This window comes from Acinetobacter defluvii, assembly GCF_001704615.3.
GTDB lineage: Bacteria > Pseudomonadota > Gammaproteobacteria > Pseudomonadales > Moraxellaceae > Acinetobacter > Acinetobacter defluvii.
In genome coordinates this window covers 2,364,532-2,595,217 of record NZ_CP029397.2, presented here as the reverse complement: position 1 = coordinate 2,595,217, position 230,686 = coordinate 2,364,532, and the positions used below count along the sequence as shown (strand labels likewise).

Below are 230,686 nucleotides of genomic sequence, written 5' to 3'. Positions count from 1 at the left end.
CCATTGGTGAGCAGCATTTTGTGTGCAACAACATCCAAGAAGTACAAGAAAAATACGATCAAATTAATCAATTGCGTGCAAGTTTATCTGTTGAAATTGATGGTATGGTGATCAAAGTTGATTCACTCAAACAGCAGCAGCAATTAGGTTTTTTAAGTCGTGAGCCACGTTGGGCAACGGCTTATAAATTCCCTGCAGTTGCTGCCTTAACCACCATTGAAAATATTGATTGGCAAGTGGGACGTACAGGAACTTTAACGCCTGTGGCTCGTTTAAATCCTGTGGCAGTCGGTGGTGTAACGGTTTCTAATGTGACCTTGCATAATATTGGAGAAATTCATCGTTTGGATGTACGCATTGGCGATACTGTCAGTGTATATCGTAGTGGTGATGTGATTCCTAAAGTTGAAAAAGTATGGTTGGAGTTTCGTCCAGATAACCTTGTTGAAGTAACTTTACCTGAAAGCTGTCCTGTCTGTGCTTCGCCTGTGGTGATGCCTGAAGGAGAGGCTTTGGCACGTTGTTCGGGTGGTTTGTATTGTGCAGCGCAGCGTATTGAAGCGATTCGTCACTTTGTTTCTCGTAAAGCGATGGATATTGAAGGCTTAGGTGATCGTTGGGTGGAGTCTTTGCTACATTTGGATTTACTCAAAGATGTGGCTGATATTTACCATTTGCATGAACATCGTGAAAAGTTGTTAAGCATTGAAAAAATGGGTGAAAAATCTGTTCAAAATTTATTTGATGCGATTGAAAATAGTAAGAAGACCACTTTAGCTGCATTTATCTATGCACTTGGTATCCGAGGAGTAGGAGAAAACACCTCAAGAATGCTGGCACAAACTTTCCAAACTTTTGAGGCGCTGCGTCAAGCTGATGTAGAGGCATTAAAGAAAACCCCTGATGTCGGTGACATTACAGCAGAATGGATCGCTGATTTCTTTCAAGCACCGCATAATCTTGAGGTCATTGACCGTTTATTGGCAGCAGGTATTCATTGGGATGCACCTATCGCACCCACACGTCAGCCTTTAAATGGTGAAAGTTGGGTGATTACGGGTACGCTCAGTCAAATGGGGCGTGAACAAGCGACGCAAATGCTGCAAGCTTTAGGTGCACGAGTGAGTGGCAGTATTTCAAGTAAAACCAAATGTTTGGTCGCAGGTGAAAAAGCTGGTTCTAAACTCGAGAAGGCAGAAAAAGCAGGTGTGCAAGTCATGAGCGAAGCTGAGTTTTTGGTTTTTATGGCAGAACATGGGCAAACAGTTGCTGCATCCTAGATGCGTTACAACTCACGGATTAAAAAAAGAAGCCATTATAAGCATGGCTTCTTTTTCTATCGTAGATAACTAAAGTATATATCTAGCTATTTTAAATATATTTTTTCACCACACCATCATCAAGTAATTGTTGGAAATGCTCAACAAGACTGGTAGCAATAGGGCGATAGCTTATGCCAAGTTCTTTTTTGCTTTTATCGGCATTAAAATAAATTGGATAACCCATATTTTTTTCAATAAATTTCTTTGAATAACCAAAGAGAGGACCAATCAATTTAAACGCTTTTTTAGGCACCTGATTACGTGGGAAGGGAAATTTTTGTCCGAAATGTTGACGTAAAATTTTCCCCATTTCCAATAAGTTCAGTGAACCACCTGAAATAATATAGCGACCAGAAGCATTTTCATTAAATGCTGCTAAAATATGCGCATCAGCCACATCACGAACATCAACAATGCCATTCCACATTGGCGGTACACCAAGCAGCGTCATTCCATTGGCAAACTGTTCAAGAACTTCAACACTACCTGATTGAGTATTTACCGTAAGTGATGGACCAAGAACCAAAGCTGGATTGACACAGACCAAAGACCAACGATCTTGTGCTTCAGCCATTTCCCAAGCTTTGCGTTCAGCCATGACTTTAGAATATGGATAAGGCTGATGTGTGCTTGAACTAGTAGTATTCCAATTGGATTCGTCAAATTGATTATTTTCAGTTTTTAAAATATCAATTGCATCGCCATAAGTTGAGGCGATACTTGAAGTTACGACAACACGTTTGACTGACTCAGTTTTATTAACACTATGCAGAACATTCTCAGTCCCTAAAATCGCAGGTTCAATAATATCTTTGACAGCATCTTTGAAGTTTGTTACCACAAAAGGCGAAGCCATGTGCAAAACGACTTTACAGCCTTGCATGGCTTCATCAAAAGAACCATTTTCTAGGAGATTGGCTTTAAATAATTTTAAAGTTCCTGAGGTTTTGTCAGCAATTTTTTCTAAATGTGCAAAACTTTGTTTTTTATCCAGATTACGTACTGTGGCATGTACGGTATAACCTTGTTCAAGTAATTTTTGAATGACCCAACTGGCAATATAACCTGTTGCGCCTGTAACGAGGATTGGTGCTGATGTATTTCCCTGAGACATCATTTTTTCCTTCTAGTGTTTAATATTCAATTGTTTAAATAGAATTAGTGATGATGAGTATGTAGTTTAACATGCTTATAAAATGAAACAGAATGTCTGGATGAATACACAGTCGTCATCATAGAAGCGTGGATGATATGCGGAATAAGACCCATTCCTAAGCGTTACAAATCTTAAAATTGATTAATCTACTCAGATTTGTGCTTTTGTTATTTTTGAAAATATCGCAAGGGCTTATTTTTTATCTAAAAAATTTATGAATGTGACTGTAAATGCGTATGTTTCTCATTTTAATTTTATAAAAATCATAAACTTACACATTTTATTTTTTGCATTGTTATCGAAACTTGTCCATAATGTCTGAAAAGGTATGGAGTAATGAAATGCGTGGCAACCCAGAAGTTATAGATTATCTCAACATGTTGATCGGTGGTGAACTGGCTGCACGTGATCAATATTTAATTCATTCCCGTATGTACGAAGATTGGGGTTTAAGCAAAATTTTCGAACGTATTGACCATGAAAGCCAAGAAGAAGGCGCACATGCTGATGCGTTGATTCGCCGAGTATTGTTCCTTGAAGGTACACCAAACATGGATCGTGATGATATCGAAGTTGGTACTGATGTGGTGACCTGCTTAAAAGCAGACTTGGCACTTGAATATCATGTACGTGAAAAGTTAGCGCAAGGCGTGAAACTCTGTGAAGAAAAAGGCGATTATGTCACTCGTGATATGCTTCGTCAGCAAATGTCGGATACAGAAGAAGACCATACCTATTGGCTTGAAAAACAAATGCGTTTGATCGAGTTGATTGGTTTACCAAACTATATTCAATCACAAATGTAAGATGAATAAAACATCATTTTAAATCTGATGTTAAAAAGCCTTTAGGTAAATGTCTAAAGGCTTTTTTTATGAATTATTAATGTTGTGGTGGAGTTTGAATGGTAGGTGATAATTGCCAATATTGTTCTAAAACAGCAATGATGTCTTGAGCTTGTTGTTTGGAAAAAAGAGAAAGACGAATATTCTGTAATGTTTTTTCAGCTGTTATTTTTGTGGAATGTGGAAATGAAATTACAGATTTTTTGAGCCAAAAGGTTTGAAAGTTTTGTTTCAATAATTTGCGTTGCCATTCATATTTTTTAAAGGTGTATGGATTAATTTCTAGGAGTGGAGGATGGTGCAAATCTTGAAGTTGAACTGATTTTGTAGAGAATAAAACTTTAACAATAATACGTTCATGACTAATCGTTAAAGAATCAAAACAACGTATAAAAACAAAGAAAAGTGGGAGAGTCATCAATAATATATGTTGGATTTTTAAAGATGTATGAAATAAAAAGAAAGCCCAACCATAAATTAACAAAATGGAAAAGAAGGTATAAATGCTGGTTTTGGGTGTAGTTTTATATAGAATTTTTTCATTCTGTGTTTGCATTGTTTATCTCATTTTATTTTTTGAATATCTGCTAAAACTTGCTCTGCATGGGTTTGTGTATTCACACTACTATAGTGATAGGTCACAATGCCTTGCGGATCAATTAAAAAAGTTTCTCTTTTTGCTATTTTAACAATTCCAAGATTACGCACAATACCGAATTGTTCAGCAAGTTGATGATTTTCATCGGCTAAAATTGGAAAATTTAAGCCAAGTTTTTCAGAAAATTTTTGATGTGATTGTACATCATCTAAACTCACACCTAAAACTACTGCATTATTTTTGATAAATTGTGGATAGAGGCTTTTGAATTGATTGGCTTCTTGTGTGCAACCAGGAGAGTCGTCTTTTGGATAAAAATATAAAACAACCCATTTGCCTTTATATTGACTTAGTTCATGCCATTTTGCATTTTGATCTTGTAGTTTAAAGTTTGGGGCAGGTTTGCCTACCCATTGTTTTTGATTTGAATCTATTTTGGAAAAAATTGAATTTTCTGCATACGTTATTGTACTCATTGGGCATAAGGTAAATGCCAAAAATAAGCCAATCGCTAATCGTTGTGAGAGTTTCATCCTACATTTCCTGAAATGAGCCAAGCTTTGATCTTAGCAAATTTTTTATGTGTTGCAGGATGAAAACTGTTGGTATTTATTCCAAGAAAATTTATGATTTCTCTTCATTGAGAATAAATACAAAGAGACCATAATGGATGTTGATGCAGTACTGATCAAATTAAAAGCCAATTCGATGCAAAATGTTGAAGCATGGCAAACTGAGTTGACTACCCGAAAAGCTGAAGCGATTGAAACCTTAAAAGCTGAAGGTGTTTTTGTTGAGTCATGGTTTTATATGGAATTGGAAGGGCAGGATTATTTGATTGCTTATATGCGAGCGGAAGATATCGCAAAAGCACAACACATTGGACGTGAAAGTCATTTCCCAATTGATGCGATGCATAAGCAATTTAAGCAAAATTGGGAGAGAGGTTATAAAGCAACGTTATTGGTAGATTTAGAGAATGATAAATAGAGATTGTTATTTGAATTTAGTCGATTAAATTGATTCATCAAGTTTTATACTAAAGCCTAATTTTTAATTTAATCGAGTTTGCTTTGAATCAACGTATTTTACTTATTACAGGTTGGGGCGGTGGAACAAAACTGCTTACACCTTTACAAAGTGCTTTACAGCAAAAAGGTCATTATGTTGAATTGATCAATATCTTTAATGTATTTGATGAAGCAGTATTACAATACCAAACTGACCATGCCACAGATTTTGATGTGATCATAGGCTGGTCTTTAGGCGGGCAGCTTGCAACGCTTTTGGTGGATCAAGTTTCTAAACAATATCACCAACACAAAGTTCTGATCACCTTAGCATCCAATCCATGCTTTGTTGCCAATGAGCAATGGCAAACTGCAATGAGCCCGTCAACATTTCAAAATTTTAAACAAGCCTTTGAAACTGACGCAATTACAACTTTAAAAAAGTTTGGTTTTATGGTTTGTCAGGGAACTACAACGACCAAACAAGATTTTTTAATTTTACAAAGTTTAATACAAGCACAAAATTTAGATCGATTAAAACATGGTTTGGTCTGCTTAGAAAAACTAAACAATGTTAGTATCTTAAAAAACTACCTTGGTCATCAATATCATCTTTTAGGAAAGCAAGATTATTTAGTTGGCTACAAAGTTTCAGAAAATATTCAAAAATTAGCTGCAAAGTTTTTAAAAGTTGAGCTAGTCAGTGGCTCACATGGTTTTCCAGTTTTCCAATCCGATAGCCTAACTGACAAAATCTGCCAATATTTAGAAAAAATAGAATGATCAGTCAGATTACTGGTAAATATCGCAATTTCTTTTTTCTGTATGCAGGTTTAAGATCAGTAAAATAGATTTTTGCATTAAAAGGGACATGGTGTTAAGGATGACTGATTCAAATCATGGATTAACTGATCAACAATTTGATTTGCAACATATTTGGCATCCTTATACTTCGATGATCAATCCATTGCCCACTTTTAAAGTCAAAAGGGCACAAGGAGCGATCATTGAACTTGAAGATGGTCGTCAGTTGATTGATGGCATGTCGTCATGGTGGTGTGCGATTCATGGTTATAATCACCCTGAACTGAATCAGGCAGTGACAGACCAACTTCAAAATATGTCGCACATCATGTTTGGTGGTTTTACCCATGATCCTGCGATTCAACTCGGTAAATTATTACTCAAAATTACCCCACCAAGTTTAGATAAAATTTTCTATGCCGACTCAGGCTCTGTTGCTGTAGAAGTGGCTTTGAAAATGGCAGTTCAGTTTTGGTCTGCACAAGGCGAAATTGCCAAGACCAACTTTGTTACACCACGCTCGGGTTATCATGGTGATACATGGAATGCGATGTCAGTCTGTGATCCAGTCACAGGCATGCATCAAATTTTTGGTTCAAGTTTACCGAATCGGATTTTTATTCCTGCACCACAAACGGCTTTTCATGAAGAATGGAATCCATGTGACATTGCTGAACTCGAAAAAACTTTAGCAGAACAACATCAAAGTATTGCCGCCTTCATCCTTGAACCAATTGTACAAGGTGCAGGTGGAATGCGCTTTTATCATCCTGAATATTTGCGTCAAGCCAAATTACTTTGTGAAAAATATAATATTTTGCTGATTTTCGATGAAATTGCCACAGGTTTTGGACGCACAGGCAAACTTTTTGCATGGGAATGGACAGGTGTTGAGCCTGATATCATGTGTATCGGTAAAGGTTTGACGGGCGGTTATATGACTTTATCCGCAACGCTGACCACCAAAAAAGTCGCTGAAACCATTAGTCAGGGCGAAGCAGGCGTGTTTATGCACGGACCAACTTTTATGGCTAATCCATTGGCATGTGCAGTCGCTGTAAAAAGTACTGAATTGCTGATTTCACAGGATTGGCAAGCTAATATTCAACGTATTGAACAGCAATTATTGAGTCATTTGCAGCCTTTAGCACAGCTTAACTATGTCAAAGAGGTACGTGTTTTAGGTGCAATTGGTGTGGTCGAATTAAGCTTTAATGTTGATATGAAAACTCTGCAACAAGCGTTTGTAGAACGTGGCATTTGGATTCGTCCATTTGGTAAATTGGTCTATGTGATGCCACCTTATGTTATTTCCGAAAATGAATTGAAAACATTGTTAGAACAATTGGTTGAGGTGGTTAAAAATATGGAGAATGTCAAATGAGTCATTTGCTTGAACATTTTTCAATCCAATTGGATGACTTAAAGCAGCAGGGTAATTTTCGTCAATTCACCACCAATATTCAACAAGGTCGTTATATTCAAATCAATGATCGAAACATGTTGAATCTCGCATCCAACGATTATTTGGGTTTAAATGCTGATTTACAATTACGTGAGCAGTTCTTTGATGAAACACCGAATGATCAACGCTGGATGAGTTCAACCTCTTCACGCTTACTCACAGGAAATTTTCCTGAATATGAGCAACTGGAAGAAAGTTTAAGTCAGGCTTTTCATGGTCGTGCTGCGCTGTTATTTAACAGTGGTTATCACATGAATATTGGGATTTTACCTGCACTTGCAGACAGTAAAACTTTGATTTTGGCTGATAAGTTAATTCATGCCAGTATGATTGATGGCATCCGATTATCTACTGCAAAATATGTGCGTTATCGTCATAATGATTTGGCTCATCTCACTCAGCTTTTACAGAAATATCATGAAGATGAAGCTTATGATCGCATCATTGTTGTGACCGAATCTATTTTCAGTATGGATGGTGATGAAACCGATCTGGCTGAATTGGTTCGGATCAAAAAGCAATTTGCCAAAGTCATGCTCTATGTAGATGAAGCGCATGCGATCGGTGTGCGTGGCGAGCAAGGTTTGGGGTGTGCTGAACAATATGGCGTGATTGATGATATTGATCTTTTGGTTGGAACTTTTGGTAAAGCCATTGCCTCAGTCGGTGGATATTTGATGTGTCATGCCATTATTCGAGATTATTTGATTAATGCGATGCGTCCGTTGATTTTTAGTACTGCACAGCCCCCAATTTGTATGGCGTGGACAAACTTTATTTTTCAAAAAATATTGAATCTAAATCCACAACGTCAGCATTTACACACTATGAGTCAAATGCTACAGCAAAATGTTCAAACTAAAGGTTTTGATTGCCCTTCGACTTCGCACATTGTTCCTGTGATTATTGGTGCATCTACGCAGACTGTAGAAAAAGCCAAAACTTTGCAAGATGCAGGTTTTTATATTATGCCAGTGCGTCCACCGACAGTGCCACAACATCGTTCTCGCTTACGAGTTTCTCTCACTGCTCAGATTACTCACACTGATCTTGATCAGTTGACTCAGCTATTGTGAGTCAGTTGTGAAGAATTTAAATATTGATAAATCCAAAGTTGCTTTGCGCTTTGCTCAAGCAGGACAAAGCTATACAGAGCATGCCATTGTACAAAAGCAGATAACACAGCATCTATTTGATTTAATAGGAAAATATTGCCCAGAAATATTCGGAAAACACTTGGAAAATGTCTTAGAAATCGGCTGTGGTTCAGGTAATTTAACTCATCTATTGATCAAGAAATTACAGATTAAGTATTTGATCTTAAATGATTTATATCCTGAGATTCAGCAGCACTTTTTAAATTATCAAAATCTTGATTATCTGATTGGTGATATTGAACAACATAAATTGCCACAAGATTTAACACTTGTCGCTTCGAGTTCAGCTCTGCAGTGGATTATTGATTTAGATGGGCTACTGAAAAAGATTCATTACAGCCTTAACTCTCAAGGTTTTTTATGTTTTTCTACGTTTGGACAGCAGAATTTAAAGCAAATTAAAAGCTTAACAGGGCAAGGTTTGGAGTATTTAAGTCTTGAAAATATTCAGGAAAAATTACAACAACATGGTTTTGAAATTTTACATATTTCTGAGCAAACCCAAGTATTAAGTTTCGAGCATCCAAAGCAAATTTTGCAACATTTAAAAGCTACAGGTGTGACCGCAACCGCCTCTAATTTCCGTTGGACTAAGCACAGTCTGCAAGATTTTTATTTAAATTATCAGCAGTTTTTATTTCCAAATGAGCATGGGCAGCAAGTGTACACACTAAGCTATCATCCTATTTATTGTATTGCACGGAGAATGTCATGACAGGTTCAGTTTACTTTATCAGTGGCATCGACACAGGCATTGGCAAAACGTATACCACTGGTTATTTGGCAAAACTTTGGAATGCACAAGGCAAGAAAACCATTACCCAAAAAATGATTCAGACAGGTAATAGCGACATTTCTGAAGACATCGAGCAGCATCGTCAGATTATGGGAATGGGCTGGTTTCCTGAAGACGAAAGCAAGCTGACTATGCCAGAGATTTTTACTTATCCTGCGTCACCACATCTAGCGACTAAAATCGATGGTCGTGAGATTGATTTCCAAAAAATTGAAAATGCCACACAACAACTTTCTGAAAAATATGACGTTGTATTGCTTGAGGGGGCTGGTGGTTTAATGGTACCACTCACCATAGATCTACTCACGATTGATTATGTTGCGGAGAAAAAAATCCCCGTTATTCTCGTCACTTCAGGACGTTTGGGCAGTATTAATCACACTATTCTGAGTTTAGAAGCACTAAAAAGTCGTGGTTTAGCGTTATATGCTTTGGCATATAATTTAAAAGATGAATCACAGGATAAATTAATTTCCAAAGATACCGCAGAGTATTTAAAAGCGTATTTGACGAAATATTTTCCAGATAGTCTATGGTTGGATATTCCTGTCATCTCTTAGAAAAACTATAGGGACAATACCTAAAAAATGAGTTGATCATAGATAAAAATGAGCCAATCTACTTTTTGTTATTTCAGTAACAGATTGATTGAGATAATAAAAAACCACTATCGTGATAGTGGTTTAATTTTTTTAGATTAATTTATCATTTAGGGTTTGTTAAAGCCCTTTTTTAAACTGAAAGGTTTACGTGGTGAGAATTTATTTTCATCACGGCTTTGGTTAAAATTATTGCCAGAGCGTTCACGATTTGCATCAAAACGAGGAGCTGGACGTTCAGAACGGAAATCGCTGCGCTCACGATTGCCATAAGAACGATCCTGACGGTCTGAACGATGATCTTGGCGTTGGTGGTTATAGTGATGATTGTCTTGACCTTCATGTTGGTCTTGTTCAGTATCACGACGTTGTTGACGTAAGTATCCCCCACGGCGGGCAGCCATAGGTTTGTCTTGCATACGATCATTACGGCGTTTCGCCATACCAAATAGACCTGTACCTTGACGTGGTTTAAGCTCTACGGTTTTTGCTAAGTTGTCGATATCTTGTTTATCTAGCTCCATCCAACGACCTGTACGCAGCTCACGTGGTAAAATCACAGTGCCATAACGTGTACGCAATAAGCGACTGACTTTTAAACCTTGTGATTCAAAGATACGACGAACCTCACGGTTTCGACCTTCTTTTACCACCACTTGATACCAACGGTTGATTCCTTCACCACCAATTTCAGTAAATGACTCAAATTTTGCAGGACCATCGTCTAAAACAACGCCATTGAGCATATTTTTACGCAATTCTGGGGTGACTTCACCCATAACACGTACTGCATATTCACGCTCGATCTCATTCGATGGATGCATCAAACGATTGGCAAGTTCACCATCGTTGGTAAATAACAACAAACCTGTTGAGTTGATGTCTAAACGACCGACCATAACCCAACGGTCATTGCTGATCGGTGGTAAATGTTCAAATACGGTAGGACGTGATTCAGGGTCGTTACGTGAACAAATTTCACCTTCTGGTTTATAGTAAATCAGAACACGGCGGCGAATTTCATCTTCAATTTGGAACTGAACTTTACGACCATCGATGCGAAGCTCATCCGTTGGTTCGATACGTTCACCCACTTGAGCAACTTGACCGTTGACACTCACACGACCAGCAGCAATGACTTCTTCCATATAACGGCGAGAGCCTAATCCTACTCGTGCGAGCACCTTTTGCAATTTTTCACTCATGACAGCATAACCTTAGAAATAATGATCAACAGTGTACCTATTCACGACTTGGGTGCTTGCGCATCCAATGCCATAAAAGCTTCCTTGGCATCCTGTAGGGGAGGCAATTGACCTAATGACACTAGACCAAAAGCATTTAAAAATTGGGGCGTTGTGACAAGCAACGCAGGTCGTCCTGGGAGTTCACGAAAACCAGATTCTTTAATCCAGTTCCATTCAAATAATGTTCGGAGTATTTGACTATTATTTGTTACTCCACGGATTTGCTCAATATCAGCTCGGGTCACGGGCTGATGATAAGCAATCACTGAAATAGTTTCTAACAGTGACGGAGATAATTTGGTCGGTCGTTCAGGCCAAACTTGGGTAATGATGTTGCGATATTTGGCACGAACTTGAAAACGATAACCCTGTGCAACTTCAACCAATTCAATCGAACGACCATGTTGTAAGACAGACAATTGCTGCAAATAATTTTGCAACTGTTGTTTCGAATATTGATTTTGAAACGCTTCTTTTAAGCGGGCAATAGACACGGGTGCATCACTGGCAAAAATAATTGCTTCGATTTGCATCAAAACTTCATGATGCTGCTCGTGTTGAGAGTCTTCTACATTCAACACATTATTTTGATCAATGGTCATGCGGCAGCTCCTTGAATTGCAAGCGGCATATCCAGTCCACTAGAAATAATCTGTATTTTCTGTTGGCGTGTCAGTTCTAAAACTGCCATAAAAGTAACCACCATGCCCATACGACCTTGAGTAGGCAAAAGTAAACTTTCAAAGCTTAAAACCTGTCCAGATTCGATCATTTTTTCAATATAAGCAATGCGTTCTTCAAGTAATACAGGCTCATGCTCAATTTTATGAATGACAGGTTCAGGACGATTAAAAATACAATACAAAGCATCACGCAGCATGTCTACGTCATAACCTTCGTATACGGTAGCTGTTTGCCCAATAGACACATTTGTTGGAAAAATATCACGTTCAAATACAGGCATTTGCCCTAAATGCTCAGCAGCTTGTTTAATTCTTAAATAGGTTTCTAAACGATCAATGAGCGCTTGTTTTGGATCTTTCTCCAGCGTCATTGTTTTCGGTTTAGGTAACAACAAACGAGATTTTAAATCAGCTAACAACGCAGCCATCACCATATAATCTGCGGTCAGCTCTATATTGAGCGATTTCATGCTATCCATATAGGCTAAATACTGACTAGCAATTGGGGCAATATCTAACTGAAGTAAATCAAAACCATTTTTTTGAATCAGGTAAATGAGAAAGTCGAGTGGTCCTTCGAAATGATCTAATAAAATTTCGAATGCAGCAGGTGGAATGTATAAATCCTCAGGGATGGAATCTTGCCACTCATCGAGTACTCGTATGTGTGGTGTATTTTCCATTGAGCTATGGACTGATTGCGTCATTACCGTTTTTAGCCACGCGAATTTTCAAAGGCATGTTAGGCGATTCGGGAGATCACTTTTCAATGTTAGGAGAGGTGAAGTGATAGTCGAATTGCATTGAATATAAAAGTGTTCATATTCTAAATTAAAAAGCAAAGAGAATAAATTGTTAATCTGAATAAAAGTGAAAAAACCTTAAAATAAATAGGGAACATTTTTTTTCGTGATAAAGGCTTTTAAGCTGTATTGTCCAACAATTATTCTGAGTTAAGCTAGAAAAATAGACTAAAAAAGTGCATATTGCTAATAAAGAGCTTTATGGGTAAATGAGTAAAAATGCAGAATTATCAACAATATCAAATCAATGTGTTTGGGCAAAAAGTTGGTAAAGCGCTCACATCAACTTCACCGAAACACTTTCAATCTGATATTTTAACAGGTCAATCTGTACGCTTAATCCCCATATGTCTCGATATTTTAAAAAGTAATGCTTTTTCACATTTGTGGCATGCCGTAGAAAGTGAGCCTAGTCACGCTTGTTGGACGTATTTGCCTTATTCAGCTTTTAGTTTTCAGATTCAACTTGAGCAAGCGCTAAAAAATAATTTTGGTTTTGTAGGATCTCACCATTTCTTAATTGAGATTGATTATAAAATATTGGGTTGGATTGCTTTAATCAATCAACGTGCAGAACATGCAGCGATTGAAATCGGCAATGTTTATTTTTCCCATCAAATGAAACGCAGTATTGCAGCAACCGAAGCTGTTTATTTGTTATTAGAAGCATGTTTTGAGCAAGGTTTTAGACGTGTAGAATGGAAATGTGATGATTTAAATGAGCCTTCTCGAAAAGCAGCTTTACGTTTTGGTTTTCAGTTTGAAGGAATTTTCAGACAGGATCGCATTTCTAAAGGTAATAATCGCAATACTGCTTGGTTTTCGATGTTAGATGAAGAATGGCAAACCATTCAAAAAGCCTATGAAGCGTGGCTCAGCCCTGAAAACTTTGATGAAAATGGTCAGCAAAAAACACGTTTGCAGACCGTGTAGTATTTTTTAAATATTTCTTGTGATGGCAAAGGTTTAAATTTCAAACCAAGCCAACATCAAAAGACACAGCACAACGCCCAAGATAGTACATATCTTTAAAGCAGTTGGAAAATATTTCCAAGACAGTTGTGTACTGCCATATAAATATAAGCTTTCAGCTTTAGAAATCGGATGGATGATGATGCCAAGTCCGAGCATCAGCATCAAAGGCAGCACGAAAGCAAGTTTGATGAGGCTTTGTGGCGGCGCAATCCAGATATACGCAAGAAATCCCCCACTTAACAGGCTCATAAAAATACCAATGAAACGTGTCTTGCGTCTTTCTGGAGCAAATTGTTGCGCTAAGGCATTTTCATCGACATGCGATGATCGGCGTTCCGGATCGGCTTGAATTTGAGTGACTTGGCGAATGGCATTAAAAATTTGAAAATAGTGCTTAAACTTGAATAAACAAAATATAGTTATGAGGATGGACAATAGTGCGACACCTAAAAATAAAGGTTCAAAAATTTGTTTTTGTAGTTGTCCCCAACTCAGCCAAATAAAAACTAAAGCAAGCAATATTGCAATCAGTGCAGTAAAGAAAAACTGAATACATTTCATAAAAATCTGAGCACTGATCATATTTTTACGGGTTGCAAAGGTGGGAGCATCTGCACCTCTCGGAATATATCCAGTCATTTTGTCAGTTAAAAGATCAAGGTCTAAACCTAAACTTTGTTGACCTACGCCAAATTGAATCATATTGCTCAATCGCTGGATTTCTAATTCTATTTTATTCATTTTATACTTTTAGTTTTTTATGGGAGCTTGGACGATCTTAAATCGAGTTGCATGGTTTTTCTAATTTATTATTTCAATAAAAATAAAATTTTAAGTGAATGGTTCTCGCTAGTGTTTAAGCATCATGATTTGCATATTCAATGATACGTAAACACTGATCTTGTAAACAGGTATTAGAGGTCTGCATTTCCTCAAAAAGCTCAAGAACGATAAAAACCTCTAAAAAATACTCAAGTTTTTCATCGTTAATGAATATTGGCTGAGAATCCGTAATAACCTTGGCATTGGACTGCAAATGCCAAGGTTTTTCTGCATAAATGATTCCATCTTCAGCAAACTCTTGAATATTGAGCAACACATAAAATAAATCCATAGACACTTTCTGCATGCTAAAACTTAATTCTAGAATGTAGGGATTGTTAATACCATGAGAAGTTTTAGGGTTTACTCGTGATTTAATGATATTGTTGCTTAGGGAAAAATTGATTGATCTGTGTAGCCATTCAGGCAATATGAAGTCACATTTGTGCTGTGACGACCTAAATTTATGTTTACACAGCTACTTGATGATAGGCACGATTAAAATAAACCAAACTGTGGTCTTGTGGGTTTTGCTGAATGGCAACAATAGGGCAGATAAATATCGTGTGCGTACCTACCTCTTGAATCTGTTCAATCTGACAATCAAAACTGACCAATGCATCTTCTAGAACAGGAGCACCTGTTGCTAATTCAGTCCAAGTACCATGTTTAAAGCGTTCTTCAGAACTCATTTTTGAGGCAAATACATTGGACAAATGTTCATGTTGTGCAGCCAAAACATTCACAGTTAAAATTTTGCTTTCAACAAAATAAGCATGTGAACGTGATGATTTATTCATACAGACCAGTAAGGTTGGTGGGGTATCGGTAACACTGCATACAGCCGATGCTGTGAATCCATGATAACCAGACTCACCTACAGTAGTCACAACATTGACTGCACTTGTTAATGACGACATTGCATTTTTAAAGACTGTTGCTTCAACCATGACTATATTCCTATGTATCTGAAGAATTACATGTAACTGTGAGGATTCTTCAGATTCAGATTTGAACAATGAAGGATTTTTACAATCCTGTGCCATCCTTTGTTTGTAAAGGAGGTTTTAAAACTATTTTGATAATTCTTGACGAATAATCTCTGCACCTGCACTAAGGGCTTTCAACTTTCCGCGGGCGATTTCACGTCCAAGTGGCGCCATACCACAGTTGGTTGAAGGATAAAGTTTATCTGCATCAACAAATTGTAGTGCTTTACGCAGAGTATTTGCCACTTCTTCAGGGGTTTCAATCTCATTGGTTGCGACATCAATCGCACCCACCATGACTTTTTTTCCACGAATCAATTCGATTAAATCCATGGGTACACGTGAGTTTTGACATTCCAAAGACACGATATCAATCTTGGATTTTTGCAGTTTTGGAAAAGCTTCTTCGTATTGACGCCATTCTGAACCGAGCGTTTTTTTCCAATCGGTATTGGCTTTGATGCCATAACCATAACAAATATGTACCGCAGTTTCACATTTTAGACCTTCAAGCGCACGTTCTAAAGTAGCAACACCCCAGTCATTCACTTCATCAAAAAAAACGTTAAATGCAGGTTCATCAAACTGAATAATATCCACACCTGCTGCTTCTAACTCACGAGCTTCTTGATTTAAAATTTTAGCAAATTCCCATGCCAACTTTTCACGACTTTTATAATGACCATCATACAAAGTGTCAATCATGGTCATTGGACCAGGAAGCGCCCATTTAATTGGTTGCTCAGTCAATGAACGTAAAAATTTTGCATCGTCTACAAAAACAGGTTTTTGACGAGATACAGCACCGACCACAGAAGGCACACTGGCATCATAACGATCACGGATTTTTACTGTTTCACGTTTTTCAAAATCTACACCATCAAGATGCTCAATAAAAGTCGTCACAAAATGCTGACGAGTTTGTTCACCATCGCTAACAATATCAATGCCTGCCTGCTGCTGCTCATGCAAAGACAAACGCAATGCATCGAGTTTACCATCCATTAATTCTTGATCTTGCAACTTCCATGGTGACCAAAGTTTTTCAGGCTCAGCGAGCCATGATGGTTTGGGTAAGCTGCCTGCGGTAGAGGTCGGGAGTAAAATATTCATGCTGTATATCTTCTATCTTCAGTAAATTTAAGCCACTTGATTGTTACGAGAGAATCTTGCAGCCCATCGCTGAAGAACATCATGGTAAGGCTTAATGAAGTTTTCTTCCGTCCATTTACCTTGTTTTACTGCCAACTGACCACGTTCAACACGGTCATAGACGATACGCGTTAATGAATAATCAGGATACTCTAAACTTGGTTGATAAACCTGACCTGCATTTGAATTGGCATTATAGATTTCAGGACGGTAAATTTTTTGGAAAGTTTCCATCGTGCTGATAGCACTGATCAACTCAATGTCTGTATAGTCTTGCAATAAGTCACCGCTAAAATAAAATGCCAATGGTGCTACTGCATGAGCAGGCATAAAATAGCGAACTATTAAGCCCATTTTTGCAAAATACTCATCCGTACGAGAGTATTCATCATTGGTATATTCCACACCGAGTACAGGGTGAATATTCGCAGTACGATAATAGGTTTTAGAGGTAGAAACACTTAAGCATATGACTGGTTGCTTGGCAAACTCGGCTTTAAATACATCTGAATTGACAAAAAATTGATATAATTTACCGTGTAAATCTCCAAAATCTTCAGGTTTTTCATTGGTTTTACAACCTAAAGATGGCAATACCACACTAAAGTCATAATCTCGTACATATGAAGAAAAACTGTTGCCAATCATGCCTTCAAAACGTTCATTGGTTTTATGATCAATGATCGTACTTTTCAACATTTCAATAAACGGAAATGTCTGACCATTCCCTTCAACATCGAGTTCCGCAGAAATAATGTCAATTTCAAGTGAATAACGATCTGCTTTTGGATTATCGAAATGCGCCAAACTATTAAAACGATTGTTGATCATTCTCAATGTATTGCGTAAATTTTCTTGGCGAAACTCACCACGTGCAAGATTTGCAAAATTTGTGGTCAAACGTGTACTGTTCGCTGGAAGATAGTTTTCATCAAAGCGAATATGTTTAATTGCACATGTAAATTTTTCACTCATGGGAAATTCCCCCTAATTTCTAAAGTAAATCTAAATTCTTTCAATGCAGATATTTATACTTGAAAGCTAACATGAATAAAAATGATTTAATTTAAGTCTAAGTTGAGTAAAATTCACTTTTTATTTAAACACTCTGGGAAAGTGCTAAAATAAAATAATAATTTACAATTACTTATATGTTTATATGAATTGGTTCTATTTATAAACTATCTCGAATAGTTTAATTACTGAATGAATTTCTCACATAAAAAAACGCACCGAAAATCGGTGCGTTTGTATATCTATTATTTTATGCATCTATTATTTACGCAGGAATACGTAATACTTGACCTGGGAAGATATCATCTGCATTTTTTAATAATGGGCGATTTGCTTCAAAAATTTTATTGTATTGGTTTGGATCACCATAAAATTCTTTAGAAATCTTAGATAAGTTATCTCCAGATTTTACTGTGTAAAATTTACTTTCAGGTTCTGGCGCAGCAACGGTCATTTGATCGTCTACTTGTGCAACATGATCAATATTACCTACAGCTAAGATGATTTTTTCTTTATCTGCCTGTGTTTGGGCTTGACCTTTGATGGTTGCTAGATCTGATGCGCCATTATAACTGACCGATAAACCTGTAACAGGTAAACCCAATGCTTTGATGTGACCGAGTAATTTATTTGCAATTTCTTGTGCAGATGGTTCAGCAGGTGTTGCCGGCGCTGCTTGTGGTTCAGCAGGTGCTGTATTTTTTTTACCAATACCTTTAATAAAATCAAAAAGACCCATTGTGTTTCTCCGTATAAATTTAAGTTTTATTTAATGAAGCGTTATAAAAATTTGTACTCTATTTTTATAACTAAAAAATATACTGAAATTGGTTGTCATTGGTGAGAGAAAAGTAACGATATGTAACCAATGTTTTTGATTTATAAATAAAAAAAGCCACCAAAATGGTGGCTTTAATCGTTGATGATTACACATCAAACATTCAACAGATTAACCTAGTTTTTTAGTCACATAGTCAATAGCTGATTGAACAGTGGTAATTTCATTTGAATCTTCATCAGGAATCGTGATGTCAAAGTCATTTTCGAAAGACATTACAAGCTCAACTAAGTCTAAAGAGTCAGCACCTAAGTCATCCATGAAAGATGCTTCGTTTTTGATCTCTTCAGCTTTCATACCTAATTGTTCTGCAACAGCTTGTTTAATGCGTTGTTCGATATCGCTCACAGGAATTCTCCTCATTGCTTGTGGCGGCGTTTGATTGCCTATAGTTTAATTGAATATTGAAATTTTTCAAAGTTAATACATGACATTAAGCCATGTATAAACCACCATTTACATGTAATACTGTACCAGTGATGTAACTTGCTTTGTCAGAAGCTAAAAAGCTCACTGCATTTGCAATGTCTTGTGGCTCACCAAAACGATTTAACGCTACTTGATCACTCATTTTTTTGCGAATGTCTTCGCTCAACTGCTCAGTCATTTCTGTGGCAATAAAACCTGGTGCAATGCAATTCACTGTGATTTGACGGCTTCCCATCTCTTTGGCAAGACTACGGCTAAATGCTTCGATGCCTGCTTTGGCAGCAGAGTAGTTTGCCTGACCTGGGTTGGCAAAATGTGCAACCACAGAACTGATATTAATAATACGACCGAAACGTGCTTTGGTCATACCTTTGAGTACACGTTTAGACAAACGGAAAACGGCTTTAAGATGAATATTTAAAATATCATCCCAATCTGTTTCTGACATACGCAGTAACAAATTATCTTTGGTAATACCTGCATTATTCACCAAGATCAACACTGAACCATATTTTTGTTCAATATCTGAAACCAGTGCATCAATTGCTTCACCGTCACGTACATCTAATACCGCACCAGCACCATTTTCGCCAAACGTTGCTGTTAATTTTTCTGCACCAGCGTCAGAAGTTGCTGTGCCTATTACAAAGTAACCGTCTAAAATAAGTTGCTGAGCAATAGCTGCGCCAATTCCTCTGCTTGCACCTGTCACTAATGCGACTTTGCGTTGTTGTGTCATGCAATTTTTCCTTCTGCCACTAAAATGGCATTCAGTGCATCTTCCATGCGACTTTGTGTGTCAATTGGGAATGCTTTTTCAATGTTCGGCAAGCGTTTTGCAAGATTCGCCAATACATTACCTGGACCACATTCAACCACATATTGAATACCTTGATCTTGTAAGTATTGCATGGTCTTGGTCCACTGAACTGACTGATACAATTGTGCAGTCAAGGCTTGGCGTAAATTAGCTACATCAGTTGCAATCGCTGCGTTGACATTTTGTATTACAGGAATACTCGGTAGCTCAATGGCAGTTTGTTCCAAAGCTTGTGCAAACTGCTCTGCTGCAGGTTTCATCAATGAACAATGTGAGGGTACCGACACGGGTAGGGCGATGGCTTTCCCACCATTTTCTTTGGCACTTTCCATGACTGCATCAACTAAAGTTTTATCACCAGCAATAACGACTTGCCCTTGTGCATTGTAATTTGCTGCTTCAACTGAGCCACGCCCTTGAATATTGACTTGCTCACAAAGTTCGATGACTCTGGCATCCTCTAAGCTAAGAATTGCAGCCATAGCACCTTGACCTTGTGGGACAGCAGATTGCATCAATTGACCACGTAAATGCACTAATTTCACCGCATCTGCTAATGAAATCGCATTTCCTGCCACCAATGCACTGTATTCACCCAGTGAATGTCCTGCTAAATATTTAGGGGCTATACCACCTAGATCTAGCCATACGCGCCACATTGCAATACTTGCTGTTAGTAAAACTGGCTGAGTATTTTCTGTTTGATTTAAACCTTCACCACTTTGCGCAATGTTCCATAAGTCAAAACCAACAGCTTCTGAAGCTTCTGTAAATGTTTCTGTAACCACAGCAAACTGTTCTGCAAGTTCAGCCAGCATACCCACTTTTTGTGAGCCTTGACCAGGAAACAAAAATGCAGTTTTGGTTGCTTGAGCTGCTTGCTCCAGTTGTTTAGCAGACATATAAAAGTCCTTTCTTCATACTTAGCTCGTTTCCGATGCGGCAATTTAACATTAAAAAAAATAAAATTTAATTGCCAAATACAACAAAAATTAAGGTAAAAAAAAGGGAGCTGAATGCTCCCAATTTTTTCACTAAGCTTTCGCTTAATGCATTATCAACAATTATTCAGCATCAGCTGCTTTAGCGAATAATTGACGACCACGGTAAAAACCATCTTTAGTCACATGGTGACGACGGTGAGTTTCACCTGTAGTTTGGTCTACGGTTAATGCATTCTCGGTTAAAGCGTCATGTGAACGGCGCATGTCACGGCGAGAGCGACTTTTACGGTTTTGCTGAACGGCCATGATGGCTCCTTACAAAGATCGAAAAAATGGATCAGAACAATTCGGTTGTCTTAACTAACCATTATAACATAAAAATTAGTTAAGTTTACCTTTTAAACTTGCTAAAACATCAAACGGATTGTCCCGTTTTTCTTCAACAATGTCCTGATCGACTGGCTGATGTTTATGTTCACAAGCAGTATGCTTAGGAGACATAGGCATCAACGTTATCAACTCATCTTCTATTAGTGAAAGTAAATCAGCTGTCGCAGGGGTATTACTTGCGTAATCTCCCTGAGAAGTCGCTTCACTTTCGCCTAAGACGATGTAATCAGCATCCTCATCCAAGCGCTCTATCAGTGACTCATCATCGATCAAAGCTATATGGAAATCTGAACTAAGCTCAATTTCAACAGGTTCCAAACAACGTTGGCACTCCATTGGAACTTTGGTTTCAGCGTGACCATCTAACCATACGATGCGATGATAGGCATCCATTGATAGTGTACAGTCTATATTGACCAATTGATCATCAATTGATCCAACAGCTTCACGAGCAATACGAACACAGCGAGACAATGGCAGTGTACCTGACCATGTAAAGCCCTGTTCAGCCCATTTAAACGGCTCAATCTGTGCCGGAAAGGTTTTTGCTGACATAATTAAGGCGGCAATTCTACAAATTCATCGGTACTCTGTCAAAGATTAAGATACAATTTTGTACTTATTTAGACAGATCATTTGGGTAATTCAAGTCATGCATCAGTTGCAGCCGCAACCTGAAGTCAAAACTTCATTACAGTTAAACACTTCTTCGACATTAAATTCTGCTGAAAAATCAAATGCTGCGCAACGTTTACAGTGGAATGATTTAAATACAGAAGCTCAACACGTCGATTGGCTTATCTTACACTTTAATCAATGGTTTTCCCACCTAAATGTACAACTTGTTCGTGGTGATTTCGAACCTGAATATTTTCCAGCAACAAAAGATATGCCAGCCCGTATTCAGTTTGCGCATGGCTATTTTAATAGCGCATTACATGAAATCAGTCATTGGACAATAGCAGGTGAACAGCGCCGCTTATTACCAGATTTAGGTTATTGGTATGCACCCGATGGTCGCTCTGCTGAACAGCAAGCACTGTTTGAGCAAGTTGAGATTAAACCACAAGCTATTGAATGGTTATTTGCTCAAGCCTTTGGGCGAAAATTTCGTGTATCTTTAGACAATCTTACGGGTGAAGGTGGAGATGGTACGATATTTAAGGATAATGTTTTTGTCCAAGTGCAACGTTATTTTTCAGGTGAAGCCAAACTTCCTCGAGATGCAAAATATTTTATTGAGCAGGTCTGTGCTTGCACAAGAAGTGGCAAAACATTACAAATTGTTGAATTTCAGCGTGAAATGCTTGATTAATTTACATAAATCAACATAGTGAGATTGCAACTGTTACTTTAAGCAAGTGATAATGAATGAAAAATATTCAGGAGAGAAAAATATGCTGCATTTAAGAGTTCATCCTGACAACCCACAACCTCGTCTAATTAGTCAAGCTGTGGAACGCATTCGTGCTGGCGATGTGGTGGTCTATCCAACGGATGCTGCTTATGCGATAGGCTGTCAGATTGGAAATAAAAATGCGATGGAACGCATTACACAAATTCGAGGTTTGGGTCCAAAGCATCAATATGCCATTATTTGTGCTGATTTATCAGATATTGCAACTTATGCAAAAGTTGACAATGCAATGTATCGCTTGCTTAAGGCTAATACCCCAGCAGTGACCACGTTTATTTTACCTGCGACCAGTGAAGTACCACGTCGTCTGATGCATCCTAAAAAGAAAACTATTGGTTTGCGTGTACCCAGCAATGCGGTATGTCAAATGCTACTGAAAGAGTTAGGTGAGCCTTTGCTGACCAGTACTTTGATTTTACCGAATCAGGAGCAGCCTTTAGATGATCCTTTTGATATTGAGCAGCAACTGGAAAAACGTATAGATGTATTTATTGACAGTGGTTTAGGCACACTTACGACTACGAGTATTGTTGATCTATCTGGTGCTAATCCTGAAATCGTGCGTCGGGGTGTGGGGGATGTGAGTGCATTTGAATAAGATCTCATATTAGAAAATAAAAAACATAGAAGTTTATCCAAAAATTCTTCACGGAATCTAATACTGCGCTGACTAACATAAACCCTGATTGATTGGTATTTACCTAAAGTTGATGAATTTTTTTTGATGTAATTGAGCAACCTTAAGGTTGCTTTTTTTGAGAAAAATCAGATGTAGATAGTGTTTCAAAAAGCAGTAGATTCTCTAAAAAATCGAAAGGATTTTTCCCAAAGAATTTTTCTTATATCATCCGAATTATACTTCTACTATAAATGAATGGGAAATATGTCTTACCTACTTTTTTACTTGGAATATGAATAATAAATTAAGTAACTTATTCAATAATATTTCAAGCTTACTGGATGGCTTGAAGAGCAGCTTTACTATACGTTAAGCAAAATATCGAAACTATGATAGAGGTTTAATATTCTGTTAATTAAAATAAAAAAATAGTGTTGCTGTTTTATGCTATTTCAGTAAATTTAGTGATCTTTATCGGAAATTTAAACAATAAATGTTTATTTTTGTTGTTTTATGTTAACTTTATAAAATGTAAAAATAAATAATTTTTAAAAAGTTTTGAGCGATAAAACAAGGATGATGATCACATGAAAAGATTTTCTGTATTATTTATATTTTCAACATTTATGTCATTCACTTGTGCTCATGCTATTAACTTAAATGAGAGTGAAGCAATAACTCAAGATTTTATTCAAATCAATACTATAACTCCAACTCCTGATTTAGTGGATATCAAACTGCCTACATTGGTTAAGATGAGTGATGATGAACTTTCTGAAGTACAAGGACAAGCTTTATATTCTTTAAATCGACAAGAACAAGGTGGATTGTCCTTTTATACTTTAAGTATGGAAGCTGATATTGGATTAAATGCAAATATTAGATCATTACAGGTAGGTTGTGGTGGAGTAAATGGCCCAGATAAATGCGATATTGATATTCAAAACTTTTCATTAGGATGTGTTGCGAATTCAGCTGGTATTTGTATAACACTACCTAAGTCTAATGCAAGCCAACCTAATGGACAATATATTAATAATGGTCAATATATTACCTCACAAGAAGCATCTGCTAATATTCCTACATCTTTATTAAATAATACCTTAACTAATAGTCCTGCAGTTGGAGACACAAATCAAAATCAGTTATTGGATTTCGTAATAAAAAATCCATTTTTCCAGTTTGCAATCAAAAATGCGGACAGTCCTTCTACTCGTGAAGTTGTAGGAGTTCGGTTAGGTGGAGCAAATGTAAGTGGACCAATGAGCTTTGGTGCATTGAATACATTTAGTGGTTATTTAACGGGAATAGCAAATTTAACAATGCAAGGTGAAACAAACGTTGGAATGACAGAAAAATCTAATAGTTATTGGCAAAATGCAAGTGCATATATGGGATTAAATCCACAAGGTGTAGATGTTTTAGGCCCTCCAGTAGCTGGGGCAAGAACTAATTTTACGCATTTAACTATTAATTATGGAACTGTAAGTCGCAATGGGCTAAATGTATTGGTAAATGGCAATAGAGTGACTCAAGCAAAAATTCAGGGTTTAAATTTATCTTCTGTGGTTGACGATATTGGAACTAATTTGTCACTTAATCAAGGAACAGCAGGAATATGTGCTTTTTTTATTTGTGGTGGTATTGATTCAATGAATATTAGTGGATGGAGTCAGGGAATTAAAGATGCAATTTTAGGAATTGTAAAACCTGCTGCATTAAATTATGTGAAACAACAGTTAGCAAGTGGATTGGGAACAAATACAAGTCAACTAAGTACCTATCAACTACCTTTTAATTTAAGTAATGTTCATCAACTTTATGTAAATTCAAATGCATTTGGTTTAGCTATATCTAAGCAAAATATACAATATCCTGGTTATGCAGCTGCAGTAAATGCAGGGTGGAGTATGTATATTCCGAATGGCTTTACTTTAAATATTAATGAAAAAACAAGCTCTTTAGTATCAAATATTGCTAGTAATAGTTTTGCGCGAGATGGCAATATTACTCAATTAGCGGCACCATATCGGAACTGTTATGGAGGTTTAACATTCTGTTGAAGTTTTTGGAAAAACTTTTAAGCACCATTTATGGTGCTTTTTTATGTCAATTATCTGAAAAAACATAATGCGTGATTAAATTTTCTTTTATTTATGTTAATTTTATTATGTAAAAGCTAAGATAATTGCTTAAAAATGAGAAATGTAAAACAAAAAATAAAGGGAATGATAAGCTCATGAAAAAACTATCTATTTTCATGTTATCTATGTTTGCATCTTTAACTTATGCAAACCAAGTGGAAAGTTCTATTAACTCAAATCATAAAAATACGCAATTAGTTCAAATGACAGATGAGGAATTGTCTGCAACGCAGGGGCAGGCTTTGTATAGTTTGACTAGAACAGATAATAGTTCTCAGGGGCTTAGTTTTTATAGATTAGGTATGGAGGCTGAAATTGCAATCAATGCGAATATTAAAAAATTACAGCTTGGTTGTGGTGGGGTAAATGGTCCAGGGAATTGTGATATAGATATTGATAATTTAAGTTTAACTGGATTGAATCCTGTTAATGGGGAATATGCGGCAAGTGATGCAATACTAAAAAATCCTTTTATTGAGTTTGCTATTAATAATCCTGATAAAGCGTCTACTAGAGAAACTGTGGGACTTCGGGTTGGAGCTTTGGAGGCATTGGGGTTGCTTTCAATAGGAACAAATTCAAATACTTCAGATCCAAGTGATGACACTGGTATAAACTCTTTATCAGGAAATTTGACATTAAATTTAAAAAATACACAAATGACCAATATTAGGGCTTGTGGTGGTGCATTGGTATTAGGGGCATGTCTAGGACTTTGGTTGTATGGATCTGCCACAGTAAGAGATACTCAAAAAACTTTAGTTTTTAATCGAGATTCTCAGATAGATGATTTGGGTCCTTTAACAGCAGATGCCACAATATTAGGTTTAACACTTAACAATGTGCATTTAAAAAACCAAACCTTAAAGGCAATTCATCAAATAGCTTTAAAGTCTGCTGATGGGACAGGAACTAAAGATTTTTATCTAGGTTTACAAAAACAAAGTGTTACGTGGCCAACGACAGCCACATCAGGGTGGAATGCAGTTCCTGCGCAAAGAGGCTGGTGGTTAGCCTTGCCTGAGGTAACAATTGAAAATGCAAAAGCTACTCAGCAAGTTTCATTAAGTGGTGTTGGAGCAATTTTTGGAGCAATTTTTGGAACACAAGTTGATGTGCAGGGGATAGACTTAGCACAAGTGCCAGCAAAAAACTGTTACGGTTCACTCAAATTTTGCTAAAAAATCCCGCACTCAGCGGGATTTTTATATTTTTATTTAAAATTATTTTGCGATTTTTGCCAACAATTCTTCTTTAGAAAGGTGGGTAGATTCAGCATCGCGACGACCTTTATATTCAAAAGTTCCAGCGTCTAAACCTTTTTCACCGATTACAATACGATGTGGAATTCCTGTAAGTTCTAAATCGGAGAATTTTACGCCTGGACGCTCATTACGATCATCAAGTAAAACATCAAAACCAGCATCTTGTAATTCCGCATATAAAGCTTCAGCAGCTTCTAAGGTGCGAGGAGACTTATGTGCGTTCATTGGCACGATTGCAACTTCAAAAGGTGCAATCGCAGCAGGCCAAATGATACCTGTGTCATCAAAATTTTGCTCGATTGCAGAAGCAACAACACGGGTTACACCGATACCGTAACAGCCCATGGTTACAACCGTTGGCTTACCATCTTCACCTAAAACTTTACAGCCAAGCGCTTCAGAGTATTTCTGACCGAGTTGGAAAATATGACCAACTTCGATACCACGTTTGATCAAAATTGTGCCTTTACCATCTGGAGAAGGATCGCCTTCAACCACATTGCGCAAGTCATAAACTTCAGTGAATTGTGCATCACGGTCCCAATTTAAACCAGTTGCGTGTTTGTCCACTGCATTTGCACCAGCAACAAAGTCTGAAAGCACAGCAGCAGCACGGTCAACAATCACGGTTAAACCTTTTTCAATCAAACCCTGAGGTCCACAGAAACCTGCGGTTAAGCCATTTTCTTGAAGTTGTGCTTCAGTTGCAAATGCTAAAGGTGCTGCGATCAAAGGGTGTTTTTCTGCTTTGATTTCATTAAGCTCATGATCTCCACGAAGGAACAGTGCAACCACAGGTACATGATCTTTGACATCTGCGATACCTTGTACGAGCAACGCTTTTACAGAGTGTGCAGGATCTGTACCTAAAAATTCTGAAACATCTAGAATAGTTTTTTGATTCGGTGTATCTACAATTTTTAATTCTTGCGTTGGTGCTGCTCGCTCACCCACAAGTATTGCTTCCGCCATTTCAACGTTAGCAGCATAATCAGACTCTGAAGAGAAAGCGATATCGTCCTCACCACTTGATGCAAGTACATGGAACTCATGAGAACCTGAACCACCGATTGAACCTGTATCGGCTTGAACAGGACGAAAATCTAAACCAAGACGTGTAAAAATTTTACAGTAAGCATCATACATTCGGTCATAGGTTTCTTGTAATGATGCTTGGTCTACATGGAAAGAATAGGCATCTTTCATGATAAACTCACGTGAACGCATCACGCCAAAGCGTGGACGGATTTCGTCACGGAATTTAGTTTGTACTTGATAGAAGTTTGCAGGAAGTTGCTTATAACTTTTTAGTTCATTACGTGCTAAATCAGTAATAACTTCCTCGTGCGTTGGACCTAATACAAAATCATTATTATGACGATCTTTAAAGCGTAAAAGTTCAGGGCCATATTGAGTATAACGACCGGACTCTTCCCATAATGCAGCAGGTTGAGTAACGGGCATGAACACTTCTAAAGAACCTGCACGATTCATTTCCTCACGAATAATCGCTTCAACTTTATTGAGCACACGTACACCCATCGGCAACCAAGTATATAAGCCTGAAGCCAATTTACGAATCATACCCGCACGTAACATAAGCTGATGTGAAATAACCTCAGCATCGTTTGGGGTTTCTCTTAACGTTGCAAATAAAAAGCGACTCGCGCGCATGGAAACTATCCTAAAATTTTAAGCATTAAAACGCAGATTATACGATAAAACCTACAAGGGGACATTTGATTATGTGCTTTTACAAAAAATTATTCAAAGAAACAAGAAGGAGAGTCCTGAGTTGTCTCTGAACTTTGAAAGTATGTGCGTGAAGGGATTGCAGCTGGGTGAGCAAGTGCTAAACTTTATTTAGGTAGATAAATAAGACATTATTCCATTGCTTGTAAACGCTGAATAATGTTGTTGTAGTAAGTTTGCGTGTTCTGATAATTTTTTTGCAAATTCTCAATATTGTTTTTGGTTTGAATAATTCGATCACTATTGTATTTAAGTGATTGTTTTAGTTCAAAAGGTACGGTTGTACCCTTGCGGAAATACTCCATTTCCTGTCTTTTTAATAATAAACGGTCACTTTGTAATTGTTTTACTTGTGCTTGTTGGAGAGAAATTTGTTTTTTGATGCTTGCAAGTTGTTCATTACGCTTATTGATTGCAACTGAGCTATTGCCGTAAGCACGCTTTAGGCGAGCGTCTTGTTCATATTGTTTAGCTTGGGCGGCACGTACAGTAGATTGTTGAGCATCTTTTTCAGCATTATACGGCTTATTCCGACGAATGACCTGCATGTTGGCATCTAGGGCTTCGTAACCATGGCGAATGTGTGCAGGAGTGACGGTGCTACTAATATTGGCTACACCTTTATCATAATAACGATACCAAACAGCTTTAGGTTGAGCATCAGCAGCCATGCTTGATGAGAGCATAATGAAATTTAGCCCACTAATAAGACAGGTTTTGCAAAATATTTTAAAATATTTTGTCATTTTTAAATGCTTTAAAACTGTTTGTAGCATTCTTTCTCCCAAATAACACTGCAATATTAATTGAATAATTTTTATAGCACAGATGAACAGTTTACAGATTAATAATACATTTTAAAAATATAAGTTGCTTTAGCAATTCTAAATTGACACTTATTGGTGATTTATAGCGTATTTCAGCACTAATCTGAAGTTTCTGTGAAATCAAGATTGATAAATAGCGCAAATCTATGTTAAATAGGACTGATAAATTAAATTTGAAAAATAAATGTATTTGGAGTCTCAATAACTCCAAAGTTATGGGGAAGGGTATTAAATGGAAGAGAAATTCCAAAGTTTAAAAGTCATGGTTATTGATGATTCTAAGACGATTCGTCGTACGGCTGAAACGCTGTTACAACGTGAAGGATGTGAAGTTATTACAGCGGTAGATGGTTTTGAAGCACTTTCAAAAATCGCTGATGCCAATCCAGACATTGTCTTCGTAGATATTATGATGCCGAGACTAGACGGTTATCAGACTTGTGCACTCATTAAAAACTCTCAAAATTATCAAAATATTCCTGTGATTATGCTATCTAGTAAAGATGGTTTGTTTGATCAGGCAAAAGGTAAAGTTGTGGGTTCTGACGAGTATTTGACTAAGCCGTTCAGTAAAGATGAATTATTAAATGCTATTCGGAAACATGTTTAAGATTAAATTCTGAATGGGGGAATAAAATGACACGAATTCTAATTGTTGATGACTCTCCTACAGAGATGTATCGTTTCAAAGAAATCTTAAGTAAACACGGTTATGATGTGCTAGAAGCCAATAATGGTGCAGATGGAGTAACCTTGGCGCAAGCTGAACAACCAGACTTGGTCTTAATGGATGTGGTAATGCCTGGGGTAAATGGTTTTCAAGCAACTCGCCAAATCGCACGTGGTGCTACGACAAAGCATATTCCAGTGGTCATTGTAAGTACCAAAGATCAAGATACAGATCGTGTTTGGGGAAAGCGTCAAGGGGCTTGTGATTATTTAACTAAACCTATTGATGAGAATGTTTTAATCAATGTGATTAAGCAACATCTCACTGCGGGATAATTATGGCAGCAAATGGATTTATCGAACTACTTCGATTATCAAAACGTGGTAACCAAAACTACGTGGATAAAGAAAGCGAAGTAAATAGATGGTCAGGCATTGCATTTGAAATGATGGGGCAATATTTTGTTGCTCCATTAGGTGAAGTCACCGAAGTAATTTATCCACCTAAATGTACCTCAGTTCCAAATGTGCAAAATTGGGTCAAAGGATTAGCAAATATTCGGGGGCGTTTACTGTCTGTTTCAGATTTGACCCATTTTATTTCTGGGCAAAGAAGTCAGTTTACACCAACACAAAAAGTTTTATGCATTAGTCATCATGATCATTATGTGGGTTTGATTGTAGATCAAGTTTTGGGGATTCAACATTTTAATAAAAAAGGTTTTTTTTCAGAAAATAACAATTTAGAGAAAAAACTACAAACCTACTGTCAAGGGTATTTTCAGCAGCATAATCGTGCATGGAATATATTCCTATTTAGTCAGTTATTGAAAGATCCCAAGTACATGAATGCATCGGAAAAATTTATATAAACGAATTTCTACGCTTAATGTTAAGTTATGCGTTTCGGGGAGAAGCTGAATGGGCTTTAAGCTAAAAAAGAAAAACACATCTGAAAACACACAGAAGAACAATCCAGCTGCAGCATCTAGATTGCAAGCACAATTGGATCAATTTTCTAAGCTGTTTGGTGAAAGCGATAAATCTAAGCCGTATATTATTGCAGCTTTAGTAACGATGGTGGTTGCTGTAATTTGTTTGCTGACATTGTTATATAGTGTTCCACGAAACAATGATTTAACCCGTAGTATTGGTGAGTTAAAATTACTTTCGCAAACCATGTCACGCCAAGCAACTGAAGCAACTGCTTCAGGTAAAGAAGAGGCGATTAAAGATCTTGTTGCTTCACAAAAGAAATTTGATGAGAACTTGGAAACAGTGAAAGATATTCACTCATCAAATGAAGAAATGAAAAAAGTTGAGAAGTTATGGTCTGAAGTATCAAATGATATTTCTTTGATTGCATCAGAACAAAAAGTAATCAATCAACTGTATGATACTAACTTAACAATGAGTGATGCGATTCCTGGTATTCAGGCAGAATATAACTTGATGGTGAACCAAATGGCACGTGAAAACATGCCGAGTTCTCAGGTAGTTATCGCAAAAAACCAAGTGTTCATTGCTGAACGTATTTTACGTTCTATTTCTTCAGTATTGAGTGGCTCTGAAAATGCCCGTGCATCTGCAGATGACTTCAATGCGGATACTGAAACTTTTGGTGCATATTTGGATGCCCAATTAAATGGGAATACCGAACTTGGTGTAACTCGTATTGATCAACCGTCTATGCGAGAATCATTAGAAAGTATTAAAACCGACTATAATGATGTTTTAAAAACTGCAGCAAATAGTATTTCTCAAAACTCTGCAAAAATTGTTAAAGTGCGTCAAGCGTCTAGTAATGTTTTTACAAAATCAGATCAACTTTTAAAAGATTTAAATAACCTAAGTGGTAGCTCAAGTGTATTGAGTTTTATCCTCGGTTCAATTTTATTAATTGCACTAGGGATTTTCTTATTCTCAGTATTCAAGCTTTTAACATTGCGTAGTGCTGCGGATAAAGTTCGTGTAACACGCTTACAAGATGAATATGACCGTAACCAAAATGCGATTTTACGATTGCTTGATGAAATTGCCGACTTGGCAGATGGTGACTTAAGTTCGTACGCAACAGTATCGGAAGACTTTACAGGGGCAATTGCCGATTCGATTAACTTTGCGATCGACCAGTTGCGAGATCTTGTATCACGAATCAATGAAACTTCTCAAGAAGTTGCAAGCTATACCCAAAACACACAATCTATTACTAACCAGCTTGCAGAAGCATCTGAGCATCAGGCGCAAGAAATTGCTGGGGCTTCTTCAGCAATTAATGAAATTGCACAATCCATTGAACACGTATCTGCCAATGCGACCGAATCGGCAGACGTAGCACAGCGTTCTGTACAGATTGCATCCAACGGTGCTGAAGTGGTAAACCGCTCTATCGAGGGTATGGATACCATTCGTGAGCAAATTCAAGAAACATCTAAACGTATTAAGCGTTTGGGTGAGTCTTCACAAGAGATTGGTAATATTGTCTCATTAATTAACGATATTGCTGACCAAACGAATATCTTGGCATTGAATGCTGCGATTCAAGCATCGATGGCAGGTGAGGCAGGGCGAGGCTTTGCGGTGGTAGCCGATGAGGTACAGCGTCTTGCTGAACGTTCAGCATCAGCAACCAAACAGATTGAAACATTAGTAAAAACTATTCAAACAGATACCAATGAAGCGGTTATCTCGATGGAACAAACAACATCTGAGGTTGTGCGTGGTGCAAACTTGGCAAAAGATGCCGGCGTTGCCTTGGATGAGATTCAAAACGTATCAAGTAATTTGGCGAAATTGATTGAAAACATTTCAGAATCTGCCAAGTTACAGTCAGCTTCAGCAGGTCATATTGCAAATACGATGAACGTTGTACAAGAGATTACCTCGCAAACGACAACGGCTACGTTCGATACCGCACGTTCGGTATCTGAGTTGGCAAATATGGCAGATTCATTACGTCAATCTGTATCTGACTTTAAATTACCAGAGCAATAAATCAGTGATCATCAAGGAGTATCGAGTTTAGATATTCCTTGATGGTATTAATGACGCTTAGATCACTTAATTTGACTCAAACTAAGATGTTGATAGGTTTTAGTCCCTCAAAGGAACTAGTATAGAAGCCTGAGCTATGAAAAAAATATTAAAAGATTTAGTGGAAAATATAAATCTTCCTGAAGATGAGTTTGTGGATCAAGATCCAGAAATTTTAGAAATTTTCGTGGAAGAAGTTGAAGAGATTATTGAAAATATACAGCCATTATTAAATCAGTGGTTAAATGATCCTTCAGATGCAGAACTTTTGACGGTGATTCGCCGTAACTTCCATACCTTAAAAGGTTCTGGTCGGATGGTTGGAGCAAAGTCGTCAGGTGAGTTGGCTTGGGCTGTAGAAGATACCTTAAATCGCGTTATTTCAAAAAGTATTGACTTAACATCGTCGATCCAACGCTATGTAAATGCAGTATTTAATATCTATAAATTTAAACTGTATAATGACTTTGCCAAAGTACAAGCACACCCATTGGACTTACGACCATTGGTTTTGTTGGGACAGCAGTTTCAACAAAACTTAAGTATTGAACCCGCCCTTGAAGAACTCTTGGTGCTTTCAGAGCAGTTAAATAGTCCTGATGTGGTCACAGGCTTAGAAGATTCAATTGATGCTAGCATTGATGTACCTGAGGTTGAAGTGGCTCAAGTCGAAGAGCTTCCGAGCTCAAGCGAAGATGCAATTGCACCAGTAACAGTTACCCCTCCTGTCCAACCCGAAGTCGTGCCGATGCCTGCTTCACGTGATGAGAATAAGGAGGCGGTTGAAGAAGCTGAGGATCGTCGATTTCTGGCCGAGACTATTGCAATCTTTATTGAAGAGTCTGAAGAACATTTGGCGGCAATTGACTCGTTCTTAAGCATCGAAAAACATACTTCAGATCATTATAATCGACTTATCCGTGCATTACATACACTTCGTGGTAGTTCTGCGATGGCGCATGTAGATGATGTGTTTCATGCCAGTAGTAAAGTTGAGCAGTTGTTTAAAGTCTTATTGAAAGATGATACGCAACACAGTACCAATGAAAATGCTCTGTTGACGCATTATACTGAATTTGTTCGTGATTATTTACATACCCTGACTCAGAATAATGCTGCTGAGCAACAGGCTATTTATCAAAAGTTTAATGATGCTTGGGAACGTTATGATTTCCAAACGGAATGTTTAGAGCCAAATGAACAGCAGCAAGATTTAGTTTCACAATTGGTAGATTTAAACATCGAACATTTGTTAGATGCTGAGTTCGATTTTGATCAAAGAGCAAAAACAGATTATCCAGAATATTTTGAAAATTTACTGCAAGAAGCCAATGTATTAGTTGAACATACAGATAATCGGGCTGCTCAAGGTATTCATGATATTAGTTTGGCTTTAAAAACCGCATATGAACATATTTTAGTTGAAAAAAGTCTATTAAATACAGACTATGCTTTTGAATTGTTTAACCAAGCACATCAAGAGTTTATTCATTTGTTTGATGCTTTGGCTTCAGGGCAACGGGTTGTCTTATCAGAGCAAAGTAAACAAATTTTAGAACAATTACATGACTATGTAACGCAAGATCTAGAGTTGTTCGCTGCTGAAACTGTAACAAATACTGAGTTTGAGTCTGTTGAACGGCCAGTAGTGGAGCAGGCAGTAGAGGCTGAGTTTAATAGCAATCAAATCTATTCGTTGATTATAAAAGATCAGCAATACCTTCATTCGGCTGAAAGTTTCAAAGACTTTGATGCAGAGGTTTTGGATATTTTTCTTGAAGAAGCTGATGAGCTTTTGGTGGGAATCGATCAAGATCTATCAGCTTGGTTTGCTGATAATGAAAATCTAACCTCATTAAATAATTTGATGCGTTATTTGCATACTTTAAAAGGTGGTGCAAATATGGTGCAAGCGGAACATATCGGTTCAATTGCCCATCATTTAGAGTCTATTTATGAGCGAATTATTAAGCAGCAAATCACAGTAAATACAGGTTTGATGCAAACTATTCGTATGATTCAGGATGAGATAGCAGAGCGTATCCAAGTTATTCGTGAGCAAGGGATTGATTATCCTGCAACGCATGTCATTGAAATTTTGCAGGCGATTGAAAAGCAACAACCAATTGATAAGATTTTCAGTGTAACACCGACAGTAGAATCACCAATTGTAGAGCAAGTAGAATCTGCTGAAATCGAACAGCCGACACTTTCTGAAACAGTTCAAGATGTTATAAGTCCATCTGAAACAGTTTCAAGCGCTGAACACGAAATGAGTGATGAGCAGATTGCGGAAAGTATTGCTCAAGAAGCTTTTGTGGAAGAAGCAGATGAATTATTAATTCGTGCGAATGAGATACTAAGTAAATGGTTTGATGAGCGCAGTAATCGTAGTTTGTTATTACAATTACAACGTATTGCCCATACTTTAAAAGGTGGGGCGAAAATGGTCAATAATACGCAAGTTTCTGAAATTGCGTATGAATTGGAAAATACATTTGAGCGTTTTGGTTTACATAACTTTAACTCAAATGCTTATGATCAGCTCATTTTAAAAGCATTTAATTGGTTGAAAAATGCTATTTTATTAAATGAATATGCGCATTTTGATTCAATTAAATCGGCTTTGAAAAACATTCAGTATGTGGATGTTTCTGCTCAATTGCCAGAAAGACTGACCAGTGGAGATGTTCTTTGGGATAACCCAGTAGTTGAATTTATTCAGGGCGATGGTAGTGAGCCACCATCTATGCTCGGTGAATGGGGACAAGTTGAACTCAATGAAAATAATAATGAGATGATTCGTATCTCGGCAGATTTAATCGAAAAAATGATTGATTTGTCGGGCGAAAACTCCATTAACCGTTCTCGTATTGAGATGGATTTAGGACAATTTGGTAATACTTTGGTGGAAATGGAGTTGGCGATAAAACGTTTGGCTGACCAATTGCGCCGAATGGAAGGAGAGCTAGAATCCCAGATTATTGCAAAACATGGCGATTCAAATTCACGTTATGCTGATTTTGATCCATTGGAAATGGACCAATATTCATCATTAAATCAGTTGTCTAAATCACTCGCAGAATCTGCATCCGACTTGGTGGATTTCAAAACCACTCTGGCAGAAAAAATTCGCGATACAGAAGGCTTATTACTACAACAAGCACGTATTCAAGCTGAAATTCAAGAAGGCTTAATGCGGACTCGTTTGGTGCCATTTACCCGTTTATTACCACGCTTGCAACGCCTAGTGCGTCAAACTTCTTCGACCTTAAACCGTCCAACAGAGCTGATTGTACATAATACAGAAGGTGAGTTGGATCGAAATATTCTTGAAAAGTTAATGTCGCCTTTAGAGCATATGCTACGAAATGCAGTTGACCACGGTATTGAAGAAACCGAAGTACGTCAGCGTTTAAATAAACCATTAACAGGGCGTATTGAGTTAAACATTAGCCGTCAAGGTACCGATGTACTGGTTGAATTTAAAGACGATGGTAAGGGTATTGATCCAAAAGTGATTAAAGCCAAAGCATTGCAAAAAGGTTTAATTCAGCAAGAGCAGAATCTAACTGATGAAGAAATTTTGCAATATATTTTCCATCATGGTTTCAGTACAGCACAACAAGTTACGCAGATTTCAGGACGTGGTGTTGGGTTAGATGTTGTACAAAGTGAAATTAAATCACTCGGTGGTCAAGTTAGTGTTGCTTCGACCTTAGGTCAAGGTTCTACATTTACTATTCGTGTACCAACCACAGTGGCAGTTAGTGATGCCTTAATGGTGAAAGTGGGTGATCAGCAATTTGCTGTACCATTGTCACAAATTGATCGTATCGTCCGAATTGCACCAAGTACATTGGAAGAGTATTTTAATAGTCAGAAACAAGATTTTGTTATTGACCAACAGCCTTATAACTTACGCTATTTGTCAGAGTTTGTTGCACACCAAGCTATGCCTCGTTTTTCTGGCATTGCACACTCCTTACCCGTATTGTTAATTAAAAATAATACCGGTAAAAATACAGCATTGTTGGTAGATCAATTGATTGGATCACGTTCACAAATTGTGGTGAAACCAATTGGTAAGCAATTTACATCCATTGGTGCTGTAGCTGGTGCGACGATTCTAGGTGATGGTCAAGTTTGTTTGATCTTGGATGCGCAGAATATCGCGCGTCAAACTTTGAGTAGTAAACGTCAAGTTGCGAAGGATCAACGTGAGTTAACACGTCATCGTGACCAACGTCATTTAGTCATGATTGTCGATGACTCCGTGACGGTACGTAAAGTAACTTCTCGCTTGCTTGAGCGTCACAATTTTGATGTGATCACAGCAAAAGACGGCGTAGATGCGATTGAGCAGTTGGAAAATGTCAAACCTGACTTGATGTTGCTTGATATTGAAATGCCACGCATGGATGGTTTTGAGGTAACCAATTGGATACGTCACCATGAAATCCATCAGGATTTACCAATTATCATGATCACTTCTAGAACAGGGGAAAAACATCGTGAACGCGCATTTAGTTTAGGTGTAACGAACTATATGGGTAAACCATTCCAAGAAGCTGATTTATTAGAAAATATTCAGAATTTATTGGTCGCACAATAAGGAGTGATGATGTCTCAAAATGGAAAAGGTTCGATTTTAGATCAAACCAATACACAGGAACTTCAACATCTCATTACGGTGTCTACGGGTTTTATTGATGCGTATATTATTGATTGTTATGATAAAGCAGCAATGTTACTGCCACAAAACATTGTGATCTCGGCACTCGATAGCCCAACTCAAGTAAAAACAGTAGAATGGCATGATCGAAAATTACCTGCTTTTCGGGTCAGTGATCCGCATACGACCTTAGGGGTTGCCCTCGTAGTTGAAGGGGAGTCGCCAAATGAACGTTTTGCATTATTATGTAATGAAATGCCACGTTCGATTCGTTTGCGTATTTCTGAGGTTGTAGATGAAGAAAACCAATCTCAGGATGATACAATTTTATATATGGTGCGTGTTGGCGATGAAAAATTCCATGTACCCAATTTAGCTAAAATTCAACAAGAATTAGGTTTAATTGCCTAGTTGAATAAAATAAGGAATGTTTAGACATTCCTTGTTTTTCTATTTTAAGTTAATAATTGTTCTAAAATTTGTTCATAAATATCGGTTAATGGCTCTAATTCATCAATATTTACGTGTTCGTTAATTTGGTGAATTGTCGCATTTAATACTCCTAATTCAAGAACTTGTGCGCCTGTAGGTGCAATGAAACGACCATCCGAAGTACCACCACTGGTTGAAAGCTCAGCCGTTGTACCTGTGACATTTTTAATAGCATTGGTTGCCGCATTCACCAACTCACCAACGGGTGTTAGGAACGGTAAGCCAGATAAAGTCCATTCAGCAGTATAGTCGACTTGATGACGATCGAGTATTTCTAAAACACGTGCTTTTAACTGCTCAGCAGTCACTTCTGTTGAATAGCGAAAATTAAAAGTCACGGTCATTGTACCGGGTACTACATTGGTTGCGCCTGTACCTGCTTGGATATTAGAGATTTGGAATGATGTCGCAGGGAAATATTCATTTCCGTTGTCCCAAACTGTTTCGCATAGTTCAGTTAATGCCTTAGAAGCGGTATGAATAGGGTTAATTGCTAAATGAGGATAAGCGACATGACCTTGCTTGCCTTGAACAGTTAATACGCAGTTTAAAGAGCCACGGCGACCATTTTTAATAATATCTCCGAGTGTAGAGGTGCTAGAAGGTTCACCGACTAAACACCATGTCATTTTTTCATTACGTGCTTCAAGAGTTTCAACGACCTTGACCGTACCATTAATAGAAGGGCCTTCTTCATCTGAAGTAATCAAAAAGGCAATTGAACCTTTATGATTGGGATGTTTTTTTACAAAGCGTTCTGATGCAACGACCATAGCTGCTAATGCGGTCTTCATGTCGGCACTACCACGCCCATATAATTTACCATCACGAATTTCAGGTAAAAAAGGATCTGATTCCCATGCGTCTAAATGACCCGTAGGAACAACATCGGTATGTCCTGCAAAACAAAAAACTGGTGCTTCTGTGCCACGGCGTGCCCAAAGATTATCGACATCTTCAAAGCGCATATTTTCAATATTGAATCCGACAGCAGCTAAACGCTCCGCCATGATAGTCTGACAAGAGTGATCAATGGGGGTTACTGAGGGTTGACGTAAAAGCGTTAGGCTAAGCGCTAAAGTTTCTGAAGCATTCATGGCGGCAAAATAAATTATGAAATGAGCGGAATATAATAGAGAAGAATATTTTGAATGGAAACTTAAAAAGCTGAATTTATTGTATGCTAAGCATAAGAACAACGTATAAAAAAAGCCTTATCAAAAGATAAGGCTAATTTTGAAGCGCAGATTAAAGTTTATTTTCAACTCTTTCTGCAGAATTAGTTACAGCATCACCTGCTTTTGAAACATCTTGTCCTGCGCCTTTAATTGTATTACAACCCGTTAAAACAAAAGTTAATAACAATGAAGCAGCTAAAATTTTTTTCATCATTCATCTCCAATTAAAATTATTTTGATGCCTTATTAGAGTAAAAAAATCACAATGATTTGAATATGAGGGTTTTATAACTTCTAGGTTATGTTTTGTATATTTTATAGTTGATTTTTACATTTATTACACATTTTTATGAATCATATGAGGTTGACGATACATAAAAAAATCTTCAGAAGTTAAATGTTTATACAATCCATTTGTCCACCAAATTGCTGCCTTTGAACTTGCGAATCGATCAGGGCAAATCCACTCATGGCGTTTTAAGCAATAATACGCTGGTGAGGGAATATATCGTCCCCATTGCCCCAAACGACGTTGTGTATTGATCCAATCCTCGGTATGGTTTGGTAAGCGGTGAGCAGGATAATAAAGCTGTCCCTTTAATACGGCAAAACGTTTGTGAATTTCATAATCTTGTACGTGATTGAATTGAAATTGCTTTTCGGTAAAATGTGTGAGCTTTCTTAGTAATGTATCTTGTCGATTTAAACCATACCAATGCTGCAATTGAAAATCCGCTTCAGCTAAATAATATTTTAAAGCCACTTCCCAATGTTCAACTTGTTGTGTGTGTTGATTAAAAATAAGAAAATCTATTTCTCCTAATGTTTGCCGAGCATGAAACATTTGGATGCTATGTCCAAGCAATTTAAAATGATGAAATGCATTATCTTTCAACCAAAACCACATAAGATATTCAAAACGTAAGCCTAAACGCGTACTTTTAAGCTCAGCAATAAAATTTTCCAAATCAGTTGGGTCATGATCTAATTGATGTAAACGTATTTCATACTGTTGATATAATGCTTGCCAAACTTCACCTTGGTGCAATTGAAAAGGATGCTTAATGGCTAAAGCGTCAGGAATTTTACAAAGAATATTGGGGCTCGCAATCACAAAAGCCAATTGTCGAACCACTGGAGTTTTAAAGATTAACCAAGGTTCAAAATAATCAGCAGGTATTGTTGCAGTCAAATTTACTCATCCAATAAGAAAAATACAGCGTTCAATTCTAAAACATATATACTAACCGAATTCTGAGGATTGAGTTGGTCTATGCGAATTTTGTTTTGGCGAAGCCTCGTAATTATTTTTATTGTACTAGGCTTTATTGGTGCGTTATTACCTGGTATGCCAACAACAGTTTTTTTGATTTTAGCATTATGGGCAGCATCTAAAGGTTGGCCGCAAGTACATGATAGATTGCTCAATCATCCAAAATATGGTGCAACTTTGAGAGCCTGGCGTGACAATGGCACTGTTCCTCGTAAAGCAAAATGGTTCGCCACGGTCATGATGACGGGCAGTGCGATATTGATGTTGTTCACTACAGCACCTGTAGCGGTTAAAATTTTTACTAATCTGACTATGTTAATCGTTGCGATTTGGCTTTGGATGCGACCAGAACCAGAAGTAAAATGATAAAGAACGCCATATTTTATCGAGCAAATATTTAAAAGAGATGTCTGAGCGTCTTTATTAAGAAAAATGATAGATAAAATAAATCTATTAAAATTACGATAAATAGATAAATAATAAGCAAAAAAATGAAAAATACTGAAAAATGATCTATTTTTTAATCATTCAACCATGAAAACTTAAAATGATAGAGAAAAGCGTTTGACACTTGGTAAAGATTCTCTATAATGCACCTCACAAACGATGAAGTCGTTAGGGCGCTTAGCTCAGTTGGTAGAGCGTCTGCCTTACAAGCAGAATGTCGGCGGTTCGATCCCGTCAGCGCCCACCAAGCTTTAACGTTAAGAATATAAGTGCAGCGGTAGTTCAGTTGGTTAGAATACCGGCCTGTCACGCCGGGGGTCGCGGGTTCGAGTCCCGTCCGCTGCGCCAATTTTTCTTAATTTGTTTGTGTTACAATAGTAATATTGTATAAATGCAGCGGTAGTTCAGTTGGTTAGAATACCGGCCTGTCACGCCGGGGGTCGCGGGTTCGAGTCCCGTCCGCTGCGCCATTTCCTTGATGCCTGATCTTGGAAGTGTGTTAAAGCATAGACTACGCACTGCGTTTGTCTTGCATCATAAAAATAGCGTTGCTATTTTTATTCCTTAGGGCGCTTAGCTCAGTTGGTAGAGCGTCTGCCTTACAAGCAGAATGTCGGCGGTTCGATCCCGTCAGCGCCCACCATAATTTATACAGAAATGTATGAATGCCGTTATGCAGCGGTAGTTCAGTTGGTTAGAATACCGGCCTGTCACGCCGGGGGTCGCGGGTTCGAGTCCCGTCCGCTGCGCCATTTCCTTGATACCTGATCTTGGAAATGTTTAAGCATAGACTACGCACTGCGTTTGTCTTGCGTCATAAAAATAGCGTTGCTATTTTTATTCCTCAGGGCGCTTAGCTCAGTTGGTAGAGCGTCTGCCTTACAAGCAGAATGTCGGCGGTTCGATCCCGTCAGCGCCCACCAGATTTAGTTGTAAATTGTAAAAGACCTTACTTTACTGCAAACGTAAAGTACCGTAGTGCAGCGGTAGTTCAGTTGGTTAGAATACCGGCCTGTCACGCCGGGGGTCGCGGGTTCGAGTCCCGTCCGCTGCGCCATTTCCTTGATGCCTGATCTTGGGAGTGTTTAAAGCATAGACTACGCACTGCGTTTGTCTTGCGTTATAAAAAAAGCGTTGCTATTTTTATTCCTCAGGGCGCTTAGCTCAGTTGGTAGAGCGTCTGCCTTACAAGCAGAATGTCGGCGGTTCGATCCCGTCAGCGCCCACCATATATTCTCCTAGTCTCTATTTTAAAATCTATATTTTTGATGTAATATATTTTGATAATTAATTCAATTATATTATGAAAATATGAGAAATCCTTATCAACGCAAGTCTGCGTCGAATATTCAGAAAGCTACATTATTACCTGAAGAACAGTATAAAAACTTCATTGAAACTATTGTCAATCAAGCCAAAGTGTATGCTTTATATCACGAAGGTTGGGCATTGTGCGCAACCCCTACAGGACAGCAAGCATTTGCGGTTTGGCAAGGTAAAAGTCTGACTCAACTTTTAATTAAAGACAATTGGGCAAGGTACTCAGTAAAAGAAATTGATTTGGTTGCTTTTATTGGGCAAGTTATTCCTTTTATTATTGAGAATAACACCTTACTTTCAATTAATTTAACACCTGAAGGGCAAAATATCTTAGTGTCTGGTAATAAGTTTCTTATCGAAATTAAAAAATATTTGTATCATTTATATTTAAGCCAACCAGAATTATTTGAAAATAATCGCCTGCCTTTGCCACGTAAAATCAGAATTCATAGTTAATATTTAAAAATATGCACAAGGAACTGTGGTGTTGCTAATTTATTTTATTAGTACTCATTTAGTAGCCAACCACTGAGATAGGCAAAGTATTCTCTTAGCCAAGCGTTATAGCGGGTCGCTAAGGGAGTTTCAGCGCTCACAGTAACAAAGTTATTGTAGCCTTGTTTTTTCGCAATGGCAGCAGCACGTAAAGTGTGAAAATCACTCGTGATAATGGCTATTTTTGAATCAAGACCAAGCCTATGTGCAGTTAATATCTTTTGACTATTTTTAAGGTTTAACTCAGTGCTGGTACTTTGGTCTTCTTTTAAGATCATTGCGGCATTTAGTTGATGTCTTGCTTGTAAGTAGGTTGACATGGCATCTGCTTCTGTTTTGACTTCGCCATCGTCTAATCCACCACTTACAATGATCCATGCTTGTGGCTGTTGTTTAGTAATTTGTGCAGCAGTATCTAAACGTAAAGCTAATGTCGGTGAAGGTTCGCCCTGAATAATACCACTGCCTAAAACAATGATGGCATCGACAGATGGTACATGGTTGTTTGACTGGGTGTGCTGATGTAAATAAATAAAAAAAGCCATTAGGCTACAAAACCAAATACTAAAAAATATCCAAGCTATTCGCCAAAATTTTCGTAATTTTAAATTTTTTTTAAAAAAGTTTTGAATTTTTGTATAACTACAAACATAAATAAGAAAAAATAAACCAATTAAAAAAGGCAGAACAGTGCCGAGATGGATTTTATTTTGCAAAATAAGCATGCAACCATCTATAAATAAAATTAAACCAAAAATAAAGAGTAGGCTACGCAGTAAAATAGAAAACTTCATTGCAGTTATTTTCATCATTTTTAACAAGATATCGCTATATTTTAGCAAAGCCTTAGCCTTTTAAGCATTGAAATTGTAAAGTAATCTACTTTGCAAAAAGTTAGCATTACGCTTTTAATTTGGAAATTTTAAATAATTTAATGATGGATATAAGTTTAAGACAAAAACGTCCAATTAAGAATATCAAATGTGAATGAATAATGAGCGTAATTTATACAAGACTTCGACAAAGCATTCAGTAGCTCTACATCGCAAAGCATTATCTTGTAGATAGACAAAATAAATTAAGTGAGTAGATGCTATGCTTAAACACGTACTATTGCTGGGATTGCTCGGTGCTTCATTAACAGGATGTATAGTTGCGCCATACGATGACAATGGTCGACATCATTCTGGTTATGATCGAGATCGTCCGCACTGGAATTATGATCGAGATCGCCCAAACTGGAACAAGGATCGTCCGAACCGACCTGATTGGCATAAAGATAGACCTAATCGACCTGACTGGAGCAAAGACCGAGATCGTCGAGATTGGCGAAACAATCGTTAAAAGTGATTCATATTTTAAAGGCTTAGAGATGTTGTCTAAGCTTTTTTATTGTTTTTTTGGAATAAACCTGCTTGAACGACACCTGCTTTGGTGTGTTTGAGCAAATGCCAATCTGTAGGTAAATTTAAACTATTTAGTGCTCTATCTGCTTCAACATAAATATAAGCTTCATTTTTTAGAAAAGGATCAACGGATATTGCCAATTCATTCCACAAATTTAAACTATACGGGGGATCTAGAAATACTAAATCATATTCACCTTGAAGCTGCGTGAGTGCTTGTTGGGCAGTCATTATTTTAAGCTGACAATTTTTTGCTTGTAAAAGTTGCAGATTATTTTTAAGAAATTTTGCTTGAGTCAAGTTTGGCTCAATCATTATCACTTCGGCTGCACCACGCGATAATGCTTCAAAGCTTAATGCGCCAGAACCTGCACATAAGTCTAAAACTCTACTGTTTTGCACATCCCACATTAGCCAGTTAAATAATGTTTCACGTACCCGATCAGGTGTAGGGCGTAATCCCTCAATCTCTGCAAAGGGTAAAACACGGCGTTTCCACTCACCACCAATAATCCGAAGTTGATTTTTTACTTTATTCACTGAGTTCTGTTCCATGTTGTTCAGGTGCAGGACGAGCTGGATTTGTATGTGCTTGTCGAGAATTGGTTGCTGCTCCCGCATGGGGATTTGGTTTTGGCAGTGCATTTGGGTCTGCTGATAAGGCAACATCACCACTTGGTAATTCACCTGGTTTAATGCCTGCTGTCATTAGTCCCCCACTAATTTGATGATTTTGAGGAATAATTGGATTTTTCTGGCGTTTTAATAACCAATAATCAAACACTGGGCGAGCAATTTGTGCTGCAGACCCACCATGACGACCATTTTCCCATATCACTGCAATCGCAATTTCTGGGTTTTCAGCAGGTGCAAAACCGACAAATAAACCATGGTCAAGTTGGCGATCTGTGAGTAAGGCTTCATTATAGCGTTTACCCTGTGCAATACTTTTAACTTGTGCTGTTCCTGTTTTCCCTGCAATCAGATATTGAGAAGTTTTGATACCACGACCTGTACCTGACTGAATGACATCGACCATTGCATCTCGCATTTTGATCCAGTCTTGGTCGGTACCGTTAAAATGGATTTTGCCATCTGGGGCATTTAAAACAGTATGTGGTTTTGCACCTTTGGATTCACGTAGTACATGTGGAATGACATGTGCCCCATGATTTGCGGTAATCGCTGTTGCCATTGCTAACTGCAAAGGGGTGGCGGTAAAAGCACCTTGCCCAATACTGACTGAAATAGTTTCACCTTTTAACCATTTGGATTTACGGGTACGCATTTTCCATTCAGGACTTGGGTATAAACCTGTGCTTTCACTCGGTAAATCAACGCCAGTTTTTTCACCAAAACCAAACTGACGCATCCATTCATTCATTTTTTCAATACCCATTTGATGGGCAAGAATATAGAAATAGGTATCACAAGATACCACGATGGATTTATGCATATTTACACTGCCATGACCAGTTTTTTTCCAGTCACGGAATTTATGTGAGTCACCAGGTAAATGGAAATAGCCAGGATCGGAAATCGTAGTTGACCAATCCACCGTACCAAAATGAATACCCCCCAGTGCTTCCATTGGCTTGATGGTTGAACCTGGTGGATAAGTTCCCTGTACCGCACGATTATATAAAGGTTGGTCTAAGTTATCGCGTAATGCACTATAGTCTGCATGTCCAATCCCTGTTACAAATAGATTTGGATTGAAACTTGGACTGGATACCAAAGCTAAAATCTCGCCTGTGCGTGGATCTATCGCCACAATTGCACCACGACGACCAACCAATTGTTCAGCGGCAACAGTTTGTAAGCCATAATCCAATGATAAAAATAAATCATTACCACGAGTAGAATCTTTACGACCTAAATGACGTAATACATTACCATGTGCATCAGCTTCAATGGATTCATAACCAGGACTACCATGGAGTAAATCCTCATAGGATTTTTCAACCCCAATTTTACCAATTAAATTGGTACCTGCATAAGAATCTTTATCAATTTCTTTCAGTTCCTTATCATTGATGCGTCCAACATAACCGATCACATGTGCAAACAATTCGCCATGTGGATAAAAACGCGTCATTTGCGTTTCGATATCGACACCTGGAAATTGAAACTTCACTTCACTAAAACGTGCAATATCTGTTTCGGTGAGGTTGAGCTTTAAAGTGACACGTTCAGTTTTTTTAGAGGTTTTGATTCGACTAGAAAAACGCTCTATATCTTCTTCGTTTAAATTTAAAATCGGGGTAAGTCGCTTAACGGTATCCTCCACATCGTCAACATCTGCTTTACTGAGTGTGGCTGTAAACACGGGGTAATTATCTGCAAGTAAAATACCATTCCGATCATAAATATAACCACGTGCTGGGGCTATCGGTTGTAAACGAATACGGTTTTTATCAGAAGCTTGACTAAACTCTTCAAAATGAAAAATTTGTAAATAAGCATAACGAACTACAAGTAAGAGTAAAAAAAATGAAACAATACCGATCGAAAAAAAAATGCGACTTCGAAAAATACGCTTTTCTTGCTGAACATTTTTTAAAGGAAACTGTTGTTTCATATGAAAGTCGACTTACTGGGCTAAATTGGCAAATAGTGCGGGCAGTCATTTTACCTTAGAATTGTACTAAGAATGAAAATATTCGTTTTTTACTGCATAAAATCTGCAAAAATACGAGTTTATTTGATAGAAATGGTATAACAACATTGGCTAAATGTTGACTTTAGCGACATAAAAATTCTAGTGTTTTGCATATGCGTAAGTTGATAATTCTGTTAAAGTCAGAAAAATATGGAAGATTATGTTTGACCCAAAATTAGGGACAATGGAGAAAATAATGAAAAAAATCTTTCCCTTAATATTATTTTTTGGATTAGGGAATGTTGCACATGCAGAGTGGCAAGATTATTTACCTGAAGCAAAATTAAAATCAAGTGATGCTGCAACTTTCAATGTAGGCGCAGGTTTAACACAAAAATTAGCCCATATAAACGGTGAGTGGGTCACGCCTTATGGGATTGCCTATACCAAATTAGGGGCATTTATCAATGGTGATCACGAGTTAGGTGGACAAATTGGTTTTCGTTATCCTGCGTATTTAAATGGTACTGACAAAAATGGTTTTTATGTTGGCGTTTATGGCGGTTCACTGAAAAGTAAAAAAGTAGATAATAGTGATGAAGTTCAATATGGGGCAGGCGTAGACTTGTCTTATGTTTTATTAAATAAAGAACGCATTAGCACTTTTAGTGTGGGTATTGGTGCGGGTAGTGAATTACATGATCGTGGTGGCAACATGATTGAAGAAACGAGACCACAGATTCAATTTGCTTATAGTTTAAGTTTTGGACTTTGAGTTGTAGATGTAACTTTTTAGACCGCGAATAGAAATAAATATGAGAGTCATGCATGTTGGAATACGTTAGCGATTTGTGGCAAGCTTTTTTTAGTCGACCTGATCATCTAGCGATCTTAAGTATCGTTCCAGTAACTGCTTTTGTGACGTGGATACATGTATGGATGGCACTAAAAATGGTGTTCTACCCAATTAAATTTTGGGGTTTTCATATTGGTCCATTGCCTGTGGGTTGGCAGGGGATTGTTCCACGTAAAGCAGGTCGTATTTCTGGGATTATTACGGATAATACTTTATCTAAATTAGGTTCATTAAACGAGTTCCTAAATGCCATGGAACCAGAGGACATGGCACGTATCATCGGGGAGCAAGTAGGTTTTGAGCTTGAGCATCTTATTGATGAAGTGATGATGGATCGTAATGCGGTACTTTGGGAAAATCTACCTTATTCCATAAAGCGTAGAATCTATGCACAAGCACATCAGCAAATGCCTGATATTTTAAAAGGTTTGGTGACTGAGCTGACCATGAACGTCGAGTCATTGGTGGACATGCGAGAAATGGTGGTACGTCAAATGGAAGGTGATCGCCGTTTAATGGTGCGTATGTTCTTAAAAGTGGGGCAGAAAGAAATTAACTTCATTTGGCATATCAGTGCACTCATTGGTATGTTCTTTGGTATTTTCCAAATGGCAGTATATATCTTGATTCCTGACCATCGTACTGTACCTGTATTTGCTGCGATTTGGGGCTTTTTAACCAACTGGATTGCAATTTGGATGGTTTTTAACCCAGTGTACCCACATTATGTGCGTTACCCACAATTTTTTGAGTTGACTAAAGATCGTAAATTTCCTTGGATCAAGCCTGTGATTCCTCGCATCGGTACATATAATGTGCAAGGTGCATTCATGAAACGTCAAGATGAAGTATCCGATGTGTTTGCAAGTGTTGTGACAGAAGATTTGATTACGCTAAAATCCATCATGACTGAAATGATGTATGGACCAAGAAAAGATAAAACACGCCGTATTATTAAGCGTCATGTGAACAGTATCATGGAAACGCCATTAATACGAACAGCATTACAACTTTCTATTGGTCCTTCTGAATATGCTAAACTTAAAACAGACTTGATTGATCGTTCCATTGAAATTACGATGGTGCCTGTAAGCGACCCAGCCTTTAATGCGAGCCGTGCACAGAAAATCTTTCAAATGTTTAGAGAGCGTATCCGTGAACTTACGCCAACAGAATTCCAAAATCTATTACGTCCTGCTTTTAGGGAAGATGAATGGCTTTTGATTGTATTGGGTGGTGTTACTGGATTCTTAGCAGGTCTAATCCATTTGTTTGTTGCTTTCTTATAAATAGACGCCAGTGCTCCTCAATAGATGAGGACACCGAGGTGTTATACATATTGTTTTAAAAGAGGATGTTTTTTATGCGCATTATCCTACTCGGACCACCTGGAGCAGGCAAAGGTACTCAAGCTCAGTTGATCTGTAAGCGCTACAATATCCCACAAATTTCAACCGGTGATATGCTCCGTGCTGCGATTCGTGAAGGTACTGAATTAGGTCTTAAAGCTAAAAATGTAATGGAATCTGGTGGCTTAGTATCAGATGAACTGATCATTGGTTTAGTGAAAGAACGCATTGCACAACCTGATTGTGTCAATGGTTGTATCTTTGATGGCTTCCCACGTACTATTCCTCAAGCAGAAGCTTTGGAAAAAGAAGGGATTGCAATTGATCATGTGATCGAAATTGATGTACCTGATGAAGAAATCGTGAAACGCCTTTCAGGTCGTCGTCAGCACCCTGCATCTGGTCGTGTCTATCACACCATTTACAATCCACCAAAAGTGGAAGGTAAAGATGATGAAACAGGTGAAGACCTGGTTCAACGTCCTGATGACCAAGAAGAAACGATTCGTAAACGTTTAGGTTCGTACCATGCTGAAACTGAACAATTGGTTGGTTTCTATCAAGGTCGTGCGAGTTCTGGTGAAAATGCACCCACTTATAATAAATTAAATGGTCTTCGTCCTATAGAAGAAGTTCAAACTGATTTATTTGCTATTCTTGGTTAAGTCTTAAAAGATGTCTAAGATTGTAAGCAGTCTTAGAAATCTTTGACAAAGAAAGAGTCCTCATTCATATTAGGGCTCTTTTTTGTGGGCGATAGACAATGAAAATTGCACTTATTGGTTTGGTTGTTGTAAGCGTGATTGTTTTACTTGGATTATTGTTTATGAGTTTTAAGCTCTTGCGCAAAGCACAAAAAGAAGAATTACAAGAACGTAGAGAAATGCGAAAATCTGGCAACTATCAAATGCATCCGCAAGTGGCTGAAGAGTGGAAAAGATTAGAACAAATGAAAAGAGATCTGGAAAATAAAAATAAATAGTGCATCTAAATTTTTATGAAAATGAAAGCTTTATGTTTATTACTTTGCATGTTTTTAATGGCTTGTACGCAAGAGATTAAAATTATGCCAACAGCTTTATCCAATGCTGTAGTAGGGCAATATTACAGTGCAAAAATTGAGATTGAAAAGGTCACATTGATTGATGGTTTATACTTTGACACCTCTATTCCTACAAATTCTGGATTAAGTGTTGATCTTAATGCAGGTGGGGTGCCTTATAGTGATCACACAATTGAAATAAAAGGGACACCAACCCGATCAGGCACATACCATATTGTTTTAGAAGGAATAACACGTGATGCACATGGTGGAAATATTCATTTTCGCAAAGAATATGATCTTGTCGTTGTAAAATAAATTAATAAAAGAGAATCATCTCGATTTCATGTTCATTATTTTTCACAGCTTGAGTTGCTATTTGAAAACCAAGTTTTTGATATAAGTGAATAGCAAGAACATTTGTAGCAACCACTGAAAGTATGACCTAACTTACACATATGCTTCCCCATAATCAATCGTGGTTTGTAAAAAGTAATTGCACGATTACTTGATTTCGATATTCAGGCTCAACAAAAAAACATATAGATTGACTTGATCTATATTTTTTGAAAAATAAGCATACCAATAATTCGCTCATGATGATAAGCAGCAAAAATAGCATTGTTGGAAATAACGTTTAAAAATACGCTCAATGGTCGTGTGACTTCAACGGCATAAGTTGCACCGAACATTTCAGGTGAATTTTGAAGTGCGGACAAACGAATGGCTCTAAAGTCATGCACATCATTATCATCCCGTTGTCGAATGAGAATTTCAGTCACTTTTTGAGTTAGTAATTTATAATTAACCTGAGTTCGATCAAAAAAAGAGTAGAAAAAAAGCCCTAAAGTTTGTAACGTATTGGTTCTCAAGACAAAACATTACAACCTAAGGCTTTCTATGGATCATATTACAGAATTATTTTGTCTTTTAGATGATTTTTGCAAAATATTTGATGAATCTTTAGAAAAATCTCTCATTCCACATCAAAATTTAAGGTTACAGAAGTCTGCCCTAAGCTTATCTGAAATCATGACAATCGTGATTTTATTCCACCAATCTGGATTTAGATTCTTTAAATATTTTTATTGTCATATGGTCATTCCTTTTTGGAAATCTGCTTTCCCTAAACTTCTTAGCTATAACCGTTTTGTTGAAATTATGCCTCGTTGCTTGCAAGCACTTAGCTGTTTCTTTAATCAAATTAAAGGAGCAGATACAGGAATTTGTATCATTGATTCAACTAAGCTTGTTGTTTGTCATAATCTTAGAATTAAACGACATCGTGTGTTTAAAGACCTTGCGAATCGTGGAAAAAGTAGTACAGGATGGTTTTACGGTTTTAAATTACATCTTGTGATCAACAACTTAGGAGAGATTATTAATTTAAAAGTCACATCAGCCAATGTTCACGATGTTGCAGTACTTGAGGAGCTTACTTCAGAATTTAAAGGTATCCTGCTTGGTGATAAGGGATATTTAAGTAAAACAAAAAAAGATGCTTTAATCGCAAGAGGGTTAAAATTATTAACACCTTCACGAAAAAATATGAAGCAGAAAGAGTCACAAACATTATTTGAAAAGCAATTATTATCACGACGTGGTTTGATAGAAACAGTGAATGACCAATTAAAAAATTTGCATCAAATAGATCATTCACGTCATCGTTCGGTTAATAATTTTATGGTGAATATTATGTCGGCAGTAGTCGCCTATTGTTTAAATACTAGCAAACCAACTTTTAAAAATTTGATTGCAAACTAATAATATTCATCGAACTCAGGTTAATTAGACTGGAGGATAGTACTGAAATTTTTTAATTTCAATATAGGTATTTGTATCGATAAAAGTCGAGTTTATAGAAGAAAAACAAGTAGTTTTATTCTACATTCTTCACTTTAATTTCTCTAACAGCACCAAACTCATATTTATCTGTCCAATTACAGACATCCGACACGATACATTCACCACATTTAGGTTTACGTGCAATGCAAGTATAACGCCCATGTAAAATGAGCCAATGATGCGAATCCAAAATAAATTCTTTGGGAATGACTTTGATCAGTCGATGTTCAACTTCTAAAACATTTTTACCAACAGCTAAACCTGTGCGATTACCTACACGAAAGATATGTGTATCTACGGCCATCGTTGCTTGTCCAAATGCGGTATTGAGTACAACATTGGCTGTTTTACGCCCGACACCAGGCAACGCTTCTAAATCTTTTCGGTTATCAGGAACTTGACTGTTATGCAGTTCTATTAGCATTTTACAAGCTTTTATGACGTTTTCAGCTTTAGAATTATATAAACCAATGGTTTTGATATATTCCTTTAATCCCTCTACACCTAAGTTATAGATTGCCTCAGGCGTGTTGGCGATAGGGAAAAGCTTGTCTGTAGCTTTATTCACACTCACATCCGTCGCTTGTGCAGATAAGGTTACAGCCACCAAAAGCTCAAAAGGTGAAGAATAATTAAGTTCAGTTTTAGGGGTTGGGCGTTGCTCACGTAAGCGTTCAAAAAATATTTGAATTTGCTTTTTAGTCATGTTTTTTACAGCCATGCTTTAACCCCTTGTAAATCAGATAATTGCTGTAAAAGGCTATCTAATTGCTGTTGTTTTTTCTCATCTGCACGTACGCTTAATTGTTTTTCTAACTTCTTAATTTGTGTGCGAATTTTGGCAAGTTCAATGGTGCTTTTAGCATCCATAACTAACTTGGCGTGTTCTGATTTTTCGATGACCTCAATTGCAGGGAGTTGTTGATTTTGTTCAGTATATTGTGCAAATAACTCCGTATCAATTTCAGCACGTACCACAGGGCCTTTACGGTGTAGACGACGACTTTCCTCACGCTGAATATGTGCATAATAACGCTGACGTAAATCATCTTGTTCAGCAATACGCTGCGAATCTGTCAGTATAGGCTGGGTATCTTCTACTAAGTCAATACAATCGACTGGACAAGGCGGAATGCAAAGCTCACATCCTGTGCATAAGTCCGTTAAAACTGTGTGCATCAGCTTACCTGAGCCAATAATTGCATCAACAGGGCAGGCGCTGATACATTTGGTACACCCAATGCATTCATCTTCACGGATCACCGCTTTCATGCGCTGTGGGCGACCATCACTTTGAATAGCCCAAACACTTGGCTCTGCTGCTAATGTTTCACGTTGTAGTAAATTTGCCAAAGCATCAGCTACGGGTTGTCCTCCAGGAACGCATTTATTGGCATCTTCTCCCTCAGCAATTGCTTTAGCATAAGGTAAACACCCATCTCGATGACCACATAAACCACATTGCGTTTGGGGGAGGAGAGCATCGATTTGTTGTATGAGGGAAATAGAAAACGTCATGTAATTTAAAAGTATAAAAATCTGCCAGTTAGGTCGTTAAATTTTAGCATGAATCTAGAGGGAATTGTTTGCGCTAATTTAGGTCGTAAATTGTGCGAAAATAGCGCATAATTGGCAAATTAAAGCATATGAAAGTATGTTGTTTTTGGCAAAAATGACAGGTTTGATTATAAAATATAATCTTGAATTTAAATGTTATTTGAAAAAACATTAGAAAAAGTATTGTAGATTCTTTACAAAAGATATTTAATACTTTGCGCCAAAATTTATCATTGTCATGAAAATTTGACCAATTTTGTAACACCTTTCTGCTGAGGATTGAGCGTTGAAATATACAAGCCTGAATGACTTTCTTGATTACGTAAAAGCACGTGATCCAAATCAACCAGAGTTTTTACAAGCTGTGGAAGAAGTAATGACCAGTTTGTGGCCATTCATTGAAAAGAACCCACAATATGCAGATCATGGATTACTTGAACGTCTAGTAGAGCCAGAACGTGCATTTCAATTCCGTGTTTCTTGGGTAGATGATCAAGGTCAAACTCAAGTTAACCGTGCTTTCCGTGTTCAATACAATTCTGCAATTGGACCATTCAAAGGGGGAATGCGTTTCCACCCATCTGTAAACCTCTCAATTTTAAAATTTTTGGGTTTTGAACAAACCTTTAAAAATGCCTTAACAACGTTGCCTATGGGCGGTGGTAAAGGCGGTTCAGACTTTAACCCGAAAGGCAAGTCTGAAGGCGAAATCATGCGTTTCTGCCAAGCATTAATGATTGAACTTTATCGTCATCTTGGTTCAAATACTGATATTCCTGCAGGTGATATTGGTGTAGGTGGTCGTGAAGTTGGCTATATGGCGGGTATGATGAAGAAGCTCAGCAATGACACTTCATGCGTATTTACAGGTAAAGGTTTATCTTTTGGTGGATCTTTGGCTCGTCCTGAAGCAACAGGTTTCGGCACAGTGTATTTTGCTGAAGAAATGTTGAAAACTCGTGGCGATAGCTTCAAAGGCAAAACAGTAACGATTTCAGGTTCAGGAAACGTTGCACAATTTGCTGCTGAAAAAGCAATGTATTTGGGTGCAAAAGTAGTTTCACTTTCTGACTCAAACGGTACGGTATACGTGAAAGATGGTTTTACCAATGAGCTTTTATGTGAAGTAATGGATCTTAAAAACGTCAAACGTGGTCGTATCTCTGAGTTTGCGTCTAAACATGGATTTGAATACCTTGAAGGTCAACGTCCTTGGTCTATCAAATGTGACATCGCACTGCCTTGTGCCACTCAAAATGAGTTAAATGAACAAGATGCAGTAACATTGCTTGCCAATGGCGTGATCTGTGTGGCTGAAGGCGCAAATATGCCTTCTACACTGGAAGCGGTTGAGAAATTCGTAGAAGCAAAAATTCTTTATGCACCAGGTAAAGCATCAAATGCTGGTGGTGTCGCAACTTCTGGTCTTGAAATGTCACAAAATGCGATCCGTTTGGGTTGGACATTTGAAGAAGTAGATGAGCGTTTACATGCGATCATGAAAGAAATTCATCGTAACTGTGTGAAATACGGTACTCAAGAAGATGGCACAGTCAATTATGTCAATGGTGCAAACATTGCTGGTTTCGTAAAAGTTGCAGATGCAATGTTAGCCCAAGGTGTATTCTAAGTTTTAGCTTAAAATACTGCATAAACCGATGCAAATGCATCGGTTTTTTTATGAACTTAAATTAAAGTGATTTAAGATTTTCTTTTCGTGGAATCGCTTGAAAGATCATATTCGGCTGATATTTGGATTCTAAAATTAATTTTGGAAAAATAGTGGAATAATCTAACCGGATGCCCATTGGTTTTGACAGGTTTTGCCGAATGCGTAATTCATGATGATGATTACCACAAAATTTTACTTGGCTTCTAAAGTCACCCCTTGGGATAATATGATAATTTTCAATCTCATATTGTATACTCATACCGTTACACCCAGCATAAAAAAGCATATGATCAGTTGTGAAATTTAAAAGTAATGCTTGAATTTGGTCAGGGCTAAATTCATCGGATATTTGTTGCCATGTAAATTTTTTCAGCAATTCAGCATCATAATTTTTTAGATCAGAAATATAAGGAATGGATTGAAAGGTATAATTTGTTTCATCTTTTAACGTGACTTTCAGTTGTTTGATTTGATTCTCTGGATTAGAAATTACTAAATCAGCATCACTAAAAATTTTCGATGCTAAATTTTCTTGTGCTTGTAAATTACCACATCCCATTAATGTTTGATGTTGTAGACTGTTTGATTGGATGTGTTGACCATTCAATCTATGCTGCTTTGAGATTTGATTACAGCCACTATAGATATGGATAGATTGAGATGAAATATTAGCAAGGATAGGTACAGGGCTATTCGGTGGCGTATATGCCCATGTATGTTGTTGTAATATTTCATTGAATTGACGTGATGATAAAACACTAGGTGCTATGGAGGCTTTTTCAACGGCTATATTTTGACATCCAGAAATCAATAAAAATGCACAAGAAAACAGTAAGCATGTTGTAATTTTCATATGTTACTCCTATTAAGACTTATTTTTATGCGAAAGTTTAGTGCCTACAAATATGTACTCCTGTTTCTCTTTTTGAAAAATCAGTTTAGGGTTGTTACTTGAACGTGATGTGATCTTAAAAGGAATGGGCTGTAAAAAAAACATTTTAATAAAGTGTTCTTGTCGCATGATATGAGGCGCACAAGCTTGAGCATCACCAAAAAATATAGGGATCATTATTTTTTGTTCAATAACTTTGTAAGTGCCTCCCATATAATTACAGGAAACATATGCACCTAGTTGATTATCTTTAAAAGTGAGCTCTATCGGAATATCATTGTTTGGCGGTGTATATGACCATATATATTGACTGAGTAATTTTTGAGTTTCTTCTACGGATAGTAGTTTTTCATGACATGCCGTACACAATAATGCGAGTATTATTATTTTTATTTTCATGACAACATTTCACTGATGAGAGTTATAGAAATTTAATACTAAAAAACCGATGCCTAAACATCGGTTTTAAATCTATTTTTGATCATTTAAGGATTAAAGAGAGCCTTTAATCGCTTCACGCTCAATAATCATATCTTGTACATAGGCATATTTAGACTGATCAGCGGCAGGATTTTTAATTTCATAACGTTTGAGACGAACCACTTGGCGCTCATTTGGTCTATGTGTGAAACCATCGATATTGTCATAGAATAAAGTCCAATCTTTATCGACTTGGGTTTTTACCCCATTTTCAGCATATTTAATTTCACGCACTTGTAAACATTGCTTCTTCATTACACCCGCAGAACATTCCTTGGTTTCTGGGCTAATTTCTAGAAAAATAGTTTCACCTTGACCTTGGTATTGGGTTTCAGGTGTCATTTTTCCTGTGAAAACGAATTTTTCACCTTTTGCTGAAGTAATGGTTAAGGTTGGGCTTTGTGTATTGCTGGTATTTAAGATAAATGCAGTTTTACCATTTTCAAATAATTGAGCAGCAATGCCTTCTTGTGCCATAGCATTTGCTGGACAAGCCATTTGCGTTGCAGCAAGATTGCCCGTGATAATTTGATTATTCTCAACTTTCCATGTGGTATTCATGCCATTACAACTGGTTGAGATACTGAGTTGACCTTTGTCGCTAAAATTTAACACCAATGGTTTTGGTGCATTAGGTGTATTGGCACTCCACTGATACGCAGCTAAGGTTTTATCTGCATTTTGTTGTTGTAAAATAGACACAGCAATATCTCCAGCTTTTTGAAGATCACTTGATTGACAAGCAGCAAGTGCAAAAGGGAACAAAGCGATTGCTAAATATTTAAATTTCATTATCAAAACAACTACTGAATAAATTTAAGCTTAGATTAAGCGATTTAGGTAAAAAAGGGATGGATACAATTGATATTTTAGGTTTCAATATGTATCCATATGATAAATATTTAAAAATATTTTTTATTTAGACTTAATGACCAAAGTTTATTTTAATCAAAACGATAGATATCCATACCTAATGCACCCATTGAAAAACTACTATGCACGACGCTAAAACGACTACCTGTGCCCATTGCAAAAAACAAAGGTGCAAAATGTTCTAAGGTTGGATGATTGCGTTGTACAAATGGAATATTTGACCAATCTAAAACTGCATCATAATCATGATGCGTGAGTTTATTTACCACATAGTTACGAAAAGTGGATGCCCATTCAGGCACTTGACTTGCATCACCATGCCAAGCTAATTCCCTTAAATTGTGAGTAATGCTGCCTGAGCCGATCAGTAAGATTTGCTTTTCACGTAGAGGCGCTAAAACTTGTCCGATTTTATAAATATCATCTGCATTCATATGCATCGGCAGAGAAATCTCAACTACAGCAATGTCCGCATCAGGATACATATGTAACAATGGCATCCACACGCCATGATCACGAGGACGTGTACTGTTGGCATGTGCCGGCAAATGCGCTTCTGCAAGCAAATGTAAAATTTCTTCGGCTAATTCTGGATTGCCTGATGCAGGGTAGCGTATCTCATACAGTTCAGGCGGAAAACCACGAAAATCATGCCAAGTTTCTGGACGTATTGCAGTACTTACTTCTAAGGCATTACTTTCCCAATGTGCTGACATTACCACGATTGCTTGTGGTTTCGGCAAGTTTAAACTTAAACGGTTTAAAGCAGGTCCAACTTGCTCTGGATCTAAAGCAAGCATAGGTGAACCATGAGAAATAAATAAACCTGGTAATGTTTGTAAATTCATATGAGATGCACCTAAGCAAAAGCATTAATTAAAGCAAAATCATGACAAAAAATAGCAATCCATATCAGTCTAATTTATTCAACATCTTGTTGCAGAAATAGAACGCTAATGGCTTTAGCCTGCACGATGATAAGGATGGTTGTGGTTAATACTCATCGCACGATAAAGCTGTTCGATTAACATGACACGAACCAGTGGATGTGGCAAGGTCAGTTTAGATAATGACCAATGCCAAGCAGCGGCTTTACGCACAGCTTCTGAATGACCATCTGGTCCACCGATTGCTAGGGCTACGTCGTTGCCTTCAAGCATCCAACTCTTCATGGTTTCAGCCAATTTTTCAGTGCTAAATTCACGTCCGCCGACTTCAAGTGCAATCAAAACTTCATTTTGCTTCAGCTGCGCTAGAATGCTGTCACCTTCGATTTGACGATATTTTAAAATATCCGCTTCAGAATCATTTTTACCACGTTTTGCCATCGGTAACTCAATGATTTGAGTTTGTACAAAGGGTTGAATGCGTTTGAAATAGTCTTCAAAACCCGTTAAAACCCATGCAGGCATTTTTTGACCAATGGTAAGAATGCGAATTTTCATAAAAAACTAATATTGTCATATAGCAATCTATAGTATAACCCTATATTGAAATGTTCTCAGGTCGTGTGTGATATTTCTCAGCAGGTAAAATAAATTAAGTATGTTGAAGAATAAAAAATGAATGGAATTAAAAATACCGGGCAGAGTAAAACTTGAAGTGCGACATAAACCACCTAATTAATTTAAAGGGTTTATGGAGTATATAAAATTGTCATACCATCATCTTAACTTTGAAGATCGTACTGCATTAATGCTTGAGTCAAGAAAAGAAGGCTTTTCAGCCAGAAAATTTGCTGAACTCATTAAAAGACATCCTAGTACGATCTATCGTGAGCTTAAAAGAAATAGCATCAATGACGTTTATCAAGCTCAATATGCTTCTGATAACACTTTTGCTAGACGTAGACGTGGTCACAGAAAACTCAAAATCGATTCAATCCTCTGGAAATTTATTGTTGAAGCGATCCGTTGTTTATGGTCTCCTCAGCAAATAGCAAAGCGTTTAAAGACATTTCCTGATTTGGATCAAACAATGAATGTAAGCCATACAACGATTTATTCAACGATACGAGCATTACCCAAGGGTGAGTTGAAAAAAGACTTATTATCCTGTCTACGTCATGAAAATAAAAAGCGAAAAGCTAACGGTGAACCTAAAAAAGATTCTATATTACAGGATATTAAAACTATTCATGAGCGCCCAGCCGAAGTTCAAGAAAGAAAAATACCGGGTCATTGGGAAGCTGATTTAATTAAAGGTAAAGACAATAAAAGTTCGATAGCAACACTTATTGAACGAAATACACGGCTCTGTATCTTGGCAACATTACCTGATGCAAAGGCAGAATCAGTGCGCAAGGCTTTAACTGAAGCTCTGAAATATTTACCTGCAGAACTGCGTAAAACGTTGACCTATGACCGTGGACGTGAGATGTCAGAACATAAAATACTCGAAGAAGATTTAGGCATAGATGTATATTTCTGTGACCCACATTCACCCTGGCAAAAAGGCACATGCGAAAATATGAATGGTTTAATTAGGCAATATTTACCTAAAGGGATTGATTTAAATCAGGCAGATCAGCATTATTTAAATCAAGTTGCCATGTCACTGAATACTCGTCCTAGAAAGGCGTTAGATTGGCTTACACCATTAGAGAAATTTGCTCAGCTTGTTGATTATCATATGGCTTTTGAAACTGTCGCACCTCATGTTTGAATTCGCCCCATATTTTTGCTACAGTGAACCAAATTAAGATCATCTATTTACTAGGCCTCGCATTTGCGGGGTTTTTAATGCTGAATAAAAGGAAAACTTGATGGAATTGCCCAATATTATGCACCCGGTCGCGAAGCTGAGCACCGCATTAGCCGCTGCATTGATGCTGAGCGGGTGCATGCCCGGTGAAATCCGCCCGACGATTGGCCAGCAAATGGAAACTGGCGACCAACGGTTTGGCGATCTGGTTTTCCGCCAGCTCGCACCGAATGTCTGGCAGCACACTTCCTATCTCGACATGCCGGGTTTCGGGGCAGTCGCTTCCAACGGTTTGATCGTCAGGGATGGCGGCCGCGTGCTGGTGGTCGATACCGCCTGGACCGATGACCAGACCGCCCAGATCCTCAACTGGATCAAGCAGGAGATCAACCTGCCGGTCGCGCTGGCGGTGGTGACTCACGCGCATCAGGACAAGATGGGCGGTATGGACGCGCTGCATGCGGCGGGGATTGCGACTTATGCCAATGCGTTGTCGAACCAGCTTGCCCCGCAAGAGGGGATGGTTGCGGCGCAACACAGCCTGACTTTCGCCGCCAATGGCTGGGTCGAACCAGCAACCGCGCCCAACTTTGGCCCGCTCAAGGTATTTTACCCCGGCCCCGGCCACACCAGTGACAATATCACCGTTGGGATCGACGGCACCGACATCGCTTTTGGTGGCTGCCTGATCAAGGACAGCAAGGCCAAGTCGCTCGGCAATCTCGGTGATGCCGACACTGAGCACTACGCCGCGTCAGCGCGCGCGTTTGGTGCGGCGTTCCCCAAGGCCAGCATGATCGTGATGAGCCATTCCGCCCCCGATAGCCGCGCCGCAATCACTCATACGGCCCGCATGGCCGACAAGCTGCGCTGAGCCATGGCTGACCACGTCACCCCCAATCTGCCATCGCGCGATTTCGATGTGACAGAGGCGTTTTATGCGAAGCTGGGCTTTGCGACGAGTTGGAAGGATCGCGGCTGGATGATCCTGCAGCGCGGCGGTTTGCAGCTCGAATTCTTCCCCTATCCTGACCTCGACCCAGCTACGAGCTCGTTCGGCTGTTGCCTGCGGTTGGATGATCTCGATGCCATGGTGGCATTGGTGAACGCGGCGGGAGCCGAGGAAAAAAGCACCGGCTGGCCGCGCTTCAAAGCTCCGCAACTGGAGGCGAGCGGCCTGAGGATCGGCTACCTGATCGATCCCGACTGCACGCTGGTGCGGCTGATCCAGAACCCCGACTGACCGCATGCCCGCGAAAATCAAGATTTGCGGGATCAGCACACCCGAGGCGCTCGATGCGACCATCGCGGCGCGGGCGGACTATGCCGGGTTGGTGTTCTATCCAGCGTCGCCCCGTGCGGTTACGTCGAATGTCGCGGGCGCTTTGACATCGCGCGCAGCTGGCCAGATCGCCATGGTCGGTTTGTTCGTCGATGCGGATGATGCTGTCATCGCCGACGCACTGGTGGCAGCCAAGCTGAACGCGCTGCAGCTGCACGGTTCGGAATCGCCCGAACGCGTGGCCCAGTTGCGCGCGCGGTTTGGCAAGCCGGTGTGGAAGGCGCTGCCCGTCGCCAGCGCCAGCGATGTCGCACGCGCCGCAGCCTATGCCGGGGCGGCGGACTTGATCTTGTTCGACGCCAAGACCCCCAAAGGCGCGCTGCCCGGCGGCATGGGGTTGGCGTTCGACTGGTCGCTGCTGGCCGGATATCGCGGTGCCTTGCCGTGGGGGCTGGCAGGCGGGCTAAATCCGACGAATGTTGCCGAGGCGATTGCGCGCACCGGAGCGCCGCTGGTCGATACCTCCAGCGGCGTCGAAAGCGCGCCGGGCGTCAAGGATACCGACAAGATTACCAATTTCGCCTTTGCGGTGCGCTTGGCCTAAATCGCGTCGATCAATAGGCGTCGTTCAGCGCAAAGATCGGCTTGCGGGTGCGCCACTGCCCTCGGGTGAAGTCGGGAAAATCTAACGTGCGATTGCCCTCAGCAATCGATTGTTCCGACAGAGGCGTGATCGCGCTCCAGGCCAGCGCGTCGTAAATGTCGATTGGCATCGGGGCCTTGGCCTTCAGCGCCTCGACAAAAGCGTGGATCACGAACCAGTCCATCCCGCCATGCCCGGCCCCTGCCGCCAGATCGGCGTAGCGTTTCCATAGCGGGTGATCGTATTTCGCAAACCAGCCCTCGGCAGGCTCCCAGCGGTGCGGCTGTGGGCTCTTGCCCTCCAGATAGATCGACTTGTTGACGTCCATCCACAGCCCCTCGGTGCCTTGCACCCGAAAGCCGAGAGAATAGGGGCGCGGCAGCGAGGTGTCGTGGCACAGCATGATCGTTTCACCATTAGTGCAGCCGATCATGGTGTTGACCACATCACCCAGTGCGAATTTCACCTCGGCGTTGGGATGATCGGCAGAGCCGTTCTTGACGACATAATCATGCAGCCCGCGCGCCTTACAGCCGAAGCCGCCAGCGCCCGCTTCGCCCGGCAACGCGACCTTCAGGGTGCGGGTCTGCGGCGGGTAGCACACGCCGGCATCGGCGCAGCCCTGGTACTTCACGGTCAGGGTGGTCGCGCTCGCGCCGGCCGCGGGCGTGCCGGTGAGGGTGCCGAGCAATTCCTTGCGGTAGGTTTCGACGTCGCCGAAGAATTCGTCGCGGTAGGCCTTGCCCTTCGGCAGCGCCATGGTCGCGCCGGTGAAGGCGGCATCGGCCTTGACCGAGGTGCGGTGCCGGTACAGGTAATAGCCGTCGGCGATCCGCCAGCGCACCTCGATGCGGTCCGGCGCGGTGGCCTGCGCGGACAGGACGAAGACCTCGTCGACCGGCGGCAGTTCGAAGTCCTGGGCGACGGCCGAGGTCGCGGGCAGCGCAAGCAGCAGGGCGAGCCCGGCCAGCCAGCGGCGCAGGCGGATCGTGGATGCGGTCATTGGCTCAGTTTACCGGTCGGCTCTCGGCGGCCAGCCATTGCAGGTATTCGGGCAGGCCGGACGCGGCTTCGACCGCGAGCAGCTCCGGGAGTTCGTAGGGATGCAGTTGGCGCAGGCGTTCCTGCAGGGCGGGGTAGGCCTCGGCACTGGTCTTGACCAGCAGCAGGACCTCGGCCGCGGCCTCGACCTTGCGTTGCCAGCGATAGACCGAACGCAGGCCGGGCAGGAGGTTGACGCAGGCGGCCAGGCGCTCGGCCACCAGCGCGGTGGCGATGCGCTCGGCGCTGTCGGCGTCGGGACAGGTGCAGAAGCAGATCAGGGCGCTCACCGGCATAGGGTAGCGGCTGCCCCGATCCGGCGGGCCTGGCGGACATCCGCGTGCGGCCCTTGAAAGTCGGCGGGCCCGCCCCATCTCGGTGGCATGCCGGGTTCGCCCGGTTCTGTTGTCCGCGGTTTGGCACTCGCTTCGCGCGACTGCTAAAATCGCCGGGTTTTTCCACGTCAATCAACCATTTACCGAGGTTGCCATGTCCAATATCAAGCCGCTGCACGACCGCGTGGTCATCAAGCGCATGGAAGAAGAGAAGCTGTCCGCCGGCGGGATCGTGATCCCGGATTCGGCCACCGAGAAGCCGATCAAGGGCGAAGTCGTCGCCGTCGGCACCGGCAAGGTGCTGGACAACGGCCAGGTCCGCGCGCCGCAGGTCAAGGTCGGCGACAAGGTGCTGTTCGGCAAGTACAGCGGCACCGAAGTGAAGCTGGACGGCGTCGAGCTGCTGGTGGTGAAGGAAGACGACCTGTTCGCGATCCTCGGCTGATCGCGCGTCGCTCCCACACATTTCTCATCCGAATAATTTTTCGAGGTAATTCGCAATGGCTGCCAAGGACATTCGTTTCGGCGAAGACGCGCGCTCCAAGATGGTGCGCGGCGTCAACGTGCTCGCCAACGCCGTGAAGGCGACCCTCGGCCCGAAGGGCCGCAACGTCGTGCTGCAGAAGAGCTACGGCGCGCCGACCATCACCAAGGACGGCGTCTCCGTCGCCAAGGAAATCGAACTGGCTGACGCGTTCGAGAACATGGGCGCGCAGATGGTGAAGGAAGTCGCTTCCAAGACCTCCGACAACGCCGGCGACGGCACCACCACCGCCACCGTGCTGGCGCAGGCGTTCATCCGCGAGGGCATGAAGGCGGTCGCCGCCGGCATGAACCCGATGGACCTGAAGCGCGGCATCGACCAGGCGGTGAAGGCCGCGGTCGGCGAACTGAAGTCGCTGTCCAAGCCGTCGTCGACCAGCAAGGAAATCGCCCAGGTCGGCGCGATCTCCGCGAACTCGGATGCCAACATCGGCGACCTGATCGCGCAGGCGATGGACAAGGTCGGCAAGGAAGGCGTGATCACGGTCGAGGAAGGCAGCGGCCTGGACAACGAACTCGACGTGGTCGAGGGCATGCAGTTCGACCGCGGCTACCTGAGCCCGTACTTCGTCAACAACCAGCAGTCGATGTCGGCCGACCTGGATGATCCCTTCATCCTGCTGTACGACAAGAAGATCTCCAACGTGCGCGACCTGCTGCCCGTCCTCGAGGGCGTGGCCAAGGCCGGCAAGCCGCTGCTGATCGTGGCGGAGGAAGTCGAAGGCGAAGCGCTGGCGACCCTGGTGGTCAACACCATCCGCGGCATCGTCAAGGTCTGCGCGGTGAAGGCCCCGGGCTTCGGCGACCGTCGCAAGGCGATGCTGGAAGACATGGCGATCCTGACCGGCGGCGTGGTGATTTCCGAGGAAGTCGGCCTGTCGCTGGAGAAGGCCACCATCAAGGACCTCGGCCGCGCCAAGAAGATCCAGGTGTCGAAGGAAAACACCACCATCATCGATGGCGCCGGCGAAGGCGCGGGCATCGAGGCGCGCATCAAGCAGATCAAGGCGCAGATCGAGGAGACCTCCTCCGACTACGACCGCGAGAAGCTGCAGGAGCGCGTGGCCAAGCTGGCCGGCGGCGTTGCGGTGATCAAGGTCGGTGCCGCCACCGAAGTCGAGATGAAGGAAAAGAAGGCGCGCGTCGAAGACGCCCTGCACGCGACCCGTGCGGCCGTCGAGGAAGGCATCGTCCCGGGCGGCGGCGTCGCCCTGATCCGTGCCAAGGCGGCGATCGCCGGCATCAAGGGCGTGAACGAAGACCAGAACCACGGCATCCAGATCGCCCTGCGCGCGATGGAAGCCCCGCTGCGCGAGATCGTGACCAATGCCGGCGATGAGCCGTCGGTCATCCTCAACCGCGTGGTCGAAGGTTCGGGTGCGTTCGGCTACAACGCCGCCAACGGCGAGTTCGGCGACATGATCGAGTTCGGCATCCTGGACCCGACCAAGGTCACCCGCACCGCGCTGCAGAACGCCGCGTCGATCGCGGGCCTGATGATCACCACCGAAGCGATGGTGGCCGAGGCCCCGAAGAAGGACGAGCCGGCGATGCCGGCCGGCGGCGGCATGGGCGGCATGGATTTCTAAGCCCCGCGATCCATCAAGCAAGACCACAAAGCCCGGCCTCGTGCCGGGCTTTGTGCGTTCTGGCGTCCGAGGCGGGAGACTTCCTACCCGCCCCGCGGCAATGTCTGACGCGAAGATCAGAAAACGCCGATATGAACGCGTGCTCGCGGGCGCAACCCTGAGCAGCCGTCCCTGCAACGGAGCGCTGCGTGCCGCGCCTGACCGCACCCCGGCGGCAGGCCGAGGTGTGCGCGCCACTGCCGGCCGCCCACGCCGCTGCGCGTTACGCGCGCCACCTGCCCGAGCGCACGCTGCTGTACGCGCTAGTGCAGGCGCACTACCCGGACTTCATCGCGCGTCTTGAGGCCGAAGACCGCCCGCTGCCCGAGTATGTGCGCGAGGAGTTCGAGACCTACCTGCGCTGCGGCGTGCTCGAGCACGGCTTCCTGCGCGTGGTCTGCGAGCACTGTCGTGCCGAGAGGCTGGTGGCGTATTCCTGCAAGAAGCGCGGGCTGTGCCCGAGCTGCGGCGCACGGCGCATGGCCGAGTCGGCGCGGCATCTGGTGGACGAGGTGTTCGGCCCGCGGCCGGTGCGGCAATGGGTGCTGAGTTTCCCGTACCCGTTGCGCTTCCTGTTCGCCAGCAAGCCTGAGGCGATCGGCCCGGTGCTGGGCATCGTGCATCGTGTGATCGCCGGTTGGCTTGCCGATCAGGCCGGCGTGCCGCGGGATACGGCGCAATGCGGCGTGGTGACCCTGATCCAGCGCTTCGGCAGCGCGCTGAATCTCAACATCCACTTCCACATGCTGTGGCTCGACGGCGTGTACGAGGACACCACCGAGCGTCCGCAGCGCAAGCCGCGCCTGCACCGCACCCGTGCGCCCACATCGGCGCAACTGACGGAACTGGCCAACACCATCGCGCATCGCGTGTGCCGGCACCTGTCGCGCCGCGGCTGGCTCGAAGGCGAAGACGAATCCGTGTTCCTGTCCGACAGCGCGGGTAGCGACGACGGCATGGATGGGCTGCGGATGAGTTCGATGACCTACCGCATCGCCACCGGTCGCGACGCTGGCCGCAAGGTCGTCACGCTGCAAACGCTGCCTGGCGACGCCGGTCCGCTGGAGGGCGACGCCGGCAAGGTCGGCGGCTTCTCGCTGCATGCCGGCGTGGCCGCGGAAGCACACGAAAGCCACAAGCTCGAAAAGCTGTGCCGCTACATCACGCGCCCGGCGATCAGCGAGCAGCGGCTATCGATCTCGCCACAGGGCAGGGTGCGTTACCAGCTCAAGACGCCGTGGCGCAATGGCACCACGCATGTCGAATGGGATGCGGTGGACTTCATCGCCAAGCTGGCGGCACTGGTCCCGCCGCCACGCGCGCATCTCACCCGCTTCCACGGCGTATTCGCCCCGAATGCAAACCTGCGCGCGCAGCTGACGCCCTCGGGGCGCGGCAGGCGGCCTGCGGGCGATGCGGCGCCAGTGGACGTCAGCGCCCACGACGAGCCGCGCAGCCCCGAGCAGAAGCGCCGTGCGATGAGCTGGGCGCAACGGCTCAAGCGGGTCTTTTCCATCGACATCACCACCTGCGCCCACTGCGGCGGCGCGGTGCGGATCGTCGCCAGCATCGAAGACCCCAAGGCCATTCGCGCCATCCTCGCCCACTTCGAGAAACACGGCGCGCTGGAGCAAGCGCACTACCGGCCCGCAGCGCGCGCCCCGCCGCCCGCCGCGTGATGAGGCGCCGGCCACACAGCCGGCAGCCAAGCCAGAGTCCGATCCGATGCGGCCACGACCCCGCAGGGCTGCGCTCGGCCCTGTGCCGGGATTCGGTGAGAAATGGCTACGCACTGAGCCGCTGCGTGGCCCCGCGATGTCGAAAACCCACGCATGAACCCCCGATCTGTGCCCGATCTGTGCCCAAAGCGGCGCTTGCGCGGCCGCTTCCTACCCGCCAGACTCGCCAAAAAGGGCGGTTGAACTTCCTATACCCATATCCCACTTTAGGTTTGGCAGCACCTTTTCAATCAGGTGGTTGTTTACACCAATCCAGCTATTGGCCAATTGAATATTGGTTTCGTCTACTTTTTTTGATTTTTTAAACAGCTTGGTAAAACCGAGTGCCAAAACAGGGGGACCATGTAAAAACGTGCTTCCTGTAATGACTGAACCAACTGTGAGTCCTTTACTGACTTTTTGCAATAAGGATGCTTTTTTATGAGCAGTAGACATAAATCTAACCTTGAGTGTAGAGATTTAAAAAAATGTTCCAACTATAAACAACGGAAATTGAAATACAATTGTATATTTGAAGATGTTGACATTTTTTATGGATTTACCCATTTTCTGCAATTTTAATCCACTTTATCATAAGTGAAGCATTGGTATTTGGTGTATAAAGTTCTTAAAAACTTTTATTGAAACATATATCTCATGTTTTTAGAAATCCGATAAATTGAAAACAATGGAGGGCAGAGTAAAACTTGAAGTGCGACATAAACCACCTAATTAATTTAAAGGGTTTATGGAGTATATAAAATTGTCATACCATCATCTTAACTTTGAAGATCGTACTGCATTAATGCTTGAGTCAAGAAAAGAAGGCTTTTCAGCCAGAAAATTTGCTGAACTCATTAAAAGACATCCTAGTACGATCTATCGTGAGCTTAAAAGAAATAGCATCAATGACGTTTATCAAGCTCAATATGCTTCTGATAACACTTTTGCTAGACGTAGACGTGGTCACAGAAAACTCAAAATCGATTCAATCCTCTGGAAATTTATTGTTGAAGCGATCCGTTGTTTATGGTCTCCTCAGCAAATAGCAAAGCGTTTAAAGACATTTCCTGATTTGGATCAAACAATGAATGTAAGCCATACAACGATTTATTCAACGATACGAGCATTACCCAAGGGTGAGTTGAAAAAAGACTTATTATCCTGTCTACGTCATGAAAATAAAAAGCGAAAAGCTAACGGTGAACCTAAAAAAGATTCTATATTACAGGATATTAAAACTATTCATGAGCGCCCAGCCGAAGTTCAAGAAAGAAAAATACCGGGTCATTGGGAAGCTGATTTAATTAAAGGTAAAGACAATAAAAGTTCGATAGCAACACTTATTGAACGAAATACACGGCTCTGTATCTTGGCAACATTACCTGATGCAAAGGCAGAATCAGTGCGCAAGGCTTTAACTGAAGCTCTGAAATATTTACCTGCAGAACTGCGTAAAACGTTGACCTATGACCGTGGACGTGAGATGTCAGAACATAAAATACTCGAAGAAGATTTAGGCATAGATGTATATTTCTGTGACCCACATTCACCCTGGCAAAAAGGCACATGCGAAAATATGAATGGTTTAATTAGGCAATATTTACCTAAAGGGATTGATTTAAATCAGGCAGATCAGCATTATTTAAATCAAGTTGCCATGTCACTGAATACTCGTCCTAGAAAGGCGTTAGATTGGCTTACACCATTAGAGAAATTTGCTCAGCTTGTTGATTATCATATGGCTTTTGAAACTGTCGCACCTCATGTTTGAATTCGCCCCGATATCTGTAAAACTCAGCTATTTGCTTTTAATCTTGACATTCTTAGAGTCATGCAACTCATATTGTAATTTTAATTGAACCACAGGCTGATCCTAAAAATTAAGCAATTATATCGCACAGATTATTTACCCAACAGCTTTTAGACGTCATAAAAATGTTGATAAATTAGCTTAAATAATTGTAGCCTATATTAAAAAACAATAGCGAGAGCCATTGGGTATATGGTCAATTTTTTTAATTGTATAAAAAAGCGCAGTCCTAAAGGAGCTAGGACTGCGTTCTAACACCAATCCATCTGGAGATACAGATTGATGTTAACGAAACGATCTCTGATCGTATCTATACTTAATTAATGAGGTTAAGTGATATTATTTCAAGTGTTCATTCAAATGAATCTCATTAAAAATATAGCACGATTAGGAAATACTTTGTTTGTTTTTTAACTAATATTTTAAGCTTATGATATAGTAATAAAAAAAAGCGCCCTAAGGCGCTTTTTTTACTTGTAAATCAAGGGTTTTTATTTAATGACGGGCAGCTTTGCCTTCATCTACTGGTTTTACAATAGGTGCTTTAACTAGCGGTTTAGGTTGTTCAACTAAAGCGAGAGGTAAAATATCGTCAATTGATTTCACAGCTTTAATTTCTAAACCTTCTTTTACATTTTGAGGAATTTCAGCTAAGTCACGTACGTTTTCTTGTGGGATGAACACCAGTTTCACGCCACCACGATGTGCTGCTAAAAGTTTCTCTTTTAAGCCACCAATGCGCATTGCACGACCACCTAAACTGGTTTCACCAGTCATGGCAATATCAGGGCGAATCGCAATACCTGTAAATGCAGACACAAGTGCAGTCGTGAGTGCTAAACCAGCAGAAGGTCCATCTTTTGGTGTTGCACCTTCAGGTAAATGCACGTGTACATCGGTTTCTTCAAAACGAGATGACTCAATACCGAGTTCATCTGCACGTGTACGCACAACGGTCATTGCTGCAGTAATCGACTCTTTCATCACATCACCGAGTGAGCCAGTAGTGATAAATTTACCTTTACCTTTTACAGCAGCAACTTCAATCGTGAGTAATTCACCACCCACAGAAGTCCAAGCTAGACCGTTAACACGACCCACTTGCGCTTCTTCTTCAGCCATACCGTAGTCGAACTTATGTACTCCTAAATAATCAGGTAAGTTCTCAGCCGTGACATCAATTTGCAAGTTTTTAGCTTTCTTACTGACTGACTCTTTCACCACTTTACGTGCAATTTTAGAAATTTCACGTTCTAAACTACGTACACCTGCTTCACGTGTATAACGACGGACAATGTCACGAATCGCTTCTTCATGAACAGTCAATTCTTTAGCACGTAAGCCATTGTTCTTGATTGCTTTCGGAACAAGGTAACGGTCTGCGATGTTGACTTTTTCTTCTTCGGTATAACCAGGAAGACGAATCACTTCCATACGGTCAAGCAAAGCTTCAGGAATGTTCATACTGTTTGCTGTACAGATAAACATTACTTCGGAAAGATCAAGATCAAGATCTAAATAATGGTCGTTAAACTTCCCATTTTGTGATGGGTCTAATACTTCAAGTAACGCAGAAGCTGGATCGCCACGATAGTCCTGTGCCATTTTGTCAATTTCATCGAGCAAGAACAATGGGTTCTTGACACCAACTTTTGTCAAAGACTGCACGATTTTACCTGGCATCGCACCAATATAGGTACGACGGTGACCACGAATCTCCGCTTCATCACGTACACCACCAAGTGCCATACGCACGAACTCACGACCTGTTGCTTTGGCAATCGATTCACCGAGTGAAGTTTTACCGACACCAGGAGGACCAACCAAACAAAGAATCGGGCCTTTGAGTTTTTTCACGCGAGATTGAACAGCTAAGTATTCAACAATGCGCTCTTTAACTTCATCCAAACCATAATGGTCTGCATCTAAAATTTCTTGCGCTTTGTTCAAGTTAATGCTGACTTTGCTGGCTTTATTCCAAGGTGTATCTAAGATCACCTCTAAATAGTTGCGCACCACAGCCGCTTCACTTGATGCTGGTTGCATTGATTTTAGTTTACGGAATTCAGCATCCGCTTTTTTACGCACGTGTTCAGGTAAATCAGCTTCTGCTAAACGTTTTTCAATTTCTGCAACGTCATCTTCTGCACCGCCATTCATGTCGGAAAGTTCACGTTGAATTACTTTCATCTTTTCATTCAGGAAGTATTCACGTTGATTCTTTTCCATTTGACGTTTTACAGAATCATGCAAAGTTTGCTCAATCTGCTGTTCTTCAGATTGTTGCAGCAAATAAGTCATTAGCTCTTGTAAATGTGCTTCAAATTCATCGTGTTCGAGGAATTTTTGTTTTACGTCAATATTCAAAGGCACACGAGTTGCAACAAAGAACAACAATTGCAGTAAATCATCAATTTTATTTGCTGCTGCAATTAACTCACGTGCATTGCGTAATTTTGCTTCTGCATATTGAGCAAATAAGGCACGTAATTCTTCGACACGTGTTTTTTGTGTATCTTCATCGATCGATACAGTCATTGGGCTTAATGCATGTTCAGCTGATAAATATTCATCATTTTCAATGATTTTAACCAGTTTTGAACGATGTAAACCTTCAATTAATACTTTTATACAGTTTTCATCATTTTCATGATTCACAACTTGTACAATCTTAGCGACAGTACCATATTGATATAAGTTGTCGTGATCAATTTCTTCTGTAAGCGAATCTTTTTGCGCAACTACAAATACTAAATTGTCACTGTTACGAGCCACATCAACTGCATTGATCGATTTTTCACGACCTACAAATAGCGCAATTTGCATGTGTGGATAAACCACGACATCACGTAACGCTAAAAGCGGTAATACACTTGGAACCTGTGGCTCTAAGTTTTCTTGATTCATAATAATCTCAGACATGGGCACTCCTAATGAGTGACAACGGTGTTGCCATGTTTTTTATAGTGATGGGTATTTCTAAAATTACAAGGGCTTCACAAAATAATTTGCATAAAATTTGTCAAGTATCTGATAAATAATACATCATAAAATATACGATTGGCTGAGTTGACGCTTAAAACACTTATATTTTGTAGGGGTAATTAGCGCATGTAAGGCTTGATCCCAAGGATTGCGATGTAAATTGGTATTTAAAAACTGAAAATCATGCGCAAGTCCTAAACGGTAGGGTTTATAAGGCGCAGAAGCCAAAGTACGATCATAAAAACCACCGCCCATGCCCATCCGTGTACCCACGGGATCACATGCTAATAAAGGCATTAAAAGAACATCTAAATGTGAAACATGCAGCCCTCGATTGCGCATAGGCTCAAGCATACCAAGTGTGTGCAGGACAAAGCGTTTATTACGATATTGATATTTTGAAATTTTTACCCAGACTAATATTTTATTCATATTGCAGATGATCGGCAGATAAATATGTTTATGCTGTTGAAAACAATATTCAATTATTTTACGGGTTCGCAGCTCACCAAAACCATCCAAATAAATACCAATTTTTTTTGCCGTCCTGAATTGTGGGCTCTTTCTGAGTTGATTAAAGGCAGATTGTTCACTATGCCGTTGTTGAAATTTTGATAGTTGTCGTCGCTGAGCTTTTAAGTTTTTACGAAGTTGTAAGGTTTGCTTAGACATAATACTTTAATAAATGTTAATTACATCACTAAATCATAGCAAATATAAACTGCCCATATAAAGAATAAAATATATAAGTTGAATAAATGCGTTAAATTAAATTTTTTAAAGTACTTACTCTATTTTAATGTATATTATTAAGAATAACTAATTATAAAAAATAATTATTTTTTTAATAGACCCAATTTTTAAATAAACTGGGTCTATTATAAATTATGATTTTTTATTGATAATAAAAGGACGGTTCTCATTATCTAAAGATAATACAATATTTACACCTTGAAATTGCTCATTAATAATGAGTTTTGTGTGATATGTTTTACATTCTTCTTTGCAATTTTTAACAGATAGTACATATTCATTTGGTTTTAAATAATAAGTAGTTGCATTATTTATATAGAAGTCACCGGCTTTGAAATCATCAATGTAAAATTTAATAGGACAGTCTTTATTGCTGTCTTTTTCTTCATCGCAAAGCTTATCATCACGTTGAACATTAACGGGTTTTGTATTTAATTCATTGTTTATAAATAATAAATTTTTTGGTTGGTTTTTGGCGGTTACAGTTTTTAATTGAGTGCAAGCAGATAAAGAGGCAATTATTGCAATGGAAATAGTGGCATTCTTTAGCATAATGATGTCCTGTTAGAAAAATTTAAATATCGACACATAATATTTTACTATTTGGTAAACTATTAAGCGTGTTGGTATGTGTTGTTCATTGTACAAAAAATATCGCTCTGATAATATATCTTACCAATTGTTACTAATAATTGGGCATTTAAAATGCAAAAAATCACGTTAATAGATAAATCATCTCTTGAGAAAGTTAATATCAGTTCAAATATAATAAAATTAAATAAAGTGATGATTATTCAACCTAATATAAAAAAAGAAGAGATTTTAGAGATTATTCAAGATGGTAATCACCTCATAATAAGATTAAAAAATGGTGAAACCATCACAATTGAAAATTATTTTGTGAAAGCTGCTGATGGTGCAACATCTGATCTCGTATTTGATGGTACTGTTTGTGCTTTTGAGCAGCTCTTTTGGCAAGATGGTGTAGCCAGCTTTAAAGAGATAACTGGCCTTGAAGAGCTTCTTCCAATTATTACGGGTACCAGTACTGGTGGTGTCGGTCCATTACCTTGGGTTGTAGGTGGACTTGTTACGGGAGGAATCATCGCAGCGACTGATGATGATAAAAGCGATTCAGAACCAAAAAATGAGCCAACATTTGTATTAAAGGCACCTAAAGTCGAAATTTTAGATGATCAAAATAATGATGGCTTCTTGTCTAATATTGAAATTGGGAATAAAGACCAAGTTGGTGTGATTGTTTCAATTCCAATAGGTGCAAAAGCTGGCGACACAATTACTGTAACGGATCAATCTGGTAAAAAATATACACATGTCCTAGTAAGGGAAGATTTAAATTCTGGTAAAGTGACAATCAAGGTTGATCGTCCTACGGAAGGCAATGAGCTTAAAGTAACTGCAACGATCACTAATCAAGAAGGTGAATCAGAATCTTCTCCAGAAGATAGTGCGGTGATTAAAACTACTCTACCAACCTTAACAGTTGAAGTTCCTGAGAAAAGTAATGATGCAACACCAACAATTACGGGTAAGACTGATGTACCTGCAGGAAGTAAAATTGAACTTACAATTACTGATAAAAATGGTAATACGCAAACAGTAACTACTGAAGTCAAAGATGATGGTACTTATACTGTAGATGTACCAGATGCTTTGCCTGAAGGTGAATTTACTGTTACGGGCAAAGTGACGGATTCAATTGGTAATAGCACAACAGCAACAGATCAAGGGACGATCGATATAACTTTTCCAAAAGTTAAGATAGATATCACACCAGAAGGTGACATCAGCGTCACCTTTGATCCAGATGTAGACCCAAGCACCATCACCCCAAACGATTTCAAAATCACCGACAAAGATGGCAATTCGATTGAGATTACATTAACACCAAGTGAAGATGGCTTGACCTGGACCGGCAAAGTCCCTGAAGAGACCGAAGGCAAAGTCACCGTGACTGTGCCAGCAGGCAGTTATGAAGATACGTCGGGTAACCCAGGTCAACCGAGCACAGGTGAGAACCATGTCAACATGCTGCCACCAACCGTTAAAGTAGAGATCACGCCTGAAGGTGAAATCACGGTTACATTTGACCCAGATGTAGATCCAACCACGATTGATCCAAAAGACATCGTGATCACCGACAAAGACGGCAATCCGATTGAGATTACATTAACACCAAGTGAAGATGGCTTAACCTGGACCGGTAAAGTTCCAGAAGACGTTGAAGGCAAAGTCACCGTGACTGTGCCAGCAGGCAGTTATGAAGATACGTCGGGTAACCCAGGTCAACCGAGCACAGGTGAGAACCAGGTCAACATGCTGCCACCAACCGTTAAAGTAGAGATCACACCAGAAGGAGACATCACGGTTAGCTTTGATCCAGATGTAGATCCAACCACGATTGATCCAAAAGACATCGTGATCACGGACAAAGACGGCAATCCGATCGAAATCACCTTGACCCCAAGTGCAGATGGATTGACCTGGACCGGTAAAGTTCCAGAAAATGTTGAAGGCGAGGTAAATGTTGAGATTCCTCCAACTTATAAGGATGAATCTGGAAATGTTGGTGAACCAGGTAAAGGTACGGGGACCGTGGATACAGTGCCGCCAGGTGTGAATATTGACATTACACCTGATGGCAAAATTACCGTAACGTTTGATCCTGATGTTGATCCAGAAAGCATCACGCCAGATGATTTTAAAGTTACTGATAAAGAAGGTAATCCAATTGAGGTCGAATTCACTCCTGATGAAGATGGCTTAACCTGGACAGGTAAAGTGCCACCAAATGTTGACACAGACATCACTGTTGAAGTTCCACCAACAGATGAAGAGAGTAATCCTACATATACGGATGAAGTGGGTAATCCAGGAACAGGTGGTGATAAGACCGCACCTGTGGATACCTTACCACCAAAAGTTACTGTTGAAATTAGTGAAGATAGAACTTCAGTGACCTTTATATTTAATGAACCAATTCAAGGTTTTGATGCATCTGATATTGTGGTTACAGGTGGAATGTTAAAACCAGATACATTGGTGAAAAATGCTGATGGTACTTGGACGGCTCAACTTCAAAATACTGAAAAAGGCAACACAGTTGAGGTGATGGTTAAAGATCAAAGTTATACCGATTTAACCAATAATGCAGGCGCTGCTGGAGCAGACCGTGACATTACCATCAAAATTACCAGTGTCACGCAGATTGCAGGTTCAAATGATAAGCTGATTACGGGGATGACTGGGGCAAATCAAGAGGTTACTGTGATTTTGCCAAATGGCGATGAAATTACAGGTATCCGTTCTGATGAAAATGGTTATTGGGAACTAACAACAGCGATTGTTGAAGGCAAGCAAGATAAAATTCAAGCAACAACACTCAATCAAGATGAAAAACCTATAGAAGATATTATCAGCTTACCATTTGTTTCGATTGATCTAGTTTCTGGTGATGATGTCATCAATGAAGCTGAATATTCTGATTTAGAAAATACAGTCACAATCACAGGTAAAGTCAGTAACCCAGATGTCACCATGACGGTAACAATTGCGGGCAAGACTTATTCAGGTTCACAAGTAACGGTGAATGCGGATGGGACTTGGTCTGTGAATGTACCGAAAGCAGATGTTGCGAAAGATTTTGATATTACTGCACAAGCGACCTCGAATAAATCAGGTGTGACATCAGATGAAGCTTTACGTGATGTTATGGTCGATATTGAACCACCAAAAGTCACTGTAGAGATTGATGCAACAGGTAAAATTACCCTGAAATATGATAGTGATGTTGACCCAAACAGTATTGATTTGTCGAAAGTCACTGTGAAAGACACCTCAGGCAATGTGATCACTGTAAATTGGAATATGTCTGATAGTAGTGCATTAAACTTTGATGCAATGATAGATATGCCTGTTGATGACATTATCACTGTGACAGTGCCTGAGGGCAGTTATCAAGATTTAGTGGGCAACCTTGGTTTAGAAGGTTTAGATGCTGAAGATGTTGATAATGCACCACCTGATATTGAAAAGACTTTAATTACAACTGAGGAAGATACTTCGGTTGTGATTACTTGGGCGCAATTAGGTATTACGGATAACAGTACGGATTTGAATAAGTTAGCTGTTTCATTCACAACATTGCCAACCAATGGTACTTTGTATCTAAATGGTCAGGCTGTGACAGATATCAATATGTTGGCGGATTTAACTAAATCTGATATTGATGCAGGTCAATTAAGCTTTAAACCTAGCTTGAATGAGGCATCAACAAGTTCAGATTCCGTGTATACAACACTTGATTTTGAAGTACATGATGGTGTGAATACATCTACGGGCTCAGTGGATGTGATCGTTAATGCGGTTGCAGACAAGCCTAATTTATCTATTGATATTTTAGATTGGGCGCCAACTGCTGTTAATTTAAATATTAAAACATGGAATGGTCTGCAAAAGGTGACCATTGATGGTAAAACCTACGACTTGTTACAAGGTGGGGGTAATGGTATGCCTGCAGATACTTTAAAAACAGTATTTGAGTATTTAACCAGTGATCGTAATACTACACATCAACCAGCAACGAGTGGTGGCACAACTAGTTTGACTAATGGTGATGTTGCAACCTATAAAGGTGTTGCAATAACAGGTTATGTCTATCTTGAGAAAGGTCATACCTATAACTATAAAGGTGTAGCAGATGATAGTGGTATGCTCATTATTGGAAATGAAGATCCAGTCTTTGTGAGTTGGGGGGGATTAAGTACTTCAGTAGATCGTAGTTTTACTGCAACAGAGTCAGGCTTCTATACCTTTGACTTCTATATGCATAACCAAGCAGGGATCGGAAACTATGATTTCCAATTGGTTGATCAGTCACATGGTGACACAATCAGTTATTACCCAGATTTAGACACCGCATTGTCAGGTTTGAATGACTTCTATCAACAAACCAATCCATCTGTGGAATGGAAAGTGTCTGATCTGATCCAAGGGAGTGTAACGGATAAAGATGAAAATGGTTTCCATCGACCATATTTCAACTTAAGTGGTGAAGTTGGACAGGACATTTCACTTGGATTACTCAGTACAAGTTTGAATGATAGAGATAGTTCAGAAAGCTTAACCTTGAATTTCTCAGGTTTAATTGAAAGTATGATGATTTATGCATTAGCATCAGATGGTTCTCGTACTTTACTTGGCACAGCAGATGCAAATGGTCAATTAAGTTTTCTTGTGAATGGGGGGGCTTTAGATGGTGCAAGCTTGGTTGCAGTGGCTCCAGCAGATTTTGTGGTGACAGATTCTTCTTTAGCTCTAAAAGTGAAAGTGGAGGCCGTTGCAACAGAGCAATCTAATGGTTCAACAGCAAGTTCAGAACTGGTATTCGATATGACCTTGTATCCACCTTCAAACGTAGCATTTAAAGCAATGGCGTTCACGGAGAATACTGCAGTTGAGCAAGATCCAGATCTGATCTTTAATGTATTGAGCGATGATCATTTGGATGGAAATACATTAACAACAGTGAATGATTTTGCTAGCACAGATCAAATTGATGTATCAAAACTTTTAGATGATCATTTACGTCTTGAAAATACCAATGCGTATTTAACCGTAAGCTATGATGCAGAACATAACCAAGCGCTGATTGCGATTGACCATGATGACAAAGCTGCACAGTTTCAAAGTGCTGAATTGTTGCTAGCAAATCATCCCACAACTGATCTTACACTTGAAGAATTATTGCAAAATAATCAAATCATCATCTAATGATTTAATCAACGCACTATTTTTCTAAATAAAAAAGTTCCTTCGGGAACTTTTTTATTTGCACGTAACCTTAAAAGAACAATAATCAGATAAATGGTAAAATTTTTATTTAACTTAAGATTTTGATAAATAATAAAATAATAAAATATGATACCTAGAATTTAAAAGTTTACTTTTTTGACAAACCTTGGATATTTATAGTCAATTGAATCTGTTGATATATCTCTTAACTTAGTCATGAATATTAAGGAAGATTTGTGGGTAGATGATGATATTCACAAGCAGATTGACAAAAAATGGATCATAAAATGAAAATACAAAACCCTCTAAAATGGACAAATTTTAATCTACAGAGGTGTAAAAATACGTGCTTGGCAATCGGCTTTTTATTGCCATTTTCGGTATATGCAGCCCCTACACCAAAATTAGACTTAACACTTTCGCAACATTCACAACAGAAAATTAAAAAACTAATGGATGACCCTAAAATATGGGCGCAAATTCCGAAGCAAGTGACGTTATGTGTATATTCACCCGATGGTGCAAATGGTGAAGCCTTTGAACAAGCGACCAGTTATATCAGTGAATTACCCCGTATTGCACAAGTCGCCAAACAGTTTGGGGTAGATTTAAAAATTACCCGCCCATCAAAATTGCAAATGCGGATTGATATTGATTATCCAAAATTAAAGAAAAAAGCCACCACTGAATTAAATTTAAAAGTGTATACCGATGAACGTGTGCTTACTGAGGACTTTCGCAGTAAACGCTGTGATGGTGCAGGGATCAGTAATTTACGTGCCCGACAATTTAACTCTTTTGTCGGCAGTATTGATGCGATTGGGGCTGTGCAAAGTTATAAACAACTGTCATCTGTGATTCAGTTATTAGCACGTCCCGAATACGATGCCAAAATGGTAAATAAAGACTATGAGGTGGTCGGAATCGTACCATTAGGTGCCGCATATATCATGGTGAATGACCGTCGTATTGATACCTTGGCAAAAGCGGCTGGTAAAAAAGTTGCGGTAATGAACTTTGATGGAACGCAAAAGAAATTAGTGCAAAATGTAGGTGCCCAGCCAGTTTCAGTTGATCTCTTGACCGTTGGTGGAAAGTTTAACAATAAAGAGGTGGATATCATGGCTGGACCTGCCTTGTTATTTAAACCTTTGGAATTGCATAAAGGTATGAATGACAAAACAGGTAAAACTGTGGGTGGGATTATCAAATTTCCGCTGATTCAAGTGACAGGTACGTTGATCATGCACCGTAATAAATTCCCTGCGGGTATGGGACCAATTGCCCGTGAAATGATTTCTAAACAGCTTAGTCCTGCTTTTGATTTTGTAGATAAACTTGAAAAAGAAATTCCTGCAAAATATTGGATGGAAATGCGAGAAGCAGATAAACCTGGTTATATTAAAATTATGCGAGAAGCGCGTATTCAAATGACCAAAGATGGATATTATGATCCTGCCATGATGCGAATTTTGAAAAAAGTACGGTGTTCACAAAACCCAAGCAGCTTTGAATGTGCTTTAAATGATGAATAATTTGATTAGCTGAATTTAATAGAATTTTTTTAAAATGCCCTGAAATAGAGAGCATTTTTAGTTTAAATAAGTTTTGGATAAATTATGCCATTTTTATGCAGTACAGTATTTCGCATGGTTAATAGAAAAAACTGATTTTATTTAATATTTTATATATTTCGCTAATGCTCGCAGGGTATAAAGTTAAGTATATTAATGCTACAAATAAGTATTTGAATATGTAATAAGACGATTTTTTTTGTCGAAACAGACTTGTATTTAATCAAACTTGATTGAGGGGGCGTGTGCTTCAAGTATTTGCAGAATTATGCGGTGGTGTCGGCTTGTTTTTATTGGGCATGACGCTAATGACCAATGGTCTAAAAGACATTGCAGGCGGAACCCTCAAACATTTATTTACCCAGTTTACCAATACCCCTGTGAAAGCGTTGTTATCTGGAATTGGCTTGACGATTTTGGTCAACTCTTCCACAGCGACTACGGTGGCGACAGTCGGGTTTGTGAATGCAGGCGTGATGACTTTTGCTCAAGCCATGGGCGTAGTGATTGGGGCAAACATTGGTACAACTAGTACAGGTTGGTTGGTAGCATTTCTGGGGTTAAAATTTTCTATTTCTATGTTTGCGCTGCCATTTATAGGTTTTGGTGCGATGCTGCATTTGGTTGCCAAAGATCGACTGAAATTATTTGGGTTGATTTTGGCAGGATTTGGCATGATTTTTTTTGGTATTGCCATTTTACAAGAGGCAATGGCAGGTTTTTCAAATCGTGTTGATCTTTCATTTTTAAGTGCCGATGGTGTTTGGGCAAAGCTATTTTTAGTGGCTATTGGTATTGTGATGACTTTGATTTTACAGTCATCTAGTGCTTCAATCACGGCAACTTTAGCCGCTTTGGCGAGTGGTGCAATTGATCTGTCTCAGGCGTTATATCTAGTGATTGGGCAAAATGTCGGGGCAGTGGGCATTACGATACTCTCTACAATTGGTGCATCTATCAATGCCAAAAGAACCGTTGCAGTCAATGTCATTTTCAATTTGGTGGCTGCAATAGTTGCATTTGTACTTTTAGCCCCAGTACTGTTGTGGCTATATCAGCATACATCTTGGTTGAGTCGTTGGGATGCGTTGGTGGTGGTGGCGTTGTTTCATACTGCATTTAGTGTGGTCGCTGCGTGTATTTTTATGCCTGTGTTGAAGCCTTTAGAAACTTTAATTATTCGGTTATTGCCAGAACATTCACCAAGTATTTTAAGGTGTTTAGATGAAGCCAGCTTACAACTCCCTATTGTGGCGATTCAAGCCGCAGAAACTGTACAAGACTATATTTTATTTGAAGTTTTCAAGGAATTACACAGCGTATTTCGAGATGGTATATTGCCTGATAAAACCAAACTTAAACGATTAGATGATATTATTTTACATTTAGAGGCATATTTAGAAAAAATTACAATCACCCATAATCTAGAACTACAACAGCATTTTTTAGCGATTTTAAGAGTTATGGTCTATGTTAGGGTGTTACGTAGTGATCTAGAAAAAATTGATAATGTAGCTTTGTTAAGAATGCATCCTGCGATTTTCCAATTGGCTTTGGATTATTCACATATTTTAGAGAGTTATATTAAGACTATAGAAGATTTGAGGGAATCCAATCAAATCGAAAAACTACGTACTGAATTGAATAGCTTGAAAAAATGGGCGAGCAAACATCGTACTGAAATACGCAATCAGGTTTTAGAATATACCCTGTTAAATCAACTTAATGCAGCAAAGAGCTTAGAACTATTAGCAGCGCAGCGTTGGATTGAGCGATTGATTGCGCATACCTATCGTTTTGCAAATGTATTACATGAAAGTTTAGTAAAAGAGCAAAAATGAATGATATGTTTCATAAGCAGACTCCTTTTTAGCTGAACTATCGTTCTAAAAATGATACGAAACCTTCTGTTTTTACTAAATCAAACCTTATAGCATTACGATAAAATGAGCGCATAGAGAAAATTATATAAGGATAAAGATCATGTTTGATATGCGTTTATCTCATCAACGTGGTGCAGCACATCATGGTTGGTTACAATCACGTCATAGTTTTTCATTTGCCGATTACTGGGATCCAAAACAAGTGGGATTTTCAGACTTATTGGTGATTAATGATGATACTGTTGCGCCATCAAAAGGCTTCGGTACACATCCACATCAAAATATGGAAATCATTTCCTATGTGCTTGAGGGTGCGTTAGAACATAAAGATTCGATGGGGACAGGTTCGGTTATCGTACCGGGCGATATTCAGTTGATGAGTGCTGGGCGTGGTGTGGCACACAGTGAATATAATCATTCTGCACAAGAAAATGTTCACTTTTTACAGATCTGGGTAGTACCGAACCAAGCCAACACTGAACAAAGTTATCAGCAACTGCATATTTCTCCCGAAGATAAACGTGGAAAATTGCATTTGATGATTTCACCGACAGGTGGCGAAAAAGCATTAGCCATTAAACAAGACATTAAGATTTACTCAGGTCTATTTGATGGCGATGAAACTGCCGAATTTCAAATCCCAGAAGGGCGTTATGTTTATTTACACGTCGCGAAAGGGCAAATTGAAGTCAACGGACAAGTATTTGCTACAGGTGATGCTGCACGAATCCGTGAAGGTGGAAAATTAAGCTTTCGTTATGGTCAAAATGCTGAGGTTTTGGTCTTTGATATGCGTCCTGAAGAAATTCCAACGATGCCTTAATGCTGTGTAAAGAGAAAGATTTAAGCAGAAAAGCATACTTAATCTGTTGAGTATGCTTTTTTTATATAAGTGTTTCAATAAAAAAGATTATCTAAAAATCTAATGAGGAGTTTGAGATAAAATTGAAGCTACAAAAGTAACGCATATAACAGGTTGATGTTATGCATCAGTCGTTTTAAAAAGGGAATTTTGGAATAGGCTGCTTTAATCTCTATTCATGCTTTGAATTATAGATTTTCAAAGAGAGTGATTTACATCAATGCTTAGCTTAAAGCAAGCTCATGATATTTGGTTAGTTTGAATCTTGAACAATGCTCAATTCATTACAGTATAAAGATGAAGGCTTTTTGAGAATGAGAAAATAGCGTTTTTCTATAGGATTAAATAAAAAGAAATGATAAATTCGTCAAAGGATGTAACTCTAATTTTTCTTGGTCGAATATTAAATCGAGTTATGTCGTTTGTATTTCAATAAATTAAAAAAATCATATTTACCTGAAATGGATTAAAAAATAATGAAACTCTATACAAATGTGCAATCTCGCGGCAATACCATTTTACCTTTACTGATTGAACTTGGAATTGAGCCTGAAGTTGAGTTGGTACAAATTGATTATGCGTACATGCAAGAAGCTGAATATCTGAAAATTAACCCGATGGGGAAAGTTCCATGTTTAATAGATGATGATTCAGTGATTTCTGAGACACCTGCTATTTTTGCTTATTTGGCAGATAAGTATATTGATCGGGGTTTTGCCCCTGCTTTAGATGATCCGAAGCGGGGTGAATATTTAAAATGGTTATTTTTTTGTCATGGTCCACTCACCGAGTTGATGGACATTAAAAGTTTAAATGTTTCAACTGAGCAAATTGAAGCTCGTCGTCGTAGTTTAAGCATGGGAACAGAGCAAGCAGTTTATGATTTTATCAAACAAGGTTTGAGTCAAGCGAAACCGTATTTACTGGGTGATAAAATTTCTGCTGCTGATTTATATTTAGCATATTGGTTGGTATTTGCGATTTCTTTTAAAATTATTCCCTATTTAGATGAATTTAAGCCATTTATTCAGCTAATTCAGCAGCGTGATTCGGTCAAAGATGTACAATGGTTTCAAGCTGTATAACTAAATTTTATTTGTACTTTTTGATTCAATTTTGAATAAAAGAATCCTGAATAGTTTAAGCATTCTTAAATTTAATGAGTTGGAATTTTTTAGTTCTTTCAGACAAATGTTTTTGGTCGGTTGCAGCTTTTATATTCTATTTTTCCAGTAACATTATTGATCACTTTAGACTTGCACAATCAAGCAAGAAATATTTGGTTTTATATACTGTGTTCTGTGTGGTCCCACCGACGAATGATCAACACATCCATGATACTAAATGAAATAAAAAAGACCAGATCGCAGCATGATCTGGTCTTTTTTACTAAGTTAACCAAACTTAACTTAAATTGTTATCTTGAGAGATAATCAAATCTTATTGATTTGCTTGTGGAGCAGCTGGTGCTGAACCTTCAGCAGCACTTTCAGTTGCAGGTTGTTCAGAAGACGGTTGAGCAGCAGCAGAAGCATCTTCAGTTGTTGCAGATTCTTGAGTTGAAACAACTACTTTTTCAGCTTCATCAGCCGCTTTTTCAGCAGTTGCAGCAAAAGAAGCAGTTGCAGCAGTTAGAGCAAAAGTAGTCGCTAAAAGAGTTTTAACTAAATTCATGATCGGCATCCTTATTCGTTTAAAAATAACGCCCAAGATTTTTACATTGTCGATTTGGTTGAGTAGGTGACAACAATCATTGGGAACGAAAACCATGCTAAGGGGTGATAAAAAAATAGGCAACCTTATGAACAAAGGAAAACAGTTTGGGTTACGCAATAGATATAAAAATCCAACTTTTGTGTGATTATTGTGAAAAATCCTCCATTCTTTCTACTTTAAATGTGTGAAAATATAAAAAATTGATTAAAATTTAATCTATAAATTTACTTATTATCAACATAAAATGATTAATCTATGCTATTTTTTAATTTTTATTTAAGAATGTTTTTAAATTTTTTATATGTATTTATTTTTAAAAAACTGATAGAAATGAATTGCTTAATTTTTTTTACACATGTTAGGTTCATAGTTTTTTATGATAAAAAATAATGTCTTAGTCAAGTTTTAAGATTTTATGTGCTTTGCTTATATGATTATCTGCAAAATTAATTCTAAACTAGGCTTTAATCCCTAAATTTTTCTTGATTGAGTGTAGCCCTGTGAAAATTATTGCCAGTGTAGCCGTTAAAACCCATATCATTTCTGGATTTTTAGGGGCTGGAAAAACCACCTTGTTACAACATTTATTAAAACAAAAACCTGAACATGAAACATGGGCGATTTTGATGAATGAATTTGGGCAAATTGGTATAGATCAGCAATTATTGCCTCGTGATCAAGGTTATGAAATTAAAGAGTTGCTTGGAGGGTGTCTATGTTGCGCAAGTCAGTTACCCATGCAAATTGCATTATCTCGTTTGATTCAAGAGCAAAAACCAGACCGCTTATTTATAGAGTCGACAGGTTTGGGGCATCCTGCACAGTTGTTAGAACAACTGACTGAGCCACATTGGCGATCTCAAGTAGATATGCGGGCTTTGGTGACGGTGATTGATGGCTCACGTTTGCATGATAAAGCTTGGATTTCACAAGACTTATATCAAGATCAACTCAAAGCAGCACAAATCGTAGTAGTTTCACATGCACAAGCTATGTCGGAAGTGGATCAACGAGTGCTAAATGATTTAAAAGATGAACATTTTACTCACATCCAAAACTGGTTAATGGCGGAACAGGGCAATATTCAACTTGAACAAATGGATGTTGCACATCAAGGCATGCAACGAAAAATTGTGCCGTTGATTCAGGTACAAAAGCAGTTTTCGGAAAATGCGCTTTTACCTGAAATTAAACAATTGCCTTACCATTATGTTGAATTTTCAAATGGTTATACCGTTGCGGGTTGGAAATTTTCTAAACGTTGGCAATTTAACTTTTATGATCTCTTAGATGTGCTATGTGAACAACAAGATTGGTTAAGAATTAAAGCAATATTGAATACTGATCAAGGTTGGATGACATTTAATTTTAATCCAGAGCAGCTTAACTATAAATCAGGCATAGAAAATATTGATAATCGAGTTGAAGTGATTACCCAGCAAGAGCGGGATTGGGAAAGTTTTGAAGCTGCATTATTAAGTTGTCGTATTGATTCAGTAGAAAAAGCACAGTAATTCTCTGGGAAATCTTATAGACTAGCGCCATATTGAAGAACTTGAATTTTGGATTGTTCATGGCGCTAAAAGCAACGATTTATAAAGCGGATTTAAATATTGCCAATATGGATGTACATCAATATGGTGATTATCAACTCACGATGGCGTTACATCCTTCCGAAACGGTTGAGCGTTTGATGGTGCGTGTTTTGGCGTTTGCACGTTTTGCGAGTGAAGAATTGGAATTTACCAAAGATTTATTTGAAACTGATGAGCCTGCATTGTGGGAAAAAGATTTAACAGGACAACTTGTTCAATGGATCGAAGTGGGTCTGCCTGATGAAGATAAAGTAAAAAAAGCAGCAGCACGTTGTAAAAATGTCGCAGTGATCGCTTATGGTTCTGCGGTTGCAGAATGGTATAAGCGCAGTTCAAAGCTAAAAACATTGTCCAATGTGCAAGTTTGGCAATTGTCTGAAGCGACTACTGAATCGATTCAACAACTTTGTGAGCGTACGATGCAATTGCAGCTCAATGTGATGGATGGTGAATGGACATTGATTGGTGATCAAGCCCAAGCCGTAATCGAGTGGACACAGTTACAGTAAAATCAATCAAGATTAAATAAAATATTTAAATACGGAGCAAAGTGATGACAGCTGAGTTAGAAATTATCGATTTAGTGGTGGGTGGAGGTAAAGAAGCCGTGAAAGGTGCTTTAATTACCACACATTATACAGGTTGGTTAGAAGATGGCACCAAGTTTGATTCTTCACTTGATCGTGGTAACTATTTTGAAACGGTGATCGGTACAGGGCGTGTGATCAAAGGTTGGGATCAGGGGATTATGGGAATGAAAGTGGGTGGAAAACGTAAATTGATCGTTCCTGCTCATTTGGCGTATGGTGAGCGTAAAATGGGCAATATCATTCCTGCAAATTCTAATTTGATTTTTGAAATTGAATTGTATGATGTAAAAACACGTGACTAATCATGTGATTACACTTTGATATGATAAAGGCTCTAAGCGTATGGCTTGGAGTTTTTTTTGGCTAATTTGGATATTCAAAGCGTTTGAAATAAGTAAGCAAATAATAAAAATAAGGCGTTTTGTTATGAGATGTAATGTTGAGAAAAGCAAAAACAAGTTCTGATTTTTCTAAAAATAAAAATAAAAACAGATTATTAGCAAACATTTTTTCATTAATTTATAATACCGAATCCTGTGCAATCAACACAAAAATTCAATTTTAATATTCATTTCAGGATTATACCTTATAAAATACGTCATTAAGAATGTTTGCCTGATGATTTGAGTTTTGGTTTGATTTACTCCCATTTTATGTTTTAGCACACTGTTAAATGACGAAAGTGAAGATTGCGCTGTAATATAAAAACTTAACAAATCGACCATCCTCAACAATTAATCAAACATCCATAAAATCAATGAGCTAAAAATTTATGTTAAATCGTTTTTCTAAACCCATCGTTGCGTGTTTAACTTTATTGGCTACTTCTATGAGTATGATGTCACATGCAGAAACGCTAAAACCTGATAGAAATTTACTTACGATCATTGGTTATCATGAGATTACAGATCATGATCGGGCATTAATTCCACAATATGCAATTAAGTCTAAACAATTTGCACAGCAGATTAAGTCACTTAAAAAAGATGGTTTTAATTTTATTAGTGTAGATCAACTGATCAAAGCCAATCAAGGCAAATATAAATTACCCAAAAAGCCTCTACTACTGACGGTAGATGATGGTTATCAAAGCTTTTATAAATATGCTTATCCTATTGTTAAAGAAAAGCGTATTCCTGTGGTGTTGTCTGTGGTTGGTTCATGGATTGAAACACAAGGTAAGCAAGTGAGTTTTGGTGATCAAAAAATCTCACGTAGTGATATTTTGACCTGGGCTGAACTCAAAGAAATGCAAGACAGTGGCTATGTTGAGATCGGCAATCACAGTTATGATTTGCATCGTGGGATTTTAGGGAATCCACAAGGCAACTCTGAGCCTGCGGCAACCACGCGTTTGTATTCTCCAGAAACAAAAAGTTATGAATCTGATCAAACTTATGCCGCTCGCATTTATCAAGACTTAAAGAAAAATAATGATTTATTGCAACAACATGGTATCCGTAGTCCACGTGTGATGGTTTGGCCATATGGGCAATACAACATGAAAACCGTGGAGATCGCCAATCAATTAGGTATGCCGATTACGATTACTTTGGATGATGGCAGTAATGATGTAAAACAGTCTTTAAATCATTTAAATCGTATTTTGGTGGAAAGTGATACAACACGAGAGGATTTACTGGCAGATATTCGAACCCGTGAAATGGGGCTAAATGATAATAATCGTCCACAGAAAATCATGCATGTCGACTTAGACTATTTATATGATGCTGATCCTGCACAAGAAGAGAAAAATATCGGATTGTTACTGGATCGAATTCAAGCCATGAAAGTCAACACGGTTTATTTACAAGCTTTTTCTGATCCTGATGCGGATGGGTCTGCAGATATGGTGTATTTCCCAAATCGTTATTTGCCGATGCGCGCGGATTTGTTTAATCGTGTGGCGTGGCAAATTCAGTCGCGTACTCAAGTCAATCGTTTGTATGCATGGATGCCACTCTTGGCATGGCAGTTACCCGACAAAAATCCTGTATCTAAACATTTGGTGGCAACCCAGCAAGCTAAAAAATCTGATCATTTAAACATGGGTTATCATCGTTTGTCGCCATATTCGCCTGAAGCGCGTGAAGTGATTCGGGGAATTTATGAGGACTTAGCCAAGTCTTCAAATTTTAATGGCATTTTATTCCATGATGATACGACTTTATCGGATTATGAAGATACCAGTGACTATGCATTGGCTGCCTATAAAGCTGCAGGTATTTCTACTGATTTAGATGCAGTGCGTAAAGATGATGAGCAATTGCAAAAATGGACTGCATTTAAGACCAAAACCATTGATGATTTTGCGATGCAAATGGCAGACCAAATTCGTTATTATCATCCCTATCTCGTGACTGCTCGTAATATGTATGCACAAGTTGCACTAAATGCATATTCGGAAAACTGGTATGCGCAGTCCTTAGAGCAATCTCTAAATCGTTATGACTTTACTGCGATTATGGCAATGCCATATATGGAGCAAGTGCAAGATAAAGAGAAGTTTTTTAATGATCTTGTCAAACGAGTGAAGTCATATCCAAATGGGTTAAAGAAAACCGTATTTGAGCTGCAAGCGACCAACTGGAGAAACAATCAGCCTGTTCCGACACAAGAGATGGCAGATACGATAAAATCACTTTATCAGCAGGGTGCAATGCATATTGCCTATTATCCTGATGATCCTTTTAAAAACCATCCAGATCCTAAAATGATGCGTGAAGTATTTGGTTTAAAAGCCAACCGTCTGGTGCCGTGATCATTTATATGGAACCTTTACAACATTTTTGGCATGTGGCATTAGATTTTGTATTTTTCTATCCACTCTTTATGTCATATCTTTGGATGATTGGGGCAGTTATTTTCTATCAAAAAGAAAAGAAAGAGCCACCTTATGATCAACCTAACTCCCTGCCAACTTATCCAAAAGTGGCAGTGCTTGTCCCATGTTTTAATGAAGAGGACAATGCAGAAGAAACTTTAAGTCATGCGCTCCAGTTGAATTATCCTGATTTTGAAGTGATCGCCATTAATGATGGAAGCTCAGACAATACCGCACAAGTTTTAGATGCTTTGGCAGCAAAATATGAAAAACTGCGTGTGGTGCATTTGGCGCATAACCAAGGTAAGGCGATGGCATTACAAGCAGGCAGTTTACTGACTGATGCTGAGTATTTGATCGGCATTGATGGAGATGCTTTGCTTGATCCGCATGCTGCAATGTGGATGGTACGTCATTTTCTGGCAGATAATTCTGTGGCTGCTGTAACAGGGAATCCACGGATTCGTACACGCTCAACTTTGCTTGGACGTATCCAAGTAGGTGAGTTTTCCTCAATTGTGGGATTAATCAAACGTGCGCAACGGACTTTTGGACGCTTGTTCACGGTGTCAGGTGTGATTACCGCTTTTCGTAAAAGTGCCGTGCATGATGTGGGCTATTGGTCACCAAATGCATTGACAGAAGATATTGATATTACTTGGAAATTACAGCGTGCTGGTTGGAATATCCATTTTGAGCCAAATGCATTGGTATGGATTTTGATGCCTGAAACTTTAAATGGTTTATGGAAACAGCGTTTACGTTGGGCGATGGGTGGGGCGCAAGTCTTAATTAAAAATATAGATGTTGTATTTAAACCCAAGCTTAATTATCTTTGGCCACTGATTTTGGAGTTGGTGCTGACTTTAGTGTGGTCGTATCTGATGCTTGCTGTTACTATAATTTGGTTATTGCATTTTATCTTTCCAATTTCAGGTTTAAGTCAAACTGCTAGCTCACCATTTTTACCCTATGGCAGTGGAATTCTTTTAGGTTTGAGCTGTTTACTTCAGTTTGCTTTAAGTAAATGGATGGATAGTAGGTATGAACCAAATCTTTTAAAGAATTATTATTGGATGATTTGGTATCCCTTTGTTTTTTGGTTAATCACCTTAACAGCAAGCATCGTCGCATTTCCGAAAGTGTTACTGCGTGGCAGCGGTAAACGTGCCCGTTGGATTAGTCCTGATCGAGGAATGCGCTCTTAGGCATTTAGAGTATTGATAAAATGAAATCAAACCTGATAATCGACTTGCGTCAGCAATTACCTTGGCATAAACGCTATTTATCAAATACCTCAACTGCGATGTTATGGGGTGTTTGGATACTATTATGGCGTCCGCTTTTATTATTGATTGGGGTACTCGGTATCCAAAAGCCACATATTGTGAACAATATTATCTCTGCTTTTACCCTTATTTTGCAGCATGGTCTTATCGCACTGATGGTGTGTGCATTAAGTTTATTGTTATGGAATCGTTTCATTCCTGCGAAAACACCGAGCCAAGCGCAAAGTAAGGCTATATCTGATTATGCTGAACATTTTGCTTTAAATGTGCAACAGATTGAAACAGGTCGTCAACAGAAAGTCAGTACAGTTTATCATGATGAAAATGGGAAAATTATTTCTATTCAATAAGTATAAGCATAAAAATCCCACATTTTAGTGGGATTTTTTATATGGCTTTGAGGTGTGGTGCAGTGGATGCAAGAAATAAAAGAGTCATGGATAATCTCGCATGCAAAAAATAAATTCGGCTGAGAGCATTCGCGGCTTGGCGTGTTTGGCTGTGGTTTTGTCACATTTAAGTTTAAGTTTTATTCCCTATTTGCATCGTTTTGATGCCAATGATATTGCGAATAATCAACTAATTTATGCCATTCACCATTCACCTTTTGCTTTTTGGTATTCAGGTACGGCTGCCGTTTTTATTTTTTTTTGTGCTGAGTGGTTATGTGTTGAGTTATGCGATCTGTAAGGTACCTGAACAGATTCCATTTAAACTTAAAAATATGTGGATTAAGCGTTATCCACGCTTGATGATTCCCGCATTGATTTCTTGTTTGATCATTTGGCTTATTTTTAATACGATCCAGATAGATAGTCGTCAGGTGGGTGGTTGGCTACAAGCGTATGTCATGCAAGATTTTTCGCTCAAAACGGCAGTTTATGAAGGAACCATAGGTTCTTTTCTATTTGCGGAAAGTAGTATCAATTGGGTACTTTGGACGATGACGATTGAGCTATTAGGTTCATTTACCCTATTTATTTTAATTTATTTAAAACAATTGCATACTGCTTTTTTTGTGCTGGGTTCAGTGGCTTTTGCAGGTTTGGCGCTGTGGTGGCGAGGTGAAGGCTTTTTTTGTGGAATTTCTAGCTTTATCATCGGGATGTATTTTTATTTTTATGGTCGTCAAATTCCGCTATTTATTGCCGCTATCTTATTAATCTTTGGATTGTATTTGGCGGGTGCGCATAATAGCAGTTGGTCTTATGCTTGGTTATATGCGCAGATTGGGGAAAGAACTTATGAATATAGCAATTTTTTTGCAGGTATTTTGATTGTTTATAGCATTTTAATGAGCCAAGAATTATCTCGTGTTTTAGATAAACCTGTATTGGTGTGGCTAGGAAAACTGTCTTTTTCTGTGTATTTATTACATTTGATTTTGATGTATGTGATTTGCATTCCCGTGTTTAATTTATTGTTAGATTTAGGTGCAAGTTATCTCTTTGCTGTGCTTTTGGCAGCGTTGATTTTTATTGCAGCCACCTTATGGATTGCCGAGTTTTATAGCCGTTATGTCGATCAATTGGCGATGACAAGCAGCCAGAAATTAGCAAAATATTTGCTCAAGCCGAAGTTGTAGAGAGTTTTTGTATTTTTTTGATCTACATATACGCTGATTCAATATATGTTGGTTTAATATTAAGCCTATGATTAAAATAAGTAATTATGACGAAAATGAAAAAATATCTCATATTGATTGTGGGTGTGATCTGTAGTTTTGGACATGCCGATACAAATTTTAAAATTGAAATGCTTCAATCTCATTCACAATTGCGTAAGGCGTGTAAACAAGATGCGCTTGATGTATTTAAACCCAAACCCTATTCACTCAATGTAGGAAAAGTCACTTTAAATAGCTATTCATGCATTGGTCAAAAACATGATAATCCGCAATATTATTCTGCTTATGCACTTAAGTTCGCTTCAGGAAAACAGTTATTTTTTTATGATCAAACGGCTGATGTAAACACATATGTCGACATTGATGCATATGCAGTTGGTTCTTCAGTAGTGGTATTTGATAATATGAATGAGCGTGGGGGTGACTTGATTTTAATTTGGTTACAGAATGCACAACATGTATATTCTACAAAAATCCCTTATATGACGTCTGATGAAGGCAGTGTGGATGTCGTTGTTCAAGGTGAAAACATTATTTTACAAAAGAAAGTTTATATTGGAGATGATGCGAAGACACAAGCAAAGTTTAAAAAAGTAGGGCAAGCCCTTGTACTAAAAAAAGAAAATACCAAAGGCTTAACGTACTCTTCAGGTCATTTAAAAAACTTCCAGCATGACGCATTTAGGTAGAATAATAAATAAGCTGAGATGATAAAACTGAATCAAGAGGAGCTTTAAATATGAAAATGCTGCTGGTTTTGATAATTGTTATGATCGTGATTTTTTTGGTGTATCGAATGCTCACTACTCAGCAAATTTCCAAATTTAAACCTTCAACTTTTAAAGCGGTCAAAGATGCGACCCAACCGAAAATACACACCACAAAAATTGAGCCGATGGCATTTAACGATGAAGAACAATTGTTATTTGATGATGTCGCAAAATTACTATTTGAACAGCAATTACAATGTACACAGCTGGCACAAGCAGAACAAATTCAGCAACAATTTTTAAGTAAAATGCCTGCCAAAACGGACAGTCAAATTGGTGAATTTGATTTAGACGAATGGTGTATCTACTGGAATTATCGTCATCAATCTTTAGAATATTATGTCGGTAAATATGGAATTTTTTACACTCATGTCGATCATCATGGCGTAGAGCATAAAGTAGAATTTAAAACAATAATTTGATTTTAAAGTATATTTTAAAACCTATAGCTCGACCTTAAAATGTTACTTGTTCTAAATCAAAAATCTTGATTCAAACGAGAATAATGAAAAGCAGCCTTACTTAACTACATGCTTGTGCCAACAGCTTCATACTGGTACCTGCGTCGCCCTGTATTGTAAATTGTAAGGCACGAGCATGATTTTCTATAAAAGAAATAAACACTTAATCATAAATAAGCTGATCAAAAGTATGTAGGAGTTGATCCCAAATGGCTTCTGAGCCTTGACGAAAATAACCCATATGCCCAATCTGTTTTAAGCCAAGGCGATTGGCAGTGATATCGATATAATGCATTTCTGCATTTTGATAATGTTGCATAAAAGCATGCCGTGAATTTGGTAATGCCCAATCATCATCCAAAGCTGCCACGGCATAAATAGGTACTTTTACTTGAGCATATAAATCTTTCAGCGCTGCTTGCTCAGGATCCGAAAAGAAATAAGTCGGATTTTTACACCATTTTCGCCATTGTTGATAGACGCCTCTAGGTAAGTCTGCACCCATATTGAACTTGCTCCATGGCAAATAACCTGTCGCAGCCACTATCGGGGGGAAGACAATATTCCAAATCACCTGAACTTTCAATCTTTCTTTCAAGGGCATATACCCATGCCAACCTGCACCTGTGCCAAAGCAGTACATGGCAGTGACTTTGGCATGATTGGGGGTTAAACCTAAAGCCTGTCCTCCATAGGAATGTCCGACCACAAATAAAGGCAGTTGTTCATCGGCAAAATAGTCAATTGCGCCTGCCAGATCGAGTTTTCCCCAATCGAGATAGGACATTTCAAAACCTTTTAAGTTTTTCGGTGAGGATGCCCCCACACCACGATAATCAAAAGTCAGGACTTGATAGCCATATTGAGTCATATATTCAGAAAAACGACGATAGAAGCCTTGTGGGACACCTGTTGCACTGGCAAGAATGATTTTGGCTTTTATCGTGACTATAGTTGGAGAATATATAACACCATTTAAAACATAGCCATCTAAAGCATTTAGGGAAACTTGTTCAGTATCAAAACCAAATGTTTCAGTCTGTCGTTGTAGGTTTTGCATTGTCAATTCTCTATTTTAAATGATTTTACTCAACTTTATCCTGATTAAGTTATTTTAAATCAGTTACTTGCCTTTGAATTGAGGTGCACGACGCTCTAACATAGCATTTACACCTTCTTGGGCATCTTCAGAACTCAGTAGCGGATTGAGCAATCCTTGTAAGTTTGCAAATGCAGCTTCAGGACTTTGTAAAAAGGCTTGGTGTGCAGATTTGAGCGCTGCTTGTACTGCCAGTGGGGCTACTTGTGCGATACGTTCAGCCAGCTCAATAGCACGAATCAATTGATTATTGCCTTCAACGACTTCGGTTACTAGATTCATTTCATAAGCAGTTTGTGCATAGAATAAATCACCTGTGAGAACATATTTCATGGCTTTCGCCCAACCCGCAGCTTGTATAAAGCGCACGGTTGCACCACCAAAAGGCAAGATGCCACGTTGTACTTCTATTTGCGTAAATTGGGTATTTTCATTGGCAACCACGATGTCAGAGTTCAACATCAACTCAATACCGGCGGTATAACAATAACCTTGCACTGCAGTCACTAAAGGTTTAGTACGCTGCCGTCCCACAGTTCCCCAAGGATTGACAGTTTCATCACTAAAGCTAAATATACCTTCAGCAAGTTTAGGTTGTAACTCAACCAAATCTAAGCCTGCGGTAAAATGATCACCATGTGCAAAAATGACTGCACAACGTAATTCGGGATTATTTTCGTATTCTGTCAAGGCAAGGGAAAGGTCTTGAATCATATGACTATCAAAAGCGTTACGCTTATTTGCACGATCTAAGCCAATTAAAAAAATATGACCACGAATTTCTCGGCTCACTTTTCCTTGAATATTTGACATTGTTTTTCTCACTTTTAGTTTTTGTGATTGGTTATTTTTTATATTTTTAAACGGAGGTTAGAAAACTGTCAAATTTAATTTCTAATCAAAGTGTATTTGGCTAAATAGGTATTGGTCTTAAATCTAAGTATTTGACTGGTCAAGCTTTGTAAAATAGTTTGCATTTATCCAATTTTTTTTCATAATGAGCACGTCGTTTTATGGGTAGCCCAACATGTCAGGATTAGAAATATTTGCCGTGATCATTAGTGTCATCGGTGTGGCTTTAACCATAAAACGAAATATGTGGTGTTGGTTTTTTAATTTTTTAGCTTTTGTTTTATATGCCTATTTATTCTTTGAATTTAAATTATATGGAGAAACCATTTTACAGTTTTTCTTTATGGTGGTGAATTTCTATGGTTTTTATCATTGGCTCAAAGGCAAACAGCAAGATCATGAGATCCGCATAGTCCCTATTTCAGTACACTTGGTCATTATACAGATGTTCTTGGCTGCAGTTGGTGGTTTCTTATTTGGTTGGTCATTACACCATTTTACTGATGCTGCTTTGCCTTGGTTGGATTCACAACTGGCAGCATTTAGCTTACTTGCAACTTATTGGACTAGTCGAAAACATATTGCAACATGGGTACTTTGGGTATTTGTTGATATTGTATATGTCGGAATGTTCTTACATAAAGATTTATATTTGACTGCAGTTTTATATGCTGCATTTGTATTAATGGCTGCTTTTGGCTGGTGGCAGTGGACACAAGTTAAAAATAAACAAGGATTGAATATTTCAGGCTACCGCTAAATGTTGATTGATTTTATTTCCATACAAAAGAACAAATTTCAAATCCTTGCAAAGAAAATCCAAGCGCAACCTGAACGATTTATAGATTTTGATTCAGTTTCTGATTTTTATAAAGCCACATGGTTAAATGACTTTCCTACAGGAACAACTTGGGCGGTCACAGGTTTGGACAATGGTGCTGATGAATTTGATATTTTAATTGAATATCGAGATTTATACTTAAGGATTGAATGCACTCAACCCATTAAAATATATACGGGTATGAAATAAATTAGGTGAAATGATTTACAGCGCTTGAAGAAATATTATAAATTAGAAGATGGTTTGATTAAGAAATTAAATTGATGATTTAACTTGAAAAGTGTATTGTTTATGTGTGATGTATTTATCAAGTGAATTAAAAAATGATTTATATTTTACATAATCTTATTAATAAAGTGAGATAAGTATTTTTTAATGATTTTTATGTATGATGGTTCAGATTTATTTTATCTATTTAAAATAGGTAAAAATGAAATAAGAAATAGAAATAAATAGGTCAGATTGAAATGAAAGCATGGGGAAAGCTCAATGAGTTTTTAAATGGGAATATAATTTTAAACTGGAATACCCTCACGAAATGCTGCTTGGTGATGATTCTTGGCGCATTGATCTATACGCTTTGGATTTCATGGTATTTATTTGTTTTTAGTATTCCAGCATTGCAGCAGTGGATGAATGAGGAACTTTATTATTCTCATTTAAGTATGTCAGTCGTCATTTTATGCTTATTTTTAGTATTTGCCTTTATCAGTTGGAAATTTAATCATTATAAATGGGTTCAGGACTATTTCCCGTATATTGCAATTTTATATTTTGCTTCAACACTGATTTATGGTGGTTTTAATGTAGGTATTATTAGTCCTGCAACTATGGGGGGATATATTAGCCTGATTTCTGTGGGAGTGGTTTTATTTGATCGTAAAATCATTTATAGCGCTGCGATTCCCGTGACTCTTTTTATGTTAATAACGATTGTTTTAAGCAGCTTAAAACAAATACCGTATGCGCCATTATTTAGTGAGAAACTAAATAGTAGTAACTTATCGGAAAACCCATTTTGGGTTTATAGTATGTTTATTCTATATTTTCCGATTTTTATTTTTTCAATTGTACTTTTTGAGATTTTATTGACGCAATGGCGCAACCGTGAAGCCCAAATTAAAAACATGAGTTTGCTTGATCCTCTTACCAATATCTTTAATCGCCGTAGTCTTGCACAGCATCTTCACTGCATTCAACGAGAAAGAAAATCATATGCTTTAATTTTGCTAGACCTAGATTATTTTAAAAATATTAATGATAATTATGGGCATGATGTAGGAGATTTGGTGCTGACCAAAGTTGCTAAAATTCTTGATTTACATTTAAATGAACAAGACATGGCAGGACGATTTGGTGGAGAAGAATTTTTATTGATCTTGCAAAATAAAACCCAAGAACAAGCGATACAGATTGCAGAGCAATGCCGAGAAGGAATTGAGCAAGAGCCGATATTGTTAGATTTACAGCATAAATTACATGTGACCGCCAGTTTTGGCGTGGCATTGTCTGAGCAAAATAAGACCAAAGAAATGGTGTTGAGGCAAGCAGATCAGGCATTATATTTTGCCAAAAAACAAGGACGTAATCAGGTTAGGTGCTATGCTGAAATTGATGAAGTGAATGATTTAAATTTGGACGTATAAATATAACTTTAAATTTTAATAAACTTAGGTACAAGCATCAGCACTATTCCAGTACAGAGCAGTAGGGCAATATTCTCAACAAAATAAGGATAAATCATTAATCCAATGCCACAAATCAATGCCATTGTATGTTGCTGTTTCTTACCATAAATAAAATAGCCTAAGCCAATCGAGCTAAATAACACACCCAATAATAAAACGCTGACATTCATTTTTTACTATACTTTGCTGAAAAAATCACTATGCCGTATCTAACTGAAGCTATACTTAAAACAGCTCATTCTTTATCTATTTAGAAAAAGTATAAAAGTATATTGTCTAGATGATTCTTGGTTTAAAAAAGAGAAAAGTTATGTCGGTGATTTTACCTGTTGCACAACGTGGAGAAGCTGTTTTAACACTTGTTGCTGCAGCCGTTGCTGAAACTGAATTTGGTAGTGAGTGGCTGCAACAATTGGCTGCTGCTTTACATACCACGATGTTACAGAGAAATGGTGTCGGCATCGCTGCACCACAAGTATATATTTCCAAAAGAGTCATCATCGTGGCATCTCGTCCAAATCCTCGCTATCCTGATGCACCAGAGATGGATGCTGTAGTGATGGTGAATCCTGAAATTTTATCGTTTTCTCAACAAACAGTTTTAGGTGAAGAGGGGTGTTTGAGTGTACCTGATGAGCGTGGACAAGTTTGTCGTGCTGAACAGATCGCAGTGCGATATTTTAGTTTGCATGGTGAACAAGTCGAAACGACATTTTCAGGTTTTCCTGCTCGAATTGTACAACATGAAGTTGATCATTTGAATGGTGTGTTATTTGTAGATCGGCTTGGATCAAAATAATAAAGAATTATTAGTTTTTATTTTGCTATATAGCTTATTTCTATCTGATTCATTTTGAAGATAGGTATAATAAGGTAATTATGTAATGCTAGGGCGAATGTATGAAAGCTGAATTTCAACAAGGTAAAATTAAACAATATCATGCTGATAAAGGTTTTGGTTTTATTGGTGGACTTGAACAAGATATTTTTTTTCATATTTCTGATTTTCCACTGGCAGATGGTGAACCAAAGCGTAATGAGCGTGTGAAGTTTGTTGTGGTTGAAAATAATGGCAAGTTAAAAGCCACTAAAATTGAGCGAGTAGAAGACAATTCAGCTAAAGCGAAAAAGACCAAAGTGGTGAAGCATAATAATGCGATTACGGATACTTTATTGTCGAATTTTAGAAAATAATTAATCGCTTAAAAGATATTTTCCTCCTTTTTTAGTTGAATGTTTTATTAAAAGGGAGGACTAAATCTATTGGGATAATAAAAATAAGCAAATCTTAGACCCATTTGACAGCCAGTACTGCGAAAACGAGGCATTATTGAAGCATCATTTAATTTAATGGAGTCAGTTTGATCTGGAATATACACGGCATAGACTGAAAATTGGATTACTGATTACAATATTTCTACTTTCACCTTGTATGCAGTAGTACATGGATACAGTTTGGGCATTTAGCAGCTTTTTAGATCTATTAAATTAAAATCTGCTTAAACCAAATGCACGATGATGAGGCTTCAAAGCTCTTTCAAACTCATTAGGCTCTTAACCAATGCCACTCCGACTTCTACAAATGGCAGGCAGAATAGTCTTTTGAAACACCATTGAATTTGGATAATCTTCTTTTACAAAAAATCGAAAATGATTCTACTCCATATTTTATAATCAGATACTATTCCCGTATAGATATCCCCCATTGCAATTCTTCATCAAATTCACGCTATCTTTAGCAACAAAATAGCTTTCATGTACCTCAAAAGAACCTATAAGCCAATCCCTTAATTTGGTTTGATAAAAAATTTATTTTATTTAAATAGGGCTTAGGAAGTAAACATATCTAAGTTATATGGTAACTTCCTAAGTCCTAATCTTCATATTATTTTGTTGGGGCGTTTAAAAGGCGATAGACATTAGTCGTATATGCTTTATTTACATGTTTTGTGATGAAGCATAAATGTAAGAATATATAACAAAAATTGAAAAGTTAATTCGAAAAAAGAATTGAAAATATAATGTTATTCGGTAAAACTGATTTTAATAAAGCCACAAAGTTAAGATAAATTACACATGTGTTATCCTTTTACACATAATGTTACTTTTATGTTTTAACTAAGTTTCAACGCTTTCATAATTTAACAAAAAAGCAAATGTGCAGGTTTAGAGGGGGTAGTAGTAAATACTACTACAAACAACAGACAAAACATTGGTTGTATCTTCATTATAGAGGGGTGATTCAGCCAATTTTGCACGGATGCAGCATACAATTAAAGACTAGGAGTTTTTTATGAGTCGATTCCTCAACAGTAAAACATTTGTTTTGAAGAGTTTAGCCCTAACTGTAACCGCTTTGATGGTGACAACAGTAAACGCAGCAACATCTGATCAAGAGGAAATCAAACAACTTCGTCAAGAAGTTGAAGCTTTAAAAGCATTAGTTCAACAGCAACAACAAGTACAACAACAGCAACAAGTTAAATTACAAGAAGTCGCAACTCAACCTGCTGCGCCACAGTCACCTTTAGCATCGCTCAAATCGAAAGCGGGCGCAGACGTTAACCTTTACGGTTTTGTTCGTGCAGATGCTGAATATCAATTTAAAGGTGGTCCAAACGGTATTTTTAATGATATTAACCGTGTTGACTTAAATGGTAATAATGCGAATGAAGATCGCCTTTATAGCACAGCAGCAACATCACGTATCGGTTTAGATTTTAAAGCGCCAGTTCAAGGTGCTGATGTTGGCGGTAAAATCGAGATTGATTTCCGTGGTTCAGGTGACACAGTTCGTATTCGTCATGCTTACTTAAATTATAACAATTGGTTATTTGGTCAAACGACATCATCGTTCTTATCAACTGAAACTCAGCCAGAAATGATGGATTTTAACTCTCCATTAGGTATCGGTACAAAACGTACACCAATGGTTCGTTATAGTGATAAATTAGATGCCAATACACAGTATTTTGTTGGTCTTGAAAAAGGACGTGATGAAAACCGTTTACCTGCGGCAACAGCAAAAATCAGTCATAAACTCGGTGATACAGCATTACTTACTGGTCGTGCTTTGATTCAAGAAGTGCGTGGGCGTACTGCAGATGATGCCACTGAATTTGGTTGGGGTGTGGGTTTAGGTGCGAAACTTAATCTTGCAGAGCAACTAACCGTATTTGGTGATTATTCACATGTGAAAGGAGATAACTTCTTCTTATTGTATACAGATAATCCATATAAAGTTGATGAGAATAAGAAAGATATTGATTTGACAGATATTGATGCAGTGACTGTGGGGGCAACCTATAAAATCACACCTAAATTACGCAGTACAATTGGTTATGGTGCAGCATTTTACGATGACAGCACTTTAGGTAAAGATGCAAATGAAAAGCTACAACAAGGTTGGCTAAACGTAATGTATAGCCCTGTAAAACCAATTACTTTTGGTACTGAATATGTCTATGGTGAGCGTGAAACTGTTGGTGGTGCAAAAGGTCGAGATAGCCGTCTAGGGGTTATGGCAAAATATGATTTCTAATCTATTCCATTGAATATGAAATAACTAAACAGGAGCGTAAATTGCTCCTGTTTTTATTTACATATTACTAAAAAATAGATACTTTATTTTTGATTTAAAAATAATCAGAATAAATGTTATCTATAACTTTAGTCTAACAACAAGGTGTAAATACCCATAAAATTGTAAAAAAAAGCAGACATTTTTTTGAAATTCTGCATAATGTTGCCTCTTTTTAAGCTTACAAATCACACACGTGATTTACAGCGATTTTGTAACAGTATTAGTAAAACTTTTAATATTGTTGGGTCAGTTTATTCATGATGATATCCAGATGAGTAGACTGTAGTTCTGATGTTTTGATGAAACTACCATTTTATCAATGATAGAAGGAATGATGATGTTTTATAAAATATACCTACGATCTTATAGGGTATTTCCATCCATCAAAAATACAGTCAAAATTTATTGATATAGCATTTTTAAGAATAGCGCTGTTCTGTATTCCTTTTCGTTGTGCAGTTTTACTTTATTTGCTGTTGAAATAAGAACGTCATCAATGACAAATAAGACTGTAGAACAAAAAGTATCACCTCAATTAAATGGAAAGAATGATGGAATTTACTTTTAATGCATTTTATACGCTGATTGCTGCGGTAATTGTATTACTGCTTGGGCGTATTTTAGTCAATAAAATTGACTTCTTGCGTAGATATAATATCCCAGAACCCGTTGCAGGCGGCTTAGTCGCTGCGGTGGTGTCATTGATCATCCATAATATGTTTGGTTATAGCATTACTACCAGTAGCGAGTTACAAACCAGTTTTATGTTGGTGTTTTTTGCATCGATTGGTTTAAGTGCTAACTTTGCTAAGCTAAAAGAAGGTGGGGTGGGGTTAGTCATCTTCTTGGTTTGTGTTGCTTCTTTTATTATTGTACAAGATGTTGTCGGCATGAGCCTAGCGTCTGCTTTAGGATTAGACCCATTGATTGGTTTGATCGCAGGTTCAATCACTTTAACAGGTGGTCATGGTACAGCCGGGGCTTGGGGTGAAATTTTAGAAACCCAACATGGCATTCAAGGTGCATTGGCTTTAGGTATGGCGAGTGCGACTTTTGGTTTGATTATCGGTGGTATTATTGGTGGACCTTTAGCCAAACTGTTAATTAACCGCTATCAACTTTCAAGTCCTAGAACGCGCAGTGAGGTAGATGATGCCAATAGCGAGCCACTGAGCGGTTTAGGTGAATATGTTCCGTTTGAATATCCACAACAAGTACGTTTAATCACTGCAGATAATGCCATTACAACTTTAGGTTTATTTGCAGCATGTCTTGCTTTTGCTGAATTTATGACAGGTTACAGTAAAGGGCAATGGTTTGAATTACCTACATTTGTTTGGGCACTCGGTGGAGGTGTAATTTTACGTAATATTTTAGAAAGTGTATTACGTATTAATATGTTTGACCGTGCAATTGATGTGTTTGGTAATGCTGCATTGTCTTTATATCTTGCTATGGCATTGTTATCATTGAAATTATGGCAATTGGCTGATTTGGCAGGACCATTGGTGGTGATTCTGACTGCACAAACGCTGACAATGGCTTTATATGCTGCATTTGTGACATTCCGAGTAATGGGTAAAAACTATGATGCGGCTGTTTTGGCAGCAGGTCACTGTGGTTTTGGTATGGGGGCGACACCAACCGCGGTTGCAAATATGCAGGCGATTACCAATATGTATGGTCCTTCACATAAAGCATTCTTAATTGTACCTTTATGTGGTGCTTTCTTTGTTGACTTGATCAATGCAACAGTGATTCAGGTGATTTTAAAATTCTTTGTTTAAAATTAGACAATTGAAGAAAAAGCCAATCTTTAAAGATTGGCTTTTTAATCTGTTGATTTTATGAATAATGAATTGGTTTGAAAGTGTTTATTTAAAATAAAAAATTCAGTGTCTAAATATTCAATAAAGTGAGTTTCGCATTATACTATTTAGATATGACAAAAAAAAAATTAACAGTTTTTATTGTGTGTTTGTGTTCTGATATGGGCAAAAGTGAGAATCATATTTTTATGCAAAAAATTAGCTTATGGTTTCTAATGTGCTGTGTGATGTTGACTGCATGTCAAAGTAACCCATTAGAGTCTACTTCTGTCACTACTTCTCCAATTTCTGTGGCACGTTCACAGTTAGATAAAAGTTTTTATAAGTTTAAAAATTCACATAAAAAACCAGTGGTTGCTTTGGTGTTAGGAAGTGGGGGTGCAAGAGGTTATGCACATATTGGTGTGATTGAGGTATTGGAGCAACAAGGGATCAAACCTGATTTTATTGTAGGAACTAGCGCTGGGAGTATTGTGGGTTCTCTTTATGCGAGTGGCAAATCTGCGGAAGAATTACGAGAAATTGCACTAAATTTAAAAGTAAAAGATGTGCGTGAGTTCAAAATCGGAATGAAAGGCTTTTTTGATGGACAAAAAGTTGAAGATTTCATCAACTCACAAGTTGCAAACCAAACACTCGAACATATGAAAATCCCCATGTATGTAGTTGCAACACAATTAAAAAATGGGCAGAAAGTTGTTTTTAATTATGGCAATACAGGACAGGCAGTACGTGCATCTGTGTCTATTCCAAGTATGTTTATACCGACTACTATTAATGGAGATGAGTATGTCGATGGGGGATTAGTTAGTCCTGTTCCCGTGGATGTAGCAAGAAATTTAGGTGCTGATATTGTGATTGCTGTAAATATCTTAGCACAACCTGCTCATACGGAAACCAGTAATGTTTGGGGATTGTTCAACCAAAATATCAATATTATGCAAAGCCATTTAGCGGCTGAAGAGCTAAAAAATGCAGATATTGTGATACAACCTGATTTGCGTGAAAAAGCACATATTTTTGATGTAAAAACACGTGAATATACCATGCAAGTGGGGCGAGATGCAGCCCAACAAAGACTGAATGATATTAAAACAGTGTTGAATATTAAAAAGAAAGAACTAGGGCAAGAGCAGTTTGCTGAGTTAACTGTTAAAAATTAAATTATAGGTTTTAGCTATCATGTTATCTCGTTTGGAATGATATTTTAAAATTTCATAATTTTATGGTTTTAAAAATCATTTACTTATATTTACTCATTTTATAAAAATATTTATAATTTGATTAATTTTAATATTTATAATGTATTTATATTTAGTTTAAGAATTTAAAATGACGAAAATTATTATAGGTGAAAAAGTAAAACTTGCAACACAACCAGAATTGGTTTTTGTGGTCACTAAAATCAATTTGGATCAATCCTATGAAATACAACTGCAAAACTTTAGTAATCAGGTCTTAAGTTATGACAATATTCCCCTGGAAATGTTACGTGTTGTATCTTTTATAAAAGAATAGAGCGCTAAACTATAGATTTTATAAATGGCTTCAATGAGAAATATCATAGGAGGGAATGGTCAATTGCCGAATTAAACATATTTTTTGTTTGAAAAGATATATAATAATAGCCCTCTATCTCCTGTCTGAACACTGAGTCAAGAAAACAATGTCACCACTCGATCAAATGATCCCTGCAACAGAAGACCAATCTGAACTAACGATGTCAATTTTGATGACGCCTGACATGGCAAACTTTTCAGGTAATGTACATGGAGGCACCATTTTAAAGTTGCTTGACCAAGTCGCTTATGCATGTGCAAGTCGTTATTCAGGGAGTTATGTTGTCACTTTATCTGTGGATAAAGTGAATTTCAAAGAGCCCATTCATGTTGGTGAATTAGTGACATTTTTAGCCAGTGTCAATCATGTAGGTCGCACATCCATGGAAATAGGTATTCGTGTTGAAGCTCAGAATATCCAAAAGCGTTCTATGCGCCATACCAATAGCTGTTATTTCACCATGGTTGCTGTAGATGAAAATGGTAAACCAAAACAAATTCCACCGTTAAATTTGGATAATGACTGGAAACGTTGTCGTTTTGAGGCGGCAGAACATCGTAAAGTTGCACGTTTACAAGAAAATCATCATCCTTCGTGCAGTATTTATAAAAAAAGTTCACATAGTTAATTCAAAAACCTCCATTTGGAGGTTTTTTTATAAGCATATTTGATCTTAAGCAAATTAGTGCATATCCCTAGATAAATGCAGCTAGAGATTTTATGAATTTGTAAGTTTATAAAAATTAAATAAATAGGATTTATTGAGTGCTTTTAGAGATGAGGTCAGAGGAAAAAAGTATTTATTAAGTTGAAAATGATTTCTTAAAATCAGACGAAACGTCGCATATCGTTTGGTTGCAGGGATGAATAATACAATTAACTTAGTTCAAAATGATAGGTTATGGAATAGAAATTTTATTTTATGCATATTTAATAACTTATTTTTATTTACTTACTATTTTGCATTTTTAACGATTTTACCTGTTTATATTTTAAAATCTTTGGGTGGCTCAGTTCAGCAAGCGGGATTGGCACTGACTTTGTTTTTAGTGTCATCTATTGTGGTACGTCCATTTTCTGGTTTAATCATTGAAAAAATAGGCAAGAAACTGGCTTTTCGAGGTTCTGAATTGCTATTTGTTCTATGCGCTTTTACTTATCTCTTGGCAGATAGTTTATGGATCTTATTGGCAGTGCGTTTTATTCATGGGATTTGGTTTAGTATTTTAACCACTGTTGCTGTGCCCATCACCAACGAGTTTATTCCTGAACATCGTAAAGGTGAGGGCATGGGTTATTTTGTCATGTCAACCAACTTGGCTGTGGTATTTGGTCCGTTGATTGCTTTAACTGTCTTACAATTTTCTGATTTTATTACTGTTTTTCAGGTATTAACTGCAATTATTTGTCTTGGTTTTTTGTTTTGTCTCGTTATTCCAGTACCTTCTAATTTTACGATAAAGCTTAATAAAAATGAGACTAATCCTCGTCTAAAGTTTACAGATATTATCGAAAAACGCGCGATTCCAATTGGTTGTGTGGCATTGTTGGTTGCTTTTGCGTATTCCAGTGTTATGAGTTTTATTACTGCGTATGCTGAAGTGCAAAAATTACTGCAATATGTGAGCTTATTTTTTATTATTTTTGCATTGGCAATGATTGCGGTACGTCCCTGGGTGGGTAAAATTTATGACCGTAAAGGTGCGAGTGCTGTGATTTATCCATCCTTTGTATCCTTTGCTATTGGTTTGGTGATTGTCAGTTTTGCCGATTCACAATGGATTTTATGGCTAGCGGCGGTATTTATCGGTATGGGGTATGGTTCGCTATTTCCATGTTTTCAAACGGTTGCCATACAAGCTGTATCTAAAGAGCGAATGGGACATTCTATTTCAACTTTTTTTACCTTGTTTGATTTTGGTATGGCTCTAGGTTCTGTGGTCATGGGTTTGATTATTGCGTATTTAGGTTATCAATTTACTTATCTGTTTTGCGCAGTGGTGATTATGTTGACGATGCTTCTATATAAAATTAGCGTTGTACCAAAGTTAACTTCATTGAGATAAGCTAAGCGCTTTGCTTATATGGTATTGAATATTCGGTTATATTCTTTTGAAAAATAAAATAGATTTGAATAATTGAATCAGTAGGGGAAAATTTAAAAATTTGATATGTGCTGATAAAAAACGGCAGCTTAAATTTGGGTGATTCTACACAGCCACTTATAAAAGCTCTCAACTATATTTTTCAATTATATTTCAATATTCATGGCTGTAATATTGGCTACCTCTGTCTGAATGAACAGTTAAGCCTGGTGGTGATTTTTGATTCCGAATACCATTAAAAATATCACAGTCCAGTTGTGCTGTCATACGCCCATTTAAGCTATTTAGCCTATCTCCCATTTTGTATAAAGACCTTTTAAAACTGTCTTTCTTTTAAAGCGCTTATGACGCTTGCAATACAGTTGATTAAACTTCTTGATTGCACATTTTGGATACTGCCTGATGTCATCTTGCTGTGATTGTAAATATCTAGTCAAACGGATATCTCCATAGCCTTCTTTAGTCTCCTGATGCGCCATTTTGACCCATATCATCTGCTGAGTTCTTTGAAGCTTGCGTTGGCTTAAATTTTTTTAGCCAAATATAAAATTTTAAAACTGATACTTTAAATAGCTTCGCTCTCGCTAAAAAATTATGTGAATCCTATATTTAGTCAAATTTAATGGTTGTTAAAAATATTATTTTCCTATTTATGCAACGCTGTGTTGCAAGCTGAGCAGAAATGAGCGACTTGGATTTTCATTTTTTAATGTTATAGTGAGAATGATTCTCTTTAAACTTATCACTCTTATTTGTTAATCGACGACATCGTTTAACCCTCAGATTTTATATGTTGTGACTATGCTGCTCAAACGAAGATTCTTATTGCTGTTGTTAATCCTATTGTCTGGCATTTCGCTATTTGTTGGTGTCGGTGATGTCAGTATCACAGGATTATTGGCGGGTAATGCAGCAGACTGGGAACTCTTTTGGACCAGTCGATTACCACGCTTAATGGCAATTTTGGTGGCAGGGGCAGGTTTGAGTGTGTGTGGTTTAATCATGCAAACCCTAAGCCGTAATCGCTTTGTGTCACCCACCACAGCAGGTTTATTTGATTGTGCACGATTGGGTGTGTTGATTGCGATTATTTTACTGCCAACTGCTTCGATTTTTGTCAAAACTTCATTTGCAATCATTATTACCTTAATCGGTGCCATGCTGTTTATGCAGATTTTGGCACGACTCAAACATCGAGATACGGTATTTATTCCGTTGGTTGGGATGATTTTCGGGAGCATCATTTCAGCAGTCACGACATTTATTGCATTACAACTTGATCTTTTACAAAGTCTTGCAGGGTGGTTGCAAGGTGATTTTTCCACCATTTTAAGTGGTAAATATGAACTGATTTACCTGAGCTTACCGATTTTGGCATTGGTTTATGTTTTTGCCAATCGCTTTATTTTGGCTGGTTTAGGTGATGATTTTGCCACAAATTTGGGACTGAACTATCAGCAAACTTTATTCATTGGTTTATTACTGGTCTCAGTGATTACAGGTGTGGTGATTGTTACGGTTGGTGTGATTCCATTTTTAGGTTTAATCGTGCCGAATATTGTCAGTCTATATTTGGGGGACAACATCCGTAAAACGCTGTCGCATACCGCTCTGTTAGGCGCGTTATTGGTTTTACTTTGTGATGTGTTTGGACGAATTGTGATTTTCCCGTATGAGGTGTCGATCAGTTTAATTATGGGTGTGTTAGGCAGTGCGATTTTCTTGTGGCTGTTGATCAGGAGTTATCGCCATGTCTAATTCGCTCAAATTATTTATTCTTATCCTGCTGATTTTACTCAGTACAGCAGGTTATTTACTGTGGGATTTGGGTACAGCGTGGAAATACGCTCTCAGTCTTCGATTCAATACCATTTTAGCCATTGTGGTGGCAGGTACAGCGATTGGAACATCAACCTTGGTGTTCCATAGTTTGGTCAATAATCGGGTGGTGACACCACAAACCTTGGGTTTAGACAAATTATTTGAATTGTCTAAAACCATGATGATTTATTTCTTTGGTGCCAGTGCATTATTGTCCTTAAATGCTGTCACGGATTATCTGTTTAGCATTGCCTTGATGCTGATCTTTGCCTTGATGCTGTATTACTTTATTTTCAAAAAAGCGGCTGCACACAATATTTATTTTCTACTTTTGGTGGGACTGATCTGCGCTACGTTATTTGACAGTATGACCACTTTTTTTCAGGTCTTACTTGATCCAAGTGAGTTTCAGGTGGCGGCTTATGTCGGTTTTGCTAGTTTTAACGTGGTGAAAATTCCACCGTTGATTTTATCGACATTGACCATTTTGCCTATTGTGCTGTATTGCCTCATGAAAACCCGTACTTTGGATGTATTGGCATTGGGGCGTGATTATGCGCTGAATTTGGGCGTGGATTATGACAAGACCAGTCGAACTTTATTTATTTTAGTGGTGTTTGCTTTGGCTTCAGCAACGGCTTTGGCAGGACCGATGATGTTTCTTGGTTTGTTGGTGTTGAACATTACGCTTGAAGTGTTTAAGACGCATCGTCATCGAATTTTACTGCCTGGAATTATTCTCGTGAGTATTTTGGCGTTATTGATTGGGCAATTTTTAGTGTTGCATGTGTTGAATTATAAAACCACGCTCAGTGTGATGATTAACTTTGTCGGTGGAATCTATTTTTTTTGGATCTTGTTAAAGGAGAATAAAAAGTGGCAATTGTCTTAAAACAACTGTGCAAAAGTTATCAGGGACATAGCGTGGTGGAAGATGTGTCGCTACAGATTGAAAAAGGGCAGTTTACCGCTTTTATTGGTCCAAATGGTGCAGGAAAAAGTACGGTCTTAGGCATGATGAGTCGTTTGTTGGCCGCAGATTCGGGCGAAGTTGAACTGGATGGGCAGCGCATTGATCAGATGAAAAGTGCAGAGATTGCCAAGAAAATGGCGATTTTAAAACAAGCCAATCACACCGAATTGCGTCTGAGTGTGGAAGATGTGGTGGCATTTGGACGTTTTCCGCATTCCCAAGGCAGATTGACCGATGAAGATCAAGTGAAAATAGATCAAGCCTTAGCGTATATGCATTTGCAAGAATTACGTCATCAACAACTCAGCACCTTGTCAGGTGGGCAACGACAACGTGCTTATATCGCCATGGTATTGGCGCAAGACACGGACTACATCTTACTGGATGAGCCGTTGAATAATTTAGACATGAAACATTCTGCCCAGATTATGCGTGTGCTGAAAGATTTGGCAGAACATCATGGTAAATCCATCATTGTGGTGATTCATGATATTAATTTTGCATCCGTTTATGCCGATCAGATCATTGCCATGAAAAATGGAAAATTGCTGTATCAAGGTACACCAGATAGCTTGATGCAAGAAGATATTTTACAGGACATTTTTGATTTTCACATTCCGATTCAAAATGTTCAGCAACATAAATTAGGTTTATATTTCATTAGTTAGGAGCATGTGATGCGTTTTCATCAAAAGTTAATCGCAATTTCTTTGACGGCTGCATTGGCGGCATGTTCGGCGCAAAATTCATCTTCTGAATCGAAGCAGAATACGCAGACATCTGAACAAAGTACAAACACAGTGACTTATCAGAGTAAGGCAGGTGAGATCACGATTCCTCAACATTTGAGCCGTATTACGGTATTGGATACCAATGCGCTCAATACCATTCAAACCTTAGGCGCATCGGATCAAGTGGTGGCATTGCCGCAAGGGACGCCCTTACCCGCAGCGATCAAAAGTTTTGCCAATGCTGAAAAATATCAAGATACAGGTACAGCAACCGAGCCAAACTTAGAAAAAATTGCTGCAAGTCAGCCTGAGTTAATTATTCTCAGTAACCGTATGGAAAAACATACGGATCAAATGAAAGCGATTGCACCCACTTATAATGCTCAAGTGGATTATGCTGATCGTTTAAATTCATTTAAACAGCAAACCTTAAATATTGCGACGATGGTGGGTAAAAAAGCCGAAGCTGAACAACAGTTGCAAGCACTAGAACGTGATATGCAAGCCTTAAGAGAAAAAACCAAAGGCAAAACAGCCTTGGTGATTTTGGTCAATAACAATAAATTATCGGCGTATGGCGTGGGTTCTCGTTTTGGTTTAATCCATGATTTATATGGCTTTAGCCCTGCGGATGACAATATTAAAGTCGGTACGCATGGTATGTCTGTGTCACATGAGTTTATTGCACAAACCAACCCAGATTATCTATTTGTCATTGATCGAGGTGCAGCCATTTCTGAAAAATCAGGTGGTGCGCAAAAAGTCTTGGACAATGCGATTGTGAAACAAACCAAAGCAGCACAAAATAATAAAATTATTTATTTAGATTCAAGTACATGGTATTTGATGAATGACAGCTTAGGCGGTATGCAGAGTATGTTGAAAGAAGTGCAGAATGCTGTTTAATCTCTTATTTTAATAAAATTGATCATGATGGAAGTCTATATGATTTAAATTATATAGACTGTTAACTCTGTTTCATGGAAATGATTAATCTGACTCACTCACAATATATTGAATTAATTGATCTAAAGCCTGCTGTGTACGTTCCGTCAATTCAAAAGAACAATTGATGCGTAAATGATGTGGTGTTTTATCGGAGCGATAAAATAAAGCACCTGAAGCGACGCCAATTTGATGCAGCAACATTTCATGATAAACCACATTGCTGTTGATACGCTCAGGTAACGAGATCCATAAAAAATAACCCGATGGATAATAATGTATTTTAAAAGTCTCTGGTAAATGCTTACTGAGATATTGATAATACTGATTTTTTAAGCGCTTTAACGTGTTACGCAAGGTTTTTAAATGTTTTTCATAGTAACGATGAGATAAATAATCAGCGAGTGCATTTTGAATAAAAGAATTAACCGATAACGTACTCATGAGTTGCAAATGCTGAATATTTTCAGAAAATTTTCCCGCATAAACCCAACCTATCCGAAAGCCTGCACCTAAGGTTTTGGAAAATGAAGAACAGTGGAATACTAAATTTTGCTGATCAAAATACTTCATGGATAAGGGTTTTTTATGATCAAAATACAGTTCTTCATAGACATCATCTTCAATCAGATAAATATGATGTTCTTGTAATAATTTTGCCAATTGTAATTTGATTTCATCACTTACGGTAAATCCAATCGGATTATGACTATTCAACATCAGCAAACATACTTTGATGGGATAGTTTGAAATCGCATTTTTGAATGCGTCTAAATCTAAACCATGTTCAGGATGCTCAGGAATGGTGATGACTTTTAAGCCCAAATGTTCTGTTGCTTGCCACGCACCATAAAAAATTGTTTCTTGTAAAAGAATATAGTCACCCGGCTGGGTTAAAGTTTGCAAAGCGAGATTCAGTGCATCTAAACCCCCTGAGGTAATCACAATATCTGATGGATCGGTAGGAATTCCTTGCATACAGTAACGCTGTGCAATCAGTTTACGCAGTTCAAGATTGCCCGGTGGTAAACTCGGCACTTGTTCATAGCTTTGACGATGTTTGGCACGTTGTGCCAATGTTTGCATCAGTTTCGTTGAGTACAGCAGTTGACTGTCAGGAAATGCGATGCCGAATGGAACAATATTCTCAGATTGAATCGATTTTAAATAACGAAAAACAGTGGAGTTAATTTCAATTTTTTCATTGAGAATGACGGTTTTTGCGATTTCTAAACTATTTGGGTCTTCTGCAATAAAGTAGCCCAATTTTTCTTTGGAATAAATTAATCCTTGCGCTTCCAATTCTTGGTACGCATTCATCACTGTAATCAAACTAAAGCCTGAAATTTCAGCTTGTTGGCGTAAAGATGGGAGCTTTTCATTGGCTTTCCACGCACCACTTTCAATTAAGTGTTTTAAACTGAGTGCAAGCTGTTCAGATTTATACATAGAAAATGACTCAACTGATTCACAAAGAAAATATGGATAGCGCTGACTATCCATATTTTAGCGATTTTATTTGTTGTTAAAACAGCAAGATTAAATTTAAACCTAAAAATATGATCAAAAATGTGCTTTAACATTATGGATATGCAAAAGACAGCATGATTTTAAAGAAACCTGCAATCAGCGCTAATCCTAAAAAACCGACCAACCATAAGCAGATAAACCATTGTGTAGAACTCATTTTGCTGAACAATTTATTCATTTTCAAAGTACCTCGACACATTGTTAAGTCGGAAAGACGAGTATTAACGATTTATACCGATCTTCCCGAAAGTCCAAAATTTAACGCTTAGTGATAACCTTCATCACCAACACGTACTTTGTCACGAAATACCCAATAGGATAGGAAGGTATAAGCGATAATGATTGGGATCAAAATCACTGCACCAACTAAGGTAAATTTCAAGCTTGATTCAGGTGCAGCAGCTTGCCAAATCGTGACAGATGGCGGAATGATATTGGGCCATAAACTGATCACAAAACCTGTAAATGCCAAGAACACTAACGCTAAAGTATAGATAAAGGGTTTGCTGTCATGCTTTTGATTGCATGATTTTAAAATCAATCCAACAAAGATCAGTACTAAAACGGGTACAGGGCTGAAATAAAGGAAGTTCGGTAAAGAGAACCAGCGATCCGCAATTTCAGGGTGAGTCATTGGGGTATATAAACTTACGCCTGCAAAAATGAGTAATAGTGCAATCAACAATTTTGGCATAAATTTATACATCTGCTTCTGTAGTTTTGCATCGGTTTTCATAATTAACCAACCACAACCTAAAGTGGCATACATTGCAACTACACCAATACCCGAGAAGATCGAGAATGGCGTTAGCCAATCCCATCCGCCACCTGAGTAGATGCCATTCGTGGTTTCAATTCCTTGAATATATGCACCTAAAATCACCCCTTGGAAAAAACTCGACAGAATTGAACCCCAAATAAAAGCTTGATCCCACAAGTATTTTGTACGTGTCGCTTTAAATCGAAACTCAAAAGCAACACCACGGAAAATCAGTGCAACGACCATAAATGTGATGGGTAAATACAATGCTGATAGTACAGTAGAATATACGAGAGGAAAGGCAGCATATAAACCAGCACCGCCTAAAACCATCCATGTTTCATTGCCATCCCACACGGGAGCAACGGTATTCATCATCACATCGTGTTCTTGGTGATCTTTGATAAAGGGAAATAAAATACCGATCCCAAGATCAAATCCATCTAAAATCACATAGATCAGTACACCTAAACCGATAATGCCGACCCAAACCAATACAAGATCAATCATGATGTTTCTCCTTATTTTGATCAGGTTGCGATTTTTGAGTGTCAGTCACATCATCAAATGCATCCTCTACAGCACTCAGTGGGCGTAAAGGGGTTTTAAAATGTCCTAAACCTGCTTGTTCAGGTGACACACTTTCAATAAATGACGGTCCTGTTTTGATGAGTTTCAGCATGTAATAAATACCACTACCAAAAACAACGGCATAGACCAAAACGAAGATAATTAAACTTAAGCCGACTTGATCTGCTGTCACACCATGCGATAAACCATCTTGTGTACGCATGACGCCATAGACTACCCACGGTTGACGTCCAACTTCAGTGGTTACCCAGCCTGCTAGTAAAGCGATATAACCTGTAGGTCCCATCACAATTGCAAATTTATGAAACCATGCACTTTCGTATAAACGCCCTGTTTTACGTAACCATAATGCTGTAAGTGACAATAACACCATCAACATGCCAAGCCCGACCATGACACGGAAGCTCCAAAATACGATGGGTACATTCGGTCGATCTTCTTTGGCAAAGTCTTTCAAACCTTTAACTTCACCTTGCATAGAATGGGTCAGAATAATACTGCCGAGATTTGGAATACCGATCTCAGTATTGTTATGTTCATTTTCCATATCTGGTAATGCAAAGAGTAACAACGGCATGCCATGATCACGATTCGTTTCCCAATGACCTTCAATTGCTGCTAGTTTTGCGGGTTGGTGTTTTAAGGTATTTAAACCGTGGTTATCACCGATCACGACTTGTAAGAGTGAAGTGACCAAAACCATCCAAAGCCCCATAGAAAGTGACTTTTTGACCAATTCATCACGGCGACCTTTAAACAAGTGCCATGCTGCTGTTCCTACAACCAATAGCGAGGATACTAAGAACGCAGCGGTTGCCATATGCGCAAAGCGATAAGGGAAGGATGGATTAAAAACAATCGCCCACCAATTGGTTGGAACAATGACGCCATTTTCAATCGCAAAGCCTTGAGGTGTTTGCATCCAACTGTTGGAAGATAAAATCCAAAACATTGAAATGCAGGTACCGATTGCCACCATTAATGTTGCAAAAAAATGTGCTTTAGGGCTAACACGTCCCCACCCAAACAGCATGATACCTAAAAATCCAGCTTCGAGGAAAAAGGCACTGAGCACTTCATAGGTAAGCAATGGACCTGTGACTGAGCCTGCTACACGAGAGAATTCACTCCAGTTCGTACCAAACTGATAGGCCATCACTACACCTGATACCACACCCATTCCGAAAGCAACAGCAAAAATTTTAATCCAATATTTGAATAAATCTTTATAAATCAGGTTTTGGGTACGTAACCATTTCCATTCCAATAAGGCAAGAAAACAGGCTAAGCCAATTGATGTTGCAGGAAAAATAATGTGAAAAGATACAGTAAATGCAAACTGTATTCGTGCCAACTCTAAAGCAGTTAATCCGAGACTCATATTACTGCTCCTCGACGCTGAATGAATGTGATGGAGAAAACTGTCAAAAGACAGCGGAAAAGATCAAGAAAAAGAATAGATCGCTCCATAGAAACTACCTATTGAAAATAATTAATGACCATTTTGCATAAGTTTTTTTGAATAAGTAGATACAGGAAAACCCCCAATAAAATATAACAGGATGTGTTTTAAATTTTATCTTGTTATATTTTTTTCTTGTCAATCTGTAGCTATCCAAGGATGTAAAATCCATTGAGAATGAAAACAATGAAAGATTTCAGTCTTAGGGTGAAGCGATGTTCGTCACAGAGCAATTAAATAAAATTCCGAAGTTAATCGAGGAGCAGGGCTTTTCAGATAGACTGCAAAAAATGTTTGAACAGCATTATGTCAATTTAGAAGCAACATTATTACGTGCCAAAGTTTTACGTGAATTTTCAACAGCTAAAGTTCAGTACATTGCGCAGTCAGCCGTTCAGTCTGAACAGGCTAATTTAGCTTTTTTATTTGCACCATTTATTCTCGCAAACTTAAACCATCGTGTGATTTACCATACACCTGCGACACCAGCAGTATTGAATATTCTCAATCGTTACTATCAGGCTGAAAAAAAGCAAAATTTAAAAACAGAAGATGCTTTATCAGCACTGAATTTGTATTTAGACCTCAGTAATGATGAATTGGACGAGGTCGAATTTTTTTATTATTCATTAATCAAAGCGCTATGCCGTTCAGATGTTTCACAGATTTTTTTAATCACAGATTTAAAACTTGATATTGCCAAAATTGAGGAAGTAGAAAAGTTTTTTAGAGTGGTGATTCATTATATTGAAACAGATCTGCATGATCAGATGATTGATGTAACTGAATTAAATATGCGTAAACTCTTCTTTAAAAATAAAGATGATCAATATGTTGCACTGTGTGAAAAATTTTCAAAACTCAATGCGCAATTATTGATGTGTTATGGCACGTATAACCGTGAGCAAGCGACCCATTTGGTCGATGATATGTTCTATGCCGAGCATATTTATGAAAAATTATCTGTCTATGCGGAATATATGCAGACACGTTTACAACACGATGCCAGCAAACTCAATGCACAATTCCTCGCTTAAGTGAATGTATTGACTTTGATTTAAAGCATTTGGTCTTTCATATTTATTGCATCAACAGGTCATCTCCCATGTTTTTATATGCTGATTTTGATTAGAACTTAGTGATAGGTTCCAGTAAAAGGTAGACATGCGCTTGGGACTTAGAGGATTCGCTTTTCTTGTGTTTAAAATATTGGTTATATCTAAGATATTGTTCTTATTTAAAATAAAACACTCCGAAGATGCCGCTGCATGGTCGTTACCCTGAACCCGATGAGTTCAAGGTGGACACGACGCGTACTTAATGGGTTTCCCACTCAAGGCGGGCATACACTCAAAATACACAGAACGCATCCGTAGTTTTAAGTATCGGCAGGGGAATAAACGTACTGGCGAACATCCCAGAGATAGATTAAGTATACAGATTCTTGCTGTAGAGGCAAATGCTGAATTTTATGAAAATGGCAGAATCTGTACCAAGCAAGATTCAAATGCACAAACAAAAAGCGATTTATACAGCTTTTTCAACGTCTTTTAAAATTTCCTCAAGTAAACGTTCACAATGTGTATATTCTTGTAAGGACTTGTTTAAAGACAAAACTTCTTGCATTAACTCCAACGCCACCATGATCATGAGTTTGTTATGTTCCATATTGGGTGCTTTACGTCGAAATTCTTGAAATTTTTCATTCAATAATTTACCTGCACGTTCAAGCTCAGCTTTCTGATCAGCAGTAGTACTGAGGCGAAAAATTTGTTCAATTAAACGTAATTCAACCACAACAACTTCAGACATGATTAGACTTCCTCATTGGTTTCAGATGGATGAGCAAGCTGTTGAATTTCTTGCGCATGCTGATCTTGTTCAGTGCCTAAAATCGCTAAACGTTGAATAATCGCTTCAACTTTGGTTTTGGCGTGATCATTTTTCTGAATTAAGCGTTCACGTTCACTGAGCAAGTCTTTGATTTCTTGTTGAGAGTGGCGCTGTTCAGTTTGTAACTTTTCTTTGAGAATTCGTAATTCATTACGCTCAGCTAAAATCTCCTGAAAGCGCGTTTTGAGGTCGGTACAGCTTTTTTCTAAACGTCCATAACGTTCTGCCAAAGCAGTTGCATCAGTGTTCAGTTGAGTAAATTGTTTTTGTAAAGCTGAGAGTTGTTCGGTCAAGCTTTCAATTTCATCTTGCTTTTGGGTGATAATGCCATTTTTATGCAAGATCTGAGCATGTGCTTGTTCCTCACTGTTATCTTTCTCTTTTAACAGTGCTGAATTTTCTTTCTCAGTCGTTTCAATACGTGTTTTTAAAACACCAATATGCGTTTGTAGACGCTGTAATTGTTCTAGCATAACGGGTCGCACAGATTTGCAATCAAAGGTAATATATACAGAAGTATAGAGATTGGATAAACGAATGCAAGACGATATTTCAGGTTGGTCAGATTGGGATCAAAATTTTGGTCAAATTGAAGAAATTTCAAGCCCAAGTGAGTTACATGGTTTACTCACAGGTATAGTTTGTGTTACTGAAGTGCCATCTCGTGATGAATGGTTACAAATTTTATCGACCATTGATATACCAAAAATCAACGAAGATGCTTTGGCAATCTTGACTGAAGAAGCAGAAGATATTGCACATGCCTTGTCAGAAGATGAATTAGACTATTTACCTTTACTTCCAGATGACGAACATAGCCTTGCTGAGCGTGTGCAGGCTTTGGCAGATTGGTGTGCAGGTGTGGTTTTAGGTTTTGGTTTGGCATCAGGACATATTCGCTCAGATGAACAAGAGTTGATCGAAAGCTTACAAGATGTGGCTTCAGTTGAATTTGATGAAACTGATGATGACGAAGAAGGCGAGGAAAGCTACTTAGAACTTTATGAGTTTGTCCGTTTGATTCCTGTGTCTTTGTCTATGGGACGTAAGAAAATTCCAGTGCTAGAAAGTTCTTTGTTGCAAAATTTTCATAGCAAAATGAAATCTGCAATTGAGGCATCAGACAGTAGCAATGTGGTAGAGGTTTTTACGCCATACCGCCCAAGCTAAAATCTATAACAAGACTTTTGAATGCAGATTATTTCTGACACTTCAGAGGTCTTTTGATTTTTAACTTAAATTTCAACCCTCTAACGATAAGCTGAACACATAATGAAATTAACTCAAGCCGATTTTCAGGAACGTCGTGACCGCCTCGCAGAACAAATGGGTCCTAACAGTATTGCGATTATTGCTACTAGTCCAGAAGTGATGCGCAATCGAGATGCAGATTATAAATTTCGTGCGGACAGCAGTTTTTTCTATTTAACGGGATTTGCTGAACCTGAAGCGGTAGCAGTGATTGAAACTGACGAAACAGGTGAAGACTACATTTACAGTTTGTTCTGTCGTGAACGAAATCGTGAGATGGAAATTTGGAATGGTTATCGTGCTGGTATTGATGGTGCAATTGATGATTATGATGCAGACGAAGCCTATGCGATTGATTTATTAGATGAAGAGATCATCGAAAAATTACTCAACAAAGACAAATTATTTTATCGCATCGGACAACGTGCGGAGTTTGATGCTCGTGTAGCGAAATGGATTGCTAAAGCGACAGGTGAAACGCGTCGCGGAACGTCTGCACCTGCACAGATTGTGCAGTTAGATCGCATGATAGATGAAATGCGCTTACATAAATCAGCCAAAGAAATTGAGTTAATGCAGATTGCATCTGATATCAGTGCAGAAGCACATACGCGTGCCATGCAAACTGTACAGCCAAACATGATGGAATATGCTTTAGAGGCAGAATTGAATTATATTTTTGGTAAAAATGGCTGTGTTCCATCTTATAACAGCATCGTGGGTGGTGGTGAAAATGGGTGTATTTTGCATTATGTTGAAAATAATCAACCCTTAAAAGATGGTGATTTGGTTCTGATTGATGCAGCTTGTGAATATGAACTGTATGCCTCAGATATTACCCGTACTTTTCCTGTAAATGGTAAGTTTAGCCCTGAGCAAAAAGCATTGTATCAAGTTGTTTTAGATGCACAAATCGCTGCGATTGATGCTGTACGGATCGGAAATTCTTATAAAGAGCCACATCATGTTGCGGTGAAAATTCTCGTTCAAGGTTTACTTGATCTAGGCATTATGCAAGGTGATCTTGAAGAAATCATTGAAACTGAAAAATATCGTCAGTTCTATATGCATGGTACAGGACATTGGCTCGGTATGGATGTGCATGATGTAGGCACATATAAACATGGTGAAGATTGGCGTGTGTATGAAGAAGGTATGGTCGTAACGGTTGAGCCTGGTTTGTATATCGCACCTGATGATGAAACTGTGGATGTAAAATGGCGTGGCATCGGCATTCGTATCGAAGATGATGTGGTAGCAACTGCGAATGGACCCTTGGTTTTAACCAAAAATGTTGTGAAATCTATTGAAGATATTGAAGCGTTGATGGCAAAGTGATTTAAGTGAAAAAGAAAAGCCGATTAAATGATCGGCTTTTCATTTATTTCATTATAAAAATAAAAGGAATGTCATATGAAAACAATAGGTTTGCTCGGTGGAATGAGTTGGGAATCTACAGATTTATATTATCAACAAATCAATAAATTGATTCAAGCAAACTATGGGCAATTACATTCTGCTCAAATGGTTATCATCAGTGTAAATTTTGCTGAAATTGAAAAATTACAACACCATGGCTTGTGGCACGAAGCAGGAGAATATTTAAAAGAAAAAGCGATTCAACTTGAAAATGCTGGTGCGGACTGTATTTTATTGTGTACAAATACTATGCACAAAGTTGCTTCTTATATTGAAGATTCAATCTCAATCCCTTTTATTCACATCGCAGATGCAACAGCAAAAGCGATTCAACAACAGAATATTCAAAAAATAGGTTTGCTCGGTACAGCATTTACCATGGAGCAAGACTTTTATAAAAATCGCATAGAAGAAGTTGGTATTCAAGTTATCATCCCAAAAGCTGAAAGTCGGAAAATTGTGCATGATATTATTTATGAAGAATTATGTTTGGGAGTTATAAAGCAAAAGTCTCAGCAAAAATATATGGAGATTGTTGAAGAGTTAATTGCTTTAGGAGCAGAAGGCATCATTTTAGGATGTACTGAAATTTGCATGCTCATAGGTAATCAACAATTTTCAGTCCCACTTTTCGATACAACATCTATACATGCAAAATCGGCAGTTGATTTTGTTATTGAATAAAAATTGAAAAATTCTAAGTTATATTTTGATTGAAAATACCCTTAAACTTAAGCCATAGATAATTCTCGACACGCTTTTTGCTAATATCATATTCACCAATAAATTAAGTTTGATAGTATCAGTTCGACGAATAGGTAAATTAAATGCATCATACCGAACGATTGAAACGCGCACGAAAAATTGCAGGTGGATCTACAGGAACGAAACGTCGCTATAAGAAAATGCTAAAGCCATTGCTTGCAAGTTGTGATGCTGAGGCGTGTTTATTGTGGTGGGAGAGATATGATGGTTCGGAAAAGGAAGCTAAAAGAATCGCTGATATCACAAAATTTCCTGCCGCAATTTCAAATTTGGCAGAGATTTATTATCAACAAAATCGTTTAACAGAAGCCTTTATATTGTATCGACAGGCAGCAGAGCAAGAAGATGTACATGCTTTATATGTGTTGGCAAGTGCACATCGTTATGGGATTGATGAATGTACCAAAGATGTGGATTTGGCGATGTGGTATGAAAATAGGGCAGATAAAGCCCCACGTTGGGATGTTTGGCATGGTTATAATTCAACATACATCATGAATGACTTTATACAATGAATCAGAAAACTGTTCAAATTGAACTAATAAACCATTAAACCTAATAAGAGCGTATTGATTAGGTATAAATAAAATAACAATGTGGTCAGCCAATATAAAAAACTCCCCACATCATGTAATATGAAATTAATCATCATTATAAGTATTCAGCATGCTGAATCGCATAGAGAAAGGGTCAAGACATGCAACAAGACGTCATTATTGTAGGTGGTGGAATGGTTGGGCTAAGTTTGGCACTCATGTTGGCAAAGTCCAATATTGCAGTCAAACTGTTAGAAGCTGTTAAATATCCCAACTATGAAGATGGAAGCATTGCCCCTTATCACTCCAGCTTTGATGCTCGAAATACCGCACTTTCTCGTAGAACCGTACAAATATACCAAAAACTTGGACTCTGGGATGCACTACAAGAACATGCTACACCGATTTTAGAAGTGCATATCACTGAACAGGGTAGTTTTGGCAAAGCACGACTCAAAGCAGATCAAGAAAAAGTCGAAAGCTTTGGGCAGGTAATTGAAAATGCATGGCTCGGTCGAGTGTTGTTGTCACAAGTCCGTCAACAACCTTTAATCGAGCTAATTGATGGCGTACAAGTCACTTCATTAACACAAGATCAAGATGAAGTTCAGATCGAAGCAACCCGTGGCGGAGAGTACATTCATTGCCTTAAAGCAAAATTAGTGATAGCTGCGGATGGTCGAGATTCTTTTTGTCGTCAAGCATTGGGGGTTGGTGTAGACGTACATGATTATGAGCAAGTTGCCATCGTGACTGCTGTACAAACATCTAAACCGCATAATCATGTTGGTTTTGAGCGTTTTAGCCATTTAGGTCCTTTGGCATTATTACCTTTACCTGGCGAATGTCGTCGTTCAGTCGTTTGGCCTGTGACTAAAGGTAGGGAACATGAATGGCTCGGTGAGGAAAATGATCAACATTTCCTTAATGCATTGCAAAAAACCTATGGTGATCGGGCTGGAAAGTTTGTCAAAACAGGTAAACGTTTTAGCTTCCCATTGTCACAAGTCTTGGCGCATAAACAGGCGGTTGGGCGCGTAATTTTAATGGGTAATGCTGCACATACCATTCACCCAGTAGCAGGGCAAGGCTTTAACTTGTGTATGCGAGATGTCGATGTATTGGTGCGTTATTTAAATCAACAAATCGCCAATGGCAGAGATTTGGGTGAGCCTGAAATGCTTAAAGCCTATGAGCAAGCTCGTTTAGCAGATCAAAAGCGTGTCATCAAATTCTGTGATTCGGTAGTCCGTGGTTTTAGTAATCAAAATCCAGTCCTAAAACTTTTAAGAAATACAGGTTTAGTGGCGTTTGATGTGATTCCAGGTATTAAACCTTTGGTTGCAAACTATGCGATGGGGTTAAAAGCATGAGTGATTTAAATAAAACTGCAGCAGATCAAAATAATATCTTGGATGTCGTTATCATTGGTGGTGGATTGGTGGGTGGTTTAACTGCTTTATTGCTGGCAGAAGGTGGTGTTCAAGCCACTGTTTTGGATGCTGCACCAATTTTAGATGCTGAAAAAACATTAAGCGTTGCCAACCCTCGTGTTTTGGCACTGAGCCAAGCGACCATTCACTTGCTGAAAACTGCACAGGTTTGGGACAAACTCGCGCGTCAAATGCCCTATACAGGTATGCAGGTCTGGAATAAAAATGGCTATGGCGAGATCAACTTTGGTCAAGCTTCATCGCAGTTTCCATCAGAACAACAAAGCTTGGGTTCAATGGTTGAGCCGAGTGTGTTAAATCTAGCCATTCAACAAACCATGCTTGAAAAAGTTAAAGATTATCGTACTCAGATCAAAGTGATTCGTGTGGAACAAGCTGTCGGTCATTGGAACATTCAACTGGCAGATGGGACGACTTTAAAAACTAAATTGGTGATCGGTGCGGATGGCGCAAACTCTTTTGTACGTGATCAAGCTTTTATTGATCTCGATATTTTAGATTATCAACAAGCAGGTTTAACTTGTGCGATTCGTACCACACAGCCACATCAATATGTAGCTCGTCAGATTTTCCATCCAACAGGTCCACTGGCATTTTTACCTATGGCGAGTTTGAAGCCTGAGCAAGCAGAACAATGGATTTCGATCGTATGGACTTTACCTGATGATTATGCAGATGAATATGCGGCTTTGGATGACATCACATTTTGCCAGTTATTAACCCGTGAAAGTCATCATATGTTGGGTGAGGTACTTGAAGCAACGCCACGGGTAAAATTCCCGCTAAAAGCACGTGCAGCGCAGCGTTATGTGAAAAATGGTTTGGCATTGATCGGGGATGCTGCCCATGTGATTCATCCACTGGCTGGTCAAGGAGTGAATATTGGTTGTTTGGATGCTGCGGTATTGTGTGATGTGTTATTGCACGACTTGAAGCGTGGCGTATGGGCGCATGAGCAAACCTTAAAACGTTATGAACACCAACGTAAAGGGCAGAATGATGCCATGATGCACAGTATGTCAGCGATTGGTTTCTTGGAAACTTCTGAGCTTTTCCCTGTAGTTTGGGCGAGAAATTTTGGTTTAAAACATGTTGAAAATAATGCTGTAATCAAAGAGCGTTTTATGGCGCAAGCCAATGGTTTGTCTAGTTTAAGTCATACACGTTATGCTGTTTAAATTAAAAGTGCTATTTTTTGGTCGATCATTTAAAAAAAATTACGAATTTGGGTGAAAAAAATACGATTTTTATGTATTTGGCACTAGGCGAATGCTTGAGAGATTGGTACATTTCTTCGTAATTAGGAACTCGTTTTTGTAAGATAAGTCATTCATGGGGAGAGAGCGTAAATGACGGATACGAATGATTATGATGAAAATACTGAAGATAGCGCTGTAGATGATGATGAGGCAAAAGCCGCTGAAAAAGGTGCTGCTGCGAGTGATTCAACCGTATCTGATGCGGACTTGGCTGAAGCAGAAACTTTGACTGTGACTGCTAAGCAAAAACAGCGTCAAGCATTGGAAGATGAAGTTGCTGCATTTTTAGCACGTGGTGGGAAAATTACTGAAGTGCCACCAGATGAGTCAAAAGACTAAATCGTTTTAGTAGAAATTGCCCAAACGTTTTAAGTGAATGCTTGGAATAGTTTGGGCTTTTTTATGCTTAAAATTTATTCGAGATGTAAATCTAGAAAACAAAAATTATAAAGGGCATAATGATTTTAACTTTTTGATAATGAATAAATAATGTCTGAACAAAACCAAGTGAATTGGCAACGTACAAACTTAGATCATATTGAACAAGCTTGGGAGGGTGATCTTTGGGATCGTAAGCGTTTAGGTGAGCAGCTTACACGTTATGTAGATCGTTTGAATTGTGGGGCTGTACTTGCTTTAGATGCGCGTTGGGGTGAGGGGAAAACATGGTTTGTTCGTCACTGGAAAAAGCATTTAGAAGAAGAACAGCATAATGTGATTTATTTGGATGCTTTTGCAAATGATTATTTGGAAGATCCGTTTTTAGTCATTTCTTCTGAGATTACAAGTTGTTTATCCAAAGATGATGATGTAGATCAAAATCATATTGATAATTTTAAAGAAAAAGCAGCAACAGCTTATCAGGCTCTTTTACCAAGTTTGCCAAAAGTTTTACTTACTTTAGGTTTAAATCTAATTAGTGGTGGAGTATTGGGAACTTTAGCCCAGCAAGTACATGAATCAGGTGAAAAAGTAATTGAGTCTGCAACTGATGTACTTGGCGATAAAATTAAAGAAAGCATCGAAGCAAAAATTGAGAATCATGAAGCTGATAAAAATACACTACAGGCTTTTAAGCAAGAACTTGCTCAATTAGCAGATGAATTAGATAAACCCCTTGTTTTTATTGTTGATGAACTTGATCGTTGTCGTCCTGATTTTGCAATTCGTTTGATTGAGCGGATTAAACACTTTTTTGATATTCCCAAAATAGTTTTTGTTTTAGTGATGGATAAAACTCAATTTTCAAAAGTTGTTTGTCATAACTATGGGTATGATGAAAAATTAGGTGAGGAATATTTAGATAAGTTTGTTGATTTTTCAGTTAAGCTTAAATATGAAAATTTAGATTACTTAAAACAAAAAGATGAAATTAAGACACTTTTTAACTTGCTAGGTTTTCAAGGTGAAAAAGAAATCAATGCCTATGTTGAAGATATTGGAATGTATGTAAAATATAAGAAAACAAGTATTAGAGAAATTAAAAAAAATATAAATTTATTTGCATTGTTATATCAAAATCAAACAATTAAATCCTCATTGATTTTATTTTCTATTTTTTTTAAGAGTGAGTTGATGAATGTTGAATCAAATGATGAGATGGTTCAGTTATTGGTCAGTCCCATAAATGCTGATCCAAAATTTAATGTAAATTTGGATTTGTTCAATAACCAATTTACACATCATCAAATTACTTCAGAAATGAACTCATTGGGGAATTATAGTATTTTATATTTCGTATTTGGGATATTGAATAGGAGATTTACTCAAGAGAAAAGTTATGATTTCTTGGATCAAAATTATGACTTTTGTCCATTACACTTAACGAGTAAAAAAAAAGTTTTATCAAGTTTGGAAAGAATTTGTAGGAAATCATACCTAAGTAGATATATGGCTGGATGTGAGTAAGCTTCTTACATCCTCCGTCTGCAACTTCTCCCGCATCTTTAAAAACTGCTTTTCATCCATCTCATAGAGTTTAAGGGAAAGCAGTTTTTCGATCTCTTCTTCAGAAAAACGATATTTTATAATCTTTGCAGGAACGCCACCCACGATGGCGTATGGCGGAACATCTTGCGTAACAACAGCACCTGTTGCCACGACAGCACCTTCACTCAAAGTTACACCTTGCATGATCATGGCACGACTGCCAATCCAACAACCATCACCAATAACCGTATCACCCGCAGGCAAAAAACTACGTGTATCAAACGGAAAAGTCGAAATCCAATCAGGACGATGCAACTGATTGCCGCCCATCATAATGACGCATTCAGCCCCAAAGCAAACAAAGTTACCAATATAAAGCTGATCAATGGGCTTTTCAGGTGTAGAAGGCTTGTCATGCAGATAACGCACCACACAGCGCTCAAAACCCTGATCCCAATAGGCTGAATAATAAGAATAATTCCCTTTGATGTGAATATTCGGATTCTTCACAGTCTTGGAAATAAACTCAAATTCACACCAGTGTTTCACAGGTGAGTGAATGGAATCAGTCATATAAAAAGCAATAGGTGAGTGGTTTTACCATTTTATATGAATTCACCCAAAAGATGAATGAAATAGCCTAAGTAATTTTTAAATGAATCAAATGCGATCCGTGCGTATGATGAATATGATCAGCACGATCATGGAAGTAGCGTTCAGTAATATCAACACCAGATAAATCTTCAGCAACCACATAACCCATTTTTTCAACAGCTTGATGCAAGTCTTGAGTAGTAAAAGCACCAATCAAAGGCTCTTTTAAAAAGCGAGTGAAATGGGTTAAAGCAAAAGCCCCATAACGCTCAATGCCTTGTAATTCTTTATAATCAATCGAATAGTCCATGACCAATTCACTACCCGAAGGCGCAATAGAGGCAATGTTTTGTAATGTTCCCAATGTCGTTTCAGGTGTTAAATAATGTGTAGTTCCCAACCATGAGAAGAATGCTTTTTCGTTAGGTTGATACTGACTTCGAAGTAGGGCATCAGCCAGTTTTTCTTTTTCAAAATCAATGCTGACAAATTCAACATTGGTAGGTAGTTGTTTAGATTTTAAAACAGATTTGAGTTGTTGGATTTTAGTTTTTTGCGTATCAGGATGATCTACTTCAAATATTTTTAAGTTAGGAAATTGTTTTGCTAATCGCAGTACAAATGAGTCCAATCCAGCACCAACTAAAACATATTGTTGAATATTATGCTGTTCAATCGCTTGTATTAACAAGTCTTCGGTATAGCGAGAGCGTCCAACGACTTGTCCTGTGAGTTTGCCAAAAGTTTGATTCATAAAAGTGGAATTTAAAGTTTTACGAAATAAGCCATTTTTGAGCAGAAAACGCCAACGTGCATTGGTCATTTCAATAGCATAAGGATCAGAGAATACAGGGTTATTGGCATTGAGATAATGATTGGCGCGCAATGCTGCGGCTGCTTCTGCGGTTCGACTGACTCGTCCTGCTTTCATATTCTTCCTCAACAAATTTTTATTTTCCCTCAATGTAATCCAAACAAATTATTTAACAATGGCAATATTTATGGACTGAGTGATGATAATTGCTATTTTTGTTTTGAGTGACAAGTGAAGAGATATGAACAGCAAATAGTCCCTGAAAAATTTGATTCATAAAAACAGTTTATTTTTACAAGATTAAAGCTTTAAATACACTTATTTTTTCTCATCCCAAATCCCATAAATTGGTCCATACAACCGGTTATAACGACTTTTGTTTAGGGTTTCTTGTGTTTGTTTACAATAGTAAATAACTTCTATCCTTTTCACTTCTTTACATCGAGCACTATTTTTTGATGCATTGCATTCTGTTTCAGTGAATTCATGAAATTTATTGGTTGCAGAGCAATCATGTTGTTGTAAATAGGTTTGAAAATTTCGATCGGTTAATGAGGACAATTGAGCCCATAGTCCTAAAAATAAAATAGGGGCAATAAAGGCAAATGATGAAATAATATTGGTTGATAGGTCATCTGGTCTTTTTTTATTTTGACTATAAAAGAAAATACTATAACTACAAAAGCATAAAAATAATCCAAAGCCGAAAGTAATGATCCCTTCTCTCAACACTGTAAAATAGAATGCTGTAGGTAACAATAGACAAAGTAGGAGTGTGGAGTTAAACAATTTTTTAATTTTCATTCTTCTAAATCAAAGAAAAAGGGCTGAATGATCAGCCCTAGATTTTATCAAAAAATTGGCTTAAGCAAGAGTTAAAGATACTCAACACTGACGATTTCGTACTCAACTTCACCTTGTGGCGTGGTAATTTTTGCTTCATCGCCTTCATTTTTACCTAAAAGCCCACGTGCAATTGGTGAGTTCACAGAGATTTTATTGATTTTAAAATCCGCTTCATCATCGCCTACGATTTTATAGGTTTTTTGCTCTTCAGTGTCGAGGTTTTCAATGGTTACAGTCACCCCAAAAACGACACGACCTGTTTGTTCAAGTTCTTTTACATCGATGACTTGGCACGCCCCAAGTTTACCTTCGATGTCTTGAATACGACCTTCACAGAAACCTTGTTGCTCACGTGCAGCATGATACTCTGCGTTTTCTTTCAAGTCCCCATGTTCACGGGCTTCAGCAATTGCCGCAATAATGCGTGGACGATCCACAGTTTTAAGTTGCTGTAATTCTTTCTCTAAGGCTAATTTGCCTTCAGGTGTCATAGGATAACGTTGCATTGTTGTCCCTCAAGTTAAGTATTTAAAAAATACAGTTTAAAAAATAAAAAAATCCCGCCACCGATAAAGTGGCGGGACTTATCGGTAACTGAATTAACCTTTAGTTAGGTCTTGCAAGCGGTATACATCCATCGGTAATTTAATCGCTAAAGCTTGGCATACAGCATCTGCACCATTCAAAGTCGTTGTGTAATACACTTTACCTTGTAGTGCAGAGCGGCGGATCGAGAACGAATCCTGCTGCGCTTGTTTACCTTCGGTTGTATTGATAATGAGGTGAATTTCGCCATTTTTCAAGCGGTCAACGATATTAGGGCGACCTTCTGTGACTTTATTCACACGTTCACATTCAATACCTGCTGCTTTGATGACATCGTAAGTACCGCCAGTTGCGATCACTTTGAAACCAAGCTCAGTCAGTTGTTTTGCGATGCCGACAGCACGAGGCTTGTCAGAGTCACGTACAGACAAAAATGCGTGTTTTACTTCGCCTTCGGTTGGTAAACCTGGTAAGCGATCATTCGAGCCTAACACAGCTTTATAGAATGCTTCACCAAAAGTTTTACCTACGCCCATCACTTCACCTGTAGACTTCATCTCAGGCCCAAGTACAGGGTCAACGCCAGGGAATTTGTTGAATGGGAACACAGCTTCTTTTACAGAGAAATGTTCAGGGATAATCTCTTTGGTGAATCCTTGAGATTCTAAAGACTGACCCGCCATACAACGTGCAGCAACTTTTGCTAAAGACTCACCGATACATTTAGAAACGAACGGCACTGTACGAGATGCACGTGGGTTCACTTCAAGAATGTAAACATCAGTGCCTTTTACTGCAAACTGTACGTTCATCAAGCCCACAACGCCAAGCTCTTTTGCCATAGCAATAGTTTGACGACGCATTTCGTCCTGAACTTCATTTGACAATGAATAAGGTGGAATAGAACATGCTGAGTCACCAGAGTGAATCCCCGCTTGTTCGATGTGCTGCATGATTCCGCCAATCACCACATCTTTACCGTCAGATACACAGTCTACGTCAACTTCAATCGCATCATCAAGGAAATGGTCAAGCAGTACAGGTGCTTCATTCGATGCTTGAACTGCGTCACGTAAATAACGTTTCAATTCTTCATCGTTATAGACGATTTCCATCGCACGACCACCCAATACATAAGAAGGGCGTACCACCAATGGATAACCAACTTTTGCAGCTTCAGCCATACCTTCTTCAGCAGATTTAACAATGCTGTTGTTTGGTTGGCGAAGTTGTAGACGTTGAATCATTTGTTGGAAGCGTTCACGATCCTCTGCACGGTCAATTGCATCAGGCGATGTTCCGATAATTGGTGCACCCGCTTCTTCTAAAGCACGTGCCAATTTAAGTGGGGTTTGACCACCGTACTGTACGATAATACCTTTAGGTTTCTCTGTGCGTACGATTTCAAGAACATCTTCAAGCGTAATCGGTTCGAAGTACAAACGATCTGATGTGTCGTAATCGGTAGAAACTGTTTCAGGGTTACAGTTGACCATGATCGTTTCATAACCGTCATCACGCATTGCAAGCGCAGCGTGTACACAGCAGTAATCGAACTCGATCCCTTGACCGATACGGTTAGGACCACCACCGATCACCATGATTTTGTCTTTGTTCGATGGATTCGCTTCACATTCTTCATCGTAAGTTGAGTACATATACGCTGTATCTGATTCAAACTCAGCAGCACATGTATCCACACGTTTATAAACTGGCGTTACACCCAAGTTCCAACGATGCTTACGGAATTGTTTTTGTGAAATGCCCATCAAGTTGGCGATGCGAAGATCTGATAAACCTTTACGTTTAAATGAACGGATATTGTCCGCATTTAAATCACCAAAACCTAAAGTTTTGATTTGTTCTTCAGTTTTAATGATATCTTCAATTTGAATCAAGAACCAACGATCAATCTTAGTCGCTTGGAATACATCTTCTAAAGTGAAGCCGTGACGGAAAGCATCAGCCACATACCAAATACGCTCAGGACCTGGAACTTTCAGTTCAACCAAGATTTTTTCGCGTGCGCCTTCAGTACCCACTGCAATTTTTTCATCAAAACCACAAGCACCCACTTCAAGACCACGAAGCGCTTTATTGACAGATTCTTGGAAGTTACGACCAATCGCCATCACTTCACCCACAGATTTCATCTGCGTGGTTAAAGTCGCATCTGCTTGTGGGAATTTTTCAAAGTTGAAACGTGGTACTTTTGTGACAACATAGTCAATCGCAGGCTCGAATGATGCAGGTGTAGTACCGCCAGTGATGTCATTTTTCAACTCATCAAGGGTATAACCAACCGCTAATTTTGCTGCGATTTTTGCAATCGGGAAACCCGTTGCTTTAGATGCAAGTGCAGATGAACGCGATACACGCGGATTCATCTCAATGATGACCATACGACCATCTTTCGGGTTAATACCAAACTGTACGTTTGAACCGCCCGTTTCTACACCGATTTCACGAAGAACTGCTAAAGATGCATTACGCATCAATTGATATTCTTTGTCTGTCAATGTTTGTGCAGGAGCAACGGTGATTGAGTCACCTGTGTGTACACCCATTGGGTCAAAGTTCTCAATCGAACATACGATAATACAGTTGTCGTTTTTATCACGTACAACTTCCATTTCGTATTCTTTCCAACCAATCAATGATTCATCGATCAACAATTGTTTCGTTGGCGAAAGATCGAAACCACGTTCACAGATTTCAATAAATTCTTCTTTATTATAGGCAATACCACCACCTGAACCACCCATCGTGAATGAAGGTCGGATAATCACCGGGAAGCCGAAACGTGCTTGGATTTCTAAAGCCTCTTCCATTGACTCTGCAATGTCAGCTTTTGGGCATTCAAGACCAATTTTACGCATTGCGATATCGAACAGTTTACGGTCTTCCGCTTTTTCGATCGCTTCTTTGGTCGCACCAATCAATTCTACATTGTATTTTTCTAAAATGCCGTGCTCATCTAGTGCAAGGGCACAGTTCAATGCTGTTTGACCACCCATTGTAGGAAGAACTGCATCGGGGCGTTCTTTCTCAATGATGGCTGCTACAGTTTGCCAAGTGATTGGCTCAATGTAAGTTGCGTCTGCCATTGCAGGGTCAGTCATAATGGTTGCTGGGTTAGAGTTCACCAAAATAACACGGTAGCCTTCTTCACGAAGGGCTTTACATGCTTGTGCGCCTGAATAGTCGAACTCACATGCTTGACCGATCACAATCGGACCTGCACCAATAATTAAGATGCTTTTAATGTCTGTACGTTTAGCCATGATCGCTCCTTAATTACTTCTTAGCTGCTTCGATAAGTTCGATAAAATGATCGAACAACGGTGCGCAGTCATGTGGGCCAGGACTTGCTTCAGGGTGACCTTGGAAGCTAAACGCTGGTTTATCTGTACGATGAATCCCTTGTAGGGTTTGATCGAACAATGATTTGTGCGTCGCTTTCAAGTTTGCAGGAAGCGTTTCAGCATCTACAGCGAAGCCGTGGTTTTGAGAAGTAATCATCACGGTACCATCTTCAAGACTTTGTACAGGATGGTTAGCACCGTGATGTCCATGCGGCATTTTTACCGTTTTAGCACCAGATGCAAGCGCAAGGATTTGGTGACCTAAACAGATTCCAAATACAGGCACATTACGTGCATCTTCAACGATGGTTTTTACTGCTTCAATCGCATAATCACATGCTGCTGGATCGCCAGGACCATTTGACAAGAACACGCCATCTGGATTTAATGCAAGTACTTCAGCAGCAGGCGTTTGCGCAGGAACAACAGTGAGTTTACAACCACGATCTGCAAGCATACGTAAGATGTTGGTTTTGACACCATAATCGTATGCAACCACATGGAATTTTGCTTCAGGTTGGGAGAAACCTTTACCTAATGCCCATGAGCCTTCAGTCCATGCAAAACCTTCAGGGTCGCAACATTCTTTGGCAAGGTCTAAACCATTTAAACCACCAAAAGCTCGAGCTTTTTCTAAAGCTTCTTCTTCAGTAATGTTCTCACCAGCTAAGATGCAACCATTTTGTGCGCCTTTAGATCGCAAAATACGTGTAAGTTTACGTGTATCAATATCTGCAATGGCAACAACATTATGCTGTTTTAAATAATCACCAAGAGATTGTTCAGCACGGAAGTTGCTATGTAATAAAGGCAGGTCTCGAATGATCAGACCATTTGCCCAAACTTTATGAATGCGACCTGACTCTGCATCTTCATTATTGCAACCCGTATTACCAATATGTGGGTAAGTTAAAGTTACAAGTTGTTGTGCATAACTTGGGTCAGTCAAAATTTCTTGATAGCCAGTCATGGCAGTATTAAAAACGACTTCACCTGTCGTACTTCCCGTAGCGCCGATCGATGTACCTTTGAAAATAGTACCGTCAGCGAGGGCTAAAATGGCGGGGATGCTCAAACCAAAGCTCCTGATCTAAAACCACAAAAATAGGGCTGTAAAAAAGCGAGTAGACGAAAAAAAAGGAAGGCTAATTAAATCCTACCCTCCTCATGTCTGCTCGCTTGTAACTTAACACTGCATTATACGCACAATATGCTGAAAAGTCCACGTAGAATACTGTGATTCTTGTAGATAAAAATCTTGCATTTTAGTGAGTAATCTGTTTTTAGCTTGCTTTAGTTATTTTTGATGTAAATAAAAATTCAGTTCAATAATCAAAACTTAAAATTTAACAAAGAGATAAAGAAACTAGAATGTTTATAAGTTGATTTAAGTCAGATTTAAAATGTTGACAGATAGAAAAACTAAGCAAGGTAAAATAAAAAAGTGAGGATATTAACCTCACTGATTCATTTTAAAATACAATAAAAATGCTTCACTAAAAAGTATGTAGCCAGTCACGTTTATTATGAAAGTCAGCATTTGGGCTACTGTGTTGCATAGCAAAAAAGTGTTCACCCTGCGTGGTATCTAAAACAGCACTTAAACCAATAAATAAATGATCCCATTTTAATTTATGTTTGAGCATAAATTCAGTTAGATCAAGACTTACATTTAAACCATAATGCGTACGTTTGAGTTGATTGAGCTCAATATCATAAGCTGCAACAGGTGGCAGTATCTCAGGGTAGCGATATTCTTCAAACGCATAGGCTTGCCATGCTTGAGAAGGGGAGAGATTGATTTCCCGATAGAAATCTTCGCCTCTGACCCCGATAAAAACCTCAAAGCACGTTTTTTCCCATAAAAAGTCAATTCGTGGATGCGAGGCAACTCGTTCAGGATATTGAATCAATTGGTTAGGATCACGTAGCCAATAGCCGACATTTAAAGTAAATGGGCTGACCTGTTCGATTGCCCCCACCAATGAAATGCTTTGAAAGCGGCGATCGAAAGCATTGAGTTCATAACTTGCCATAAAATTTAAGTCTGTAATTAGTTCGACAAGTGTGCGTGACGAACAAGATTAGACAACTTCGGATTTTGTTTCGCAGCTTTTTTGTAGATCAATGCAATTTTACCGATGGTTTGCACAACTTCAGCACCTGTAGCATCCGCAATCTCAGCAATTGCTGCAGCACGTGCTTCACGATCTTCGCCAGCGACTTTAATCTTGATCAACTCATGGTCGTTTAAAGCACGGTTGGTTTCTTCGATGACATTTTCAGATAAACCTTTATCACCAATCATCACCACTGGATTTAAAGCATGTCCGATTTGACGTAAACGCTTACGTTCTTGGATAGATAAAGCCGCCATAAAAATAACCTAATTTTAAAAACGGCTTAGTATAACAAAACTCAAATTTAAACGCTGCATCTTCTCAACAAAAAAACGATCAGACTGATTTGAAAAAAGATGCAGTGAATAACGCATTTAGATACAGTTGTATACTGCAAAAACTCAGTTTTTCACGTACAATTACAAGTTAAATGTCAATTTTATTTAGAGAGTTATGGCTACACGCATCACCAACCAAAAGTTATCTAAAAGTAGTCGTGCGTGGATGAGAGAGCATTTAGACGATCCATTTGTGAAAAAAGCACAAAAGGAAGGCTATCGTGCTCGAGCTGCGTATAAACTTCTTGAAATTCAAGAAAAATATAAAATGATTAAACCAGGTATGACTGTTGTTGACTTAGGTGCAGCACCAGGCAGTTGGTCACAGATTGCAGGAAAATTGGTCGGTGATAAAGGTTTGGTCATTGCTTCGGATATTCTTGAAATGGATGCCTTACCCGATGTGACCTTTTTACAAGGTGATTTTCGAGAAGAAGAAGTTTTTGAAAAATTGTTAAATATTTTAAATGGACGTACTGTAGACGTTGTAATTTCAGATATGGCCCCCAATACATCAGGTAATAAGGCTGTAGATCAACCTCGCCAGATTTATTTGTGTGAACTTGCGTTAGATTTTGCCAACCGTGTTTTAGGACCAAAAGGGCAGTTTGTAGTTAAGGTTTTCCAAGGTGATGGTTTTGATGAATTTCGCAAACAAGTTGTCAATAGTTTTGATGTCTTGAAAACTGCAAAGCCTGCAGCGTCACGGGCACGTTCAAAAGAAGTTTTTTTAATTGGACAAGGTCGTAAAAAGGTTTCGCAGCAAGTCGTTGTAGATGAGTGAGTATTTGAGTTCTTTTTAGAATTCGTAGATGCATGTATTATGTTTAAAATTATTTCATCGAAAGTTTGTTTAGATCATAATGCGTTAACATTATGCAGTTAAATAACTTTCTTTGAAAAATTTAAATGAAAAAATGTAATTCATGTATGAATTGTCACGAAGTCCTCTTGCCAAGTTGTTAAAAATTGTGCATTTTGTACGTTTTTAAAATTTATTGCGAAATTCATTACTCGCTTTTTTGTTAGGATCACCCTCTAATAGGGCATGATCAAAATTAGATTGATATGGGAATAAAGCTTTGAGCGATCTCTTCAAAAACGCCGTTTTGTGGCTTGTGATACTCGGTGTGCTGATCTTGATTTTCAGCAACATCAGTGACCGCAATAAGCCTGCTGCGATGAACTATTCTGAGTTTGTTGCGGCGGTGAATGCAGGTCAGATTAAACAAGTCACGATTGATGGTGAAAGAATAAGTGGCGAAAAAACCAATGGTTCAGATTTTGAAAGTATCCGCCCAGCGGTTCAAGATCCTGAATTAATGCCTACTCTTATCAAAAATAACGTTGTTGTTGAAGGTACTGCACCTCAACGTCAAGGTTTGTTGATGCAACTTCTTATCGCAAGCTTCCCTGTACTTTTAATCATTTTGTTATTCATGTTCTTTATGCGCAACATGGGTGGTGGTGCAGGCGGTAAAAATGGTCCAATGAGCTTTGGTAAATCAAAAGCTAAAATGCTCTCTGAAGATCAAATTAAAGTGACATTTACCGATGTTGCAGGCTGTGATGAAGCAAAACAAGAAGTTGTCGAAATTGTAGACTTCTTAAAAGACCCAGCAAAATTCAAACGTCTTGGGGCAACAATTCCCAAAGGTGTGTTGATGGTAGGTCCTCCAGGTACAGGTAAAACTTTACTTGCGAAAGCGATTGCGGGTGAAGCAAAAGTACCATTCTTTAGTATTTCGGGTTCTGACTTCGTTGAAATGTTTGTGGGTGTTGGTGCATCTCGTGTACGTGACATGTTCGAACAAGCAAAACGCCATGCGCCTTGTATCATCTTTATTGATGAGATCGATGCGGTAGGTCGTCATCGTGGTTCAGGTACAGGGGGTGGTCACGATGAGCGTGAGCAAACCTTAAACCAAATGCTGGTAGAGATGGATGGCTTTGAAGGTAATGAAGGTATTATTGTGATCGCTGCGACTAACCGTGCAGATGTACTTGATAAAGCCTTACTTCGTCCGGGACGTTTTGACCGTCAAGTTATGGTGGGTCTGCCTGATATTAAGGGGCGTGAGCAAATTCTTAATGTTCACTTGAAAAAACTGCCTTCGGTAACAGGTGTAGACGTTAAAGTGCTTGCACGTGGTACACCAGGCTTCTCAGGTGCGCAATTGGCAAATCTTGTGAATGAGGCTGCGTTATTCGCTGCTCGTCGTAACAAGAACACTGTCGATATGCATGACTTTGAAGATGCAAAGGACAAGATCTACATGGGACCAGAACGTAAGTCGATGGTGATCCGTGAAGAAGAACGTCGTGCGACTGCATACCATGAAGCGGGACATGCGATTGTGGCAGAGATCTTACCAGGTACAGACCCTGTGCATAAAGTAACGATCATGCCACGTGGTTGGGCATTGGGTGTAACTTGGCAGCTTCCTGAACATGACCAAACCAGCCATTACAAAGATAAAATGTTAAATGAGCTTTCTATCTTATTTGGTGGTCGTATTGCAGAAGAAGTTTTCATTAACCAAATGTCGACAGGTGCTTCAAACGACTTTGAGCGTGCAACCAAAATGGCACGCGCAATGGTGACCAAATACGGTATGTCAGACAAAATGGGTGTAATGGTTTACGAAGACGAAAATCAAAACGGATTTTTTGGTAATGTCGGTAGTCGTACCATTTCTGAAGCAACGCAACAAATGGTTGACCAAGAAGTACGTCGTATCTTAGATGAGCAGTATAAAGTTGCACGTGAGATTCTTGAAAATAACAAAGATATTGCACATGCGATGGTGAAAGCATTGCTTGAGTGGGAAACCATTGATCGCGATCAAATACGTGACATTATGGAAGGGCGTGAGCCACAACCACCAAAAGTATATGTTGCAGAAAATCCAGTGATTGATGTAACACCTGCTGATGGTTCTGAAACTCCACCACCATTGCCATCATTACCAAAACTTTAAGTTTAAATGATTAAAATCAAACCACCTTCGGGTGGTTTTTTATGTGTTGAAAATATTTTAAGCTAAAAGCTCACCCTAACTTTATGTTAAAAAGTTAAAATGCGTCTAGAGATGATGAGGATATGTGGTGCTATGCAATTAGTCGCTTTACCAAAACGGATTTTAAAATGTGGTGATCAACAACTAGATTTGTCACAAGCGCATGTCATGGGGATTTTAAATGTAACACCAGACTCATTTAGTGATGGTGGAAAGCATAATGAAGTTGAGCAAGCCGTTGCCTATGCAAAACAAATGATTGCTGATGGTGCGACGGTGATTGATATTGGTGGAGAATCTACACGCCCAGGCGCATCACCTGTATCTGTGGAAGAAGAAATCCGTCGTGTTGTGCCAGTGGTTGAGCAATTGGTAAAAGAAAAGGTGATCATTTCTATTGATACATCACAACCTGAAGTGATTAAAGCCGCTGTTCAAGTGGGTGCGCATATTTGGAATGATGTACGTGCCTTAACTCGCCCAAGAGCGTTAGAAACCGCAGCAGAGCTTAATATTCCTGTCATTATTATGCATATGCGTGGTGAGCCAACCACCATGAATAATTTAGCTCAATATAATGATGTGATTGAAGATGTTATGTCAGAGCTGAATCAACGTGTTGAAGATGCATTGAAGGTTGGTGTACGAGCTGAAAATATTATGATTGATCCAGGTTTTGGTTTTGCTAAAAATGCACAGCAAAATTTAAAACTTTTACAAGAGTTTTATAAGCTTAATGCAATGGGCTATCCGATTCTTTCCGCACTTTCACGTAAAAGATTTATTGGTGAAGCGCTCGGTGGTGCTGATGCACAAAATCGGGCTATTGGTAGTGTTGCTGCACATTTGATGAGTATTCAGCAAGGGGCATGTATGGTGCGTGCACATGATGTGAAAGCAATGCATGATGCAGTTTTGGTATGGCAAGCTACAATGAATGTAGAATAATATTCCGCCAAATCTTATAATTTCTTGTAATAATCATCACACAATGAGAACTAAGTTCTTATTGTGTTTTTTATATTATTGAGAAAAAGGCATTAAAATAAATATAAATTAAATTAAAGTTTTGAAAATTATATGCATTATGTAGTTTACAAAATCACTATAAAATCATGTCAACCAAATTAGAATTGCGTATTGCGAAAATCATGCCTTGTTATAATATAACAATTGAAATGTATCGATATAAATCAAAACAACTACTAATAATTTGAATTGAGGCTTGAGTGATGAAGATGAACTATACAATTTTAGCTGCTTCAATGGTGGCGGTTTTACTTTCAGGATGCTCTAAAAAAACTGAAGAGGCATCTAGTGAGATGGTTTCAACCGATGCAGTAGCAGCGGATGCTGGCTACGAACATGCAACTATAGCAGCGGATGCAAGTGCTGAAGTTGCAGCTTATGGTTCAGCAGAAAATACTGAAAATTATCAAAAAACCGAACAAAATACAGTGAAAAGTGTTGCAAAAGAGCCGATTTCAACATTTAGTGCTGATGTAGACACAGGAAGTTATGCCAATGTGCGTCGCTTCCTTACACAGGATCGTACTTTACCGCCTGTAGATGCTGTGCGTGTTGAGGAATTAATTAATTACTTTAATTATCATTATCCACAACCGACGGGTAGTCATCCATTTTCTATCAATACTGAAACAGTGGACTCACCTTGGCAAGCCAATGCAAAATTGATTCGCATTGGGATTCAAGCCAAAAATATTGATCAAAAAAAGCTTCCTTCTGCAAATTTGGTATTCTTGGTTGACGTATCTGGCAGTATGGATGAGGAGAAAAAGCTACCTTTGGTTAAAAAAACTTTAACGATTTTAACTGAGCAACTACGTCCACAAGATAAAGTCACCTTGATTACTTACTCAGGACATGAAGAAGTGGTGCTAGAACCAACCTCAGGTGAGAATAAAAGTAAAATTTTAAATGCAATCAATGAGCTTTCAGCAAGTGGTTCAACGTCAGGTGAAAGTGCGATTCAAATGGCATATAAAGAAGCGCAAAAATCGTTTATTAAGAACGGGATTAATCGTATTTTAATCGCTACCGATGGCGATTTTAATGTTGGGATTACGGACTTTGACACGTTGAAAAATATGATTGCTGAAAAGCGTAAAACAGGCATCTCATTTACCACTTTGGGATTTGGTCGAGGCAATTATGATGAGCAGCTCATGGAGCAACTGGCAGATGCAGGTGATGGAAATTACAGTTATATCGACAACGAAAATGAAGCCAAAAAAGTGCTTAAACAACAACTCAGCTCAACACTTGCTACAGTTGCACAGGATGTAAAAATTCAAGTCGAGTTTAATCCAGCAACTGTGAAAGAATACCGTTTGATCGGTTATGAAAATCGATTATTACAGCAAGAAGATTTTAATAACGATAAGGTTGATGCGGGCGACATCGGTGCAGGGCATACGGTGACTGCATTGTATGAAATTATTCCAGTCGGGCAAAAAGGATGGTTGGCGGATTCTCGTTATCAAAGCAATACCGCAAAAACGGAGGCGAAAAAAACCGAATATGCCCATTTAAACTTACGTTATAAATTACCAAATACCTCTAAAAGTATTTTATTAACTCAACCGCTAGCAGCAACCTCTAAAACTTTGCCACAAGCAAGTGCTGATACACGGTTTGCACTTGCTGTGGCAAGTTATGGACAGCAGTTAAAAGGCGGTAAATATAACGGCTCAATGGGTTGGAATGATATTTTACAGTTGGCACAATCTGCAAAACAACCTGATGAGTTTGGTTTAAAAATGGAGTTTATTGACTTATTAAAAAAGGCGAAAAGTTTGAGTGCAGATCAACCATCGCCACAACAAATCAATAGGGCTTCTTAATTTTTCAGGGAGAAGTTTGTTGTTTTGTATGCATTATGTTATATAGATGCGCTTATCGAATACTAAATATTAGGTTCATATGTTTAACGATTTACTTCTCCCAATGTTTGACGATGATTATTATCCAGATATTTTAGTTGCTGAAGTCAAACAAATGATCGAAGCATTTGCAAAAAAGATTGCAAAATCAAGCTTAACAGATGATGAGCTTTATCATGTAGCCCATAGTACGGTGGTGGAAATTAATAAAATGAAACCACAGTTTGAAGACCTTGATTCATCTTTGGATGATGCTGCAGCGGATTATATTGCGGAAGCGATGATGATGGTGGCGCAAGATCAAGGTTATATGGATATTGAAATGGAAGAGTTGATTTCAAATAGAGAGTGGTAAGCCGCTCTTTATTTTTTAGCAGTTAAATGTATGTTATGGTTTTTAGTTATACATTTTAGACATAAAAAAACCTGCATAATGCAGGATTTTTTATTGCACCATTTTAAGAAGTATTAAAATGGTGCCCGAGGCCAGACTCGAACTGGCACGCTTTGTGGGCGGGGGATTTTAAATCCCCTGTGTCTACCGATTTCACCACTCGGGCATGAGCGCAATGATAAAGAACAAAATAAAGCTTGGCAAGCGCATTTGTGATTATTTGCTTTCTTTTCAATCAACTCAATGAGGCTTGTTGTAAAAAACAGCAGTTTAAATTTAAAAAATTGAAAACTATCATCATTGTGTCATGAATCTGAGATCAAAAAGCAATATTTGATCTCTAAGTTATAAGAACAAAAAATTAGGGAAAAACAATGTCTAATTCAATTTCACGTCGTAAATTAATACAAAGTACATTGGCAGGTTTTGGAGCTTTATCTTTACCGATCAGTTTAACGGCTTGTGGGGATGATAAAGATAGTAATGTGGTAGAACCTAGTATTAAAGTTGAATTTTTACATGGTGTTGCTAGTGGTGATCCTTTCAAAGACCGTGTGATTTTATGGACACGTTTAACACCGCAAGATACAGCATTGCGTTTAGAGGTTGTTTGGGAAATCGCAAGTGATGAAAAATTCATACATATTGTTAATTCAGGAAAAGTACAAACCTCAAGAGCACAAGATTTTACTGTTAAGGTTGATGCCGATAAATTAAGAGCAAATCAACATTATTATTATCGTTTTAAATTTGGCAATGTGATTTCACCAATTGGGCGTACTAAAACGCTGCCTGAAATGACCCATAAAGTCCAGTTTGCGGTGTGTTCATGCTCGAATTATCCTGCAGGTTATTTCCATGTTTATAAAGAAATGGCAAAACAGGATGTGGATGTAATCATTCATTTGGGGGATTATATTTATGAATACGGGCAGGATGGCTATGCCACAGAAGATGCTGTGAAACTCGGACGTACTTTGGCAGCAGATAATAATAAAGAAATTATAAGTTTAGATGATTATCGCAAACGTTATGCCTTATACCGTGCTGATCTGGATTTACAAGCAGCACATCAGCGTCATCCATTTATTGTGGTGTGGGATGATCATGAGTTGAGTAATGACACTTGGAAGGAGGGTGCTGAAAATCATCAAGACAATGAAGGTAAATTTATTGAACGTAAATTGGCAGCTTTGCAAGCCTATTTTGAATGGATGCCAATTCGTCCTATTTCTGAAAATGATCATTTAAATATCTATCGTCAGTTTAATTTTGGCAGTTTGGTTGAGCTGACCATGTTAGATACACGTATTTTGGCACGTGATCAACAATTAGACTATGCAGACTATATGACGGCAACAGGATTGGACACAAAACGTTTTCAGGCTGATTTAACCAATCCGATGCGGACATTGATGGGTTATACTCAGCGTGACTGGTTGCAAAAGAAATTAGCACAGTCAACAGCAACATGGAGTGTGCTGGGACAACAAGTATTGATGTCTAAAATGCTCATTCCTGCAGAACTGCTAATGTCATTAGCAGCAATCATCAGTGGAAATGTGACTAATGACACTTTGCTGAAAATGAATCAGCAAATCACAGAATTAGTCACAATAAAAATGCGTTTAATGCAAAATGATCCACGTTTGACGGAAGCTGAAAAAGCACGTGTGACTAATGTCGCACCTTATAATCTTGATGCTTGGGATGGTTATTATGCCGAGCGTGAAATTTTATATGGCACTTTAAAAAGCTTGAAAAAGAAAGTGGTGGTACTGGCAGGAGATACCCATAATGCATGGTTCTCAAATTTGCATAGTCAAACAGGGGATTTGCTTGGTGTAGAACTTGCGACCAGTTCGGTGAGTTCGCCAGGCATGGAAAAATACTTGAATATTCCACTGGCGCAGTTGCAGCAGTTTGAAATGGCATTTACCACATTGATTGATGAATTGGCATACACCAATCTAAATCAAAGAGGATATTTGTTAGTGACTTTCACTGAGAAAAATGTGCAAGCGGATTGGATTTTTGTAAATACAATCAAAGATAAACAATATGCAATCGATACACAAAGAAACTACACAGTGGTGATGGATGACAATCTTAGGGTTATGAAAGATGTGGCAAAAATAGCTTAAACCATGCAAATGATTTAAGTGATAATTTTTAGCAAATCACATCAAACTATCCATATATTCGTCCAAGTCGATAAATTTATAAGACTTGGACATTTCATTTTCATATTTTAAAAGTTGTAAATGTAATTCTAAATATTGCGCAAGTTGTGTTTGTGCTTGCTGCGCTTTTACAGAATTTTTGTTTAAATATTTCAACTTTGATTTGGCTTTTAGGGCTTGTTTATATGACCAAAAACAGGCACGACGTACTTGTTGTAATTGGTAATAATCAATATGACTGGTGCTTTCTCTGAACATATTTTCTTTATAAAATTTGACAAAACCAAAACTTAAGGCAAAGAAAAATAAGACACCTTGTAAGAACATACTTTGAATAAAAGCAATATTTAGGCTTTGTAGAATAATCATAACCGCAAGTTTAAGTGGGATATTTTTAAATTGTTGATAAAGATGCGTGGAACTGTGTTTAATTTGCTTAATGATTATGGGTACGATCAACATGAAAAATAACATGATAATCAGTATGGCAATCCCTTTGGCTTGTGTAGCATCAAATTGTTGAAAATGAGTTGCTATATAATTTCCTAATACAAAATCAATGCTGACAAAAATCATAACAGCAAGCACCCAAGGAATAAATTCACGCAATTCATCCAAAATTCCTTTGGTTTTTATTTGACTATAAAACAAATAATTACGTTTAAATGCCTGAGGGTATTTTTTCTGCAATTGCTGTAAATAAATAGAAACTTGTTGGGATGTGCGCATATTCGTCAGTAGGGAAATGTAGTGAATTCACTACACAGCCTTATCAAACCACAAAATTTAAAAATTACAACATTGTACGTGTTGAGTGGAAAGTTGGGCAAGGGATTGATGAAAATTTACTTATTTTGATTATTATTGGTCCCAGGTGTAAGAGATTAAACATGGGGTAATGAATTTTAGGCATAAAAAAACCAGCTGATCGCTGGAAATTTTATTGCACCATTTTAAGAAGTATTAAAATGGTGCCCGAGGCCAGACTCGAACTGGCACGCTTTGTGGGCGGGGGATTTTAAATCCCCTGTGTCTACCGATTTCACCACTCGGGCTAAACAAGATTGGAGGCGGAGGTCGGAATCGAACCGGCGTACACGGAGTTGCAGTCCGCTGCATGACCACTCTGCCACCCCGCCATCTCTTGGTGATGCACATATTAGCAATCTTTGAAAAAAAAACAATACTTATCAGAATGTATATGCACATAATTTCGGCATATAGAATAAAATAGTCAAAATAATCATGTATTATGTGCGAAATTGATTCAGATCAACATTGGAGATGTGCCGTGGCATTAGTTTTAGATGGTCGTGCATTGGCAAAACAAATTGAAGCTGACTTGTTAATACGTGTAGAAGCGTTAAAAGCAAAAACAGGTCGTACCCCAATTCTAGCAACGATTTTAGTGGGGGATGATGGTGCATCTGCAACATATGTGCGTATGAAAGGGAATGCGTGTCGTCGTGTTGGTATGGATTCTTTAAAAGTTGAATTACCAACAGAAACGACGACTGAGCAATTGTTGGCTGAAATTGAAAAATTAAATGCTAATCCTGATGTACATGGCATTCTTTTACAACACCCAGTACCTGCGCAAATTGATGAACGTGCCTGCTTCGATGCAATTTCATTGGCAAAGGATGTGGATGGGGTAACTTGTCTTGGTTTTGGTCGTATGGCAATGGGTGAGGCTGCATATGGTTCAGCGACGCCCGCCGGCATCATGACGATTTTAAAAGAAAATAATATTGAAATTGCTGGTAAGCATGCGGTTGTCGTCGGTCGTTCAGCAATTTTAGGCAAACCCATGGCAGCAATGTTACTTGAAGCGAATGCCACTGTGACGATTTGTCATAGCCGTACTCAAGATTTAGCAAGCTTTGTGAAGCAAGCGGATATTCTTGTAGGGGCGGTAGGTAAAGCTGAATTGATCCAAAAAGATTGGATTAAGCCAGGCGCTGTAGTGGTTGATGCTGGTTTCCATCCACGTGATGGCGGTGGTGTTGGCGATATTCAGCTTGTAGGTATCGAAGAAATTGCTTCTGCTTATACACCTGTACCGGGTGGTGTAGGACCGATGACGATTACTACGTTAATTCGTCAGACTGTTGAGGCGGCTGAGAAAGAATTGGGTTAATGCTTTTGCTCCTTCTCCCTTAGGGATGAGAAGCATGGCTTTGCAAGGGGATGGGGAGAGCTTATCCCTTTGTAGCAGTGCTACTCATCTCCTGAAAGGAGAGGGGACTCTCAACATTAAAATGAATTAAAAGAAACTATGAGCTGTACATTTCAATTTCCAAAAGCCCCACAACACCTACTAGAAGCTTTGCATGAAGTCATTCCGTACTGTGAATTACATGCTCAGCAATTACCAGATACACCAATTTCCCTATGGTTAATTCCGCCTGTATTTCCAACAGATCGTTTGGATGATGAAGTCATTCGTCGAATATGGAATGATACGCCGTATTGGATCTTCTGCTGGGCATCAGGTTTGGCTATGGCGCAATGGTTACTTGCAGAACCACATCATGTTAAAGATAAAGTAGTGCTGGATTTTGGCGCAGGCTCAGGTGTGGTTGCTATTGCGGCAAAACTAGCAGGGGCGAAACGTGTAATTTGTTGCGATATTGATCAAGTGAGCTTAAATGCTTGTCGTGAAAATGCTGTACTAAATAATGTCGAACTTGAATATTTAGATGATCTATATAAAGCCGAGCAAGTGGATGTTTTACTCGCAGCCGATGTTTTATATGATCAATGCAACCGTTTTTTCTTGGATGAGTTTTTAAAATTTGCCCCTGAAGTGTGGGTAGCAGACAGTCGGGTGAAAAATTTTAGTCATCCACACTATCAAAAGTTGGATGAACGTAGTGCGACGACTTGGCCTGATTTGGATGAAGCCAAGGAGTTTCGTAATGTAAGTTTCTATAAGACGCTATAAAAAGCGTCTTATTTTATTGATTAAAAACCATTTAAAAAATTACGAACAAGTATAGCGGACCACATGTAATGTACTTGGGCGAGTTTCAAGCGCTTGACGTGTCGCATAGTTTTCACTGCTATTTACGCTTTGCGTGTTGGATAAACCTACTGAAGTACGTGAATGTCCTAGTTGAACCCCATATTGCTCATCAGGAATTGCAGCAGGATTGGCAATTTCATTAATACTCAACACAGAAATTTTATAGGTTTTGTTCGCACCTAAAACTTTTTGACATGCACGTTGCAGTTTGTTGGCATCTAATTGTTGGTTTGCTCGTCCTGCTAAAGTATATGCAAGCGTTACAGTGTCGGCTGTTTGATTTTCAATTTGATAACCCGTTACGCCGTTGTATTGACGAGGTGTGGTTTGACAAGCGCTTAACCCTAAAATAACGAATCCTAAACCTAATAATCCAATTTTTTTCATCTTTAGTACGTTCCACACGATTGTTGTTTTAAGTATGCCATAGCTCTAAAGATTAAACGATGACTGATTTGCCTATTCCTAAAATAGCTTTGCTAAAACTAAATTACAAAAAAAGTGCAGCTATATATTGAGTATGTAAAAAACAAAATAAGAATATTTAATTGCTTATCAATAGTTAAGCAATATTCATTTTGATCTTTATAAAGAATAACAGTCATCAAGCAGACACTGAGTAGTAATTTAATAGATGAAAATTATCCTTTTTATATGCCATATTTTTGAAACTTAATGTTATAAATTGGGATAGGTTGACTTGGTTGTGAACACATCTAAGTGATGGATAAAGTAGTTTTGTCATAGGAGTTAAACTGATACTTCATAAAACTGCTGTATTTTACAGAATGCTGAGTAGTGTATAAATCATCTAAATATAGGTTCAGTTTAATCAAATATCTGATTTCAAATAACAACTATAACTATCATCAAAAGAGGGAGCGGTATGCAAGAGCATTTAACAGTATATGATGTCTGTGTGATTGGTGGTGGTATTAATGGCGTAGGCATCGCAGCCGATGCAGCAGGGCGAGGTTTGTCTGTATTTTTATGTGAAAAAGATGATTTGGCTAGCCATACTTCTTCAGCAAGTAGTAAGCTGATTCATGGTGGGTTACGTTATTTAGAGCATAAAGAGTTTCGTTTAGTTCGAGAAGCTTTATTGGAACGTGAAATTTTATTGGTGAAAGCACCACATATTATTCGCCCTTTACGTTTTATCATGCCACATCAGCCGCATTTAAGACCTGCGTGGTTGATTCGTACAGGTTTATTCTTTTATGACCATTTAGGTAAAAGAGAGCGATTGGCAGGTTCTAGTCATGTGAAATTTCAGGCAGAAAATAGCCCACTCAAAAATGAAATTATGCAAGGTTTTGAATATTCAGATTGTGCTGTAGATGATAGTCGCTTAGTGATTTTGAATGCGTTACAAGCCAAAGAAAAAGGTGCAAAAATTATAACACGTAGTTATTGTCGTGCTGTGACTCAAGAAAATGGAATATGGAGGGTTGAAATAGAAAATGCGAAAGGCTGTTATACCATTCAAGCCAAAGTTTTAGTGAATGCAACGGGAGCTTGGGTAACGCAATTTTTAAAAAATACGGCACAGGTTGCATCTGAATATGCCATTCGCATGATTCAGGGCAGTCATATTATTGTGCCGAAAATGTATCCTGAAGATAAAGCCTTTATCATGCAAAATGATGATCAACGCATTGTTTTTGCAATTCCATATTTGAATAAGTTTACTTTAATTGGTACCACAGATCGAGAATACCAAGCAGATCCAAATCATGTTGAAATCACACAACATGAAATCGACTATTTGCTGGATGTGTGTAATGATCATTTCAAAAAACAACTGACACAAGCGGATATTTTATATACCTTTTCAGGTGTGCGAGCACTTTGTAATGATGATTCTGATCAAGCCTCTACAGTCACACGAGATTATACTTTGACGCTGAATCATGATGTTGATCAAGCACCTTTATTATCCGTTTTTGGTGGGAAAATTACCACTTATCGTAAGTTGGCTGAGTCAGCTCTAGAAAAAATTCAACCATTTTTTAAGGATGTCGGTAAAAAATGGACTGAAAAAGCGGTATTGCCTGGTGCTGAAAATTTACATTCAGTAGATGCCTTAGTAGAACAAATTTTAGTCAGAATTAAAGCTGTCCAACTTGAAACGGCAGTGCGTTGGGCGCATGCTTATGGCACTCGTATTTGGAAAATATTGGAAAATATCAGCCATGTTCAAGCGTTAGGGCAAGATTTTGGTTATGGTTTATATGCGCAAGAAGTGGATTATTTGGTTGAGCATGAATGGGCGATCAGTAGTGAAGATATTTTAAAACGTAGAACAAAATTATATTTAGAATTTGATACTGAACAGGTTCAAATATTAGATGCATACTTGCTGGCATTACATGAACGAAGATTGCAAAAAGATGTAGCTTAATTATAGTGATCATTAAGGTCAGCATCACTGACCTTAATGAAGGTTATTAATTGGTCGTTTATGGGTGTGGGTGTCTAGCTAAAAGTAAAGCATAGGGGGGTACTAGAACATTAAATTGCTGTTCCGCCTAGTGCTTTACAATCAAATGCAGTATTAATTTTCACCATTGTTCCCATCCCGACAGGACGTACAATTCGCCAAGGCCAAAAGCCAAAACGTTGGCTTACTGTATAGTTAATCACAGCGTTGGCTTGATATTTATCAGCGACTTCATGTAAACGTGGATATAAGTCAGTAAAACCTCCATAAGTACCTTTGCCGACTTTAATTTTTTTAATTGTTTTAAATTCTACTGAGGGTGTGCCATTAAATAAACACAGTGATGACTGCGTGGTTAGTGGCGTGTTTTCATTTGCAAAAGCAAGATTAGAACAAAGTGCTAGGCTGAGACTGATGAATACAACTTTTTTCATTGTGATCCCCATTAAAAATGTTGTTTGAATAATTTATAGGTGTTTCATCTATATGAAAAAAGACCGCACTTGGCGGTCTTTTTTCACTTAATCTTTTAAATTAAGCAGATTTTTTCACAGCTTCTAAAAGTTCGTCTTGACGAGCTTTAAGTGCTTTAGGTAAGCGATCACCTAATTTATTAAATAATTCAGTATGGCTTTCAAGTTCTTTGATCCACTGATCTTTGTCTTGTGAAGTTACTAGATCAAACTGTTCTTTGGTAAAGTCAGAACCCGTCCAGTTTAATTGCTCATAGGTTGGAACACGACCGATTGGAGTATCTACAGCAGTTGCACGACCTTCACAACGGTCAATGATCCACTCTAAAACACGCATGTTTTGACCGAAACCAGGCCATACAAAATTACCTTCCGCATCACGACGGAACCAGTTCACATTATAGATGCCTGGTAACTTGTTGCCATGGGCAGCAGCTTTTGCAGCTACTTCTTCACCAAGTTCTAACCAGTGAGAGAAGTAGTCAGCCATGTTATAGCCAGCAAATGGAAGCATCGCAAATGGGTCACGACGAACAACACCTTGTTGACCAACAGCTGCAGCAGTTGTTTCAGAACCCATTGTTGCTGCTTTATATACACCGTCAACCCAGTCAAATGCTTCTGAGATTAAAGGTACTGTATCCGCACGGCGACCACCGAAGATGAACGCAGAAATTGGAACACCTGCTGGATTTTCCCAGTCAGCATCGATAGAAGGGCATTGACCTGCAGCAACTGTGAAGCGAGCGTTTGGATGTGCTGCTTTTTCTTCGCCAGTGTGTGGTTGACCTTTCCAGTTAGTAAGGTTAGCAGGTGCTTCTTTAGAAAGACCTTCCCACCACACTTCACCATTGTCTGTTACCGCAACGTTTGTATAGATCACGTCTTTATGAAGTGTTGCCATACAGTTTGGATTGGTCTTGGTATTTGTACCTGGTGCCACACCGAAGAAGCCAGCCTCAGGGTTAATTGCATATAAGCGACCATCTTCACCTGGCTTGATCCAAGCAATATCATCACCTACAGTTTCAATTTTCCAGCCTTCATAACCTGCTGGTGGAATTAACATCGCAAAGTTAGTCTTACCACATGCAGATGGGAATGCCGCAGCGATATAGTGTTTTTCACCTTGTGGATTTGTTACACCAAGGATCAGCATATGTTCTGCTAGCCAACCTTGTTGACGACCCATAGAAGAGGCAATACGTAACGCTAAGCACTTTTTACCTAATAATGCATTACCGCCGTAACCTGAACCATAAGACCAGATTTCACGTGTTTCTGGGTAATGCACAATATATTTCTCAGCATTACATGGCCAAGCAACGTCTTTTTGACCTTCTTCTAAAGGTGCGCCTACAGTATGTACACAAGGTACATATTCACCGTCAGTGCCTAAAACATCGTAAACAGCTTTACCCATGCGAGCCATTTTACGCATGCTTACAGCAACATACGGAGAGTCTGTTAGTTCGATACCGATATGTGCAATGTGCGAACCAAGTGGACCCATAGAGAATGGAACCACATACATAGTACGACCTTTCATTGCACCATCAAACAAACCGTTTAAGCGAGCACGCATTTCAGCGGGAGCTTCCCAGTTGTTTGTCGCACCAGCATCTTCTTTGTTTTCAGAGCAGATAAAAGTACGACCTTCAACACGTGCTACGTCAGAAGGATCAGAATTCGCTAAATAAGAGCCTGGATGTTTTTCTTGATTTAATGCTTGCATAGTGCCGTTAGCGATCATCAAGTCGATATAACGTTGATTCTCTTCTTCGCTTCCGTCACACCATTCAATTTTTGCAGGTTTGGTTAATTTAGCAATTTCTTCAACCCATGCAATGAGCTTGGGATGACGAACGAATTCTGGTGCGTTCACTTGGGTCATGGTGAGGCCTATCTCAAAAGTGTACAATTGTGCTGTACAAAATAAAATCTAAATGAAGGGTGCTTCATTGAGATTTAAGTATGAAAAAAAGTGGCTGTATTAAAGCATATATTCATAAAAAAAATAAGACTAAAGCCGTAAAAGATACTAAATGTAATATTTTATATAAGTTATTGATAATTTTATAAATGTAGTTATTTTTGTGGTTAATATAAGCATATCAAGCAGTTTAATGTATGTTATTTTTTATAAAAATAATATTATTAATCAAAGTTTAATTCTAAAAACTTGATTAAGAATGATTATTGATTAAATAAATGGCATTAATTCAAATTTTACATAAAGGTACTTTTAAATGTCTAAAAAAACGTCAAAAATAAAGAGGTTACTCTAAAAATAAACTCTTTATGAACACTCAATTAAAGCCATTGTCGCTTATTTACAATGAAAAATCAGGATTTCATGCCACTAAAAAAGATGAAGTCTATGAGCAGTTAATGACGATTTGGACGAAACATGGATATGAAATTCAGGTTTTTGATATCGCTTCAACAGCAAATATTAAACAACTGATGACCGCAGTATTTCAACGTCATCAAAAATATACCAATCAAGGCGTGGTGGTGGCTGCAGGAGGGGACGGGACTTTAAATGCAGTTGCTTCAGAATTGTTGCATCAAGAGATTCCCATGGGCATTCTTCCCCTAGGAACATTTAATTATGTTGCACGTGTTTTGAATATTCCTTTGGATATTTTACAAGCGGCTGAGGTGATCGCAACTGGACAGATTCGTGCTGTGCATGTGGCATGTATTAATGAATATATTTATCTAAATAACGCAAGTTTAGGACTTTATCCTTTATTTATTAAAAAACGAGAAATTTACAATAAAAAGTGGGGGAGATTTCCTTTAAATGCCTATACTTCAGGGCTCGATGTACTGATCCGTGACCGCAAAGAGTTAAAATTACAAGTTGAAGTTGATGGTAAACTTTATCCTGTCAAAACACCGTTAATTTTCTTTGGTAATAATCAATTACAGCTACAAGAAATGAAACTTAAAATCGCCAAATGTGCGGAAATCGGTTTGGTTGCAGGGGTAGTCATTGCCAAAGGAGATAAGCTCACATTATTTAAGACATTGTTCCAAACGATACGTGGACATTTAGAAAAAGCGGCAGATGTTTATAGCTTTAGTGCTGAAAATGTGAAAGTGTATTCAGCGAAACCAAAACTTACAGTGGCTTTAGATGGTGAAATTGTAGAGATGAGAACACCCTTAAAATTACATGTTGAGAAAAATGCTTTAAATATCATGGTGCCAAATGTTATTACATCTGTCTGATTTGCACTTTGGAACAGAAAGACAAGCATGTATGCGAGCGATACAAGATTTTTGTGCGACCCATCAGCCAGAGGTTGTGGTGGTCAGTGGCGATCTTACACAGCGTGCAAAATTAAGTGAATTTTATCATTGTAAGCAGTTTTTAGAATCATTAAACACGCCTTATTTAGTCATTCCAGGCAACCATGACATTCCTTTGTATCATATTTGGAAAAGAGCATTTCGACCTTTTACTTTATATCAGCTTTTTTTTGGTAGTTTAGAAAAAACCTTAATTACTGAACATTTTTATATTGTTGGGGTAAATAGTATCCGTCGACGTTATCACACGCGTGGTCATGTATCTTTGGAGCAAATCCAAAAAGTTGCAAAGCTCCTTGAACTTGCACCGAAAAATAAATTAAAAATTATTGCTGTGCATCAGCCTTTTTACATTGCAGAAGAGAGTAAACATGCCAAGGACTGCCCCGTTTTGGCTGTCTTAGCGGCAAAAAAATGGGGGGCACAGGGGGCGTATGCCTTGTTGCATGGGCATTTACATAATGCAGCGGTAAATGATTTAAATCCGATTCTAAATTTAAATTTACCAAATCCTCTATATGATGTGATTGCAGGAACAGCAATTTCTGAGCGTTTGCATGGACAAAGTCCAAATGGGTTTAATGTTGTGCATGTGGATGGTCGTTTTGAACATTTTTTATTTGATGAAAACTCACAAAGTTTTGTCGTAGCCACAAAGTAAGTGAAGAATTTGTTTTATTTGAGTAAAAAATAGACGAAATAAATAATATTTTTTGTATTTCCCCTTGAAGCGTTTTTTTCAATCCCCACAAAAGTGTCATATCAAAATTTTGTTGATGACCGAGGAATAAGAAGTCATCTTCGCATCGTAATCAATGACATTGCTAAAATGTCGATGGAGTTATAAATGAGCAATATTCGTCCTTTACATGATAACGTTGTGATTCGCCGTGTAGAAAAGGAAACTAAGACTGCAGGCGGTTTGATCTTGAGTACTTCTGCTGCTGAACAGCCAGCACAGGGTGAAGTGATTGCTGTCGGTAATGGTAAAATTACTGACAATGGCGTTCGTGCTTTAGATGTAAAAGTAGGTGATAACGTATTGTTTGGTGCTTATGCGGGTACAAAAGTAAAAGTTGATGGTGAAGAGCTTCTAGTAATGAAAGAATCTGATATTTTAGCGGTATTAGAAGGCTAATACAGATTTTTGATATCTGATAATTGATTGTAAAAATTAAGAATATTTGGAGTTAAACATGTCAGCTAAAGACGTAAAATTTGGTGATTCAGCGCGTTCAAAAATGATCGCAGGTGTAAATACGCTTGCAGATGCGGTTAAAGTAACTTTAGGTCCTAAAGGTCGTAACGTAGTGATCGACCGTTCTTTTGGTGCGCCACACATCACTAAAGATGGTGTAACTGTTGCAAAAGAAATTTCTTTGAAAGACAAATTTGAAAATATGGGTGCACAATTGGTTCGTGAAGTTTCTTCAAAAACCAATGATATTGCAGGTGACGGTACAACAACTGCAACTGTATTAGCGCAAGCAATTTTAAATGAAGGGATCAAATCTGTAACAGCAGGTATGAACCCAATGGATTTAAAACGCGGGATCGACCTTGCAGTACGTGCTGTTGTTGAAAATATCAAAGCAACGGCTAAACCTGCTTCAGATACGAAAGCAATCGAGCAAGTCGGTTCGATTTCTGCAAACTCTGATGAAACAGTGGGTAAACTCATTGCACAAGCAATGGAACGCGTGGGTAAAGAAGGCGTGATCACTGTTGAAGAAGGTTCGGGCTTTGAAGATGCGCTTGATGTTGTTGAAGGTATGCAGTTTGATCGTGGTTATATCAGCCCATATTTTGCAAACAAACAAGATACTTTAACTGCTGAACTTGAAAATCCATTCATTTTGCTTGTTGATAAAAAAGTTAGCAATATCCGTGAATTGATTACTGTTCTTGAAGCAGTTGCAAAAACGGGTAAACCACTTTTAATCATCGCTGAAGATGTTGAAGGCGAAGCACTGGCTACACTTGTGGTAAACAACATGCGTGGCATCATTAAAGTGTGTGCAGTAAAAGCGCCAGGTTTTGGTGACCGCCGTAAAGCGATGCTTCAAGATATTGCGATCTTAACGGGTGCGACAGTGATTTCTGAAGAAGTAGGCATGACCTTAGAGCAAGCAACACTTCAAGACTTAGGTACAGCACATAAAGTAACTGTTTCTAAAGAAAATACTGTGATTGTCGATGGTGCAGGTGATGCAGCGCAAATCGCTGAACGTGTAACACAAATCCGCGCGCAAATCGAAGAATCAACTTCAGAATACGACAAAGAAAAACTTCAAGAACGTGTTGCTAAACTAGCAGGCGGTGTTGCAGTGATCAAAATCGGTGCTGCGACTGAAGTTGAAATGAAAGAGAAGAAAGACCGTGTTGACGATGCGCTTCATGCAACACGTGCGGCAGTTGAAGAAGGTGTTGTTGCTGGTGGTGGTGTTGCGTTAGTACGTGCTGCTGCTGCACTTGAAGGTGTGACTGGTGCAAATGATGACCAAAATGTAGGTATTAACATTTTACGTCGTGCTATCGAAGCACCTTTACGTCAAATTGTTTCAAATGCAGGTGATGAACCTTCAGTGGTGATCAACGCGGTGAAAAATGGCGAAGGTAACTTCGGTTATAATGCCGCAACTTCACAGTACGGTGATATGCTTGAAATGGGTATTCTTGACCCTGCAAAAGTAACGCGTTCTGCACTTGAACATGCTGCATCTGTAGCAGGTTTGATGCTCACTACTGAATGTATGATTACTGAAATCCCAGAAGATAAACCTGCAATGCCTGATATGGGCGGCATGGGTGGTATGGGCGGTATGATGTAATTTATATCTTTCCGACTATAAGAAATCCTCGCTTTATGCGAGGATTTTTTTACTTAAATATTGAGATAAATCAAACTTTGATTTAATATATGTAGTGAATTTTTATAAAATTGTAAATCAAACAATAAACAATAATATTTGGAGAAACTTTGAGCTTATTTACAACATCCGAAGAGGAATCGAAAGCTTATATTCAGGTAAGTGAACTAAAGTATTTATACGCTAAAATACAAGAATACCAAAAGGAAATTAGAAAACTCACCAAGGCTAATGAAGAGTTGAAATCAGAACTGGATCTATTGAGGCTTAATGTTCAATTAGCTGATCAATTAGATCTAAAATAAGTTGTTGTTGTTTTTTCGAAAGCAAATCAAATTTGTTATTAAACTTTATGGATTCTATATTTACAACAAAATTTTGAGTGGATGAGCCTTCGCCATATCTTAACCATTCACTACTGACACGTAACCATATTGAAATGATCTGCAATTTTTCTTGACTAGGAATTGCATTTCCATTTAGCCAGTTATGTGCAGTTTGGGTACTGATCGGTGAACCAGAATATCTCAGGTTAAATTGTTTTGATAAATAAGTGGGACTTATTGGATGTTGTAATTGATCAAGGCTTGATTTTAATCTTTCACTAAAAGCCTTTTTTTCATGAATTTTATCCATATAAATGTATCAATACCCTCTGCAATAATTTCTATATCAGTATATATGGAAATTAAAAAATATTATCCATTATAAATACATAACGAGTTAAATAAAAGTAATTCATACAAATTGCTACGTTTAATTTTTTTAATGTTACATGAAAAATACAGTAATCCTTTCTTAAAAAAAGAATTAATTAATCAATTTTTAATTTAAAAATAAATCAAGTTTTGATTGATATATATTTAAAGCAATATTAGAATCCCTATGGGAAACAAAAAAATGTCTAACTTCTACAATAAATACTTATTAGAAGTTAAATATGCTTGAACAACGTTGAAATAATATTCAGCAGGAATAATTTATGAAATTAGTAACCAAAAAAACTTCACTTGCACTTGCACTTGCAACTTTATCTAGCGCAACTATGGCAGCTGATTATAGCTATCGTCCAGCAACAGATGCGAAATTAGGGGGGTACGATCAAACCAGTGGTACTGTTGATGCAAAAGGTAATCAACTAACACGTGAAACAGCAAATAGTGATAAAATAGTATCCACTACAGCAAAAGTAGCTGGTAAAAAAGTTGAAGATAATGGTGTTAGTTATCAGCAATACGGTTATACAGAAACTCGTAAAGGTGAAGTAGCAACATCAAGTACAACAACTAATGACAAAGTCACTGATGCAAATACGCAATCAAGTCGTGATGAATTTATTTTACAAAGCACTCAACAAAGTGGTGTAGTGACCCGGGCTGCAAATACACGCGTACAGTTAAATGATAAAGGTGCTGAGGTTGCAGGTTCTGAAAAACGTACTAAAGATTCATCATTCGAATTTAGCGCTGATGATTTAGCAAAAGTTAATGATGCTATTAAAAAAAGCTTCTATAGCAAAAACGTGAGCACTGCTTATGTTGCCGCTGATAGCCGTGCAACAACTGAAGAGCATCAACAAAAAGTTACAGATCTCAAATCTGAAGCTAAACGTGATGCAAATGGTAAAGAAATTGCAGGACAGTTTATTAGTACAGGTACTGTAGCATCTGAATTCAATTCTAAAGATGAAACGTTCAAATCTAAAGCAAATGCTGCAGGTAAAATTCAAAGCTTAGATGCTGCTGGTCGTTTAACTACCTCTGAGCATAGTAATACTTCTGAAACTGTAAGAACTGATTATGCACATAATGACAAAGGTGAAGTTGCAGGTTATAGCTTAAGTGCTGACAAGAAATCTTTAGATGAGTCTAAAGTTGTTAATACGAAAACAGCATATACAAATAAAGACACAACTTATGATCAAGTTGCTGCATTAAGCGTAGATACAAGTTCAACATCTAAAACTGATGAAACAGCGACTTCATTATTAGATAACTTTAATTATGTGAATAACTCAACCGAAACTAAATCTGATAAATTTTATAAAGATGGTTTGAGTAATCTAGCTTATGAAAGTTCTTTAAGTTCTACAACATCCTCAACAGATCGTGAATTTAAAAAGAATGCGAAAGGCGAATATGAACTAGCCAATGGCAAACCGATTGTTGCTTCTACTACAGTAACTGATACATCAAATGAAAAATTTGACTCAGCATATCAACCAACTCAATATGCTTCTGGTAAAAATCAAGGTAAAGATTACGAGATCTTTAACAATGGCATTAGCACTCGTGCTACAGATTCAGCGGTACAAAAAACTTTAGCTAAATCATCTACAAGTGAAACAAAAACCTATGCTGATGGTTTTGTAGCACATAATAAAACAACATCAAACGATTCTGCTGACTATGCACGTAGCCAACAAGAAAATATTGAAGTAAATCGTGTATTAGCAGATCAAGCAACTACAGATAGCAAGCAACTTGGTAAATTAACGCTTGGTTCGGTTGTGACTAAAGCGGGTACTGATGCAAGCTTTAAAGCGGGTACTGTTGCTCTAACTATTGAAGATTCTATTAACGATCAAATAACTTCAAACAATTCTATTCATATCAATAAAGATGCTAATGGAAATATCATTCTTAATGAAGGTAAAGAAGTTAGTATTGATCAAGTTCGATCTTGGAAAGATGAAAACGGCAAAACACGTCATTATGTTGTCATTGGACAAGATTTAGATGGTAATGATATTCGTAGTGAGGTGACATTTATAGGTCCTACTGCTGGTACGGCTAAAGCGATTGTTGTAGATACTGCTAAAATTGAAAAATCTACAAAAGATTTCCAAGAAAAAGTTGACCATGGTGCTGCAACTGTTTATGACTTAAATGCTAAACAAACTTCTGAAACTGCAACAACTTCAAAAGATGGTAAAACTGTTTATAATTCTGACAAATCTTCTAAAGCAGAAACTGTTAAATTATATGCAACAGGTAAAAATGCTTTAGCTCGTGAAGCGACTCAATCTGAATCTAAAGTTGCAGTAGAAACTTACTTTGATCGTGATGAAGAAGGTAACTTATTGGTTGATGCTAAAGGAAATGCTGTAGTTGTTGGTGTTTCAACTGAATCAAGTTCTGCTAATGCTGCTTTACAACAATATCAAGCTGGTCAAGAAAAAGTTTGGACTAAAACTTCTTCTTCTAAAAAAGATAACCAAGAAACTGATGCTAAAGGTACAGTCGTTGGGTTTGATAAAGAAGATAAGTCACTTGCAGCGACTCAATATGCTGAAGGTAAAAATGCACTTGATCGTACGATTGCTACAACAAATAACTCATCTAGCAAAAAAGCTGACTTGATCACTATCGCTTCTGAACCATACTATGGTGTAGATGAGGGTGGTAATTCTTTAGCGTCTAAAAATGGTGTTTTAGCTATTGATGAATTAGGTCAAGAAGTTAAATCTATCCAAGAGCCTAAATTTGCTACGACAGAAGCTGTTCGTGAGCAATCTACATCTAAAAAAGTAGATGAAAATGTTTACCAAACAGGTGCAGTTGCTTACAAAAAATCTGAACAAGATTCTTCAAGCGAAAAATATACCTATAAAGATGGTAATGTAGTTGCTCAAACTTCTAAGTCAACTAATGATGTTTCACTTTATAACCACGGTCAAAGCGATAAATATCGTGATGCTGTGAAAACAAATACAATTACAGGTAATGGTAAGACTTATGAGCTAAATGCTAAAGGTGAAGCTGTTGTTAAAGATACATATGAATATAACAGTAATACCAAAGAAACCGCTGTAGATTACCAAGAAGGTAAAAATGCATTAACAAGCTCCAAGGTTAAAGAGTTAAATAGTACCGGAAAAGTTGTTACTGATGCGAGTACAACGGCATCTAAAGGTTCAGCTAAAACTGAAGATTTGTTTTACCAAGCAGACCAAAAAATTGCAACAGAGAAAAAAGCTGAGTCTAACTTTGAAACTGCTGTAAGTAATAAAGATAAATCTAGTTATACATATGCTCAATCTGCAAAATCGCATGAAGTTGTGAATAACACCGATATGGGCTTGTTAGCATCTCAAGATGTGAAGCAAACGAATACTTCTGAACGCACTGAAGCTTTAGCTAAAACAGGTACAGATGGTAAATCAACTAATGTAAGTATTACACGTGGCACAGATTCTGTTTTACGTACAGATGAAAGTACAACGGCTAAAGTTTATGGTTCTGAAACCAATACAGCAGCAGATGGTGTGAAAACTGTAGTTGCTAAAACACAAACCTCAGTATCAGATAAGTTTAATACTTTTGAGTCAGATACTATTAATCGTACTGAAACTAAAGTTGCAGCGGACAAGACATCTACAGCGAAATCTGAAACTCGTGTGGATAATGTTCAAGGTATTACTTTAACTGAAGAAAAAATCACAACGGATGCTGCTGGTAAAGCAACAACTACGGTTGTAGGTTCTACTTCAATTAAAGCTGGTGAAATTAAAGTTGGTGATGTTACGATCAATGCTGATAAAGGTTTAAATGCTGGTAATAAAGTAATCGGTAATGTTGCGAATGGTGTTGTAGATTCTGATGCTGCAAATATGGGGCAAGTTCGTTCATTTGCATCAGATTTGAATCGTCGTGTAGACGATGTTGAATCAACTGCTTATCGTGGTATTGCAATAGCATTAGCTGCTCAACAACCAGTTCCTAACATCCAACCAGGTCAGTTTGCTGTATTCGGCGGTGTAGGTCACTATGAAGGTGAGTCTGCAGGTGCACTAGGTGTGACTACAGTATTTGGTGATGGCCGTACATCGCTAAGTGGTGCAATCGGTGTTGCTGGTGGTAGCGAAGTTGGTGGTCGAATCGGTGTTTCTTATGTATTCGGTGGCAAATAATTAAGTTTTTAACTTAATAAAAAATCCTCGCTTTATGTGAGGATTTTTTTACACTTTATTTTTTCCTGAATAAAGTTGACACTTTAAAGTTATCAATTGATGCTAAGCACTTCAGAAAAATATCTTCTTTAGGACTTACGCACTATAATTTTCCCCCACTTTTGTGGCAGAAGATGATTCTTATCTAAAATAAAACTATTAATGAAACTCTTGATAATTAGTCTAAATACACTCTTCTGTAACTGATAAATATTCATAAAAATATTATTCGATTGTATTTTTTGTATTTGCACATAAGCCATTAATGATGCAAAAATATGATTGTTAATGAGCTTCGCTCGTCTAACCTTAACTTTTCAATATGACATATTTGTTTAATTACTCGATGATATTGCTCAACCTTCCAATGACTTACATGTAAATCTTGAAACCTATAGTAAAACCGTCTAATCTCCCATACATATATCAAAAAATCGATTAAAAAGAGTATCTATCGAATCAACTAGCCATTCTCTCCTTTTCTTCTTCGCCCATGCCCACATTTTCTCCATTTCGTCTTGCACTAAACTTCAAGCAGTGCTTGAAGTTTGTTCAGGATTGAGATCTGGACTATAAGGAGGAAGCCAGAGTATTTGATGCCAATATTGCATTATTAAGTCTTGAATATCTTATCGTTTATGAAATGCAGTATTGTCCATGACAATTACACTGTTCTCTGGCAATTCTGGTATTAAAAATTTCTCTACCCAAAAGTGAAATACATCTGAATTCACTTTGCAATCAAATAAACCCACTTTAATTGCTCTAAATCTTTTAAGTATTGTTCTCTGAGTTCTGTTTATGTTTTTGGGTGGTGTAAGGTCTTTTTTTAACTTTAATTTTTAGTAGCTTAAGGACATCGCCAATTGTAGATTTACCATAACCAAAACGTGCAGCTCGTTCATATTAAAATCATCAGGGTATTTTTCAACATCTGCACATAGTGCATCATCAACTTTAGAGGGTTTCCTTGGTCGAGTTCTTTTATTTCGATTCGTTTCTTCCATTCGACAATTGTATTTTTATCAATTTCAAATTGTAGAGCAACTTCTCGAATAGAATGACCTGCTTCCAAGCTTGGCTAATATTTTGTTCCTAAAAGGGATTAGATAACTCATATCATCATTGTATTTCTTTTTGCAGGATTGGCTATATTGTTTAGGGGCTTAAGAAGCTACAGCGGGTTTTCACGGAGTAGTTTGAGCAAATTGAAGTACAAATTACTGTGCCGATGATTGAAACGATACTCTAAGATGCAGATAAAACATTTTCTTGTCAATTCCATTGAATTTAATTAAACGCTTTTTTGCATATCCCCAAAATGATTCAATCCCGTTTATATGCCGATCACCACATGCAAACTCATTGTTGCCATGATTAACACCTAGATGTTTATTGAAGCCCAGATCGACCAGCCCATCATAACCACGCCATCCATCAGTATTAATCACTGAGTCCAGCTCAATATGACCTCTGACAATCCCTTGCAGCGTGGCTTTGGAGCAATCGAGTATAATTTCTGTGTAGACATTACCTTCTCGTTTTAACAGTCCAAAAACGATAGTTTTTCCTGAAGCACCACGTCCCCGTTTACCACGAATACGATGTGCCCCAAAGTAAGATTCATCAAGCTCAACCACACCTTCAAAAGGAGAAATTTCTTCACAAGCTTGGGCTATTTTATGACGAATTTTGATGAAGATAGAATTGATGGATCGGACAGAAATATTGGTTAATTCAGCGGTGTCTGTAGCAGTAAAATCCATGGCAAAAAAGCGAATAATCTGCCTGAATTTCGCTTCTGTAATTTTAGAACGTAAATAGTATCTGTTTTTATGTTTCATATTAGGAAGTTACCATATAGTTTAGATATGTTTACTTCCTAAGCCCCTTGTTTAATACTGCCAATGCGTAAGTCCTATCCTTTTAAATAATTTCTAAAAATTTTGCTTTGTTAGGGATGTTTATTGATAGAAATATGAATTTTTTATTTTAATCTTTTTTATAAATTTGATATATTTTTAACCAATAAAAAACTATAATTAACCACTTTAAAAAATTGTCATTTTTTGAATAAAATGCTTATTTTTATTGGTTTTTAGTATGTAATCCTACATTATCTTCAAAGAAATAGGTAAATTGGACTAAGAATCAAATAGTTTAAGATATGCATAAAATATTATATGAATTGTTGGGGTAATACATGGAAAATGAAAGATCACATCTTCATCAGATTCTTTCAAATGTAGATTTTATCCAAAGCTTAAGAAGTGTTGAAAAACTAGATTTAGTTTCTTTTATTTCAAAGTTACCTGTACCTGTTGCTATTTTAGAGTTTGATTCTCGTTTGCTCGTTGTTAATCAGCAATTTGCTGATATTTTTCAAAGTGATGCTTTATTTTTAAATGGTAAGTTATTAAGTGCATTTTCTAGCAGTTTATATGCTGATTTTGAGCTTGCATTAGAAAAATTTGCAACAGGTGAAAAGCAAGTTGATTTTGAATTTTATTCTAAAGGTCATTTTTACTTGTCTTATTTTAAAGCAATGTATAGTGCGGATCAGCAAATTAATGCTGTGATATTGGTTTGTGCAGACGTGACCCGTTTAAAACGTCGTGAAAAAGTATTACTGCTAAATAATCAAAAACTGCATGATCATTTGTTTATTGATCATATTACGGGTTTGCCAAATAAAATGGCATTTGATCAATATCTGCAAGAAAAACTCGTTGAAAATTTAGCAGATAAATATACTTTTTTGAAAATTGACTTAGACCATTTTAAAAAGTTTAATCAACTGCATAGCTATACCCAAGGCGATCACGTCTTGATGGAAATCGGTAATATTTTGGATGATGAGTTAAATCCAGATCATGCACGTATTTTTCGTTTAAACTCATCAAGTTTTGTGATTGTTATTAAAGATATGACCTCTTGGGCAGTATTTACCTTGGCTGAACGTTTAAAAATGAGAATCTTCCAAGAAAATATTACCATCCAAGACCAGCAAAATGACGTATTGACTGCATGTATTGGTATATACCATTTGGCTTTACCTTACCGTGCGCATGATATTTTGCAACAGCTTGATTTGGCGGTGCGCCATGCTAAACAACAAGGGGCTAATTCTATTTATGTTTTAAATGGCTAAGGTTTTTAATTTTTATCTTTCTTTATTTAAATAAACCTTGAAATAGATGCCTGTGAAGATGTTTCAATGTAGAATATGCAGGGCTTAAATTTGAGTTACAGTGACTCATCATTTGAATTTCGAGGCAAAAGTGACCGCAATTTCTAATGTGAATGCAGATGTATTAAAGCAAGCGCAACAGCGTATTCAGCAGGATTTACAAATAGCATTAGAGGCTTTTTCTCTTCCTGAACCTTTAAGATCAGCAGTGCATCATGCTGTAATGTTGGGAGGAAAACGCGTACGACCAGCATTGTGCTATGCAACTTCGGCATTACAAGTGAATAATCCAAATTTTGCAGCAGTGCGCCGTGCTGCGGTTGCAATTGAATTAATTCATTGCTATTCACTGGCACACGATGATTTACCCTGTATGGATAATGATTTGTTGCGTCGTGGGCAACCGACTTGTCATGTGGCTTTTGGTGAAGATACTGCGCTTTTAGCGGGTGACATTCTACAGTCTATGGCATTTGAAGTATTGGGCAGCCGTTTATTTGATCAAATTCAGCCGATTGATACTGCAATTATATTAAAACAAATGCAGATTCTAGCTACTGCATCTTCTAAAATGGTTTGTGGGCAAGTGTTGGATTTACAAGCAGAAGGTCAGCATGTAGATCAAACACAACTGGAAAATATCCACAGAAATAAAACGGGTGCTCTAATCCAAGCGGCAATTATGATGGCTGCTGTGACAATTTTTGAAGGGACTGATCACGCTATTCCTCAGTTACGTCAGTTTGGGCAAGCGATTGGTTTGGCTTTTCAAGTACAAGATGACATTTTAGATGTGGTGTCAGATACTGTCTCATTAGGTAAAACAGCAGGGAAAGATGAACAGGTAGATAAATCAACTTATCCTGCATTAATGGGTTTAGAAAAAGCCAAAGCTTATGCGCAAAGCTTACACCATCAAGCCTTTGAAGCACTAGCTTATTTCGGTGAAGATGCTTTGGAACTGAATCAGATTTCAAATTTTTTATTAGCCAGAAAAAGTTAAGTTAAGATTTAAAGATTGTGAAATCGCAAGTGAAATAAAATTGTTGCTTGCGATTTGTGGTTGATCTTAAAAATAGAGGAGATGTGTCTTATCGCTTTATTTATTTTTCACCTCAATCAAACTACTGAGTTTCTCAAAAGCACTGTCACGATCTAAATACTTCACCGTTTGTACCACTTCTTGAATTTCAGCTTTCGTCCATTTTTCTTTTTCTGCAGTAAAAATAAAAGAAGATAACCAAATAAAGAGTGTGTCTTGAGGTCGAAGGTGAAGGTGTTTTAACTTTTTCAATTTTCTCTATCCAAATGAGTTTATCGCTATTATATTAAAAATAATTGTTGCAATAATATAACATATCTTTTTATTGTGTCTTGAGACAAAAATACATTACTTATTTTAAATTTCAATCAAATTGACAAGTTTTTCAAAAGCACCATCGCGATCTAAATTTTTAACAGCTTTTACAACTTCTTGAATTTCAGCTTTTGTCCATTTTTCTTTTTCTGCAGTAAAAATAAAAGAAGATAGCCAAATAAAAGTAGGATCTTGAGGGCGCAAATTAAGACGTTTTAACTTTTTCAATGAAAGTCTCCCCAAATCAACATTAAAAAATTACAATAACATAATATTTAATTAATATGTAATGTGATTTTTGACAAAAATGGGACATTTTGTGTCCCATTATCGTAAGGAGACTAGATGAAACAGAATTATTTTAAGTCTTGATAAATTTGATCTGCTTGCTCAAAACGTTGAACTACATCTGCATTTGGTTTTTTACTGAGTAAACTGACAACTATAATTGCAATCACAGATGCTATAAAGCCAGGAATAATCGAGTAAAGTTCTGTTGCAATCAAAGCAGGTACAGTCACCCAAAGAATCACTACCACAGCTCCTACTACCATGCCTGCAATTGCGCCTGATAAAGTCATACGTTTCCAGGACAAGGAGAAAATAATTAAGGGACCAAATGCTGCACCAAACCCAGCCCATGCATTTGCCACTAAGCCCAATACCTCTGAGTCTGGATCATGCGCTAAAACAATCGCTAAGACCGCAATCAATAACACCATTAAACGCCCAACCCAAACTAATTCTTTTTGCGAAGCTGATTTACGAATAAAGGCTTTATAAAAATCTTCCGTTAAGGTGCTTGAACATACTAATAATTGACAACTTAAAGTACTCATCACTGCTGCTAAAATTGCAGCCAATACAATACCTGCAATCCAAGGATTGAATAAAATTTTAGTGAGTTCAATAAAAATCAATTCATGATTGGCGCTGACACTGCTCGCAAGTTCAGGATGTAGATAGAAAAATGCGATACCAAAGAAACCAGCAGCGACAGCACCACCGAGACATAGAGTCATCCATGTCATCCCAATACGGCGTGCATTAGGAATAGATTTGATCGAATCTATTGCCATAAAGCGCACTAAAATATGTGGTTGTCCAAAATAGCCTAAGCCCCAAGCAAGCGATGAAATGACCGCAACAGTACTTAAATCAGTAAATAAATCTAATGCATGTGGACGTGCAGCTTCTAGTGCCATTGTCACTTGTGATAGATCCCCGATACTTAAAATAGTCACAATTGGGGTCAGTAATAACGCAAAAATCATCAATGTTGCTTGAATGGTGTCTGTCCAACTCACAGCCAAGAAACCGCCAATAAATACATAACTGATGGTTGCAACAGCACTAATCCACAGTGCAGTGTTATAGGACATATCAAACATGCCTTCAAACAAACGTGCACCTGCGACCATGCCTGAAGCACAGTACACTGCAAAGAAGATCAAAATCACGACAGCAGAAATGACACGTAACACTTTTTTACGGTCATCAAAACGATTTGAAAAATAATCAGGCAAGGTGAGGGCATTATTCTGTACTTCGGTATGCACACGTAAACGACCTGCAACCAGCAACCAATTCAGCCAGGCACCAAGAATCAAACCGACCGCAATCCACATTTTTGATAAACCAAACAGATAAATCGCTCCAGGTAAGCCCATAAGTAGCCAACCACTCATGTCTGATGCACCAGCGGATAATGCAGTGACAAAGCTACCTAAACGGCGTCCACCTAAGATATAGTCAGAAAAATCTTTGGTTGCTCGATATGCCAATAAGCCAATCACAAGCATGGCGACAATATAGAACATAAAGGTGATTAGGGTTGGGTTTAGGGAGCTCATACGCAGTCCAAGTGTATGTAAGACAACTATCTGAAATGGGGTATTTCAAAAAATAACGTGAAATTTAAGCACAAATTCATAATATTTGCTGACTAATTATTGTGCATAAGAAAAAATAGGCAGCCTAAACTCTGCCTATTATATTGAAAAATAAAATATTAGTTATTTCTACCCATGACACCACGAATCGTATTTAATACATCTGCTGGTAATACCACAGTTTTAGCATTATTCGATTTGGCCATATCTTGCATAGCTTTGACATATTGCTCACCTAACAAATATGCCACAGGAATTTCTTTATCTCCCACCGCAGAAGTCACCATCGAAATAGCTTTTTGAGAAGCCTCTGCTAATACCACTTGTGCTTCAGCATCACGACGAGATGCTTCCAAACGTCCATCTGCCTCTAAAATAGCCGCTTGTTTTTCACCATCCGCTTTGGTGACCGTTGCACGACGCTGACGTTCAGCCGCAGCTTGGGCTTCCATCGCTGACTGCATGGTTGCAGAAGGCTGAATATCTTGAATTTCTACAGTTTTGAGGGTAATTCCCCAGTCTGAAATGTCATCAGAAATCGCAGCTTTTAGCTTAGCTTTGATATGGTCACGTGAAGATAAAGCATCGTCTAAATCCATTTCACCCACGATAGAACGCAATGAGGTTTGTACGAGGTTTTGAATTGCCCATGTATAGTTTTCAATACCATACACTGCTTTTTCTGGTGTAGTGATATTGATATAGGCAACTGCATTCATGAGCAATACAGCATTGTCACGGGTAATAACTTCTTGTGAAGGAATGTCTAATACAATATCTTTGGTGGTAATTTTATACGCGACTTCATCAACATAAGGAATAATAAAATTTAGTCCTGGGCTTAATGTACTGTCATATTTACCTAAACGTTGCACGATCCATTTATAGCCTTGCGGAACAATGCGAACACCTTTGAATATTGTGACTACGACCAAGACAGCGAGAGCAATTGCAATAATTGAACCAATTGACATTTTTATTCCTCTTTTTTAAAAAATTATAATGGGGATTGGGTGGTTTGATGAGGTTGGATCACCAAATCATTGCCTGAAATATCAACCACACGGACACGATCACCTACTGCAACAGGGGAGAGTGATCGACAGTTCCATTCATCCGCACCTAAAACAGGCATTGGAAAACGTACTTTGACTTGATCATGGGCTAAATCAGCTTGAATCACCATACCGATTTGACCAATGGTGGATTCACGTGCCAAACCTGCTTTGGTTTTATCTTTAGACAATGGTTTGATAAATTTGAACCAAGAAACCGTACAAGTCACTGACAGAATGAGCCAGAAGATGATCTGAGTAGTTAATGACATACTTGGAAAAAGCCAAAAAAGAATGGCAACCAAAGTCGCTGCGATTCCAAACCACAATGCAGCAAAAGAAGGCAGAATTAGTTCAAAGAGTATCAAAAGAACACCCAAAACCAACCAATGCCAAGGTTCTATTATAAAATTCATACGTCTACTCTAATCGTGATCATGGAGGTAGATGACGAATCATCATATCCAATGTAACAGATTGAAGTGAAAATGAATATTAAAAAAATGACCAACTTGTTGTTATAAGCAGTGAGTCATTTTTTTCAAAAACTAGATTCTGGCTTTAGGCGCAGGTTGTAATGCAGCAGGAGATTTTTTAAAGTTGTTAATGGCATTTTGAATGGCAGTAATCTTGAGTTGGGCTGCTTTTTCGCCTTCCAAAATCGCTTGATTACTTGCTTTTAAGTCCAAAGTCCCTAAATGTCCAACTTTAGGTTGAATCACGATATTGGCTTGAGAAAGTTCAGAATTAATACTTTGTTGGCCCATAATATTAATGGTTTGATCAAGCAAGCCCCACATGTTCATCGGTTGACTGCCTGATGGACGTGCAGAAATATCTACTGCAATCACAATATCTGCGCCCATATTTTTTGCAGTTTGCACAGGAATTGGGCTGACTAGTCCACCATCGACATATTTAGTATTACCAATCGTTGTTGGTACAAAGACATTGGGAATACTGCAAGATGCTCGAACAGCTTGTCCTGCATTGCCTTTGATAAACTCTGCTTTTTTACCATTGTCTAAGCGTGTTGCCACTGCAGCAAAACGAATCGGGAATTTTTCAATCGGTTTATTTGCGACATGATTATTTACGTAATTTTGTAGTTTTTCACCCAAAACTATGCCTTGTCGGTTCAAGGTCAAATCTCGAATATCGGATTCTTTGAGTTGTAAGGCGATTTGTTGCATTTGATAAGGTGTTTTACCACTGGCATAAATACTACCAACAAAACTGCCCGCACTAGTACCTGTCACGATCTTTGGTTTAATGCCATGTGACTCCAATACTTTGATCACACCAATATGTGCAAAACCTTTCGCACCGCCGCCGCCTAGAGCAATCGCAATCACAGGTTCACGTGCTTTAAGCGTTGTAGTTGTGGGTGGGTTTTTTACGGTTTTATCACAACCGACCAATGCCAAACCAAGTAAGCCGATGAGTCCAAAGTGTTTTATCTGCATGGTATTTGTCTATTCATCAATCAAGCAAAATATGCGCAACATCACAACAGATTACGATATTATTTTCTAGCGCTTTATAAAAAGTTTTTGTAAAGGTTTTGCCAATCGAGCTGGATTTTTTGGAGAAAAACGACCCTCATAATGCTTAAAAATTTGGGCTAGATCGGCATCGTAGTCGCCAGTCGGTTGTAATACTCCCAAACAACGAATCACTTTGGCATCATAATCAAAAGCAAACATGACGATCGGAATATTTGCGCCCATGGCAATATGATAGAATCCACTTTTGATTTTTTCAGCTTGTTTACGGGTACCTTCTGGCGCAATTGCGATCCAAATTTTGTTGGTCGATTGAATGACATTGACAATTTGTTGGGTTAATCCATGCGGTGAGTCACGATGTACAGGAATTACTCCAATCCATTTAAACAACGTGTCAAATGGTGGTTTAAATAAACTGTCTTTACCAAAAATCGTCACCTTTAAGCCAATGCCGAGCATCGCTAAAAATGCATACAATCCATCAAAGTTAGAAGTATGTGGTGAAACAATTGCGACCGCTTTGGGGATATTTGGAAATTCGCCGTCAAAGCGCCAGCCTTGCACAAGGTAAAGTTTTTTAAAAAAAGCTCTACTTTTTAAGGTTCCACGATAAGGCACTTGGTCAGGAAGTTCTGGAAAATGTATTGTCATTGTTCATATAGCACTAAAACTATTTGTAAATATAGGACTTTAGCTAAAAATTATACATTGATAAATGCATATAAATTAGCACAATAACAATTCTTAACCCACCCCCATTTAAGTGAAAGGCAAATATCTTATGCTAAAAGCACCACAACTCTATGTTTTGCTGTTTTCATTGTACTGGGCGCAAGGTTTACCTGTAGGTTTTATGACACATGCTTTGCCTGTGATTTTACGTGCGCAAGGGGTTTCGCTGACACATATCGGTGGTTTTGGTTTGTTGATGGCACCTTGGGCAATAAAAGTGTTGTGGGCACCTTGGGTTGATCGTTATGGTTCATCGGCTTTTGGGCATTATCGAAGTTGGATTATTCCCAGTCAGTTACTTACCGTTGTCATTTTAATTATTTTGTCTTTTTTACCGATCCAAGCCTTAAATCAACCTATGTATCTTTTAGGGTTTTTTATTGCGTTGTTGTTGATGAATGGTATTGGTGCAACGCAAGACATTGCTACGGATGCGTTAGCGGTGAATATTCTGAAAGGTGAACAACAACATTGGGGCAATATGTTTCAAGTGGTGGGTTCACGTTTAGGATTTATTGTGGGTGGTGGGGCGATTTTATGGGCATTGGATAGTTTGACATGGCAAATGACTTTTTTAGTTTTAGCCGCAATCGTCTTTTTAAATATTATTCCTGCTTTATGTTACCGAGAGCCACAACACCATTTACATATGCAACAGTCCAAGCCATTTGATCAAACATTGCTTTCATCACAGACATTGCAGCATATTCAAGCGTATCTACGCTATTTTTTACATACAAAAATAATGCTGCTGTGGTTGGTCGTATTATGTAGTATTAAAATTACTGATGGCTTAGCAGGTCCTATTACTAAACCTTTGTTGGTGGATTTAGGCTTATCTTATGCTCAAATTGGTGTGTATATCACTATGCTAGGTGCGGCAGCAGCGTTGTGTGGTGCAGGTCTAGCTAGCGTATATTTACAGTATTTTTCACGTGTTCGAGCGCTCATTTTATTTTCTATTTTAAAGTTAACCAGTTTAGCGGGATATGTTTGGTTGGCTGATCAACTTGAACAACAGATGAAAGTTAATTATGTATTGATTTATTTGATTAATGCCTTAGAAGATATGTTCTCTGCCATGTTGTTGGTCGTGATTTTAACTTTGGTGATGCAATACAGTCGTAAAAGTCACGCAGGGACAGATTTTACTTTTCAAGTGTCTGTGATGGCTGCGGTCAGTGGTGTGTTATATAGTCTTAGTGGTATTTTAGGGGATTGGTTGGGGTATTTTGATTATTTATTGATGATTTGCGGTATTGGATTATTGTGTTTAATCCCCATCTTTATTTGGGCACAACAAGAACAAAAACAAATATAGGAAAATTAAACCAATAGTAAAATATAAAATGATATTAAAATGATTAATTTTAATAAGTTAATTATATTTCTTAAAACTTTTTCAGGTTAAATTAAGTATTTTTTAAGTTTTAATTTTTACAGTCAAACATCTTTTATGTACGACGATCAGACTGAGATGTTGGGTTTTATACAAAAAAAATTTAATCGAAAAATTACCGTATCATTCAGCGCTTTTATCTTGGTAATCGCTGTGTGGTTAGGTGTGTGCTTAAACTTTGCATTCTATCGTCAGATCCAGCTTTTAACGCCTTATCAAGGCATAAAATCATTTGCTTTTTTGGCGGCAACTGCGGTTATTTTGATTGCATTATATAATCTCATCTTACAGATTTTAGGCTGGAAATGGACACTAAAAGCTGTCACGATTTTATTGGTTTTTGTGGGTGGTTTTAGTGCTTACTTTGTTAATTCATTGGGGGTGGTGATTTCGCCAGACCAAATTCAAAATATGATACAAACTGATCCTGCTGAAGTGCGTGATCTGATCTCACTACGCTTTATATTATGGACAGTTGCATTTATTATTTTGCCTATTGTATTGATTTTAAAAATTAATATTATTTCTGAATCCATCTCGAAAACATTGTTAAAAAAATTAGCCAGCAGTGTGGCTTCTATTGCTGTTATTGGCTCTTTACTATTTGTTTATTATGTCGATTTTGCTGCGATATTTCGGGAACATCGAGACTTAAAGGGGATGATTTCTCCACAAAATGTATTTGGTGCAACCAGTTCTTATTTTCATAAACGTGCCCCAAAAGAAAATTTACCTTTGATTCGTTATGGTGAAGATGCACATTTGGTTGAAGATACAGGAACACAAAAACATCCAAAATTGATGGTATTGGTGGTCGGTGAAACTGCACGTGCAGAGAGCTTCTCTCTCAATGGCTATAACAAAAATACGAATCCAGAATTATCCAAACAAACTGGTATTATGAATTACACACAAGTGAGTTCATGTGGTACAGCTACAGCAGTATCAGTGCCGTGTATGTTCTCTGGAATGCCAAGAGCAGAATATGATGAACAACTGGCAAGTCATCGTGAAGGTTTACTTGATATTGCACAACGTGCCGGTTACAAGGTGACATGGATTGACAATAATTCAGGTTGTAAAGGTGCGTGTAATCGAATTGAACAGTATACAATTCCTGAAAGCTTAAAACAAAAATGGTGTAAAGCGGGAGAGTGTTTAGATGGTATTTTGGTGGATAGTTTAAAACAATATATCTCTACAATTCCGAAAAATGATGCTACACCTCGTTTAATTGTATTACACCAAGTTGGCAGTCATGGTCCTGCTTACTATAAACGTGCACCGAAGGAGTTTCAGGCTTTTCATCCGACGTGTGATACAAATGCGATTCAAGGTTGTACGCGTGAAGAATTATTGAACAGTTATGACAATAGTATCGTATATACCGACTATGTGTTGAATCAAGTGATTGAAATTTTAAAAGCACAAACACAATATAGAACTGGTTTTTGGTATTTGTCTGATCATGGTGAATCTACGGGTGAGCATGGGATGTACTTACATGGTGCACCATACTCAATTGCACCGAGTCAGCAAACTCATGTACCAATGTTGATTTGGTTCTCGGAGAGTTGGAAACAAGCCAATGCCGCACAGGTGAATTGTTTAGCGCAGCAAAAAACCAAAAGCTTGAGTCAGGATAATTTATTTCCGAGTTTGTTAAGTCTGTTGGGCGTTAAAACCCAAGTGATTAACCAAAATAATAATATGCTCAGCCAATGCGCTGTACGTAGTTAATACAGGAAGCCAAACATGACTAAAATCTTAATGATCGAAGATGACTTTATGATTGCTGAATCTACGCTAACTTTATTGCGCTTTCATGAGTATGAGGTGGAATGGGTCAATAATGGTTTGGATGGTTTAAAGCAGTTGACCAATCAAAGCTTTGATTTGATTTTATTAGACTTGGGCTTGCCAATGATGGATGGCATGCAAGTACTGAAGCAAATTCGGCAACGGGTAGCAACCCCTGTATTGATCATCTCTGCACGTGACCAACTGCAAAATCGTGTGGATGGATTAAACCAAGGCGCAGATGATTATTTGATCAAGCCGTATGAATTTGAAGAATTAATTGCACGTATTCAAGCTTTATTACGCCGTTCAAATCAAACACAGAGCCTACAATCAGGTGCTGAAATACTGAAAAATGGCGATTTGGTATTGGATGTAGAGCAACATTTAGCGACCTTTAAAGGCGAACTTGTGGAATTGTCTAAACGTGAGTGGGCGATCCTAATTCCACTGATGACCCATCCCAATAAAATATTTTCTAAAACCAATTTAGAAGATAAGTTATATGCTTTAGACAGTGAAATTAATAGCAATACCATTGAGGTGTATGTGCATCATATTCGCTCAAAATTAGGTAAAAATATTATTCGCACCATACGGGGTTTGGGCTATCGCTTGGGTCAAGCATAAGCCATAGATCAAAAAAGTAGATCAAAAAAGATGAAACAAAAACAGCACTATTCTCTGCGAAGACGTTTAATTCTTTATGTTTCATTATTTAGTGTGTTAATGGGCTGTGTGCTCATTTTCACTGCTTATAAAATTTCATTGCATGAAACCACTGAAATTTTAGATGAGCAAATGGTGTATTTGGCGGAGCGTGTTGCCAAAAATGCACGACCTTTAGAAAGCGAATTTAACCACCAGAAACGCTATCACGAAGAAGATTTATTTATAGATGTTTGGGCATATAGTGAACGTAAAGATTTAAGTCATGCCGATCATTATTTGGTGGAGCCTAAGACCAAAGCTGGTTTTTATACCCAAGACACTGAACATGGCACATGGATTGCTTATGTACTGCCTACAGAAAAATATCAAATTCAAATCAGTCAGCAATTTCAAGTCCGTGAAAAATTAGCATTTGAATTGGCAGGGACGATGTTTTTACCCTATGTGTTGATTATGCCATTTGCCCTATTTGCATTGATTTTGATTATTCGTAGAAGCTTAAAACCCTTAGAGGAATTTAAATCTGAACTGTCTTTGCGTGATTCAAATAGTTTAACATCCATTCAAAATAGTCATTACCCTGAAGAACTTGTACCTACCATTAATGAAATGAATCATTTATTTGAACGCATTTCCATTGCACAGCAGGAACAACGTCAATTCGTTGCCGATGCAGCACATGAGTTAAGAACTCCCATTACTGCATTAAATTTACAAACTAAAATTTTAATGAGCCAGTTTCCTGATGATCCTAACTTATTGAATCTAAGTAAAGGTTTGGCACGTATGCAGCATTTGGTGACACAACTATTGGCATTGGCAAAGCAGGATGCATCTTTAAAATATGAGCGACCAGCTACGACTTTTCAGTTGAATGATGTCGCATTTAACTGTGTTGAACAATTATTAAATCTTGCGATGCAAAAAGATATTGATTTGGGTTTTTTACGCAATGATCCTGTACAGATGTTTAGTGTTGAGCAAAGTGTGCATTCAATTATTTTTAATTTAATTGATAATGCCATTAAATATACGCCTGATGCAGGTGTGATCAATATTTCTGTATTTGAGGATAGGCATGGTTCTGCATTTATAAAAATTGAAGACAGTGGTCCTGGGATTGATGCTGAATTATACGATAAAGTTCTAAAACGTTTTTATCGTATACATCATCATCTGGAAGTGGGCAGTGGCTTAGGGCTGTCAATTGTGGAAAAAGCAGTACAACATTTGGGGGGTATAATGACTTTATCTCGTAGTGAAGAACTCGGAGGCTTAGACGTTTTGGTAAAATTACCCATGCAGTTGAGTGATCAGTAAAGTTTAAAAAAAGGTGAAATCAAAATATTTCACCTGCTCAATGATAGCGTATTTTGTTGAAACTTCTTATAAAAAACAGCGTATAAGACTACATTTAAGCTCCATATTATCCAAGCTGTCCAAAGATTATGACTGAGGAAATGTGCGCCTCGCATCATTTGCCCCCACCCCATAATAAAGCCTAAAGTTAGAGCTAAAAACAAGAATAAATAGGCATATTTTTTTGAAACTAAGCGATAGACAAAAAATCCTGTCATTAAAGCAAAACCTGTACTCGCATGACCGCCAGGAAAACAATGTCCATACGTTGCTGAAAAGTCCCAGATAAATCCTGTCGGAGTGACATGTGTCATATTCCATGGACAGGCATGGCGAGATTGAGATTTTAATAAACCCACTACACCTGTAGAAAATATACTGACCCAAAACATATAGCCGTAGCGCCAACGATAAGGTTTTAAACGTTCTAATTTGAAAGAGGCTAGCCATAAAAATAGAAAGCTGACATAGCCTAAAATAAAAATATTTTTCAAATACTTATGATTCCATTGCACCAAATAATAATTGTCACGATAGAAAAAATGTCCAAATTGATCCATCCAAGGTCGCATTAAACTTTGGTCAATTGCACCACCAATAGGAAAATAAAGCAGTAAAATCAAACATGAAATAACGCTAAATGTAATACATGTCAGCATGAACTTTTGAAAATTTGAGAAAACCATATTGGATAAAATATAAAATGTTCATGAAAATAGGGGTTATGATTAAAGCAATTTAAACTTAAATTAGAATTAATCTAGACCGCTTTAGTGAACATCAACATTATTCATAGTTGTTTTTAATTAAAGAAATACAATGAAAATTCAAGCAGTACTTTTTGATTTAGATAGTACATTAATGCATCGTGATCAGAGTATAGTGGTCTACGCTCGCCAGTTTTTACAAGATTTTTCCTCCAACGCTCATTATTTTGATGAAATTATCAGTTCAGAATTGGTCGGGATCAGTAAGTTCAAACCAGAATTTTTTTAGAAACCTGTCAGCGCTTCAACATATCCCCACACCAAGCTTTATATATTGGTGATTATCTTCTAAATGACTATACCGGGGCAACGAATGCAGGATTAAATGCATTATTGCTGAATGGGTTTCATGAAGGTGTTGCATATATTCCACAGCGAATTGATAAATTAAAACATGTTGTAGATTATCTAGATTAAGTATCAATGAATTTAAATAAAAAACTTCTAAACATAGAAGTTTTTTATTTTTATAACCAGTATCTTAAAAAATGGCATCTTCTGAATTTGCTGAAATCTTATGAATAGATAAGTCAGCACCACGAAATTCATCTTCTTGGCTTAAACGAATGCCCATTGTAATTTTTAAAATACCATAGACAGCAAATGCACCGATTAGCGCGATGCAAATAGCAAACACAGTCCCCAAGATTTGTGACATCATTGCCACACTCCCTAAGCCCCCCAACCATTTTTGTCCAAATAGACCGACAGCAATACCACCGAAAGCACCACAGACACCGTGTAGAGGCCAAACCCCCAAGACATCATCTACTTTGAGTTTATTTTGAGTATAAGTAAATAATTTTACAAAGAAAAATCCGGCACACATTCCAATTACTAAGGCACCCATAGGGTGTACAACATCTGAACCTGCACAGATTGCAACTAAGCCAGCCAAAGGTCCATTGTGTAAAAATCCTGGGTCTTCTTTTCCAAAGAAATTTGCTGCAATTGTACCACCTACCATTGCCATAAGGGAGTTGATCGCCACTAAACCAGAAATGGCATCTAAACGCTGTGCGCTCATGACATTGAAGCCAAACCAACCCACAATCAAAATCCATGAACCCAAAGCTAAAAATGGAATAGATGACGGGGGATGTGCGCTTATGCATCCATCTTTTTTATAACGCCCATGTCGTGCACCCAATAAAATTACGGCTGCGAGTGCCATCCAACCGCCCATCGCATGTACCACAACTGAACCTGCAAAGTCATGAAAAGAGGCACCAAAGGTATCTTTTAACCAATCTTGCAAACCAAAATTTCCGTTCCATGCGATGCCTTCAAAAACTGGATAAACCAAAGCAACCAAAAATAAAGTCGCAAGCGCTTGAGTTCGCATTTTGGCACGTTCAGCAATTCCCCCGGAGATAATGGCAGGAATAGCAGCAGCAAAAGTTAATAAGAAGAAACAACGCATCAAGTTATAGCCATGCTCAGCCGAAAGCTGTGCGCCTGAATGAAAAAAATGTTGACCATAGGCGATGTAATAACCCACAAAGAAATAAGCAATCGCTGAAATGGAAAAATCAGTTAAAATTTTACTGAGAGCATTCACTTGGTTTTTGTGGCGAACTGTACCCAGTTCTAAGAACGCAAAGCCTGCATGCATAGCTAGTACAAGAACTGCACCGAGTAAGAGAAAGAGTAGGTCAATATTTTGCATAAGGGGAACTTGTTTAGTGCTGTATGTCACAATTTGCTTCAAGTATAACGAGCTATTTCTAGGCGTGAAGAGGAAGAGATAAGGAAAAAATTGATAAAAAATGCTAAAGAATATACAAGACTCGATATAAAGCAAAGTGTCGCACCAAGTTGGAATTTATGCACAGTTTTGGAACATTATTAAGAGATCTAGGTTTTTGTAATATATTGAAAAATAATGATTAAAATAATTATATGCTATGTGTGTTGTATCGTGAGTATTTTTATAAACGTTGAAAAATAAATGAATAATTCGACAAATGGTGTAAAGTTTAATCTTAAAATTTTAAAAATGCACAACATGGATGCCGCATGACACAAATACTCATTTCATTATTTCCTTTACTGGCTTTAATTGTAGGTGGAAATGGACTGAAAAGAACTAATGCCAGTCAGTTAAGCAAAAAAAGTTAAAATGCTGTAAAAAGAGTGTATGTAAATACGCTCTTTTTTTTATGAAATTATCTCAGAATTTAGATATAACATTACAACAAACCTTGCCTTCACTTTCTCAATTTAGTGAGTTAATTGATTTAAACTGGATTGAAGATTGCTTAAATCAAACAGGTAAAGCATCCATTCGAAAAAGAAAACTTCCTGCTGAACATGTTGTTTGGTTAGTCATTGGACTTGCTCTATTTCGAAACCAACCAATTTGGTATGTAGTTCAGCAATTACAACTTGTTTTCGGTACAACAGAATACTGTGTACCTAGTGCATCGGTACAGGCAAGACAGCGCTTAGGTTTAGAACCTATGAGTGCTTTATTTTCAACATTAAGTCAGGCATGGCTTAAAGACTCACAACAACAATATAATAACTTTCATGGTCTGTGCGTTTGTGCTGTAGACGGCGTGGTTTGGTCTATGCCTCATACCGAAGAAAACTTTAAGCACTTTGGCTCTTCTAAAGGGAAAACAGCAGTTGTTCCTTATCCACAAGTTAGAGCAACTTGTCTTGTGAATACCAATACACATGAAATGATCGATGCCCAAATTGGCAGTATGGATCAAGGTGAATTAACCTTAGCTAGTCAATTAAAAGCACCTGCTCATAGTATTACCTTATTTGATCGTGCTTACTTCTCTGCTGATTTTTTAGTGAGTTGGCAATCTCAGGCAGAAGAAAGTCATTGGTTGATGCGTGCAAAAGATAACCTTCGTTATGAAGTTATTCACAATAATGCCGCCCATGACTTTCAGATAAAAATGCCTGTTTCACCAAGAGCAAAAAAGATCAATCCAGCATTAGGTGATTATTGGGAAGCCCGTTTGAGAGGTGGTCCCACTTGTTTGAACAACTAAAAGCGTATTTATAAGTGATATTCCGCTCTAGTTAAGCCACCTTGTTTTGTTGGGGTAGCTGATCATAGTAAAACTCATTTGGTGTCATTTTGTCTAGACTCGAATGAGGTCGTTTCAAATTATAAAACTCAAAATATGCACTTAATTGCTTTTTCGCATCTGTGACACTGCTATAAGCTTTGAGATACACCTCTTCATATTTAACGCTCCGCCATAATCGTTCAACCATCACATTATCTACCCATCGACCTTTACCATCCATACTGATTTGAATGCCATTTGATTTCAATACATCAATAAATGCATCACTGGTAAACTGGCTGCCTTGGTCTGTATTAAATATTTCAGGTCGACCATATTTTTCAATTGCTTCATTTAAAGCCGAAATACAAAAATCCACCTCCATACTAATCGATACCCTATGCGCAAGTACCTTGCGGCTATGCCAATCAATCACAGCACATAAATAAACAAAGCCTTTTGCCATAGGGATATACGTTATATCCGTAGACCACACTTGATTACTGCGCTGAATAGCCAACCCTTTGAGCAGATATGGATATTTACGGTGAGCTTGATTAGCCTGGCTTAAATTTGGTTTGCAATATAACGCCTGAATACCCATTTTCTTCATTAAAGTACGTGTATGACGTCGTCCTATATGATGTCCTTGACGATTCAACAAATCACGCATCATACGACTGCCTGCAAAAGGATATTGCATATGTAATTCATCAATACATCGCATCAGCTTCAGATCTGATGCACTCACAGGTTTTGGGCGATAGTAATAACAACCACGGGAGACTTTCAGCAGCTTAGCTTGCTTAGATACTGAAATCTGAAGTGAGTCGTCGATTAACTTTTGTGGTTGAAGCGGCCCAGTTTCTTCAACACACCTTCTAAAAAATCAATTTCTAATGCCTGCTCACCGATTTTTGCATGTAGTTTTTTTAGATCGATGGGTGGTTCTGTTGGAGCTTTTGATTGATCGAAAGCTTGCGAGGAAGCTGAGATCAATTGATTTTTCCAGTCAATAATTTGGTTTTGATGAACATCAAACTCAGCACTCAATTCAGCAAGTGTTTTTTCTGCTTTAATCGCAGCAAGTGCTACCTTAGCTTTAAAATCATTTGAATGATTTCTTCTTGGTCTACGTGCCATAAAATACTCCATATATTGATGTTTATAACATCATTTGAGGAGCAGAATATCACTTATAGGAGTTGTTCAAATTTACGGATCCATCTCTTTTGCTTGAAGTTGAATATGCAGGAAAAACGAGGCGTTACATTACATCATTGACAGATTCTAAAGCGTATCCATTCAAAGACCTTGCGATGCTTTATATGCAGCGTTGGGAAATAGAAATGTGTTATCGAGAAATTAAAAGTGATTTACAGGATTCAAAGGTTTTAAGAAGTAAGCAACCTGATTTGGTGTATCAAGAATTGTGGGGTGTATTTATAGCTTATAATATTTTGAGACGACAGATGAAATTTATCGCCCAACATGCAAATGTCAGTCCTTTAAGGATCAGTTTCCATATTGCATCCATAGGTATTATCAATATCTTAAGACATACGCCTTTAGAGTCAGCAGGAAACTTACCTAAACATTTAGCACAATTATTTGAACAATCAAAAATATTTGTATTACCTGAAAAAAGGCAGAGAGAATGTTCACGAGTCGTGAAAATTAAAGCACAAAAATATCCAAGAAAATGCCAGTCAATTTCTTAACTGACTGGCATTACTGAAAAGAACAAGATTTTTGAATGAAGGATTTTGGAGGGGTACGGAAAAGTTGAATTATTATGTGCTATTTCCTGCAATGTTATTTGCAAATTTAGCTACAGCAACGATTCATTTAGACCTGATTAAAACCATTATCACTGTTTTGGCTCTGGTCTTAACAATTGCTTGTAGTGTGTTGTATCTCATTCGCTTTGTGCAAAAAACAGCTTCGGCACGTTTTGGCGTTTATATGCAGGGGACAGTTCGTTTTAATACTTATATAGGTTTAGCGATTGTTGCAGCATTATTTAGTCAGCAAGGGATGACGATTTTGGCGATCACACTGGCACTGTGTATTCCTCTGGTAAATATTTTATCGGTATTGGCATTGACCAGTCAGGACAATATGGATGCCAAATCTATAATCTTGTCTTTGTTGAAAAATCCACTCATCATGGCATGTGTCATAGGCATTGCCTTTAATTGTTCAGGTCTTCATCTTTGGGCAGGCTTGGGCGATTTAATTAAGCAATTGGGAGTTTGCAGTTTACCTTTGGGGCTGCTTTGTGTAGGAGCGGCGCTACAATTTACCGAGCTAAAAAAAGAGCTTTGGGTCTTGTTTTTAAATACTTTTGCAAGACTTTTAATAATGCCAGCATTGGCATATCTGGTGTGTAGGTTTTTACACTTAACTCAGCTAGAAACACAAGTGATGGTAGTGTTTTTTGCGTTACCTACGGCTTCAGCTTCGTATATTTTAACCAAGGTATTGAGAGGTGATCATCAACTCATGGCAGGGGTGATCAGTCTGCAAACGTTATGTTCTGCGTTTACTCTGCCAATTGTTTTACTTTGGGTAGTATGATATATGTTGAGTTTTAAAAGTTATATTTGCCTAAAAAACAATCAAGTAGTTGAATTTCTAAAAAATTAGTAATTTGCTCTTGCTCTAAAATAGGTGGTGCAGCAAAGATGAAAAATGTGTCTAAATAACAAAAATCATTCATCAGATCCAAAATAAGACGTGGAAATTCAGCACTTTTAAGCAGTAGACAAGACTACATTCCTGAAAAATATAAAATTATAGAAGTGTGTTGTAATACACGAAAATTGGATTGCTTTAAAAGCTGTTGTGTAAGTTCAGCATCTATAGGCGTACGATAAGGAAATTCTATTTTTTGAATATTTGCAGAAATGATTTTCCAGTCAATTTTACTGGTTGAACCTCTCCAAAATGATTCTAAATATTGGTTAATGTGTTCTGTAATTTCAAAATCCAAAATTTGTGCTGAAAGATGAAAACGATCTAAAAAATCACAGATGTCAGATAAAATTTGTGTTCTATGGTGTGGCATTTTTTCTCCTTAAAATTAATTTCTCATTTCCCATAGATAAAAAGAAAGCTCACCGAAGTGAGCTTAGTCTATACTGTTAAATCAAGTGAATCATTTCGCTTGTTGTGACTGTTGTTTTAATTCAGCAGTCGAAGGTTGTACCACGATTTGATCAGAAGTATTGGCTTTAACACCACCACCTAAGGTTTTATATAATTCAACTTGGTTATTTAAGTTGGCTTGTTCAAGCAATAATAAACCTTGTTCCGCAGCATAAGAGCTACGTTGTGCATCCAGTACAGTTAAGAAGCTATCAATCCCTGCACGGAAACGTGCATTGGAAAGCTTATAAGTAGTATTGGTTGCATCAACCAAACGACGTTGTGCTGAGATACGATCACCGATATTTTGACGTGTTGCCAAAGCATCATTCACTTCACGGAAAGCAGATTGAATTGATTTTTCATAATCAGATAAAGCAATTTCTTGATCTGTTTCTGAAATTTTAATATTGGCTTTACGTGTACCCCAGTCCCAAAGTGGAATGTCTAAGCTTGGACCAAGTGACCATACAAAAGCCCCTGATTTAAATAAATCACTTAAATCAGTGGATGCATAACCTGCCGAACCTGTCAGACTAATCGTTGGGAATAAACGTGCTTTTGCAGCACCAATATTTGCGCCCATTGCTGAAAGTTTATATTCAGCTGCTCGCACATCTGGACGGTTGGTAAGTAAATCACTTGGTAGCCCAGCCGTTAAAGCTGAGTTATTGGTAATTTTAGTCACACGCTGTGATGGCAATAAGTTTGCAGGTACTTGTTGACCCACTAAAAGGTTCAATAAGTTCTGTGCTTGTGCGATTTGCGTTTTATAGTTGGCAACATCATTACGTGCAGTTTCTACGGACACTTGGGCTTGGCGCACAGGAACTTCACTGTCGATTCCCACATCAAAACGTTTTTTGTTGAGGTTATATGAGTCAAGTTGTGCTTTTAGTGTTTGATCTGCAAGTTTAAGCTGTGCGTTGGCAAATGAATAATTAAGCCAAGCTTGCGCCACCTGACCAATCAGTGAAATTTGCGTCGCATCACGGGCACTTGCAGTCGCTAAATAACTGTCCAAAGCATTGTCTTTTAAGCTGCGTACACGCCCCCAAAAGTCCAACTCATACGCAGTCACCCCCAAGCCAACATTGTAGGAAGTCATAGGTTTTTGCGTGTTTAAGGTATCTTGACGCAATACACCACCACTTGCGCCAATGGTTGGTAATTGGTTGTTTTCAGTGATTTGATACTGCTGCTGCGCACGTTGAATATTTAAAGTCGCTGTGCGTAAGTCACGGTTATTGGTTAAAGCAAGATCAATTACTTGGAGCAAACGAGGGTCTGCAAAAAAGTCTTTATAACCTTGTTCAGCAATAGATGTACCCGATGCGCTTTCAAGATAACTGGTCGGAATATTGGCTTGTGCTACGGGTTCTGGGCCACGCATGCTTTGACAAGCTGTCAAAGCAAGCGCAAGTGCAGATACCGCAATGCCACGACCTGAAATAGACCATAGATTTTGCATCACGATTTTTGCTCCTGAAGTTTTTGCTTCTTAGGTTTGTATTTAAAGATACTACGAATCCAGACAAAGAATACAGGGATGAAGAAAATACCTAATAGTGTTGAACTAATTACACCACCGAGTACCCCATAGCCCACCGAGTGTTGGCTACCTGCACCTGCACCACTTGCTAAAGCTAATGGCAATACACCAAAGCCAAATGCGAGTGTCGTCATAATGATCGGACGTAAACGCATTCTAGCGGCATGTAGGGTTGCATCAAACAAATCTTCGCCTTTTTCTTGCAGTTCTTTGGCAAATTCTACAATTAAAATCGCATTTTTTGCAGACAAACCGATCACCGCAATAATCGCTACTTGGAAATAAATGTTATTGGATAAGTTTGGATCACCTTTAATGACCATACCTAACCATGTTAATCCCATTGCACCAACAACACCTAAAGGTACAACCAATAATACAGAGAATGGAATCGACCAACTTTCATAAAGCGCAGCAAGACATAAGAATACGATTAGCAATGAAAGCGCATATAAGAAAGGTGCTTGTGCGCCAGACTCACGCTCTTCTAAAGATAAACCTGTCCATTCATAGTCAAAGCCTTGTAAGCCCATCGATGGTAATTTTTGGATAATTTCTTCCATCGCTAGCATGGCATCACCAGAACTTGTACCTGGTGCAGGCGTACCTTGGATGTTCATTGAAGAAATACCGTTATAGCGTTCTAAACGTGGTGAACCATATGTCCATTGTCCTGTTGCAAAACTAGAAAATGGAATCATTTCACCTTTGTTATTACGCACATACCACTTATTCAAGTCCTCAGGCATCATACGTGCATTGGCTTCACCTTGAACATAAACTTTCTTTACACGACCACGGTCAATGAAATCATTGATATATGAACCACCCCAAGCCATGCTCATGGTTGAGTTAATGTCTGCAATACTGACACCCATTGCTCCAGCTTGTGCTTGGTCAATGTTGATTTGGTACTGAGGCGTGTCTTCTTGACCATTTGGACGCACACCTGTTAAGCGTTTGTCTTGTGCTGCCATACCTAAAATAGCATTACGTGCAGCAAGTAACTGTTCATGGCTCTGACCTGCAGCAGCTTTCAACTGTAAGTTAAAGCCAGCAGTTACGCCTAATTCAGGCATAGCAGGCAATTGTAGAGGCATTACATACGAAGCATCCTTAGCAATCATATTGAGTGCCATACCATTTTTGATAATGGTGCCAATTTGTTGCTCAGGTGTGGTACGTTTTTCCCATTCTTTCAGCTGAATAAATGCTAAACCTGCGTTTTGACCGACCCCTGTGAAGGAAAAGCCAGAGACACTAAATACCGATTCAACAGAGTTCTTTTCTTTTTCCATGAAGTAATTGGTCATGGTGTCAATAACTTTGTCGGTACGGTCTAAAGTAGCATTTGGTGGCAATTGCACAAGTGTCATCACCACGCCTTGGTCTTCTTCAGGTAAGAATGACGAAGGCAACATTTTAAACAGCACAACCAATACAGCAATAACTGCGGCATAAATAATGCCAGAGAATAATTTATGATGCGTCATGCGGTTCACACCATTTTGGTATTTATCCGCAGTACGGTCAAAGGCATTGTTAAACCAACGGAAGAAACGTGCAAAGATATTATTGCTTGGTTTCTGATGTGGATCATGTTGTTTTAAAATGGTTGCACACAAAGCAGGGGTGAAGGTTAAAGCAACGATCAATGACAAAATCATGGCAGTAACGAGGGTGATAGAGAACTGACGATAAATGACGCCTGTTGTCCCCCCAAAGAATGCCATTGGAACGAAGACCGCAGTTAATACTGAGGTGATCCCGATCAAGGCGCCTGAAATCTGTTTCATCGAGATTTCTGTGGCTGCCACAGGATCAAGATGATCTTCAACCATGACACGCTCAACGTTTTCCACGACAACGATAGCATCATCCACCAAGAGACCGATCGCAAGTACCATCGCAAACATGGTTAAAGTATTGATCGAGAAGCCAAATACGTTAATCACGGCAAATGTACCCAATACAACAACAGGTACAGCCATGGTTGGAATGATCGTTGCACGCCAGTTCTGTAAGAACAAGAACATCACAAGGAATACAAGAATAATGGCTTCAATAAGCGTATGTACCACACTTTCAATCGAAAGTTTGATAAATGGTGTTGTATCGAAAGCCAATTTATCCTTCATACCTTCAGGATAGTTTTTACGTAATTCAACCATACGTGCTTCTACAGCTTTTGCCGTATCTAAAGCATTGGCACCTGTCGCAAGTTTAATTGCCACACCACCCGCAGGTTTACCATTAAATTTTGAGTCAAACTGATAGTTATCTGCACCGAGTTCAACACGAGCTACATCGCCTAGACGAACTTGAGCGCCATCACTAGTATTGCGCAAGAAGATGTTTTTGAATTGTTCGGGTGTGGTCAACATGCTTTGTGCATTTACAGTTGCATTCAGTACTTGACCTTCAATTGAGGGTGCACCGCCTAACTGACCTACAGCTACTTGTGAGTTTTGAGCACGAATTGCTGCTGCAACATCAGATGGTGTAATACCAAAGCTGGTTAATTTAGCAGGGTCAAGCCAAATACGCATGGCATAAGAACCACCGAATACTTGCACCTCACCTACACCAGCAACACGGCTTAATGGCTCAGAAATATTTGAGTTTACATAGTCTTTAATGTCATTTGCAGACAAACCATTAGACTCAGAATAGAACGCTAATACTTGTAAGAAACTTGCACCAGACTTCGTGACACGGACACCTTGACGCTGTACATCTTCAGGTAAAAGTGCAGTCGCTGATTGTAATTTGTTTTGAACTTGAACTTGGGCAATATCAGGATCGATCCCTTGTTCAAAGTTTAATTGGATCGACGCTTGACCGTTCCCCGCACTGTTAGACGAGATATAACGTAAGCCATCCAAGCCATTCATTTGTTGTTCAATAATCTGTGTTACTGTATTTTCAACAGTCGCAGCAGATGCACCAGGATAAGTCGCAGAAATTGTGACAGTGGGTGGTGCAATCGTCGGATATTGCGCAATGGGCATTTTTGTCAGCGTAAGGATCCCCGCCAACATAATCACCAATGCAATCACCCATGCAAAGATAGGGCGATGAATAAAAAATTGAGCCATTTAGTCTACCCCTTATGCATTTGAAGTAGCTTTTTGTTCAGTTGCTTTATCTTGCTGAGCAGGTTGTGCTCCACCTGTTTTTTGTTGAGTTGCAGGTGTTGCACCTTGAGGTGCAGCAGCTTGTGGTTGATAAGGTTTAGCAACAACTTGTTGTTCAGGTTTTACTTTGGCAATCCCATCCACAATGACTTTATCGCCTGTATTTAAACCTTGCGTAACGATCCAGTTTTGACCTTGAACACCCGCAGTAGTGATTGGACGTGCTTCGACAGCACCTTTGGCATTGACTAACATTGCCATTGCTTGACCTGTTGGTGTACGTGTAATTGCCGCTTGTGGAATCAAATACGCATTTGGAATCACCCCTTGTACGATTTGCGCATTAGCAAACATACCAGGAAGTAATAAATGATTTGGATTTGAGAACACTGCACGTAAAGTCACCGAACCTGTTTCAGGATTTACACTGGCATCAGAAAATGCCAAATTCCCTTCGATCGGATAAGTACTACCATCTTCAAGCTTTAAGCGAACTTTGGTATTGTTACTGCGATCAATACTGCCTTGCGCCAGTTGTTGACGTAGGCGTAATAATTCAGCACTAGATTGATTAATGTCGACATAAATTGGGTCAAGCTGTTGAATCGTTACCAGCGCGTTGGCTTGGCTTGCAGTGACTAAAGCACCTGCAGTTACGCTTGAGCGTCCAGACTGACCAGAAATCGGTGAACGAACAGTTGAATAACCTAAGTCAATTTGTGCATTTTTCACAGCCGCATTCGATGCAGCAATATCTGCCTCAGCAAGTTTAATCTGTGCCAATAAATCATCATATTCTTGTTTAGATACGGCATTAATGCCCACAAGTTGACGATAACGATTCGCTTTGACTTGTAGCGCATTTAGATTGGCTTGCTGACGTACTAGCGCAGCTTTTGCACTGTCTAAGTTTGCGCGGTTAGTACTCGAGTCAATTTCATACAAAGGCTGACCTTCACGTACAAAACTACCCTCAGTAAACAAGCGTTTTAAGATCACGCCGCTGGTTTGGGGACGAACTTCTGATACTTGATATGCAGATGTACGACCTGATAACTCCACAGTTTGTTCCACACTTTGTGGTTGAGCAACAATGACACCAACTTCTGTCGGCGGCATTTTTTGGGCAGCAGCGCCACCTTGCTGTGCATCTTTTGGATCTTTGCTACAACCCACAAGTGCAAGACTTGTTGCTAAAGCACAAGCAGTAAGGGCAGGTGCCCAAAGCTTTGCCGACATCATTATTCCACCTCGTTTAGATTTTTATCTAAAAATAATTTGTTCATATTCAACATATATTTCGAAAGTAAGTAGCGCATGAGAGAAACCCATAATAAACCAATGCTCCAACCTGCTAGTACATCTGTTGCAAAATGAGCACCAACGTATACTCTTGAAATTCCCATACTTAGGCACCACAAACAAGCAAAACCGATAAAAAATTTGGCTTGTCTATGTCGAAAAAATATAAAAATAATTAAACCAGCAAGTACAGCTGCATATATGCTGTGTGCGCTAGGAAAAGATGCACCATAGGTTTGCACCATTTGGTAAACCGCTTCTGGTCGAGGGCGATGAATATAATATTTTAATATCCAACCCACAGCCGAAGCCCCTAATAGGCTTACACCAATCAACACTATGTTTGCATATTTTTTTACATACGCTTGCTGCAAACACCATATCCCACATAACAACAACATAACAGGCAAACCGCCTATATAAGACAAAGCGATCGTAATATGATCAAAAAAATCAGTACGATGTAGACTCATCAAACGCAGGATGGTTTGGTCAAGTTGTTGTATATAAGGAACATTTAACCCAATATAACTTATACTAAATCCAATACAACCAAGGACAAATAGTAGGATATAAGGCATATCGGATGACCTTGCTAAGATTAATCACACATGTTGAGATTAAATAGTGTGCTAAAGTGTACTTGTCAGTACACTTTTTTTCAAGTCACTATAAATGAGTAATTTATAGTAATTTCTTTTTTTTGAAGTTTTAATTATTTGCACAAAATGATAACAATTTAACTAATGATTACTTTTATGTCCTGCTGATGCGTGATCTTCAACTTGTAAGGGTTGTTTTGGTGGCCAAAAGAAGTCCAGAGGGCGAGTAAAAAAGTGGGTAAAAACCAACTTCGCCAAAGGCTTCCATTGCTCAAAATGAACTTGGCGGGCTCTTAAAGCCACAATAATGGTCAAACTAAAACTTACAAATAAGTTGGTAACACCAATCAGCAAAACACCTAAAAAAGAAATAATAATCAACCCAATATCAGGTGTCCCATTCACACACATCAAACCTTGAATAAAGTTAGCTGATGCAAAAGCAATATGGCGAATGTCTAAAGGCAGACCTAAAATAAAGCCAATGGTTCCCATACTTCCGAGCATAATTCCAAATAAAAAGTTACCTGCTAAAGCACCTAGATTTCGCTCAATATACGCAGCAAAGTTATTTAATTTTTCTTGTCCCATCCAGCTTTTTAAACGAGGATGCGCTTTAAGACGAGGACCAACTTTACGATATACGGCCATATTATCGAAATAACCAGCGATCAATCCTGACAAAAACAAGCATACGCCAGCAATTGCTGCATGGGGTACAGCCAAAGAGGTAAATGGGTTTAGGCTGTGTAATACATAAGTCGCTTTTGCATGTGATAATAAAGGCTCATGCATTGCAACTTGCCAAAAATAGGTAATCAGTGCTGCAGTTGGGATTGCTATCGAAATATTGCCTAGAATTGCAATAAATTGTGTGCGGATAATATTGATAATCAAGGCAGCCAACTCAGCAATCTGTGCAGTTTTAGAGCCTTTACGATGTTGGACAGTTGAAGCAAGTGCTGCTGCGGTCATCGCGGGTTGTTTCGTGGCAACAGTAAAATGCAAGACATGAATAAACATGAACCCCAATGAGTAATTCATACTAAACAAGAATGCTTGCATTAAAGGTGCAAGAGCTAAACGTGCTGTAAGAATTTTTAAGGTTGCCATAGTGGCAATGATGACACCTGCACCTGCCGCAGCCTTATACATACCCAAAAAGCCATTTTTATCGGTACTTACATAATGTTCCCCAGTTTTACTGGCATTTTCAGTCACTTGTAGCGCAATCAGTTCACTATTGGTTTTGAGTAAATGGCGTACACTGGTTTCATTATAATGGGCATGTACCAAATCAATGATTAAATCACCACAAGAAGCGGCACGCACTTTATCTTCTTCAACAATGAGGTTCAGTAAAATTTCGACGCGATCAAGACATTGTTCAAGCAATGACAATAAATAAGTCAAACTTAAACTGACCCCGATGCGTTTGGTTGCACGGCGAATTTTTAAAACCACATCACGACACTGTTCAATCATGACCAATGCTTGATCAGCATCAGGCGGTGCAGTAACTGCGACTTCATCGGCATTTCGATGTTGTTTTTTATAGGCGATAATAAACTCTACAACTTCACGGTTTTGCACTAAGAAAGGGGATTCATATTCACTAAGTTCTGGATAAGCATTGATAAACTCAGGATATAAACCAATACCACTGATCCGATAGGACAAAACGGTGATTGCTGTGATTATTTCATGTTTGACATTCAGCGTTGCTTTTAAAAAATGACCTTGGGTGAGGATATGGAAAAGCTGATTCCACTGTTCATCTTTTACGTGCTCAAGCCAATACTTATCAGTACGTTGATGAAAAACATTGCCAACCAAATCTCTTAAATCAGTTTCATCTCGAAGCAAAGGTAAAAAGTACGCTCCTAAACGTTGGGTCAACTGACTCCAAAAACCATCCAATGATAAAATACCACTGTCCGCATATAAGTTAGCTTGTTTGTGTTGATTAATAATTTTAAGTAAATAGCCTTGAACATTCAAAGCTGCGGTGGGGGTAATTAATAAAGCTTGAATAAATGCTTGAACATTGTGTTGTGTTTGTTCAACATCGTGACTATCTAATGGACGAATACGATTGACAAGCTCAATTAAAAGAGATTCATTTGGAATAGCTTGAGGGGATTCAAGCTGTTCCTGCATTTTTAAAAAAATATCATTAAATTTTATATGCATAAGCAAGTTAAAAGTTCAGTTTATTGAATTCGATGTAATGCAAGCTGTGCCAAATTAAACAAAGCTTGACGATAAATGCTGTTAGGTAAATGTTCTAAAGCACGAATAGCACTTTCAGTTTCTTCTGTAGCACGTTGACGACAATAATCCAAAGCACCAGAATTATGCACAATTTGAATAACTTGTTCTAAATGTTCCGTACCACCTGTTGCGATACTTTTACGAACGATCTCATGCTGCTCGCCCGTTGTGTTTTGTAAAGCGGAGATTAACGGTAAAGTTGGCTTTCCTTCCATTAAATCATCACCAATATTTTTACCTAATGTTTCGGCATCAGAGGTGTAATCTAAAATATCATCAATGATTTGAAAGGCATTGCCAAAATGACCTGCAAATAAACGCAAGGGTTCACGGTACTCAGGTTTACCTGCTAAAATCGCTGCGCCTTCAGTTGCTAGCTCAAATAATCGTGAAGTTTTACCATGAATAATATCTAAATACGTTTGCTCATCCGTTTCTGGTTGATGCTGTGCTTGCAGTTGTAAAACTTCACCTTCAGCAATCTCGCATGTGCCAGTCGAAAAATCTTTTAGCAATATCATGCTGTCTAAATCAACCAAAAGATCAAAAGCACGAGAAATCAGAAAATCCCCAACTAAAACCGCAGTTTGATTATTCCATGTTGCATTTGCTGTTGGGCGACCACGGCGTAAACCTGATTCATCTACAACATCATCATGTACTAAAGTTGCGGTATGAAGCATTTCTATGATCGCAGCAAGTTTACGATATGCCTCCATATCATGGTCTTGTGCGCCACAGGCTTTTGCTGCAAGTAAGCACATGATCGGGCGCATACGTTTACCGCCTGCTTCAACTACATGTTTACTGACCGCCATCACCAAAGCAACTTTAGAGGTAATTCCTTCATTAATAAATTTATCCATCGCTGCAAAGTCAGTGGCAACAGGCGCGAGAATATCTTGCTTAAAGTCGATGGTCATGTGAAGAAAACCTCATACAAATGCATTTTTAAGTTGTTAGTGTAACAATTAACACCAGTAAATGTTGCGATTGAAAACAGTCATTGTACTGAATCTTAATGAGATGTTCTTAATTTGTCCAAAAACTGATGAAATCTTATCTGTTCTGTAAGTCGTTCTTTTGTGCTACATAGTAGCGAAATTGTATGAAAAATCTATTTTAATTTATGTAAAAAATGAAAAACATGGCTGAATTCAAACATTCAGCATTTAAAAAAGCCCATTATTTTTGAATAAATAATAAACAGATTGAATAATTAGCTAAAATGGCTTGTTGTTTAGCTCATTATCACTTAAAATCTTTGCCCTTGTATAACCCCCAGTAGCGTTCGTTATAAGATCGAAATATTCCTTTTTCGGCACGACGATACGGGCTAGTTGGAGTACATTATGTACGCAGTAATCCAAAGCGGTGGTAAACAGCACCGTGTTGTTGAGGGTGAAACCCTTAAAGTAGAATTATTGAAAGCTGAAACTGGCGCAACGATTACATTTGATGATGTATTAATGGTTGTGAATGGCGAAAGCATTCAAATCGGTGCTCCAGTTGTTGCTGGCGCAAAAGTAACTGCAGAAGTGGTTGGTCATGGTCGTCACGACAAAATCCGTATTGTTAAAATGCGTCGTCGTAAACATTACCGTAAACAACAAGGTCACCGTCAATGGTTCACTGAGTTGAAAATTACTGCGATCGCAGGCTAATCACTAGGAGTAAGTAGACATGGCAACTAAAAAAGCCGGTGGTTCGACACGAAATGGTCGTGATTCAAACCCTAAAATGTTAGGTGTTAAAATGTACGGTGGTCAAGCTGTGACTGCTGGTAACATTATCGTTCGTCAACGTGGTACAGAGTTCCACGCGGGTACAAACGTAGGTATGGGTCGTGACCATACTTTATTTGCTACTGCTGACGGCGTAATCAAATTTGAAGTGAAAGGTCAGTTTGGCCGTCGCTATGTATCTGTTGAAACTGCATAAGTTTTAATGGTATAAAAAACCCGCTTTATCGCGGGTTTTTTTATCATAAAGATCATTAAAAATATGAGATTAAAATGGATATTTATCAAATTGCTTTTGATATTAATAAAAATTTAGATCCTATTAATCAACTTGGTTCTTTTAACACTGGAGTGATAGCAGTACAGCGATCAAAACAAGAAATTCTTGATGAATATTGGTATAACAAAAAGGCTTCAAATTACTAGTCCACCTTTTCATCGTCATTTTATTTTTCATAACGAATTAGAGCAGCTTTGTTTAATTACAGAAGTTGATATTGGAATGGGGATGTGTTCACTTGGAGAAGTTTATGTGAGAAATGTATTGCAGATTATTCGTTATGTCTATGCAAAACCTTATGCCATATTCTTAATTTACAGAAGCCTTGACAAATTTAGTGAGAAAAATAATCTAACTATAAAAGAAGATTTTCATAGTTTTGCTCAAGAGCATTATTTGTATAGTTTTAAAGAATTTGTATGTTCAGAACAAGTGTATCAATTACATCTTAATTATTTTGGTTTTCAGTCAAAACAAGAATACATACAAAATTGTTTAACATTTATTAATGAATTTAGAAAAGAATTGTCTTTCTTTGCAGCACAACGAGAAAGAAGAATTAGTCGGTAGAATATTTAATTACCTCCATCATGATGAATGAATTTCTACAAATTATGCTAATAACAATACAAAACTTCTTATTTTCTCTAATATTAGCGCTAAAATTTGGTTTATGATAAATCATCTAACAAATTGCGATTGAGCAAATATATAAAGGTGAACATATGAATATGCTTCGTAAAACCATGGGCGCAGTAGCAATCAGTGCAACTCTGCTTGCACCTGCGATGAGCACAACAGTTTTTGCTGCAACTGCCGCAACGGAGCAACAAGCTACCAGTAACTTGGTGAAACAGTTAAGCGGAATCCAAAGTTTATCTGCAAACTTTGAGCAAACCACTAAAGCGACAGGTGGTACTAAAGTTGCTCAACAAAAAGGTTTGACAGCACAACACATGAATCAAACCTTTAAAGGGGTGATGAAAGTTGCTCGTCCTGGTAAGTTCTATTGGGAAACAACTTCTCCAGCAAAACAAACCATCGCAACAACAGGTAAAATGGTATGGATCTATGATCCAGACTTACAGCAAGCAGTGCGCCAAAGCTTAGATGAACAAGTGGCAAATACGCCAGCATTGTTACTTTCAGGAAATACAGCGCAAATTCAAAAAGCTTATCGTATTACCCAACCTGACCGTACGAAAACTTATTACACCTTATTCCCTAAAGATAAAGAGGGAGCATTCCAAAGTTTAACCATTAGTTTTGGTGCAAACAAAGCGCCGTCTTTGATGATTTTACAAGACTCATTGGGTCAAACGACACATGTGAAATTTAGCAATGTGAAATTGAATCCATCCATTCCAGCTTCAACTTTCAATTTTGCACCACCGAAAGGCACAGATATTATTGATCAATAATTCTGTATAGATTGAAAGCAGCTTTCGGGCTGCTTTTTTTTATAAAAAATAAAATCAAAATGTAGAGCTGTTTTAAGAATTACATTATGCTCGGTCTAAAATGGAAAGACTTTCTGAGAAAGAAATGCATCATAAAAAACACAATAAAACATTGCATTACCCTAAAATGAATAGGTTTATTTCCTATAAAAATAAATTTCAACAGTGGTTGATCAAGCTGATCGGTCAGATGTTAAGACGCCGGAAAACACATCAAGAAGTCAATATTTATCAAGATAAGATTTATCAACCAGTGAAAGAAACTGAACAGTATGATCTTAAAGTTTACGGAGAGATTCCTAAACAGTTAAATGGATTGTTGCTTCGTATAGGGTCAAATCCAATCCATGTTACACAGCCTCGTTTATTTGATTGGTATCTTGGGGATGGTATGTTACATGCATTAGAACTACAAAACGGTCAAGCATTATCCTTTAAAAGTACATTGCTTGCTACAGATCAAGTACAACAGATAAAAGCTCAGGCACAGATTCAAGGTTTTAGACGGGGCGCACATGACGTTGTAAATACCAATATTTTTGCACATGCAGGTCAGCTTTGGGCAGTGATTGAAGCTGGTGCATTTCCAATCTGTTTAGATAAACAGCTCAACAGTTTACGGTATCAGTTATTTAACAGCGATGCTAATTTACCTTTTACTGCACATCCTCGAAAAGACAGGCAAACGGGGCATTTACATGCTATTTGTTATGATGCTTTAAAATGTAAAAATGCCTACTATGAAGTGATTGATGAAGAAGGACAGTTAATTCATTTTACTGAAATTGAGTTGGCGCATGCACCCATGATTCATGATTGTTTGATTACTGAAAAAGAGATACTCGTATTTGATGGTCCGATTACATTTTCAGTCAAGCATCTGTTACAAGGTGATAGTGTTCCATATACATGGAATCCAAAGAAAATGATGCGTATCGGCATATTGCCTAAATATGCAGATGCTGAACAAATCGTTTGGGTTGAACTAGAACCGTGTTTTGTATTTCATGCTGCAAATGCTTATCGGACGGATCAGGAACAGATTATTATTGATGTTTTGGTACATCATGATGATTTTAGACATGCTCAGTATGCTGCTTATGAGTTACAAAATGCTCAATTAGAACGTTGGTCTGTTGATCTTGCAACACAACAGTTACATAGAGAAGTGTTAGACTCACAAGTTCAAGAATTTCCTAAAATTGATGAGCGTTTTACGGGACTGTCTTATCGTTATTTATACACTTTAAAATTTAGACATCCTGAGGCTTTTAATCAGATGTGCATACATGATTTATTGCTAAAAACATCTATACCTTATGATTTTGGTTTAGGTTGGGGCGTAGGAGAAGTGACCTTTACACCTGAAACGGTGGAGAGTGCAGAAGGGTGTGGTTATTTAATGGCTTATGTACATCGTTTAGATGGTGCTGCTGCAAAAGTTGCTATTTTGAAGGTAAATGGTTTAGAGATTCAACTTCAAGCAGAGATTGATTTAGGCGTGCATATTCCTTTAGGTTTTCATTGTAATTGGGTGAATGATTTTGAGTTAAGTAATTAAATTATTATATTTAAAATTTTAATTTAGAAAAGAAAAATTGAGCGCTTAAACAAGAAATTAAGAAAGCAAAACCGTTAGCAATTACAATAATGAATTTTATTTTGAAATTTCTAGTCTTATGATAGGTGTTATCGCAATACATGTTTGAAAGACATCAGAATGCAAATACATTTAAAAAAAACTTGGATTATTTCAGCGCTATTCTCAGCTTTATTGATGGCTTCAGGTTGTCAAGAAAAGCCTGCATCATCAGCAGATGCACAAGCTTCCAGTAGCCAAGCCAAAACACAGCAGATTCCACTCATTCAAGCCAAAGTTACACGTGTAGAATTACCGAGAAAGCAGTTTTGTGATGAAGATGGATGCACCCAATATGACTTACAAACGGTCAAAACTGATATTGCTTGGATTGATGATTATTTCCTAAATCGCATTAAAAAAGATGTACCGATTGCATTTGAAAAAGATCAAAAAACTACACAAGCTGCCAGTGAAGCTGCTGATCTTAAAGGTCTCAATCAAAATTCAATCTATGTACGCTTTATTTCACAACAATACAACTTAGCGACATTTATGATTCAGTCCTATACCTACGCAGCAGGTGCCGCACATGGAATGTATCATAATGAATATGTGACTTTTGATTTGGGCACACAAAAACGCTTAGCCTTGACTGATATTTTAAAACCGAATGTTGAAACAAAAGTCGCAGAACAGCTTTATGATGCCAACGCCAACTGGTTAACACAGCACGATATTACTCGTGAAAAGTTACAACTCAGTGATAACTATTATTATGGTTCAAAAGGGATTGTATTCGTGTATCCATTGTATGAGTTAGCATCTTATGCAGAAGGCATGACAGAACTCACCTTACCTTATTTGTCTGCAAAAGATTTGGTTAAAGCTGAATATTTACCGAGTTTACCAGTCGTTGAAGCGGTTGCAGAAGAAGCACCTCAAGCGGAATAAGCCAAATTTTCAGCGAATTATCAAAATCTATAGTGTGAGTTGGCTAGGTTACTGTATTTTTTGCAGTGAAGCGCTTACACTATAGACAGTTTTTTTCTCTTATTTAGATTGACTATGATCGACCCGAAATTAATCAGAAATAATATCGAGGCTGTAAATTTAGCCTTAGCAAAACGTGGTGTGCAACTCAATGTAGAAGAATGGGCATCACTAGAAGCTCGTCGTAAAGAGATTCAGTCTCGTACTGAAAATTTACAGGCAGAACGTAATTCGGGTGCAAAACAAGTTGGTCAAATCAAAAAAGCAGGTGGTGATGCCTCTGAAATCATGGCACGCATGTCTGCGATTGGTGATGAAATCAAAGCTGCTGAAGCTGAGTTGAATGAGTTACAGGCCGAGCTTGATGCAAAACTCATGTCTATTCCAAATATGCCACATGAGTCTGTGCCTGAGGGTAAAGACGAAAGTGATAATGTTGAAATCTTGAAATGGGGTACGCCTCGTGAGTTTGATTTCGAGATCAAAGACCATACTGATCTTGGCGAAATGATGAGTGGTTTGGAGTTTGAAACTGCCACTAAACTTACAGGTACACGTTTTAGTGTGTTGAAAGGACCATTAGCGCGTTTGCAACGCGCATTGACCCAATTCATGTTGGATACGCACACACTTAAGAATGGTTATACCGAAGCCTATGTTCCTTATTTAGTGAATGCGGATTCTTTACGTGGTACAGGTCAATTGCCTAAATTTGAAGAAGATTTATTCAAATTACAAGGTGAGAAAGAATATTACTTGATTCCAACCGCAGAAGTTCCAGTGACTAACTTCGTACGTGATGAAATTGTTGATCCTGAACGTTTACCATTGAAATATGCTGCGCATACACCATGTTTCCGTAGTGAAGCAGGTTCTTATGGTCGTGATACCCGTGGTTTGATTCGTCAACATCAATTCGACAAAGTTGAAATGGTACAAATCGTTAAACCTGAAGATTCTATGCAAGCTTTGGAAGACTTAACAGGTCATGCTGAAGGCATCTTACAAGCTCTGGGTTTGCCATACCGTAAAATCGTATTGTGTGGTGGTGACATGGGCTTTGGCGCATGCAAAACTTACGACTTGGAAGTTTGGGTGCCGAGCCAAAATACCTATCGTGAAATTTCTTCATGTTCAAATATGTGGGATTTCCAAGCACGCCGTATGAAAGCACGTTATCGTGCAGACCAAAAGAAAACTGAACTGTTACATACTTTGAATGGTTCAGGTTTGGCAGTAGGTCGTACTTTATTGGCAGTCATGGAAAACTATCAACGTGCGGACGGTTCGATTGAAATTCCTGAAGTATTACGCCCGTATATGGCGGGTGCGACATTTATTGACTAAGCTTTAGAATAGTCAGTGAGATCATAAGCCAAATTTAATATTTGGCTTATTTTTTGTATAGATAAAATAATCAACACACTTTAACTTTCCAATGGTGAAAATGACATGGATGTACTCATTTATAATGAGCTTGAAACGGAAAAAATATCAGGCTTTGGAAAGCTTATTGATTATTTAAAACAGGATGATTTTAAATCTGCAGAAGTTAAAAAGATTCAGCCGAATTTATATCGTGCCAAGTTAAATCGTAGTGATCGTATTTTATTTTCAATTTATCAATACCAAAATAAAAACTATATTTTAATTTTAGAATATTTAAAAAAGCATGATTATCAAGGTTCACGTTTTCTCAATGCAGACATTGAAATTAATGAAGATTTAATTCCTGTGATCGAATCAGTCGAAGAAATTCAGGCTGATGAAAAAATGGTCTATGTGAATAGTAATAATCCGCAGTTTGTTTATTTAAATAAATTCATTTCGTTTGATGATGTACAACAATATATTTATAAGCAATACCCGCCTTTGGTGATTATCGGCTCAGCAGGTAGTGGTAAAACTGCGATTTTATTGGAGAAAATAAAACAGCTTGAAGGGCAAATTCTGTATGTGACTTTATCTTCATTCTTGGTGAAAAATTCAAGAGAGCTGTATTATTCAGAACATTATTATAATGATAAGCAATTGGTTGATTTTTATTCATATCAAGATTTTTTAGAAAGTATAGCTGTACCACAGCAGAATATTGCTGATATTGATTATTTTATGTCGTGGTATAAGGAAAATTATAAACATAAATTCAGTGCACACAGTATTTATGAAGAATTTAAAGGTGTACTGACAGGGGCAATGACTGATCAAGCCTATTTATCTGAACAAGGTTATTTGGCTTTAGGGGTGAAACAGTCGATTTTTCATGTTGATGAACGTGCAGAAGTTTATGCCATTTTTAAACATTATTTACACGATTTAGAAAAACAAAATTTGGCGGATTTAAATATCCTCAGTTATGAGTATTTGAGCAAAGTCAAACCAAGTTATGATTTTGTGGTCATTGATGAAGTACAGGACATTACTGCAATTCAGTTATATTTGATTCTCAATAGCTTGAGTCAAAAAGGGCTATTTCTGATGTGTGGTGATGCCAATCAAATTGTGCATCCCAACTTCTTCTCATGGGCAAAAGTTAAAAGCCTGTTCCATCGGCATGAAGAATTGCATCATGGTGCAGAAATTACCCATATATTGCAACACAATTACCGTAATGCACAGCGGATTACTGAGATTTCAAATCGAGTATTATTGCTGAAAAATGCTCGTTTTGGTTCGATTGATAAAGAAAGTCATTATTTGGTACAGAGTAATGCTGAGATTCAAGGCGGGGTATATTTCCTAAAAAATCGTCCTGAGATCTTGCATGAACTCGATAAAAAAACTTCAGTATCTACACAGTTTGCTGTGGTGGTGATGCATGAAGAACAGAAAAAAATGGCACAGCGTGTGTTTAAAACACCCTTGGTTTTCGCCATCCAAGAAGCCAAAGGTTTAGAATATCAAAACATTATTTTATATAACTTTATTAGCCAATCCGCAGTGCATTTTAGTGAAATTTGCAGTGATGTTTCAGTGCAAGATTTACAGCATGATTTCACTTATGCTCGAAATAAAGACAAAGCCGATAAATCACTTGAAATTTATAAGTTTTATATCAATGCCTTATATGTCGGTTTAACACGAGCAATGTCCAATATTTATTGGGTTGAGCAACAAGATCAGCATAAAATTTTCCAACTGCTTGGTATGGATCAAGCAGCGCAAAGCTTGGATTTGGCAGATCAACAATCTAGTTTAAAAGAATGGCAAAAAGAAGCACAAAAGCTTGAATTACAAGGTAAAAAAGAGCAAGCAGAACGTATTCGTCGTGAAATTTTAAAAGAAGAAATACCCAATTGGGTGGTGTTAAAAGACAGTGAGTTAAAGCATTTAGAACATAAAGCCTTGATTGAAAAAGATAAGAAAGCACAACTGGCGTTGTTTGAATATGCTGTGATCTATCAACATCAGGCGTATTTGGTACAGTTGGCGGAAGTCGGTTTTAAACCCGCAATCAGTGTGTTTAATGAGCGTTGGCAAGTACGAGCGCAAAAAGCTGAGCAAGGGTTGTTGTCTAAATATTATATGAATTATCAGGTAAAGCATCCGACTGCTTTACTGAAAAAAATTGAAAAATTCGGGATTAATCACCGCAATGAATTTAATCAAACGCCATTGATGGCAGCGGTGTGGGCGGGGAATCGTGACTTTTATCAGCAGCTTTTGCAAGATGGTGCAGATGCCGATGTACTCGATGGGCAAAATTTAAATGTTTTACAAATCGCTTTACAGCGTGCCATTACTCAGCCGAAATATGCACCCAATTTAGTTGGATTCGCTGCACTTTTACCACAAGACAGTATCGTCTTACAGATACATCAGCGTTTATTTAAATTAGAATCCCATCAGCCTGAATACATGATTTTTCAACTGATGTATGTCATGAGTTTGATTGATGGTTATCAGCGTTATGCGCGTTGGGAAAAGGCATTTGATAGTGCCTTATTGTTGGATTATCTCAGTCTATTACCAAAATCTTTCTATGAATTAAAACGTCAAAAACGGACTTATATCAGTGCATTATTATCGAAGAATGAAGTCGAGAGCATTGATAAATATAGTAAATATCTATTTAAACGTTTAGCTCGCGGGCAATATGTATTGAATCCAGAATTAGTGATTAAAGTGAATGGTGAATGGCATCCAATTTACCAAAGTATGAACGTACAACGGGTTGATTTTTATATGGATGAATATGATGAAAATGAACCAACAGCAGATCTGCATTGGGAAGCTACGAGGAAGCGTGTCAATCAGTTTAATCGAAATCGTTCATCAAGCTTTTTTGATTTAATTGGACGGGCGTATAATGATAAGATTGAGACTTAAGGCTATAGGGGTATTCAGTTGGACATTTTTCCCATCTCATTAAAATTACAAGGTCAAGCTTGCTTATTGGTGGGTGGTGGTCATATTGCTTATCGTAAAGCACTGTTATTAGCCAAAGCAGGAGCAATCATTCATGTGGTATCACCTGAGATTGAGCCTGATTTAATCGAGATTGTGCATTCAACACATGGACAATATCATGCTGAAAAATTTAATGCTGACATTAGCCTAAGCAGTTATCGCTTGGTGATCGCAGCAACCAATGATAAAGCCGTCAATCAGAATGTTTTTGAAGCTTGTGAAAATTTGAATGTTTTAGTGAATAGTGTTGATGATCCACCTCACTGTCGCTTCATGGTACCCGCAATTATCGACCGTTCGCCATTGGTAGTTTCTGTTGCGACCAATGGCGCTTCTCCTGTTTTGGCACGTCAGATACGTACCCAACTTGAAGCTTCTATTCCGCATGGTATGGGGAAATTGGCTGATTTTTCAGGAAAATGGCGCAAGATCGTAAAAGAAAAAATTTCCAACCCTGACGAACGCCGTATTTTTTGGGAAGATTTATATGCAAGTCCGCTCAAAGAACAGGTATTTAATGATCATGTGACTGAAGCGGATCTCTTAATTGAGCAGGCTTTAACAGAATGGCAAAAACCGAAAGGTGAAGTTTATCTAGTTGGTGCAGGTCCAGGTGATCCAGAATTATTGACTTTAAAAGCATTGCGACTAATGCAACAAGCCGATGTGATTATTTATGATCGTTTGGTCTCGCCTGAGATTATGGAACTTTGTCGTCGTGATGCAGAAAAAGTCTATGTGGGCAAAGCACGGTCTAATCATTCAGTGCCACAAGATGGTATTAATGCACTATTGGTACAATATGCTGTACAGGGTAAACGTGTTTGTCGCTTAAAAGGTGGAGATCCATTTATCTTTGGGCGGGGTGGTGAGGAAATTCAGGAATTATTTGATGCAGGCATTGCCTTTCAAGTGGTTCCGGGAATCACTGCTGCATCAGGTTGTTCTGCTTATGCGGGCATTCCACTAACACATCGTGATTATGCGCAAAGTGTACGTTTTCTTACAGGACATTTAAAAGAAGGTTCGCCTGAGTTGCCTTGGCAAGAGTTAGTCTATGAAAATCAAACCCTTGTGCTGTATATGGGCTTGGTTGGTTTAGAAAAGATTTGTGAGAAACTGATTGCGCATGGACAACGTGCAAATATGCCTGTTGCACTGATTTCCAAAGGTACCACACCAGAACAAAAAGTGGTGGTCGGCACTTTGGCTGACATTGCCTCTAAAGTAGAAGCAAATCATATTCAAGCACCGACTTTAACCATTATTGGTGAAGTGGTGAGTTTACGTGAACAGTTACAGTGGCGATAACACTCTGACTTTCACTACAAAATAGGTCAATCTCCTGTGATACATGTTGTTTTATTCGAACCCGAAATTCCTGCAAATACAGGGAATATTATCCGTTTATGCGCCAATACTGGGGCGCAATTACATTTGGTCAAGCCTTTAGGTTTTGAGTTGGATGATAAAAAATTACGCCGTGCAGGTTTGGATTATCATGAATGGGCACATATGAAAGTCTGGGAAAATTTTGCAGAATGTCTTACCCATTTAAAAGCACAAGGCATTGATCAGGATGCAATTTATCCTTTAACCACCAAAGGTTATGAAACACCACATACGTCGAATTTAAATCGTTCAGTGGCTTTGCTTATGGGACCTGAAACTCGTGGTTTGCCTGAAGACGTTCGTATGATGTTTCCCAAAGCGCATTGGATTCGTTTACCGATGGCACCAAATTCACGTAGTTTGAATTTATCCAATGCGACTGCAATTATTCTGTATGAAGCTTGGCGTCAGCAGGGTTTTAAGGAAATGAAATAATTCAATATATTGAAATGCTCATAAACATGGGCATTTTCTATAAAGTCCAAAGATTCAAATCCTAAATTATTGGCTGGATTCATCATATTTTCTTTGTGCGTCAAGTACATATTGCATATGACTTTCAGCCCAAAGTTTAAATTGAAAAGCTGTTTCGGCTAGTTCTTTTCCTAAAGGCGTTAATGAGTATTCGACTTTAATGGGGCGAGTATCTAAGGTTTTACGATCAATAAAACCATCTCTTTCTAGCATTTTGAGTTTTTGTGAAAGTACTTTAGGAGAGATTCCGATGATGGCTTTTTTTAAAGAATTGAAATGTTGAGCTTGTACTTTCAGTGTATCTAAAATAAACAGTACCCATTTATCTGCCATATTGTCAAAAAATAAGCGAGAAGGGCAATTGGGATGATACACATTAAAATTCAAATGATTAGTCATTTTCATGCTCCAATGAATGCATGAAGTAAAGCATAACATAGAATAGTTACCAAATAGTAACTAATTGACAGTTAGTTTCAAAAATATATTATATGAAAATCCTCTTTATTTTGAGCAAAAAAATGTCAAAAGTCGCTGTGGTTTATTATTCAGGTTATGGTCATACAAAAGTAATTGCTGAGAATTTTGCTCAAGAAATTCAAGCAGACTTAATTGAAGTTGATTCACAAGGAAATATTACTGAACAAGAATGGCAAACATTAGACCAATCAGATGCGATTGTTTTTGGTGCACCAACATATATGGCTTCTACTCCATGGCAATTTAAAAAATTTGCAGATGATTCATCGAAACGTTGGTTTACCCGCGCTTGGCAAGATAAAATTTTTGGTGGTTTTACCAATAGTGGCAGTATGAATGGTGATAAGCAAATGACCTTGATACAAATGCAAGCACTCGCTTCACAACATGGTGGCATTTGGGTGAGCTTGGGAATTCTGCCTTCAAATACAAAAGCAGCAACATCAAACGATATTAACTATATGGGCAGTTTTGCTGGTGCGATGGTGCAAAGCCCAGCAGATGCCTCTACTCATGAAATTCCACAAGGTGGGTTGGATACTGTTAGAGCTTATGCAAAACGTATTCAGACAATTACAGATCGTTTTGTTGGTTGATAGATTCTAAGTAAAACAAAAGGTGCATTTAGCACCTTTTGTTATTTTGATCTTTTTAAATCAATGATTACTCATGTTCATTATGCTGTGGTGCTGGGTAACGGAAACCTTTGGTTTTATAACCTAAATACAGGATACCGAACATTGCCCACCATAGACCAAATTTTAATGCAGTTTCTTCAATTTCAAGCCACATTGCAAAGATACTGATAAAACCAAGAAGTGGAATAATCACAAAACTAAGAATATCTTTGAATGATTTGGTTCGACCATCACGTAATGCATATCGAGAAATTACCGACAAGTTCACAAATGTAAATGCTGTTAAAGCACCGAAACTGATCATAGAAATGACAATATCAAGATCCATGAAGCCAGCTGTTAATGCAACAGCACCTACAATTAAAATATTGTATGAGGGTGTGTAGTTTTTCGAACTGATATGACCAAAGATTTTTTTGTTAATCACACCATCACGCCCCATCACATACATTAAACGTGATACGCCAGCATGGGCTGAGATGCCTGAAGCCATGACTGTGACAATTGCAAAATACAGCACCACTGTTTTAAACGCGACGCCCCCAACAGCTTGTAAGATATCAGGTTGAGTTGCTGCAACATCCGCAAAATAAGTCTTAGGATCATTTGGGAAGTAAATCTGCATGAAATAGGTGCTGACAATAAAAATAACCCCAGCAAATAATGCAGTCATAAAGATCGCACGAGGTAAGGTCTTTTCAGTGTCTTTGGTTTCTTCTGCAAGTGAGCTTAAAGAGTCAAAACCTGTGAAAGAAAAACACAGGAGTGTTGCACCTGTAATCAATGGACCTAGACTGGTCATCTCATTCCAAAAAGGTTCTAAACTCCACAGCTGATATTTGGCATTGACCAAAGTACCATCAGCATTGACACCACTGGCAAGCAGTTGATAGACCATCCAAGTAAAATAAGCGATGACACCCAATTGCACAAAAACAATGAGACTGTTGAAATTTGCAACAAACTTCGCACCGCGTAAATTCACTGCAGTCATAACTGCTGTTAATCCAACCACCCATACCCAATGGTTTACGTCAGGAAAAAGTGCTTCCAGATAGATCACAGCTAAGATGATATTGACCATTGGAGAGAGTAAATAATCTAACCATGATGACCAGCCCACCATAAATCCGACGTTAGGGTGAATAGATTTTTGCGCATAAGTATAGGCAGAACCCGAAGAAGGATATCGACGGATCATATGACCATAACTAATGGAGGTAAATAAAATTGCAACTAAAGCAATAATATATGAAGTAGGAACATGGAAATGACTTTCTTCTGACACTAACCCAAAAGTATCAAAAAGCGTCATAGGTTGAATATAAGCCAAACCGATAATAATGATGTGCCAGAAACCTAGCGTTTTTTGCAGTTTAGCTGCCGATTGAGTCCCAGTGTTAATTGTCAACGGCGTTATCCTCTTAATCGTTGATCAAGGATCAGTCATATATCTAAGGATCGTTTGAGACGAACGATCCCCCCTACAAATAAAACAAAAGTGCGCCAATCTACTCCAAATGCAAACTTTTGTCAGTAACTTTACGCATTTTTTTAGCAGAAAATATGCTACTTGGTACAAAATTAAGCCAAATTTATTTTCCACAAATGAAAAGCCTGATGTTTTGAAACACCAGGCTTATTTACAGCGTATATTGGCTTATTATTTGGTAATTACCAAGCTTTTTCTAAAATAGATTTGAGGTCTTTAAAGTTGGCTTCTTTCAGATTGTAAATGATTGAACCATCATTTAAGGCTTTCTCAGCAATTTCCTCAAACTGTTCTTTGCTGACTTTACCTGTTTCACTTAACGTACGTGGTAGCTTAGTCAAGGTATAAATACGATCACGCATTGTATTTAAAAATTCAATCGCTTTATTTGCACGTTGATTTGCAGGGGTTTGTGCATAAATGTCAGCACCTGCAAGAGGTAATAACAAGTCTGCAATTTTATCGCCATTCACATCTTTATTGTATTCAAGTACATATGGAAGGAATAGGTTCATACATAAACCATGCGGCAGGTGTGCAACCGCACCTAAAGCATGACCCAGTGAATGTACGATACCCACCATAGAGTTAGAAAATGCAATCCCAGCCATAGTAGAAGCTTGTGCTAACTCTAAACGCCCTTGTGCATCACTTGGATTATCTAAAACATTGAATAGATTGGCACTGATCTTTTTAATCGCAGCTGTAGCATAGGCATCTGAAATTGGATTTGCAGCCATACAGGTATACGCTTCAACAGCATGTGTCATAGCATCCATTGCTGTCATTGCTGTCAAGTGTGGTGGCAATGTTTGTGTCATACGTGGGTCTAAAATCGCAGCATGTGGCATCAAATAGTTTGATGCAAATGCCATTTTGACATGCTTTTGATTATCTGAAACCACAGCGACCATTGTGACCTCAGAACCAGTACCCGATGTGGTTGGAATCACAAAAAAAGGTTTCAGTGGACGAGGTAAATTGTGTGCACCAGAATATTTAGTCAGGTCATCACCGCCTTCGGTTACTAAGATATTAGACGCTTTAGCTGTATCGATCACAGAACCGCCACCTACAGCGATGATCGCATCACAGTTGTTGGCACGGTATGCTTGTGCAACTGCGCGCACTGTTTCTAAGCTTGAATCAGGGGGAACATCATCAAAAATAAAACCTACTTCTACTTCGGTTGAGCTAAATGCAGCTTCAATTGGAGCCAATAAGTTATTGGTACGCACGCCTTTATCCGTGATGATCATTGGGCGTTTTGCACCCAGTGATGATAATTCATAAGGAATATGTTCCAGTGCAGCATGACCAGCAATGACTTTTACAGGACAAAAAAATTCGTAATACGCTTTAGCAGCCATGTGTTATGCACTCCCTTTTAAATATGATTGAGCAACTTTGAGGTAAATATTTGCTGCATTCGTTAATTTTTCTTTTAACGTTAATTGTTGTGGATATTCTTTCACCGCAAGTTCGGCAACGAGCTTCGGTAGAATTAAAGCTTCCATTTTATTTAAACAACGCACCAGACGAATGGCATACGATAAATCCCCATCTGCGATCATGCGGTCATTGGCAAAGGCTTGCGCAGTACTTTCTTGGAAAGAAAACACCAAAAAAGCATGATGCATATGCTTAAAAGTAATCGTTAGATCGGGTTTGCTTTGTAAAGCCGTTACGAGTTCTAAATTTTGTTGTTCATTGACTTTGGCAACAAATGCAGGACCATGCGGAAAGACTTTCATTGAAAGTACAAAGCCAACAGGGAATTTAGATACTTCATGTCTAATTTCATCATCAACTTGACTCGCCATAACCAAACCTCTGCCAATCACATCCATCATGAGTTTGACATAAGCTTGTTCTAAAGCGGGTTTTACAGATTTACTTGAAATCACTCGCTTATCCCTTTATTTGAGTTAGTATTATATTTTAGAGTAATTACTCTAATTTGTTTTAGGTTAAAAGGGAAGTGCTTTATTGTGAAATGACTTGGACGTCATTAAAAAAGCCGCTTTCTTTTAAATAAAGACTGACATCTTCTGTCAGTTGGTCGAATGTTGGGTAATTTTCAATTAGATCACAGATACGAACCATTTCAAGACCTGCATAGCCACAAGGGTTAATGGTATGAAAGCCATCTAAATGACAATCAATATTTAAAGCCAGTCCGTGATAACTGCGACCTTTACGAATTTTAAAACCTAGAGAACCGATTTTACGCTCACTCACATATACACCAGGTGCATCGGCTTTTGCGTATGCTTCAATATGGTATTTTTTTAACAAATCAATCATCAGGTTTTCAGCATACGAAACCAATGTGCGTACATTCCATTTCAAACGGTTTAAATCAAACATAAAATAAATCACCATTTGTCCCGGTCCATGCCAAGTCACTTGTCCACCTCGATCAGTTTGTACCACAGGAATATCGGTATGTACAAGAATATGCTCAGGTTTTCCTGCCTGTCCCTGAGTTAAAACATCAGGGTGTTGCAAAATCCATAACTCATCAGGCGTGTTTTCATCTCGCTGTTCAGTCAAGACTTTCATGGCTTGAAAACGTTCAGCATAAGAGGTGAGTTGCTTAAATTCACGAATAATTAAATTGGGTGATCCTGCGGATTCAGTCATAACAAATATCAATTAAAAACTTTAACTTTCACTTATATTAAAATGTTTTTCAGATTGAAAGTACTTTTCATTTGCAAATAAATTTTAAATATACCCTTAATAAAAATATGGAATTGTCCTTAATTGATATAATTTGACCCTTAATAATTTTAAATTTGCTCAAATGACAATTTATATTATAGGCAACTGAACTAAGTGCAAATTAATTTTTAATATATCTATTTGTATTTAATATTTTTATTTATTTTTTAAAAATACTTTTATATTTTCATTAAGTAATTGATTGACCAATTTGCTTATGAGTGAAAGTGGGGTTTAAGTATTTTTAGGATGATTGTTGAGGGATGCATATGCCAATTTTTTCACCATTTTTTCAATATACACAGCATCAATTACAATATCCGACTGTAGATGAGTTGGCTGAGTTTAGAAAAGTTCAACGTTTAGCCTATCAATGTGCAGAAGAAGTTGCCAAAGAGCTGAAGCCTGGCATGACTGAAAAGCAAGCAGCAAAAATGCAAAAAGTTTGGTTATTAGATCATGGGGTAAACGATTTTTTTCATGCACCTTTTGCATGGTTTGGTGAACGCACTGCATTTAATAATTTTAAAATCGCATTGCAATTTTTTCCAACCAATAAACGTCTTGAAGAAGGGATGCCCTTTATTTTGGACAATGCACCGATTATGGGTGAATACATGGCAGATATTGGTTATACAGGGTGTTTAGGTGAAAACCCTGTATTAGAGCAGGTGATGGATGATTTGGCATTTTTCCGTGAAAAGATTTTGGAACTCGTCAAAGCGCGTAGAACTATTCGAGAAATTAGCCAACAAGTCGATCATTTTATTGAGCTAAAAGGTTATGAGGCACGTCATAAGGCTTATCCATTTGAAACTTTAGCGCATGAGGTGTCAAAAATTTCATCAAGTCATCAAAATAAAGATCCAAAAACGCTTTTTGGTTTTGGTATTGATTCTTTAAAAACTTTAGGGCGTTTAATCGGTACAGGAGCGGTACAAGGTTGGTCACCAATTTGGAACTCTGGAAAAATGGCAGATCATCAACCAGTTGCAGGATTATGGGCGGTAGAGCCACATCTAGGTTTAAATGGGGTTGGTGCAAAATGGGAAGAAATGCTGGTCATTACAGATGATGATGCATATTGGTTAGATGATGAAACACCACAAATGCGTCGTTGGCGTGAGCGTAATATTGTGATGCCTGAGCAAAAAGCGATTGCTTAAATGAAGAACTTTTAATTATAACTTGATGTGAGGGCTTGAATAGAGCCTTCACATACTGCATCAAAAGGAAAAATAAAATGAATGCAGCCGTAGAACATTTGATCCAAGCGCGTAAAGTAAAATTTGATTTAACGCAATCTCCCATTTATTGGGCTGAAACACCTTTTGTGACCCATGCAATTAATCCTTTACATATCCTTCTGCCGCAAGGTGAACTGTGGTTTTGTCGGGTATTTAATCGGGTTTTGCCAGAAATCACCGATCCGCAACTCTACGCAGATGTAAAAGGATTTATTGGACAAGAAGCAATTCACTCTCGTTCACATAGTCATGTAATAGATTTTTATAAAGAACATGGCATTGATTTATCGAGTTTTGTACATTTAACTGAAGTTTTATTTAAAGACCTAGTAGATGAGTTACCTTTAAAACAACGTTGGTTAGCTAAGTTGCTTGGAAAAAATTGGCTGATTTTTCAAGTAGGTGCGATTGCAGCGATTGAACATTTTACCAGTATTTTGGGAATGTGGGTTTTAGAAGAAAAGGCAATCAATAATTTTGATCCTGAAATTCTACGTTTGATTCGTTGGCATGGCGCAGAAGAAGTCGAGCATCGTTCCGTTGCATTTGATTTGTTTCAACATTTATGTAAAACCAAACTTGGCTTTTACGCTGGTCGTCAGTTTACGATGAGTTTGGTATTTCCATTGTTCATTCTTCTTTGGACACGTGCAATTCGCTTTACGATTGAGCAGGATTCAAATCTGAAAAAAGGGCAGTTACCCACTTCAATGTTGGGTATTTTAAAAGGAATTGAAAAAGAATTTGAGCAATCTGCGCGTTTGCCTTCTGTAAAATTTATTATAAAATCGGTTGGAAGTTGGATGAAACCTTCTTACAACCCTCGTCATGAAGGCAATGATCAATTGGCAGCTTATTATTTTAAAGCTTATGGTTTTTAAGAAAAATTAAATAGGTTTATCCGCTATATTCTCATAAAAAAATCAGAGTCAATTGGCCCTGATTTTTAGTTTCTAATGGATGATTACAACGCAGTTTTAATCAATGGGCAAGCAGCCAAATCGGCATATAATTGATGGACTTGCTCAAGCTCATCAAAACGCAGTTGCGCAGTGATAGAGTGGTATTTACCCGTACGTGAAGGTTGAACTTTGAGCGTTGCTTCATCAAACTCTGGAAAATGTTTTACCAAAATTTCAACGACAGCACCACGTAATTCCTCTCCAGCATCACCAATCAATTTGATTGGATAATCCATTGGAAATACCCAAAGATCTTCGCGTAATTCACGAGATGGTGTGCGGTCTAACATGTTTCACCTCAAATTATCAACAACGCCTGCAAAAGTGCAGGCGTTGTATTTCTCATAATCAATAAATGGAGATGAATGAAAAATTTTCAAGTCTCCATTTGGGGATGATTAATTAGTCATTTTCCAAGAACGAACGTAAATGCTCAGAACGTGAAGGGTGACGTAATTTACGTAAAGCTTTCGCTTCAATCTGACGAATACGTTCACGTGTTACATCAAATTGTTTACCGACTTCTTCCAAAGTATGGTCGGTTGGCATATCGATACCAAAACGCATTTTTAATACTTTGGCTTCACGTTCAGTTAAGTTCTCTAAAACTTCACGGGTTGCTTCTTTTAAGCCTTCAGAGGTTGCAGCATCGACTGGAGAAGTGATGTTACCATCTTCAATGAAGTCCCCAAGATGCGAATCTTCATCATCACCAATTGGTGTTTCCATCGAAATTGGCTCTTTGGCGATCTTAAGTACTTTACGAACTTTGACTTCGTCCATTTCTAAACGTTCACCTAATTCCTCAGGTGTAGGTTCACGCCCCATTTCTTGTAACAATTGACGAGATACACGGTTGATCTTGTTAATTGTTTCAATCATATGCACTGGAATACGAATAGTACGTGCTTGGTCTGCAATCGAACGTGTGATCGCCTGACGAATCCACCAAGTTGCATACGTCGAGAATTTATAACCACGACGATATTCAAACTTGTCTACTGCTTTCATCAAACCGATGTTACCTTCTTGAATTAAATCAAGGAATTGTAAGCCACGGTTGGTATATTTTTTGGCAATCGAAATCACCAAACGTAAGTTAGCTTCAACCATTTCTTTTTTCGCACGGCGAGCTTTGGCTTCACCAATCGCCATACGTTTGGAAATATCTTTAATGCCTTTAACATCTAGATCAAGTTCTTTTTCAATATCAGCAATTTTTTGTTGGAAAGCTAACACGTCAGGACGAACTTTCTCTAAGTAGCCTTTGAGTTCAGCAGGTGCTTTAGCAATTTGTTCATCTAACCATGCAGGGTTTGATTCTTGACCAGGGAATGATGTGCGGAATTGCGTACGATCCATGCGACCACGACGCACTGCATAACGCATCACTTCACGTTCAGAGGTACGGATTTGCTCATGTGTGCCACGAATCATTTCTGAAATGATATCAAATAAACGTGGTGTAAATTTAAACATCATAAATACGCTTGCAAGTGCCTCCATTGCTTCTTTACTTTCAGGGCTATTACGACCTGATTTTGCAATAGATTCTTTGGCAGTATGCCAAGCCGCTTCTAACTCATCGAAACGTGCTTTAGCAATTTCAGGGTCAGGTCCAGATTCGCCTTCAGATTCATCTTCGCTTTCAGCTTCTTCTTCTTCGTCATCATCATCCAACTTCACATCTTTGGTTGGTTTTTTTGATGCCTCTTCTTCCTCATCAATTTCCTCAGCTTCTTCTTCTAAAACTTCAGGAATTACTTCATCTGTTTCAGGGTCTAAATAACCTGATAAAATGTCTGCTAAACGGCGTTCACCCGCCTCATAATCTTTATATTCTTGTAGAACCACTTCTACCGCATTTGGCCAATATGCAATGGAATGTAAAACATCACGGATGCCTTCTTCGATCCGTTTTGCAATGCTAATCTCGCCTTCACGAGTTAAAAGTTCAACCGTTCCCATTTCACGCATATACATACGCACAGGGTCAGTTGTACGACCAGGTTCATTTTCTACAGAAGCAAGAACTGCAGCAGCTTCTTCCTCAGCAACTTCATCTGTTGCTTCACTGTTGCCTTCGAACATCGCATCGTCAGATTCAGGTGCACGTTCATGCACAGGAATCCCTACGTCTTGAAGCATTTGAATAATGTCTTCAATCTGTTCACTTTCTGTGATTGAGTCTGGGAGATGATCGTTAACCTCAGCATAGGTTAAGTAACCTTGTTCTTTGCCTCGGCTAATCAGAGCCGCTACTTGTGAAGTAGGGGAATGCATATCGCTCATCTTTACTCTCTTCTCGTTGAATCTGTGGCAGTAAAAAAACCGTGCATGCTCATGCCCCCATCATGTAGTTAATGGGAAAAGCTTGCGCATTTCATCAGCAAAATAGGGTCTGATAAAATAATGAAAATTGGTTTCTGTGAATAAAATGGGGATGAATTTGTTATTTTCAAGCTCAGCCCTTAAACGTATTCTATTTATAAATACTCAAAATGAGTCATCAAAATAGAAGGACGTAGGGTGGATTATACCATGCCATAAAATTCGGCACAAAAAAAGCCCAATTTGATATAAAAATAAAAAAAAATTAAATAAAACTTGACAAGATTTCTGAACAAAGATAAATAGCGGCTAGACCCATTCACATTTTTTCATTATGAGGTAGTTTTAGTGTCTTCGACAGATTTTGAACTAGATGATAACTACGGTGATGATGATGTTAGTTTTGATGAGTCATCAAACAAAATTAGCGCCAAAGAATCATTAGAAAAACGTCGTTTAATTGATGATTTACTTGCTCAACGTCGTTTAGATCGAGAATTGAAAGATTTTGATTATGACTTTGATGATGACGATGATTTTGAAGATGATGAAGCATAAAACTGATTAGGCATAGTCATTTAAAAATGCTATGCTTTTACTGTAATTAAAATCAATTGGAAACAAAATGAGTGCTTTAGATTTAGACCAGTTAAGTGACTATCTAGATGGCGACCAAAACGAGTATGGTCTAGATTTCGCAGCGACTCATGGTTTTTTATGTGCAATTGCTGTAGGTCCAAAATTTGATCGTTGGTTAGACGAGCTTTTTGAGGGCAACCAAAGCAAAGCACCAAAAGAAATCATTGCGCAAATTAAATTATGGTTAGACGATATTCGCCAAAAATTATCCAATGAAGAAGGCGTCGAGTTCCCTTTTGAAGTTGAAGAGGCGGATGTTGATTCGAGTTTAGGTGATTGGTCTGTTGGTTTTGTTGATGCAATGTTCTTAAATGAAGAGGCATGGTTTACCGATGAGTTTGAAGAGCAATTGGTTGATTTAACTTTACCGATTATGGTGTTTAGTGGGGTAGATGAAGAAGACCCACAAATGGAATCTTTCCGCCGTAATGGTCAGTTGATGGATGAGCTTGCAGAAGAAATTCCAGATAATTTGAATGAAATTTACTTGATGTATCATTCAGAACAATAAGATAAAATTTTAAAAGAAAGCACCTTTGAAAGGTGCTTTTTTATTGTAAATGTAAAAAAATTATCTAATGTATCTGTTATGTTGACTGTCCAAGCATTTTTGTGCATACCAACCATAACTCATATATAAAACTAAGATTTGTATTAAAGATGCGATCGCAAATACAAATAAAATTACCCCTATTGAAATACTTTTTAAACCTTCAAATAATAATTCTGTCATATTGGCAGCTAGAAGAAAAATAGTCACTAATATGCCACTCACTAAAAGTGTACAAATGAAGGATCCAAATACAAGTTGTCTTTTTTCAACTGGTGTAGGAACACGATTCTCATTTTTGACAAAGTAATAAGAGGTATAAAATCCTGCTGCAATAAGTATGGGGATACTACCTGCGCTAGGAATATTTACAAATAATGACAATGCAAATAGGATGACTGTTGAAACAAGATAAACAGCAGAAAATATCAAAAAGTAACGTTTCATTTTTTTCTCCTAAAAATATTCTGTTTTTTAATTTTTAAACTTGAATATTTATTTAAAATAAGACTTTGATATTGATTTGACTTAATTTTGAATTAAAACTTTTATTGGAAAAGTAATATTCATTAAACTTATCAAGTTTGAATAAGAAAAAATATTGCTGAACTGACAAGTATTTTTATATGAGTAAATATTGATAAATCAGTGCACTCAAAAATAACCCTATACCGAACAGGGTATGTGTCACCAAGCTTTTAAGACGAGCTTTCCAAGGCTCTGCCGTTTTAGAAGCAAAAAATCCCATTCCTAAACACGGTTGCATGATTAAAAATGGAAAGAATGCTGTGGCTATACCAAAATATATCGCAGAAAATAAATCAGGATGCTGTAGCCAAGTCGTGCCAACCATCAAAATAAAACATAAAGCAAAAATAATCCCAATCAAATAATGCAATGTCCAACCGAAAGCATGTTCAAAATTTTGTGGTGGTGCTTGCTGTATATTTTGATGTTTAAATTTTCCAGAATATAGAAAAATTAAGACCCATCTCCCCACCACGGCATAATTTAAGGTCGGAATATTAAATATTTTTTTGAGTAGAACTGCACATAGATCAATCAGTAAAGTTGCACCGATACCGATCAAGATGACATTAAAACTTACAATCAAAAGGTTCATGTTTTTACGCTGATTTTATAAACTAAAATCATCTTACAACTTCAAGTTGGCTTTAAGTCAATGCAAGAAATTACAATTTCAGAGCTGGCAACATTAGTTAAAATTCCAAGTTCAACTTTGCGTTATTATGAAGATATCGGCTTAATTCACTCGATTGGACGTAAAGGTTTACAGCGAGTTTTTTCTGAAAATGTCATTGCAACATTGCAGTTGATTACTTTAGGTAAAAAGGCAGAATTTAGTTTGGATGAACTAAAACAAATGCTGGCAATGAAAGATACACCAATTGCAAAAGATATTTTGTTGAAAAAAGCTGAGATGATTGATCAATATATTCAAGAGCTTGATATTTTAAGAGCAGGTTTGCGACATGTTGCCCAATGTACCTTTGATAATCCTTTGGAATGTCCTAAATTTCAAAAGATTATGCAGCTATATGGCATGAAACATTAATGTTTTTTATTCAAAAATAACTTTGTAGAAATGAAATAAACGATTGAAAATATTGCCGCATGGATTGCAACCATACATAACATAATCACAGCAGATAAGCCTAAACCCGCTTGATCTGCTGATTTTAAAATTTGTTCGGCATTGGGATTCATTAATACTAAAAATAAAGTAAAGAAGCTGCCAATCACGATAGCAACCGCACTGAGTCCCCAAATTAGTTGTATTTTTTCTTCGGAAGAAGCTAAACGGTGTTCACGTTTAAAAAAATGCTGGATGCTGATCAATGCTGCAAGAATTAACGTTGGAAATAATGATGCATAACCCAATGGGAAAATAAAAATAAGAATGAATAAAAGCAAAATTAAGGCAATGGCATACACAGCAGCAAAATGTAAATAGTAATGCTTCATTCTTATTCCTAAATATAAATCAAAGCAATGACTTATAGTCTAACATTTTTTAAGTGAGCTTGCGTGCTGAGTTTTAGCCTAAGGTTTACGCTGATATCGACGATATACAATCCAAAGTACAATTATGACGACAATTGCAATGATTATATAACTTACACGGCTAAATATTTGATGCATTAAGGCTTGATTTTCACCGAAATAAAATCCGACACAAGCTAAAAATGTTGTCCAAATGATCGTGCCAAGTCCGCTATATAGCATAAACTTCCAAAAAGGCATCTCACTCATCCCTGCAGGAATACTGATCAAAGAACGCACGGCTGGAATCATACGTCCAAAAAACACGATACGATGTCCATATTTTTCAAACCAATCCAAAGATTTCTCAACATCAGCAGATTTTAAGAAAAGATATTTTCCATAACGCTCAACCCATGCAAATAAAACTTTCTGGGAAATTTTATGACCTATCCAATACAACAACGCCGCAGCAATTAATGAGCCGAAACTTCCTGCGATAACCACACCTGTCAGTACAAGCTTGCCTTGCGAAGCCGCAAGACCTGCTGAAGGCATAATGATTTCTGAGGGAATAGGAGGGAAGACATTGTCTAAAAACATGAGCAAGGCAATACCGAAATAGCCCAATTGCTCCATAATGGAAATAATCCATTCAGTCATTTTTATAGCATCACTGAGGAAGTCGCTATTTATAGTATGGTGTGTAACAAACTCCGTAAAGTGATGCTGCGTGTATCTTTGTAAAATGTTGTATATTAAAAAATTATTCTTGATAATGAATCAGCGTATGGATATAAATTTTACGTAAGCAATAAGTTAAAGCAACGGGCAAGCTCATTAATAAAAAAATATTCATTAATGTGGTATTAAGATGATAACCAATAAATAAAGATAAAGTCGTTCCGATTAGCATACCTAGGCAAACTATAAAAATATGTGACTCTTGTTCGAGTTCGGTTCTAATTTTTTTAATTGTTGTTGTAGGTACATTATCTAAATAATGATAATTGATACTTTCAGATGCAAGATAAGAGGTTCTTTCCATAATACTGATTTCCTTATAATAATTTTTAAAGCAAAATGAAAAAGCTTTAAAAAGTAGCCATTTAATCCTTATGATATTAGCAAGTAAATCTGTAAGCTTCTGTCCAAAGCGCTTATTTTTAGTATCAACATTTTATAAGATTTATAAATCATGTAATTCATGTGTAAAAAAAACCGCATAAACTATGCGGTTAATTACAATTTGTAAGATTAGATGATTTTATAAGCGTTTACGCTTGGCTGCCACGATTTGTGACTGGCGCATGCGGAAACCTTCTTTTTGTTTTTCAGATGTTTTGTCAATACAGTATACGCAAGACACACCGTGTTCATAACTTGGTAACGCCACTTCATCTGGCGTCAAAGGCCAACCACACGCATGACATTTCACATTGATACCTTCTTCAACACCATGTGTAACAGCGGTACGACCATCGAAAACGAAACATTCACCTTCCCACATGCTTTCATCTGCAGGGGTTTCTTCTAAGTATTTTAAAATACCGCCTTTTAGGTGATAAACCTCATTGAAACCTTCTTGTAGCAGTAAAGAGGTTGATTTTTCACAACGAATACCGCCTGTACAAAACATCGCAATTTTTTTGTCTTTGTGTTGTTCAAGCTCTTTTTTCACATAATCTGGAAATTCACGGAACGTTTCAGTTTTTGGGTCAATTGCACCCTTAAAAGTACCCGCTTTATATTCATAATCGTTACGTGTGTCGATTAGAATGACATCATCACGTGCGATCAGTTCATTCCATTCTTTTGGATCTAGGTAATGTCCAACCAAATCACGTGGTTTTACTTCAACACCTAAAGTCACGATTTCTTTTTTGAGTTTGATTTTCATTTTACGGAAAGGTTTATCATCACTGTGTGACTCTTTGTATTCCATGTTGTTAAAACCATTGTCTAAAAGAAATTGATGAATAACATCAATCGCTTGACGATCTCCTGCAACAGTTCCGTTGATTCCTTCTCCTGCAACAATTAGAGTACCGCATAGATTGATGGTTTTTACCAAATCTAAAAGACGTTGTTGAAGATCTGCAGGATCTTGAACTTCTTTGAATTGATAAAGTGCTGCAACAACCCAACCAGTGGTCGCTTGCTGTTCTACAGGTGCAAGCTGTTCTACAGTAGCGTTCATGGAATACTCCAAATGTATTAAGATATGAAAAAATTTAGGTGCGTATTCTAGCCCGAATTAGAAAATTTTGCGAGAAAGCCATAGCATAAATATGGCTTTAAATGAGGAAAATGTTTTGAGCAATAAAAGTCGAATTCCATCTTTAACACCGTGTGTAGGACGTTGTTCAACGGTTTTTGGTGATTCGGTTTGTCGGGGGTGTCGACGTTTTAATCATGAAGTGATTCAGTGGAACACTTATACACCTGAACAACGTTTAGCGGTTTGGAAACGTTTAGATGCTCAACTTGATCAAATTTTAGTGCCGATGTTACCTTTTGCTCAGCTTAAACATGTCGAAGGGTTTATTTCGAGTAAGCGCGTGCGAGTATTAGATGCTGCATCAAAAGGGCGTAAGCTTTATCATGCTTTAAAAATATGTGAAAAAAATCGTTCACTTGCAGATGAAAGTGGTTTGGGGATTAGCTCTAAACAAGTGAAGCCTTTATGGGATGAATTTGAACGCCGTGTTTTGGCTTTGGCAACGGCAAGTTATGATTTGGCATGGTTACGTGCAGATGGCATTCGTCATAATTTATTGAAAATAATGGAAGAAGATGAAGAATTGCATTCTTTATAATCAAATCAATTCTCAGTTTTTATTTGGATAAGTCTTGGATTTTTCAGCCTATATTTTATATTGCGTTGCCGTGATCATCATGATTGCAACACCCGGACCTGTGATGCTATTGGTGGCAAGTGCAGGTTTGAAAAGTGGGAATAAGAAAGCACTGCATACGATCGTGGGAACAAATCTCGCATCATTGGTGTTGATCGCAACTTCAGTTTTGATTTTGAAAGGTTTTTTAAATATTTCCAGTCATTGGTTTGATCTGATCAAAATCCTAGGTTGTCTCTATATTGCCTATCTAGGTGTGCAAATCGTGCGAGAAGCCTTGAGCCAAACGCAGCAAGCACATGAAATTTCGAGTCAAGTTCAAGGTGGGTTTAAACAAGGTTTTCTTGTCGGTATTTCCAACCCCAAAGATATTATTTTCTTTGCCTCATTTTTTCCGCAATTTACGCATGTGACGCACAATTTAGATCAGAGTTTAATCTTACTGACTTTGAGTTGGATTATTTTAGATTTTGCGACCTTATCCGTGGTTTATCTAGGATTTAATGCACTATCTAAGTCCAAGATTTATCATAAAATATTACTCGGTTGCGGTGTGATTTTGATCGCCGTTGCGTTATATGGTATTTATTCTGTGTGGTTTTGAAGAACATTCACCAGTAACAATAACGAATGTTGTGCGTCTATCTGACTCGGAACTGTGGAAAGCGAAGTAGATTAATGTACTAAAAAATCCCAACATCTGATGATCTTGGGACTTGATTTTATTCAAATATTGAGTGAATTAAAGATTATGTGCTAAACGATATTGCACAATTTCTTCGATGGTAATGAGTGTTAAGTTATGCGTTTGAGCATAAGCGAGCACTTGAATCCCTGAAGCCATTGTACCGTCAGGATTAGTCACTTCACACAGTACGCCCGCAGGCTTTAAGCCAGCCATACGTGCCAAATCAATAGAACCTTCAGTATGTCCACGACGTGCTAAAACACCGCCATCACGACCACGTAAAGGGAAGATATGTCCAGGGCGATTTAAGTCACTTGCAATAGCACCATCTTGAATAGCCGCTTGAATGGTGGTAACACGATCTTTAGCAGAAACGCCTGTGGTTACACCTTCTGCTGCCTCAATTGTTATTGTAAAAGCAGTTTTGAAATGACTTGAATTGTCCTCAACCATAGGAGGTAATTCAAGATGGTCGGCAAGTTCAGAGGTTAATGTAAGGCAGACAATACCTGAGCCATCACGAATCATACGTGCCATGGTTTCGACATTGAGTGTTTCTGCTGCAACAATCAAATCGGCTTCATTCTCACGATCAAAATCGTCCATGACCAAGACAGGTTTGCCTTGACGCATATCTTCTAAAGCTTGTTGGATACGTTGCTCAGCAGGGGAAAGTGCTGAAAAGAAAATTTCGGGTTGAATTAAACTAGACATTGAAACGCTCTCGTAAAAATAAAAAATACGGTTGAACATTTCAGGACATGTGAAATAGTGGCGTAACAAAATAGACTCAAACTATGAATCTACTCAAAAGTAACGTCGTCTTCTTTCATCCGGACTATACCGTCGGCTTTGGCTTTGACCAAATCTGCCTATCATTTTATAAAAAATGGAAGGCTCGTGGGCTGAAAAAATATGTTCTAAAGAACGTATTTAAATTACCACCGGTGGGGAATTTCACCCCGCCCTGAAGCGATGTAGATTGATTATAATCTATTTTGTTCAAAGGTTTGAGCTTTTTAGAGAATTAGGCGTGAGATGATTATAAAAATATCAATAAAAATCTTCAAAAATATCATGTGAATTTGCAAGTAAATCTAGAAAATAGATCTTGTTGAAACTGATGATTTTTATCATTGATAATTGTAAGTGTTTATTATTTAATAGTTTTGTATTTAGCTTTTGATAAATTATATAATTTAAAGTTGAATATTCATTCAATCTAAAATAAATATGCACTTTAGCAATTCAATTAGAGTTAAAGTGACAATTTTTTATATTTAAAATAAGAGGCTTTTGTGAAAAAAATTCTATTGAGTTTATATGCTTGCACTTTGGTAGTAACCGCTCATGCGGGTGAAGCAAGCGATTGGGGATATGAAACCAATAATGCACCTGACAAATGGGCAAGTTTAAGTGAAAAATATCATGCCTGTTCGGGTTTAAATCAATCTCCAATTGATATTAAAAATACAACTTCAGCAAAGCTTGAACCTTTAAAGTTTAATTATGCTGCCAATGCAAAATCAATTGTGAATAATGGTCATACGATTCAGGTAGACTTTAATACAGGAAATACGTTGACTTTAGATGGTCAAGAGTTCGTTTTAAAACAATTCCATTTACATAGTCCAAGTGAAAATAAAATCAATGGGGTGAGCTACCCAATGGAAATGCATTTGGTGCATGCCAACGCACAAGGAGAGTTGGCTGTGGTTGCAGTGATGTATCAACAAAGTCAAGTCAATCCCAGTTTAGCGAAAATATGGAGTAATTTGCCAAAACAGGCAGGGCAAAGCTTTACATTCACTGGTAATTTGAGTGCGGCAAGTTTCTTACCGAAGAAGCTGGATTATTATCGTTTCAATGGTTCTTTAACAACACCACCCTGTACAGAAGGTGTGAGATGGATTGTATTAAAAGAGATTCAATCTGCATCTGAGGCACAGCTGAATGCTTTTACTCAACTATTAAGTCATCCAAATAATCGACCTGTTCAACCTGTAAATGCGCGAATGATTTTAGAATAAAAAACTCATATTAAAAGACATAGTTTTGAGCTATGTCTTTTAATTTTCTCTTTATTTAAGCATAGAAAATATTTTAAATAATTTTGTGGTGAATGATTCAAACACTAAAATGTCTAATTATTTTGTAGAGCTTTTAAATCGTCTAGTACAATTTCGGCATGTCCCGCAGCTTTCACTTTATGATATGCTTTGACGAGCTGACCTTTATGAAAAATGAAAGTCGAGCGTTCAATTCCCATCACTTTTTTTCCATACATATTTTTTTCTTTAATTACATCAAAGTGTTTACATAAACTTTCATCTTGATCACTAATCAAGTTAATGGTTAATGACTGTTTTTCAGTAAAATTTTGATGCGTTTTTACAGAGTCGCGAGAAACCCCGATAATGGTCGTGTTTAGCGCATCAAACTGATCTTTTAGTGCTGAAAAACCAACCGCTTGCGTAGTACAACCAGGGGTATTATCTTTTGGATAAAAATAAAGAATTAGCCAGTCAGCTGTGATTTGGCTTAGATTAATTTCACCTTGGGTACTTGTAAAGTTTTGCTTAGGTAATTGAATATTTTCAGACATACGATTCTCCTCATTTATTCTATTATGCGACCTCTAAAAAAATAAGCCACAAAAATGTGGCTTATTTTCAATTCATTACAACTTATTTTTTCTCAGCTGCTTTCATTGCTGCTTCAGTTAAAGTTTTTAATTTACCTGTTAACTGAGGACCAAAACATGACTGAAGTTCTTGGTTTTGCTTTTGTACAAAAGCTAAAGTTGAAGGGCTTTTCTTCTGGTTAATCGTGCTTTGAATTTGCCATTTTTGATCATTGGTTAGTTTACCATCAGATTCAATTGCACAAGTACAGTATTTGCTGACTTCAGCACTCGTCAATTTACCACCTTTCGCAGTTTCAGTTTTACATACACCAATTAATGCTGATTTTACATTTGAGCTTTTATAGGCTTGTTGTAAAGCATTATTGTCTGCTTGCGCAGTTGTACCAAATAAAGCTGCCGCAGAAAATAAAGTTGAAAGAAAAATACCTGATTTTAAGTTTTTCATAAACTGTACCTTGTTATTACTGTATATAACGTGTTGGGTCAGTAACCCCTGCATCGCTAAAGCCTTGTTTTCTGAGGCGGCAGCTATCACATTTTCCACACGCACGTCCTTGGTCATCTGCTTGGTAACAGGAAACCGTTTGGCTATAGTCTACGCCATGTTCTATACCTAAACGTATTATATTCGCTTTGGATAAATGTAACAGAGGTGTTTCAAATTTAAGTGGTTTGCCTTCAATACCCACTTTGGTTGCTAGGCGTGCCATATTGGCAAAAGCTTCGATATATTCAGGTCTACAGTCAGGATATCCTGAATAATCAACAGCATTGATCCCAATCACGATCGCCTCAGCGCCAAAAACCTCAGCCGCAGCCAAAGCATAAGATAAGAAAATGGTGTTACGTGCTGGAACATAAGTTACAGGAATACCCTCTGTTTCATGATCAGGTACATCAATATTATGGTCAGTCAGTGCAGAACCACCTAAATTTCCCAGATCAATATTGATCACACGATGTTCTACACCTGCGTTTTGGGTAATTGCACGTGCTGCATCAAGTTCGGTGGTTGAACGTTGTCCATACATGAAACTTAAAGCGATACAATCATAACGTGCTTGCGCCCAAGCTAAACAAGTTGTTGAATCTAAACCACCAGACAATAAAACTACGGCACGAGGGCGCATATCTCACTCCACAAAAATATTCAAAAAAGCAAGAAAGTATTATAGCTTGTTTCTTGCTGTTTATCTGAATTACAAAAATGAAGCCAGTTATGTCGATTAATATGCAAATAAATGGCAATGATGTGATTGAATTGTGTATTAGCTTAATTATAATAGACAGGCATTTGAATGATTTGTAGTCAAAGCAATCAATAAAAATTGATAGGGATAAAAAAAATGAAAAAGATATCTTGTTTAGGGATGCTCGGTTTAATCCTTACAAGTTCACCAACATGGGCACTTGAAGCATTAGATGATGAAGTACTTTCATCGCTGACAGGTCAAGATGGCTTAACCATTAGTATTCTACCAACAGGACCTATTCAAGCTGATGTTATTTATCACGATAACGATGGTTTTGATAATACCTTGCTTGGAGGAACTAAAAAAGCAGGAGCAATAATGTTAGGGACAGCAGGGGGTATCGGGACTAATCCACTGTCATTGTCTTCAGGCTCTGCAAATATTAATGTTATTTTAGACATTGATACAGATGCAGGGACTACAACAACAGGTCCATTCTTGAATATTGGTGTGAGATTACCACAAGATCTTACAATTAATACGGGTGATATATGGGTCGGAGCATCTAAACAAAAAACAGGTGTAACTCGAGGAGTGGCTAATCCTACAAAAATTTTAGATAATATGCAGTTTTATATTTCTAATATGAAAACCAATATTCAATTGGGTGCTACACCACAAGGTGGGATATTAAAATTATCAGGTATATTCAAAAATGGTTTAACTATTACTGGATATAAGTTAAACGATATTGGGGGAGGTGGTAGTTTAGCGTTGGATAATATTTCAATCGCGAACTCAACGCCAGGTCAGTTTGGTATTACAAATTTAGATTTTGATATCACAGCTGGCGTAGCTCCAGAAGGCTTAAAATTGAATGTGAATAAGCTAGGTGATACTAACGGATTTAATGCAATGATTTGGGGGGCACGTGCAGGTGATGCAAATGCTAAAGCTTTTGGCGATGTTGAGCTAAATGGCGTGAACCTGAATGGAACTACGCTTACAGTTTCAGGACACTAAGTATTTTCTTTTAGCCTATCTTCCTGTTTCATCATTCCATAACAGTTTGTGTAATTGTAATTGGAAACGAACAGGGAGATGGTCATCTAAAATCCATTGTGCAAGATCACGTGCCAATTGTGGCAGACGTACAGCCCCTTTTTCAACTGCAAAGGCAGGAGAGAACCACACCGTACTCACTTTTTTATTGAGTTGAAACTCAGCCATTTGCTGTTTTGCCCAGTCATAGTCTTCACGATTACAAATTACAAATTTAATTTGATCTTTTAAGGTTAGATGCTCTAGGTTACTGAGTAAATTACGATGCGATTCGCCAGATGTCGGTGTTTTTAAGTCTAATACTTTAGAAATACGTGGATCTACTTTAGATACATCTAACGCACCACTGGTTTCTAATGAAACCTCACAGCCTAGATCAGCAAGACGAGTCATAAGAGGCAGCGCATTAGGCTGCGCCAAAGGCTCACCACCCGTTACACAAATATAAGGCGTTTGAAAGCTCAGCGTTGTCTGAATAATATCTTCTAAAGACTGACGCTCACCGCCTTCAAAAGAATAAGTTGTATCACAATAAGTACAGCGCAAAGGACAACCAGTTAAACGAATAAAGACAGTGGGTAAGCCCGCAGCATTGGCTTCACCTTGCAAAGAATAGAAAATCTCTGTGATACGTAACCCTGCAGACGGATCAGAAACATGAATAGACGAAGAACGAAGAGAAGTCATGACTTTTACCACAGATTACAAAATGAAAAATCCCCATACTCATGTCTGAGTATAGAGATGAGAAACTTAACAAGTTTCGTGAATAATAAAAAATTAATCTTCGCGCAATAAATCGTTTAAGCTAGTTTTAGCACGGGTTTTCGCATCAACTTTTTTCACGATAATTGCAGCATATAAGCTATATTTACCACATTTAGATGGAAGGCTACCAGACACAACTACAGAGCCTGCAGGTACACGACCATAATGGATCTCACCAGTTTCACGGTCATAGATTTTAGTAGATTGACCAATAAACACACCCATTGAAATCACAGAACCTTCTTCAACGATCACACCTTCAACGATTTCAGAACGTGCGCCAATGAAACAGTTATCTTCAATAATGGTTGGGTTGGCTTGTAATGGCTCTAAAACACCACCAATACCCACACCACCAGATAAGTGAACATTTTTACCAATTTGAGCACATGAGCCAACAGTTGCCCAAGTGTCAACCATAGTGCCTTCATCGACATAAGCACCAATATTGACATAAGATGGCATTAATACCACATTTTTAGCTTGGAAAGAACCTTTACGTGCAACTGCAGGCGGTACTACACGTACACTAGCTGCTTTAAATTGTTCATCTGTCCAACCATTAAACTTGGTATCCACTTTATCATAGAAACGAAGATCACATGATTCAATAGGCTTGTTGTCGTTGATTTTAAATGATAATAAAACAGCTTTTTTCAGCCATTGATGAACAACCCATTTACCTTCAATTTTTTCTGCTACACGAAGCTTACCATTATCTAAGCCAGCAATTACTTCCTCAACTGCTTGACGGATTTCAGCAGGGCAAGTCGCTGCTGTAAAATTTGCACGGTCTTCAAACGCTTGCTCAATCAGAATTGAAAGCTGAGACATGATTTTTTTCATCCAAAAAAATTTGCAAAGATTTTACACCAAAAGATATCGAATGAGATAAAAAAACAGAATTTTATAAAAAAATATCACACATTCAAACTTCGTTTAATTTTTGTTCGTCTAATTCTTAATTTATTGCTATTGTAAAGTATTAAATTCAATTAATTAAGCATATTTGTATCAAAAGTTAACAAAAAATCATCAATATGTATATTTTTTCGCAAACACTTTTAGCATATGATGAATATGAGTCAAAAATATAGCAATGATTAAAAAGCCTTTTTGAGGAGACATCTATGAAAATGTTAAAAGTATTGGCAGTAGCAACAGCATTATCTGCATCGGGTTTTGCAATGGCTGATGATCAAGTTGTACAAAGTGGTTATGCTTTTGATAAAAATCAATTAATCCCAACTGGTGTACGTGCTGAAGTCGGTACAACAGGTTACGGTGGTGCTTTACTTTGGACTGCAAACCCATACGTTGGTTTGGCTCTAGGTTATAATGGTGGTGACATTTCTTGGTCTGATGACATTAAAGTAAATGGCTCAACATACGATATGGATATGGACAATAGTCTTGCTTATTTAAATGCTGAGATTCGTCCATGGGGCGCAAGTCAAAATGTATGGGCACAAGGTCTATATGTGGCAGCTGGTGTTGGTTATGTAGATAATGATTATGATTTAAAAAGAAATATAGGTACTAATGCATCATTTAAAGTTGATGGATCGCGCTTTAACGCTGGTTTAAATGACAATGTTTCAATTAAAGGTAGTCAACAATATGACAATGATATTGCACCATACCTAGGTTTTGGTTTTGCTCCTAAAATTACTAAAAATATTGGTGTTTTTGGTGAAGTAGGTGCTTATTATACTGGAAACCCATCGGTTCAATTAGTCTCTAGTCATCCTAAATTAATTGGTGATGATGGTCGTACTTTAGGCCAAGCTGTAATCGATGAAGCAAATAAAATTGAGAATGATGATAAGTATGAGTGGATGCCAGTGGGTAAAATTGGTGTAAGTTATAACTGGTAAAACTTTTATATAAATAAAAAACGAGCTTCGGCTCGTTTTTTATTTGAATCATGGATTTTTGGTGGTGTTCTAAATTGTATGCTAATCAAATCTTTCAATAGAAAAATGAAAATATATCAATAAAATTCACTGTATTTGCAAAGCGTCATGATATTTAATTGGTGAGTAAAATATAATCAGTATACTTTTTGAAACACTATCAAATATAACTCTTTAATCTTCAGGATAAGCAATTTTCTTGAGTGCTTTAATATCTGCCTCAGGGGAGCATAAAGAAATAAATTCATAGCCATAACCACGTAATAAATGTCCTTTACGCACAGCGATCCATGTTGTATTTACACCAAAAATATCGGTATTAATTTGTTTAAGGCGATGATCACGTTCAAGATCATATGCGACATCATTGACTATACCGACACCCATACCGAGTTCAACATAGGTTTTAATAACATCGGCATCGAGCGCTGACATAACGATATCCACATCTAGTTCAGCATCTTGGAATGCTTTGTCAATTTTTGCACGTCCAGTAAAACCACCATGATAGGTAATGATTGGGTATTCAGCTAACTTTTCCAAAGTGATTTCTTTGGAATTAAGTTTGGTCAGCGCATGGTCTTGTGGCGTAATAATACTGTGTTTCCATTCATAGAATGGCACACTTCCTAAATTCTCTTCAGTCGTTAAAGATTCTGTGGCGATACCAATATCCGCAAGACCCAAAAGCAACATTTCAGAGATTTCAACAGGACTGGCTTGTTGCAAAATTAAATGTACTTTGGGAAAAGCTTTTTTAAATAGATTGACGATCGGCGGTAACACATAACGTGCTTGGGTATGTGTTGTAGCAATCGTTAATGTTCCTTCATCAACTTTATTGAAGTCATCAGCGAGGCGTTTGATATTGTCTGCATCAATCAGCATTCGTTCAACAATACTTAATAACGCTTGACCCGGTTCAGTTAAGCCAAGTAAACGTTTACCTTTACGAACAAACAGTTGTACACCGAGCTCATCTTCTAAGTCTTTGATATGTTTACTTACACCAGACTGTGATGTATATAAAGCCGCAGAAGCTTCAGTTAAATTATAATTTTGTCGAACTGTTTCTCGAATAATTCGTAATTGTTGAAAGTTCATTTAATCAATACCTCAATCTTGGATGAGTGTTTGGCACTCATCCGTATAGCGCACTATGCAACTTGATTTTCAAATAAGTGTAAAGTGGAAGGGCTGAGCCAAACCGTTTGATTTGGTCTAAATTTATGGAGTTTCGCTTCTTCTGAATTTAAAGAAATTTCAATCAAATTACCTTGACGATCATGTAATTCCGCCATGACTTTTCCTGCGATCCAAACTTCACGTAAAAAGGTTGCTTGAATGGCATTTTCAGTGGGTTGCGTATGAATCGTCAGTTCATCAGGACGCGCAAATGCAATCACTTTACCTTCTGCGGTATTTTTTGCAGATGCTAGTTGAATACGATCTTCACCTAAATAAATCGTACCTTGACGATTTTCTCCTTCAAAACGATTAGCTTGACCTAAAAAGTCAAATACAAATGGTGTCGCTGGTTTTTCATAAACTTCTCGTGGTGAACCAATTTGCTCAATATCCCCTTTGTTCATCACCACGATTTGGTCAGCTACCTCTAAAGCTTCTTCTTGGTCATGGGTCACGAAGATAGAAGTAATGTGTAATTCATCATGTAAGGTACGTAACCAACGGCGCAGTTCTTTACGCACTTTGGCATCCAAAGCTCCAAAAGGCTCATCGAGCAATAACACACGCGGTTCAACGGCTAAAGCACGTGCCAACGCAATACGTTGACGTTGCCCACCAGATAATTGCGCAGGATAGCGATCCGCTAAGAAACCAAGTTGCACAAGGTCGAGTAAACGTGTCACACGTTTTTTAATCTCAGCTTCACTTGGGCGAGTTGAACGTGGACGGACACGTAAACCAAAAGCAATATTGTCATATACAGTCATATGACGGAACAAAGCATAGTGTTGAAATACAAAACCAACTTGACGTTCACGCACATGCACATTTGTGGCATCTTGACCTTCAAGCACAATTTGCCCACGATCTGCAGACTCTAAACCAGCAATGATGCGTAGCAATGTGGTTTTACCACAACCTGATGGTCCCAGTAAGGCAACCAATTGACCGTCAGGAAAATCTAAAGTGATGTCTTTGAGTGCATGGAATGCCCCAAAGTGTTTTTCAATATTTTTAACTTGAATACTCATGCGGTTATTCCTTAAGAAACTGTTAAATCATCTTTGCTTTGGTTTTGTTTTTCTTGGCGGAACTCAACCCATGTTTTTAAAATCAGGGTAATAATTGCCAATAAAGCCAACAGCGATGACACTGCAAATGCAGCACTAAAGGTATATTCGTTGTATAAAATTTCTACATGTAACGGCAAGGTATTGGTTTCACCACGAATATGTCCAGAAACCACGGAAACTGCACCAAACTCACCCATTGCACGTGCATTACACAAAATCACTCCATAGATCAGACCCCATTTGATATTGGGTAAAGTCACCTTCCAAAAGGTCTGCCATCCTGAAGCGCCAAGTACAATTGCTGCTTCTTCTTCTTCAGTGCCTTGTGCTTCCATTAAAGGAATCAATTCACGCGCAACAAAAGGCACAGTAATAAATACAGTTGCAAGTACAATCGCAGGGGTTGCATATAAAATTTTAATGTCATTGTCCATTAACCAGCCGCCAAGCCAACCCTGTGAACCGAAAATTAAGACCAACATTAAACCTGCAATGACGGGCGATACTGAAAATGGTGTATCAATAATGGTGGTTAAAATCG

219 protein-coding genes, 11 tRNA genes, 1 other RNA gene, 10 pseudogenes and 1 riboswitch (2 of these 242 running past the window's edge) are annotated in these 230,686 nt (G+C 38.2%); of the genes and pseudogenes, 131 read left to right on the top strand and 110 right to left on the bottom strand.

Features of this window, described 5'->3' with window-relative positions:
* On the top strand, positions 1 to 1,280 hold the 3' portion of the coding sequence (gene ligA / locus DJ533_RS14865) for an NAD-dependent DNA ligase LigA (RefSeq protein ID WP_065994174.1). Its footprint begins 763 nt before the window's first position; 1,280 of the gene's 2,043 nt are visible here — the last part of the coding sequence; its start codon lies off the left edge, out of view; its stop codon occupies positions 1,278 to 1,280.
* A 91-nt stretch (positions 1,281 to 1,371) separates the two neighbouring features.
* Here ligA and DJ533_RS14860 read toward each other — a convergent pair whose 3' ends face one another.
* On the bottom strand, positions 1,372 to 2,436 hold the full coding sequence (locus DJ533_RS14860; protein WP_065994173.1) for an SDR family oxidoreductase: 1,065 nt from the start codon (positions 2,434 to 2,436) through the stop codon (positions 1,372 to 1,374).
* A 383-nt stretch (positions 2,437 to 2,819) separates the two neighbouring features.
* Between DJ533_RS14860 and ftn the strand changes: the two genes are divergently transcribed.
* A complete protein-coding gene (gene ftn, locus DJ533_RS14855; RefSeq protein ID WP_065994172.1) occupies positions 2,820 to 3,284 on the top strand; it encodes a heteropolymeric bacterioferritin subunit Ftn in 465 nt (154 codons plus the stop codon).
* A gap of 76 nt (positions 3,285 to 3,360) precedes the next feature.
* Here the strand turns inward: ftn and DJ533_RS14850 are convergent, their stop codons facing one another.
* The gene (locus tag DJ533_RS14850) at positions 3,361 to 3,879 is read right to left on the bottom strand and encodes a hypothetical protein (RefSeq protein ID WP_065994171.1); all 519 of its coding nucleotides are present in this window, start codon (positions 3,877 to 3,879) and stop codon (positions 3,361 to 3,363) included.
* A gap of 8 nt (positions 3,880 to 3,887) precedes the next feature.
* Complete coding sequence (locus tag DJ533_RS14845; RefSeq protein WP_065994170.1) at positions 3,888 to 4,454, bottom strand: peroxiredoxin; 567 nt, start codon at positions 4,452 to 4,454, stop codon at positions 3,888 to 3,890.
* A gap of 133 nt (positions 4,455 to 4,587) precedes the next feature.
* On the opposite strand from DJ533_RS14845, the gene DJ533_RS14840 reads away from it, so the two are divergent.
* The 6 genes from DJ533_RS14840 (at position 4,588) to bioD (ending at position 9,713) form a co-directional block, all read left to right on the top strand.
* Positions 4,588 to 4,911 (top strand): DUF6176 family protein, encoded by a 324-nt coding sequence (locus DJ533_RS14840; protein ID WP_065994169.1) that lies wholly within the window; start codon positions 4,588 to 4,590, stop codon positions 4,909 to 4,911.
* A gap of 83 nt (positions 4,912 to 4,994) precedes the next feature.
* Positions 4,995 to 5,714: an alpha/beta hydrolase family protein gene (locus DJ533_RS14835; RefSeq protein ID WP_065994168.1), complete on the top strand. Its 720-nt coding sequence runs from the start codon at positions 4,995 to 4,997 to the stop codon at positions 5,712 to 5,714.
* 100 nt (positions 5,715 to 5,814) lie between these two features.
* Positions 5,815 to 7,119 (top strand): adenosylmethionine--8-amino-7-oxononanoate transaminase, encoded by a 1,305-nt coding sequence (gene bioA, locus DJ533_RS14830; protein ID WP_065994167.1) that lies wholly within the window; start codon positions 5,815 to 5,817, stop codon positions 7,117 to 7,119.
* Positions 7,116 to 8,276 carry an 8-amino-7-oxononanoate synthase gene (locus tag DJ533_RS14825; protein WP_065994166.1) on the top strand — a complete coding sequence of 387 codons (1,161 nt, stop codon included), beginning with the start codon at positions 7,116 to 7,118 and terminating at the stop codon, positions 8,274 to 8,276. Before bioA ends, DJ533_RS14825 begins: the two co-directional genes overlap by 4 nt.
* A gap of 7 nt (positions 8,277 to 8,283) precedes the next feature.
* Entirely contained in the window at positions 8,284 to 9,072 is a 789-nt protein-coding gene (gene bioC, locus DJ533_RS14820) for a malonyl-ACP O-methyltransferase BioC (RefSeq protein WP_065994165.1), read from the top strand.
* Positions 9,069 to 9,713: a dethiobiotin synthase gene (bioD, locus tag DJ533_RS14815; protein ID WP_065994164.1), complete on the top strand. Its 645-nt coding sequence runs from the start codon at positions 9,069 to 9,071 to the stop codon at positions 9,711 to 9,713. The genes bioC and bioD overlap by 4 nt, the downstream gene beginning before the upstream one ends.
* Before the next feature lie 149 nt (positions 9,714 to 9,862).
* Here bioD and rluB read toward each other — a convergent pair whose 3' ends face one another.
* Genes rluB through DJ533_RS14800 form a run of 3 tightly spaced genes read right to left on the bottom strand, consistent with a single transcriptional unit; the run spans position 9,863 to position 12,389 of the window.
* A complete protein-coding gene (gene rluB / locus DJ533_RS14810; protein ID WP_081406104.1) occupies positions 9,863 to 10,957 on the bottom strand; it encodes a 23S rRNA pseudouridine(2605) synthase RluB in 1,095 nt (364 codons plus the stop codon).
* Positions 10,958 to 10,998: 41 nt separating this feature from the next.
* Complete coding sequence (gene scpB, locus DJ533_RS14805; protein WP_065994163.1) at positions 10,999 to 11,601, bottom strand: SMC-Scp complex subunit ScpB; 603 nt, start codon at positions 11,599 to 11,601, stop codon at positions 10,999 to 11,001.
* A complete protein-coding gene (locus DJ533_RS14800; RefSeq protein WP_065994162.1) occupies positions 11,598 to 12,389 on the bottom strand; it encodes a segregation and condensation protein A in 792 nt (263 codons plus the stop codon). Before DJ533_RS14800 ends, scpB begins: the two co-directional genes overlap by 4 nt.
* A gap of 315 nt (positions 12,390 to 12,704) precedes the next feature.
* On the opposite strand from DJ533_RS14800, the gene DJ533_RS14795 reads away from it, so the two are divergent.
* Complete coding sequence (locus DJ533_RS14795) at positions 12,705 to 13,418, top strand: GNAT family N-acetyltransferase (RefSeq protein WP_065994161.1); 714 nt, start codon at positions 12,705 to 12,707, stop codon at positions 13,416 to 13,418.
* A gap of 33 nt (positions 13,419 to 13,451) precedes the next feature.
* Here the strand turns inward: DJ533_RS14795 and DJ533_RS14790 are convergent, their stop codons facing one another.
* The 11 genes from DJ533_RS14790 to DJ533_RS14740 all read right to left on the bottom strand — a co-directional run bounded on the left by DJ533_RS14790 (position 13,452) and on the right by DJ533_RS14740 (position 21,413).
* Positions 13,452 to 14,201: a hypothetical protein gene (locus DJ533_RS14790; protein WP_148245842.1), complete on the bottom strand. Its 750-nt coding sequence runs from the start codon at positions 14,199 to 14,201 to the stop codon at positions 13,452 to 13,454.
* Between the two features lie 115 nt (positions 14,202 to 14,316).
* Positions 14,317 to 14,589, bottom strand: coding sequence for a hypothetical protein (locus DJ533_RS14785; RefSeq protein ID WP_228716486.1), 273 nt, complete (start codon positions 14,587 to 14,589; stop codon positions 14,317 to 14,319).
* A 163-nt stretch (positions 14,590 to 14,752) separates the two neighbouring features.
* Positions 14,753 to 15,232: a flavin reductase gene (locus DJ533_RS14780; RefSeq protein WP_065994158.1), complete on the bottom strand. Its 480-nt coding sequence runs from the start codon at positions 15,230 to 15,232 to the stop codon at positions 14,753 to 14,755.
* A gap of 123 nt (positions 15,233 to 15,355) precedes the next feature.
* The gene (locus DJ533_RS14775) at positions 15,356 to 16,384 is read right to left on the bottom strand and encodes a methionine synthase (protein ID WP_065994157.1); all 1,029 of its coding nucleotides are present in this window, start codon (positions 16,382 to 16,384) and stop codon (positions 15,356 to 15,358) included.
* A gap of 27 nt (positions 16,385 to 16,411) precedes the next feature.
* Positions 16,412 to 17,398: a putative oxygenase MesX gene (locus tag DJ533_RS14770; RefSeq protein ID WP_065994156.1), complete on the bottom strand. Its 987-nt coding sequence runs from the start codon at positions 17,396 to 17,398 to the stop codon at positions 16,412 to 16,414.
* A 304-nt stretch (positions 17,399 to 17,702) separates the two neighbouring features.
* Complete coding sequence (gene lysM, locus DJ533_RS14765) at positions 17,703 to 18,176, bottom strand: peptidoglycan-binding protein LysM (protein WP_065994155.1); 474 nt, start codon at positions 18,174 to 18,176, stop codon at positions 17,703 to 17,705.
* 210 nt (positions 18,177 to 18,386) lie between these two features.
* Positions 18,387 to 18,623, bottom strand: a complete 237-nt coding sequence (acpP, locus tag DJ533_RS14760) for an acyl carrier protein (RefSeq protein WP_065994154.1) — start codon at positions 18,621 to 18,623, stop codon at positions 18,387 to 18,389.
* A gap of 85 nt (positions 18,624 to 18,708) precedes the next feature.
* The gene (gene fabG / locus DJ533_RS14755) at positions 18,709 to 19,443 is read right to left on the bottom strand and encodes a 3-oxoacyl-ACP reductase FabG (RefSeq protein WP_065994153.1); all 735 of its coding nucleotides are present in this window, start codon (positions 19,441 to 19,443) and stop codon (positions 18,709 to 18,711) included.
* Positions 19,440 to 20,426 carry an ACP S-malonyltransferase gene (gene fabD, locus DJ533_RS14750; protein ID WP_065994152.1) on the bottom strand — a complete coding sequence of 329 codons (987 nt, stop codon included), beginning with the start codon at positions 20,424 to 20,426 and terminating at the stop codon, positions 19,440 to 19,442. Before fabD ends, fabG begins: the two co-directional genes overlap by 4 nt.
* Before the next feature lie 162 nt (positions 20,427 to 20,588).
* Positions 20,589 to 20,774, bottom strand: coding sequence for a 50S ribosomal protein L32 (gene rpmF, locus DJ533_RS14745; protein WP_004723964.1), 186 nt, complete (start codon positions 20,772 to 20,774; stop codon positions 20,589 to 20,591).
* A gap of 75 nt (positions 20,775 to 20,849) precedes the next feature.
* A complete protein-coding gene (locus DJ533_RS14740; RefSeq protein ID WP_065994151.1) occupies positions 20,850 to 21,413 on the bottom strand; it encodes a YceD family protein in 564 nt (187 codons plus the stop codon).
* A 97-nt stretch (positions 21,414 to 21,510) separates the two neighbouring features.
* On the opposite strand from DJ533_RS14740, the gene DJ533_RS14735 reads away from it, so the two are divergent.
* The 4 genes from DJ533_RS14735 to DJ533_RS14720 all read left to right on the top strand — a co-directional run bounded on the left by DJ533_RS14735 (position 21,511) and on the right by DJ533_RS14720 (position 26,219).
* A complete protein-coding gene (locus DJ533_RS14735) occupies positions 21,511 to 22,173 on the top strand; it encodes an elongation factor P hydroxylase (protein ID WP_065994150.1) in 663 nt (220 codons plus the stop codon).
* Positions 22,174 to 22,255: 82 nt separating this feature from the next.
* A complete protein-coding gene (locus DJ533_RS14730; protein ID WP_065994149.1) occupies positions 22,256 to 22,873 on the top strand; it encodes an L-threonylcarbamoyladenylate synthase in 618 nt (205 codons plus the stop codon).
* A 608-nt stretch (positions 22,874 to 23,481) separates the two neighbouring features.
* Positions 23,482 to 24,957 (top strand): hypothetical protein, encoded by a 1,476-nt coding sequence (locus DJ533_RS14725; RefSeq protein ID WP_215900540.1) that lies wholly within the window; start codon positions 23,482 to 23,484, stop codon positions 24,955 to 24,957.
* A 176-nt stretch (positions 24,958 to 25,133) separates the two neighbouring features.
* A complete protein-coding gene (locus DJ533_RS14720; protein ID WP_065994148.1) occupies positions 25,134 to 26,219 on the top strand; it encodes a hypothetical protein in 1,086 nt (361 codons plus the stop codon).
* A 42-nt stretch (positions 26,220 to 26,261) separates the two neighbouring features.
* Here DJ533_RS14720 and DJ533_RS14715 read toward each other — a convergent pair whose 3' ends face one another.
* Entirely contained in the window at positions 26,262 to 27,977 is a 1,716-nt protein-coding gene (locus DJ533_RS14715) for a proline--tRNA ligase (RefSeq protein ID WP_065994147.1), read from the bottom strand.
* A gap of 209 nt (positions 27,978 to 28,186) precedes the next feature.
* Positions 28,187 to 28,741, bottom strand: coding sequence for a hypothetical protein (locus tag DJ533_RS14710; protein WP_089024788.1), 555 nt, complete (start codon positions 28,739 to 28,741; stop codon positions 28,187 to 28,189).
* A 373-nt stretch (positions 28,742 to 29,114) separates the two neighbouring features.
* Between DJ533_RS14710 and pilG the strand changes: the two genes are divergently transcribed.
* From pilG to DJ533_RS14680, 6 genes are all read left to right on the top strand, one after another.
* A complete protein-coding gene (gene pilG, locus DJ533_RS14705) occupies positions 29,115 to 29,492 on the top strand; it encodes a twitching motility response regulator PilG (RefSeq protein ID WP_065994146.1) in 378 nt (125 codons plus the stop codon).
* A 26-nt stretch (positions 29,493 to 29,518) separates the two neighbouring features.
* Positions 29,519 to 29,887 (top strand): response regulator, encoded by a 369-nt coding sequence (locus tag DJ533_RS14700; protein WP_065994145.1) that lies wholly within the window; start codon positions 29,519 to 29,521, stop codon positions 29,885 to 29,887.
* Positions 29,888 to 29,889: 2 nt separating this feature from the next.
* The gene (locus tag DJ533_RS14695; RefSeq protein WP_065994144.1) at positions 29,890 to 30,423 is read left to right on the top strand and encodes a chemotaxis protein CheW; all 534 of its coding nucleotides are present in this window, start codon (positions 29,890 to 29,892) and stop codon (positions 30,421 to 30,423) included.
* A 49-nt stretch (positions 30,424 to 30,472) separates the two neighbouring features.
* Positions 30,473 to 32,545, top strand: a complete 2,073-nt coding sequence (locus DJ533_RS14690; protein WP_065994143.1) for a methyl-accepting chemotaxis protein — start codon at positions 30,473 to 30,475, stop codon at positions 32,543 to 32,545.
* A 136-nt stretch (positions 32,546 to 32,681) separates the two neighbouring features.
* Entirely contained in the window at positions 32,682 to 37,199 is a 4,518-nt protein-coding gene (locus tag DJ533_RS14685) for an Hpt domain-containing protein (protein ID WP_065994142.1), read from the top strand.
* Positions 37,200 to 37,208: 9 nt separating this feature from the next.
* Positions 37,209 to 37,670 carry a hypothetical protein gene (locus DJ533_RS14680; RefSeq protein ID WP_065994141.1) on the top strand — a complete coding sequence of 154 codons (462 nt, stop codon included), beginning with the start codon at positions 37,209 to 37,211 and terminating at the stop codon, positions 37,668 to 37,670.
* Positions 37,671 to 37,714: 44 nt separating this feature from the next.
* Here the strand turns inward: DJ533_RS14680 and dapE are convergent, their stop codons facing one another.
* From dapE to DJ533_RS14665, 3 genes are all read right to left on the bottom strand, one after another.
* Positions 37,715 to 38,848: a succinyl-diaminopimelate desuccinylase gene (gene dapE / locus DJ533_RS14675; RefSeq protein ID WP_065994140.1), complete on the bottom strand. Its 1,134-nt coding sequence runs from the start codon at positions 38,846 to 38,848 to the stop codon at positions 37,715 to 37,717.
* A 151-nt stretch (positions 38,849 to 38,999) separates the two neighbouring features.
* Positions 39,000 to 39,143 (bottom strand): entericidin A/B family lipoprotein, encoded by a 144-nt coding sequence (locus DJ533_RS14670; RefSeq protein ID WP_323809361.1) that lies wholly within the window; start codon positions 39,141 to 39,143, stop codon positions 39,000 to 39,002.
* A gap of 123 nt (positions 39,144 to 39,266) precedes the next feature.
* Positions 39,267 to 40,121, bottom strand: a complete 855-nt coding sequence (locus DJ533_RS14665; protein ID WP_065994138.1) for a DUF1853 family protein — start codon at positions 40,119 to 40,121, stop codon at positions 39,267 to 39,269.
* Positions 40,122 to 40,202: 81 nt separating this feature from the next.
* Here DJ533_RS14665 and DJ533_RS14660 point away from each other — a divergent pair, with 81 nt between their 5' ends.
* The 10 genes from DJ533_RS14660 to DJ533_RS14615 all read left to right on the top strand — a co-directional run bounded on the left by DJ533_RS14660 (position 40,203) and on the right by DJ533_RS14615 (position 42,425).
* Positions 40,203 to 40,568 (top strand): YbaN family protein, encoded by a 366-nt coding sequence (locus tag DJ533_RS14660; RefSeq protein ID WP_065994137.1) that lies wholly within the window; start codon positions 40,203 to 40,205, stop codon positions 40,566 to 40,568.
* 252 nt (positions 40,569 to 40,820) lie between these two features.
* Positions 40,821 to 40,896, top strand: a tRNA-Val gene (locus DJ533_RS14655).
* Positions 40,897 to 40,920: 24 nt separating this feature from the next.
* Positions 40,921 to 40,997, top strand: a tRNA-Asp gene (locus tag DJ533_RS14650).
* A 45-nt stretch (positions 40,998 to 41,042) separates the two neighbouring features.
* Positions 41,043 to 41,119 (top strand) — tRNA-Asp (locus DJ533_RS14645).
* 97 nt (positions 41,120 to 41,216) lie between these two features.
* Positions 41,217 to 41,292: transfer RNA gene (locus DJ533_RS14640), tRNA-Val, on the top strand.
* Positions 41,293 to 41,324: 32 nt separating this feature from the next.
* A tRNA-Asp gene (locus DJ533_RS14635) sits at positions 41,325 to 41,401 on the top strand.
* A gap of 95 nt (positions 41,402 to 41,496) precedes the next feature.
* Positions 41,497 to 41,572: transfer RNA gene (locus tag DJ533_RS14630), tRNA-Val, on the top strand.
* A 57-nt stretch (positions 41,573 to 41,629) separates the two neighbouring features.
* Positions 41,630 to 41,706, top strand: a tRNA-Asp gene (locus DJ533_RS14625).
* Between the two features lie 96 nt (positions 41,707 to 41,802).
* Positions 41,803 to 41,878: transfer RNA gene (locus DJ533_RS14620), tRNA-Val, on the top strand.
* 82 nt (positions 41,879 to 41,960) lie between these two features.
* On the top strand, positions 41,961 to 42,425 hold the full coding sequence (locus DJ533_RS14615; RefSeq protein WP_065994136.1) for a DUF2750 domain-containing protein: 465 nt from the start codon (positions 41,961 to 41,963) through the stop codon (positions 42,423 to 42,425).
* A gap of 47 nt (positions 42,426 to 42,472) precedes the next feature.
* Here the strand turns inward: DJ533_RS14615 and DJ533_RS14610 are convergent, their stop codons facing one another.
* Positions 42,473 to 43,258 (bottom strand): YdcF family protein, encoded by a 786-nt coding sequence (locus DJ533_RS14610; protein WP_065994253.1) that lies wholly within the window; start codon positions 43,256 to 43,258, stop codon positions 42,473 to 42,475.
* A 301-nt stretch (positions 43,259 to 43,559) separates the two neighbouring features.
* On the opposite strand from DJ533_RS14610, the gene DJ533_RS14605 reads away from it, so the two are divergent.
* Entirely contained in the window at positions 43,560 to 43,808 is a 249-nt protein-coding gene (locus tag DJ533_RS14605; RefSeq protein ID WP_081406103.1) for a hypothetical protein, read from the top strand.
* A gap of 35 nt (positions 43,809 to 43,843) precedes the next feature.
* Here the strand turns inward: DJ533_RS14605 and rsmD are convergent, their stop codons facing one another.
* Together rsmD and mrdA are read right to left on the bottom strand one after the other, a co-directional pair.
* Complete coding sequence (rsmD, locus tag DJ533_RS14600) at positions 43,844 to 44,410, bottom strand: 16S rRNA (guanine(966)-N(2))-methyltransferase RsmD (protein ID WP_267285734.1); 567 nt, start codon at positions 44,408 to 44,410, stop codon at positions 43,844 to 43,846.
* Positions 44,403 to 46,451 carry a penicillin-binding protein 2 gene (gene mrdA, locus DJ533_RS14595; RefSeq protein WP_065994134.1) on the bottom strand — a complete coding sequence of 683 codons (2,049 nt, stop codon included), beginning with the start codon at positions 46,449 to 46,451 and terminating at the stop codon, positions 44,403 to 44,405. The genes rsmD and mrdA overlap by 8 nt, the downstream gene beginning before the upstream one ends.
* Positions 46,452 to 46,728: 277 nt before the next feature.
* On the opposite strand from mrdA, the gene DJ533_RS14590 reads away from it, so the two are divergent.
* From DJ533_RS14590 to DJ533_RS14570, 5 genes are all read left to right on the top strand, one after another.
* Positions 46,729 to 47,247 carry a hypothetical protein gene (locus DJ533_RS14590; RefSeq protein WP_065994133.1) on the top strand — a complete coding sequence of 173 codons (519 nt, stop codon included), beginning with the start codon at positions 46,729 to 46,731 and terminating at the stop codon, positions 47,245 to 47,247.
* Between the two features lie 53 nt (positions 47,248 to 47,300).
* Positions 47,301 to 48,617 carry a hypothetical protein gene (locus DJ533_RS14585; protein WP_065994132.1) on the top strand — a complete coding sequence of 439 codons (1,317 nt, stop codon included), beginning with the start codon at positions 47,301 to 47,303 and terminating at the stop codon, positions 48,615 to 48,617.
* Positions 48,618 to 48,691: 74 nt separating this feature from the next.
* Positions 48,692 to 49,342 carry an adenylate kinase gene (gene adk / locus DJ533_RS14580; protein WP_065994131.1) on the top strand — a complete coding sequence of 217 codons (651 nt, stop codon included), beginning with the start codon at positions 48,692 to 48,694 and terminating at the stop codon, positions 49,340 to 49,342.
* A gap of 98 nt (positions 49,343 to 49,440) precedes the next feature.
* Complete coding sequence (locus DJ533_RS14575; protein ID WP_065994130.1) at positions 49,441 to 49,659, top strand: hypothetical protein; 219 nt, start codon at positions 49,441 to 49,443, stop codon at positions 49,657 to 49,659.
* Between the two features lie 57 nt (positions 49,660 to 49,716).
* Positions 49,717 to 50,037 (top strand): hypothetical protein, encoded by a 321-nt coding sequence (locus DJ533_RS14570; protein ID WP_228716485.1) that lies wholly within the window; start codon positions 49,717 to 49,719, stop codon positions 50,035 to 50,037.
* 239 nt (positions 50,038 to 50,276) lie between these two features.
* Here DJ533_RS14570 and DJ533_RS14565 read toward each other — a convergent pair whose 3' ends face one another.
* Positions 50,277 to 50,501 carry a hypothetical protein gene (locus tag DJ533_RS14565; RefSeq protein WP_148245841.1) on the bottom strand — a complete coding sequence of 75 codons (225 nt, stop codon included), beginning with the start codon at positions 50,499 to 50,501 and terminating at the stop codon, positions 50,277 to 50,279.
* 118 nt (positions 50,502 to 50,619) lie between these two features.
* Here DJ533_RS14565 and DJ533_RS14560 point away from each other — a divergent pair, with 118 nt between their 5' ends.
* Positions 50,620 to 51,483 carry an IS982 family transposase gene (locus DJ533_RS14560; RefSeq protein ID WP_109849250.1) on the top strand — a complete coding sequence of 288 codons (864 nt, stop codon included), beginning with the start codon at positions 50,620 to 50,622 and terminating at the stop codon, positions 51,481 to 51,483.
* Positions 51,484 to 51,598: 115 nt separating this feature from the next.
* Here DJ533_RS14560 and nth read toward each other — a convergent pair whose 3' ends face one another.
* Together nth and DJ533_RS14550 are read right to left on the bottom strand one after the other, a co-directional pair.
* Entirely contained in the window at positions 51,599 to 52,285 is a 687-nt protein-coding gene (nth, locus tag DJ533_RS14555; protein WP_065995580.1) for an endonuclease III, read from the bottom strand.
* Positions 52,276 to 53,082: an RnfABCDGE type electron transport complex subunit B gene (locus tag DJ533_RS14550; protein WP_065995579.1), complete on the bottom strand. Its 807-nt coding sequence runs from the start codon at positions 53,080 to 53,082 to the stop codon at positions 52,276 to 52,278. The genes nth and DJ533_RS14550 overlap by 10 nt, the downstream gene beginning before the upstream one ends.
* A 325-nt stretch (positions 53,083 to 53,407) precedes the next feature.
* Here DJ533_RS14550 and gdhA point away from each other — a divergent pair, with 325 nt between their 5' ends.
* Complete coding sequence (gene gdhA, locus DJ533_RS14545) at positions 53,408 to 54,751, top strand: NADP-specific glutamate dehydrogenase (RefSeq protein ID WP_065995578.1); 1,344 nt, start codon at positions 53,408 to 53,410, stop codon at positions 54,749 to 54,751.
* A gap of 61 nt (positions 54,752 to 54,812) precedes the next feature.
* Here the strand turns inward: gdhA and DJ533_RS14540 are convergent, their stop codons facing one another.
* From DJ533_RS14540 to rlmH, 5 genes are all read right to left on the bottom strand, one after another.
* On the bottom strand, positions 54,813 to 55,646 hold the full coding sequence (locus DJ533_RS14540; RefSeq protein ID WP_065995577.1) for an META domain-containing protein: 834 nt from the start codon (positions 55,644 to 55,646) through the stop codon (positions 54,813 to 54,815).
* A 12-nt stretch (positions 55,647 to 55,658) separates the two neighbouring features.
* Entirely contained in the window at positions 55,659 to 56,084 is a 426-nt protein-coding gene (locus DJ533_RS14535) for an META domain-containing protein (RefSeq protein WP_065995576.1), read from the bottom strand.
* Between the two features lie 93 nt (positions 56,085 to 56,177).
* Positions 56,178 to 56,957: an META and DUF4377 domain-containing protein gene (locus DJ533_RS14530; protein ID WP_065995575.1), complete on the bottom strand. Its 780-nt coding sequence runs from the start codon at positions 56,955 to 56,957 to the stop codon at positions 56,178 to 56,180.
* Between the two features lie 152 nt (positions 56,958 to 57,109).
* Positions 57,110 to 57,886 (bottom strand): dioxygenase family protein, encoded by a 777-nt coding sequence (locus DJ533_RS14525; RefSeq protein WP_065995574.1) that lies wholly within the window; start codon positions 57,884 to 57,886, stop codon positions 57,110 to 57,112.
* A gap of 114 nt (positions 57,887 to 58,000) precedes the next feature.
* Complete coding sequence (gene rlmH, locus DJ533_RS14520; protein WP_065995573.1) at positions 58,001 to 58,483, bottom strand: 23S rRNA (pseudouridine(1915)-N(3))-methyltransferase RlmH; 483 nt, start codon at positions 58,481 to 58,483, stop codon at positions 58,001 to 58,003.
* A 193-nt stretch (positions 58,484 to 58,676) separates the two neighbouring features.
* On the opposite strand from rlmH, the gene DJ533_RS14515 reads away from it, so the two are divergent.
* The 4 genes from DJ533_RS14515 (at position 58,677) to DJ533_RS14500 (ending at position 61,627) form a co-directional block, all read left to right on the top strand.
* Positions 58,677 to 59,702, top strand: a complete 1,026-nt coding sequence (locus DJ533_RS14515) for an IS30-like element ISAba125 family transposase (protein WP_001988464.1) — start codon at positions 58,677 to 58,679, stop codon at positions 59,700 to 59,702.
* 100 nt (positions 59,703 to 59,802) lie between these two features.
* A complete protein-coding gene (locus DJ533_RS14510) occupies positions 59,803 to 60,615 on the top strand; it encodes a subclass B1 metallo-beta-lactamase NDM-1 (protein ID WP_004201164.1) in 813 nt (270 codons plus the stop codon).
* A 3-nt stretch (positions 60,616 to 60,618) separates the two neighbouring features.
* Positions 60,619 to 60,984: a bleomycin binding protein Ble-MBL gene (gene ble, locus DJ533_RS14505; RefSeq protein WP_004201167.1), complete on the top strand. Its 366-nt coding sequence runs from the start codon at positions 60,619 to 60,621 to the stop codon at positions 60,982 to 60,984.
* 4 nt (positions 60,985 to 60,988) lie between these two features.
* Positions 60,989 to 61,627, top strand: a complete 639-nt coding sequence (locus DJ533_RS14500; protein ID WP_004201168.1) for a phosphoribosylanthranilate isomerase — start codon at positions 60,989 to 60,991, stop codon at positions 61,625 to 61,627.
* Between the two features lie 10 nt (positions 61,628 to 61,637).
* On the opposite strand, the gene DJ533_RS14495 is transcribed toward DJ533_RS14500, so the two are convergent.
* Positions 61,638 to 62,669 (bottom strand): protein-disulfide reductase DsbD domain-containing protein, encoded by a 1,032-nt coding sequence (locus tag DJ533_RS14495; RefSeq protein ID WP_004201169.1) that lies wholly within the window; start codon positions 62,667 to 62,669, stop codon positions 61,638 to 61,640.
* Between the two features lie 4 nt (positions 62,670 to 62,673).
* On the bottom strand, positions 62,674 to 63,003 hold the full coding sequence (cutA, locus tag DJ533_RS14490; protein WP_004201171.1) for a divalent-cation tolerance protein CutA: 330 nt from the start codon (positions 63,001 to 63,003) through the stop codon (positions 62,674 to 62,676).
* Positions 63,004 to 63,196: 193 nt separating this feature from the next.
* On the opposite strand from cutA, the gene groES reads away from it, so the two are divergent.
* From groES to DJ533_RS14475, 3 genes are all read left to right on the top strand, one after another.
* Complete coding sequence (gene groES / locus DJ533_RS14485; protein WP_004201172.1) at positions 63,197 to 63,487, top strand: co-chaperone GroES; 291 nt, start codon at positions 63,197 to 63,199, stop codon at positions 63,485 to 63,487.
* 55 nt (positions 63,488 to 63,542) lie between these two features.
* On the top strand, positions 63,543 to 65,174 hold the full coding sequence (groL, locus tag DJ533_RS14480) for a chaperonin GroEL (protein WP_065995563.1): 1,632 nt from the start codon (positions 63,543 to 63,545) through the stop codon (positions 65,172 to 65,174).
* Between the two features lie 188 nt (positions 65,175 to 65,362).
* On the top strand, positions 65,363 to 66,892 hold the full coding sequence (locus DJ533_RS14475; protein WP_015056392.1) for an IS91 family transposase: 1,530 nt from the start codon (positions 65,363 to 65,365) through the stop codon (positions 66,890 to 66,892).
* Between the two features lie 249 nt (positions 66,893 to 67,141).
* Here the strand turns inward: DJ533_RS14475 and DJ533_RS14465 are convergent.
* A pseudogene (locus DJ533_RS14465) lies at positions 67,142 to 67,387 on the bottom strand (acyltransferase); the annotation flags it as partial.
* A 292-nt stretch (positions 67,388 to 67,679) separates the two neighbouring features.
* Here DJ533_RS14465 and DJ533_RS14460 point away from each other — a divergent pair.
* The gene (locus tag DJ533_RS14460) at positions 67,680 to 68,705 is read left to right on the top strand and encodes an IS30-like element ISAba125 family transposase (protein ID WP_001988464.1); all 1,026 of its coding nucleotides are present in this window, start codon (positions 67,680 to 67,682) and stop codon (positions 68,703 to 68,705) included.
* 534 nt (positions 68,706 to 69,239) lie between these two features.
* On the opposite strand, the gene lon is transcribed toward DJ533_RS14460, so the two are convergent.
* The 3 genes from lon to DJ533_RS14445 all read right to left on the bottom strand — a co-directional run bounded on the left by lon (position 69,240) and on the right by DJ533_RS14445 (position 73,034).
* Positions 69,240 to 71,666 (bottom strand): endopeptidase La, encoded by a 2,427-nt coding sequence (lon, locus tag DJ533_RS14455; protein WP_065994732.1) that lies wholly within the window; start codon positions 71,664 to 71,666, stop codon positions 69,240 to 69,242.
* Positions 71,667 to 71,789: 123 nt separating this feature from the next.
* On the bottom strand, positions 71,790 to 72,401 hold the full coding sequence (locus DJ533_RS14450; protein WP_065994731.1) for a 5-formyltetrahydrofolate cyclo-ligase: 612 nt from the start codon (positions 72,399 to 72,401) through the stop codon (positions 71,790 to 71,792).
* Between the two features lie 213 nt (positions 72,402 to 72,614).
* Entirely contained in the window at positions 72,615 to 73,034 is a 420-nt protein-coding gene (locus DJ533_RS14445) for a hypothetical protein (RefSeq protein ID WP_065994730.1), read from the bottom strand.
* A 153-nt stretch (positions 73,035 to 73,187) separates the two neighbouring features.
* Here DJ533_RS14445 and DJ533_RS14440 point away from each other — a divergent pair, with 153 nt between their 5' ends.
* The 5 genes from DJ533_RS14440 (at position 73,188) to DJ533_RS14420 (ending at position 83,700) form a co-directional block, all read left to right on the top strand.
* Positions 73,188 to 78,275, top strand: a complete 5,088-nt coding sequence (locus DJ533_RS14440) for a BapA/Bap/LapF family prefix-like domain-containing protein (protein ID WP_065994729.1) — start codon at positions 73,188 to 73,190, stop codon at positions 78,273 to 78,275.
* A 314-nt stretch (positions 78,276 to 78,589) separates the two neighbouring features.
* Positions 78,590 to 79,831, top strand: a complete 1,242-nt coding sequence (locus tag DJ533_RS14435; protein WP_407647748.1) for a putative solute-binding protein — start codon at positions 78,590 to 78,592, stop codon at positions 79,829 to 79,831.
* 284 nt (positions 79,832 to 80,115) lie between these two features.
* Complete coding sequence (locus DJ533_RS14430) at positions 80,116 to 81,711, top strand: Na/Pi cotransporter family protein (protein ID WP_065994727.1); 1,596 nt, start codon at positions 80,116 to 80,118, stop codon at positions 81,709 to 81,711.
* Positions 81,712 to 81,853: 142 nt separating this feature from the next.
* Positions 81,854 to 82,576 (top strand): pirin family protein, encoded by a 723-nt coding sequence (locus tag DJ533_RS14425; RefSeq protein ID WP_065994726.1) that lies wholly within the window; start codon positions 81,854 to 81,856, stop codon positions 82,574 to 82,576.
* A 515-nt stretch (positions 82,577 to 83,091) separates the two neighbouring features.
* Entirely contained in the window at positions 83,092 to 83,700 is a 609-nt protein-coding gene (locus tag DJ533_RS14420; protein WP_065994725.1) for a glutathione S-transferase family protein, read from the top strand.
* A 355-nt stretch (positions 83,701 to 84,055) separates the two neighbouring features.
* Here DJ533_RS14420 and DJ533_RS14415 read toward each other — a convergent pair whose 3' ends face one another.
* A complete protein-coding gene (locus DJ533_RS14415) occupies positions 84,056 to 84,289 on the bottom strand; it encodes a hypothetical protein (RefSeq protein WP_065994724.1) in 234 nt (77 codons plus the stop codon).
* Between the two features lie 542 nt (positions 84,290 to 84,831).
* Between DJ533_RS14415 and DJ533_RS14410 the strand changes: the two genes are divergently transcribed.
* The 9 genes and pseudogenes from DJ533_RS14410 (at position 84,832) to DJ533_RS14370 (ending at position 93,448) form a co-directional block, all read left to right on the top strand.
* Entirely contained in the window at positions 84,832 to 85,845 is a 1,014-nt protein-coding gene (locus tag DJ533_RS14410) for a CobW family GTP-binding protein (RefSeq protein WP_065994723.1), read from the top strand.
* Between the two features lie 59 nt (positions 85,846 to 85,904).
* Complete coding sequence (locus DJ533_RS14405; protein ID WP_065994722.1) at positions 85,905 to 86,435, top strand: YaeQ family protein; 531 nt, start codon at positions 85,905 to 85,907, stop codon at positions 86,433 to 86,435.
* Between the two features lie 44 nt (positions 86,436 to 86,479).
* A complete protein-coding gene (locus DJ533_RS14400; RefSeq protein ID WP_065994721.1) occupies positions 86,480 to 86,818 on the top strand; it encodes an FKBP-type peptidyl-prolyl cis-trans isomerase in 339 nt (112 codons plus the stop codon).
* A 470-nt stretch (positions 86,819 to 87,288) separates the two neighbouring features.
* Entirely contained in the window at positions 87,289 to 89,277 is a 1,989-nt protein-coding gene (pgaB, locus tag DJ533_RS14395) for a poly-beta-1,6-N-acetyl-D-glucosamine N-deacetylase PgaB (protein ID WP_065994720.1), read from the top strand.
* An 8-nt stretch (positions 89,278 to 89,285) separates the two neighbouring features.
* The gene (pgaC, locus tag DJ533_RS14390) at positions 89,286 to 90,548 is read left to right on the top strand and encodes a poly-beta-1,6-N-acetyl-D-glucosamine synthase (protein WP_065994719.1); all 1,263 of its coding nucleotides are present in this window, start codon (positions 89,286 to 89,288) and stop codon (positions 90,546 to 90,548) included.
* 20 nt (positions 90,549 to 90,568) lie between these two features.
* Positions 90,569 to 90,979, top strand: coding sequence for a poly-beta-1,6-N-acetyl-D-glucosamine biosynthesis protein PgaD (pgaD, locus tag DJ533_RS14385; protein ID WP_065994718.1), 411 nt, complete (start codon positions 90,569 to 90,571; stop codon positions 90,977 to 90,979).
* A gap of 100 nt (positions 90,980 to 91,079) precedes the next feature.
* Positions 91,080 to 92,214: pseudogene (locus DJ533_RS14380) on the top strand (acyltransferase family protein).
* Between the two features lie 95 nt (positions 92,215 to 92,309).
* Positions 92,310 to 92,945, top strand: coding sequence for a hypothetical protein (locus tag DJ533_RS14375; RefSeq protein WP_148245840.1), 636 nt, complete (start codon positions 92,310 to 92,312; stop codon positions 92,943 to 92,945).
* 80 nt (positions 92,946 to 93,025) lie between these two features.
* Complete coding sequence (locus DJ533_RS14370; protein WP_171488569.1) at positions 93,026 to 93,448, top strand: hypothetical protein; 423 nt, start codon at positions 93,026 to 93,028, stop codon at positions 93,446 to 93,448.
* A gap of 202 nt (positions 93,449 to 93,650) precedes the next feature.
* On the opposite strand, the gene DJ533_RS14365 is transcribed toward DJ533_RS14370, so the two are convergent.
* Complete coding sequence (locus DJ533_RS14365) at positions 93,651 to 94,547, bottom strand: alpha/beta hydrolase family protein (RefSeq protein WP_065994716.1); 897 nt, start codon at positions 94,545 to 94,547, stop codon at positions 93,651 to 93,653.
* A 63-nt stretch (positions 94,548 to 94,610) separates the two neighbouring features.
* Entirely contained in the window at positions 94,611 to 95,399 is a 789-nt protein-coding gene (locus DJ533_RS14360; protein ID WP_065994715.1) for a crotonase/enoyl-CoA hydratase family protein, read from the bottom strand.
* A gap of 214 nt (positions 95,400 to 95,613) precedes the next feature.
* On the opposite strand from DJ533_RS14360, the gene pnuC reads away from it, so the two are divergent.
* From pnuC to DJ533_RS14345, 3 genes are all read left to right on the top strand, one after another.
* Complete coding sequence (pnuC, locus tag DJ533_RS14355; RefSeq protein WP_065994714.1) at positions 95,614 to 96,198, top strand: nicotinamide riboside transporter PnuC; 585 nt, start codon at positions 95,614 to 95,616, stop codon at positions 96,196 to 96,198.
* On the top strand, positions 96,199 to 96,468 hold the full coding sequence (locus tag DJ533_RS14350) for a hypothetical protein (protein WP_065994713.1): 270 nt from the start codon (positions 96,199 to 96,201) through the stop codon (positions 96,466 to 96,468).
* 278 nt (positions 96,469 to 96,746) lie between these two features.
* Positions 96,747 to 97,925 (top strand): GGDEF domain-containing protein, encoded by a 1,179-nt coding sequence (locus DJ533_RS14345; RefSeq protein WP_065994712.1) that lies wholly within the window; start codon positions 96,747 to 96,749, stop codon positions 97,923 to 97,925.
* A gap of 8 nt (positions 97,926 to 97,933) precedes the next feature.
* Here DJ533_RS14345 and DJ533_RS14340 read toward each other — a convergent pair whose 3' ends face one another.
* Positions 97,934 to 98,137: an amino acid transport protein gene (locus DJ533_RS14340; RefSeq protein ID WP_065994711.1), complete on the bottom strand. Its 204-nt coding sequence runs from the start codon at positions 98,135 to 98,137 to the stop codon at positions 97,934 to 97,936.
* 140 nt (positions 98,138 to 98,277) lie between these two features.
* On the opposite strand from DJ533_RS14340, the gene def reads away from it, so the two are divergent.
* The 3 genes and pseudogenes from def to DJ533_RS18970 all read left to right on the top strand — a co-directional run.
* Positions 98,278 to 98,766, top strand: a complete 489-nt coding sequence (def, locus tag DJ533_RS14335; protein ID WP_065994710.1) for a peptide deformylase — start codon at positions 98,278 to 98,280, stop codon at positions 98,764 to 98,766.
* A 101-nt stretch (positions 98,767 to 98,867) separates the two neighbouring features.
* On the top strand, positions 98,868 to 99,161 hold the full coding sequence (locus DJ533_RS14330; protein ID WP_065994709.1) for a cold shock domain-containing protein: 294 nt from the start codon (positions 98,868 to 98,870) through the stop codon (positions 99,159 to 99,161).
* 76 nt (positions 99,162 to 99,237) lie between these two features.
* Positions 99,238 to 99,434: pseudogene (locus DJ533_RS18970) on the top strand (IS982 family transposase); the annotation flags it as partial.
* A gap of 112 nt (positions 99,435 to 99,546) precedes the next feature.
* Here DJ533_RS18970 and DJ533_RS18965 read toward each other — a convergent pair.
* Positions 99,547 to 99,630 (bottom strand): annotated as a pseudogene (locus DJ533_RS18965) (IS1595 family transposase); the annotation flags it as partial.
* A gap of 630 nt (positions 99,631 to 100,260) precedes the next feature.
* On the opposite strand from DJ533_RS18965, the gene DJ533_RS14325 reads away from it, so the two are divergent.
* The 6 genes from DJ533_RS14325 to DJ533_RS14300 all read left to right on the top strand — a co-directional run bounded on the left by DJ533_RS14325 (position 100,261) and on the right by DJ533_RS14300 (position 107,005).
* Positions 100,261 to 101,508: a DcaP family trimeric outer membrane transporter gene (locus DJ533_RS14325; RefSeq protein ID WP_065994708.1), complete on the top strand. Its 1,248-nt coding sequence runs from the start codon at positions 100,261 to 100,263 to the stop codon at positions 101,506 to 101,508.
* A 593-nt stretch (positions 101,509 to 102,101) separates the two neighbouring features.
* Positions 102,102 to 103,337 (top strand): sodium/glutamate symporter, encoded by a 1,236-nt coding sequence (gene gltS / locus DJ533_RS14320; RefSeq protein ID WP_065994707.1) that lies wholly within the window; start codon positions 102,102 to 102,104, stop codon positions 103,335 to 103,337.
* A gap of 230 nt (positions 103,338 to 103,567) precedes the next feature.
* Positions 103,568 to 104,542 (top strand): patatin-like phospholipase family protein, encoded by a 975-nt coding sequence (locus tag DJ533_RS14315; protein WP_065994734.1) that lies wholly within the window; start codon positions 103,568 to 103,570, stop codon positions 104,540 to 104,542.
* Positions 104,543 to 104,711: 169 nt separating this feature from the next.
* The gene (locus DJ533_RS14310) at positions 104,712 to 104,897 is read left to right on the top strand and encodes a hypothetical protein (protein WP_065994706.1); all 186 of its coding nucleotides are present in this window, start codon (positions 104,712 to 104,714) and stop codon (positions 104,895 to 104,897) included.
* A gap of 148 nt (positions 104,898 to 105,045) precedes the next feature.
* Entirely contained in the window at positions 105,046 to 105,567 is a 522-nt protein-coding gene (locus DJ533_RS14305) for an acyl-CoA thioesterase (RefSeq protein WP_065994705.1), read from the top strand.
* Positions 105,568 to 105,802: 235 nt separating this feature from the next.
* Positions 105,803 to 107,005 carry an MFS transporter gene (locus tag DJ533_RS14300; RefSeq protein ID WP_065994704.1) on the top strand — a complete coding sequence of 401 codons (1,203 nt, stop codon included), beginning with the start codon at positions 105,803 to 105,805 and terminating at the stop codon, positions 107,003 to 107,005.
* A gap of 195 nt (positions 107,006 to 107,200) precedes the next feature.
* On the opposite strand, the pseudogene DJ533_RS18960 reads toward DJ533_RS14300, so the two are convergent.
* Positions 107,201 to 107,623 (bottom strand): annotated as a pseudogene (locus DJ533_RS18960) (IS3 family transposase); the annotation flags it as partial.
* A gap of 225 nt (positions 107,624 to 107,848) precedes the next feature.
* Here DJ533_RS18960 and DJ533_RS14295 point away from each other — a divergent pair.
* The 4 genes from DJ533_RS14295 to DJ533_RS14280 are packed head-to-tail and all read left to right on the top strand — an operon-like array spanning position 107,849 to position 111,475.
* Entirely contained in the window at positions 107,849 to 108,802 is a 954-nt protein-coding gene (locus DJ533_RS14295) for an ABC transporter permease (protein WP_065994733.1), read from the top strand.
* Positions 108,795 to 109,757 carry an iron chelate uptake ABC transporter family permease subunit gene (locus DJ533_RS14290; RefSeq protein ID WP_065994702.1) on the top strand — a complete coding sequence of 321 codons (963 nt, stop codon included), beginning with the start codon at positions 108,795 to 108,797 and terminating at the stop codon, positions 109,755 to 109,757. Before DJ533_RS14295 ends, DJ533_RS14290 begins: the two co-directional genes overlap by 8 nt.
* Positions 109,742 to 110,506: an iron ABC transporter ATP-binding protein gene (locus DJ533_RS14285; RefSeq protein WP_065994701.1), complete on the top strand. Its 765-nt coding sequence runs from the start codon at positions 109,742 to 109,744 to the stop codon at positions 110,504 to 110,506. Before DJ533_RS14290 ends, DJ533_RS14285 begins: the two co-directional genes overlap by 16 nt.
* 9 nt (positions 110,507 to 110,515) lie before the next feature.
* The gene (locus DJ533_RS14280) at positions 110,516 to 111,475 is read left to right on the top strand and encodes a siderophore ABC transporter substrate-binding protein (RefSeq protein WP_065994700.1); all 960 of its coding nucleotides are present in this window, start codon (positions 110,516 to 110,518) and stop codon (positions 111,473 to 111,475) included.
* A gap of 84 nt (positions 111,476 to 111,559) precedes the next feature.
* Here DJ533_RS14280 and DJ533_RS14275 read toward each other — a convergent pair whose 3' ends face one another.
* The 4 genes from DJ533_RS14275 to DJ533_RS14260 form a co-directional block, all read right to left on the bottom strand.
* Entirely contained in the window at positions 111,560 to 112,963 is a 1,404-nt protein-coding gene (locus tag DJ533_RS14275) for an aminotransferase-like domain-containing protein (protein WP_065994699.1), read from the bottom strand.
* A gap of 133 nt (positions 112,964 to 113,096) precedes the next feature.
* A complete protein-coding gene (locus tag DJ533_RS14270; RefSeq protein ID WP_089024797.1) occupies positions 113,097 to 113,222 on the bottom strand; it encodes a DUF2474 domain-containing protein in 126 nt (41 codons plus the stop codon).
* A gap of 87 nt (positions 113,223 to 113,309) precedes the next feature.
* A complete protein-coding gene (cydB, locus tag DJ533_RS14265) occupies positions 113,310 to 114,314 on the bottom strand; it encodes a cytochrome d ubiquinol oxidase subunit II (RefSeq protein WP_065994698.1) in 1,005 nt (334 codons plus the stop codon).
* Positions 114,307 to 115,776 (bottom strand): cytochrome ubiquinol oxidase subunit I, encoded by a 1,470-nt coding sequence (locus DJ533_RS14260; protein WP_065994697.1) that lies wholly within the window; start codon positions 115,774 to 115,776, stop codon positions 114,307 to 114,309. Before DJ533_RS14260 ends, cydB begins: the two co-directional genes overlap by 8 nt.
* 296 nt (positions 115,777 to 116,072) lie before the next feature.
* Between DJ533_RS14260 and DJ533_RS14255 the strand changes: the two genes are divergently transcribed.
* Positions 116,073 to 116,894 carry a hypothetical protein gene (locus DJ533_RS14255; RefSeq protein WP_065994696.1) on the top strand — a complete coding sequence of 274 codons (822 nt, stop codon included), beginning with the start codon at positions 116,073 to 116,075 and terminating at the stop codon, positions 116,892 to 116,894.
* A 208-nt stretch (positions 116,895 to 117,102) separates the two neighbouring features.
* Here DJ533_RS14255 and ssrS read toward each other — a convergent pair.
* The 3 genes from ssrS to DJ533_RS14240 all read right to left on the bottom strand — a co-directional run bounded on the left by ssrS (position 117,103) and on the right by DJ533_RS14240 (position 118,223).
* A non-coding RNA gene (ssrS, locus tag DJ533_RS14250) (6S RNA) lies at positions 117,103 to 117,284 on the bottom strand.
* A 100-nt stretch (positions 117,285 to 117,384) separates the two neighbouring features.
* Positions 117,385 to 117,669, bottom strand: a complete 285-nt coding sequence (locus tag DJ533_RS14245; protein ID WP_065994695.1) for a cell division protein ZapA — start codon at positions 117,667 to 117,669, stop codon at positions 117,385 to 117,387.
* A gap of 2 nt (positions 117,670 to 117,671) precedes the next feature.
* Positions 117,672 to 118,223: a hypothetical protein gene (locus DJ533_RS14240; RefSeq protein WP_065994694.1), complete on the bottom strand. Its 552-nt coding sequence runs from the start codon at positions 118,221 to 118,223 to the stop codon at positions 117,672 to 117,674.
* A 64-nt stretch (positions 118,224 to 118,287) separates the two neighbouring features.
* Here DJ533_RS14240 and DJ533_RS14235 point away from each other — a divergent pair, with 64 nt between their 5' ends.
* The 8 genes from DJ533_RS14235 (at position 118,288) to DJ533_RS14200 (ending at position 126,342) form a co-directional block, all read left to right on the top strand.
* On the top strand, positions 118,288 to 118,920 hold the full coding sequence (locus DJ533_RS14235) for a UPF0149 family protein (protein WP_065994693.1): 633 nt from the start codon (positions 118,288 to 118,290) through the stop codon (positions 118,918 to 118,920).
* Positions 118,921 to 119,022: 102 nt separating this feature from the next.
* Positions 119,023 to 120,339 (top strand): Xaa-Pro aminopeptidase, encoded by a 1,317-nt coding sequence (gene pepP, locus DJ533_RS14230; RefSeq protein ID WP_065994692.1) that lies wholly within the window; start codon positions 119,023 to 119,025, stop codon positions 120,337 to 120,339.
* Positions 120,340 to 120,414: 75 nt separating this feature from the next.
* The gene (locus DJ533_RS14225) at positions 120,415 to 121,104 is read left to right on the top strand and encodes an aspartate/glutamate racemase family protein (RefSeq protein ID WP_065994691.1); all 690 of its coding nucleotides are present in this window, start codon (positions 120,415 to 120,417) and stop codon (positions 121,102 to 121,104) included.
* A gap of 143 nt (positions 121,105 to 121,247) precedes the next feature.
* Complete coding sequence (locus tag DJ533_RS14220) at positions 121,248 to 121,700, top strand: tetratricopeptide repeat protein (RefSeq protein ID WP_065994690.1); 453 nt, start codon at positions 121,248 to 121,250, stop codon at positions 121,698 to 121,700.
* Between the two features lie 182 nt (positions 121,701 to 121,882).
* Positions 121,883 to 123,094, top strand: coding sequence for a 2-octaprenyl-6-methoxyphenyl hydroxylase (gene ubiH, locus DJ533_RS14215; protein WP_065994689.1), 1,212 nt, complete (start codon positions 121,883 to 121,885; stop codon positions 123,092 to 123,094).
* On the top strand, positions 123,091 to 124,353 hold the full coding sequence (locus tag DJ533_RS14210) for an FAD-dependent monooxygenase (RefSeq protein WP_065994688.1): 1,263 nt from the start codon (positions 123,091 to 123,093) through the stop codon (positions 124,351 to 124,353). Before ubiH ends, DJ533_RS14210 begins: the two co-directional genes overlap by 4 nt.
* 171 nt (positions 124,354 to 124,524) lie before the next feature.
* A complete protein-coding gene (locus tag DJ533_RS14205) occupies positions 124,525 to 124,773 on the top strand; it encodes a hypothetical protein (protein WP_065994687.1) in 249 nt (82 codons plus the stop codon).
* A gap of 150 nt (positions 124,774 to 124,923) precedes the next feature.
* On the top strand, positions 124,924 to 126,342 hold the full coding sequence (locus tag DJ533_RS14200) for a KAP family P-loop NTPase fold protein (protein ID WP_065994686.1): 1,419 nt from the start codon (positions 124,924 to 124,926) through the stop codon (positions 126,340 to 126,342).
* On the opposite strand, the gene DJ533_RS14195 is transcribed toward DJ533_RS14200, so the two are convergent.
* From DJ533_RS14195 to yhbY, 8 genes are all read right to left on the bottom strand, one after another.
* On the bottom strand, positions 126,313 to 126,936 hold the full coding sequence (locus DJ533_RS14195) for a CatB-related O-acetyltransferase (protein ID WP_065994685.1): 624 nt from the start codon (positions 126,934 to 126,936) through the stop codon (positions 126,313 to 126,315). The two genes, DJ533_RS14200 and DJ533_RS14195, sit on opposite strands and share 30 nt — an antisense overlap.
* Before the next feature lie 67 nt (positions 126,937 to 127,003).
* On the bottom strand, positions 127,004 to 127,888 hold the full coding sequence (locus DJ533_RS14190) for a class I SAM-dependent methyltransferase (RefSeq protein WP_065994684.1): 885 nt from the start codon (positions 127,886 to 127,888) through the stop codon (positions 127,004 to 127,006).
* 201 nt (positions 127,889 to 128,089) lie between these two features.
* A complete protein-coding gene (locus DJ533_RS14185; protein ID WP_065994683.1) occupies positions 128,090 to 128,575 on the bottom strand; it encodes a hypothetical protein in 486 nt (161 codons plus the stop codon).
* A gap of 71 nt (positions 128,576 to 128,646) precedes the next feature.
* Positions 128,647 to 129,123 (bottom strand): transcription elongation factor GreA, encoded by a 477-nt coding sequence (gene greA / locus DJ533_RS14180; RefSeq protein WP_065994682.1) that lies wholly within the window; start codon positions 129,121 to 129,123, stop codon positions 128,647 to 128,649.
* A 93-nt stretch (positions 129,124 to 129,216) separates the two neighbouring features.
* Entirely contained in the window at positions 129,217 to 132,447 is a 3,231-nt protein-coding gene (carB, locus tag DJ533_RS14175) for a carbamoyl-phosphate synthase large subunit (RefSeq protein WP_065994681.1), read from the bottom strand.
* 13 nt (positions 132,448 to 132,460) lie between these two features.
* Positions 132,461 to 133,603 (bottom strand): glutamine-hydrolyzing carbamoyl-phosphate synthase small subunit, encoded by a 1,143-nt coding sequence (gene carA, locus DJ533_RS14170; protein ID WP_065994680.1) that lies wholly within the window; start codon positions 133,601 to 133,603, stop codon positions 132,461 to 132,463.
* Positions 133,604 to 134,024: 421 nt separating this feature from the next.
* Positions 134,025 to 134,564: a DOMON-like domain-containing protein gene (locus tag DJ533_RS14165; protein ID WP_065994679.1), complete on the bottom strand. Its 540-nt coding sequence runs from the start codon at positions 134,562 to 134,564 to the stop codon at positions 134,025 to 134,027.
* Between the two features lie 17 nt (positions 134,565 to 134,581).
* The gene (yhbY, locus tag DJ533_RS14160) at positions 134,582 to 134,905 is read right to left on the bottom strand and encodes a ribosome assembly RNA-binding protein YhbY (RefSeq protein WP_065994678.1); all 324 of its coding nucleotides are present in this window, start codon (positions 134,903 to 134,905) and stop codon (positions 134,582 to 134,584) included.
* Positions 134,906 to 135,101: 196 nt separating this feature from the next.
* Here yhbY and rlmE point away from each other — a divergent pair, with 196 nt between their 5' ends.
* The 5 genes from rlmE to DJ533_RS14135 all read left to right on the top strand — a co-directional run bounded on the left by rlmE (position 135,102) and on the right by DJ533_RS14135 (position 141,264).
* Positions 135,102 to 135,770: a 23S rRNA (uridine(2552)-2'-O)-methyltransferase RlmE gene (gene rlmE, locus DJ533_RS14155; RefSeq protein WP_065994677.1), complete on the top strand. Its 669-nt coding sequence runs from the start codon at positions 135,102 to 135,104 to the stop codon at positions 135,768 to 135,770.
* Between the two features lie 298 nt (positions 135,771 to 136,068).
* Positions 136,069 to 137,967, top strand: a complete 1,899-nt coding sequence (gene ftsH, locus DJ533_RS14150; RefSeq protein WP_065994676.1) for an ATP-dependent zinc metalloprotease FtsH — start codon at positions 136,069 to 136,071, stop codon at positions 137,965 to 137,967.
* 132 nt (positions 137,968 to 138,099) lie between these two features.
* Positions 138,100 to 138,954 (top strand): dihydropteroate synthase, encoded by an 855-nt coding sequence (folP, locus tag DJ533_RS14145; protein WP_065994675.1) that lies wholly within the window; start codon positions 138,100 to 138,102, stop codon positions 138,952 to 138,954.
* A gap of 284 nt (positions 138,955 to 139,238) precedes the next feature.
* The gene (locus DJ533_RS14140; protein WP_065994674.1) at positions 139,239 to 140,870 is read left to right on the top strand and encodes a vWA domain-containing protein; all 1,632 of its coding nucleotides are present in this window, start codon (positions 139,239 to 139,241) and stop codon (positions 140,868 to 140,870) included.
* A 79-nt stretch (positions 140,871 to 140,949) separates the two neighbouring features.
* Positions 140,950 to 141,264 (top strand): DUF5713 family protein, encoded by a 315-nt coding sequence (locus tag DJ533_RS14135; protein WP_065994673.1) that lies wholly within the window; start codon positions 140,950 to 140,952, stop codon positions 141,262 to 141,264.
* Positions 141,265 to 141,383: 119 nt separating this feature from the next.
* Here the strand turns inward: DJ533_RS14135 and DJ533_RS14130 are convergent.
* Positions 141,384 to 141,469 (bottom strand) — tRNA-Leu (locus DJ533_RS14130).
* A gap of 208 nt (positions 141,470 to 141,677) precedes the next feature.
* On the opposite strand from DJ533_RS14130, the gene DJ533_RS14125 reads away from it, so the two are divergent.
* Positions 141,678 to 143,447 (top strand): alkaline phosphatase D family protein, encoded by a 1,770-nt coding sequence (locus DJ533_RS14125; RefSeq protein ID WP_065994672.1) that lies wholly within the window; start codon positions 141,678 to 141,680, stop codon positions 143,445 to 143,447.
* A gap of 36 nt (positions 143,448 to 143,483) precedes the next feature.
* On the opposite strand, the gene DJ533_RS14120 is transcribed toward DJ533_RS14125, so the two are convergent.
* The 3 genes from DJ533_RS14120 to DJ533_RS14110 form a co-directional block, all read right to left on the bottom strand.
* Complete coding sequence (locus DJ533_RS14120) at positions 143,484 to 144,215, bottom strand: hypothetical protein (protein ID WP_065994671.1); 732 nt, start codon at positions 144,213 to 144,215, stop codon at positions 143,484 to 143,486.
* A 240-nt stretch (positions 144,216 to 144,455) separates the two neighbouring features.
* Positions 144,456 to 144,541: transfer RNA gene (locus tag DJ533_RS14115), tRNA-Leu, on the bottom strand.
* A gap of 10 nt (positions 144,542 to 144,551) precedes the next feature.
* Positions 144,552 to 144,625: transfer RNA gene (locus tag DJ533_RS14110), tRNA-Cys, on the bottom strand.
* Positions 144,626 to 144,777: 152 nt separating this feature from the next.
* On the opposite strand from DJ533_RS14110, the gene folD reads away from it, so the two are divergent.
* Positions 144,778 to 145,626: a bifunctional methylenetetrahydrofolate dehydrogenase/methenyltetrahydrofolate cyclohydrolase FolD gene (gene folD / locus DJ533_RS14105; RefSeq protein WP_065994670.1), complete on the top strand. Its 849-nt coding sequence runs from the start codon at positions 144,778 to 144,780 to the stop codon at positions 145,624 to 145,626.
* A 138-nt stretch (positions 145,627 to 145,764) separates the two neighbouring features.
* Positions 145,765 to 146,433, top strand: a complete 669-nt coding sequence (locus DJ533_RS14100) for a class I SAM-dependent methyltransferase (RefSeq protein ID WP_065994669.1) — start codon at positions 145,765 to 145,767, stop codon at positions 146,431 to 146,433.
* A 39-nt stretch (positions 146,434 to 146,472) separates the two neighbouring features.
* Here the strand turns inward: DJ533_RS14100 and DJ533_RS14095 are convergent, their stop codons facing one another.
* Complete coding sequence (locus DJ533_RS14095; RefSeq protein WP_065994668.1) at positions 146,473 to 146,901, bottom strand: hypothetical protein; 429 nt, start codon at positions 146,899 to 146,901, stop codon at positions 146,473 to 146,475.
* A 499-nt stretch (positions 146,902 to 147,400) separates the two neighbouring features.
* On the opposite strand from DJ533_RS14095, the gene glpD reads away from it, so the two are divergent.
* Complete coding sequence (gene glpD / locus DJ533_RS14090; RefSeq protein WP_065994667.1) at positions 147,401 to 148,918, top strand: glycerol-3-phosphate dehydrogenase; 1,518 nt, start codon at positions 147,401 to 147,403, stop codon at positions 148,916 to 148,918.
* A gap of 110 nt (positions 148,919 to 149,028) precedes the next feature.
* Here glpD and DJ533_RS14085 read toward each other — a convergent pair whose 3' ends face one another.
* Complete coding sequence (locus DJ533_RS14085; RefSeq protein ID WP_065994666.1) at positions 149,029 to 149,391, bottom strand: hypothetical protein; 363 nt, start codon at positions 149,389 to 149,391, stop codon at positions 149,029 to 149,031.
* Positions 149,392 to 149,491: 100 nt separating this feature from the next.
* The gene (locus DJ533_RS14080) at positions 149,492 to 151,324 is read right to left on the bottom strand and encodes a phosphoenolpyruvate carboxykinase (GTP) (RefSeq protein WP_065994665.1); all 1,833 of its coding nucleotides are present in this window, start codon (positions 151,322 to 151,324) and stop codon (positions 149,492 to 149,494) included.
* A 407-nt stretch (positions 151,325 to 151,731) separates the two neighbouring features.
* Between DJ533_RS14080 and DJ533_RS14075 the strand changes: the two genes are divergently transcribed.
* The 4 genes from DJ533_RS14075 (at position 151,732) to groL (DJ533_RS14060) (ending at position 155,582) form a co-directional block, all read left to right on the top strand.
* Positions 151,732 to 152,670 (top strand): diacylglycerol/lipid kinase family protein, encoded by a 939-nt coding sequence (locus DJ533_RS14075; RefSeq protein WP_065994664.1) that lies wholly within the window; start codon positions 151,732 to 151,734, stop codon positions 152,668 to 152,670.
* Positions 152,651 to 153,412, top strand: a complete 762-nt coding sequence (locus DJ533_RS14070) for a metallophosphoesterase family protein (protein ID WP_065994663.1) — start codon at positions 152,651 to 152,653, stop codon at positions 153,410 to 153,412. The genes DJ533_RS14075 and DJ533_RS14070 overlap by 20 nt, the downstream gene beginning before the upstream one ends.
* Before the next feature lie 186 nt (positions 153,413 to 153,598).
* Complete coding sequence (locus DJ533_RS14065; protein ID WP_065994662.1) at positions 153,599 to 153,889, top strand: co-chaperone GroES; 291 nt, start codon at positions 153,599 to 153,601, stop codon at positions 153,887 to 153,889.
* Positions 153,890 to 153,947: 58 nt separating this feature from the next.
* Positions 153,948 to 155,582 carry a chaperonin GroEL gene (gene groL / locus DJ533_RS14060; RefSeq protein WP_065994661.1) on the top strand — a complete coding sequence of 545 codons (1,635 nt, stop codon included), beginning with the start codon at positions 153,948 to 153,950 and terminating at the stop codon, positions 155,580 to 155,582.
* Between the two features lie 306 nt (positions 155,583 to 155,888).
* Here the strand turns inward: groL (DJ533_RS14060) and DJ533_RS14055 are convergent, their stop codons facing one another.
* On the bottom strand, positions 155,889 to 156,257 hold the full coding sequence (locus DJ533_RS14055; protein WP_065994659.1) for a transcriptional regulator: 369 nt from the start codon (positions 156,255 to 156,257) through the stop codon (positions 155,889 to 155,891).
* Positions 156,258 to 156,603: 346 nt separating this feature from the next.
* Here DJ533_RS14055 and DJ533_RS18955 point away from each other — a divergent pair, with 346 nt between their 5' ends.
* Positions 156,604 to 160,533 carry a YadA-like family protein gene (locus tag DJ533_RS18955; protein ID WP_065994658.1) on the top strand — a complete coding sequence of 1,310 codons (3,930 nt, stop codon included), beginning with the start codon at positions 156,604 to 156,606 and terminating at the stop codon, positions 160,531 to 160,533.
* 128 nt (positions 160,534 to 160,661) lie between these two features.
* On the opposite strand, the pseudogene DJ533_RS14045 reads toward DJ533_RS18955, so the two are convergent.
* The 3 pseudogenes from DJ533_RS14045 to DJ533_RS14035 form a co-directional block, all read right to left on the bottom strand.
* Positions 160,662 to 160,963 (bottom strand): annotated as a pseudogene (locus DJ533_RS14045) (IS701 family transposase); the annotation flags it as partial.
* A 383-nt stretch (positions 160,964 to 161,346) separates the two neighbouring features.
* Positions 161,347 to 161,690, bottom strand: a pseudogene (locus tag DJ533_RS14040) (IS630 transposase-related protein).
* A 56-nt stretch (positions 161,691 to 161,746) separates the two neighbouring features.
* A pseudogene (locus tag DJ533_RS14035) lies at positions 161,747 to 162,416 on the bottom strand (IS1595 family transposase).
* A gap of 359 nt (positions 162,417 to 162,775) precedes the next feature.
* Between DJ533_RS14035 and DJ533_RS14030 the strand changes: the two are divergent.
* Together DJ533_RS14030 and DJ533_RS14025 are read left to right on the top strand one after the other, a co-directional pair.
* Positions 162,776 to 163,723: a GGDEF domain-containing protein gene (locus tag DJ533_RS14030; RefSeq protein ID WP_065995510.1), complete on the top strand. Its 948-nt coding sequence runs from the start codon at positions 162,776 to 162,778 to the stop codon at positions 163,721 to 163,723.
* A gap of 130 nt (positions 163,724 to 163,853) precedes the next feature.
* On the top strand, positions 163,854 to 164,765 hold the full coding sequence (locus DJ533_RS14025; RefSeq protein ID WP_065995524.1) for a polyprenyl synthetase family protein: 912 nt from the start codon (positions 163,854 to 163,856) through the stop codon (positions 164,763 to 164,765).
* 96 nt (positions 164,766 to 164,861) lie between these two features.
* Here DJ533_RS14025 and DJ533_RS14020 read toward each other — a convergent pair whose 3' ends face one another.
* The 7 genes from DJ533_RS14020 to DJ533_RS13990 form a co-directional block, all read right to left on the bottom strand.
* Positions 164,862 to 165,056 carry a hypothetical protein gene (locus DJ533_RS14020; protein ID WP_065995511.1) on the bottom strand — a complete coding sequence of 65 codons (195 nt, stop codon included), beginning with the start codon at positions 165,054 to 165,056 and terminating at the stop codon, positions 164,862 to 164,864.
* A gap of 105 nt (positions 165,057 to 165,161) precedes the next feature.
* The gene (locus DJ533_RS14015) at positions 165,162 to 165,347 is read right to left on the bottom strand and encodes a hypothetical protein (protein ID WP_065995512.1); all 186 of its coding nucleotides are present in this window, start codon (positions 165,345 to 165,347) and stop codon (positions 165,162 to 165,164) included.
* A 128-nt stretch (positions 165,348 to 165,475) separates the two neighbouring features.
* Entirely contained in the window at positions 165,476 to 166,972 is a 1,497-nt protein-coding gene (putP, locus tag DJ533_RS14010; protein ID WP_065995513.1) for a sodium/proline symporter PutP, read from the bottom strand.
* A 158-nt stretch (positions 166,973 to 167,130) separates the two neighbouring features.
* The gene (locus DJ533_RS14005) at positions 167,131 to 167,985 is read right to left on the bottom strand and encodes an SPFH domain-containing protein (RefSeq protein WP_065995514.1); all 855 of its coding nucleotides are present in this window, start codon (positions 167,983 to 167,985) and stop codon (positions 167,131 to 167,133) included.
* Positions 167,986 to 168,008: 23 nt separating this feature from the next.
* Complete coding sequence (locus DJ533_RS14000) at positions 168,009 to 168,482, bottom strand: NfeD family protein (RefSeq protein ID WP_065995515.1); 474 nt, start codon at positions 168,480 to 168,482, stop codon at positions 168,009 to 168,011.
* Positions 168,483 to 168,614: 132 nt separating this feature from the next.
* Positions 168,615 to 169,532 (bottom strand): patatin-like phospholipase family protein, encoded by a 918-nt coding sequence (locus DJ533_RS13995; RefSeq protein WP_065995516.1) that lies wholly within the window; start codon positions 169,530 to 169,532, stop codon positions 168,615 to 168,617.
* A gap of 66 nt (positions 169,533 to 169,598) precedes the next feature.
* Positions 169,599 to 170,225: a lysophospholipid acyltransferase family protein gene (locus DJ533_RS13990; RefSeq protein WP_065995517.1), complete on the bottom strand. Its 627-nt coding sequence runs from the start codon at positions 170,223 to 170,225 to the stop codon at positions 169,599 to 169,601.
* A gap of 130 nt (positions 170,226 to 170,355) precedes the next feature.
* Between DJ533_RS13990 and DJ533_RS13985 the strand changes: the two genes are divergently transcribed.
* The 4 genes from DJ533_RS13985 (at position 170,356) to DJ533_RS13970 (ending at position 175,497) form a co-directional block, all read left to right on the top strand.
* Positions 170,356 to 171,627 (top strand): MFS transporter, encoded by a 1,272-nt coding sequence (locus DJ533_RS13985; RefSeq protein WP_065995518.1) that lies wholly within the window; start codon positions 170,356 to 170,358, stop codon positions 171,625 to 171,627.
* A 156-nt stretch (positions 171,628 to 171,783) separates the two neighbouring features.
* Positions 171,784 to 173,445 carry a phosphoethanolamine transferase gene (locus DJ533_RS13980; protein ID WP_065995519.1) on the top strand — a complete coding sequence of 554 codons (1,662 nt, stop codon included), beginning with the start codon at positions 171,784 to 171,786 and terminating at the stop codon, positions 173,443 to 173,445.
* Positions 173,446 to 173,460: 15 nt separating this feature from the next.
* Entirely contained in the window at positions 173,461 to 174,135 is a 675-nt protein-coding gene (locus DJ533_RS13975; RefSeq protein ID WP_065995520.1) for a response regulator transcription factor, read from the top strand.
* Between the two features lie 30 nt (positions 174,136 to 174,165).
* Positions 174,166 to 175,497, top strand: a complete 1,332-nt coding sequence (locus tag DJ533_RS13970; RefSeq protein WP_065995521.1) for an ATP-binding protein — start codon at positions 174,166 to 174,168, stop codon at positions 175,495 to 175,497.
* Between the two features lie 29 nt (positions 175,498 to 175,526).
* Here the strand turns inward: DJ533_RS13970 and DJ533_RS13965 are convergent, their stop codons facing one another.
* Positions 175,527 to 176,195, bottom strand: a complete 669-nt coding sequence (locus DJ533_RS13965; RefSeq protein WP_089024813.1) for a phosphatase PAP2 family protein — start codon at positions 176,193 to 176,195, stop codon at positions 175,527 to 175,529.
* 160 nt (positions 176,196 to 176,355) lie between these two features.
* Here DJ533_RS13965 and DJ533_RS18950 point away from each other — a divergent pair, with 160 nt between their 5' ends.
* Together DJ533_RS18950 and DJ533_RS18945 are read left to right on the top strand one after the other, a co-directional pair.
* Positions 176,356 to 176,532: an HAD family hydrolase gene (locus DJ533_RS18950; RefSeq protein WP_228716482.1), complete on the top strand. Its 177-nt coding sequence runs from the start codon at positions 176,356 to 176,358 to the stop codon at positions 176,530 to 176,532.
* Positions 176,523 to 176,720, top strand: a complete 198-nt coding sequence (locus DJ533_RS18945) for an HAD hydrolase-like protein (RefSeq protein WP_081406164.1) — start codon at positions 176,523 to 176,525, stop codon at positions 176,718 to 176,720. The genes DJ533_RS18950 and DJ533_RS18945 overlap by 10 nt, the downstream gene beginning before the upstream one ends.
* A gap of 64 nt (positions 176,721 to 176,784) precedes the next feature.
* On the opposite strand, the gene DJ533_RS13955 is transcribed toward DJ533_RS18945, so the two are convergent.
* Entirely contained in the window at positions 176,785 to 177,972 is a 1,188-nt protein-coding gene (locus DJ533_RS13955) for an ammonium transporter (protein WP_065995523.1), read from the bottom strand.
* Positions 177,973 to 178,465: 493 nt separating this feature from the next.
* On the opposite strand from DJ533_RS13955, the pseudogene DJ533_RS13950 reads away from it, so the two are divergent.
* A pseudogene (locus DJ533_RS13950) lies at positions 178,466 to 179,284 on the top strand (IS4 family transposase); the annotation flags it as partial.
* Between the two features lie 61 nt (positions 179,285 to 179,345).
* On the opposite strand, the gene DJ533_RS13945 reads toward DJ533_RS13950, so the two are convergent.
* Positions 179,346 to 180,478 (bottom strand): IS3-like element ISAba14 family transposase gene (locus tag DJ533_RS13945; RefSeq protein ID WP_223155595.1). Its coding sequence is split into 2 segments (ribosomal slippage): positions 179,346 to 180,226 and positions 180,226 to 180,478, totalling 1,134 coding nucleotides; the frame shifts between segments, so codons are not numbered across the junction.
* A gap of 89 nt (positions 180,479 to 180,567) precedes the next feature.
* Between DJ533_RS13945 and DJ533_RS13940 the strand changes: the two are divergent.
* Positions 180,568 to 181,056 (top strand): annotated as a pseudogene (locus tag DJ533_RS13940) (transposase); the annotation flags it as partial.
* A gap of 4 nt (positions 181,057 to 181,060) precedes the next feature.
* Entirely contained in the window at positions 181,061 to 181,915 is an 855-nt protein-coding gene (locus tag DJ533_RS13935) for an AEC family transporter (RefSeq protein WP_065994956.1), read from the top strand.
* A gap of 193 nt (positions 181,916 to 182,108) precedes the next feature.
* On the opposite strand, the gene DJ533_RS13930 is transcribed toward DJ533_RS13935, so the two are convergent.
* From DJ533_RS13930 to sdsA, 7 genes are all read right to left on the bottom strand, one after another.
* On the bottom strand, positions 182,109 to 182,405 hold the full coding sequence (locus tag DJ533_RS13930) for a hypothetical protein (RefSeq protein ID WP_065994955.1): 297 nt from the start codon (positions 182,403 to 182,405) through the stop codon (positions 182,109 to 182,111).
* Positions 182,406 to 182,495: 90 nt separating this feature from the next.
* Positions 182,496 to 183,956 carry a multidrug efflux RND transporter AdeIJK outer membrane channel subunit AdeK gene (gene adeK / locus DJ533_RS13925; RefSeq protein ID WP_065994954.1) on the bottom strand — a complete coding sequence of 487 codons (1,461 nt, stop codon included), beginning with the start codon at positions 183,954 to 183,956 and terminating at the stop codon, positions 182,496 to 182,498.
* The gene (gene adeJ / locus DJ533_RS13920; RefSeq protein WP_065994953.1) at positions 183,956 to 187,135 is read right to left on the bottom strand and encodes a multidrug efflux RND transporter permease subunit AdeJ; all 3,180 of its coding nucleotides are present in this window, start codon (positions 187,133 to 187,135) and stop codon (positions 183,956 to 183,958) included. The genes adeK and adeJ overlap by 1 nt, the downstream gene beginning before the upstream one ends.
* Before the next feature lie 12 nt (positions 187,136 to 187,147).
* Positions 187,148 to 188,416 carry an efflux RND transporter periplasmic adaptor subunit gene (locus DJ533_RS13915; RefSeq protein WP_065994952.1) on the bottom strand — a complete coding sequence of 423 codons (1,269 nt, stop codon included), beginning with the start codon at positions 188,414 to 188,416 and terminating at the stop codon, positions 187,148 to 187,150.
* Complete coding sequence (locus DJ533_RS13910) at positions 188,416 to 189,057, bottom strand: phosphatase PAP2 family protein (protein ID WP_065994951.1); 642 nt, start codon at positions 189,055 to 189,057, stop codon at positions 188,416 to 188,418. Before DJ533_RS13910 ends, DJ533_RS13915 begins: the two co-directional genes overlap by 1 nt.
* A 162-nt stretch (positions 189,058 to 189,219) precedes the next feature.
* Positions 189,220 to 191,271 (bottom strand): site-specific recombinase, encoded by a 2,052-nt coding sequence (locus DJ533_RS13905; protein WP_081406134.1) that lies wholly within the window; start codon positions 191,269 to 191,271, stop codon positions 189,220 to 189,222.
* A 20-nt stretch (positions 191,272 to 191,291) separates the two neighbouring features.
* The gene (gene sdsA, locus DJ533_RS13900; RefSeq protein ID WP_065994949.1) at positions 191,292 to 192,275 is read right to left on the bottom strand and encodes an All-trans-nonaprenyl-diphosphate synthase; all 984 of its coding nucleotides are present in this window, start codon (positions 192,273 to 192,275) and stop codon (positions 191,292 to 191,294) included.
* A 429-nt stretch (positions 192,276 to 192,704) separates the two neighbouring features.
* Between sdsA and rplU the strand changes: the two genes are divergently transcribed.
* From rplU to DJ533_RS13850, 11 genes are all read left to right on the top strand, one after another.
* Positions 192,705 to 193,016, top strand: a complete 312-nt coding sequence (rplU, locus tag DJ533_RS13895; protein ID WP_010113102.1) for a 50S ribosomal protein L21 — start codon at positions 192,705 to 192,707, stop codon at positions 193,014 to 193,016.
* 19 nt (positions 193,017 to 193,035) lie between these two features.
* A complete protein-coding gene (gene rpmA, locus DJ533_RS13890; RefSeq protein ID WP_065994948.1) occupies positions 193,036 to 193,293 on the top strand; it encodes a 50S ribosomal protein L27 in 258 nt (85 codons plus the stop codon).
* Between the two features lie 74 nt (positions 193,294 to 193,367).
* Positions 193,368 to 193,520, top strand: coding sequence for a hypothetical protein (locus DJ533_RS18720; RefSeq protein ID WP_171488567.1), 153 nt, complete (start codon positions 193,368 to 193,370; stop codon positions 193,518 to 193,520).
* Positions 193,483 to 193,944 carry a hypothetical protein gene (locus DJ533_RS13885; RefSeq protein WP_065994947.1) on the top strand — a complete coding sequence of 154 codons (462 nt, stop codon included), beginning with the start codon at positions 193,483 to 193,485 and terminating at the stop codon, positions 193,942 to 193,944. The genes DJ533_RS18720 and DJ533_RS13885 overlap by 38 nt, the downstream gene beginning before the upstream one ends.
* A 155-nt stretch (positions 193,945 to 194,099) precedes the next feature.
* Positions 194,100 to 194,795, top strand: a complete 696-nt coding sequence (lolA, locus tag DJ533_RS13880; protein WP_065994946.1) for an outer membrane lipoprotein chaperone LolA — start codon at positions 194,100 to 194,102, stop codon at positions 194,793 to 194,795.
* Between the two features lie 166 nt (positions 194,796 to 194,961).
* Positions 194,962 to 196,395, top strand: a complete 1,434-nt coding sequence (locus DJ533_RS13875; protein WP_407647700.1) for a carotenoid oxygenase family protein — start codon at positions 194,962 to 194,964, stop codon at positions 196,393 to 196,395.
* 159 nt (positions 196,396 to 196,554) lie between these two features.
* Positions 196,555 to 197,367 (top strand): RsiV family protein, encoded by an 813-nt coding sequence (locus tag DJ533_RS13870; protein WP_065994945.1) that lies wholly within the window; start codon positions 196,555 to 196,557, stop codon positions 197,365 to 197,367.
* 114 nt (positions 197,368 to 197,481) lie between these two features.
* The gene (gene serS, locus DJ533_RS13865; RefSeq protein WP_065994944.1) at positions 197,482 to 198,753 is read left to right on the top strand and encodes a serine--tRNA ligase; all 1,272 of its coding nucleotides are present in this window, start codon (positions 197,482 to 197,484) and stop codon (positions 198,751 to 198,753) included.
* Between the two features lie 105 nt (positions 198,754 to 198,858).
* Entirely contained in the window at positions 198,859 to 201,735 is a 2,877-nt protein-coding gene (locus DJ533_RS13860; RefSeq protein WP_065994943.1) for a UvrD-helicase domain-containing protein, read from the top strand.
* An 18-nt stretch (positions 201,736 to 201,753) separates the two neighbouring features.
* The gene (cysG, locus tag DJ533_RS13855) at positions 201,754 to 203,127 is read left to right on the top strand and encodes a siroheme synthase CysG (RefSeq protein WP_065994942.1); all 1,374 of its coding nucleotides are present in this window, start codon (positions 201,754 to 201,756) and stop codon (positions 203,125 to 203,127) included.
* Positions 203,128 to 203,163: 36 nt separating this feature from the next.
* Positions 203,164 to 203,643: a tRNA (cytidine(34)-2'-O)-methyltransferase gene (locus DJ533_RS13850; protein WP_065994941.1), complete on the top strand. Its 480-nt coding sequence runs from the start codon at positions 203,164 to 203,166 to the stop codon at positions 203,641 to 203,643.
* 66 nt (positions 203,644 to 203,709) lie between these two features.
* Here the strand turns inward: DJ533_RS13850 and DJ533_RS13845 are convergent, their stop codons facing one another.
* Positions 203,710 to 204,081 carry a winged helix-turn-helix transcriptional regulator gene (locus DJ533_RS13845; RefSeq protein WP_065994940.1) on the bottom strand — a complete coding sequence of 124 codons (372 nt, stop codon included), beginning with the start codon at positions 204,079 to 204,081 and terminating at the stop codon, positions 203,710 to 203,712.
* Between the two features lie 122 nt (positions 204,082 to 204,203).
* Between DJ533_RS13845 and DJ533_RS13840 the strand changes: the two genes are divergently transcribed.
* Complete coding sequence (locus DJ533_RS13840) at positions 204,204 to 204,758, top strand: flavodoxin family protein (protein ID WP_065994939.1); 555 nt, start codon at positions 204,204 to 204,206, stop codon at positions 204,756 to 204,758.
* 67 nt (positions 204,759 to 204,825) lie between these two features.
* Here the strand turns inward: DJ533_RS13840 and DJ533_RS13835 are convergent, their stop codons facing one another.
* The 4 genes from DJ533_RS13835 to lipB form a co-directional block, all read right to left on the bottom strand.
* Positions 204,826 to 206,211, bottom strand: coding sequence for an APC family permease (locus tag DJ533_RS13835; protein WP_065994938.1), 1,386 nt, complete (start codon positions 206,209 to 206,211; stop codon positions 204,826 to 204,828).
* Positions 206,212 to 206,474: 263 nt separating this feature from the next.
* Positions 206,475 to 207,662, bottom strand: coding sequence for an iron-containing alcohol dehydrogenase (locus DJ533_RS13830; RefSeq protein WP_065994937.1), 1,188 nt, complete (start codon positions 207,660 to 207,662; stop codon positions 206,475 to 206,477).
* Between the two features lie 3 nt (positions 207,663 to 207,665).
* Positions 207,666 to 208,199, bottom strand: coding sequence for a hypothetical protein (locus DJ533_RS13825; protein ID WP_065994936.1), 534 nt, complete (start codon positions 208,197 to 208,199; stop codon positions 207,666 to 207,668).
* 79 nt (positions 208,200 to 208,278) lie between these two features.
* On the bottom strand, positions 208,279 to 208,938 hold the full coding sequence (gene lipB / locus DJ533_RS13820; protein ID WP_065994935.1) for a lipoyl(octanoyl) transferase LipB: 660 nt from the start codon (positions 208,936 to 208,938) through the stop codon (positions 208,279 to 208,281).
* 350 nt (positions 208,939 to 209,288) lie between these two features.
* Here lipB and DJ533_RS13815 point away from each other — a divergent pair, with 350 nt between their 5' ends.
* Both DJ533_RS13815 and DJ533_RS13810 read left to right on the top strand, forming a co-directional pair.
* Positions 209,289 to 210,185: a M24 family metallopeptidase gene (locus DJ533_RS13815; RefSeq protein WP_065994960.1), complete on the top strand. Its 897-nt coding sequence runs from the start codon at positions 209,289 to 209,291 to the stop codon at positions 210,183 to 210,185.
* Positions 210,186 to 210,262: 77 nt separating this feature from the next.
* Complete coding sequence (locus DJ533_RS13810; RefSeq protein WP_065994934.1) at positions 210,263 to 211,147, top strand: metal-dependent hydrolase; 885 nt, start codon at positions 210,263 to 210,265, stop codon at positions 211,145 to 211,147.
* An 83-nt stretch (positions 211,148 to 211,230) separates the two neighbouring features.
* Here DJ533_RS13810 and DJ533_RS13805 read toward each other — a convergent pair whose 3' ends face one another.
* Together DJ533_RS13805 and rpoD are read right to left on the bottom strand one after the other, a co-directional pair.
* Positions 211,231 to 211,518: a YbeD family protein gene (locus DJ533_RS13805; RefSeq protein ID WP_065994933.1), complete on the bottom strand. Its 288-nt coding sequence runs from the start codon at positions 211,516 to 211,518 to the stop codon at positions 211,231 to 211,233.
* Positions 211,519 to 211,630: 112 nt separating this feature from the next.
* A complete protein-coding gene (gene rpoD, locus DJ533_RS13800) occupies positions 211,631 to 213,520 on the bottom strand; it encodes an RNA polymerase sigma factor RpoD (protein WP_065994932.1) in 1,890 nt (629 codons plus the stop codon).
* 387 nt (positions 213,521 to 213,907) lie between these two features.
* On the opposite strand from rpoD, the gene DJ533_RS13795 reads away from it, so the two are divergent.
* Both DJ533_RS13795 and DJ533_RS13790 read left to right on the top strand, forming a co-directional pair.
* Positions 213,908 to 214,117, top strand: a complete 210-nt coding sequence (locus DJ533_RS13795; RefSeq protein WP_065994931.1) for a PA3496 family putative envelope integrity protein — start codon at positions 213,908 to 213,910, stop codon at positions 214,115 to 214,117.
* 67 nt (positions 214,118 to 214,184) lie between these two features.
* The gene (locus tag DJ533_RS13790; protein WP_065994930.1) at positions 214,185 to 214,709 is read left to right on the top strand and encodes a YecA/YgfB family protein; all 525 of its coding nucleotides are present in this window, start codon (positions 214,185 to 214,187) and stop codon (positions 214,707 to 214,709) included.
* A gap of 60 nt (positions 214,710 to 214,769) precedes the next feature.
* Here the strand turns inward: DJ533_RS13790 and DJ533_RS13785 are convergent, their stop codons facing one another.
* Positions 214,770 to 215,195: an ABZJ_00895 family protein gene (locus DJ533_RS13785; RefSeq protein WP_065994929.1), complete on the bottom strand. Its 426-nt coding sequence runs from the start codon at positions 215,193 to 215,195 to the stop codon at positions 214,770 to 214,772.
* Between the two features lie 175 nt (positions 215,196 to 215,370).
* Positions 215,371 to 215,871, bottom strand: a complete 501-nt coding sequence (locus DJ533_RS13780) for a DUF2938 domain-containing protein (protein ID WP_065994928.1) — start codon at positions 215,869 to 215,871, stop codon at positions 215,371 to 215,373.
* A 60-nt stretch (positions 215,872 to 215,931) separates the two neighbouring features.
* Here DJ533_RS13780 and DJ533_RS13775 point away from each other — a divergent pair, with 60 nt between their 5' ends.
* The gene (locus DJ533_RS13775; protein ID WP_065994927.1) at positions 215,932 to 216,324 is read left to right on the top strand and encodes a MerR family transcriptional regulator; all 393 of its coding nucleotides are present in this window, start codon (positions 215,932 to 215,934) and stop codon (positions 216,322 to 216,324) included.
* Here the strand turns inward: DJ533_RS13775 and DJ533_RS13770 are convergent.
* From DJ533_RS13770 to trhO, 4 genes are all read right to left on the bottom strand, one after another.
* Entirely contained in the window at positions 216,321 to 216,734 is a 414-nt protein-coding gene (locus tag DJ533_RS13770; RefSeq protein WP_065994926.1) for an ABZJ_00895 family protein, read from the bottom strand. The two genes, DJ533_RS13775 and DJ533_RS13770, sit on opposite strands and share 4 nt — an antisense overlap.
* Before the next feature lie 78 nt (positions 216,735 to 216,812).
* Positions 216,813 to 217,421 carry a DedA family protein gene (locus tag DJ533_RS13765; protein ID WP_065994925.1) on the bottom strand — a complete coding sequence of 203 codons (609 nt, stop codon included), beginning with the start codon at positions 217,419 to 217,421 and terminating at the stop codon, positions 216,813 to 216,815.
* A gap of 97 nt (positions 217,422 to 217,518) precedes the next feature.
* Positions 217,519 to 217,800, bottom strand: a complete 282-nt coding sequence (locus tag DJ533_RS13760; protein WP_081406133.1) for a hypothetical protein — start codon at positions 217,798 to 217,800, stop codon at positions 217,519 to 217,521.
* Positions 217,801 to 218,019: 219 nt separating this feature from the next.
* The gene (trhO, locus tag DJ533_RS13755) at positions 218,020 to 218,952 is read right to left on the bottom strand and encodes an oxygen-dependent tRNA uridine(34) hydroxylase TrhO (RefSeq protein WP_065994923.1); all 933 of its coding nucleotides are present in this window, start codon (positions 218,950 to 218,952) and stop codon (positions 218,020 to 218,022) included.
* A gap of 115 nt (positions 218,953 to 219,067) precedes the next feature.
* On the opposite strand from trhO, the gene DJ533_RS13750 reads away from it, so the two are divergent.
* Together DJ533_RS13750 and DJ533_RS13745 are read left to right on the top strand one after the other, a co-directional pair.
* Positions 219,068 to 219,571 carry a DUF1289 domain-containing protein gene (locus DJ533_RS13750; protein ID WP_065994959.1) on the top strand — a complete coding sequence of 168 codons (504 nt, stop codon included), beginning with the start codon at positions 219,068 to 219,070 and terminating at the stop codon, positions 219,569 to 219,571.
* A 34-nt stretch (positions 219,572 to 219,605) separates the two neighbouring features.
* Positions 219,606 to 220,214 carry a LysE family translocator gene (locus DJ533_RS13745; RefSeq protein ID WP_065994922.1) on the top strand — a complete coding sequence of 203 codons (609 nt, stop codon included), beginning with the start codon at positions 219,606 to 219,608 and terminating at the stop codon, positions 220,212 to 220,214.
* 138 nt (positions 220,215 to 220,352) lie between these two features.
* Here the strand turns inward: DJ533_RS13745 and ribB are convergent, their stop codons facing one another.
* Positions 220,353 to 221,012: a 3,4-dihydroxy-2-butanone-4-phosphate synthase gene (gene ribB / locus DJ533_RS13740; RefSeq protein ID WP_065994921.1), complete on the bottom strand. Its 660-nt coding sequence runs from the start codon at positions 221,010 to 221,012 to the stop codon at positions 220,353 to 220,355.
* A gap of 103 nt (positions 221,013 to 221,115) precedes the next feature.
* Positions 221,116 to 221,276: riboswitch (FMN riboswitch) on the bottom strand.
* Positions 221,277 to 221,596: 320 nt separating this feature from the next.
* On the opposite strand from ribB, the gene DJ533_RS13735 reads away from it, so the two are divergent.
* Positions 221,597 to 222,328 (top strand): carbonic anhydrase, encoded by a 732-nt coding sequence (locus DJ533_RS13735; RefSeq protein WP_065994920.1) that lies wholly within the window; start codon positions 221,597 to 221,599, stop codon positions 222,326 to 222,328.
* A gap of 113 nt (positions 222,329 to 222,441) precedes the next feature.
* Here the strand turns inward: DJ533_RS13735 and DJ533_RS13730 are convergent, their stop codons facing one another.
* The 3 genes from DJ533_RS13730 to queC form a co-directional block, all read right to left on the bottom strand.
* Complete coding sequence (locus tag DJ533_RS13730) at positions 222,442 to 222,903, bottom strand: peroxiredoxin (RefSeq protein ID WP_065994919.1); 462 nt, start codon at positions 222,901 to 222,903, stop codon at positions 222,442 to 222,444.
* Between the two features lie 82 nt (positions 222,904 to 222,985).
* A complete protein-coding gene (locus tag DJ533_RS13725) occupies positions 222,986 to 223,390 on the bottom strand; it encodes a hypothetical protein (RefSeq protein ID WP_065994918.1) in 405 nt (134 codons plus the stop codon).
* A 16-nt stretch (positions 223,391 to 223,406) separates the two neighbouring features.
* Complete coding sequence (gene queC, locus DJ533_RS13720; RefSeq protein ID WP_065994917.1) at positions 223,407 to 224,075, bottom strand: 7-cyano-7-deazaguanine synthase QueC; 669 nt, start codon at positions 224,073 to 224,075, stop codon at positions 223,407 to 223,409.
* Positions 224,076 to 224,291: 216 nt separating this feature from the next.
* Here queC and filA point away from each other — a divergent pair, with 216 nt between their 5' ends.
* The gene (gene filA, locus DJ533_RS13715; RefSeq protein WP_065994916.1) at positions 224,292 to 225,161 is read left to right on the top strand and encodes a putative pilus system protein FilA; all 870 of its coding nucleotides are present in this window, start codon (positions 224,292 to 224,294) and stop codon (positions 225,159 to 225,161) included.
* A 15-nt stretch (positions 225,162 to 225,176) separates the two neighbouring features.
* On the opposite strand, the gene queE is transcribed toward filA, so the two are convergent.
* Together queE and dapD are read right to left on the bottom strand one after the other, a co-directional pair.
* The gene (gene queE, locus DJ533_RS13710; protein WP_065994915.1) at positions 225,177 to 225,887 is read right to left on the bottom strand and encodes a 7-carboxy-7-deazaguanine synthase QueE; all 711 of its coding nucleotides are present in this window, start codon (positions 225,885 to 225,887) and stop codon (positions 225,177 to 225,179) included.
* A gap of 93 nt (positions 225,888 to 225,980) precedes the next feature.
* Positions 225,981 to 226,802 (bottom strand): 2,3,4,5-tetrahydropyridine-2,6-dicarboxylate N-succinyltransferase, encoded by an 822-nt coding sequence (dapD, locus tag DJ533_RS13705; protein WP_065994914.1) that lies wholly within the window; start codon positions 226,800 to 226,802, stop codon positions 225,981 to 225,983.
* Positions 226,803 to 227,098: 296 nt separating this feature from the next.
* On the opposite strand from dapD, the gene carO reads away from it, so the two are divergent.
* A complete protein-coding gene (gene carO, locus DJ533_RS13700; protein ID WP_065994913.1) occupies positions 227,099 to 227,845 on the top strand; it encodes an ornithine uptake porin CarO in 747 nt (248 codons plus the stop codon).
* Positions 227,846 to 228,058: 213 nt separating this feature from the next.
* Here carO and DJ533_RS13695 read toward each other — a convergent pair whose 3' ends face one another.
* The 3 genes in view from DJ533_RS13695 to cysW are tightly spaced (at most 53 nt apart) and all read right to left on the bottom strand, a layout consistent with a single transcriptional unit that may run on beyond the window.
* Positions 228,059 to 228,988, bottom strand: coding sequence for a CysB family HTH-type transcriptional regulator (locus tag DJ533_RS13695; RefSeq protein ID WP_065994912.1), 930 nt, complete (start codon positions 228,986 to 228,988; stop codon positions 228,059 to 228,061).
* Positions 228,989 to 229,041: 53 nt separating this feature from the next.
* On the bottom strand, positions 229,042 to 230,103 hold the full coding sequence (locus DJ533_RS13690) for a sulfate/molybdate ABC transporter ATP-binding protein (protein WP_065994911.1): 1,062 nt from the start codon (positions 230,101 to 230,103) through the stop codon (positions 229,042 to 229,044).
* Positions 230,104 to 230,114: 11 nt separating this feature from the next.
* Positions 230,115 to 230,686 carry the 3' portion of a sulfate ABC transporter permease subunit CysW gene (gene cysW, locus DJ533_RS13685; RefSeq protein ID WP_065994910.1) on the bottom strand. It continues 322 nt past the right edge of the window, so the window shows 572 of its 894 coding nt (coding positions 323-894); its start codon lies off the right edge, out of view — the gene reads right to left on this strand; the stop codon is at positions 230,115 to 230,117.

Excerpts from the sequence above, each read along its gene's own strand:
- DJ533_RS14860 (WP_065994173.1), bottom strand. The coding sequence starts at position 2,436 with ATGTCTCAGGGAAATACATCAGCACCAATCCTCGTTACAGGCGCAACA.
- ftn (WP_065994172.1), top strand. The coding sequence starts at position 2,820 with ATGCGTGGCAACCCAGAAGTTATAGATTATCTCAACATGTTGATCGGT.
- DJ533_RS14850 (WP_065994171.1), bottom strand. The coding sequence starts at position 3,879 with ATGCAAACACAGAATGAAAAAATTCTATATAAAACTACACCCAAAACC.
- DJ533_RS14845 (WP_065994170.1), bottom strand. The coding sequence starts at position 4,454 with ATGAAACTCTCACAACGATTAGCGATTGGCTTATTTTTGGCATTTACC.
- DJ533_RS14840 (WP_065994169.1), top strand. The coding sequence starts at position 4,588 with ATGGATGTTGATGCAGTACTGATCAAATTAAAAGCCAATTCGATGCAA.
- bioA (WP_065994167.1), top strand. The coding sequence starts at position 5,815 with ATGACTGATTCAAATCATGGATTAACTGATCAACAATTTGATTTGCAA.
- DJ533_RS14825 (WP_065994166.1), top strand. The coding sequence starts at position 7,116 with ATGAGTCATTTGCTTGAACATTTTTCAATCCAATTGGATGACTTAAAG.
- bioD (WP_065994164.1), top strand. The coding sequence starts at position 9,069 with ATGACAGGTTCAGTTTACTTTATCAGTGGCATCGACACAGGCATTGGC.
- rluB (WP_081406104.1), bottom strand. The coding sequence starts at position 10,957 with ATGAGTGAAAAATTGCAAAAGGTGCTCGCACGAGTAGGATTAGGCTCT.
- scpB (WP_065994163.1), bottom strand. The coding sequence starts at position 11,601 with ATGACCATTGATCAAAATAATGTGTTGAATGTAGAAGACTCTCAACAC.
- DJ533_RS14800 (WP_065994162.1), bottom strand. The coding sequence starts at position 12,389 with ATGACGCAATCAGTCCATAGCTCAATGGAAAATACACCACACATACGA.
- DJ533_RS14795 (WP_065994161.1), top strand. The coding sequence starts at position 12,705 with ATGCAGAATTATCAACAATATCAAATCAATGTGTTTGGGCAAAAAGTT.
- DJ533_RS14790 (WP_148245842.1), bottom strand. The coding sequence starts at position 14,201 with ATGAATAAAATAGAATTAGAAATCCAGCGATTGAGCAATATGATTCAA.
- DJ533_RS14785 (WP_228716486.1), bottom strand. The coding sequence starts at position 14,589 with ATGCAGAAAGTGTCTATGGATTTATTTTATGTGTTGCTCAATATTCAA.
- DJ533_RS14780 (WP_065994158.1), bottom strand. The coding sequence starts at position 15,232 with ATGGTTGAAGCAACAGTCTTTAAAAATGCAATGTCGTCATTAACAAGT.
- DJ533_RS14775 (WP_065994157.1), bottom strand. The coding sequence starts at position 16,384 with ATGAATATTTTACTCCCGACCTCTACCGCAGGCAGCTTACCCAAACCA.
- DJ533_RS14770 (WP_065994156.1), bottom strand. The coding sequence starts at position 17,398 with ATGAGTGAAAAATTTACATGTGCAATTAAACATATTCGCTTTGATGAA.
- lysM (WP_065994155.1), bottom strand. The coding sequence starts at position 18,176 with ATGGGTCTTTTTGATTTTATTAAAGGTATTGGTAAAAAAAATACAGCA.
- fabG (WP_065994153.1), bottom strand. The coding sequence starts at position 19,443 with ATGACACAACAACGCAAAGTCGCATTAGTGACAGGTGCAAGCAGAGGA.
- fabD (WP_065994152.1), bottom strand. The coding sequence starts at position 20,426 with ATGTCTGCTAAACAACTGGAGCAAGCAGCTCAAGCAACCAAAACTGCA.
- rpmF (WP_004723964.1), bottom strand. The coding sequence starts at position 20,774 with ATGGCCGTTCAGCAAAACCGTAAAAGTCGCTCTCGCCGTGACATGCGC.
- DJ533_RS14740 (WP_065994151.1), bottom strand. The coding sequence starts at position 21,413 with ATGTCAGCAAAAACCTTTCCGGCACAGATTGAGCCGTTTAAATGGGCT.
- DJ533_RS14735 (WP_065994150.1), top strand. The coding sequence starts at position 21,511 with ATGCATCAGTTGCAGCCGCAACCTGAAGTCAAAACTTCATTACAGTTA.
- DJ533_RS14730 (WP_065994149.1), top strand. The coding sequence starts at position 22,256 with ATGCTGCATTTAAGAGTTCATCCTGACAACCCACAACCTCGTCTAATT.
- DJ533_RS14725 (WP_215900540.1), top strand. The coding sequence starts at position 23,482 with ATGAAAAGATTTTCTGTATTATTTATATTTTCAACATTTATGTCATTC.
- DJ533_RS14720 (WP_065994148.1), top strand. The coding sequence starts at position 25,134 with ATGAAAAAACTATCTATTTTCATGTTATCTATGTTTGCATCTTTAACT.
- DJ533_RS14715 (WP_065994147.1), bottom strand. The coding sequence starts at position 27,977 with ATGCGCGCGAGTCGCTTTTTATTTGCAACGTTAAGAGAAACCCCAAAC.
- DJ533_RS14710 (WP_089024788.1), bottom strand. The coding sequence starts at position 28,741 with ATGCTCTCATCAAGCATGGCTGCTGATGCTCAACCTAAAGCTGTTTGG.
- pilG (WP_065994146.1), top strand. The coding sequence starts at position 29,115 with ATGGAAGAGAAATTCCAAAGTTTAAAAGTCATGGTTATTGATGATTCT.
- DJ533_RS14700 (WP_065994145.1), top strand. The coding sequence starts at position 29,519 with ATGACACGAATTCTAATTGTTGATGACTCTCCTACAGAGATGTATCGT.
- DJ533_RS14695 (WP_065994144.1), top strand. The coding sequence starts at position 29,890 with ATGGCAGCAAATGGATTTATCGAACTACTTCGATTATCAAAACGTGGT.
- DJ533_RS14690 (WP_065994143.1), top strand. The coding sequence starts at position 30,473 with ATGGGCTTTAAGCTAAAAAAGAAAAACACATCTGAAAACACACAGAAG.
- DJ533_RS14685 (WP_065994142.1), top strand. The coding sequence starts at position 32,682 with ATGAAAAAAATATTAAAAGATTTAGTGGAAAATATAAATCTTCCTGAA.
- DJ533_RS14680 (WP_065994141.1), top strand. The coding sequence starts at position 37,209 with ATGTCTCAAAATGGAAAAGGTTCGATTTTAGATCAAACCAATACACAG.
- dapE (WP_065994140.1), bottom strand. The coding sequence starts at position 38,848 with ATGAATGCTTCAGAAACTTTAGCGCTTAGCCTAACGCTTTTACGTCAA.
- DJ533_RS14670 (WP_323809361.1), bottom strand. The coding sequence starts at position 39,143 with ATGATGAAAAAAATTTTAGCTGCTTCATTGTTATTAACTTTTGTTTTA.
- DJ533_RS14660 (WP_065994137.1), top strand. The coding sequence starts at position 40,203 with ATGCGAATTTTGTTTTGGCGAAGCCTCGTAATTATTTTTATTGTACTA.
- DJ533_RS14615 (WP_065994136.1), top strand. The coding sequence starts at position 41,961 with ATGAGAAATCCTTATCAACGCAAGTCTGCGTCGAATATTCAGAAAGCT.
- DJ533_RS14610 (WP_065994253.1), bottom strand. The coding sequence starts at position 43,258 with ATGAAGTTTTCTATTTTACTGCGTAGCCTACTCTTTATTTTTGGTTTA.
- DJ533_RS14605 (WP_081406103.1), top strand. The coding sequence starts at position 43,560 with ATGCTTAAACACGTACTATTGCTGGGATTGCTCGGTGCTTCATTAACA.
- mrdA (WP_065994134.1), bottom strand. The coding sequence starts at position 46,451 with ATGAAACAACAGTTTCCTTTAAAAAATGTTCAGCAAGAAAAGCGTATT.
- DJ533_RS14590 (WP_065994133.1), top strand. The coding sequence starts at position 46,729 with ATGAAAAAAATCTTTCCCTTAATATTATTTTTTGGATTAGGGAATGTT.
- DJ533_RS14585 (WP_065994132.1), top strand. The coding sequence starts at position 47,301 with ATGTTGGAATACGTTAGCGATTTGTGGCAAGCTTTTTTTAGTCGACCT.
- adk (WP_065994131.1), top strand. The coding sequence starts at position 48,692 with ATGCGCATTATCCTACTCGGACCACCTGGAGCAGGCAAAGGTACTCAA.
- DJ533_RS14575 (WP_065994130.1), top strand. The coding sequence starts at position 49,441 with ATGAAAATTGCACTTATTGGTTTGGTTGTTGTAAGCGTGATTGTTTTA.
- DJ533_RS14570 (WP_228716485.1), top strand. The coding sequence starts at position 49,717 with ATGGCTTGTACGCAAGAGATTAAAATTATGCCAACAGCTTTATCCAAT.
- DJ533_RS14560 (WP_109849250.1), top strand. The coding sequence starts at position 50,620 with ATGGATCATATTACAGAATTATTTTGTCTTTTAGATGATTTTTGCAAA.
- nth (WP_065995580.1), bottom strand. The coding sequence starts at position 52,285 with ATGGCTGTAAAAAACATGACTAAAAAGCAAATTCAAATATTTTTTGAA.
- DJ533_RS14550 (WP_065995579.1), bottom strand. The coding sequence starts at position 53,082 with ATGACGTTTTCTATTTCCCTCATACAACAAATCGATGCTCTCCTCCCC.
- DJ533_RS14540 (WP_065995577.1), bottom strand. The coding sequence starts at position 55,646 with ATGAAAATTACAACATGCTTACTGTTTTCTTGTGCATTTTTATTGATT.
- DJ533_RS14535 (WP_065995576.1), bottom strand. The coding sequence starts at position 56,084 with ATGAAAATAAAAATAATAATACTCGCATTATTGTGTACGGCATGTCAT.
- DJ533_RS14530 (WP_065995575.1), bottom strand. The coding sequence starts at position 56,957 with ATGAAATTTAAATATTTAGCAATCGCTTTGTTCCCTTTTGCACTTGCT.
- DJ533_RS14525 (WP_065995574.1), bottom strand. The coding sequence starts at position 57,886 with ATGAATTTACAAACATTACCAGGTTTATTTATTTCTCATGGTTCACCT.
- rlmH (WP_065995573.1), bottom strand. The coding sequence starts at position 58,483 with ATGAAAATTCGCATTCTTACCATTGGTCAAAAAATGCCTGCATGGGTT.
- DJ533_RS14515 (WP_001988464.1), top strand. The coding sequence starts at position 58,677 with ATGGAGTATATAAAATTGTCATACCATCATCTTAACTTTGAAGATCGT.
- DJ533_RS14510 (WP_004201164.1), top strand. The coding sequence starts at position 59,803 with ATGGAATTGCCCAATATTATGCACCCGGTCGCGAAGCTGAGCACCGCA.
- ble (WP_004201167.1), top strand. The coding sequence starts at position 60,619 with ATGGCTGACCACGTCACCCCCAATCTGCCATCGCGCGATTTCGATGTG.
- DJ533_RS14500 (WP_004201168.1), top strand. The coding sequence starts at position 60,989 with ATGCCCGCGAAAATCAAGATTTGCGGGATCAGCACACCCGAGGCGCTC.
- DJ533_RS14495 (WP_004201169.1), bottom strand. The coding sequence starts at position 62,669 with ATGACCGCATCCACGATCCGCCTGCGCCGCTGGCTGGCCGGGCTCGCC.
- cutA (WP_004201171.1), bottom strand. The coding sequence starts at position 63,003 with ATGCCGGTGAGCGCCCTGATCTGCTTCTGCACCTGTCCCGACGCCGAC.
- groES (WP_004201172.1), top strand. The coding sequence starts at position 63,197 with ATGTCCAATATCAAGCCGCTGCACGACCGCGTGGTCATCAAGCGCATG.
- groL (WP_065995563.1), top strand. The coding sequence starts at position 63,543 with ATGGCTGCCAAGGACATTCGTTTCGGCGAAGACGCGCGCTCCAAGATG.
- DJ533_RS14460 (WP_001988464.1), top strand. The coding sequence starts at position 67,680 with ATGGAGTATATAAAATTGTCATACCATCATCTTAACTTTGAAGATCGT.
- lon (WP_065994732.1), bottom strand. The coding sequence starts at position 71,666 with ATGTCTGAGATTATTATGAATCAAGAAAACTTAGAGCCACAGGTTCCA.
- DJ533_RS14450 (WP_065994731.1), bottom strand. The coding sequence starts at position 72,401 with ATGTCTAAGCAAACCTTACAACTTCGTAAAAACTTAAAAGCTCAGCGA.
- DJ533_RS14445 (WP_065994730.1), bottom strand. The coding sequence starts at position 73,034 with ATGCTAAAGAATGCCACTATTTCCATTGCAATAATTGCCTCTTTATCT.
- DJ533_RS14440 (WP_065994729.1), top strand. The coding sequence starts at position 73,188 with ATGCAAAAAATCACGTTAATAGATAAATCATCTCTTGAGAAAGTTAAT.
- DJ533_RS14425 (WP_065994726.1), top strand. The coding sequence starts at position 81,854 with ATGTTTGATATGCGTTTATCTCATCAACGTGGTGCAGCACATCATGGT.
- DJ533_RS14420 (WP_065994725.1), top strand. The coding sequence starts at position 83,092 with ATGAAACTCTATACAAATGTGCAATCTCGCGGCAATACCATTTTACCT.
- DJ533_RS14415 (WP_065994724.1), bottom strand. The coding sequence starts at position 84,289 with ATGAATTTAGTTAAAACTCTTTTAGCGACTACTTTTGCTCTAACTGCT.
- DJ533_RS14405 (WP_065994722.1), top strand. The coding sequence starts at position 85,905 with ATGGCGCTAAAAGCAACGATTTATAAAGCGGATTTAAATATTGCCAAT.
- DJ533_RS14400 (WP_065994721.1), top strand. The coding sequence starts at position 86,480 with ATGACAGCTGAGTTAGAAATTATCGATTTAGTGGTGGGTGGAGGTAAA.
- pgaB (WP_065994720.1), top strand. The coding sequence starts at position 87,289 with ATGTTAAATCGTTTTTCTAAACCCATCGTTGCGTGTTTAACTTTATTG.
- pgaC (WP_065994719.1), top strand. The coding sequence starts at position 89,286 with ATGGAACCTTTACAACATTTTTGGCATGTGGCATTAGATTTTGTATTT.
- pgaD (WP_065994718.1), top strand. The coding sequence starts at position 90,569 with ATGAAATCAAACCTGATAATCGACTTGCGTCAGCAATTACCTTGGCAT.
- DJ533_RS14375 (WP_148245840.1), top strand. The coding sequence starts at position 92,310 with ATGAAAAAATATCTCATATTGATTGTGGGTGTGATCTGTAGTTTTGGA.
- DJ533_RS14370 (WP_171488569.1), top strand. The coding sequence starts at position 93,026 with ATGATCGTGATTTTTTTGGTGTATCGAATGCTCACTACTCAGCAAATT.
- DJ533_RS14365 (WP_065994716.1), bottom strand. The coding sequence starts at position 94,547 with ATGCAAAACCTACAACGACAGACTGAAACATTTGGTTTTGATACTGAA.
- DJ533_RS14360 (WP_065994715.1), bottom strand. The coding sequence starts at position 95,399 with ATGTCAAATATTCAAGGAAAAGTGAGCCGAGAAATTCGTGGTCATATT.
- pnuC (WP_065994714.1), top strand. The coding sequence starts at position 95,614 with ATGTCAGGATTAGAAATATTTGCCGTGATCATTAGTGTCATCGGTGTG.
- DJ533_RS14350 (WP_065994713.1), top strand. The coding sequence starts at position 96,199 with ATGTTGATTGATTTTATTTCCATACAAAAGAACAAATTTCAAATCCTT.
- DJ533_RS14345 (WP_065994712.1), top strand. The coding sequence starts at position 96,747 with ATGAAAGCATGGGGAAAGCTCAATGAGTTTTTAAATGGGAATATAATT.
- DJ533_RS14340 (WP_065994711.1), bottom strand. The coding sequence starts at position 98,137 with ATGAATGTCAGCGTTTTATTATTGGGTGTGTTATTTAGCTCGATTGGC.
- def (WP_065994710.1), top strand. The coding sequence starts at position 98,278 with ATGTCGGTGATTTTACCTGTTGCACAACGTGGAGAAGCTGTTTTAACA.
- DJ533_RS14330 (WP_065994709.1), top strand. The coding sequence starts at position 98,868 with ATGAAAGCTGAATTTCAACAAGGTAAAATTAAACAATATCATGCTGAT.
- DJ533_RS14325 (WP_065994708.1), top strand. The coding sequence starts at position 100,261 with ATGAGTCGATTCCTCAACAGTAAAACATTTGTTTTGAAGAGTTTAGCC.
- gltS (WP_065994707.1), top strand. The coding sequence starts at position 102,102 with ATGGAATTTACTTTTAATGCATTTTATACGCTGATTGCTGCGGTAATT.
- DJ533_RS14315 (WP_065994734.1), top strand. The coding sequence starts at position 103,568 with ATGCAAAAAATTAGCTTATGGTTTCTAATGTGCTGTGTGATGTTGACT.
- DJ533_RS14310 (WP_065994706.1), top strand. The coding sequence starts at position 104,712 with ATGACGAAAATTATTATAGGTGAAAAAGTAAAACTTGCAACACAACCA.
- DJ533_RS14305 (WP_065994705.1), top strand. The coding sequence starts at position 105,046 with ATGTCACCACTCGATCAAATGATCCCTGCAACAGAAGACCAATCTGAA.
- DJ533_RS14300 (WP_065994704.1), top strand. The coding sequence starts at position 105,803 with ATGAATAATACAATTAACTTAGTTCAAAATGATAGGTTATGGAATAGA.
- DJ533_RS14290 (WP_065994702.1), top strand. The coding sequence starts at position 108,795 with ATGTCTAATTCGCTCAAATTATTTATTCTTATCCTGCTGATTTTACTC.
- DJ533_RS14280 (WP_065994700.1), top strand. The coding sequence starts at position 110,516 with ATGCGTTTTCATCAAAAGTTAATCGCAATTTCTTTGACGGCTGCATTG.
- DJ533_RS14275 (WP_065994699.1), bottom strand. The coding sequence starts at position 112,963 with ATGTATAAATCTGAACAGCTTGCACTCAGTTTAAAACACTTAATTGAA.
- DJ533_RS14270 (WP_089024797.1), bottom strand. The coding sequence starts at position 113,222 with ATGAATAAATTGTTCAGCAAAATGAGTTCTACACAATGGTTTATCTGC.
- cydB (WP_065994698.1), bottom strand. The coding sequence starts at position 114,314 with ATGATTGATCTTGTATTGGTTTGGGTCGGCATTATCGGTTTAGGTGTA.
- DJ533_RS14260 (WP_065994697.1), bottom strand. The coding sequence starts at position 115,776 with ATGAGTCTCGGATTAACTGCTTTAGAGTTGGCACGAATACAGTTTGCA.
- DJ533_RS14255 (WP_065994696.1), top strand. The coding sequence starts at position 116,073 with ATGTTCGTCACAGAGCAATTAAATAAAATTCCGAAGTTAATCGAGGAG.
- DJ533_RS14245 (WP_065994695.1), bottom strand. The coding sequence starts at position 117,669 with ATGTCTGAAGTTGTTGTGGTTGAATTACGTTTAATTGAACAAATTTTT.
- DJ533_RS14240 (WP_065994694.1), bottom strand. The coding sequence starts at position 118,223 with ATGCTAGAACAATTACAGCGTCTACAAACGCATATTGGTGTTTTAAAA.
- DJ533_RS14235 (WP_065994693.1), top strand. The coding sequence starts at position 118,288 with ATGCAAGACGATATTTCAGGTTGGTCAGATTGGGATCAAAATTTTGGT.
- pepP (WP_065994692.1), top strand. The coding sequence starts at position 119,023 with ATGAAATTAACTCAAGCCGATTTTCAGGAACGTCGTGACCGCCTCGCA.
- DJ533_RS14225 (WP_065994691.1), top strand. The coding sequence starts at position 120,415 with ATGAAAACAATAGGTTTGCTCGGTGGAATGAGTTGGGAATCTACAGAT.
- DJ533_RS14220 (WP_065994690.1), top strand. The coding sequence starts at position 121,248 with ATGCATCATACCGAACGATTGAAACGCGCACGAAAAATTGCAGGTGGA.
- ubiH (WP_065994689.1), top strand. The coding sequence starts at position 121,883 with ATGCAACAAGACGTCATTATTGTAGGTGGTGGAATGGTTGGGCTAAGT.
- DJ533_RS14210 (WP_065994688.1), top strand. The coding sequence starts at position 123,091 with ATGAGTGATTTAAATAAAACTGCAGCAGATCAAAATAATATCTTGGAT.
- DJ533_RS14205 (WP_065994687.1), top strand. The coding sequence starts at position 124,525 with ATGACGGATACGAATGATTATGATGAAAATACTGAAGATAGCGCTGTA.
- DJ533_RS14200 (WP_065994686.1), top strand. The coding sequence starts at position 124,924 with ATGTCTGAACAAAACCAAGTGAATTGGCAACGTACAAACTTAGATCAT.
- DJ533_RS14195 (WP_065994685.1), bottom strand. The coding sequence starts at position 126,936 with ATGACTGATTCCATTCACTCACCTGTGAAACACTGGTGTGAATTTGAG.
- DJ533_RS14190 (WP_065994684.1), bottom strand. The coding sequence starts at position 127,888 with ATGAAAGCAGGACGAGTCAGTCGAACCGCAGAAGCAGCCGCAGCATTG.
- DJ533_RS14185 (WP_065994683.1), bottom strand. The coding sequence starts at position 128,575 with ATGAAAATTAAAAAATTGTTTAACTCCACACTCCTACTTTGTCTATTG.
- greA (WP_065994682.1), bottom strand. The coding sequence starts at position 129,123 with ATGCAACGTTATCCTATGACACCTGAAGGCAAATTAGCCTTAGAGAAA.
- carB (WP_065994681.1), bottom strand. The coding sequence starts at position 132,447 with ATGGCTAAACGTACAGACATTAAAAGCATCTTAATTATTGGTGCAGGT.
- DJ533_RS14165 (WP_065994679.1), bottom strand. The coding sequence starts at position 134,564 with ATGGCAAGTTATGAACTCAATGCTTTCGATCGCCGCTTTCAAAGCATT.
- yhbY (WP_065994678.1), bottom strand. The coding sequence starts at position 134,905 with ATGGCGGCTTTATCTATCCAAGAACGTAAGCGTTTACGTCAAATCGGA.
- rlmE (WP_065994677.1), top strand. The coding sequence starts at position 135,102 with ATGGCTACACGCATCACCAACCAAAAGTTATCTAAAAGTAGTCGTGCG.
- folP (WP_065994675.1), top strand. The coding sequence starts at position 138,100 with ATGCAATTAGTCGCTTTACCAAAACGGATTTTAAAATGTGGTGATCAA.
- DJ533_RS14140 (WP_065994674.1), top strand. The coding sequence starts at position 139,239 with ATGAAGATGAACTATACAATTTTAGCTGCTTCAATGGTGGCGGTTTTA.
- DJ533_RS14135 (WP_065994673.1), top strand. The coding sequence starts at position 140,950 with ATGTTTAACGATTTACTTCTCCCAATGTTTGACGATGATTATTATCCA.
- DJ533_RS14125 (WP_065994672.1), top strand. The coding sequence starts at position 141,678 with ATGTCTAATTCAATTTCACGTCGTAAATTAATACAAAGTACATTGGCA.
- DJ533_RS14120 (WP_065994671.1), bottom strand. The coding sequence starts at position 144,215 with ATGCGCACATCCCAACAAGTTTCTATTTATTTACAGCAATTGCAGAAA.
- DJ533_RS14100 (WP_065994669.1), top strand. The coding sequence starts at position 145,765 with ATGAGCTGTACATTTCAATTTCCAAAAGCCCCACAACACCTACTAGAA.
- DJ533_RS14095 (WP_065994668.1), bottom strand. The coding sequence starts at position 146,901 with ATGAAAAAAATTGGATTATTAGGTTTAGGATTCGTTATTTTAGGGTTA.
- glpD (WP_065994667.1), top strand. The coding sequence starts at position 147,401 with ATGCAAGAGCATTTAACAGTATATGATGTCTGTGTGATTGGTGGTGGT.
- DJ533_RS14085 (WP_065994666.1), bottom strand. The coding sequence starts at position 149,391 with ATGAAAAAAGTTGTATTCATCAGTCTCAGCCTAGCACTTTGTTCTAAT.
- DJ533_RS14080 (WP_065994665.1), bottom strand. The coding sequence starts at position 151,324 with ATGACCCAAGTGAACGCACCAGAATTCGTTCGTCATCCCAAGCTCATT.
- DJ533_RS14075 (WP_065994664.1), top strand. The coding sequence starts at position 151,732 with ATGAACACTCAATTAAAGCCATTGTCGCTTATTTACAATGAAAAATCA.
- DJ533_RS14070 (WP_065994663.1), top strand. The coding sequence starts at position 152,651 with ATGTTATTACATCTGTCTGATTTGCACTTTGGAACAGAAAGACAAGCA.
- DJ533_RS14065 (WP_065994662.1), top strand. The coding sequence starts at position 153,599 with ATGAGCAATATTCGTCCTTTACATGATAACGTTGTGATTCGCCGTGTA.
- groL (WP_065994661.1), top strand. The coding sequence starts at position 153,948 with ATGTCAGCTAAAGACGTAAAATTTGGTGATTCAGCGCGTTCAAAAATG.
- DJ533_RS14055 (WP_065994659.1), bottom strand. The coding sequence starts at position 156,257 with ATGGATAAAATTCATGAAAAAAAGGCTTTTAGTGAAAGATTAAAATCA.
- DJ533_RS18955 (WP_065994658.1), top strand. The coding sequence starts at position 156,604 with ATGAAATTAGTAACCAAAAAAACTTCACTTGCACTTGCACTTGCAACT.
- DJ533_RS14030 (WP_065995510.1), top strand. The coding sequence starts at position 162,776 with ATGGAAAATGAAAGATCACATCTTCATCAGATTCTTTCAAATGTAGAT.
- putP (WP_065995513.1), bottom strand. The coding sequence starts at position 166,972 with ATGAGCTCCCTAAACCCAACCCTAATCACCTTTATGTTCTATATTGTC.
- DJ533_RS14005 (WP_065995514.1), bottom strand. The coding sequence starts at position 167,985 with ATGTCAATTGGTTCAATTATTGCAATTGCTCTCGCTGTCTTGGTCGTA.
- DJ533_RS14000 (WP_065995515.1), bottom strand. The coding sequence starts at position 168,482 with ATGAATTTTATAATAGAACCTTGGCATTGGTTGGTTTTGGGTGTTCTT.
- DJ533_RS13995 (WP_065995516.1), bottom strand. The coding sequence starts at position 169,532 with ATGCAGATAAAACACTTTGGACTCATCGGCTTACTTGGTTTGGCATTG.
- DJ533_RS13990 (WP_065995517.1), bottom strand. The coding sequence starts at position 170,225 with ATGACAATACATTTTCCAGAACTTCCTGACCAAGTGCCTTATCGTGGA.
- DJ533_RS13985 (WP_065995518.1), top strand. The coding sequence starts at position 170,356 with ATGCTAAAAGCACCACAACTCTATGTTTTGCTGTTTTCATTGTACTGG.
- DJ533_RS13980 (WP_065995519.1), top strand. The coding sequence starts at position 171,784 with ATGTTGGGTTTTATACAAAAAAAATTTAATCGAAAAATTACCGTATCA.
- DJ533_RS13975 (WP_065995520.1), top strand. The coding sequence starts at position 173,461 with ATGACTAAAATCTTAATGATCGAAGATGACTTTATGATTGCTGAATCT.
- DJ533_RS13970 (WP_065995521.1), top strand. The coding sequence starts at position 174,166 with ATGAAACAAAAACAGCACTATTCTCTGCGAAGACGTTTAATTCTTTAT.
- DJ533_RS13965 (WP_089024813.1), bottom strand. The coding sequence starts at position 176,195 with ATGCTGACATGTATTACATTTAGCGTTATTTCATGTTTGATTTTACTG.
- DJ533_RS18950 (WP_228716482.1), top strand. The coding sequence starts at position 176,356 with ATGAAAATTCAAGCAGTACTTTTTGATTTAGATAGTACATTAATGCAT.
- DJ533_RS13955 (WP_065995523.1), bottom strand. The coding sequence starts at position 177,972 with ATGCAAAATATTGACCTACTCTTTCTCTTACTCGGTGCAGTTCTTGTA.
- DJ533_RS13930 (WP_065994955.1), bottom strand. The coding sequence starts at position 182,405 with ATGCCACACCATAGAACACAAATTTTATCTGACATCTGTGATTTTTTA.
- adeK (WP_065994954.1), bottom strand. The coding sequence starts at position 183,956 with ATGCAAAATCTATGGTCTATTTCAGGTCGTGGCATTGCGGTATCTGCA.
- adeJ (WP_065994953.1), bottom strand. The coding sequence starts at position 187,135 with ATGGCTCAATTTTTTATTCATCGCCCTATCTTTGCATGGGTGATTGCA.
- DJ533_RS13915 (WP_065994952.1), bottom strand. The coding sequence starts at position 188,416 with ATGATGTCGGCAAAGCTTTGGGCACCTGCCCTTACTGCTTGTGCTTTA.
- DJ533_RS13910 (WP_065994951.1), bottom strand. The coding sequence starts at position 189,057 with ATGCCTTATATCCTACTATTTGTCCTTGGTTGTATTGGATTTAGTATA.
- DJ533_RS13905 (WP_081406134.1), bottom strand. The coding sequence starts at position 191,271 with ATGCATATAAAATTTAATGATATTTTTTTAAAAATGCAGGAACAGCTT.
- sdsA (WP_065994949.1), bottom strand. The coding sequence starts at position 192,275 with ATGACCATCGACTTTAAGCAAGATATTCTCGCGCCTGTTGCCACTGAC.
- rplU (WP_010113102.1), top strand. The coding sequence starts at position 192,705 with ATGTACGCAGTAATCCAAAGCGGTGGTAAACAGCACCGTGTTGTTGAG.
- rpmA (WP_065994948.1), top strand. The coding sequence starts at position 193,036 with ATGGCAACTAAAAAAGCCGGTGGTTCGACACGAAATGGTCGTGATTCA.
- DJ533_RS18720 (WP_171488567.1), top strand. The coding sequence starts at position 193,368 with ATGGATATTTATCAAATTGCTTTTGATATTAATAAAAATTTAGATCCT.
- DJ533_RS13885 (WP_065994947.1), top strand. The coding sequence starts at position 193,483 with ATGAATATTGGTATAACAAAAAGGCTTCAAATTACTAGTCCACCTTTT.
- lolA (WP_065994946.1), top strand. The coding sequence starts at position 194,100 with ATGAATATGCTTCGTAAAACCATGGGCGCAGTAGCAATCAGTGCAACT.
- DJ533_RS13875 (WP_407647700.1), top strand. The coding sequence starts at position 194,962 with ATGAATAGGTTTATTTCCTATAAAAATAAATTTCAACAGTGGTTGATC.
- DJ533_RS13870 (WP_065994945.1), top strand. The coding sequence starts at position 196,555 with ATGCAAATACATTTAAAAAAAACTTGGATTATTTCAGCGCTATTCTCA.
- serS (WP_065994944.1), top strand. The coding sequence starts at position 197,482 with ATGATCGACCCGAAATTAATCAGAAATAATATCGAGGCTGTAAATTTA.
- DJ533_RS13860 (WP_065994943.1), top strand. The coding sequence starts at position 198,859 with ATGGATGTACTCATTTATAATGAGCTTGAAACGGAAAAAATATCAGGC.
- DJ533_RS13845 (WP_065994940.1), bottom strand. The coding sequence starts at position 204,081 with ATGACTAATCATTTGAATTTTAATGTGTATCATCCCAATTGCCCTTCT.
- DJ533_RS13840 (WP_065994939.1), top strand. The coding sequence starts at position 204,204 with ATGTCAAAAGTCGCTGTGGTTTATTATTCAGGTTATGGTCATACAAAA.
- DJ533_RS13830 (WP_065994937.1), bottom strand. The coding sequence starts at position 207,662 with ATGGCTGCTAAAGCGTATTACGAATTTTTTTGTCCTGTAAAAGTCATT.
- lipB (WP_065994935.1), bottom strand. The coding sequence starts at position 208,938 with ATGACTGAATCCGCAGGATCACCCAATTTAATTATTCGTGAATTTAAG.
- DJ533_RS13815 (WP_065994960.1), top strand. The coding sequence starts at position 209,289 with ATGCCAATTTTTTCACCATTTTTTCAATATACACAGCATCAATTACAA.
- DJ533_RS13810 (WP_065994934.1), top strand. The coding sequence starts at position 210,263 with ATGAATGCAGCCGTAGAACATTTGATCCAAGCGCGTAAAGTAAAATTT.
- DJ533_RS13805 (WP_065994933.1), bottom strand. The coding sequence starts at position 211,518 with ATGTTAGACCGCACACCATCTCGTGAATTACGCGAAGATCTTTGGGTA.
- rpoD (WP_065994932.1), bottom strand. The coding sequence starts at position 213,520 with ATGAGCGATATGCATTCCCCTACTTCACAAGTAGCGGCTCTGATTAGC.
- DJ533_RS13790 (WP_065994930.1), top strand. The coding sequence starts at position 214,185 with ATGAGTGCTTTAGATTTAGACCAGTTAAGTGACTATCTAGATGGCGAC.
- DJ533_RS13785 (WP_065994929.1), bottom strand. The coding sequence starts at position 215,195 with ATGAAACGTTACTTTTTGATATTTTCTGCTGTTTATCTTGTTTCAACA.
- DJ533_RS13780 (WP_065994928.1), bottom strand. The coding sequence starts at position 215,871 with ATGAACCTTTTGATTGTAAGTTTTAATGTCATCTTGATCGGTATCGGT.
- DJ533_RS13775 (WP_065994927.1), top strand. The coding sequence starts at position 215,932 with ATGCAAGAAATTACAATTTCAGAGCTGGCAACATTAGTTAAAATTCCA.
- DJ533_RS13770 (WP_065994926.1), bottom strand. The coding sequence starts at position 216,734 with ATGAAGCATTACTATTTACATTTTGCTGCTGTGTATGCCATTGCCTTA.
- DJ533_RS13760 (WP_081406133.1), bottom strand. The coding sequence starts at position 217,800 with ATGGAAAGAACCTCTTATCTTGCATCTGAAAGTATCAATTATCATTAT.
- trhO (WP_065994923.1), bottom strand. The coding sequence starts at position 218,952 with ATGAACGCTACTGTAGAACAGCTTGCACCTGTAGAACAGCAAGCGACC.
- ribB (WP_065994921.1), bottom strand. The coding sequence starts at position 221,012 with ATGTCTAGTTTAATTCAACCCGAAATTTTCTTTTCAGCACTTTCCCCT.
- DJ533_RS13730 (WP_065994919.1), bottom strand. The coding sequence starts at position 222,903 with ATGTCTGAAAATATTCAATTACCTAAGCAAAACTTTACAAGTACCCAA.
- DJ533_RS13725 (WP_065994918.1), bottom strand. The coding sequence starts at position 223,390 with ATGAAAAACTTAAAATCAGGTATTTTTCTTTCAACTTTATTTTCTGCG.
- queC (WP_065994917.1), bottom strand. The coding sequence starts at position 224,075 with ATGCGCCCTCGTGCCGTAGTTTTATTGTCTGGTGGTTTAGATTCAACA.
- filA (WP_065994916.1), top strand. The coding sequence starts at position 224,292 with ATGAAAAAGATATCTTGTTTAGGGATGCTCGGTTTAATCCTTACAAGT.
- queE (WP_065994915.1), bottom strand. The coding sequence starts at position 225,887 with ATGACTTCTCTTCGTTCTTCGTCTATTCATGTTTCTGATCCGTCTGCA.
- dapD (WP_065994914.1), bottom strand. The coding sequence starts at position 226,802 with ATGTCTCAGCTTTCAATTCTGATTGAGCAAGCGTTTGAAGACCGTGCA.
- carO (WP_065994913.1), top strand. The coding sequence starts at position 227,099 with ATGAAAATGTTAAAAGTATTGGCAGTAGCAACAGCATTATCTGCATCG.
- DJ533_RS13695 (WP_065994912.1), bottom strand. The coding sequence starts at position 228,988 with ATGAACTTTCAACAATTACGAATTATTCGAGAAACAGTTCGACAAAAT.
- DJ533_RS13690 (WP_065994911.1), bottom strand. The coding sequence starts at position 230,103 with ATGAGTATTCAAGTTAAAAATATTGAAAAACACTTTGGGGCATTCCAT.